191 protein-coding genes, 1 other RNA gene and 2 pseudogenes (1 of these 194 only partly in view) are annotated in these 230686 nt (G+C 34.6%); 83 read left to right on the plus strand and 111 right to left on the minus strand.

All coding sequences use genetic code 11. The features are described from left to right. The 8 genes from ACFSTE_RS18500 to ACFSTE_RS18535 all read left to right on the plus strand — a co-directional run. Positions 1-816, plus strand: the 3' portion of a protein-coding gene (locus ACFSTE_RS18500; RefSeq protein WP_378254970.1) for an alpha/beta hydrolase family protein. Its footprint begins 147 nt before the window's first position; only the last 816 of its 963 coding nucleotides appear in the window; its start codon lies off the left edge, out of view; the stop codon is at positions 814-816. A gap of 170 nt (positions 817-986) precedes the next feature. Next, positions 987-1484 (plus strand): hypothetical protein, encoded by a 498-nt coding sequence (locus tag ACFSTE_RS18505; protein WP_176030179.1) that lies wholly within the window; start codon positions 987-989, stop codon positions 1482-1484. 187 nt (positions 1485-1671) lie between these two features. Further along, positions 1672-2559, plus strand: coding sequence for an alpha/beta fold hydrolase (locus tag ACFSTE_RS18510; protein ID WP_378254972.1), 888 nt, complete (start codon positions 1672-1674; stop codon positions 2557-2559). Then, entirely contained in the window at positions 2546-3043 is a 498-nt protein-coding gene (locus tag ACFSTE_RS18515; RefSeq protein ID WP_378254974.1) for an RNA polymerase sigma factor, read from the plus strand. The genes ACFSTE_RS18510 and ACFSTE_RS18515 overlap by 14 nt, the downstream gene beginning before the upstream one ends. Beyond that, positions 3040-3633 carry a hypothetical protein gene (locus ACFSTE_RS18520; protein ID WP_378254976.1) on the plus strand — a complete coding sequence of 198 codons (594 nt, stop codon included), beginning with the start codon at positions 3040-3042 and terminating at the stop codon, positions 3631-3633. Before ACFSTE_RS18515 ends, ACFSTE_RS18520 begins: the two co-directional genes overlap by 4 nt. A gap of 299 nt (positions 3634-3932) precedes the next feature. Next, on the plus strand, positions 3933-4379 hold the full coding sequence (locus tag ACFSTE_RS18525) for an energy transducer TonB (protein WP_378254978.1): 447 nt from the start codon (positions 3933-3935) through the stop codon (positions 4377-4379). Positions 4380-4398: 19 nt separating this feature from the next. Next, positions 4399-5139 (plus strand): LytTR family transcriptional regulator DNA-binding domain-containing protein, encoded by a 741-nt coding sequence (locus ACFSTE_RS18530; RefSeq protein WP_378254980.1) that lies wholly within the window; start codon positions 4399-4401, stop codon positions 5137-5139. A 103-nt stretch (positions 5140-5242) separates the two neighbouring features. Then, positions 5243-6718, plus strand: a complete 1476-nt coding sequence (locus ACFSTE_RS18535) for a nitrilase-related carbon-nitrogen hydrolase (RefSeq protein WP_176030173.1) — start codon at positions 5243-5245, stop codon at positions 6716-6718. Between the two features lie 153 nt (positions 6719-6871). On the opposite strand, the gene ACFSTE_RS18540 is transcribed toward ACFSTE_RS18535, so the two are convergent. Then, a complete protein-coding gene (locus ACFSTE_RS18540) occupies positions 6872-8407 on the minus strand; it encodes a SusD/RagB family nutrient-binding outer membrane lipoprotein (protein ID WP_378254982.1) in 1536 nt (511 codons plus the stop codon). Positions 8408-8421: 14 nt separating this feature from the next. Continuing rightward, complete coding sequence (locus tag ACFSTE_RS18545) at positions 8422-11526, minus strand: SusC/RagA family TonB-linked outer membrane protein (protein ID WP_378254984.1); 3105 nt, start codon at positions 11524-11526, stop codon at positions 8422-8424. A gap of 303 nt (positions 11527-11829) precedes the next feature. Between ACFSTE_RS18545 and ACFSTE_RS18550 the strand changes: the two genes are divergently transcribed. Further along, entirely contained in the window at positions 11830-12405 is a 576-nt protein-coding gene (locus ACFSTE_RS18550) for a PepSY domain-containing protein (protein WP_378254986.1), read from the plus strand. Positions 12406-12410: 5 nt separating this feature from the next. On the opposite strand, the gene ACFSTE_RS18555 is transcribed toward ACFSTE_RS18550, so the two are convergent. The 15 genes from ACFSTE_RS18555 to ACFSTE_RS18625 all read right to left on the minus strand — a co-directional run bounded on the left by ACFSTE_RS18555 (position 12411) and on the right by ACFSTE_RS18625 (position 38651). Continuing rightward, entirely contained in the window at positions 12411-13226 is an 816-nt protein-coding gene (locus ACFSTE_RS18555; RefSeq protein WP_378254988.1) for a hypothetical protein, read from the minus strand. Between the two features lie 96 nt (positions 13227-13322). Then, on the minus strand, positions 13323-15887 hold the full coding sequence (locus tag ACFSTE_RS18560; protein WP_378254990.1) for a hypothetical protein: 2565 nt from the start codon (positions 15885-15887) through the stop codon (positions 13323-13325). 11 nt (positions 15888-15898) lie between these two features. Continuing rightward, positions 15899-16954, minus strand: a complete 1056-nt coding sequence (locus ACFSTE_RS18565; RefSeq protein WP_378254992.1) for a hypothetical protein — start codon at positions 16952-16954, stop codon at positions 15899-15901. A gap of 25 nt (positions 16955-16979) precedes the next feature. After that, the gene (locus tag ACFSTE_RS18570; RefSeq protein ID WP_378254994.1) at positions 16980-18683 is read right to left on the minus strand and encodes a hypothetical protein; all 1704 of its coding nucleotides are present in this window, start codon (positions 18681-18683) and stop codon (positions 16980-16982) included. A gap of 433 nt (positions 18684-19116) precedes the next feature. After that, entirely contained in the window at positions 19117-21372 is a 2256-nt protein-coding gene (locus tag ACFSTE_RS18575; RefSeq protein ID WP_378254996.1) for a GH92 family glycosyl hydrolase, read from the minus strand. A 7-nt stretch (positions 21373-21379) separates the two neighbouring features. Then, on the minus strand, positions 21380-23716 hold the full coding sequence (locus tag ACFSTE_RS18580) for a GH92 family glycosyl hydrolase (RefSeq protein ID WP_378254998.1): 2337 nt from the start codon (positions 23714-23716) through the stop codon (positions 21380-21382). A 7-nt stretch (positions 23717-23723) separates the two neighbouring features. Next, positions 23724-25079 (minus strand): alpha-L-fucosidase, encoded by a 1356-nt coding sequence (locus ACFSTE_RS18585; protein WP_378255000.1) that lies wholly within the window; start codon positions 25077-25079, stop codon positions 23724-23726. A 3-nt stretch (positions 25080-25082) separates the two neighbouring features. Then, positions 25083-27416, minus strand: coding sequence for a glycoside hydrolase family 20 protein (locus tag ACFSTE_RS18590; RefSeq protein ID WP_378255002.1), 2334 nt, complete (start codon positions 27414-27416; stop codon positions 25083-25085). Between the two features lie 118 nt (positions 27417-27534). Beyond that, positions 27535-28557, minus strand: a complete 1023-nt coding sequence (locus ACFSTE_RS18595; protein ID WP_176030161.1) for an isoaspartyl peptidase/L-asparaginase family protein — start codon at positions 28555-28557, stop codon at positions 27535-27537. A gap of 111 nt (positions 28558-28668) precedes the next feature. Continuing rightward, entirely contained in the window at positions 28669-30948 is a 2280-nt protein-coding gene (locus ACFSTE_RS18600; RefSeq protein WP_378255004.1) for a GH92 family glycosyl hydrolase, read from the minus strand. A 75-nt stretch (positions 30949-31023) separates the two neighbouring features. Continuing rightward, the gene (locus tag ACFSTE_RS18605) at positions 31024-32157 is read right to left on the minus strand and encodes a family 10 glycosylhydrolase (protein ID WP_378255006.1); all 1134 of its coding nucleotides are present in this window, start codon (positions 32155-32157) and stop codon (positions 31024-31026) included. A gap of 3 nt (positions 32158-32160) precedes the next feature. After that, positions 32161-33228: a carbohydrate-binding family 9-like protein gene (locus ACFSTE_RS18610; RefSeq protein WP_378255008.1), complete on the minus strand. Its 1068-nt coding sequence runs from the start codon at positions 33226-33228 to the stop codon at positions 32161-32163. Positions 33229-33230: 2 nt separating this feature from the next. Beyond that, a complete protein-coding gene (locus ACFSTE_RS18615; RefSeq protein ID WP_378255010.1) occupies positions 33231-34196 on the minus strand; it encodes a glycoside hydrolase family 130 protein in 966 nt (321 codons plus the stop codon). Between the two features lie 83 nt (positions 34197-34279). Then, positions 34280-36181, minus strand: a complete 1902-nt coding sequence (locus tag ACFSTE_RS18620; RefSeq protein WP_378255012.1) for a sodium:solute symporter family protein — start codon at positions 36179-36181, stop codon at positions 34280-34282. Positions 36182-36377: 196 nt separating this feature from the next. Continuing rightward, on the minus strand, positions 36378-38651 hold the full coding sequence (locus ACFSTE_RS18625; protein WP_378255014.1) for a GH92 family glycosyl hydrolase: 2274 nt from the start codon (positions 38649-38651) through the stop codon (positions 36378-36380). A gap of 232 nt (positions 38652-38883) precedes the next feature. Here ACFSTE_RS18625 and ACFSTE_RS18630 point away from each other — a divergent pair, with 232 nt between their 5' ends. Both ACFSTE_RS18630 and ACFSTE_RS18635 read left to right on the plus strand, forming a co-directional pair. After that, the gene (locus tag ACFSTE_RS18630; RefSeq protein WP_176030155.1) at positions 38884-39942 is read left to right on the plus strand and encodes a sensor histidine kinase; all 1059 of its coding nucleotides are present in this window, start codon (positions 38884-38886) and stop codon (positions 39940-39942) included. Further along, entirely contained in the window at positions 39933-40664 is a 732-nt protein-coding gene (locus tag ACFSTE_RS18635; protein WP_176030154.1) for a LytR/AlgR family response regulator transcription factor, read from the plus strand. Before ACFSTE_RS18630 ends, ACFSTE_RS18635 begins: the two co-directional genes overlap by 10 nt. Before the next feature lie 685 nt (positions 40665-41349). Here ACFSTE_RS18635 and ACFSTE_RS18640 read toward each other — a convergent pair. Then, positions 41350-41763, minus strand: a complete 414-nt coding sequence (locus tag ACFSTE_RS18640) for a hypothetical protein (protein WP_378255018.1) — start codon at positions 41761-41763, stop codon at positions 41350-41352. Between the two features lie 238 nt (positions 41764-42001). On the opposite strand from ACFSTE_RS18640, the gene ACFSTE_RS18645 reads away from it, so the two are divergent. From ACFSTE_RS18645 to ACFSTE_RS18680, 8 genes and pseudogenes are all read left to right on the plus strand, one after another. Beyond that, on the plus strand, positions 42002-42541 hold the full coding sequence (locus ACFSTE_RS18645; protein WP_378255020.1) for a Crp/Fnr family transcriptional regulator: 540 nt from the start codon (positions 42002-42004) through the stop codon (positions 42539-42541). 75 nt (positions 42542-42616) lie between these two features. Continuing rightward, positions 42617-42994: a DoxX family membrane protein gene (locus tag ACFSTE_RS18650; protein WP_378255022.1), complete on the plus strand. Its 378-nt coding sequence runs from the start codon at positions 42617-42619 to the stop codon at positions 42992-42994. A gap of 17 nt (positions 42995-43011) precedes the next feature. After that, positions 43012-43206: pseudogene (locus ACFSTE_RS18655) on the plus strand ((4Fe-4S)-binding protein); the annotation flags it as partial. Between the two features lie 82 nt (positions 43207-43288). Then, entirely contained in the window at positions 43289-44308 is a 1020-nt protein-coding gene (locus ACFSTE_RS18660) for a pirin family protein (protein WP_378255024.1), read from the plus strand. Between the two features lie 14 nt (positions 44309-44322). Continuing rightward, positions 44323-45831: a glutamate synthase-related protein gene (locus ACFSTE_RS18665; protein WP_378255026.1), complete on the plus strand. Its 1509-nt coding sequence runs from the start codon at positions 44323-44325 to the stop codon at positions 45829-45831. A gap of 157 nt (positions 45832-45988) precedes the next feature. Next, entirely contained in the window at positions 45989-47500 is a 1512-nt protein-coding gene (locus tag ACFSTE_RS18670) for a serine hydrolase (RefSeq protein ID WP_378255028.1), read from the plus strand. Between the two features lie 140 nt (positions 47501-47640). Beyond that, positions 47641-48267 (plus strand): SGNH/GDSL hydrolase family protein, encoded by a 627-nt coding sequence (locus ACFSTE_RS18675; RefSeq protein ID WP_378255030.1) that lies wholly within the window; start codon positions 47641-47643, stop codon positions 48265-48267. Between the two features lie 162 nt (positions 48268-48429). Then, a complete protein-coding gene (locus ACFSTE_RS18680) occupies positions 48430-48774 on the plus strand; it encodes a hypothetical protein (RefSeq protein ID WP_378255032.1) in 345 nt (114 codons plus the stop codon). Positions 48775-48895: 121 nt separating this feature from the next. On the opposite strand, the gene ACFSTE_RS18685 is transcribed toward ACFSTE_RS18680, so the two are convergent. Together ACFSTE_RS18685 and ACFSTE_RS18690 are read right to left on the minus strand one after the other, a co-directional pair. Next, the gene (locus ACFSTE_RS18685; protein ID WP_378255033.1) at positions 48896-51076 is read right to left on the minus strand and encodes a DUF5916 domain-containing protein; all 2181 of its coding nucleotides are present in this window, start codon (positions 51074-51076) and stop codon (positions 48896-48898) included. Continuing rightward, entirely contained in the window at positions 51066-51935 is an 870-nt protein-coding gene (locus tag ACFSTE_RS18690; protein WP_176030149.1) for a hypothetical protein, read from the minus strand. Before ACFSTE_RS18690 ends, ACFSTE_RS18685 begins: the two co-directional genes overlap by 11 nt. Before the next feature lie 288 nt (positions 51936-52223). Here ACFSTE_RS18690 and ACFSTE_RS18695 point away from each other — a divergent pair, with 288 nt between their 5' ends. The 6 genes from ACFSTE_RS18695 (at position 52224) to ACFSTE_RS18720 (ending at position 57058) form a co-directional block, all read left to right on the plus strand. Next, entirely contained in the window at positions 52224-53288 is a 1065-nt protein-coding gene (locus ACFSTE_RS18695; protein ID WP_378255035.1) for a sensor histidine kinase, read from the plus strand. A gap of 4 nt (positions 53289-53292) precedes the next feature. After that, positions 53293-54003 (plus strand): LytR/AlgR family response regulator transcription factor, encoded by a 711-nt coding sequence (locus ACFSTE_RS18700; protein WP_378255037.1) that lies wholly within the window; start codon positions 53293-53295, stop codon positions 54001-54003. A 102-nt stretch (positions 54004-54105) separates the two neighbouring features. Beyond that, a complete protein-coding gene (locus ACFSTE_RS18705) occupies positions 54106-54861 on the plus strand; it encodes an erythromycin esterase family protein (protein ID WP_378255039.1) in 756 nt (251 codons plus the stop codon). Beyond that, entirely contained in the window at positions 54861-55355 is a 495-nt protein-coding gene (locus tag ACFSTE_RS18710) for an erythromycin esterase family protein (protein ID WP_378255041.1), read from the plus strand. Before ACFSTE_RS18705 ends, ACFSTE_RS18710 begins: the two co-directional genes overlap by 1 nt. A 56-nt stretch (positions 55356-55411) precedes the next feature. Further along, positions 55412-55984 carry an SMI1/KNR4 family protein gene (locus ACFSTE_RS18715; RefSeq protein ID WP_378255043.1) on the plus strand — a complete coding sequence of 191 codons (573 nt, stop codon included), beginning with the start codon at positions 55412-55414 and terminating at the stop codon, positions 55982-55984. A gap of 102 nt (positions 55985-56086) precedes the next feature. Next, complete coding sequence (locus ACFSTE_RS18720) at positions 56087-57058, plus strand: hypothetical protein (RefSeq protein ID WP_176030144.1); 972 nt, start codon at positions 56087-56089, stop codon at positions 57056-57058. 89 nt (positions 57059-57147) lie between these two features. Here ACFSTE_RS18720 and ACFSTE_RS18725 read toward each other — a convergent pair whose 3' ends face one another. The 5 genes from ACFSTE_RS18725 to ACFSTE_RS18745 all read right to left on the minus strand — a co-directional run bounded on the left by ACFSTE_RS18725 (position 57148) and on the right by ACFSTE_RS18745 (position 62112). Beyond that, positions 57148-58452 carry a S41 family peptidase gene (locus ACFSTE_RS18725; protein ID WP_378255046.1) on the minus strand — a complete coding sequence of 435 codons (1305 nt, stop codon included), beginning with the start codon at positions 58450-58452 and terminating at the stop codon, positions 57148-57150. Then, entirely contained in the window at positions 58442-58897 is a 456-nt protein-coding gene (locus ACFSTE_RS18730) for a MarR family winged helix-turn-helix transcriptional regulator (protein ID WP_378255048.1), read from the minus strand. Before ACFSTE_RS18730 ends, ACFSTE_RS18725 begins: the two co-directional genes overlap by 11 nt. A gap of 110 nt (positions 58898-59007) precedes the next feature. Further along, positions 59008-59445: a hypothetical protein gene (locus tag ACFSTE_RS18735; RefSeq protein ID WP_176030141.1), complete on the minus strand. Its 438-nt coding sequence runs from the start codon at positions 59443-59445 to the stop codon at positions 59008-59010. Between the two features lie 90 nt (positions 59446-59535). Then, the gene (locus ACFSTE_RS18740) at positions 59536-60495 is read right to left on the minus strand and encodes a M12 family metallopeptidase (protein ID WP_378255050.1); all 960 of its coding nucleotides are present in this window, start codon (positions 60493-60495) and stop codon (positions 59536-59538) included. Between the two features lie 12 nt (positions 60496-60507). Further along, positions 60508-62112 (minus strand): hypothetical protein, encoded by a 1605-nt coding sequence (locus ACFSTE_RS18745; RefSeq protein ID WP_378255052.1) that lies wholly within the window; start codon positions 62110-62112, stop codon positions 60508-60510. Positions 62113-62413: 301 nt separating this feature from the next. On the opposite strand from ACFSTE_RS18745, the gene ACFSTE_RS18750 reads away from it, so the two are divergent. Beyond that, positions 62414-63490 carry an ester cyclase gene (locus ACFSTE_RS18750; RefSeq protein WP_378255054.1) on the plus strand — a complete coding sequence of 359 codons (1077 nt, stop codon included), beginning with the start codon at positions 62414-62416 and terminating at the stop codon, positions 63488-63490. 80 nt (positions 63491-63570) lie between these two features. Here ACFSTE_RS18750 and ACFSTE_RS18755 read toward each other — a convergent pair whose 3' ends face one another. From ACFSTE_RS18755 to ACFSTE_RS18775, 5 genes are all read right to left on the minus strand, one after another. Beyond that, positions 63571-65904, minus strand: a complete 2334-nt coding sequence (locus ACFSTE_RS18755; RefSeq protein WP_378298340.1) for an ABC transporter permease — start codon at positions 65902-65904, stop codon at positions 63571-63573. 60 nt (positions 65905-65964) lie between these two features. Beyond that, on the minus strand, positions 65965-66339 hold the full coding sequence (locus tag ACFSTE_RS18760; protein ID WP_378255056.1) for an ABC transporter permease: 375 nt from the start codon (positions 66337-66339) through the stop codon (positions 65965-65967). 39 nt (positions 66340-66378) lie between these two features. After that, on the minus strand, positions 66379-68373 hold the full coding sequence (locus ACFSTE_RS18765; protein ID WP_378255058.1) for an ABC transporter permease: 1995 nt from the start codon (positions 68371-68373) through the stop codon (positions 66379-66381). Between the two features lie 35 nt (positions 68374-68408). After that, on the minus strand, positions 68409-69110 hold the full coding sequence (locus ACFSTE_RS18770; protein ID WP_176030136.1) for an ABC transporter ATP-binding protein: 702 nt from the start codon (positions 69108-69110) through the stop codon (positions 68409-68411). 109 nt (positions 69111-69219) lie between these two features. After that, positions 69220-70470 (minus strand): efflux RND transporter periplasmic adaptor subunit, encoded by a 1251-nt coding sequence (locus ACFSTE_RS18775; protein ID WP_176030135.1) that lies wholly within the window; start codon positions 70468-70470, stop codon positions 69220-69222. Between the two features lie 160 nt (positions 70471-70630). Between ACFSTE_RS18775 and ACFSTE_RS18780 the strand changes: the two genes are divergently transcribed. Continuing rightward, positions 70631-72001, plus strand: a complete 1371-nt coding sequence (locus tag ACFSTE_RS18780; protein ID WP_378255061.1) for a sigma-54-dependent transcriptional regulator — start codon at positions 70631-70633, stop codon at positions 71999-72001. Positions 72002-72003: 2 nt separating this feature from the next. Next, positions 72004-73332, plus strand: coding sequence for a sensor histidine kinase (locus ACFSTE_RS18785; RefSeq protein ID WP_176030133.1), 1329 nt, complete (start codon positions 72004-72006; stop codon positions 73330-73332). A gap of 89 nt (positions 73333-73421) precedes the next feature. Here ACFSTE_RS18785 and ACFSTE_RS18790 read toward each other — a convergent pair whose 3' ends face one another. The 14 genes from ACFSTE_RS18790 to ACFSTE_RS18855 all read right to left on the minus strand — a co-directional run bounded on the left by ACFSTE_RS18790 (position 73422) and on the right by ACFSTE_RS18855 (position 85954). Next, the gene (locus tag ACFSTE_RS18790; RefSeq protein WP_176030132.1) at positions 73422-74303 is read right to left on the minus strand and encodes a phosphosulfolactate synthase; all 882 of its coding nucleotides are present in this window, start codon (positions 74301-74303) and stop codon (positions 73422-73424) included. 11 nt (positions 74304-74314) lie between these two features. After that, positions 74315-75688, minus strand: coding sequence for an MmgE/PrpD family protein (locus ACFSTE_RS18795; RefSeq protein ID WP_378255063.1), 1374 nt, complete (start codon positions 75686-75688; stop codon positions 74315-74317). A gap of 368 nt (positions 75689-76056) precedes the next feature. Beyond that, on the minus strand, positions 76057-76995 hold the full coding sequence (locus ACFSTE_RS18800; RefSeq protein ID WP_176030130.1) for a LysR family transcriptional regulator: 939 nt from the start codon (positions 76993-76995) through the stop codon (positions 76057-76059). Then, positions 76992-77465: a hypothetical protein gene (locus ACFSTE_RS18805; protein ID WP_176030129.1), complete on the minus strand. Its 474-nt coding sequence runs from the start codon at positions 77463-77465 to the stop codon at positions 76992-76994. Before ACFSTE_RS18805 ends, ACFSTE_RS18800 begins: the two co-directional genes overlap by 4 nt. Positions 77466-77637: 172 nt before the next feature. Continuing rightward, positions 77638-78093: a pyridoxamine 5'-phosphate oxidase family protein gene (locus ACFSTE_RS18810; RefSeq protein WP_378255066.1), complete on the minus strand. Its 456-nt coding sequence runs from the start codon at positions 78091-78093 to the stop codon at positions 77638-77640. A gap of 15 nt (positions 78094-78108) precedes the next feature. Beyond that, the gene (locus ACFSTE_RS18815; protein ID WP_378255068.1) at positions 78109-78507 is read right to left on the minus strand and encodes a hypothetical protein; all 399 of its coding nucleotides are present in this window, start codon (positions 78505-78507) and stop codon (positions 78109-78111) included. Between the two features lie 10 nt (positions 78508-78517). Next, positions 78518-79411: a 2-dehydropantoate 2-reductase N-terminal domain-containing protein gene (locus tag ACFSTE_RS18820; RefSeq protein WP_378255070.1), complete on the minus strand. Its 894-nt coding sequence runs from the start codon at positions 79409-79411 to the stop codon at positions 78518-78520. Positions 79412-79435: 24 nt separating this feature from the next. Further along, a complete protein-coding gene (locus ACFSTE_RS18825; protein WP_176030125.1) occupies positions 79436-79903 on the minus strand; it encodes an OsmC family protein in 468 nt (155 codons plus the stop codon). Positions 79904-80051: 148 nt separating this feature from the next. Beyond that, complete coding sequence (locus ACFSTE_RS18830) at positions 80052-81278, minus strand: DUF4272 domain-containing protein (protein WP_378255072.1); 1227 nt, start codon at positions 81276-81278, stop codon at positions 80052-80054. 93 nt (positions 81279-81371) lie between these two features. Next, positions 81372-82601, minus strand: coding sequence for a pyridoxal phosphate-dependent aminotransferase (locus tag ACFSTE_RS18835; protein ID WP_378255074.1), 1230 nt, complete (start codon positions 82599-82601; stop codon positions 81372-81374). Between the two features lie 117 nt (positions 82602-82718). Beyond that, positions 82719-83354, minus strand: coding sequence for a CatA-like O-acetyltransferase (locus ACFSTE_RS18840; RefSeq protein ID WP_378255076.1), 636 nt, complete (start codon positions 83352-83354; stop codon positions 82719-82721). Positions 83355-83415: 61 nt separating this feature from the next. Continuing rightward, complete coding sequence (locus tag ACFSTE_RS18845) at positions 83416-83967, minus strand: hypothetical protein (RefSeq protein ID WP_176030121.1); 552 nt, start codon at positions 83965-83967, stop codon at positions 83416-83418. A gap of 289 nt (positions 83968-84256) precedes the next feature. Then, complete coding sequence (locus tag ACFSTE_RS18850) at positions 84257-84973, minus strand: LytR/AlgR family response regulator transcription factor (protein ID WP_378255078.1); 717 nt, start codon at positions 84971-84973, stop codon at positions 84257-84259. A gap of 3 nt (positions 84974-84976) precedes the next feature. Next, positions 84977-85954 carry a sensor histidine kinase gene (locus ACFSTE_RS18855; RefSeq protein WP_378255080.1) on the minus strand — a complete coding sequence of 326 codons (978 nt, stop codon included), beginning with the start codon at positions 85952-85954 and terminating at the stop codon, positions 84977-84979. A gap of 249 nt (positions 85955-86203) precedes the next feature. Here ACFSTE_RS18855 and ACFSTE_RS18860 point away from each other — a divergent pair, with 249 nt between their 5' ends. The 4 genes from ACFSTE_RS18860 (at position 86204) to ACFSTE_RS18875 (ending at position 90277) form a co-directional block, all read left to right on the plus strand. After that, positions 86204-87073, plus strand: a complete 870-nt coding sequence (locus ACFSTE_RS18860; protein WP_378255082.1) for an ABC transporter ATP-binding protein — start codon at positions 86204-86206, stop codon at positions 87071-87073. Continuing rightward, positions 87070-88626, plus strand: coding sequence for a hypothetical protein (locus ACFSTE_RS18865; RefSeq protein ID WP_378255084.1), 1557 nt, complete (start codon positions 87070-87072; stop codon positions 88624-88626). Before ACFSTE_RS18860 ends, ACFSTE_RS18865 begins: the two co-directional genes overlap by 4 nt. A gap of 70 nt (positions 88627-88696) precedes the next feature. Beyond that, positions 88697-89476 (plus strand): DUF5995 family protein, encoded by a 780-nt coding sequence (locus tag ACFSTE_RS18870; RefSeq protein WP_176030116.1) that lies wholly within the window; start codon positions 88697-88699, stop codon positions 89474-89476. 141 nt (positions 89477-89617) lie between these two features. Then, a complete protein-coding gene (locus ACFSTE_RS18875; RefSeq protein ID WP_176030115.1) occupies positions 89618-90277 on the plus strand; it encodes a DUF6796 family protein in 660 nt (219 codons plus the stop codon). Here ACFSTE_RS18875 and ACFSTE_RS18880 read toward each other — a convergent pair whose 3' ends face one another. From ACFSTE_RS18880 to ACFSTE_RS18895, 4 genes are all read right to left on the minus strand, one after another. Then, the gene (locus tag ACFSTE_RS18880) at positions 90278-91009 is read right to left on the minus strand and encodes a LytR/AlgR family response regulator transcription factor (RefSeq protein WP_378255087.1); all 732 of its coding nucleotides are present in this window, start codon (positions 91007-91009) and stop codon (positions 90278-90280) included. Further along, complete coding sequence (locus ACFSTE_RS18885) at positions 91010-92032, minus strand: sensor histidine kinase (protein WP_378255089.1); 1023 nt, start codon at positions 92030-92032, stop codon at positions 91010-91012. 16 nt (positions 92033-92048) lie between these two features. After that, the gene (locus tag ACFSTE_RS18890; RefSeq protein WP_176030112.1) at positions 92049-92405 is read right to left on the minus strand and encodes a DUF4907 domain-containing protein; all 357 of its coding nucleotides are present in this window, start codon (positions 92403-92405) and stop codon (positions 92049-92051) included. 107 nt (positions 92406-92512) lie between these two features. Further along, entirely contained in the window at positions 92513-93496 is a 984-nt protein-coding gene (locus ACFSTE_RS18895) for a Kelch repeat-containing protein (protein ID WP_378255091.1), read from the minus strand. A gap of 470 nt (positions 93497-93966) precedes the next feature. Here ACFSTE_RS18895 and ACFSTE_RS18900 point away from each other — a divergent pair, with 470 nt between their 5' ends. Both ACFSTE_RS18900 and ACFSTE_RS18905 read left to right on the plus strand, forming a co-directional pair. Continuing rightward, positions 93967-95265: a DUF4270 family protein gene (locus ACFSTE_RS18900; RefSeq protein ID WP_378255095.1), complete on the plus strand. Its 1299-nt coding sequence runs from the start codon at positions 93967-93969 to the stop codon at positions 95263-95265. After that, positions 95255-96484: an OmpP1/FadL family transporter gene (locus ACFSTE_RS18905; protein ID WP_378255097.1), complete on the plus strand. Its 1230-nt coding sequence runs from the start codon at positions 95255-95257 to the stop codon at positions 96482-96484. Before ACFSTE_RS18900 ends, ACFSTE_RS18905 begins: the two co-directional genes overlap by 11 nt. Positions 96485-96661: 177 nt before the next feature. Here ACFSTE_RS18905 and ACFSTE_RS18910 read toward each other — a convergent pair whose 3' ends face one another. Continuing rightward, positions 96662-99106 (minus strand): DUF5916 domain-containing protein, encoded by a 2445-nt coding sequence (locus ACFSTE_RS18910; protein ID WP_176030109.1) that lies wholly within the window; start codon positions 99104-99106, stop codon positions 96662-96664. A gap of 189 nt (positions 99107-99295) precedes the next feature. Between ACFSTE_RS18910 and ACFSTE_RS18915 the strand changes: the two genes are divergently transcribed. The 13 genes from ACFSTE_RS18915 to ACFSTE_RS18975 all read left to right on the plus strand — a co-directional run bounded on the left by ACFSTE_RS18915 (position 99296) and on the right by ACFSTE_RS18975 (position 113859). Then, on the plus strand, positions 99296-100795 hold the full coding sequence (locus ACFSTE_RS18915) for a sensor histidine kinase (RefSeq protein ID WP_254884031.1): 1500 nt from the start codon (positions 99296-99298) through the stop codon (positions 100793-100795). A gap of 28 nt (positions 100796-100823) precedes the next feature. After that, complete coding sequence (locus tag ACFSTE_RS18920; RefSeq protein WP_378255099.1) at positions 100824-101537, plus strand: response regulator transcription factor; 714 nt, start codon at positions 100824-100826, stop codon at positions 101535-101537. Positions 101538-101581: 44 nt separating this feature from the next. Next, the gene (locus ACFSTE_RS18925; protein WP_378255101.1) at positions 101582-103441 is read left to right on the plus strand and encodes a hypothetical protein; all 1860 of its coding nucleotides are present in this window, start codon (positions 101582-101584) and stop codon (positions 103439-103441) included. A gap of 249 nt (positions 103442-103690) precedes the next feature. Continuing rightward, the gene (locus tag ACFSTE_RS18930; protein WP_378255103.1) at positions 103691-104203 is read left to right on the plus strand and encodes a thioredoxin family protein; all 513 of its coding nucleotides are present in this window, start codon (positions 103691-103693) and stop codon (positions 104201-104203) included. Between the two features lie 117 nt (positions 104204-104320). Beyond that, positions 104321-105310 (plus strand): VOC family protein, encoded by a 990-nt coding sequence (locus ACFSTE_RS18935; RefSeq protein ID WP_378255105.1) that lies wholly within the window; start codon positions 104321-104323, stop codon positions 105308-105310. Between the two features lie 271 nt (positions 105311-105581). Next, on the plus strand, positions 105582-107876 hold the full coding sequence (locus tag ACFSTE_RS18940) for an aminotransferase class III-fold pyridoxal phosphate-dependent enzyme (RefSeq protein WP_378255107.1): 2295 nt from the start codon (positions 105582-105584) through the stop codon (positions 107874-107876). Positions 107877-107988: 112 nt separating this feature from the next. After that, positions 107989-108525 (plus strand): cupin domain-containing protein, encoded by a 537-nt coding sequence (locus ACFSTE_RS18945; RefSeq protein ID WP_176030103.1) that lies wholly within the window; start codon positions 107989-107991, stop codon positions 108523-108525. A gap of 129 nt (positions 108526-108654) precedes the next feature. Next, positions 108655-109320, plus strand: coding sequence for a LysE family translocator (locus ACFSTE_RS18950; protein WP_378255109.1), 666 nt, complete (start codon positions 108655-108657; stop codon positions 109318-109320). Positions 109321-109380: 60 nt separating this feature from the next. Then, positions 109381-109983, plus strand: coding sequence for a Crp/Fnr family transcriptional regulator (locus ACFSTE_RS18955; protein WP_176030101.1), 603 nt, complete (start codon positions 109381-109383; stop codon positions 109981-109983). 89 nt (positions 109984-110072) lie between these two features. Then, complete coding sequence (locus ACFSTE_RS18960; protein WP_176030100.1) at positions 110073-110402, plus strand: ArsR/SmtB family transcription factor; 330 nt, start codon at positions 110073-110075, stop codon at positions 110400-110402. After that, on the plus strand, positions 110395-110841 hold the full coding sequence (locus ACFSTE_RS18965; protein ID WP_176030099.1) for an SRPBCC family protein: 447 nt from the start codon (positions 110395-110397) through the stop codon (positions 110839-110841). Before ACFSTE_RS18960 ends, ACFSTE_RS18965 begins: the two co-directional genes overlap by 8 nt. Before the next feature lie 131 nt (positions 110842-110972). After that, the gene (locus ACFSTE_RS18970; protein ID WP_378255112.1) at positions 110973-113270 is read left to right on the plus strand and encodes a DNA topoisomerase 3; all 2298 of its coding nucleotides are present in this window, start codon (positions 110973-110975) and stop codon (positions 113268-113270) included. A gap of 7 nt (positions 113271-113277) precedes the next feature. Then, the gene (locus ACFSTE_RS18975) at positions 113278-113859 is read left to right on the plus strand and encodes a pseudouridine synthase (protein WP_378255114.1); all 582 of its coding nucleotides are present in this window, start codon (positions 113278-113280) and stop codon (positions 113857-113859) included. Here the strand turns inward: ACFSTE_RS18975 and ACFSTE_RS18980 are convergent. Continuing rightward, entirely contained in the window at positions 113852-114244 is a 393-nt protein-coding gene (locus ACFSTE_RS18980; protein ID WP_176030096.1) for a hypothetical protein, read from the minus strand. The genes ACFSTE_RS18975 and ACFSTE_RS18980 overlap by 8 nt on opposite strands. A gap of 328 nt (positions 114245-114572) precedes the next feature. Between ACFSTE_RS18980 and rlmD the strand changes: the two genes are divergently transcribed. Continuing rightward, positions 114573-116024, plus strand: coding sequence for a 23S rRNA (uracil(1939)-C(5))-methyltransferase RlmD (gene rlmD / locus ACFSTE_RS18985; protein WP_176030095.1), 1452 nt, complete (start codon positions 114573-114575; stop codon positions 116022-116024). 69 nt (positions 116025-116093) lie between these two features. Here rlmD and ACFSTE_RS18990 read toward each other — a convergent pair whose 3' ends face one another. The 6 genes from ACFSTE_RS18990 to ACFSTE_RS19015 all read right to left on the minus strand — a co-directional run bounded on the left by ACFSTE_RS18990 (position 116094) and on the right by ACFSTE_RS19015 (position 123419). Beyond that, positions 116094-117470 carry a TlpA family protein disulfide reductase gene (locus ACFSTE_RS18990; RefSeq protein WP_378255116.1) on the minus strand — a complete coding sequence of 459 codons (1377 nt, stop codon included), beginning with the start codon at positions 117468-117470 and terminating at the stop codon, positions 116094-116096. Between the two features lie 126 nt (positions 117471-117596). Then, a complete protein-coding gene (locus ACFSTE_RS18995; protein ID WP_176030093.1) occupies positions 117597-118145 on the minus strand; it encodes a class I SAM-dependent methyltransferase in 549 nt (182 codons plus the stop codon). A gap of 145 nt (positions 118146-118290) precedes the next feature. After that, positions 118291-120495: a PepSY domain-containing protein gene (locus ACFSTE_RS19000; RefSeq protein WP_378255118.1), complete on the minus strand. Its 2205-nt coding sequence runs from the start codon at positions 120493-120495 to the stop codon at positions 118291-118293. A gap of 14 nt (positions 120496-120509) precedes the next feature. Then, positions 120510-121004, minus strand: coding sequence for a DUF2271 domain-containing protein (locus ACFSTE_RS19005; RefSeq protein WP_176030091.1), 495 nt, complete (start codon positions 121002-121004; stop codon positions 120510-120512). A gap of 39 nt (positions 121005-121043) precedes the next feature. Then, positions 121044-122528: an ankyrin repeat domain-containing protein gene (locus ACFSTE_RS19010; RefSeq protein ID WP_378255121.1), complete on the minus strand. Its 1485-nt coding sequence runs from the start codon at positions 122526-122528 to the stop codon at positions 121044-121046. A 246-nt stretch (positions 122529-122774) separates the two neighbouring features. Continuing rightward, positions 122775-123419, minus strand: coding sequence for a hypothetical protein (locus ACFSTE_RS19015; RefSeq protein ID WP_176030089.1), 645 nt, complete (start codon positions 123417-123419; stop codon positions 122775-122777). A gap of 197 nt (positions 123420-123616) precedes the next feature. Here ACFSTE_RS19015 and ACFSTE_RS19020 point away from each other — a divergent pair, with 197 nt between their 5' ends. Further along, positions 123617-124873, plus strand: coding sequence for a response regulator (locus ACFSTE_RS19020; RefSeq protein WP_176030088.1), 1257 nt, complete (start codon positions 123617-123619; stop codon positions 124871-124873). Here the strand turns inward: ACFSTE_RS19020 and ACFSTE_RS19025 are convergent, their stop codons facing one another. Then, a complete protein-coding gene (locus ACFSTE_RS19025) occupies positions 124874-125842 on the minus strand; it encodes a peptidoglycan DD-metalloendopeptidase family protein (RefSeq protein WP_254884030.1) in 969 nt (322 codons plus the stop codon). A gap of 320 nt (positions 125843-126162) precedes the next feature. On the opposite strand from ACFSTE_RS19025, the gene ACFSTE_RS19030 reads away from it, so the two are divergent. After that, positions 126163-126996: an OmpA/MotB family protein gene (locus ACFSTE_RS19030; RefSeq protein ID WP_176030087.1), complete on the plus strand. Its 834-nt coding sequence runs from the start codon at positions 126163-126165 to the stop codon at positions 126994-126996. Positions 126997-127097: 101 nt separating this feature from the next. Here ACFSTE_RS19030 and ACFSTE_RS19035 read toward each other — a convergent pair whose 3' ends face one another. Beyond that, a complete protein-coding gene (locus tag ACFSTE_RS19035) occupies positions 127098-128315 on the minus strand; it encodes a class I SAM-dependent rRNA methyltransferase (RefSeq protein WP_378255124.1) in 1218 nt (405 codons plus the stop codon). A 315-nt stretch (positions 128316-128630) separates the two neighbouring features. Here ACFSTE_RS19035 and ACFSTE_RS19040 point away from each other — a divergent pair, with 315 nt between their 5' ends. From ACFSTE_RS19040 to ACFSTE_RS19050, 3 genes are all read left to right on the plus strand, one after another. After that, positions 128631-128942: an ArsR/SmtB family transcription factor gene (locus ACFSTE_RS19040; RefSeq protein WP_176030085.1), complete on the plus strand. Its 312-nt coding sequence runs from the start codon at positions 128631-128633 to the stop codon at positions 128940-128942. A gap of 94 nt (positions 128943-129036) precedes the next feature. After that, the gene (locus ACFSTE_RS19045) at positions 129037-129636 is read left to right on the plus strand and encodes a short chain dehydrogenase (protein WP_378255126.1); all 600 of its coding nucleotides are present in this window, start codon (positions 129037-129039) and stop codon (positions 129634-129636) included. A 2-nt stretch (positions 129637-129638) separates the two neighbouring features. Continuing rightward, positions 129639-130421 carry a PhzF family phenazine biosynthesis protein gene (locus ACFSTE_RS19050; protein WP_378255127.1) on the plus strand — a complete coding sequence of 261 codons (783 nt, stop codon included), beginning with the start codon at positions 129639-129641 and terminating at the stop codon, positions 130419-130421. A 49-nt stretch (positions 130422-130470) separates the two neighbouring features. On the opposite strand, the gene ACFSTE_RS19055 is transcribed toward ACFSTE_RS19050, so the two are convergent. After that, positions 130471-131961: a DEAD/DEAH box helicase gene (locus ACFSTE_RS19055; RefSeq protein ID WP_176030082.1), complete on the minus strand. Its 1491-nt coding sequence runs from the start codon at positions 131959-131961 to the stop codon at positions 130471-130473. A gap of 183 nt (positions 131962-132144) precedes the next feature. Between ACFSTE_RS19055 and ACFSTE_RS19060 the strand changes: the two genes are divergently transcribed. The 4 genes from ACFSTE_RS19060 (at position 132145) to lpdA (ending at position 135809) form a co-directional block, all read left to right on the plus strand. Continuing rightward, the gene (locus ACFSTE_RS19060; protein ID WP_378255129.1) at positions 132145-133014 is read left to right on the plus strand and encodes an alpha/beta fold hydrolase; all 870 of its coding nucleotides are present in this window, start codon (positions 132145-132147) and stop codon (positions 133012-133014) included. 59 nt (positions 133015-133073) lie between these two features. Continuing rightward, the gene (gene msrB, locus ACFSTE_RS19065; protein ID WP_176030080.1) at positions 133074-133565 is read left to right on the plus strand and encodes a peptide-methionine (R)-S-oxide reductase MsrB; all 492 of its coding nucleotides are present in this window, start codon (positions 133074-133076) and stop codon (positions 133563-133565) included. A 164-nt stretch (positions 133566-133729) separates the two neighbouring features. Continuing rightward, on the plus strand, positions 133730-134248 hold the full coding sequence (locus tag ACFSTE_RS19070; RefSeq protein WP_378255131.1) for a hypothetical protein: 519 nt from the start codon (positions 133730-133732) through the stop codon (positions 134246-134248). A 169-nt stretch (positions 134249-134417) separates the two neighbouring features. After that, positions 134418-135809 carry a dihydrolipoyl dehydrogenase gene (gene lpdA, locus ACFSTE_RS19075; protein WP_176030078.1) on the plus strand — a complete coding sequence of 464 codons (1392 nt, stop codon included), beginning with the start codon at positions 134418-134420 and terminating at the stop codon, positions 135807-135809. Between the two features lie 75 nt (positions 135810-135884). Here lpdA and aroQ read toward each other — a convergent pair whose 3' ends face one another. Beyond that, a complete protein-coding gene (gene aroQ, locus ACFSTE_RS19080; RefSeq protein ID WP_378255133.1) occupies positions 135885-136301 on the minus strand; it encodes a type II 3-dehydroquinate dehydratase in 417 nt (138 codons plus the stop codon). A gap of 31 nt (positions 136302-136332) precedes the next feature. Then, positions 136333-136962 (minus strand): porin family protein, encoded by a 630-nt coding sequence (locus tag ACFSTE_RS19085; RefSeq protein ID WP_378255135.1) that lies wholly within the window; start codon positions 136960-136962, stop codon positions 136333-136335. 619 nt (positions 136963-137581) lie between these two features. On the opposite strand from ACFSTE_RS19085, the gene ACFSTE_RS19090 reads away from it, so the two are divergent. The 3 genes from ACFSTE_RS19090 to ACFSTE_RS19100 all read left to right on the plus strand — a co-directional run bounded on the left by ACFSTE_RS19090 (position 137582) and on the right by ACFSTE_RS19100 (position 142595). Then, positions 137582-138796, plus strand: coding sequence for a S8 family serine peptidase (locus ACFSTE_RS19090; RefSeq protein WP_378255137.1), 1215 nt, complete (start codon positions 137582-137584; stop codon positions 138794-138796). 705 nt (positions 138797-139501) lie between these two features. Further along, the gene (locus ACFSTE_RS19095; protein WP_378255139.1) at positions 139502-140731 is read left to right on the plus strand and encodes a S8 family serine peptidase; all 1230 of its coding nucleotides are present in this window, start codon (positions 139502-139504) and stop codon (positions 140729-140731) included. 637 nt (positions 140732-141368) lie between these two features. Beyond that, positions 141369-142595, plus strand: a complete 1227-nt coding sequence (locus tag ACFSTE_RS19100) for a S8 family serine peptidase (protein WP_378255141.1) — start codon at positions 141369-141371, stop codon at positions 142593-142595. A gap of 294 nt (positions 142596-142889) precedes the next feature. Here the strand turns inward: ACFSTE_RS19100 and ACFSTE_RS19105 are convergent, their stop codons facing one another. Beyond that, the gene (locus ACFSTE_RS19105; protein ID WP_378255143.1) at positions 142890-143063 is read right to left on the minus strand and encodes a hypothetical protein; all 174 of its coding nucleotides are present in this window, start codon (positions 143061-143063) and stop codon (positions 142890-142892) included. Positions 143064-143429: 366 nt separating this feature from the next. Here ACFSTE_RS19105 and ACFSTE_RS19110 point away from each other — a divergent pair, with 366 nt between their 5' ends. Both ACFSTE_RS19110 and ACFSTE_RS19115 read left to right on the plus strand, forming a co-directional pair. Further along, complete coding sequence (locus tag ACFSTE_RS19110) at positions 143430-144011, plus strand: porin family protein (RefSeq protein ID WP_378255145.1); 582 nt, start codon at positions 143430-143432, stop codon at positions 144009-144011. 69 nt (positions 144012-144080) lie between these two features. Then, the gene (locus ACFSTE_RS19115) at positions 144081-144977 is read left to right on the plus strand and encodes a site-specific tyrosine recombinase (RefSeq protein ID WP_176030070.1); all 897 of its coding nucleotides are present in this window, start codon (positions 144081-144083) and stop codon (positions 144975-144977) included. A 60-nt stretch (positions 144978-145037) separates the two neighbouring features. On the opposite strand, the gene ACFSTE_RS19120 is transcribed toward ACFSTE_RS19115, so the two are convergent. Beyond that, positions 145038-145901, minus strand: coding sequence for an anti-sigma factor (locus ACFSTE_RS19120; RefSeq protein WP_176030069.1), 864 nt, complete (start codon positions 145899-145901; stop codon positions 145038-145040). 113 nt (positions 145902-146014) lie between these two features. Beyond that, the gene (locus ACFSTE_RS19125; RefSeq protein WP_378255147.1) at positions 146015-147556 is read right to left on the minus strand and encodes an NAD(P)H-hydrate dehydratase; all 1542 of its coding nucleotides are present in this window, start codon (positions 147554-147556) and stop codon (positions 146015-146017) included. A gap of 185 nt (positions 147557-147741) precedes the next feature. On the opposite strand from ACFSTE_RS19125, the gene ACFSTE_RS19130 reads away from it, so the two are divergent. The 4 genes from ACFSTE_RS19130 (at position 147742) to thrC (ending at position 152832) form a co-directional block, all read left to right on the plus strand. Beyond that, positions 147742-147993: a hypothetical protein gene (locus tag ACFSTE_RS19130; protein ID WP_176030067.1), complete on the plus strand. Its 252-nt coding sequence runs from the start codon at positions 147742-147744 to the stop codon at positions 147991-147993. A gap of 106 nt (positions 147994-148099) precedes the next feature. Further along, complete coding sequence (gene thrA / locus ACFSTE_RS19135; RefSeq protein ID WP_378255150.1) at positions 148100-150544, plus strand: bifunctional aspartate kinase/homoserine dehydrogenase I; 2445 nt, start codon at positions 148100-148102, stop codon at positions 150542-150544. Positions 150545-150612: 68 nt separating this feature from the next. Then, positions 150613-151536, plus strand: a complete 924-nt coding sequence (locus tag ACFSTE_RS19140; protein ID WP_176030065.1) for a homoserine kinase — start codon at positions 150613-150615, stop codon at positions 151534-151536. Between the two features lie 6 nt (positions 151537-151542). Next, on the plus strand, positions 151543-152832 hold the full coding sequence (gene thrC / locus ACFSTE_RS19145) for a threonine synthase (RefSeq protein ID WP_176030064.1): 1290 nt from the start codon (positions 151543-151545) through the stop codon (positions 152830-152832). A 42-nt stretch (positions 152833-152874) separates the two neighbouring features. Here the strand turns inward: thrC and ACFSTE_RS19150 are convergent, their stop codons facing one another. Beyond that, positions 152875-153765 carry a M28 family metallopeptidase gene (locus ACFSTE_RS19150; RefSeq protein ID WP_378255153.1) on the minus strand — a complete coding sequence of 297 codons (891 nt, stop codon included), beginning with the start codon at positions 153763-153765 and terminating at the stop codon, positions 152875-152877. A 113-nt stretch (positions 153766-153878) separates the two neighbouring features. Between ACFSTE_RS19150 and ACFSTE_RS19155 the strand changes: the two genes are divergently transcribed. From ACFSTE_RS19155 to ACFSTE_RS19170, 4 genes are all read left to right on the plus strand, one after another. Beyond that, positions 153879-154451 (plus strand): hypothetical protein, encoded by a 573-nt coding sequence (locus ACFSTE_RS19155; RefSeq protein WP_378255155.1) that lies wholly within the window; start codon positions 153879-153881, stop codon positions 154449-154451. 186 nt (positions 154452-154637) lie between these two features. Beyond that, a complete protein-coding gene (gene gcvT / locus ACFSTE_RS19160) occupies positions 154638-155720 on the plus strand; it encodes a glycine cleavage system aminomethyltransferase GcvT (protein WP_378255157.1) in 1083 nt (360 codons plus the stop codon). A gap of 107 nt (positions 155721-155827) precedes the next feature. Next, the gene (locus ACFSTE_RS19165; protein WP_378255159.1) at positions 155828-156643 is read left to right on the plus strand and encodes a sugar nucleotide-binding protein; all 816 of its coding nucleotides are present in this window, start codon (positions 155828-155830) and stop codon (positions 156641-156643) included. 39 nt (positions 156644-156682) lie between these two features. Beyond that, positions 156683-157099 (plus strand): thiol-disulfide oxidoreductase DCC family protein, encoded by a 417-nt coding sequence (locus ACFSTE_RS19170; RefSeq protein ID WP_378255161.1) that lies wholly within the window; start codon positions 156683-156685, stop codon positions 157097-157099. A 48-nt stretch (positions 157100-157147) separates the two neighbouring features. On the opposite strand, the gene ACFSTE_RS19175 is transcribed toward ACFSTE_RS19170, so the two are convergent. The 3 genes from ACFSTE_RS19175 to aroC form a co-directional block, all read right to left on the minus strand. After that, positions 157148-157330, minus strand: coding sequence for a hypothetical protein (locus tag ACFSTE_RS19175; RefSeq protein ID WP_378255163.1), 183 nt, complete (start codon positions 157328-157330; stop codon positions 157148-157150). 623 nt (positions 157331-157953) lie between these two features. Next, complete coding sequence (locus tag ACFSTE_RS19180; protein WP_176030057.1) at positions 157954-159258, minus strand: dicarboxylate/amino acid:cation symporter; 1305 nt, start codon at positions 159256-159258, stop codon at positions 157954-157956. 120 nt (positions 159259-159378) lie between these two features. Next, the gene (aroC, locus tag ACFSTE_RS19185; RefSeq protein WP_378255165.1) at positions 159379-160443 is read right to left on the minus strand and encodes a chorismate synthase; all 1065 of its coding nucleotides are present in this window, start codon (positions 160441-160443) and stop codon (positions 159379-159381) included. A 319-nt stretch (positions 160444-160762) separates the two neighbouring features. On the opposite strand from aroC, the gene ACFSTE_RS19190 reads away from it, so the two are divergent. After that, positions 160763-161623 carry a UDP-2,3-diacylglucosamine diphosphatase gene (locus ACFSTE_RS19190; protein ID WP_378255167.1) on the plus strand — a complete coding sequence of 287 codons (861 nt, stop codon included), beginning with the start codon at positions 160763-160765 and terminating at the stop codon, positions 161621-161623. A 109-nt stretch (positions 161624-161732) separates the two neighbouring features. Here ACFSTE_RS19190 and ACFSTE_RS19195 read toward each other — a convergent pair whose 3' ends face one another. The 3 genes from ACFSTE_RS19195 to ACFSTE_RS19205 form a co-directional block, all read right to left on the minus strand. Next, positions 161733-162884 (minus strand): hypothetical protein, encoded by a 1152-nt coding sequence (locus ACFSTE_RS19195; protein ID WP_378255169.1) that lies wholly within the window; start codon positions 162882-162884, stop codon positions 161733-161735. 308 nt (positions 162885-163192) lie between these two features. Then, positions 163193-166117 carry an FAD-binding and (Fe-S)-binding domain-containing protein gene (locus ACFSTE_RS19200; protein WP_378255171.1) on the minus strand — a complete coding sequence of 975 codons (2925 nt, stop codon included), beginning with the start codon at positions 166115-166117 and terminating at the stop codon, positions 163193-163195. Then, entirely contained in the window at positions 166110-166592 is a 483-nt protein-coding gene (locus tag ACFSTE_RS19205) for an Lrp/AsnC family transcriptional regulator (protein WP_176030052.1), read from the minus strand. The genes ACFSTE_RS19200 and ACFSTE_RS19205 overlap by 8 nt, the downstream gene beginning before the upstream one ends. A gap of 163 nt (positions 166593-166755) precedes the next feature. Between ACFSTE_RS19205 and ACFSTE_RS19210 the strand changes: the two genes are divergently transcribed. The 3 genes from ACFSTE_RS19210 (at position 166756) to ACFSTE_RS19220 (ending at position 168706) form a co-directional block, all read left to right on the plus strand. Next, the gene (locus tag ACFSTE_RS19210) at positions 166756-167568 is read left to right on the plus strand and encodes a DUF1338 domain-containing protein (RefSeq protein WP_176030051.1); all 813 of its coding nucleotides are present in this window, start codon (positions 166756-166758) and stop codon (positions 167566-167568) included. An 88-nt stretch (positions 167569-167656) separates the two neighbouring features. Beyond that, positions 167657-168136 (plus strand): hypothetical protein, encoded by a 480-nt coding sequence (locus tag ACFSTE_RS19215; protein ID WP_176030050.1) that lies wholly within the window; start codon positions 167657-167659, stop codon positions 168134-168136. Between the two features lie 36 nt (positions 168137-168172). Then, positions 168173-168706: a hypothetical protein gene (locus ACFSTE_RS19220; protein ID WP_176030049.1), complete on the plus strand. Its 534-nt coding sequence runs from the start codon at positions 168173-168175 to the stop codon at positions 168704-168706. A 60-nt stretch (positions 168707-168766) separates the two neighbouring features. Here the strand turns inward: ACFSTE_RS19220 and bshA are convergent, their stop codons facing one another. The 3 genes from bshA to ACFSTE_RS19235 all read right to left on the minus strand — a co-directional run bounded on the left by bshA (position 168767) and on the right by ACFSTE_RS19235 (position 171552). Then, positions 168767-169894: an N-acetyl-alpha-D-glucosaminyl L-malate synthase BshA gene (bshA, locus tag ACFSTE_RS19225; protein WP_378255172.1), complete on the minus strand. Its 1128-nt coding sequence runs from the start codon at positions 169892-169894 to the stop codon at positions 168767-168769. Between the two features lie 123 nt (positions 169895-170017). Then, positions 170018-170758 carry a LytR/AlgR family response regulator transcription factor gene (locus tag ACFSTE_RS19230; protein WP_176030047.1) on the minus strand — a complete coding sequence of 247 codons (741 nt, stop codon included), beginning with the start codon at positions 170756-170758 and terminating at the stop codon, positions 170018-170020. Then, positions 170755-171552, minus strand: coding sequence for a sensor histidine kinase (locus tag ACFSTE_RS19235; protein ID WP_176030046.1), 798 nt, complete (start codon positions 171550-171552; stop codon positions 170755-170757). The genes ACFSTE_RS19230 and ACFSTE_RS19235 overlap by 4 nt, the downstream gene beginning before the upstream one ends. Positions 171553-172102: 550 nt before the next feature. On the opposite strand from ACFSTE_RS19235, the gene ACFSTE_RS19240 reads away from it, so the two are divergent. After that, positions 172103-177382 carry a glycosyl hydrolase family 18 protein gene (locus ACFSTE_RS19240; protein ID WP_378298343.1) on the plus strand — a complete coding sequence of 1760 codons (5280 nt, stop codon included), beginning with the start codon at positions 172103-172105 and terminating at the stop codon, positions 177380-177382. 69 nt (positions 177383-177451) lie between these two features. Here the strand turns inward: ACFSTE_RS19240 and rnpB are convergent. After that, positions 177452-177764, minus strand: an RNA gene (gene rnpB, locus ACFSTE_RS19245) — RNase P RNA component class A. 139 nt (positions 177765-177903) lie between these two features. Here rnpB and ACFSTE_RS19250 point away from each other — a divergent pair. Together ACFSTE_RS19250 and miaE are read left to right on the plus strand one after the other, a co-directional pair. After that, positions 177904-179653 (plus strand): annotated as a pseudogene (locus ACFSTE_RS19250) (DNA polymerase III subunit gamma/tau). 50 nt (positions 179654-179703) lie between these two features. Continuing rightward, entirely contained in the window at positions 179704-180285 is a 582-nt protein-coding gene (gene miaE / locus ACFSTE_RS19255; protein ID WP_176030044.1) for a tRNA-(ms[2]io[6]A)-hydroxylase, read from the plus strand. A 110-nt stretch (positions 180286-180395) separates the two neighbouring features. Here the strand turns inward: miaE and ACFSTE_RS19260 are convergent, their stop codons facing one another. From ACFSTE_RS19260 to ACFSTE_RS19270, 3 genes are all read right to left on the minus strand, one after another. After that, positions 180396-181118, minus strand: coding sequence for a DUF6733 family protein (locus tag ACFSTE_RS19260; protein WP_176030043.1), 723 nt, complete (start codon positions 181116-181118; stop codon positions 180396-180398). A 59-nt stretch (positions 181119-181177) separates the two neighbouring features. After that, a complete protein-coding gene (locus tag ACFSTE_RS19265; RefSeq protein ID WP_176030042.1) occupies positions 181178-181963 on the minus strand; it encodes an enoyl-CoA hydratase in 786 nt (261 codons plus the stop codon). A 153-nt stretch (positions 181964-182116) separates the two neighbouring features. Beyond that, positions 182117-185170, minus strand: a complete 3054-nt coding sequence (locus ACFSTE_RS19270; RefSeq protein WP_378255175.1) for an amino acid adenylation domain-containing protein — start codon at positions 185168-185170, stop codon at positions 182117-182119. A gap of 409 nt (positions 185171-185579) precedes the next feature. On the opposite strand from ACFSTE_RS19270, the gene ACFSTE_RS19275 reads away from it, so the two are divergent. Further along, positions 185580-186233 (plus strand): Crp/Fnr family transcriptional regulator, encoded by a 654-nt coding sequence (locus ACFSTE_RS19275; RefSeq protein WP_176030041.1) that lies wholly within the window; start codon positions 185580-185582, stop codon positions 186231-186233. Between the two features lie 56 nt (positions 186234-186289). Here the strand turns inward: ACFSTE_RS19275 and ACFSTE_RS19280 are convergent, their stop codons facing one another. The 4 genes from ACFSTE_RS19280 to ACFSTE_RS19295 form a co-directional block, all read right to left on the minus strand. Beyond that, a complete protein-coding gene (locus ACFSTE_RS19280; protein ID WP_176030040.1) occupies positions 186290-186835 on the minus strand; it encodes a porin family protein in 546 nt (181 codons plus the stop codon). Positions 186836-186945: 110 nt separating this feature from the next. Beyond that, positions 186946-187851: a Ppx/GppA phosphatase family protein gene (locus ACFSTE_RS19285; protein WP_378255176.1), complete on the minus strand. Its 906-nt coding sequence runs from the start codon at positions 187849-187851 to the stop codon at positions 186946-186948. Positions 187852-187856: 5 nt separating this feature from the next. Next, on the minus strand, positions 187857-189962 hold the full coding sequence (ppk1, locus tag ACFSTE_RS19290) for a polyphosphate kinase 1 (protein WP_176030038.1): 2106 nt from the start codon (positions 189960-189962) through the stop codon (positions 187857-187859). 19 nt (positions 189963-189981) lie between these two features. After that, positions 189982-190467 carry a SixA phosphatase family protein gene (locus ACFSTE_RS19295; RefSeq protein ID WP_378255177.1) on the minus strand — a complete coding sequence of 162 codons (486 nt, stop codon included), beginning with the start codon at positions 190465-190467 and terminating at the stop codon, positions 189982-189984. Between the two features lie 396 nt (positions 190468-190863). Between ACFSTE_RS19295 and ACFSTE_RS19300 the strand changes: the two genes are divergently transcribed. Next, entirely contained in the window at positions 190864-193110 is a 2247-nt protein-coding gene (locus ACFSTE_RS19300; RefSeq protein WP_378255178.1) for an OmpA family protein, read from the plus strand. On the opposite strand, the gene pdxH is transcribed toward ACFSTE_RS19300, so the two are convergent. From pdxH to hisG, 18 genes are all read right to left on the minus strand, one after another. After that, positions 193099-193746 (minus strand): pyridoxamine 5'-phosphate oxidase, encoded by a 648-nt coding sequence (gene pdxH, locus ACFSTE_RS19305; protein WP_378255179.1) that lies wholly within the window; start codon positions 193744-193746, stop codon positions 193099-193101. The two genes, ACFSTE_RS19300 and pdxH, sit on opposite strands and share 12 nt — an antisense overlap. Positions 193747-193787: 41 nt before the next feature. Then, positions 193788-194693, minus strand: a complete 906-nt coding sequence (locus ACFSTE_RS19310) for a ribonuclease Z (RefSeq protein WP_176030034.1) — start codon at positions 194691-194693, stop codon at positions 193788-193790. A gap of 46 nt (positions 194694-194739) precedes the next feature. After that, on the minus strand, positions 194740-195180 hold the full coding sequence (locus tag ACFSTE_RS19315) for a thioredoxin family protein (RefSeq protein ID WP_176030033.1): 441 nt from the start codon (positions 195178-195180) through the stop codon (positions 194740-194742). A 39-nt stretch (positions 195181-195219) separates the two neighbouring features. Continuing rightward, positions 195220-195552 (minus strand): ribonuclease Z, encoded by a 333-nt coding sequence (locus ACFSTE_RS19320; RefSeq protein WP_176030032.1) that lies wholly within the window; start codon positions 195550-195552, stop codon positions 195220-195222. Between the two features lie 3 nt (positions 195553-195555). After that, positions 195556-196485 (minus strand): aspartate carbamoyltransferase catalytic subunit, encoded by a 930-nt coding sequence (locus tag ACFSTE_RS19325; RefSeq protein WP_176030031.1) that lies wholly within the window; start codon positions 196483-196485, stop codon positions 195556-195558. 115 nt (positions 196486-196600) lie between these two features. Beyond that, the gene (gene pyrR / locus ACFSTE_RS19330) at positions 196601-197140 is read right to left on the minus strand and encodes a bifunctional pyr operon transcriptional regulator/uracil phosphoribosyltransferase PyrR (RefSeq protein WP_378255181.1); all 540 of its coding nucleotides are present in this window, start codon (positions 197138-197140) and stop codon (positions 196601-196603) included. A 171-nt stretch (positions 197141-197311) separates the two neighbouring features. Beyond that, positions 197312-199126, minus strand: a complete 1815-nt coding sequence (gene rpsA, locus ACFSTE_RS19335; RefSeq protein WP_176030029.1) for a 30S ribosomal protein S1 — start codon at positions 199124-199126, stop codon at positions 197312-197314. Positions 199127-199302: 176 nt separating this feature from the next. After that, the gene (locus ACFSTE_RS19340) at positions 199303-201342 is read right to left on the minus strand and encodes an OmpA family protein (protein WP_378298345.1); all 2040 of its coding nucleotides are present in this window, start codon (positions 201340-201342) and stop codon (positions 199303-199305) included. Between the two features lie 94 nt (positions 201343-201436). Continuing rightward, entirely contained in the window at positions 201437-202360 is a 924-nt protein-coding gene (locus tag ACFSTE_RS19345; RefSeq protein WP_378255185.1) for a PorP/SprF family type IX secretion system membrane protein, read from the minus strand. A gap of 1 nt (position 202361) precedes the next feature. Continuing rightward, on the minus strand, positions 202362-205124 hold the full coding sequence (locus tag ACFSTE_RS19350; protein ID WP_378255187.1) for a gliding motility-associated C-terminal domain-containing protein: 2763 nt from the start codon (positions 205122-205124) through the stop codon (positions 202362-202364). A gap of 90 nt (positions 205125-205214) precedes the next feature. Next, entirely contained in the window at positions 205215-205811 is a 597-nt protein-coding gene (gene hisIE / locus ACFSTE_RS19355) for a bifunctional phosphoribosyl-AMP cyclohydrolase/phosphoribosyl-ATP diphosphatase HisIE (protein ID WP_176031145.1), read from the minus strand. Between the two features lie 16 nt (positions 205812-205827). Beyond that, positions 205828-206583, minus strand: coding sequence for an imidazole glycerol phosphate synthase subunit HisF (gene hisF, locus ACFSTE_RS19360; protein WP_176030026.1), 756 nt, complete (start codon positions 206581-206583; stop codon positions 205828-205830). A gap of 5 nt (positions 206584-206588) precedes the next feature. Next, a complete protein-coding gene (gene hisA, locus ACFSTE_RS19365) occupies positions 206589-207317 on the minus strand; it encodes a 1-(5-phosphoribosyl)-5-[(5-phosphoribosylamino)methylideneamino]imidazole-4-carboxamide isomerase (protein ID WP_176030025.1) in 729 nt (242 codons plus the stop codon). A gap of 11 nt (positions 207318-207328) precedes the next feature. Next, complete coding sequence (gene hisH, locus ACFSTE_RS19370; RefSeq protein ID WP_176030024.1) at positions 207329-207910, minus strand: imidazole glycerol phosphate synthase subunit HisH; 582 nt, start codon at positions 207908-207910, stop codon at positions 207329-207331. Positions 207911-207934: 24 nt separating this feature from the next. Continuing rightward, positions 207935-209083 carry a bifunctional histidinol-phosphatase/imidazoleglycerol-phosphate dehydratase HisB gene (gene hisB, locus ACFSTE_RS19375; RefSeq protein WP_378255190.1) on the minus strand — a complete coding sequence of 383 codons (1149 nt, stop codon included), beginning with the start codon at positions 209081-209083 and terminating at the stop codon, positions 207935-207937. A 5-nt stretch (positions 209084-209088) separates the two neighbouring features. After that, positions 209089-210138 carry a histidinol-phosphate transaminase gene (hisC, locus tag ACFSTE_RS19380; RefSeq protein ID WP_378258903.1) on the minus strand — a complete coding sequence of 350 codons (1050 nt, stop codon included), beginning with the start codon at positions 210136-210138 and terminating at the stop codon, positions 209089-209091. A gap of 1 nt (position 210139) precedes the next feature. Then, the gene (gene hisD / locus ACFSTE_RS19385; protein ID WP_378255192.1) at positions 210140-211432 is read right to left on the minus strand and encodes a histidinol dehydrogenase; all 1293 of its coding nucleotides are present in this window, start codon (positions 211430-211432) and stop codon (positions 210140-210142) included. A gap of 155 nt (positions 211433-211587) precedes the next feature. Next, complete coding sequence (hisG, locus tag ACFSTE_RS19390; RefSeq protein WP_176030020.1) at positions 211588-212445, minus strand: ATP phosphoribosyltransferase; 858 nt, start codon at positions 212443-212445, stop codon at positions 211588-211590. Positions 212446-212790: 345 nt separating this feature from the next. Between hisG and ACFSTE_RS19395 the strand changes: the two genes are divergently transcribed. Together ACFSTE_RS19395 and ACFSTE_RS19400 are read left to right on the plus strand one after the other, a co-directional pair. Continuing rightward, the gene (locus ACFSTE_RS19395; protein ID WP_378255194.1) at positions 212791-213720 is read left to right on the plus strand and encodes an OmpA family protein; all 930 of its coding nucleotides are present in this window, start codon (positions 212791-212793) and stop codon (positions 213718-213720) included. A gap of 15 nt (positions 213721-213735) precedes the next feature. Then, on the plus strand, positions 213736-214272 hold the full coding sequence (locus ACFSTE_RS19400; RefSeq protein WP_176030018.1) for a hypothetical protein: 537 nt from the start codon (positions 213736-213738) through the stop codon (positions 214270-214272). Between the two features lie 69 nt (positions 214273-214341). Here the strand turns inward: ACFSTE_RS19400 and ACFSTE_RS19405 are convergent, their stop codons facing one another. The 11 genes from ACFSTE_RS19405 to ACFSTE_RS19455 all read right to left on the minus strand — a co-directional run bounded on the left by ACFSTE_RS19405 (position 214342) and on the right by ACFSTE_RS19455 (position 228431). Beyond that, on the minus strand, positions 214342-215157 hold the full coding sequence (locus tag ACFSTE_RS19405; RefSeq protein ID WP_176030017.1) for a prohibitin family protein: 816 nt from the start codon (positions 215155-215157) through the stop codon (positions 214342-214344). A 28-nt stretch (positions 215158-215185) separates the two neighbouring features. Beyond that, the gene (locus ACFSTE_RS19410) at positions 215186-217216 is read right to left on the minus strand and encodes a VWA domain-containing protein (protein ID WP_378255197.1); all 2031 of its coding nucleotides are present in this window, start codon (positions 217214-217216) and stop codon (positions 215186-215188) included. A 128-nt stretch (positions 217217-217344) separates the two neighbouring features. Then, positions 217345-218091: a 3-oxoacyl-[acyl-carrier-protein] reductase gene (gene fabG, locus ACFSTE_RS19415; protein ID WP_176030015.1), complete on the minus strand. Its 747-nt coding sequence runs from the start codon at positions 218089-218091 to the stop codon at positions 217345-217347. A gap of 129 nt (positions 218092-218220) precedes the next feature. Continuing rightward, positions 218221-221202 (minus strand): insulinase family protein, encoded by a 2982-nt coding sequence (locus ACFSTE_RS19420; RefSeq protein ID WP_378255199.1) that lies wholly within the window; start codon positions 221200-221202, stop codon positions 218221-218223. 156 nt (positions 221203-221358) lie between these two features. Next, positions 221359-222231 (minus strand): succinate--CoA ligase subunit alpha, encoded by an 873-nt coding sequence (gene sucD, locus ACFSTE_RS19425; protein WP_176030013.1) that lies wholly within the window; start codon positions 222229-222231, stop codon positions 221359-221361. 163 nt (positions 222232-222394) lie between these two features. Beyond that, the gene (locus ACFSTE_RS19430) at positions 222395-223336 is read right to left on the minus strand and encodes a UDP-3-O-(3-hydroxymyristoyl)glucosamine N-acyltransferase (RefSeq protein WP_176030012.1); all 942 of its coding nucleotides are present in this window, start codon (positions 223334-223336) and stop codon (positions 222395-222397) included. Between the two features lie 22 nt (positions 223337-223358). Beyond that, positions 223359-223925 (minus strand): elongation factor P, encoded by a 567-nt coding sequence (gene efp, locus ACFSTE_RS19435; RefSeq protein WP_176030011.1) that lies wholly within the window; start codon positions 223923-223925, stop codon positions 223359-223361. A 30-nt stretch (positions 223926-223955) separates the two neighbouring features. Then, on the minus strand, positions 223956-224738 hold the full coding sequence (gene lpxA / locus ACFSTE_RS19440) for an acyl-ACP--UDP-N-acetylglucosamine O-acyltransferase (RefSeq protein WP_176030010.1): 783 nt from the start codon (positions 224736-224738) through the stop codon (positions 223956-223958). Positions 224739-224752: 14 nt separating this feature from the next. Next, the gene (locus tag ACFSTE_RS19445; RefSeq protein ID WP_176030009.1) at positions 224753-226141 is read right to left on the minus strand and encodes a bifunctional UDP-3-O-[3-hydroxymyristoyl] N-acetylglucosamine deacetylase/3-hydroxyacyl-ACP dehydratase; all 1389 of its coding nucleotides are present in this window, start codon (positions 226139-226141) and stop codon (positions 224753-224755) included. A 7-nt stretch (positions 226142-226148) separates the two neighbouring features. Further along, a complete protein-coding gene (gene lpxD / locus ACFSTE_RS19450) occupies positions 226149-227177 on the minus strand; it encodes a UDP-3-O-(3-hydroxymyristoyl)glucosamine N-acyltransferase (protein WP_176030008.1) in 1029 nt (342 codons plus the stop codon). Positions 227178-227201: 24 nt separating this feature from the next. Beyond that, positions 227202-228431 carry an HD domain-containing protein gene (locus tag ACFSTE_RS19455; protein ID WP_176030007.1) on the minus strand — a complete coding sequence of 410 codons (1230 nt, stop codon included), beginning with the start codon at positions 228429-228431 and terminating at the stop codon, positions 227202-227204. Between the two features lie 136 nt (positions 228432-228567). Between ACFSTE_RS19455 and porX the strand changes: the two genes are divergently transcribed. Beyond that, a complete protein-coding gene (porX, locus tag ACFSTE_RS19460; RefSeq protein ID WP_176030006.1) occupies positions 228568-230118 on the plus strand; it encodes a T9SS response regulator signal transducer PorX in 1551 nt (516 codons plus the stop codon). Between the two features lie 77 nt (positions 230119-230195). After that, positions 230196-230603 carry a tRNA (adenosine(37)-N6)-threonylcarbamoyltransferase complex ATPase subunit type 1 TsaE gene (gene tsaE, locus ACFSTE_RS19465; protein ID WP_176030005.1) on the plus strand — a complete coding sequence of 136 codons (408 nt, stop codon included), beginning with the start codon at positions 230196-230198 and terminating at the stop codon, positions 230601-230603. The last annotated feature ends 83 nt before the right edge of the window (positions 230604-230686 follow it).

Genomic DNA, 230686 nt, shown 5'->3' on the forward strand with positions numbered 1-230686 from the left:
CTATCCTATGAAATAGCAAGAAAACAAACGAACTATATTTTTGAAAAATTTAATTATACAAGTGATGACACGGAAGTCCAGGGGTTTTCTTGTATTCCCAAAACAACTTCCGGCACAAAAATTCCTGTAATTATTTACAACCGAGGAGGTACTGGAAATATAGGGCGTATCACAGAAGAAGATTTTCCTGATTTTTATGCGCTTGCTAAAAATGGATTTGCCGTATATGCATCGAATTACAGATATGTTGGAGCATCCGGTGCTAATGATCAGATTGGAGGTGATGATATCCAGGATGTTATTAAACTCTTTCAATCCATCAAAAACATTGATTTTATAGATGTTGATAATATTTTTATGGTAGGAGTTTCACGTGGCGGGTTAATGACCTATAAAAGCCTTACTCATATCAATGTTAATGCAGCGGCTGTCATTGGAGGTATTGCCGATTTTGAAAACCTGACGAATAAAAGACCCATATTCTTAACAGGGTGGACAGACCTATCCCAAGACTTAAATTATAAAGGTCTGGAAAATATTCTGCCCGATTTTATCCAAAAAAAGGAACAACATATACATGACCGTTCAGCAGTTAAATGGACAGATAAAATCAACACCCCTCTCTATATATTGCACTCTCGTCAGGATGGCAAGGTACCAATAGATGGAACAATTGAACTCGTAAAAAAGCTAAATACATTAAAAAAAGAATTTCAGGTAAAAATTTATAACCAAAAAAGCCATTCTCTTCCCTATTCAAAATTTGATTCATTTGAAGAAATAATCCATTGGTTTAAAAAGTATATAAAGTATTAGTGACAAATTTTTAGGCAATTATATACAACTAACTATACTTCTCTCACCTAGCCCTATAAGAAAACAAATTATTAGTTTTAAATAATCACAAATGCAACATGATTGCATTTGTGTAAAATGTTATGTATTTTCGCTATCCGATAAGCCATGAAATAGTAAAACCTTATTTGATGAACAAATCCTTATACTTTATTTGCCCTACGGATTATCTGGAGCCCGTCATTAATAAGACTTTCAGGCATAAAAAATACTATTATGCCTCTCTTGGAAACTCTGTTTCTTTTGATGGTGCTACCATGAGAGAAATAAATACATTGATCAAAAATAAGGATGTTCGTAACATATCTTTTGTATTGTCAACGAGCAACCCTATTATCCAGGATGCACTTGGAAATCAAGAGTTTTCTCATCTAAGAGGTGTGAAAAATGTATATAATGAAATAAAAAAACAAAAGGAACACTCTAAGGCACTAGGTCAAACGGTTGATCCTAACTTCTGTATTCTTTCCTACTATCTCAATCATAAAATAAAAGAACTACAGCATGAACTCAATAGTGTATTGAGAAATGATATAAAAATAAATGGAGTTGTTTATAACAAACAGGAAAATCGTTTTACCACTATATACACCAGTCTGATCTGCAGAAAATACTTCAGCTTAAATTAAAGAAAATCAGAATCTAAAAAAATACAGATAACTTTACAATTCTATGTAAACACAAATTACCCTAAATACAATAAAAAACTAAATATCAAATACTTATAAGAAATAATTTATTTTTTTTCTCAAAAGTGTAACAATTAGTATTGGTTTTTAATCAAAGGGATACGAAATACATAAAAACAATCGTATCATGACAAAATCAATAAACAATTTCTTCGTATTCATTCTTATTCTATTAGGAGCGCAAAGCCATGCTTTAGAAAAAACAGTACGCTACAATATCTCTGAACAACCTAATGCTATACAGATAGAAACCATAGGAGAAGGAAAACCAATGGTATTTTTACCCGGATTTACTACACCTGGAAGTATTTGGAAAGAAACAATTACCCATGTGGCATTAAATAGAAAATCGTACCGTGTTTCGTATGCTGGTTTTAATGGAATTCCATCAATCGAAATGCCGTGGTATACCAATATCAAGAATTCAATCATTACGTATATACAAGAACAACAACTCAATGATATCATTATTATGGGACATAGTATGGGAGGAAATCTAGCGGTAGATATTGCTGCTACGTTACCAAATAAGGTATCAAAAATTATCATTGTAGATGCATTACCATGTATGCGCGAAGTAATGATGCCAAATGTTCCTGTAGAAAATTTAGTGTATGATAATCCTTATAATAAGCAAATGTTACATATGGATGATCAGCAATTTAAGAATATGGCAACCATGATGGCCTCTAATATGACAAATACAGCTCATAAAAAAGAAACGATCGCCAACTGGATCCTGGAAGCTGATCGTAAAACCTGGGTATACGGGTATACTGATTTACTAAAACTTGATTTAAGAGACACCTTAAAAAAGATAAGCTGTGAAACATTGATAATAGGTGCCTCTTTTCCTAATCTAAAAATAGCAAAGGAAAATTTTGAAAAACAATACGCAAACCTATCAAACAAAACGCTCAAAATGGCCCCTAAAAGCAAACATTTTGTCATGTTTGATCAACCACAATGGTTTTATGAAGTTACAAAAGCCTTTTTAGCTAATGAGAAAAAGTAAAAACAAGTCTTTTGAGAACATATACCAGCAACACCACCCAATGGTGTTGCAAATGTGTTTAGGGTTTGTAAAAGGTGATAGAGATACTGCTAACGATTTATCGCAAGAGGTATTTATCCGCGTATGGAACAACCTGACAAGCTTTAGAGGAGCCTCTTCATATAAAACATGGATATACAGAATCACTGTAAATACCTGTCTGCAATATGTAAAAAAAGAGAAAAAAGCACAAACACTTCCCATACCGGAAATAGCAGATCGCACTTCCGGAATGGAAGATGTAACAAATCCTAAAATATCAATGCTTTATAATGCTATTGGACAATTAAAAAAAGTAGATCGGTTAATTATTATGATGGTTCTGGAAAATCAGGATTATGCAAGTATATCTGAAGTAATCGGAATTAGCCCTGCTAATGTGAGAGTAAAAATTCATCGGATAAAAAAACGATTGGAAACCACCTTAAAAAAACAAGTAACATGATTCGCAATTTTGAAGAACTACAAAATAGCTGGGAAAGTAGTAAAAAAGAGATTACTTCCTCTGATGACAGCCTTAATAATCTATATGCCAGTATAAAGAAAAAAGAAAAAGAAAACTTTTTTTTCTATTACGGTACTATCAGTATTCTGACTATAACATTAATCGTTATTTCCTTGTTTTTCTACTATGTAGCTCCTGTTAAAGAATTACTAAGCAAAATAGGAGCTAGTCTTATGATCATAGGACTCTTGTTCAGAATTCTTGTAGAAGTAATCAGTATTTATAAAGCAAAACAAATAAACAGTCTTGATAAAACCCTGCAACAAACTGAAAATAGTATAGTCTTTCATCAATTCAGAAAAACAATCCATCAAGTAGTCGCTCCTGTTATTATTGTTTTATACACTTTAGGTTTTTATATGATTACCCCAGAATTTAGTCGTTATATAAGCTTTTGGAATCTTGTTTTTATCGATGTGTCCTATATAATAATGGGGAGTATCTTATTTGTTCTTATTCGCAGAGGTGTAAAAAAAGAAATGAAAATCATTGAAGAAATTATCGCATTAAAAAATGAAATCATTCAATAGAAAATATCCTGTAAAAGTCATATGTTGCCTTCTATTCTATAAAAATGGACTAGTGATAGGCTCCCCCTTTATAGCTGCCACTATATAACAGTAAAAACTATCTCAATACAAGCACATAAAATGATATTTAAAAAAATAGATGTACCTTGTTCCAAAACATCGATTGATTATTCGATAAAAAACAAAACATGAGGTAACACTTTCCTCCCCTATAACACATATAGTATATCTGGAGAATATTACAATGTATTCCTTCCTTAATTAAATTTTAAAATAAAAACTCAAAACCTGCGAATACAATGAAAAAACAATTATTACCCCTACTATTCATATTTTCTTTATCAATATATGCACAAGAAGTTGAAGAAATTTATGAAGCTTCAGATGAAAAATATGAAATACTGGAAAATATCCCTTTCCGCATTGTAGCCCAAAAACCGGTCTTTCCAGGTTGCGAAGAAGAAGATAAAATCAAGTGTACCCATAAACTTATAAAAAACTTGTTTGATAACAACTTCAATAAAGAGTTAAAGACAGAGTTAAACCTGGAGAATACACAGAATATATTTGCTCAGTTTACCATTGATACATCAGGAAACATTGTTAATATTCAGGTACGAAGTCCCCATCAAAAAATAGACATAGAAACAAAGAGAGTTATCAAACTACTACCGGTAGCTACTCCCGGAAAACAAGATAATAAAGAAGTTACTGTAAAATATACATTGCGATATTTCCTGAATTAATCTCTAATAAGTAAGAATAATGAAGAAACTAAACCCATCGATCAAACACCACTTATTGATAGGGCTTTTTATCACTCTTTGGGGGTTTTTATTTGCTTTTATCATTAGACCCTTCGACGATGGGACATTAAACCTAGAAGCATGGATTAAAATCAGTATAGGATTTAATGTCGTTTCTTTTATTACTTATGGAATTCTAAGCATCCTCCAGAATAGAATATATCACAAAATTAAAAAATGGAATATTGGTCTTGAAATAAGTAGTATTCTATTTTATTATATACTGTATACTATCTGTAATTATTTAGTATACAAAAGCTCATTCCTAAACGGAGGCTATAACTTTACAGAGTTTTGTCTTAACATTACCTTGAAGGCTGCCTTTGTATTGCTTCCAATTGTATTGGTAATCCGCTATTATTCTATCAGATTAATTCCAGTAAAAGAGGATATGATACTAATCAAAGGAGAAAATAAGCTTGATATTCTAAAAATCAAGCAGTCTGAGTTAATAAGTATTTCTAATGCGCAAAATTATGTAGAGATATTTTTTATACAGGACAATAAACTCGCCTCTAAACTCATTCGTTCTTCCCTAAAAAAAATTGAAAACGATATTTTATTTTTAGTTAAAATTCATCGTTCTCACCTTATAAATCCCATGCATTTTAAGTCCTGGAAAGATGCAAACACCATCTCTCTTACCTTTATGGAACTGCCTGTTTCTAAAAATTATAAAAAGAACCTTTCTGAGATCTAATCATTCGTACCTAAAACGATAGGTTTTATACCTAACTCCTGAAAACATAAGGGATCAACCACTTTCTGAAATTATTTTTGTAGCAATCAAAAAAATATAAAAAATGAAGAAAGAGCATCGTTTCAAATTAATTTTCTTATCTCTATTAGTTCTAATTTCTCTATTCGCAAACGGAAGGTTTGCATTGTTTTTTGCTCCATGGATTTCAACGACCATGTTGCTATTTGCCAGCCGTCGGTTTTCTCCGGTTCGCAGTTTCCTTTTTTCTTGGTTATTTCTGACAGCTACCTTCTCTTTCCAGTTCTACAATGTATTTCCCATTCCATTGCATTTCCATATAATAAGCATGGCCATACCAGCCCTTTTCTCTGCTTTGCCATTTCTAGTCGATATCTTATTTTCCAACCATCGAAATAAATTTATTCATACTCTCATATTCCCTATTGCTTCGGTAGTAATTAGTTATGTATATCACAAATACTATCCATATGGTAGTTGGGGGCATATTGCATATACACAAGAATCTCAATCAATACTAATACAATCGATCGCCGTATTCGGGTTAAGTTATATCACCTTTCTTATCGGTTGGTTTGCTTCTATATGTAATTGGATTTATCTACAACATTTTAATTCAAAAGCTATTAAGAAAAGTATCCTGACCTTTGGAATTGTTTTTATGATAACCACACTCTTTGGAAGCTACCGCATTTTATTTCAAAAAGCAGATTCAGATACTGTACGAATAGCATCGATATCACTGCTAAAAGAATATGCTATTTACGACAATGATTTATTTGGGTTAGCAATAGAAGGAGGAAAAGAAAAATTTAAAAAGCAATCTTCGGCATTACTTTCGAATCTATTTGAAAGAAGTATACAGGAAGCAAAAGCAGGAGCAAAAATTGTATTTTGGTCAGAAGGGAATGGTCTAGTACTCAAGGAAGATGAACTATCCCTATACGTAACGGCCAGTGAAATCGCTAAGAAACAGGACATCTACTTAGGAATTGCTATAGGAGTCATTGATCAACACGAAAGCAAACCTTATGAAAACAAGTTTGTATTATTTACTCCCAACGGACATAAAGCGATAGATTATTGGAAAGGAATTCCTGTTCCAGGATTCGAAGCATCCATAAGCAATAATAAACAAGTAGGGATTCAGAAAACAGAAACCCCTTATGGTACTATCGGAGCTGCCATCTGCTTTGATATGGACTTTCCTCACTTCTTGAAACAAGCAAAAGGATCAGATATTTTATTAGCACCTAGTAATGATTGGAAGGCTATAGATCCAATCCATACAAAAATGGCCAAATTCAGAGCAATTGAACAAGGATTTAACCTAATTCGTCAAACCAGTAATGGATTATCTGCCGGTTTTGACTATACCGGAAAAACAATTAGTGAAATGGATTATTTTCAGGATAAAGGAAAAATTCTAATTACTCAATTACCAACTAAAGGAGTAACTACCATCTATTCTGTTATAGGAGATCTATTTATTGTAGGTTGCCTTACCTCCTTTATCCTTATCAGTATTGTTTTTAAAACACAATCCCCAGAAAAAGAATAGTTTTCACAAGTAAAGTACAAAAAATATTAAGCAGAAAATTATATATCTCTAATACCATAAACTAAAAGGAGCCTGTAACAGGCTCCTTTTTCAAATAATAAAAATTGTTTATTTCCCTCAATCCATAAGAAATCAAACAAATGATATTATTATTTATTCTTTATCCCACCATACTCGGGTTGTCAATATATCTGGCCCTTGTGCCTGTATAGCAGCATTGTAATTTTCTTCATTATTACTTTGCTCACTGGTAGAATAGGTCAACCTTCTGGGAATAGTTCCATTTGTTTCATTTCCTGGGTAGTTTACTGGAGTTAATACAGGAAACCCGGTTCGTCTCCAATTTGCAAATGCTTCATATTCATTAAGGAAAGTAGCTGCCCAATACTGGGTATTAATCTGTTCCAGAGCATTGGATGCATCAAAAGGATTCGCAGTAATATACTCTTCTATCGCTGTATCATTAATCACAGCATTTTCTCCATAAAGGGAAAGCATTTTCATAGCCGCAGCAACACCTTCTTCATAATGTACCTTCGCATCTCCCCCGGCTAATCCCCAGCGTACAGCTGCTTCTGCTAATAAGAATTTAACTTCTGCATAGGTCTGAAAGAACATAGGTGCATCCTCTCCGGTAATAATAGTTCTATTCGGCTCTGTATATGCAAAGGTATCAGTCTCTCCTGTAGCATCTTCCAGTAAGCCTGCATCCAATCCATTAGGAAGTCCTTTTTGGGTTGCCGCATCTATACGTTCTTCATAAGTTCTCAAAATATCATTTCCTTCTCCATCTTTTTGTCCGGTTTTCTCCGGCAGGGCTCCTAATATTTTCAAACGCGGATCTCCCGTAAGAAAATCTACAAATGTTTTGCTCATTCTCATATTTCCATCAGCAGTAAACACCTCTCCCAACCCATTTTTATTAATTCCTTCCGGTCCGGTTGTATGTGCTATATATGCAATATCTGCATTAGATTCCATAACTCCTCCTTGTATTGCTTTTGTCACCCATTGCTGAGCCCCACTGGGATCTACTTTAATCATTCGGAATCCAAGTCGCAACATTAAGGAATTTCCGAAACGTTTCCATGTTGCCAGATCTCCTTTATACATTAAATCCGCATCCCCAAACTCAGAAGTTCCCGATCCCAGATCCGCTACTGACTCTTCTAATTCTTTCAATAAATCAGCATAAATATCAGCCTGTCTGTCATATTTAGGCTTCAGAACTCCATCAATCACAGCTTTTCCTGCTTCACTATAGGGAATATCTCCGTATAAATCTGTCAACCTATGATAGACAAAAACTCTCATAATTCGAGTAATAGCCTTCATTTCTGCAGGTTTTTCTTCCGTATCAAGTTGTACCATCATGTCCTCCAGCGTCTTTACCGCATTTCCGTAGTAACGATCAATTAATGAAGAAGCATATCCTCTATTCCAGGTATATTTATCTCCAGACCAATACCCTGCTGTAGTGGCAAAATGCTGCATCATCGTAGAACAATAAATAAGATTGGCTCTCCAGTTTTCATAACGCTCTCCAGAAGTAAATAACTGTACTGAAGTAAGTTTATTGACTACACTTATCTGATCCGGTTTTGTAGGATCTACATTTAACTCTTCAAAACCTTTATCACACCCCCAACATGTCAGGATTGCAATGAATATATATATTGATTTTTTCATGATTATCTCTCTTTTTAGAAGGTAACTTGTAAACTCATTCCATAACTTCTGGTACTAGGTACTCCAAAATATTCTAACCCTTGAGCATTCCCTACATTATAAGCTGCTTCCGGATCGATGTTATCAACACTTCGCATCAGGTAAAATAAATTAGACGCAATAAAAGATACATTCACCTTGTTTATAAAGGTCTTTTCCAGGTATCTATTAGGTAATGAATAGCTTAAACTTACTTGCCTGAATTTGATAAAGTCTGCATCTTCTACAAATTGTTCTGCTATTCTACCGACTCTACTATAATACCTGCCTAAAAACTCAGGAGATACCGTCCTTGTAAAAGGAGCTCCTGTAGCCCCATCAATTCCCGATACGGACAGACCATTTTCTCTTCCTTCAAGGGTTGTTTTATGTAATCCATTTGTGTAGGTAACGGTATTGGTTCCCGAGAAGATCTGTCCCCCAAATTTCCCATCTATTAAAAAACTTAAGGAAAAATCTTTATAGTTAATTGTATTACTCCAACCTAATGTCAGCGGGGGTACTCCTTCTCCTAATATTTTTCGTTCTCCCTCACGGGCTAAGGGAACCCCATCACTATCGATATCATAGATAATAGCACCTTGTTCATCCCGCTCATAAGAAACACCTACTATAACGCCTTGCGGCTGTCCTACTACTTGTTTGATTTCTACATTCTGTGAACGAGGCTGTCCCAGGCTAATTTCTCCATCAACTTCATTTGTAGCCAAAACGATTCCTTTATTATGCGCTCCATTGACTGCTGTTTTCCATAAGAAGTTATTGGTTTTTACAGGAGTTCCTGATACTAAAAACTCTATTCCTTTATTTTCTATTTCTCCAATATTGGCAATTGCCCGATCATACCCAGAAAAGACCGACGTAGAAACAAAGACAATATCATTAGTTGTATTGTTTTTATAATAAGCTACATCAAAGGATAAACGGTTATTAAATAAACGTGCATCAAGCCCTACCTCTGTTTCTGTTTTGCTAAAAGGAACCAATCCAAAATTAGGAACCGTTCCATTTGTAATTTTTCCCAGAGGTTGCCCCAAGTGTCCTTGTCCAAAAATTTCATAAGTAAGTGCTAATTGATATGCATCACTCGCACCTCCTGCTACCTGAGAATATCCTCCTCTAAGTTTTAAAAAGTTTACTGTTTCAGGTAGAGGAAACAAATCTGATAAAATAACACTTCCACTCACCGAAGAGTAAAAATCATTATTAGGCGTTGTTTTTCCTGGAAAGGACAAGGTAGAGAACCAATCATTTCTTCCCGTAAAAGTAAGGAATGCCAAATTATCATATGATAGTTCCACCGAACCGTAAACAGATCCTATTTTTCTCTTATTGTAGGTTCTGTTTCTGGATTGATTATTCGTATTTCCGATATCTTCCAAACCGGGAACAATAAAATCATTTCCTGATAAGCTTAAATCTTCTCGTTCTATCTGGTTACTGTTTATCCCGGCAAAACTTACCAGATTTATTTTTTCTCCGAATGTTTTGTCTACTCCAAGCATTAAATCACTATCAATCTGACTATACCTGATTTCTCTTTCCGTCATTCCTCCCAGTGGCTTATAAGCCGTTCCCCAGGGCTCTACCTCTGTTTTTTTAATCGTATAATGATCAACTCCCACACGTGCTAAAGTGTATAACCAATCTGTAATATCATAACGAATCGAAGAAGAAGCTATAATTCTATTTTTGACATCTTCATTTCTAAAATGATATGCCGAAAAATATGGGTTTTGTGTATATACATTCTGTGTTATTTGTCGTTCTGTCAGATCACTATTCACTCCTGGATTCATCAAGCGAACATCCACATTAGGTGACAGGTTCATCAAAGTATAATTGGCATTTCCAGGGGCATCAGATAATCTGGGACGATTCGTAACACTTTCCCTTATATATTTTACGTTCACATTTGTCGTTAACTTCTTCGCCATTACAGATCCTACATTTAGAGAAAATGTCTTTCTGTTTAATCCTGCATTCGGCATCACATCTTCATTGGATAAATCAGAAGCTGAAAATCGATAATTAAGCGTTTCTGAAGCATTTGCCAGTGCAACCGTATTAATAAAGGTTGTTCCTGTTCTATAAAAATGATCCAGATTATTCCCTATATAAGAATACGGACGAGCTACTCCATCCCATTGAGGTACAGCTGTACCATCTAGTCTGGATCCCCAGGATGAAAAACCTATTTCTAATGCTTCTTCCTGATTACCTGGCTTTTCTCCTCTTCTTCCCTGTCCATAGGTCGTTTGAAGATCCTGCAAAGAAGTATCTACTCTATCAAAAGTAACAGCGCTACTCAATGTAACTCCCAATCCTTTTTGTTCTTTTCCTTTCTTCGTGGTCAATATGATCACCCCATTAGCTGCTCTTGATCCATATAAGGCAGAAGCTGCTCCTCCCTTTAGTACACTAATGGATGCTATATCATCGGGATTAATACTGGAAATTCCATCTCCCCCATCGGTTCCTCCCCACTCACCGGCAGATCCATTATTATCATTACTAATTGGAATTCCATCAACGACGTACAGAGGTTGATTCTCCTGTGTCAATGAACTGGAACCACGAATCACTACCCTACTGGAACCCGCTGCTCCTGTAGCATTTTGTGTGATATTAACCCCCGCTACTTTACCCTGCAACGAATTAATGGCATTGGTTTGCTTAATTGCCGAAACTTCTTCTCCTCCTACTTCGGTAAGAGAATACCCCAATGCTTTTGTTGATTTTTTTATCCCTAAAGCAGTAACAACCACTTCTTCTAAACTCTCCACATCTTCTTGCAAAACAACATTGACTGTACTTCTTCCATTAACATCAATTTCTTTGGTAGCAAACCCCATCATAGAAAAGACCAGTGTGCCGTCTCCTGGTGCTCCTATAGAATACTTACCATCAAAATCTGATAGTGCTCCGGTGGTAGTTCCTTTCAAAACAATGTTTACTCCAGGTAAGGGCACTCCTGTAACATCTTTTACTTTTCCCTCTATTATGTTTGTCTGTGAATAGCCTATACTACTATACAGCCCCAAAATACATAATAGAAAGATGGATAGGTTTTTAAACATACTTACTATTATTTAATTATTATTAGTTATTGTTAAATTAACAGGTCCTGATTTTAACCTTTATAAGTTCTTATTATTAGGAAAGGATCATAAATTTTTTCGACTAATAACTTCTCTTAAAAGCTAAAGGACTTCGGACTGCAAAATAACCGGATGCTTTCTTAATAAAATCCTAGGCAAAATTGAATTAACGCTAAAAAAGAGTTAAAGCTGTATTGATTCCGATAATTTCTAATAAAATTGTAGCCTGAAATAGCCTCTTATCTCAAAAGGGGGCTTTTAGAAATGAAAATGACGTAATTTATGACGGAGCAGTTAAGGAGAAAAAGACATGCCAAGGTATTAAGGTTTTTTAGAAAAGTACACCGCATCACAGGGCTTTTTCTTTTTATTTTTTTCTTATGTATTTCGATATCAGGTATCCTTCTCGCCTGGAAAAAACATAGCAATGGTCTTATCCTATCCGATACGTATACCGGAACCTCTACGGATTTTAAAGAATGGCTTCCTATGGAGACCTTACAACACTATGCCTACAATACCATGAAAAAAACAGGATTGTATAATCCCTCTTCTACATTAAAACGTATTGATGTTAGAATACATAAGGGTATCGTTAAGTTTGTGTTCTCTAATTACTATGGAATACAGATTGACGGAGCTACCGGCGCCGTACTCCATATCGAAAAACGGTATGCAGATCTCTTGGAAGATATACACGACGGATCTATTCTCGATCATTGGATCGGAACTGATAATGGTATTCTAAAAAGAGTATATGCTACGATTATGGGAGGTTCTCTCTTAGTCTTCTGTATTACTGGTTTTTGGCTATGGTATGGTCCAAAAAGGATGAAAAAGCTAAAAAAAACCATATAAATCATTTATACAGATACTTTCCTTATATGCTCAGGTAGTATCGATTCCGCTTCTTCTCTGAAAAACAGGAAAGTCCTCTTCATTAAATCCTTATAATCTGTAGGAAAGTAATCCGACACTGGTATTGTAAAATACATAGTAACTGCAGGCGCTCTTGTCTCTGTAACTGCATCAAATCCAATATTCTTAAAGCGTAATCCTTTATAAGACTGCAATTGCTGTACCCCTGAGGCAGTCAGCAAAGGAGATATCCCTGCAATTACCCAATCAATTTTCGGGCGACTTGGGAAAGTAAGGTATACCTCATGTGTTATATCTCCTTTCTTCTGACACCAAATACCTAATTGGTCTTTAAACCCATCCTGTAATAATAACGAATCAAATATGGAATGCAAATCCGGATGGATATGATCTCTTACAGCCGTTACCGGCAGACGATTAGAGTACATATAGCGTTGTTGCTGAAACGACTTCTCTTCTCTCCATCGATATGAATGTATAAATTGGGTTTCTGAATCGTGTATAAACAAACAGTTATCCTCAGAAGCCGCAACAGGTAACCGAAGTCCCTGGTACATAGCTGTAAATCTGCTATCATCATGAATATCAAGTACCGTTCTTGGAGTTTTTATAGTATGTAATAACTGCGTCAGGGATCTATAAGCAGGTTGTTGTTCATCAGGATAAATATACAAGGTAGGTTTATACCGTGGTTTGACAGTATTATGTGTTATTTTTATAGACCATTCCACCGCATGACATTTTTGTCGTTGAGATATTGTCGATAATAATTGAAGTGGATTGCTTAGTTCTAGCGACATATTGTATTCGTTTTATATATAAAATAGGTAATGAAGCAGGATGATAATATCATAGACTATTCAGGCAAGAAGTGTCTTGCCTGAATAGTACCAGGGCTAACTCCAGTGATCCCAATGGGACACGGCATGCCATATACTCTTTGCTGCATCAGCAAAAGCACCTCCAATAGATTCAAATGCATCTTTAATAGCGCTTTCTGCATATCCTGCTCCCTTGAGAATAGTATATACGGCATCAGGTGCTAATCCAAAAACAGTATTTAGTGCCTTGGCGGTTTCTTCTGCGCCAAACCCAACATATTTCAGTGAGTCAGTTACTACTGTATCTGATGCTCCAAATCCATCCTTAAGAGCACTGGCAATCACATCTGCTGGTGCAGAAAAAGCGGTTTTTAAACCAGAGGCGATCATATCCACCCCATATCCAGCTCCATGCATAATTGATGCTACCTCAGTCGCTGACTTGTCAAAAGCGGTTTTTAATCCCTCTGCTACATCTTCTACTCCACTTACAATGGCTTTTTCTACATAGCCTGCCCACTTAGAAGCATCCTTGATAATCGCTTCAAAAATAGAAGACACATTCCGTAATATATACTTCTCCACTTCTTTTATGACTGCAGAAATACTGCTGATATCAACATCCAGTTCAAACGGACCAAAGGAAAGATCTAATCCTTCAAAAGTAAAAGCTCCCTGTACCTTAAACACTATATCCGAAGTACTGGTTGTAATCGATAATGACAAACTACAGCCCGTATCCAGGTGTATAGACCCCAAATCAAAGCCTGCAATTGTTGGCAGTGGGATTCGCAAATCTATTCCATAGCTACAGCTGCCCGAAAAGTTATGGTAGTCCTGTAAGGTACAACTCATCTTTGATTGTAATATGGTCCCATAATCCAACTCGAAATGAATTCCTTCTTTGGAAATAGTCGCATCAATTTCTTCGCTTATAACCTCCAGTAAACTCACCTTAGCATCTAAAGTAAAATAAGGAGAAGACGAGGTACTCAACGTCATTTCAGGACCTCCCGCTTTGATGATCGTTTTATCAGTGGCAGCATCGATTACTTTTTTCTCTGCAGCTGTTTTTGGAATCGCATTATTAGGAATGGGAGTTCCACTGGCATCTACTTTAATACTAACTTCTTTTCCATCACCTGATAGCCTGAAAATTGAACCCAGAGAAAAAGGGTCCATCGTGATATCTCCTGATATTCCCGTATTCATATCGATATTCAGATAGCCATAGAACCCTAACCCGAATAAGTCCATATAACCACTAAAACCATATCCCATAGGAGCTAAAGAACCATCTGGAAGCACTACCGGTTCCATTGGGTTTTCTGCCCACCTAAACGATAGGTCACTAAAGGATATCGGAAAATCGATTGGCACCTTAGTATCTGTGAATATGGCAATTACTTCTTCCAAACTCAAGGTAGGAACATAAAAGGAAAGGTATAATGGATTCGGAATTTCCTCTTCCATCTGACAAACAATAGCAAACTGATCATCGTTTAAACTCACTTGTTTGTCTTCTCCAATATGGAAGCTTCCATCCACTCCAATAGCAAATCCCGGAGGTTCGAAAAACAAACCTAATCCCACTCCAAAAGAATCGAAGTGCAATCCTTTAATTCCCGGAGGTGTTAACAACGTACTTTTGTTTCCCGAAAGTTCTACACCTATTTCTGCTTCGATGTTATCAATAGTCATTGCAATCTCTGCATCAATGGTCGGGCTGTTAAACAAAGTAAACGGAATATCTGCTTTGATTTCGAATACGACAAACTTAAACAGTGGATTAAGTGTTAATAATACGGTAGGTTTATCAATATCAAAGGTCTTGTTATCTTCTATTGGAATCTTAATCGATTCAAAACCGAATGTAAGACAGGTTACCCCAACGGATAACCCTGCCTTATAAATAAATTCTACGCCAAAGGTAACTTTGGTACTTGGCAAGAATGTAGTAATTCTATCGAGAACCCCATCTGCAAAGGTAACATCCGTAATGGTCAATACCCCTCCTATGAGAATGGCTTCTCCATTATCGGTACAGCTAAAATCTGAGATGGTTATATCCGGTAATTCTGATGGCCAGTCAAACCCCATATAGGTACACAAGGTGCTCAAACTGTACGCCTGTTCCTGTGGTGGTTTATCCTTAGTCTTGGGTGTTCGTGCCAAAGCTACCACGGCCAGCATATATGAGATAAAGGTACAACTCTTATATTCAGTAGTATTTTTAAAAAAAGTATTGACCTCGTCTGCTGTTGCTTTTCCTCCTTTAATGAGTTTCTGAAAACTCACTGATAAGGTATCATCAGGTTTCTTTTCTAATAAGGTAACAAAAGCCTGAGTTGCTGTCATAATATCGACTTCCTCCTGGGTCACCGTAAAGGTCTCTTCCGTATCTCCCATACTAAACACTCGTGTAATAGGCGTATACGTTTCATCAAAAATAATATAGGTAGATATTGGTCCGTGAATTGGCTCAAAAGACGCACTCTTATCAGATGACACTGACGTTATATCCGTCAGTGTTCCAAAATAGTTAGTGAGTTCTTTATTACTCGCATCTTCCTGAAATGCATCATACACTACAATATTTTTTGACAAATTATTCTGTATTGTAAGTTTTGGATATGCCATACTCCATGGATTTACTTCAGTTCTACGGCTTCAACTTCCTCACTATTTCCAATACTCTTTTCATAATCCTCTATGGAAGTAGCGGATTCCGCTTCACTGTATTCCGCACTAATTTCCTCCCACTGCTGACTATCTGATAAGGCTGTTTTTATAGCTGCATCTGAATTGGTCATTTGCTCTTCCAATGCTTCAAAATGTTTCGCGCTTAAATCCTTAGCCGCTTCATTCAGTGTGGTTTTTGCTTCAGACAATTTGCTAATAGCATCTTGGATTCCCTCTCCGGTAGAAGCTGCTGTTTTTGCAGCACTGACTTGTTCTCCAAGCTCTTTAAATGCATTTTCGAATTTTTCGTCAGGAACCAGCCCGTTATCCGTGATTTGACTTTGGATATCCTCTAACAGTGTATCTACTTCACTCAAGGAATCATTCAGAGATTCTTTTGTCGATTTTATCGACTCTTCTTTAATGGTAGAAACCTGCTCTTTTAACTTCGCCAGTAAATCATCATCTGTTATATCAGCAAATGGTTTATCAATAATTTTACTCACTCGTTCCTTTAGAGCATCTGATAATTCTTTCCCACTGGCGCTTGATTCTGTCAATTTGATACTTTTTTGATTAATGATGGTATCATTAGCGATTAAGCTCAAGTGTTTTACATCAATTCCTTCTGGAAAATGCGCATCGGAAGTCACTGCATTCCCTCTGTGAATAAAAGTATCTTCATTAAATACTGTAGAAGAGGTATCAAATGTTCTCAAGTTATCCTCGGGAGTTTTTTGTAGCGGCGTTCCATCAAAACAAAGATCTCCATCTTCATTCACACTCCACTTCTCTTTCTGAGAGGTCTTTACTTTTGCTTTATCACCAAAACCTACATATCTTCTCTCTTTAAAAAATGCCCCGGTTTTCCCTGTATCTCCACTAGCAGAGACACCTCTTCCTAATTCTAATCGGATTCTCGCAAATTTCTTAGTCGTTGTATCATATTGATAATATGATGAATATTTTCCGCCTGCTTCTGTAAAGGCTCCTTTTGACGGGTCTGTGTACCATGTAATAATCATTCTTGTAAGGTTTTAAGTTAGTATATTATAATTCTTCAGGAATTGTATCTGTTTCCGGCCATTTTTCATCTTCTGCATCAAAACCGGAATCATCTGCTTCATTCTCCAGTGTTTTTTCCCGGGCATCCTGTGCCTCATCTAATGCTTCTGAGGCAGAAGCTGCATCTTTTACTGCATCTGACGATTCCTGCAGAGATTGGGATTCCCAATCATGCATTTCTGCACTACTATCCTGTAAGGTGGTATCAATGTTTTTAGAGGCTGTGCTCAATTCAGCACTGGCTTCAGAGAAATCCCCACTTTCTATTTTAGCTTTGGCATCACTAAAGGAAGTTTCTAAATCCTGTACTGCCGATTCGAAATCTTCTGTAGGAGTATATCCGTCTTCTACCTGCTCACGAATTTCATTACTAATAGAAGAAGAAGTATCTTCCATTGTCTGCATCATTACATCTTCCTGTAATGCTTCTGAGGTATCAGCATAACTGTCAGAAACTTTAGAAGCATCAGAAGAAAACGTAGCTTCCTGTTCTGTAGCTTCGGATACAACCTTTGCATCAGGTGTTTCATTAATGGTTTTTTCCTGTGCTTCAAATTCTTCTTTTGACTCTGCTTTTTCTTTGGATTTAGTCAACTTATTTTTAGCTGATTTTCCAATTTTAGCAGCAAAATCTCCTAGCATCAATAGACCTACCAATAAGCCTACTCCCTGACATATTTTTCCAAACGAAGCATCAAAAGAAGATTCCTGCTGCGCACTTCCGCTTGATTTTTTACTAGGTAATTGTCTAGCAACCTGAGTAGAAACCACTTTTTTGTTTGCAATGGTTCCCGTTACTACTGGTCCTACAATATAATTAGAGGTAGGTACTCCATCCTTCATCGTTGTTTGAATAACATTCATCCATACAGGCGTCAGCGAAACAGATACATCCTGCCCTGGATTACTATCTCCCATGGTTCCATCTCCATTCATAATAATTGTAGTCGTTTCTGGAGGATCTGCATATACTGGATTTCCCTTGGAGTCTTCACTACACATCTTTAAGGTCGCAGTGTTATCTGTAGCGGTAGAGGTAATATCCAGCGTAGCTATCAGTACAGGAACATAATCACTTGGTGCCGGATCAGGCTCTTCTTCATATAAGAAATAAGGTCCCTGCCATCCGGAAGTAAACATTTGTAACCAGGATTGTATGGCATTCCATGAACTCAGCGTACAAGAAGTAAAATTCTTAGTTCCTGCAAAAAAATCATTCACACTGTCTACACTTCCTTCTTTTAAGGAAGCATACAGGTTTTTGGTTAGAGAGGAGTCCGGATTTGCCATTGCAAAACGATGAAATAGAAATGACTGAATCATCGCATCTTCATCTGTTTTTTCGATTGAATATGTTATCGGAGGGGGATCCCCAAAAGAAAATTGCATTACCGACATCACCTTAATCGGAAATTGATAGCAATAAAAATCGTTAATTTGTTCTATCGTTCCTGTATACATAGCCTGAAGCATGGATACATCTCTGATAGTTTGTACTTCTTTGGTTGCTCCTACAGCAATGGTTTCTAATTTAGTATATTCATATGGAACAGTAGTAGCTCCTTTGGATGGATTATACACATCGTATATAACGACTTCATAAGAGGAATTGTTGGTTATGGTGGCTACAGGGTACGAAGTATCTGTAGCAGTGACAGCGTCACTTCCTGACTTTGACTGTGTTAACATAATAGTAAATGAAGGTTTTAAGGGTATAAGCAAAATGTTTAATACATTTTATTTATAGCACATTGTTATTATTTTGATTACATCATTCTTTTTTACACCAATTCATCTAGATTAAATTGGGTTGGGGCGCATCTAATAACTACCTGATATGTATACATTCTTCAACTGCCTGCAAAACAAGCAAGGAAGAGTATCTGATAATTATAAAATAAATTAATTCCCTGTAGTGGGTGGTGAGTACTCCATGATAAATAAAAAAGTTGGATAGTAGCTACAATATCCAGAGCTTTTCTAATTATAGTTCAAAGATCTTATAAATGATTCATATAAACTACAGTAGAAATACCTGTTTCATTTTTATGTTAAAAAATCCGTATAAACACCTAGTGTTCAATACCATTACACATGATACGGAAATCCCTGACTATTGTAGTTATTTCAGGTACATTGTTAAGGATCCTGTACGTGTTAATTCATCATGTGTAATAAAAAAGCGTTCGTGTTTTTTGCCTCCGAGTTCTAGATGTTTAATATATCCTTTGGGGTTTCCTTCTTTCTTAATGATCAATGTATTTTCTTCATAATATGCAGGATCTAAATGAATTGTAACACGGTCAAAAACTGGTCTGCTAATCGTATATATAGGTTCTGCCGGGCTAACAGGGTATATCCCCATCATTGTATAAATCAACCAGGCAGACATGGTGCCTGTGTCATCATTTCCCGGCAACCCATCCGGGCTGTTTTTAAAATAAGTGGTTCGCAACTGATCAACCATATCCTGAGTAAGTCGCTCTTTCCCCTTCACATAATTAAATAAAAAAGGATACGCTATATCTGGTTCATTCGCCATATCAAATTGCTTATTATCAAATACTTTTTTTAGTTGTTTCGTAAAAGGTTCTTTTCCTCCCATCATCTTGATCAAATGCGGAATGTCATGGGTAACCATAAATGTATACTGCCAGGAATTCCCCTCTATAAATCCAAAATTCTTCACAAAATTAGCTCCGGTATCCGGATTAAACGGATGATACCAGCTTCCATCATCATTTTTAGGACGTAACAAGTTTAATTTTTTATCAAATAACTTTCTATAAGATACTGCTCGTTTTGTATAACGTGAATAGGCTTCTTTTTTCCGTAGTTTCTGAGCTAATTGTGCAATTGCAAAATCACTGATGTTATATTCCTGAGTGGTGGAAACCGAGCCACTGCTGGTAGTACTGGTCGTTAGATACCCTTTTTGCAGATAATCTTCCAAACCGGGGCGTAATGGATTATCGGTTATCTGATCTGCACTTTTGCACATGGCTTCATAAGCTACTTCGATATCGAAATCATCAATTCCTCTCAGGTAGGTATCAGCAATTACGATTCCTGCCGGGTCTCCTACCATAGTCGTGGTTTCTGTAGCATTGAGTTCCCATTTGGGAAGCCAGCCACTTTCCTTATAGATCGCCAACATACTTTTGACCATATCCGATTGTTGTTTAGGATATAACAAAGACATCAGTGCATGTAAATTTCTATAGGTATCCCAAAAAGAAAAAACAGTAAATCGATTTCCTGTGGTATGTTTCGTTTCTCGTGTTGCCATAGCCGGATATTCTCCATTGTAATCATTGAGTATATTCGGATGAAGGAGTGTATGATATAATGCGGTGTAAAAAATAGTTTTTTCATCTTCTGTTCCACCACTCACTTCAATTCTTCCTAATACCTTATCCCATTGTTTTCTGGTTTCTGAATAGACCGACTCAAACGTATTCTTGCCTAACTCTTTTTCCAGATTTTCTCTGGCATTTTCTATACTTACGTATGAAATTCCTATACTCAATTGTAACTGGGTTGTTTCTTTAAAATCATAAGAAAAATAAGTCCCTATACTATCCCCTACTACTTCTTTGTAATAGTTCCTATAGGTTCTGGTTTTACCATTATATCCCATCCATTGTCCTTCTACTCCCTTGTATTTTTGTGTATGTTTCCATATCCCAAACTCACGAGCAGGTTTATCAAAACGCGCTACAAAATATACAGGATAGGTTTCTTCTGGCTTGTAATAGCAAAATGATCCTACAGTACGCACACCTTCTATTTCTGTAGGAGAGACCACCTTAATCATGGCACCCTGCTCATTGGTTAATCCTAATCCCAGGTTGAGAAGTACATTGGATTTTCCTTTAGGAAATGTATACCTGCTAATTCCTACTCTGGGGGTAGCTGTTGTTTCAACCATAATCCCAGAAGTTTCAAGATGAGTTTTATAATATCCTGCACGGGCAACTTCTGCTGAGTATGTACTTCCATATTTCAGGGGATCTGTCTCTACAACACCGGTAGTAGGCATCGCAATAAGCACTCCTAAATCCGGACAGCCTACCCCACTTAGGTTTACATGAGAGAAGCCGGTCAAAAAGTGATTTTCTTTTACATAAGGCGTCGATAACCACTGACTATCTTTATCCATTGTATTCTGTTTTCCCGATACATTAAACGGAGAGACACTAACCATTCCTCTCGGAGCTACTGCTCCCGGATTTGTCGCTCCAAAATTAGACGTTCCGATAAAAGGATTGACATACCTACTTATTTCTTGTGCATTTCCTAACACTCCTACAAATGTTAATATAGAAAGAATAAAGCGATTCCTTAGATAATGATATTGACAAAACAGTGATTGCATACTCGTTTTATTGATTGCTTAATGAATAAGGGACTGCATCAGGAGCATTTCCCCAGTTTTTATTTGGTGTCGTTCCCATACGGAAATGAAGTGTTCCTCCTTTTTGAATCGTATCATAAGAAAGAAATGTCTTGGCATACGGAAGTTTATTCAGGCTAGCCTCTTGTATATATGGTGCTTCTTTATCATTTCCTGAACTACTGATTTTAAACATATTACCATTACTCAATTGAATTGTTACTTTATCAAATAAAGGACTACCGATTACATATTGATTGATCACTGGAGTTACCGGATAGAATCCCAAAGCACTAAAAACATACCAGGCTGATGTCTGTCCATTATCCTCATCTCCACAATATCCATCAGGAGTAGCTGCATACAATTTTGTCAATACCTCTCTAATCTGTTTCTGGGTTTTATATGGTTTTCCAGCATAATTATATAAATATATCATATGCTGGATGGGCTGATTTCCATGTGCGTAATTTCCCATATTAACCAATTGCATTTCTCTGATTTCATGAATGGTAAACCCATAGTATGAAGCATCAAAATCAGGAGGCATGCTAAAAACTTCATCCAATCTATTCACAAATGCTTCATTTCCTCCCATAAGATCAATTAACCCCTGTACATCGTGAAACACAGACCAGGTATAATGTAAACTATTCCCTTCTGTAAATGCATCTCCCCACTTCAGTGGATTAAAGGGTTTCTGAAAGCTTCCATTTTTATTTTTTCCCCGCATCCATCTGGTTTCGGGATCAAATACATTTTTATAGTTCATGGCTTTCTGATAGTACGTAGCTGCAAGCTGTTGTTTTCCCATCCGTTCTGCCATGCTGGCAATGGCAAAATCAGCATAAGCATATTCTAAGGTTCTCGCTACATTTTCATGAATACGAACATCATAAGGTACATACCCCAAAGCATTATATTCTGTAAGTCCGGCTCTTCCAACAGAATTAACAGGGCGTCCTGTTGCTACGGTAGCATTTTTAAGCATTGCCTCTAATAATAGTTCTCCATTCATCTCAACCCCTTTACTCATCGCGTCAGCAATAATCGGTGCAGAATTGGATCCTATCATACAATCCCTATGACCTGGACTTGCCCATTCTGGTAACCATCCAGACTCCTTATAGGTATTTGCCAATCCTTCCATTATATTTTTATTGAGATCAGGATATATCAGATTAAAAAAAGGAAATACAGCTCTGAACGTATCCCAAAAACCATTATCAGTAAACATATAACCTGGAAGTACTTTTCCGTTATAAGGACTGTAGTGATGAATAGAATTATTCGCATCATATTCATAAAACTTCCTGGGAAATAACAACACTCTATACAAGCATGAATAAAAGGTTCTCAAGTCATCAATTGATTCATCTTCTATCCGAATTCTTCCTAATTCCTGTTCCCAGGCTTCTTTTGCCTTTTTTTTGGTGGTTTCAAATGCATCTTCTCCGATCTCTCTATCCAGTGTTATTTGTGCTTGTTCAGGGCTAATAAAGGAAGAAGCGACTTTTACATGTACTTCTTCTCCTTTTCTGGTTTTAAATCCTACAATTGCTCCTACATGCTCTCCTTCACTTTCTTTGATATTACGTTGTAATTTCCATTGATCTCCCCAACTATGATATACTTCAAAATCTTTATCAAATTCTGCTACAAAATAGTTGTGGAAATTATCGGGAACCCCTCCATTATTATTCCTACAATACCCGATTATTTTTCGTTCTTCGGGGATAATGGTTACTTTAGATCCTTTAAAAAAAGCATCTAAGACTATATAGGAGCTATCTGCTTCCGGAAACGTCATTCTAAAATGAGCTGCTCGTTCAGTAGGACTCACCTCCATATTAATATCATAGTCTGCCAGATATACCTGATAGTAATGAGGTTTTACAATCTCTGCCTTATGAGAGAACCAGGAGGCACGCTCATCTTCTTTATATTTCAAATTTCCTGTAACCCCCATCAGTGAGAAGGCTGCATAATCATTAATCCATGGGCTGGGCTGATGCGTTTGTTTAATCCCTCGTATGGTATGATCATCGTACTTATAAGTCCATCCATCTCCCATTTTGGCGGTCATTGGCGTCCAGAAATTCATACCCCAGGGACGTGCAATGGCAGGATAGGTATTTCCATTTGACAGGCTAAATTCTGAATCCGTTCCCATCAGAGGATTTACATACCCAATGAGAGATTCCTTCAGCTTAGGTTTCGGAATTTCTGTTTCTACTGTTGTCTTTTCTTCTTTTGACATACAAGAAAATAAGAGCAGGCATCCCAAAACACCTACTCCTTTTTTTATCGTTACTATCATAGCCATCTATTGATTAATCGTTTAGTTCTACTGCATTCCCATGCCCTCTATATAACTTTAAGGGAGTATCCAATGTCACTTCCAGAATGGTTACATAGGGATCTAATAATTTTTCTGAGGGAGAGTCAATACGTACAATTCCCGGAATATTATTCCATGAAGCCCCTCCGTTCCGGACAAAAGCTATAGAGGAATTACTTCCTATCACTCGTATATTCTGAATCTTATTTTGAATTCCTTTTAAAGAAATATAATGTCTGGGGGCATCAAATACACATAAGTATAGCTTTGTTTTATCCTTACTAATTAAGGTAGGTCCATTAAAGTGTCCATATGGCAGTCCAGCAGTAGTTGTATAGACTGCCTCCCTGTGTTTCTGAATCCACGCTCCCAATTCGGTCAATCGTTCTTCTTGTTCCCTGGGAATAGTCCCATCGGGTTTCATCCCAATATTAAGCAACAAATTTCCTCCTGAAGCGATCACTTCTACAAATGTGCGGATAATCTGCGCTACAGGCTTGTAATTGGTATCACTGGGGTAGTATCCCCAATTATCATTCATCGTCATACAGAACTCCCAGGGACCTTCTGGTCGTACCACAGGAATTCCTTGTTCCGGAGTACTATAATCTCCATAGGTTTTTAATCTGGAATTGACAATAGTGGCAGGATTCCAGGCTAATAAAGAATCCTTTAGTCCTTTGGCTCGCCACTCTTCGCTAGATTTTTCCCAATCCCCATCAAACCAATACAAATCGGGGTGAAACTGGTCATTTAATTCTTTTAACTGTCCTTTATAAAACCTGACAAAACGTTCCCATTTCGTCAGATTTTCCAATCCTTGCTGCGGATAGTCTTTTTTGGTATCCGGTCTTGGAAAAACAACCTCATAATCAGGATGTGACCAATCACATAACGAATAGTACAGCCCAACTTTTAGTCCTTCCTTTCGCAAAGCCTGAACATATGGAGCTACCAGATCTTTTTTTGCCGGGGTTTTTTTCACCACATTCAGCTCACTTAAGTTCGTATCCCATAAAGCCACCCCATCATGATGCTTAGTAGTTAATACACTATATCTCGCTCCTACTTTCTTAAAAAAAGCAGCCCATTTATCAGGATCATACTGACTGGCAGTAAATCCTTTTGCCTGATCCATATACGCATCATAGGAAATTTTCTTATGATACATAGACCAGGATTCTGATATCCCATTAACACCATAATATCCCCAATGAATAAAAATACCGAGTTTAGCATTGGAGAACCACTCCATCCGGGAATCCGTAGATGTTGCCTGCTCCTGTGCATGAAGAACAGGAAGCAACAGCAACCATAAATAGCATGTTATAGAATATTGCGTTTTCATCTGTTATTCGATTAAAATTTCATCAGTAAACAACCATACATCACCTCCATGAGGTACTTCTTTAATACTAGTTGCTTTTACTTTTACATAACGGGTTTTATGGGTTTCGAATGTCACATCAAACTCGTTTAATGCTACTGTTCTGTCTAATTGATGTTTTCGTGTCATCTGTCCTTTTTTGGTGAATTGTGTTCCGTCTAATGAAGTAAATACTTCTATTCCTACAGGGTAATAAATTCCATTTCCCTGGTCTTGCATACTTCCTACAATGGTTTTGTGAATTGCTTGCTCCTTACCCAGGTCTATGATTACCTCCATGTCGTTTCCTAGCCAAGCTTGCCATTGTCCATCTCCAAAGTTTTTTGATCCGCGTATAGCATTAACCAAACTACGGGTTCCTGTTCCTTTATATTTCTTGTGATAAGGTGCTACATAGCTGACTTGATTTCCTACTGCCTTATGAAAGACAATTGTATCTTTTAAGACCGTACCAATTGCTTTATTATTTTTGAATAAAGAAGCTGTAAGTGTTATAGTTGTATCCATAGGAATCGGTTTGGTATACTGTATGGCTTTCTCTGAGAGTGTATCCGTTCCCAGTACATACCGAATATCAGCATTGGGATACTCATTTTTTAATTGTAGCGTCACGCTATTGCTAGAAGTATCTACAATTACTTCTGGTCGTATTCTAAACGAACTTTTGGCATAGTGTATTCCCTGATATTCATATCGGTCGAACATCGTTTGGATACGATCTGAGAAATCACCCCAATCTCTAGCTTCTTTAGGACTCCACACTGTTTCGGCCAGGGCAGCCAAACGCGGATATATCATATATTGAGAATGCGCTGTTGTAGTAATATACTCTGACCAAAGGTTCGCCTGCCCTCCCAATACATGTTTAGCAGCTTCAGCAGTCATAGAAGGTACTACCGGATCAAATTGATATACCTTGGATAAAGGAGTAAATCCTCCAATCGCTAATGGCTCTTCTTCTTTTTTGCCTTGATAATGATCAAAATAACAATGGGTTCCCGGAGTCATCACCACATCATGTCCCTGCGCAGCCGCTTCCAGACCACCTTTCACTCCTCTCCAACTCATTACCGTAGCATCCGGAGCCAGTCCTCCTTCTAATATTTCATCCCAGCCTATTAATTTTTTTCCATGGGCATTGATAAACTTCTCTATTCTCTTTATAAAATAACTTTGCAATTCTTCTACTTCACTCAGACCTTCATCTTTCATTCGCTGTCTACAATAAGGACAATGTTCCCAATTGGTCTTGGTCGCTTCATCCCCCCCGATATGAATGTACTGAGAAGGGAAAATATCCATCACTTCCTTTAATACATCTTCCAGAAAAACAAAAGTACTTTCTTGTCCTGCACAGTAAATATCTGTTATTGGCCAAAGCCCTCCAGAGGGAACTCCAATACTATTCCCTTTACAGGACAGGTGCGGATATGCTGCAATGGCACTGGATACATGAGCAGGCATTTCTATCTCCGGAATGACGGTTATATTCTTTTTATCGGCATAAGCTACAATCTCCTTAAGTTCTTCTTGTGTCAAAAAACCACCATAAGTTCCTTTCTCATCAGGACTTACTGCTCTTCTATCATTCCAATGTTTATCTTCCTGATCTACTCGCCAGGCACCTACTGTAGTTAACCGGGGGTATTTTTTTATTTCGATTCGCCACCCCTGATCGTCTACCAGGTGTAAATGCAAAACGTTCATTTTATGAAAAGCCAGCCCATCAATGACTTCTTTTATATATTCTTTTCCGAAAAAATGACGCGAAATATCCAACATCAACCCTCTCCATTGAAACCTCGGTTCATCCTTAATAGAAACTGCCGGTACTAACCATTTTGTCTTTTGATCAGCTCCTTTTGTTTCAATTTCCGGAGGTAACAATTGACGAAGTGATTGTATGGCGTATAAGAAACCTGAAGCCTCTCCTGCTGTTAATACGATATGGTCTTCTGCTACTGCTATCTCATAGGCTTCTTTTTTCAATGCTTTATTGATGGTAAAAGCTACATAATTCTCTGCCGGAATGGTTTCTGTAGTCGTCAATGTCCATCCTGTTGCTGTTGAAAACTTTTGGATTAGCATCTCTGCAATAGCAGCCTCTTCTTTGTTGTTGATTACAAAACGAGTTTTTTCCGTAAACTCAAAAGCGCCCGGGCGACACAGCAGAGTTTTGGGTTTGGGAATAATGTTAATATCTGCTGCGTCATACTGATATGGTTCTTTGGAGGTGCATCCAATAGTCATCAATAGTATTACACATAGCAGAAATTGTTTTTTAATGGTAGTGGTCATAGTATATTTGCTTTTGTGTTTATTAGCATCACCAAAGGGTATTATACCCCAAGTCTTATCTTGAAATTAAATATTTGTTCCCAACAAATGCCTCTTGGGTTTGCCCCGAGATAGTTTATTAGTCCCAATTCATTTTAAAGGCAGCATCTTCCATCCTGTTTCCCTGCTGCTCATCATACACAGCGTAATTAAATCCTGATCTCAGGCTATACCCTCCATAGACTCCTTTTGCGTTTACCGCAATAAACCCTACCTGCAGGTATTCCATATCCCGATGATTTTTATGTTTCTCATAAATTCGCTCTACAATTTCTTTGCAGGCTTCTTCGGGATTTTTTCCCTGTCGCATTAGTTCCACAACCATAGCACTTCCTGCAGTTCGGATAACGGCTTCTCCCAAGCCTGTTGCAGCGGCTGCACCTACTTCATTATCCAGGAATAGACCCGCCCCGATAATCGGAGAATCTCCGACACGTCCATGCATTTTCCAGGCTGCCCCACTGGTCGTACAACCTCCTGAAAGGTTTCCATCTGTATCCAATACCAGCATGCTGATGGTATCGTGATTTTCTATGTTAATAACTGGCTGGTACTTTGATTTTTCTAACCATTCTTTCCAGTCTTTTTCTGCTGCAGCTGTCAACAGATTTTCTTCTTTAAATCCTTTGGACAAGGCAAACTGCAATGCTCCTTCTCCGGATAGCATTACATGAGGTGTATCTTCTAATACTTTCTTTGCTACTGAAATCGGATGTTTAATTCCCTGTAGAAACGAAACAGCACCACAATCACTTCTATGATCCATAATACAGGCATCCAGTGTTACTTTTCCTTCCCGATCAGGATACCCTCCATAACCTACACTGCGAACAGCAGGGTCTGCTTCCGGAATTCTAACCCCAGCTTCGATCGCTTCAATACCTGTACTTCCCTGATGTAATTTTTTCCAGGCTGCTTCATTCGCTGCCAATCCATGATTCCAGGTAGCTATAATCAAAGGTTTTCTTCCTTTGTTATCGTTATCCTGAGGAATTTCCTTTTTCTCTGACTTCTCTTTTTTATTTTCTGTACATCCGTATAGCGTACTAATTCCCAGTGTACCTATAGCTGCTTTTTTTAAAAAATCTCTTCTATCAGACATATCTTGCTGTTTTATCCTTTTTTTGAGGCAGGTTACATACACCTGCATCACTCAAGGGCATTATTCTTAATTCTTTTCCTCTCACAAAGAATTCTTACCGTTTCTTCGGTATCATTTATACACCCGTGAAGATACTGCCATCTTCTTTGGTATATCCTTATTCGGTTCTGGTCCCATATAACATATAATCTCTCCTCCTGCCATTATCTCTTTATGTGTGAGGTATAATCGATCCATTTCTTTTCCATTCAGCAGCATTCGCTGAATGTATTTATTTTCTTTACTATTATCTATTGTCTTTATGGTAAAGGTTTTCTCATCTGACAACTGCACTATTGCTTCATCGAATAGCGGGGTCCCCATCGCATATATTCCTTGTGCCGGGTTTACCGGATAAAATCCCAGACTGCTAAGTACATACCAGGAAGACATCTGTCCGCAATCTTCATTCCCACAATGACCAGCAGGCTCATTTTTATACTGATTCTCAAGAATCTTTCTAATAATTCTCTGAGTTTTCCAGGGTTTCCCTACATAATTGTATAAATATCCTACATGATGACTGGGTTCGTTTCCGTGTACATACTGTCCAATCATTCCGGTACTGAAAATAGGCAACTTATCCTCTGGTAATGGCTTTAGTGTAAACAAAGAATCCAGTTTGGCTTCAAAAGCTTCTTTTCCTCCTGTTGTTTGAATTAAAGTTTCGATATCATGAGGAACCGACCAGAAATACTGCCAGGCATTACTCTCACAAAAGTATGGTGTATACTCTCTGGGGCTAAACTTTTCTATAAACTTCCCATTTTCATATTTTGGTCTCATAAAACGACTTACCGAATCAAACAATTGTTTCCAGTTTTCAGCTCGTTGCGTAAACGTCTTGTATACATTTTCTCGTTGCAGACTCTTTGCCAGTTGGGCTATACACCAATCGTCATAAGCATATTCCAGTGTTTTAGAAACAGACCAGTCTTCATTTTCTTCGCTTATCGGCACATAGCCTAATTTTCGATATGCTGGAATTTGCCGGGTAGTATCTCCGGCACTTTGAATACAAGCTTCCAGGAGTAGTTCTGCATCTACACTTTCAATTCCTTTTAGGTATGCATCTACAAGAACTGGTACTGCATGATATCCTATCATCATATTGGTTTCATTTCCCTGCATAGACCAAACCGGCAAGGTTCCTGTTTCCTGATAATGTGCTACTAAAGATTGTACCATATCTGAGACCCGATCTGAATGTAATAGGGTGTATAAGGGATGTGCTGCTCTATAGGTATCCCATAATGAAAAGGTGTCATAACGCTCATACCCTTTTGCCTGCATAACACGACCATTAGCCCCTTTATATTCTCCTCTATGATCGCTTAGTAAAGTAGGGGCCAGCATAGACTGATACATCATGGTATAGAAGATGGTCTTTTGATCCAAATCATCTGTTGTAATGTGTACTTTCTGCAATTGCTTATTCCATAATGAATCTGCCTCGTGTTTATACTGCTCAAAATTATTATGCGGAGCTTCTTTATTGATAGAAGCATACGCTCCTTCTATACTGGCAGTAGAAATCCCTGTTTTGAGGAGAATAGGTTCTTGTTCTCCCGTTTCATAGGTCAACACTATTTTGGTATTCGATCCTCTTGCATGCGTCTTTACCGTTGTTTCATCATTGTACAACGTATATTTCTTAAAGGGCTTCGATATCTTTATTACAAAATATACCCGTTGTTCTTTTGCCCATCCTGTAGAAATACGATATCCTTCTATGGTGGTATCGTCTACTACTTTTATATAGGTATCGACTGCTTTATCCCAATTCAACGCATACCCTAAATCGATATGTAATTGAGAAGCACTGTCTTTTGGAAATGTATAACGGTGAATCCCGGTTCGGGCAGTCGCAGTCATTTCTGCCTGAATTCCATAAGACTTTAGCTGCACCGTATAGTAGCCGGGAGTTGCCGCTTCACTAGCATGAGAAAATACCGAAAACGGTTTGTAATTATTTTCCTTTATTCTTTTTGAAAACCGGCTATTGACTGGCATGATTAAAATATCATATAAATCCCCTGCTCCGGTTCCACTGAGATGCATATGAGAAAATCCACTGATGATCGAATCCTGATAGTAATATCCGGCAATCCTGTCCCAACCGGGAATTCCTATATCGGGACTTAGCTGTACCATCCCAAAAGGTACGGTAGCTCCCGGGTAGGTATTCCCGGGACCATCTGTACCAATAAAGGTATTCACAAAAGAGGTGAATGGCATTGGAGTAACTGTTTTCTTGTTTCTTTGACAAGCACATAAACAGATACTGATGTATATGATATAGCTGTAATACTTCACTGATGAATCAATTAATCTATTAATTTCACTCGACATGCAACCTATGCATATTCCGGAATCGTCTCGCTTCTCTTCGTTACGGTTACTATTTTTATAGGTACTGAAAACAGCCTACTTTTCTTCATTGTTTCTAAATGCCTTCAGTACAGCTAGCTGTTCTTGAGTAAAAGCATTACCATCAAAGAAAGAAACACCTTTTGCTCCATTATTTTTAGCTTCCTTAATGGCAATTGACAATTCTTCTGCACTCAATGGCGGCAAGTACAATCCTGTATGTAATTCTGTTTTTTTGGCGGCTAAATCCTGTACTCCCTGTGCCGTTGCATATCCGATCCAATCCAGCTCTTCTTCATAAAAATTATGATAAATCATCGGAAGTACGGCATCGATATTCCATTTATCCCACCGCTGGCGTACCATATGATCAGCCATCTCCGGGTAAGGAAAAACGGCTGCTGTCAGTTTTTTATCATGTGCATGTGCAATAGTGTATGCTTCATTTACTAAAGACGTAATCTCGTTAAGGCGAAAATTCTTCCACTCCATATCAATGGCAGGATTTTTCATCGTTCTCGGATCTTTATGATGTAGTTTTTTAAACTTTTCTACACTGGCATCCGAATAGTCAAAATCAAAATCTGGTAATTCTTCTTCCTGTGTCAGCTTATACTTTGGTAATAACCCTATAGGTAGGAATACATCTGGGTATCGGATATAATCCAGGTGGACACTTTCTACTCCTTTTACTTTGGCCAGCCCTTCTACTAAACTAAGAATATGCTTTCTCGCTTCGGGATGACTGGGAGACAACCATTGATAATAATCTACATAGGGACGATCATCAAAACAGGATTTCCCACTTCGGCTAACCATATACCAATCCGGATGCTGTAATGCAATAGTATCTCCAGGTCGGTTGGTGGTAAACATCCACGCATGTACTTCCAGACCTTCCTTGGTAGCCAAGGCGGCTAACCGTTCCAGTTCTACAGGGTCCGTAAGGGTATTGATCAATACGGCATCTATTCCGTGAGTTTTATACTTTTTAAACTCCTTTTGATAGGTGGTATCTGCTTTTCCTTCTTTGGCTGTAATCCAGGTCCAGAATTTGAATGTCGTCTCAACTTCCTTGACGGTTTCTTCGGTAAGCGCTTCTTTTACGATAGAAGTTGGTTCTTCTTTTTGGGTATTACAAGCATATAAACCCAGTATACATATGCAGGCAATTGTCTTGATTATTCTCATGGTTTATTTTAATGATTTAGTGGTATATTTTCCGTCTTCTCTAATACATAACTGACGTTCTGTAAAAGGACTGCTCACGATCAGGTTCCATCCCTGTGAATGCGTTTCCAACACCGGAGTAATTGTGGTATTTTCAATCACAAATTCTTCATGACCAATTTCCTTTAGAAAGGTAGCCCATTTTTTATGTTTTTTGTAAAAATCTTTCTGATTTCTATAATACTCAAACAGCTTCCATTTTATTTTCTCATCAGCAGGAATCTCAAAGCTTCTCTGCGGTTCTTTCTTTTCTGCAAAAAATACATATCCCCATTTCTCAGGTTCGTGCATATTGATCACCCCCTGAGGAGACCATACCCAATTATATTCTGGTTGCAATTTGTTATTTATTTTTTTCCGTTGATATTTTCCTGATACCAGATCGTGATCCCAGTTTACTCTTGAAAAATTAAGGCGCCAATATTGATCCTTAAGATTGATTTTTTGATAATATGACTTTTTAAAAACCCGAAGCGGAATAGCCATTTCTACACTCCAGCCCTGGTCAATATCAGAAGCATTGTTTAACGTTCCATTAATTGCTACAGCTGTTTTCATTCCGTTCGCATTCCAGTCACTGAGAATGCTATTGTCTTCCCTATATGGTTTGGTAATAAACAAGTCCCAAATCGTATTCAGGGCATTGACTTCTATTTCATAATACGTATGACCATCACCATCCGGATCTATAAACACCTCAAAATCATTATTATGAAAAACAACCGCTTCTCTTTTGGTTATATCCCCCCATACATGCGGTTCTTTCATCTGAGCATATATATAAAGATGATGAAGATCCCAGGCAATCTTCATTTGCGTTTTATATTTAGGAATTTTCGTTCCTTCGATATCGATAAAGTCTGCTGACCATACTGCATTTTTCCAGGTGGCTTCTTTAGCTGTACCATCTACCGTAATACTATCGATTGCCTGATACGCTACATAGGTATTGGGAGTATGCGATTGTGCATACCCCAATATCCCTATTACATATAAAAAACACAGCATAGCTGTTTGCCTTTTCCAATTCATACTTATAAACTATTGTCTTTTGTATATTGTACAATTTCACTTATATACCCAAAAGCGAGGGCTACTACCGTATCTGCAGCTCCATAATAAATAGCTATTTTATCATCTTTACTATCATGCAAGGCCGCACAGGGAAATACCACATTAGGAACATCTCCGATTTGTTCATAAGATACCGCCGGTCCCAGCAGGTAGGATTGTGTTCGATACAGTACCTGATCCGGATTTTCTTTATGCAGTAGTGCTGCTCCCATCGCATACCGGAATCCATTACAGGTGGTGATGACTCCATGATATATTAGTAGCCATCCTGCTTCGGTCTCAATAGGAACCGGTCCTGCTCCTATCTTAGTGCATTGCCAGGCACTATCCTCAAAAGGAGTTGCCTTCATCACGCATCGGTGTTCTCCCCAATATTTCATATCAGGACTATAACTGAGGTAAATATCTCCAAACGGCGTATGCCCATTATCACTGGGTCTGCTTAGCATCGCATATTTACCATTTATTTTTTTGGGAAACAACACTCCATTCCTATTAAATGGTAAAAAAGCATTTTCACATTGATAAAATGTCTTGAAATCATAAGTATAAGCAATCCCAATGGTAGGACCATGATACCCATTACACCAGGTAACCCAATACCGGTCTTCTATATATGTTACCCGTGGATCATACTTATAGTCAGACGCAATCATATTGGTATTTCCCGCTTTCATCTGAATTGGCTGAGCTTCTATATCCCACTGAATTCCATCTTTACTAAATCCGGCATGAATATTCATCTGCACTGCCTTGTTATCACATCGGAAAACACCAGCATATCCATCTCCAAAAGGTACTACTGCACTATTAAAAATACTATTGGACGTAGGAATTGCATATCGGTCAATAATGGGGTTCTCTGAATACCTCCATAAGATATCATTTGTGTTTTCAGGTCTTTCTTGCCAGGGAATCGCACTCACTGTTTTCTATATTTCGTTAATTAAACATTTTTTATTCATTCTTATATCGTTGTCCTTTTCGAGGTGAACTTCGAAACAGGCCTTCATTTCTCAGGGCTATCTATATTTTCTTCATCAATACGATTCACCTGATCCAACCAGGTAAATTTTAATATCGCAGAAGTAATTCCAAAAATAATCAGGGCATATATTGCTTTTGGGTACTCTCTAATCATAATATATATAGGAAGGACAATCATGCTGGATTGCCATATAATTCCAATCCCGCAATTCATCATATCTCTCCAAAAACCTGTATTTTTTGTAATGGTCTCTTCTTCTTTCTTCAGTAATTCATATACTGGCTTCCACCAACCCCATGGGCGTACATTTTTATAAAACCGTTTCAGGGTATCCATATCAGTGGCCGGGCTAAAAAATGTTCCTGCAATAGCCCCTATCAGGGAAAATCCAAAAATAACCGGAAAGAGGTAAATGGCATGTATCTGAGCAATCATATATAATATGCTATCAGCTTCAAAATGGGCTTTATTTTGATCGATAAAAAACTGTATACTGGCTATAAGCAACCCTGCTACCATCCCCCAGAAATATCCCCATCCATTGAAGCGCCACCAAATCCACTTTAGAAAATTTGCAGCTACATATCCTCCAAAAAGAGCACTGGTAATCCACAAGGTCAGGGAATTAATCGATTCTGCAAAAAATCCCATAGTCACCCCCAGACATACAATCAGAAAAGAAGCGATATGACTCGCTCGTATATAATGATTACTGGAAGCTTCCGGTTTAAAATATTTTTTATAGATATCATTGACAATATAGGCAGGTCCGGCATTGACAAAAGCTGAAAAAGTAGACATAAATGCAGCTAATAACCCTGCCAGTAACAACCCCTTAATCCCTACCGGGATGTGATTGTTGATCACTTTTGGCAAAATAATTTCCAGATCCCTGCCGGTTAGCTGTTCTACTACGGAAAGTTCCGGTCCAATTACCACCAATGCGATCACGACAATCCCTGCGATTAATAAATACCGGGGAATAAACAATATCAAATTGGTAAACCCACTCATATAAGCAGCTTCTTTTACTGTTTTGGTTGATAAAATTCGTTGCATATCAAAACTAGGCGTAGGACCAGCGATACTGGCAAAAAAACCTTTGAAAAGCGTCATCCCTATAAATGCGCCAAACATCTTAAACCCTTCTTTGTCTATTAGCTGATTAAACGCATTGTATTTTTCACTCCAATGAACTTCCAGTTCCCACCCAAAAAAGACATTTTTCCAGGCTGGGGAAATAACAGTATCAATTTGAGCATCGCTGATCGCATAAAAAGCATAAGCTGCTACTAAAATACCTGCAATCACCATAATGATATATTGCAGTACTTCGGTCGCAACGACAGAGAACATCCCTCCTTTTACTGTATAAATAGTCGTGAGCAGGATAATTATTAGCGCATAGCTTTGTTCAGAAGAAATCGCTATACTATTTCCTATTTGCAGACTCAAATCCCAGGGAAGGATGATGGTCATAAACTTACCAACTCCTTCAAAAAAATACGCGATAAATCCAATCGCTGCTATGATAGCAAATATTGCAACTATGATATGACTGGCTCTGCCAGCTTTATCATCTCCAAACCGGGTTAGTATCCATTCTGAGCCTGTCATGATATCAGATCTTCGGATCCAAACGGCTAAAAACATCATGACAAAAATCTGATTCCAGATAGGCCACAACCACATAAACATAAAACTTTTTACTCCATATAGGAACAAGATCCCTACCATCCATGCTGTTCCCGAAACATCAAACATTCCAGAACCGTTACTCAATCCCAGATAATACCATTTGATATTTTTTCCTCCCAGAAAATAGGATGTCAATCCTTTGGAGGCTCTTTTAGACACCCATATTCCCACCAACAACGTCAATATTACATACCCTATAATGATTGATACATCTACTATATCCATATATTTTTATTTACTCGATCATCGAGATTTACTTGTTCCGGGATTTGTCTCGAAACCAATATTTATTTTTTTACCCTTTCTTTTTTATTTGCTCCGAAGTTATTAATGTATTCATTAGAATGTATATACTGCTAATGCCTTCCCTATCCTAACTTCACATACATATCCTGAGGATTAACTCCTGAGGTTTATGTCCCTATGGGGGTGTTTGTTTTGTTGTAATTCCCCAGCTTTTATTAGGAGTATCTCCCATTATAAAATGTAACGTTCCTCCTTTGAGCAATTCTTCATGTGTGATATAAGTCCTGTTTAAGGGGATTCCATTCAGTGTAGCAGATTGTATATACAGATTTTTATCTGAAGCCTTATCGGCAAGAATTGTAAATGATGTCTCTGCATCTACTGTTATTGTAACCTTTTCAAAAACCGGGCTTCCTATCTGATAGATCCCTGATGCCGGATTAAAAGGATATATTCCCATCGCACTAAATACGTACCAGGCAGACATCTGACCACAGTCTTCATTACCACTTAATCCTTCAGGGGTAGTATCATACTGTGTTTTCAGTATTTCCCGCACCCAATACTGGGTTTTCCAGGGTTTATTTGCAAAATTATACAGATAGGCAATATGATGACTGGGTTCATTCCCATGTGCATACTGTCCTATCAGACCAGAAATATCAACCGACACATTATCTCCTGTAATCTCTGAGGATTCAGTGAATAACTGTTCCAGCTTTTGTGTAAATTTTTCCTCCCCTCCATGCAGTGCAATCAGCTTTTCTACATCATGCAGTACAAACCAACTATGTTGCCAGGCATTACCTTCGGTATAATCTGCATGAACTCTATGAGCAGAATACTTCGGATCGAAGGGTTCATGCCAGGAATTTCCATCCTCGGATTTCCCTCTCATAAACCCTGTTTCCGGGTCAAATAAATGCGTAAAAGCTTGTGACCGTTTCATAAAATACGCATAGTCCTCCTTCTTGCCCAGCGCTTTGGCTAACTGAGCGACACACCAATCATTGTATGCGTATTCTAAAGTGATAGTTACTGATTCGTCTAACAGTGTATATGGGATATAACTATATTGTTGATAATGATCCAACCCTCTATCGGTTTGTGTCATTGTCGTTTTCATTGCTTGATAGGCTCTTTCTATATCAAAGCCTTCTATTCCTTTTATATAAGCTTCTGTGATTACAGGAATGGAGTGATAGCCTGTCATGGTATTGGTTTCATTACCATATAAAGTCCATACGGGTAGTGTTCCCCGTTCTTTATAATACAGCAACATTGCCTGAATCATATCCGGAACCCGTTCCGGAGCAATGATGGTTAATAACGGGTGTTCTGCTCTAAATGTATCCCATAAGGAAAAGGTAGAATACATTTCAAAACCTTCCGTTTTTCGGATACTATCGTTTTCCATACGTACTTCTCCGTTGGAATCTCCAAAGAGAACCGGTGCTAATTGTGCATGGTATAAGGCGGTATAGAAAATCGTTTTTAAAGAATCTACCGAAGTACTCACTGCTATTTTGGATAGCTGCGTATTCCATTGAGCAGCTGCCTCGGATTTTTTATGTTCAAAATCAAATGGTATGGGGTCCTTCGCCATATTAGCCAGGGCATTGGCTTCACTGACGGAAGAGATACTCACTTTTACTTCCAGTTCTTTTTTATCCAGTGTATTGAAAAAAAGTTGAGCGGTCGTCTTCTTCCCTGTGACAACTGATGTTTTTACTGCATAGGTACGATCTGTAACAAGGGCATAGTCCGAAATAGACTTTGAAAATTTCGCTACGAAAAACACTTTTTGATTTTTAGCCCATCCGGTACTATGCCGATACCCTGATACTGTATACTTATCCACTACCCGTATAGTCGAAGCAGTTGTCTGATCCCAGTTAATCCCAAATCCGAGATCGATAATTACAGACTGCTTATCTCCTTCTTTATAGGTATACCTGTGATAAGCGGTTCGTTTATCTGTTGTAAATTCTGCCATCACCTGAGGATCTTCCAGAAACACCTTATAATACCCAGGAGAAGCCGCTTCCTGCTCATGTGAATAACGCGAACTGTACGGAATACTATCCCTGCTATTCGCTTGCTGATCAATGGCTACTTTTTTAGTAACAGGCATCAACCTGATATCAGCCAGATCCCCTATTCCGGTACCGCTGAGATGCAAATGACTAAATCCTATCGCTAGGCTATCTGAATAATGATATCCCGAGCACCAATCCCATTTGGATATTCCATTATCCGGGCTCACTTGCAACATCCCAAAAGGAATCGTTGCCCCCGGATAGGTATGACCATGACCTCCTGTTCCGATAAACGGATCTACATAAGATAAATGATTTGTGGATTGGACAGGGGCAGTAACCTTATCAGTAGTACATGATAGCATGATAGCTGCAATTCCCAATAAGGTCCATTTTGTATAGTTCTTCATACAAACTGATCGTATATATTGTATTATATTTTCTTTTTCTGAATCATCATAAATATTCATAAATTAGAGTCTAAAAAGAAAAAATTTAGACCAATGACAACTAAAGATCGGTGAATGTTTCAAAAAGGAATCATTTGATTGAATTTCTTACATTAGTTGCAAAATCAAGCTAAAAGCGACTTTTTTTGACAACAGTATTATAATAACTACTTAGTATTAAAAACCAACCCTAGTGAAAATAAAATCCCTTCAACATATTACCTTACGTCATCACATCATTTTTTGGGGAATTTATTTCTTATTAAATACAGTGCGATGGGGAAGCTACTTTAATGATTATCCGTATTCATTAAAAACGAATATGATAGGATTTCCTATCCACATGATCTTGTGCTACCTGAATATTTATATATTGATGCCCGTATTTTTATATCGCAAAAAATACATTCTATATACGCTGACTATTATTACCGCTCTGTTCTTATCAGTTCTTTTGAAATACAATTTGACCTATTATCTGGTAAGTACCAATGTTTGGCCCGAAGGTCCTGAAGTTATCAATAACCTGACGGTGAATTATGCTGTGGATATGATGATTGGAGAATTATATGTGATCACTTTCGTGACCGCTATTATTATCACTATGGACTGGTTAAAAAAACAGCGGCAATTAGCCAGTTTAGAAAAGCAACAATTGGAAACAGAACTGCGATTTTTGCGTACGCAGGTGTCTCCTCATTTCTTTTTTAATACCCTGAACAATATTTACGCGCTGACCATTGAAAAGCCTAAAAAAGCATCCAAATCAATACTGAGATTATCTGAATTAATGCGGTATTTACTTTATGAAACAAAGCAAAAAAGACAACCATTGGACAAGGAGATTTTATGTCTGCAAAACTATCTGGATCTCGAGCGTATCCGATATGGAGAACTCCTTCGTATTCATATGGATATTTCGGGAGATATTGAGGATAAGGAAATTGCTCCAATGCTACTCTTATCCTTTGTAGAAAATGCCTTTAAACATGGCGCCAATAAAAATGTAGGCATTATCGATATTCATATTAGTTTTAAGGTCGTAGGAGACTTTTTGTATTTCAGCATTTCTAATCCTATGCCTGCCAAAGAAAATAACAATACCATTAGTGCGACTTCGGGAGGAGTCGGCTTAGGAAATGTCAGCAAACGACTTTCCTTAGGATATCAGGAAGATGAATATGAACTCACCATCAACAAAGGGGAAAAATTATACGTTGTGGAATTAAAAATAAAAGTAGTATGGAATTAAAAAGTGTTGTTATTGATGACGAAACACTGGCGATAGATGTCATAAAAAATTACGCCTTACAGACTAAGGGAATCCAGATTACTGGTACCTTTACCAATGCCATCGAGGGGATGAATTTTATCAAAGAACATCCTGTAGATTTAATTTTTCTGGATATTAATATGCCTTTACTCGATGGGTTGAGCCTGCTCAAAAGTCTCCCTTTTCGTCCTTTGGTTATTATTACCAGCGCCTATGAGGAATATGCCGTAGAAAGTTTTGAACTGGAGGTATTGGATTATCTGGTAAAACCCATTTCATTTTCCAGATTTATTATTGCTGCAAACAAAGCCTTGAAAACTGCTTCTTTACTCAGTCAACACGAGGTCGGAGGAATTACAATCAATGAACGTCCTTTTATTTTTGTAAAAGTGACAAAGAAAAAGATGAAGAAAATCTACCTGGATGAAATCCTGGTCATTGAAAGCCTAAAAGATTATATCAGAATTATCACAGCTACCGATGAAAAACATATTATACACCAAACATTAACGAGTTTTACACAGGAACTGCCCCGGGAAAAATTTATCCGAATCCACCGTTCTTATACGATCTCAGTAGATAAAGTAGATGTTATTGAGGGCAATAGTATCGAAATTGAAGGAGTGCGATATCCTATTGGTCGAAGTTATATCAACGAAGTAAAAGAGTTTATAATTAACGGGTCCAGTAATACTCCTTGACAAAAACACAAAAAAAACACCCACAATCAACTATATAACAATTACTTACATATAAAAACCTGTACTTTGGAACGCTATTTGTACTATCGTATATAAAAATTGATTGTCATGTATTTATATACTTCCATAAAAAAACCGTTTTCATTTGCTGAGATATCTATTGCTAGCGTGTCTCACAATACTGCTGTGTATACACTTGAAGGAACTGTTATGTTTAATCCGGGTCTTTATGGAACAGTGGTATGTCTAAACGAATGACTATTATCGTATAAAAAACGGAAAATCCCGTTCATCCTCAAACTGAGTAACCCTCTGTTTGGGGCTTTTTTTGCCTAAAAAAGGCAAATTTCTTCTAAGAGTAAACTTTCATTTGCTCTAGAACAAAAAAAAATTGGACTCAGTTCACTTTTTTTTATTGTACAACACCTGGTCAATTGATGTAGGTCACTTTTTTTGCATCAAAAAAGTAAGAAATGACTTACTGAAAAATGAATTTTAGCTCCATTTTTAAGGCTAAAAAAAGCACTTTTAAAGTGCTTTTTTAATGGTTTTGAAGAGATAAAAAAACAGCCTACATAAAGTTATGTAAAGATTATATTAAATCAGATTTATTATAACTTAAAACAAAAAATTATCCCATCTATTATTCTATTTCACTTTTAGTTTATTTTAATTACACTATCTCTTAACTTCCTTTTACATGTATTATATTAGGCTTGTCAGAGTTATATTGTACATAGTGGTTTCCATTTCTGAAAACATTACATTCATATATATCCCCGGTCTCATCTGTAAAATAATAATCATAATGAACCTGACAAGTAAAATTCAGTATCTTTTTGTATACCTTGTACCAAGGGCGATCTTTGTTTAAACTATATCTTGAAATACCAGTTGTGGCAATAAAAGAACTGTCTTGAACAATCCAATTATCATTATCTGTTGCAGGCCAATAGACTTCAATACTGAAAGGAGTTTTATCTGATGATGCACCTTCTAATATTTCTGCATTTTTATGGTATCCGATATGATACTTTTTTCCATTTTTACTAGTTCTTTCTTCCCAAATAATATCAGGATTTTCTTCTAAAACGATCATAGGTTTATTGCTTATTCCCTACTCTTTTAAATAAGGGTTTTTCGGGTTCCACCTCGTTATACTTATTAAAGTATTATCAAATTTGAACAATTTAAGGATCGATGACAATAGGTTTTTTCTCTTGTTTTTTGAAATTAGAAGTATTGTTTTTAAATCATAACTCCAAAACTCAAGCTGGCAGAACTACCTCCCGCTACTTCGATTTTAATTTATATCTTTAAGCATCAGATTTCTATAGATGGAAAGTATTAACGAGATATTAACTCTTGATTCAAAAGCTAAAATCAAGAATATAAGCAAAGGGGAAATTCTTCAACGACAAGGAGAATTAACTTCCATGGCATTTTTTGTAAAAAAAGGATTATTGAGGAGTTATTCTATTGACGAAAAAGGAAAAGAACATATTTTTATGTTTGCCTCAGAAGGTTGGATAATAGCAGATATAGAATCACAAGAGTTTAACAATCCTGCGGAATTATTTATAGACTGTTTAGAAGATTCTGAGGTATTAATATTCGATAGAAAATGTTTTTCTGTTTCCGAATTAAGTGAGCGTCAGTTAAAAACAAATATTCATTTAATGGCAAGGCGAATTGCTGTTCTGCAAAGAAGAGTAATAATGCTTATGAGTTCTTCTGCCATTGATCGCTATACATATTTTTTAGATACGTATCCTGAACTGCCTAACCGTGTTCCTCAAAAAATGATTGCTTCTTATTTAGGTATTATGCCGCAAACCCTCAGTACAATAAGGAATAAACTTAGCCGTGTGAAATAAATTCATTTCTTCATCTAGGTGAATGCATAGGGATTTATTTGTGCTGATTTTTGTAGTACATAAAATTTAATACAAATGAAAAAAGCACAGTTAGTTATTCGAATCTTATTAGGGTTTATGTTAGTCATTTTTGGTCTCAATAAATTTCTTCAATTTATGCCAATGCCTGCCATGCCTGAAGCCGCCAATGAATTTATGAACGCTTTGGTTAACAGTGGTTATCTATTGATCATAGTTGCTCTTATTGAAGTCATTGGAGGCATTATGTTACTTATTAATAGGTACCAACCATTGGTTTTGGTTATGGTATTTCCCATAATAGTAAATGCCTTTTTATTTCATCTTTTCTTAGATCCTGTAGGAATTGGTGGAGCCTTTTTTGCTTCGGTAATGAACGTCTTTTTATTATTCGCTAATAAAGAATCTTATGCTTCTTTATTTAAAGCTAAGTAATATAATATTCAAACGGTAAAATCACCATAAAATGCCTCCCTGAACTATGTCAACACGCGGCTATATGTGTTAAAACTTTACCACAAGTGTATGATCCGAAAGCAACTACATGGATTGCTATTGAAAATGCTTCTACAAAAGAACTTACAAATCAAATTTCTCAATGCCCTTCTGATACTTTATCATTTTATCTGAATAAAAAATATAAATAGTGCCTTGCCGACTAGAATATTTAAATAATAACAATCGGAATCTTAATTGTATTAAAATTAGATCCCATAAAAAACAACTCAAATGAGTACATCTGTAATTAAACATATAAAACCATTAGGTTTTCCATGGGAAACACAAGACCCATTTTTATTTTGCGCGTATCACAGAGATGAATATCCCAAAGGGAATGCTTCCATGGGAGTCGATTTTGAACAACTCAAGGGGAGAAATACCGGTAGTGATTTTACCCGTAGAGATGGTTGGAGAATGTATCATGGAGCTAATATTCCAGGATTTCCATACCATCCTCATAGAGGTTTTGAAACAATAACCATTAATAAAGAAGGGGTTGTAGATCACTCTGATTCTTTAGGCGGCGCTGGTCGTTTTATGGCGGGAGATGTTCAATGGATGACCGCGGGAAGAGGAATACAGCATTCCGAAATGTTTCCGCTAATCAATACAGAAAAAAGAAATCCATTAGAAATTTTTCAGATCTGGCTCAATCTACCAAAAGCTTCTAAAATGGTTGAGCCACATTATAAAATGCTCTGGAATGAAGATATTCCGGTTATTAAACATACAGATCAATCTGGTAGATTAACTTCAATTCAAGTAATCGCTGGTAAAATAAATAACGTTTCTGCTTTAGAACCAACTCCAGATTCTTGGGCTTCAGATTCGAAAAATGCCATTGGGGTATACACCGTATCAATGGAAGCGAATGCTAACTGGATATTACCAAAAACAAGTGACCAAGCCAATCGATCTATTTTCTTTTACAAAGGCGATCATATAAAAATTGAAACGCAAACAATTTTGCATAACAACATTATTGAACTTAAAGCTCATGAGAATATTACGATTCAAAATGGTTCTCAAGATGCATATTTTCTAATCCTTGAGGGAAAACCTATTGAAGAGCCTGTAGTACAACATGGTCCTTTTGTAATGAATACACAAGAAGAAATAATACAAGCTATGAAAGATTATGGAGAAACTCATTTTGGAGGATGGCCCTGGCCAGATACGGAGGTTGTACATCCTAGAAATAAAGGACGGTTCGCACTGCATAGTAATGGAATAGAAGAAATCAAATAAAACTAACGAATAAGATGAATAAACCAAGAATAGCTGATAAAAAACCGATAAAAATAACTCTTGTAAAAGGAGAAGAGCAATACTGGTGTGCATGTGGATTAAGTAACAATCAACCATATTGCGACGGTTCTCATAGAACTACAGATTTTATTCCAAAAAAATTTGTTGCAAAAGAAACAGGAGATGCCTATTTATGTATGTGTAAACATTCCGAAAATGCTCCATATTGTGATGGAACCCATGCTAAATTAAAAGAAGACAATAATAGTACTTCTGTTTCGGCAACAACTGTTGGCTCTACAAAAGAGGAACCGACACTTGCGTATATTAAAGCACTTGCTAAAGATGGATTATCCAAGACAGGACATCACGGAGAAATGGGTGCTATGGGAGTTCCAATTCCTGAATTACCCAAATGGAATGACATACAGATTTTAGCAGCTCAAATAGCAACTAAGCCATTAATGGAAGAGGTTCCTGTAAAATCAGAATTAATACTGGGACCTAATGCAAAAAAACCTTTGAAATTAGCCATCCCATTATTTGTTTCTGATATGAGTTTTGGAGCGTTATCAGAAGAGGCTAAAATCTCATTAGCAAAAGGAGCTGAGTTAGCTGGAACAGGGATTTGTTCCGGAGAGGGAGGAATGTTAGACGAAGAACAGGCAGCAAATAGTAAATATTTTTATGAATATGCTTCTGCTAAATTTGGATTTGAATGGGAAAAATTAAAACGCGTACAAGCATTTCACTTTAAAGGAGGGCAAGGAGCAAAAACTGGAACTGGAGGTCACTTATCAGGGAATAAAGTAATTGGCAAAATCGCTCAAGTACGAAATCTAGAAGAAGGGACACCTGCTGTTTCTCCTCCTACATTTGATGATCTGCATACTGCCGAAGATTATAAAAATTTTGCCGACAAAGTCCGTGAAGTTACTGGAGGTATACCAATTGGTTTCAAACTCTCTGCTAATCATATAGAAGAAGATATCCAATTTGCCCTGGATGCTAGTGCTGATTACATCATTCTTGATGGAAGAGGTGGTGGAACAGGAGCCGCTCCTCTCATATTTAGAAATAATATATCAGTTCCTACGATACCGGCTTTAGCCAGAGCCAGGTATTATTTAGATACTGTAAACCGAGGAGATGTAACCTTAATTATTACAGGAGGTATTCGTGTTCCTGATGATTTTATTAAAGCAATGGCTTTAGGGGCTGATGGAATTGCATTATCGAACGCCGCATTACAATCTATCGGTTGTGTCGCTGCAAGAATATGTAATACCAATAACTGTCCAGCTGGCGTTGCTACACAAAAACCCGAATTAAGAAAGCTCTTAAATATTGATACATCTGCAAAACAACTATTTAATTTTTTCTCTGCATCTACTGAACTTATGAAAGTTATGGCACGCGCATGTGGTCATGATCACTTAAATCAATTTAATCAAAAAGATATTACCACATGGAAAAAAGATATGGCCGAATTAACCGGTATTAGATTTGCAGGAATGAAATAAAGCTTCGAAACGCTATACTTCTTATTTCTTAACAACTAATTATCAAATACATAAACACTGTGTCAGGAAACTGTCATTTAATTGTCAGGTGATAAATCTGTGTTTTTTTAATTGGTATTTCGAGATTTGAAACCTCAGATATTAATTAAAATTGACAATGAAAACATCCACTTTATTTTTTGCAATCGCATTAATACTAGGAATAAAAAATAGTGCCGCACAAGTAGCTAATGACAGCCCTTTGTTTATAGCACTTAAAAAAGCTGATAGCTTGCTATTCGAAGAAGGGTTTAATACCTGTAATTATCTTGCTTTAGAAAAAGTACTTCATAAGGATTTAGATTTTTTTCACGATCAGAACGGGGCTCAAAACTTAGAGCAATTTTACAAATCGTTTACAAGTAGTATTTGTTCGAATCCAAATTTCAAACCTATCAGAAAATTAGTTTCTGAAACACTCAATGTATTTCCACTAAAAAATAATGGAGAAATATACGGTGCCGTACAAACTGGTGATCATATTTTTTACATCAAAGAACCTAATAAAAAACTGTATGCTACTGAGCGAGGAAGGTTTATTCATACCTGGATTTTAGAAAACGAACAATGGAAGGTAAAGCGAATAATAAGTTACGAACATAAACCTCCTGTAAAAGAGTATGGATCAAAATTTACTGCCGATTATGTATATCCTCTTTTTGACAGTGATAAAGAAATTGAGCGCTTATTAGAAAAACATAAAATTCCATCCATAGCACTGGGAGTTATAAAAAATGGAAAAATCCAACAGATACGAGCATTTGGTAATCAAAAACGGCATCAAGCAATTTCTAATCACAGTATTTATAAAGTAGCCTCCTTGACCAAACCGATTACCGCTTTTGTTGTTTTACAATTAATTGATCAGGGAAAGTGGAGTTTAGATAGCCCCGTTGCCACTTATTATATAGATGATGATATCAGAACGAGTAAGTACCTGAATACACTAACAACAAGACATATTTTAGCGCATCAATCAGGTTTTCCGAATTGGAGATATTTAACTGATAGTAAGCAATTATCTTTTCAATTTGAGCCTGGTACAAAATGGCAATACGCCGGAGAAGGATTTGAATATTTGCGAAAAGCCATAGAAAAGAAATTTCAACAACCATTTGAGGAAATTGCTCAGAAAGTATTATTTGACCCAATAGGTATGCATACCACTCATTTCTATTGGTCCAATGCTGTCGATGAAAATATGTATGCTGCTGAACATGATGAATATGGGAAACCTATACCCTATGAAAAGTATACACATGCCAATGCTGCTGCTAATTTACTAACAACAGTAGAAGATTATTCTAAGTTTTTGGTGTACGTTTCAAAAGGAGCTGGTTTATCAGCTGCGCTATACAACGAATTTCTAAAACCACACGCACATGAAAAAGATGGGATTGAATGGGGTCTAGGAATGCAACTGCTTCCTGATTTACCTCAGCATGAAACTGCAGTTATGCATACCGGAGGGGATTATGGTACCAAAACAATAGCTATCCTTTTCAAAAACTCTAAAGACGGTCTTGTATTATTTTCCAATTCTGAAAATGGAATGGTCTTATGGCAAAAGATCATATCTGAATATTTTGGTGAGACCGGAGCTGAAATTGTACGAAGGAATCTTGAATAATTTTATGACAAACGATGTTGTAAAGACCAAATACCCTATTCTTAAAAAATAATTAACACAAAATAAACCTTCATACTTCGTAACATTTTATAACACTTTACTACCTATACGCACTGATAGTAACCATTAATACCCTATATATGCAAAAATTATTCTTTTTGTTTCTCGCAGTAGTATTAAGCACTCATTCTAATATCTATGGGCAATCTGAAAACCACAATGCGACTTCTTCCTATACGATATTATTTATCGGAAATAGCCTTACTTATACAAACAATTTGCCTCAATTAGTAAAGAAGTACGGTAAACAAAAAGGAATCCGTATCAAAACAAAGATGGTTGCTTATCCGAATTATTCAATCGAGGACCATTGGAATGACAAACAAATCCAGCGACTAATTACTAACAGGAAGTATAACTTTGTAATTATTCAGCAAGGTCCCTCTTCTCGAAGTAACGGAAGAAAAATGCTTATTGATTATGGAAAAAAATATAAAACATTATGTGATACAAATGAGTCAAAGCTATGTTACTTTACTGTCTGGCCTTCTTTGACATACTATCATACTTTTGAGGCGGTTATTGAGAATTATAAAGAAGGGGCTACCACCAACAATTCGATCCTACTTCCTGTTGGTGCTGTATGGAAAGCATATATTGATGATACCAAGCGCAGAGAATACTACGGTCCTGATGGCTTTCACCCTTCATTAAGAGGAAGTAAAATTGCTGCCAAAGTAATTGTAGACACCTTATTCCCTCAATAAAAACTGCGTACTATAGTACACATGCTACCAGTTGGGGTATCAAATGATTCTTGTATTTTTGGACACCCCGTTTTTAAAAAAAATTAGGAAGCAGCATATTTCAAATGGTTGTACTCCTTTTTTAGGAAATTATAAATCCGCTGTATCATAATTTACTGCAAAATGAATACAATAAATGTAAACCTCGGATGTGTAGTATACACCCTGACAAATCATGGTATTGAAGCTCGGTGGGTATCTAAAAAAAATGACAGCACTGAACAAGGACTTGGTATCGGAAAAAGATTAACCCCTGTAAATGAAAGCAAAAAATTTGAAGGAACCTTCGAAATAATATATCACAGTACTGATGGCAATACCTCCCCTACACTACATCTAACGATTGTGTTTACCGCTGGATTTTATGAATTAACATGGAAACACGATGGGGAAATTACAGATATTGGACTTGGTCTTGAACATGAGGTTGTCTTATTAAGCAGTTATACTGAAGTAATCTCACGTTGATTCATCCCCTTGCTATGGCAGTATGTACAATTAAAACAAACTCATAAAATATATTCTACTACTAGTTACACCTCAAATACCTGCACAATTCCAAAAGAATATACCCGGATGCGAAGGTTGCCTATAGATCGAATCGATAATTAGCCTTTATTGCTACTCCCCAATTGGTACGTGCTATTTGTTTGTTAAAATTATCCGTAGCAACTAAATACAAATAGGATAAAGGACGATACTCCCATTGTAATCGACTATTGATATTAAAACTATTAAGTTGCGTATTGTATTGTACATAGGTAGTCCAGTTTATACGATTATTAAGAAACACTTCTCCCGTAAAACGCGCTAAATGAAACACTGCATTTCCAAGAGCTTCCAGATCGATATGATTCAGAGAATAATTGATATTGAACTGTGCAAACGGCAATAGCCGATATCCCAAAGCCGTCTCCATTCCCCTCCTTTTACCATTGAAATAGCCTCCATAAAAAAGTGCTGCTTCGTAATAAAAATTTTGATTACTAAACCGGTTGTTATAGCCGGTCTTTATATCAAGAGTGTTATAAACACCCGGTAGAATTGGATTGCCATTATTCAAGATATCAAAACCATACGTAAGGTTAAAATACCCATGTGATACATTGAGATATAATGAGGACAGGTTCTTTTTGAACCAAACTGAATTTCCTATAACTGTAGTCATCTCTGTAAGTGTCCCCTCATGATCCCAAAACGCATCGTTACTAACAGAAAGATATCGATAACGATCTATTATCTCAGATGTTACCGGGTAATAGTTTTTTTGAAAAACGAAATACGAATCTACATAAGCATCTCTAATTACTTCTCCTTTGATAGCATCATAATTATATAGTCTTGGAGTAAACCCTACATCTGTAATAAAGTTTTTATCTACCGTTTTTAAGGCTGCTTTAGCATAGGTTTTCCGGGTATTATATTGTCCTTCAATATTAAAAAAGTCATTTTTATTATGTATGTTATTACTAAAGCTTTTCCCATAATTTGTTTGTGCAGACCACAGCTTATTTTTTGATCTGTAATTCAGGTTCACTCCCAATACCCTATTATAGGTATTGAGTATATCAAATCTATCTGTCTGTTGTCTGTTTACCCAATACGCAGTAGTTGTAAAATCGCGGGACAGCTTTTTCCGGGCTACAAAAACAGCATAATTTTGTGCTTCATGATCTGTGCTTTTTTCGGTTTGTGCATTTAGTATTCCTATACGAGTATCAGGAGTTATATTTCCTGAAAGTTTTACTCCAAATTGCATATCGGTGGTTCCTCCTATCCTTCTTGAATAAAATGGATTGACATCAAATGTTCCCAGATTATTAAATAAATCACTGTTTTCTAAAAAGAAATTCCTTCGCTCGGGAAAATTAATCGCAAAACGGGTTAAGTTCACCACCTGCTGATCAACATCTATCTGCGAAAAATCCGGATTTATAGTCGCATCTAACCGCAGGGACGAAGTTAGATTGTATTGCGCATCCAGGCTGGGTTTGAAGTTTGATTTATCTGTATGAGTAGTAATATCTTTCTGATAGCTATATGTGCCTGATGGCACAAACATAAACCTGGATATTGTTGCTTTTGGAAGCTGCTCCATTAGTACATCTGCTGTAAAACGCAAATCAAACTGAAAAAAGTTACGAGGCATATCCGTATAGGTCATCCACTGATTCGTTTTAAAATCCCGGTAAAAAAATTGAACCCCCCAGGTAGTATTATCCACATCAAAATTTAGTGCCTTAAAAGGAATCTCTATTTCGTATATTTTTTTAGTTCCTTCTACCGCCGTTTCAGATTTCCAAACTGCATTCCAGCTTTCATTAAAACTATAATCAGTTCCATTAAACTCTATCAACGCATCTACCTGTGTGTTGGCTGCATTTAAGGTAAAATAATACCCGTTGTTTTCTGTATTGAAAGGATCTAGAATTATTCCAAAAGCATCACTGCTGACGACGGCATCTCCGTGATTATCTCGCTTTAAGGTACTAATTTTATTGTGAGCGTTCGTATCGTAATATTCAACTCCTATATACAAATTTTTGCGATCGTGATACCCTCTGACTGTAGTAATGTGATCTGCCTTGCCCTCATCATTTGGGTAATAATTATTAAACTCCGTAAATAACGCTGCTTGTTTCCATACTGACTCGTTTAAAGCCCCATCTATTTTTGCAGCTTGTTCAATAAAAGGAATGGCTTTTTGTTGAGAAATTCCACAGAAATAAAAATTGCCAAGCAGTAAAGATATGTATATTTTAGTCTTCATCGATCAGGGTATAAGCGATTAATTTATGTTGTAACATTGCTGGTACTAATACCATCCTCAATGAAGGAATATATGTGATATCAGCAGCATTTTCTTTCTTTTCTACGGTATCTAGCAACAGGATTTTATCTCCGTTACTGGTAACATAATAAATCATCCCTTGCCAGCTTGAAATCAAATAGTCTCCATTTCCAATTGCTACAATTCCGTCGGGATTCGAAATATCTTTGGTCAGTACGTTAGAGCTGTTTGTCTTTACATTATAATCGATTACAGTATTATCTCCTAAACCAATCAGTAGCTTGTCTTTTTCGTACAACAAGCCATTAGGCCATTCCAGATCAGAAGCTATAACAGTTGCTTTATTGTCTTGTAAAGCAATCAATTTTCCGCTTTTCGTACCGCTTCCATACAAGGTTCCGTCTTCAGCAACAGTAAGATCATTAATTCGTTCTGTAGCCGGGATCTTATGACTGTTAGTAATAGTGGCTGTTTTAATATCGATTTCTAAAATCGTATCAAAATCCGCTACATATAATTTATTGTTATACATAGCAGTACCTGTTGGTCCTTCTATAGCATCGATCCATTTATGACATGTAATGTTTCCATCCAACCCTATTTTACTTATAAACCCCTTTCCATTCGCTTTTAGCCAATGACCATTGATACTCGTAGCATATATAACCTGATTTGTACTATCATATATTGCCGATTCCACATCTTTCAACACCGTATCGGTTTCCCATAGTTTTACCAATCTGGGTTTTTTTAATCTTTTGGTAAAACCCGCTTCTTGTGATATTCCTAATGATACGGAACAGACTGTCAATAGCAATACAATTAGAATAACTCTCATATGTGTAATTGTTTTTGTTATTCAAAACTATGGCACTAATACACTGTAATCCATAAAAGAGGACTAATCTGTATCTCTTGTATACATACCTTTAGAAAATGGGTTTATAATTGATCTTTCCGTGTTTGTATCCACTGATGGCGTGTTCGTATACAAATCAATAATGCTTCTGTACTTTATGGTACTTTTATAAATAAATCGTAACAAAATGCTGTATTTTTATAGCGTTATACGATACAGATACAGCGGTACATTATTCTTTGATTCTATGGAACATATTTCTCTTATATGAAGCGTTTTTTTAAAACATTAGATAAACCGGTTTATAAACACATACTGTTTTGGGTAATTGTTTTCCTGTTTTACACCACATCTGCAAGAGAGCGCTTTGATACTACAGAGGAAATTGTGGTTACCTATGCCTTTCACGTACTTTTTCAAATCATGATAGCCTATAGCATATTATATCGTATTGTACCAGATTATCAAAAAAACAAGAATGTTATTCAATTGATACTCTCAGTGGTGTTCCTGTTTTTCTTTATCAACTTATGCTATGTTACCGTACGAATGTTTTTTCTCGAAATTGCTTACCCTCATTGTTACAGCGCTTTTTTGGAGAAAAGTGGCCATCTTACCTTTTGGCAACGGATGTTCGATATAAAAACTATTTTTCTTCATCTCCCCTTATTTTACCTGCAACCCTTATTCTTTTTGGTAGCCTTACGCTTTTATGAAAACCAATATAAACTGTCCAAAATCAGGGAACAGAAAAAAATAGTGGAATTAAAAATGCTGAAACATCAGTTAAACCCTCATTTTTTGTTTAATACCCTAAATAATCTGTATACCCTGTCAATAGAAAAATCTGATAAAGTTCCTGGAATTATCGAAAAACTATCCGATATCCTGGATTATATATTATATGGTAGTGATAAGAAGTTTGTTCCCATCCAAAAAGAAATTGAACTTATTGAAAACTATCTGGCGCTGGAACAGATACGTTATGAGGACAGGGTTTTAATCTCTTTTAAAAATTCAATCAATGAAAGTAGTAAGATTGCCCCTTTATTATTATTGACATTTGTAGAAAATGCTTTTAAACATGGTGTAAGTCAAGAACTAGAAATAGCAACATTAAAAATTAGTTTATCGTCTGACAAAGATACTATTCTCTTTCATGTTTTTAATACCAAACCTGTATCAAATACCGAAGTATCCGCTAAGAAAAAATCAATAGGTCTAACCAACGTTGAACAACAACTCGCTTTATTATATCCGAATACTCATGAGCTAACGATTGAACAAAATTCAACCAGTTTTTCTGTAAATTTAAAGCTTAAAAAACAGTAATTGTATGTATAAATGTCTAATCATTGACGATGAAAAATTGGCACGGCAGCTTATTGAAAATCACCTGTCTAAAATAGAAGGTTTTGAAGTAGTCGCCTCATGCAAGAGTGCTATCGAGGCGAGCAGAATACTAACATCAACCCCCATACATTTACTCTTTCTGGACGTAGAAATGCCCGTTTTGATCGGTACTGACTTTTATAAAAACCTCCTACAGAAACCCAGTGTAATATTTACGACTGCCTATAGAGAATATGCTGTAGAGGGATTCGAGTTAAATGCTGTTGATTACCTGGTAAAGCCCATAACATTTCCCCGTTTTCTAAAAGCCATTGATAAATTTTTAATACTCGAAAACGGAAAAAAGGAGATCGTAAATGAACCCAGACAACCTCTTGATAAAAACTACCTTTTTGTAACTGAAAACCGAAAACAGGTTAAAATCATTTTTGATGATATTTTGTATATCGAAAGTGTCAAAAATTACATTAAAATTACAACAGAACACAAAACACATCTTATTAAGTATAGTATATCCTCTTTTGAAGAACTATTAGACAGTTATTTTCTCCGGGTACACCGTTCTTATATTGTTAATACCCATAAGATAACAGCTTTCACCAAATATGATATAGAAATCGGAGCGATTGAAATTCCTATTGGAGAACGTTATAGAGAGCTTGTTAAAATAAAATTCGCATCCAAAAACAGCTAGTTTTAAACTATTGATGCAGCCAAAAAAATATAAATAAACGGGTAATATTTTCCCTAATATGACACATACAATAAACTTTATTACCCTATAAAAAATATAGAGATGAATTATAAAATAGTATTCTTTTTTACCCTGTGTACTACCATTCTTAGTAACGCACAACATACCGATGTCTTAAAAAAATACGCCATTGGATTTGATCATTTAACGGCGGATTCTTTTTCATTTCTCGATAATGAATTAACCGATATCCGAATTGTAGGGTATGGAGAAGACACACATGGAACTTCGGAGTTCACTATTCTTGCTAAAGAATTGATGCATTATTTATCCGAAAAACAAGGATTCAAAATATGTATTATAGAAACTGGTTTCGGAGAAGGTCAATACCTGAATGATTATATACAGGGAAAACGAGATGACCTGAAAAGCATTCTGGACAATCATAATACCAGCTGGCGATATGAGACTAAAGAGTTTATAGAGCTAATGAACCAATTAAAAGAATACAATCAAAATCACCTCGATAAAATCCATCTGTACGGTTGTGAAATGCAAATTGTACTGGCAGATATAAACAGGATCAGAGAATACTTGTCTAATGTTGGTTCTGAATATCAAATTGATGGTTTCGAAAAACATATTTGGCAATCGATTGAAGACAGTGAAAAAACTGATTATTACCTTTCGTATATAAAGCTAAAAAAGCATTTTGAAAACAACTATGAAGAATTTATCCGCAAAACCTCAGAACGAGAATTTAATATTGCTTATCAACATATTATAGTATTAGGGCAATTTGTTACCACCATACATCAAACTACAGTACAACGAAAACACGACCTTCGGGATATGTAATGGCTGAGAATATTCAATGGATTCTAAACCTACATGGAGAGGAATCAAAGGCCCTTTATTGGGCACATAACAGTCATGTTGGTGATTGGGTTTCCAATGGAATCGTAGATGTCGCAGGGCATCAATTAAGAAAAGTGTATGGATCAGCTTATTATGCTATTGCTACGGACTTCGGTACCGGAGAATTTCTCGCATATCCTTTTGATGCTAATAGGACCAATAATTGGAATTTTAAAACATTTATGTATAAGGAGGTGCCAAAAAACACATTTAGTTACTCTTTAAAACAAATGGGAACACCTAATACATTCTTAAAACTAAGAAAAGCTAAAACAAATCCGGAACTGAGAATGTACTTAGAAGCTCCTATAACTACTGTAAGTGGTGCCGGTGCCAGAGCCAGAAATAATACGATTGAAACAAATGAGTTGGGAAAAGCTTTTGATGCCATTATTTACCTCGATAAAACAAATCCTATAAACTGGATTAAATAATACCTAATCCCTGATAAAAACAGTGACGTAAAATCCAATCAAAAACGACAAATAACATGAAAGCAGAAATAGACAAACTGACTTCGCACCTAAAAGAAAAACGTTCTGAATACTATACGGCTCTTCAACCTCCGTTATCCGAACAAAAAATTGCTGAACTGGAAGAACAATATAAAATATCCCTACCTGCTGATCTGAAAGAATTGTACTTATGGAAAAACGGTCAGCGGGAAGACTGTTATGAGGCTTTTGTGAATAATGCAATGTTTCAACCCTTGGAACTAGTATTATCAGATAACCACGAACTAACCGAAATGATCGGTTATGATTTTACTATTGAAAACTGGTGGAACGAGCATTGGTTACCTATTTTTTCGAATGGTGGGGGAAGTCATATCTGTTATGATCTAAAAGGCATCTTTACGGGAGAAAAAGGGCAATTGATAGAGTATTGGAAAAGTGATGATGACAGGTCAGTGATAGCTCCCGGTCTTTCTGACTTCTTACACAGCTTGAATCAATACTACGAAAAGACAGCTCCCCATGACTTTGATGATTATTTTGATATTAATGAGTATATTACAGCCTGGGAAAAAGAATTTATTGTAGCTACTCCTATCCGGAAATAATATACCGTACAAGATTAAACCATTCATCCATGAAAATTTCTTAGCGTGTATTGTTCTTAAAAACAGGGCTATCTTTTCCCCTACAACTTAAAAAGCGATACGATGCCTAGATATTCCAATCACGATATTGAAAAAAAATATTCCAAGTTATCTACAGAAGAACTAAAAACGATTGTTACTGAAAATAGTAGAGAATACAGACCAACAGTGCTTCATATCATTATCCAGATACTTAAAAATCGCGGGGAGCATATCGATGTTTCGACCATTAAATACGGAGATGAGTCTACAATAAAGCACGATGCGGAGCAATCAAAAAGCAATGCAACTTCTGTCTTGCTACTAGGAATACTTTTTTTAGTCATCTCCATTGCATTATCCATTCTTGTAATTGCTTTAGAAATAGACTTCCTGTCCATTTTTAATGTTTTTATCAAGATAATTATCAGCATTATTTCTATGAAAACAGCCTATGATTATGCAAAACACCTGAACAGGAAAAAATATCTTTGGGCCTTTTTAGGAATATTAGTGGGAGGACTAGCACTCATTATACTTAGCTTTTTAAAGAAAAAAAAGGTGCTGACCCCAGAGGAAAAAATACAATCTCAAAAAAGGACATATCGCGCTATATTAATCTTAATAGCCGTACTGGTAGTTTCAATACTAGGCTTTAGCTTGGTTAATGATTACTTGGATAAAAAAAGAGAGGCGGACTCATATCAAAGGTATATCGATCGAAGAATTGAGTATATCGAAAACCCGAAAAGAGGCTATCTTTTTTATTTTACCTGTAAGGAGTATTACCAAAATATTACTGCCAAAGTAATACAACATACGAACGATTCTATCCTGTTCAAATCTCCCAGATATTTAGACAAAGAACACCGAGAACTTTATAGAATAAATGGGTTTAACTTAGAAGATAGTTATTATCTGACAACCTGGGTTACTAAGAAAAAACTAATCTCAGCAGTCGAGAGCGCTCCTTCTGATAGTGGAAATTTTGAAGGAATTTCCTTTGAAGAATTCTCCGGAACTGATATGAAGTACAGATTCGACAGACTGGAATAGAAAATTTCTTCGGGGGTTATTCGCTATGAATCTACTAAAACAATACAGCAGAAAAGTCTTTTTATTTCTTTATGGATCCGCTATGAAAATTAATGAACCTTATGTCCTTTCATTTCGTATCCTCCTATGGTAAATATGAGGGAAGTTGTTGTTGCGTGGTCTTCTGCAAAAACAATTTTTGCATCGACTCCTACTGCTTTAAACACTTGCGCCGATAAGGCTATTAATTTTATTTTGTGTTCATCTCCCTGCATTCTTCCGTAGAGAGATCCACATTCTCTGCTAATCGTCACTATTTTTCCTCCTTCCAGAGAGTAGGTACCTGTATACTGATCCAGAAGAGTCGTTTTTATATTTAAGGGGTCTTGCGTGGCTTTTAGCTTTTTTAACAGTTTGGCATAGGCTTTATTTTCTGTATCAGCATTCAACATGTTCTCTATAATTCTGATATGTGCTGACAGGATCATATCTTTTTCGCCTGCTTTAATATCAGGAGTTACCCCTACCTGCTCCCAATTAGTCTGTGATAATTCATTGATGATTCTTCCTGTAGAAACATGAATTGAGAAACGATCGTTTATCCGGATTTTCTCGCCTGGATTAGCCCCCCCTCCCGTTTTGGTTCCCATAATAACTGCTTTTTTATACTGTTGTAATGTATATGCAAACATTTCGGGAGCAGAAAAGGATTCTTCGTTTACCAATATGTAAACCGGTCTTCCCGTCAACTTATCCCCTTGTACTGCTACCGTATTATAACTGGTTGTAACTCCCGACGGTCTGTCAAAATAACTTCCTATTTTTTTATGGTCTTCTTCAAAAAAATAACTCAGCACATACAGTGTCTGCAATGTACTCCCCCCGGGATTATTCCTCAAATCAAAAATAAAAGCGTCTGAATTTTGTATAAAATTCATTGCATGTGTAGCACTTTTCATCGCTGCTTCTACCTGATCTCCTATCGAGAAGTTTATCAACTTTACATAACCGACATTCCCCTCTAAAATCCGTACCTCCGGGAAACCGTAATTCGTATTTTTTCCTCTTTCTATATCTCCAGAAGGCACTGTTATTAACTCCGTGTTACCTGCGCTTTCTGGTGTATAATAAATATTTAAATGCTGATCATGATTGATCGATCGTATATCTTGTATTAATGCATTTGTGAATGCTGTCCCAGAGGAGATATCGAGATATCCATGGAGCTTCTTCTCTAATAATTTATTAATATCATTAGCGACCTCAGGAAAAACATAATTCTTTTCTAAAATACGCTGAATACCCTGGATTACTTCTTTTTTCTCTTCTACTGTAAGTTGATCTTTTGACTCCTGCCCAATATTGTTAAACGTGATCAATAAGAACAGATATAGGCTTATTTTTCTAATCATCATGCTTATTTATTTGAAATTGAAGGCAATTTGTTATGATTTTTTGTAAAGTAGTTTCTAAGTTCTCTAAAGCTTCCTCAGATATCCCTTCTAAAGCTTCTTCTCTATTGGCTATAATAACTGGCCCTATAAGCGCTAACACCGCTGCTCCTTTTTCAGTAATCTGAAGATCATATTTTCTTCGATCTGCCGCATGAATTTCCCGCCGCAGATAGTCTTTGCCTACCATCGACTCTATCATTCTTGTAACCGAGGCATTATCTTTAAAAATCAACTCTGCTATTTCTTGCTGTGAGTATTCCGGATACTTCTGTTTAAAAGCTAATAATAAGGATTGATCAATCGTTATATCCGAAACCTGAGCTCTGATATTCTTAAGGGCAAACTTCCTGTACTCCTTAATTGCTTTCTCAATCAGGTAAAAAATAGTCTTAGAAGGAATCTCCATAATTTATTTATTTGATATACATATATTTGATATATCAAATAAATAAAAAAATAATGAAGAATCCAATAAAAGAAGCATTGAACTTCTTCAATGCTTCTTTTTTTATTACTTTAATTGGGTTGCCTGAAATAGACCATTTTGGCGGGCAGTCCTCCAAACACTTCTGGTAATGATACGCCAAAAGCTACTTTTCCTTTTTCCCAATTTGCTTCTATTTCTATCGATACTTCCATTTCTACATAGTGTTTTTTCTTTCCCAGGTTAGCACTTTCATATCCTTTGCCTATCAACTTAAAATAATGCTGGTTTGCTTTTTCCTTATATGTTCCTGATAATTGTAATTTGGTAGTAGTACCCAATCCCCAAATAGTTTGGATGTCCATTGTTCCTGAAACAGTGTTATCAGAAAATATCTGAAGGTCAAATTTTCCAAAAGGACCATTTACTGAACTCGGGTTGTAAAAACTATATCCTGCTTCGATCTCTACAAATGCCGGATTACTATGAATCGCTTTGGCAATACTGTCTATTAATTTTGTCTGTGTCATATTAGTATATTGGTTTTAAGATTTATAAACATACTATATTCCTACCAGAAAAATATTTCATCATATTTCCTTTATAAACAGCAAATTACCTCAATATTTTCTTCGTATAAATTGTTTGTCTTTTTCCGACAGTTCATTATTTCTATGAAAAGTGTGACTTGTATTTTTTAATAACTTTTTCGGGATATAATAGATCATAATAGATTTCGGGTCAAAAGGAGTGGTATCTTCTCTTGTTACCTGGTCAAAATTGTATCTGTACAGTACGTTATTATAAGTTTCTTCTTCTTCCCAGCCATGTTTGTCCTTATAATATGCATACACTTCCTCTGTATTCCATTCGTAGGTGAATGCAGGTCCCTGATGCTCGTGAATTAACCCTAATGCATGACCAAATTCATGTAAGACAATTCCCCGAAAATTAGCTGTATTTTCTCTTTCTATTGAAGAGAGACTCATCGAAGGTACCTTATCTTTTGAATTACTTCCTATAAATGACCAGTACCCTTCATCTTCAAAAGTAATCGTTATATCTGCCATTCCTCTTTCTATAAAACGAAATCGTACGTTGCAATACCTCTCCCACTCCCGGGCATATTTAATTACTCTTTTTATATTATTTTTATCTCCATCAATAAACCGAACTTTCAGCTTATTTTTATTCCATATCTGATCATTTAATATAACAGCCTTTAGCTGATACATCGTTTTATATACTTCGGAAATATCTTCTTCTTTCATAACTTCTTTTTGATATTCTTCCATCATTACAGCCACTCCTTTTTCTGGTGTCACATTCCGTTTTCTCCAGTTATAGAATGTGCTCCAGCTATTCTTATAACCAGCGGTTATAGCATCTTTTTGAATTCTCTTGTCCATAGCAAAATGAATCAACTGACCCGTCGTAAATGAGGGCATTTCTGTACAAAATCCCTGATACGCATTTGACGCTTCCTCTTCCTTCTCCACAGACGTTTCGGAAGTTTGTCCTTCTAGATTGCTGATAATTCCCAGGCTAATCAATAGCCCTATTTTAATTTTTAAAAACATGATACAAGGGAATTAAAATTTATAATTAAGTGATAGATACCAGCTCCATTTTACATGGGTTGTTATATCATCTTTGAGAAGTGCATCATCTGCGGTATCTCCTATTGATAAATCTCCCAGTTCATTCTGAAAAGCAATTAAAGGACCTGCGGTGATCGAAAAGTTATTTCGGATCGAAAAACCTGCGCCTATCGGAAAAAGTGGTGTTTTTATGCCCTGAGTAATCCCTACCTGAAACATGGGATATAAGAGATCTCCATGTTTAAATTTGTATAAGAAATTAAGGTATGCTGCAGGTCTTAGGTATACCGGATCACCCTGTGTTTCGGCAACCTTATCTTCTGATATTCCGTAATTTTTATACTCAAATGGAGTATAAAATAATCCGACAGATCCAAAAACAGCAATACGTCCCTGACTTTTTGATACCGTAATTTTTACTACACGTTTTTTTCCCTTTGTATCCCCTGTCAGATTGGTTCCCATAATTTCATAGGTTCTCATTTTGGTATATTTCCATCCAAACTTATCGCTATGTATCATTTTATAACCTTCGATATCATTAGATGGTTGCTTCTGAAATTGCACTAAAAAGGCATTCATTTCTGTGTTGAGCTCTTTGAGCTTAGTAATGGCTGCTTCCTGTTCTTTCATTTTATCGAGATACACAGCAGAAATCAATAACTGCTTACTAGCTGTTAGCTCTCTGAATTTCTCCTTCTTGGTTTTACCTTGTTTTTTTCCTAATACGGATTCTAATGACAAGGATTCTTCACTTAACAACTCCTGTAATTCTTGTAAACTTTTTCTAGCGGCTTCTTTTTTTTCTTCCAATATCCGTTGTACTGTATTTGATGTTTTCAAAACATTCATAAAAGAAGTTATATCAGTAGCTTCCTGTATATTTGCTGTCATGTATTGAATCCATTCATTAACACTTCTTTCTTCCTTATCTTTTCTAATTTCATTGATCTTAAATTTTTGGAATAAATAGTTTTCTACAGTCTGTAAGCCATTAATTTTATCGATTATTCTTTTTAATTGTAAGGAATAAGTCGGTTCACTAAATCTACTTCCTTCCAGAGAATTTGCAAAAACAGATATCCAGTCATATAAAATAGGGGATTGTCGATACATATTATCAATACTATTGTTTACCTCTTCATATCTTTTCTTTACTTGTTTATTTCTAGACCTTGTTTGATATTTTTTATTACCGGTAGTAGCAGCCGCCGTTTCTACTGCCTCAGATGCAAAAGTAAAATCTGTAGGAAGGTTGTTTATAAATGAAATAATCGCAGCATAATCCGGAGATTCTTCCTCTGTTACCGAACTGGTTATTGTATATTTTAGAGGGTTATAAAACTGTAAAAATAGCTTTAGTGTATTTTCATGATCATTACTGATCTGAAACTTTTTAGCTTCCTCTTTTTCTATTTTCGTATACGTTTCCTCTTCGTTAATATGAGATTCTTTATAAAAAAAATCGGTCCCGTCATAAGTGATAAAAAGATGATTGTCTAATTTTGTACTATGCAATCTTTCGAATACATCATTTTCCTGAGCTGTTATCCATGAAGATAGGATAACTAATAGCCATGTAATTTTTGTTTTCATGTGTTGGTAATATTAGTTTAATTGTCATTTAATAAAACACCTCATATTGTCCTGTTTCTACAACTGAAGGTTTTATGATGACTCGTTACATTCTGTATCATTTTGTGATACGATTTTGTGTTGTTATCAAATGTATTTCCTATAACAAAGCCAAAACATACCCGCTAACAGGGATATTTTTTTCTGAAGACATTTCTTTAAGTACTTAAAGTTTTTTGATTGTATTTCTTTTCAATTTTGCCTTATTAATACCTATCCACAACATCGATGTCAAACGGGTAATACATTTAAATTAATACATATGAAAACCGCACTTAAAACCATTTGCCTATTACTGATCGTCTGTACATTTTTTTCATGTAATGAAGACGAATCTACAAATACACAAACTGTAACTGAAGAGGATGACACCAAAGGATCTTCTTGGAAAAGAGAACTTTATAATTTCCGAAAAGAGCGTCAACAAACTAAAAAACGCATTGAGTTATTTGATCAACTCGATTTCGATCACTATAACAATCAGGATTGGGATGCTTTTAGCATTAGTCATGCCGATGATATCATAGTTCACAATGCAGATGGTAGCATCACTCATGGACTTGATGCACATACCAATTCTTTGAAACCTGCATTCGACCTGGTTCCTGATCTGAAGATTACCGGGCATCCTGTAAAATTCGGAAATGGAGATTGGACGGCTGTAATTGGCAGAATGGAAGGAACAAACCCCTCTAATGGGAAAAAATTAAATTTATTAATGGCTACTATTGCCAAATGGGAAGGATTAAAAATGGTAGAAGAATATCTTTTTTGGGATAATAAAGCCTTTGCAGAACAATTAGGACTTAATGATACTGATGCTGCGATTCTAAGAGAAGATATGGCTATTCATGCTATTTCTAAGACTACAAAATCTCCCTGGACAGAATACTTGCAATTCAAAAAAGAAGAGCGAATTAACAACGAACGTCTTCGGATTTTTGATGAGTTGGATTTCGAGCATTACACCAATCAGAACTGGGAAGGCTTTCGTATAAGTCATGCCGATGATATAAAAGTATACTACCCTAATGGTTTTTCTGAAGTGGGACTGGATCCTCATGTCAACCTGTTAAAACCAGAATTCGAATACCTTCCAGATACCAGAATACAAGAGCACCCCGTACGAATAGCCAGTGGAGATTGGACTGCAGTAATCGGTATTCAGGAAGCAACTTTTACGAAGCCATTAACTCTGGATGATGGTACCGTCATTCCTCCTAACGGGAATAAATTAAAATATACCATGGTTACTTTTGGTCGTTGGGAAAATGGTAAAATGGTTGAAGAATACCTTTTTTGGGATAATCAAACCTATGATAACCAACTGGGGTTATAATATTTTCTACCTAACTTACTTATAACAATAAAACCTGATACCAAGAAAGGTATCGGGTTTTATTATAATAGAATATTTCGTTATTCGAATTTCAGGTACTTGATCAAGTCTACTTTTGTGGCCTTATAAGACTTGACTCCTACAACCATAAATACTAGTAATAACAAAAGGAAGGGAGTCAGCAGATATGGCCATACCGGCATATCAATCTTATAGATAAAATTATCCAACCATAAGCTCGTACTGTAAAAAGCCAACGGCAATAGTATAAAAGAAGCCATCACGGTTATTCTAAAAAAATCTTTGAATAATTGTTTCATAATAACAAGGGTTGTTGCTCCCAATGTTTTTCGAATTGCAATTTCTTTATATCGCTGTTGGATGGTAAGAGTGGATAAGGCAAATAATCCCAGCAAACTGATAATAATAACAATGAGAGTGAGACTTAGAAAGATTATTTTTTGCTGCTCGTACTTTTCAAATGTTTTCTTGAATTGCTTATCCATAAAAGCATACGTAAATGGATAAGACGTTTCTATTTCTTCATTCCAGAATTGTTCAATATCTGCGATCGTTTTATACATCTCTCTTTCTTTAATTTTGAAATGTACCGTCTCAAAAGTTTCATTGAACCATTCAATGGTATTAAAATGTACATAAAAAGCAGGAGCGATTTTCTTGTCATATCCTTTGATATGGTAATCATTGACAACGCCAATGATTGTCAGTTCTTTCCCTATCAAATTTATTTTTTTCTGAATCGGATCTTTTATTCCTAATGCTTTAATAGCCGTTTTATTAAAAATAATAGTGTTCAAACTATCTGAAGAAAAGGTCGCTGAAAAATCCCTACCCGAAGCCATTGCCACTCCCATCATATCAAAATATCCAAAATCAGTAGGAATCCCTGTTACTTCTACTACCTTTCCTAAATAATCCATATCCAATGTAAAATTCTGAGTCAATCCAGGCGATACACTACTGGCTCCAATGGTAATAATACCAGGGTGTTTTTCTAATTCTTGTTTTATCAACTGATATTGCTCCCAATAATTTCCCTCAGGATTATTAAATGCTACTGTAATAATTTGCTCTCCCGAAAACCCAGTATCTTTCTCATTCATATATTTTAGCTGCGCATACATAACCAGGCTTCCAATCAGGAAAAAACCAGAGATAACAAATTGCAACCCGAGCATCCCATTTCGCATTATAATCATCCGCTTACTTCTCGAAAAATTCCCTTTGAGTACTTTATTAATATCAAAATTGGCGATATATCCTCCAATAACACTTCCGATACCACCTATCAGAGCAATCACAATCAGAAAAACTCTAAATACTACTCCTCCACTGGTAATAGCTAATTCCTTACCTATAAAATCATTGAAATGAGGAACTATAAGTTCTACCAAAACCAATGCTAAGAAAAAAGATAAGAGGCATTGTATTCCTATTTCCAGAAAATACTGGGTGATAATCTGTCCTTTGGACACTCCGTTACTTTTCTGAATGCCAACTTCTTTTGCTCTAAAAACTGCAGTTGCTATGGATAAGTTGATAAAATTAACACATGAAATAGCGATGATTAAAATGGACAGTATCAACATACTCACCAACAATGGATAATTTCCTTTCCCTTCCAAACTCCCATCTCCTTTGGTAAATAATCGTACGGACTCTAACGATTCTACAAAAGGAATTGCTCCTTGTATATCAACATATTCCTGTACCGATATTCCTAATTCTTTTGCTTCTTTCCGAAAGTAATTTTCTTCAAAAACCTGAAACATTTTTTTTTCTAATGCAGGGATATCAGTTCCTTCTTTTACCCTATAAAACGTATATCGGTTATAATTCCCCCACCAGAGGCGATTGTCTATTTCTTTTTTAAACAAAACCTGGGGTTCTATAATAGAAGGTCTTTGCAGTTCATATACTCCTGTAACTATATACTCTTTATTTCCTACCTTAATCGTTTTTCCATATGAAGAGGCATTCCCAAACAATTTTTTTTCTACGCTGGAAGAAATTACAACACTATTATTAGCTTTTAAAATTTCTTCGGGATTTCCTTTTAGAATGGGATGTGGAAAAAAATCAAAAAAATTAGAATCTACTTCCAGCATTTTTCCCTGAAAAATCGAAATATCATTATATGTTATGACATCTTTTGAATATTCTGTTTTAGTTGATACAAAAGCACTTATTTCTGGGATTACCTCTGTAGAAACAGGTCCTTCGGGAACGGTTGTAGTATCGAAATACTCCCCATTAAACATCTTATGACTGACTTTGTAAATAGTATCCTTATTAGGATTCCATTGGTCATAACTCTTCTCATTATTAAAATATAACAGCACCATAATAAGAGAAGTTATCCCCAATGTTAATCCCAGATTATTTATAATCAAATGCAGCCAGTGCTTTTTGCTCTGCCGATAAAATAACTTACACCACAATCGTATCATCACTTACTCAAATTTTAGATACTTAATTAAATCTACTTTAGTCGCCCGATATGCTTTAAAACCAACAACTGCAAATACTAATACAACCAAAAGAACCGGAGTACAGATAAAAGGCCACCAAGGCATCTCTACTCTATAGACAAAATTATCCAGCCAATTCTGCATAAAATAATATGCTAACGGGAGTAATATCACAGAAGCGATCAAGGTGATTTTCAGGAAGCTCTTAATAAGCTGAAACATAATTTCTCGTATGGAGGCACCTAGTGTTTTGCGAATGGCTACTTCTTTTAATCGCTGCTGAATAGTCAGTGTAGCCAGAGCAAACAATCCTAGTAAAGAGATAATAATAACGACAATAGATAATACTAAAAACATACTTTGTTGCTTTTGATACTTTTCGTAGGTTTTGGCAAATTATTTATCCAAAAATTCATATTCAAAAGGATACTTCTCATCAATATTAGCCCTCCAAAAGGCTTCGATATCTGCAATTGTTTTTGATACATCTTCTGTTTTTACTTTGAACTGGATGGAACTAATCCAGTTTTTGGCAAAAGAGAATGTATTCCAATGTGCCAAAAACATAGGGGCTATTTTACTATCAAAACCGTCAAAATGATAATCTTCTATCATGCCTACAACAACCAGTCTAGGTTCATCATCTTCTATCCAGCCTGATCCCAACTTCTTTCCTATGGGATCATTGTAGATATCTAATCTTTTAGCGGCTGTCTCATTGATAAGTATATTGTTAATCGTATCTGATGAAAACTTCTCTGATAAGTCTCTTCCTTTTACTATTTTAATACCACTAAAATTAATGTAGTTAAAATCTATGGGGTTAGTCGCAGCACTAAAAGAGATATCCTTACCATCGTTTAAATTTGTTCCATTTACAAACCCTTCTCCCGGAACAAACATACTAGATGTTATAGCAGTGATATTCGGATGTTTCGTCAGTTCCTTTCTAGTGAGTTGATATTTTTTATAATCCTCCCCTACGTCATACATAGTAACCACAATGATCTGTTCTTTATCAAAACCTACATCTTTAGAAATCATGTAATTAATCTGATGGTAAATCACCAGAACTCCAATCAGAAAAAAACCTGAAATTAAAAATTGAAATCCTAACATCCCGTTGCGAATATGGATTCCTTTTTTACTTCTGGAAAAGTTCCCTTTCAAAACCTGGACAGTTTTAAAATTAGACCAATATATCGCCGGAATTATTCCGACAATTACAGAAATTACTATAGCAGTAATTACAATTTTAAGAAGAATAGAAGGATTGTGAATTGTCAACTCTTTTCCTATAAAATCATTAAAATACGGTAAGATTAATTCTACTATAATCAAAGCAAAAATAAGCGCTAACATTCCCTGAAATACAATCTCCGAAACATACTGCATTATTAATTGCTTTTTTGATAATCCCAAGGTCTTTTTGACCCCTACCTCCTTCGCTCGCTGGCTTACGGATGCTGTGCTGAGATTGATAAAATTAATACACGAAATAATAATTAGTAGTATAGAGAGTCCTAATAAAATAAGAAGCAATTGATAATTCCCTCTACCTTCAGGACCACCACTTTTGGACACCGGATGCAATCTGATATCTGCTAACTTTTCAGGAATAACCGTCATGAATCCAAATTTTTCTCCGAATTCTTCGATGGTTAAATTTCCTTTATGTTTATCATGGTATTCATCAATGTTTATTCTATTCATTTTTTCTACCACCGTTTCTATCTTTGCTCCTTCATTTACTTTGAAAAAGATCTCATATCTAAAGTTACTCCAGGTAGGCTCTATATCACTATCGTACTGATAGATAATTTCCGGTTGATAATGAGAATTTCCCGGAATAGCATACACGCAAGCAATGGTATATTCTTCGTCTTTTATTCTAATACGCTTATTGACAGGGTTGTTATTTCCAAAAATTCTTTTGGCAAATTGAGTAGACAAAGCTACTTGTTGGTCATTTTTTTTGAATTGTTCAAAGGATCCTTTTTCTTCTATAAAAGGAAAGAAATCAAAAAACTGTCCTTGAGATTCCAACACTTTTTCTGAGAAAAAATTAGTGTGGTTATACGTAATAACCTCTCCCCTGTATAGGTGATCACTCATTATGGTAGCCGTTACTTCGGGAATTTTTTCTTTATATAATTTTGTCTGTGCTACTGTTCCTACATGCCAGATCCCATTTCTTTTAGATTTATTGGATATACGATATACGACTTCCTTATTGGAATTCCATCGGTTGTAACTCTGTTCATCGTGAAAATAAACCAGGACGATGAGTAAACCTGCCAAACCCAGTGTTAATCCGGAAACATTAATAACAATGTTTAACCAGTTTTTCTTTTGATTCCTAAAAAATATTTTAAACCATGTTTGAAACATACTGCTGTTGATTTTGATTGATGATATGACCTCTTTTATTGTATCAGTACGTCTACTTTATTGACATTTTCTTCTTCTGATACAATGATACCGTCTTTCATTAAGACTATTCGACTGGAAAACTTAGCATCGTATGAGGAATGCGTCACCATAATGATCGTAGCTCCTTCTGCATGGAGTTCGGTTAATAATTCCATAACCTCATTTCCACTTTTACTATCCAAGTTTCCTGTAGGTTCATCGGCAAGGATTAACTTTGGCTTGGTCACTAATGCTCTGGCCACAGCAACTCGTTGTTGTTGTCCTCCCGAAAGTTGCAATGGGAAATGCTTGCTCCTATGACTAATCCCTACTCGTTCTAATATCTCACCTACCCGCTTTTTTCGTTCTTTGGCTGGAACTTTATTGTATATCAAAGGAAGTTCGACATTCTCATAGACTGAAAGCTCATCTATCAGGTTAAAATTCTGGAACACAAAGCCTACATTTTCTTTTCGAATACCGGCTCTTTCCTTTTCACTACAATGGGCTACTTCTTCTCCGTCAAACATATAACTACCACTATCTACGGTATCTAAAAGTCCTATTACATTTAATAATGTAGACTTACCACATCCTGAGGTGCCCATTATAGAAACAAATTCCCCTTTTTTTACTGTTAAGCTCAATTGGTTCAATGCAGTTGTTTCTACTTCTTCTGTTCTGTATATTTTTTCTATATTTTCTATTGCTATCATTTTTAATTCTTTCTTTAAAAGGGATATTAACTCCTATATTAATAATAAAATCTGTTCTTTAATACATTCGATACTAATCATTATTAAAATTATCATACTCTCTGTTTATTTATTGTTTTATATTTATTTGTTCGATATTCAAAAAATCTTCGTAATTGGATGTGATCACCTGATCTCCTTCTTTGAGTCCTTCCAAAACTTCATAGTAAAAAGGGTTTTCTCTTCCGATTTTTATGGCTTTCTTAATTGCAGTGGTTTCATTCTTCAACAGAAAGATCCAATTTCCATTCGTACTTTGATAAAACATCCCTTTAGGAATCAGTACTGCCTTTTTATTATTGGATAAGAAAAGTTTGGTTTTGACACTCATCCCCCTCTTAATAGTTTTGGGGAGACTATCCAGATGAAAAGCGAGTTCTACCTCGAATTGTCCATTAATAACTTCAGGGTCTACTTTTAATACTTCTATATCAAAATCAATGGCTTGACTATTGATTTTTCCTTTTATTCCTTCATTGATTTTAGATATATAATACTCATCAATTTTGGCGGTTAATTTATATCCATCCAGTATATCAATCTTTCCTATGGCATCTCCCTGATTGTAATTCTGACCTATGGTTAGATTAAATGAGGATAGTAAACCGTCTACAGGGGCTTTGATAATAAAATTTTCTTTATTCTTTTTTAATAGTTCCAGGCTTTTCTCCATATTTTGAATGGAGGTGTTTATTCTCGACAGCTGTATTTTTCTATCTGTTTTTTCCTGAGTAACACTGGTTTTAATTGCTTCGTTTCTGTCTTTTTGATAATCAAACTCTTGTTTTGATGTCTGATATTGATTTCTGGAAATAACTTGTTTGGTATATAACACAGTATCGATCTGATACTGCCTTGAAGCATTCTTATAATCATTATCAATCTGCAATAATTGTTGATCCAGATTGAGTTGCTGATTTTTTATGGTGGCTCTGATATTTCTAAGGTTATTAATCTGCTCTACAATAGCTGTTTCCTGTGTAAGGAAATTAAGTTCTGCCGTAGGGTTATAGATTCGTACCAAAGGCATTCCTTTTTGTACCTCCTGACCATTTTCTGCAAATATCTCCGCAACAGATCCTCCTTGTATGACATTCAATAGAATTGTATTTTTGGGAACCACGACACTATTAAATAATACGACATCTTCAAAATCTCCTCGTTTTACTTCCTTTATAGAGATCATTTCTCTTTTTATATTTACTTGTTTTTTACGGGTAAGATTCATTAATAAAATACTTACCACCACTAATAGTGGGATTCCTAACATTAGTATTCGCTTTCGTTTTTTATTTTTATTAGGTATTCGTTGTCTATCCATCGTTACTGATCGTTTATTACCTATGATTCGATAAACATGCCACAAAAAAACAAATTATCAAAAAACTAATAATCAGATACTTATAATTATATTCATAAATCAAGGTGTTCGTTTTCGAACATTTATTTGTTCGTTTTCAAACATCTATGTAACTATGTATATGAGAAAAAAAGAAGCGACCATCCTATTGGTAGATGACGATGAAGATATATTGTTTTCTGCGAGAATTAGTTTAAAAAAGTATTTTAAGCAGATACTTACTACCAGTACGCCTAAAAAAATTACTCAGCTGGTATCTAACGAAGCGATTGATGTCGTCTTACTCGATATGAATTACAGAATCGGTTATGAAGATGGAAAAGAAGGGATTTACTGGCTGGAGCACATAAAAAAGATAAGCCCGGAAACCACAGTTATTCTCATGACTGCATTTGGTAGTGTACATCTTGCTGTCGAAGCTATCAAAAAAGGAGCCACTGATTTTATTCTAAAACCCTGGGATAATGATAAACTCTACAGTACAATTAATGCTGGAGTAGAATTATCAAGATCCAAAAGAAAGAATACGCAATTCGAATCGATACAACAGCTGGATAATAAAAATTTTCATCAACAAACAGAGCATATTATCGGTCATTCCAAAGCGATGACTGATGCTATGAGTTTATTAAAAAAAGTAGCTCCTACGGATGCTACAATTTTGATTCTAGGAGAGAATGGAACCGGAAAATACGTATTTGCGAAGGAGCTTCACTTACAATCTAACAGAAGTAAGTATCCGTTTATTCATGTTGACCTGGGAGCCCTCAACGAAAACTTATTCGAAAGTGAGCTTTTCGGATATACAAAAGGAGCCTTTACAGATGCGCATAAAGATACAATCGGTCGTTTTGAACTGGCACAAAAAGGAACCATCTTCTTAGATGAAATAGGTAACCTTCCATTACACCTGCAATCTAAATTACTCACAGTGATCCAGAATAGAAAAATAACTCGTTTGGGAGAAGCAATCGAACGCGATATTGATGTACGGATTATCTGTGCAACCAATGCGAATATTCATCAAATGGTTACAGAGGGAAGTTTCCGGCAAGATCTGTTATACAGAATTAATACGATCGAATTAAATCTTCCTCCACTACGGGAACGCACCAAAGATATTCCATTACTGGCACATTACTTTCTAAACAAACTCAATCAAAAATACAGAAAATCAATCCATCAAATTACGCCCCAAGCAATGGCTGCTCTGACAGCATATTCATGGCCAGGTAATATTCGGGAATTAGAACATATAATCGAACGTGGAGTTATTATTACTGAAGAAAATGCTATCACACCATCAGATCTTCATTTTTCTTCTAAAAAATATGAGGCAACTCCTGTGCAAACCTTACACCTGGAGACTTCGGAAAAAATGTTAATCCAAAATGCTTTGGAAAAACACCAGGGAAACATTAGTAAAACTGCCAAAGAATTAGGCATCACCAGAGCTGCTTTATACAGAAGACTCGACAAACACCAACTATAATTGTGACAAAGAAACAATCCTTCCTTTATCTATTACGTATACTGTTGCTGCTGGGAACGGGAATGCTACTCCTTCTTTTCTACCAAAAAGGATACATGGTCTCCTTTATATTATTTATAATACTCCTGATATTACAAATCTTGTTATTTTTTGATGCCCTTAAAAAACTTACTGTTGATATCGAATGTATTATTGACTGTTTATTGCACAAGGATTATTCCATCTCAATTTCTCAACAAAAGAAAACACAAGGGGTTTATAACAAATTAGCACTATTGATTGAAAAGAGTAAAGAAAATAATACGATACAATCTTCTCAAAATATCATCTTTCATAAAATCATTGAGCACCTCCCTAATGGGATGCTTATTCTACGAAAAAATAGAACAGGAAATATCGAAATATTTGTAATCAATCAGGCTTTCTGTGATTTTCTAAAAATCCCCAAATTGTATCAATGGAACATCCTCTTATCCAAAATACCGGAACTTATAAAGATTATCAACCCAAAAAAATGGGGTTCTTTAAAACATGTCATTACATTAAAAATTAATAATACCTCGGAAACCTTTTATCTAAAAACTTCTGTAATTCAAAACAGTGATTTTCAATATCAGATTATTTCACTGGAAACAGTACAACAATTAATTGATAAAAAAGAAAAAGAATCCTGGTATAAGCTTATGAATGTGATGTCTCACGAAATTATTAATACGATTACTCCTATAAGTAGTTTGGCGGATAATCTCGAAGGAATTGTATTAGATGAGTTAACTGCCGAAAATGTAGATGAACTTTCGCAAGGACTGCGCATTATAAAAAAGAGATCACAGCATCTTACCCGCTTTGTAAACACCTATAGAAAACTAGCTGCGCTTCCGCTTCCGCAAAAGAAGATGACGAATATCGCTGAGCTGATAGAAAATACAGTAGCATTATTTCAGCAACAATTCGACAAACATACCATCAATGTTAAAAAAAATATGGAGACACCTTACTGGCTTCAAATTGATCCGGAACAAATCGAACAAGTATTTATTAATTTAATTTTAAATAGCATACATGCTCTTCAGACAACGGAAGCTCCATATATTTCTATTGAGATTTCACAGAATGACAGTAAGATCAATATTTTCTTTTCTGATAATGGGAGTGGTATTTCAGATACGATAAAGGACAGTGTTTTTATTCCTTATTTTACCACGAGAAAAGACGGTGCCGGTATAGGGTTAACACTTTCCAAAGCCATTATGGAAGCGCATCAAGGTCATATGTATTTTACTTCTGATACTGTTAAAACTACTTTTGTCCTCAGTTTTAATTATCTATAATACACAAAGGAGGCGAGAGAATTATCGCCTCCTTCCCACTTAAGAGATGTTGGTAACATACGGTACAGTGGCTGAGTGAAAAATAGGTATTATTTATAGGTAACAATACGTCCCCATACATCGTTTGTTCCCCAGATTCCTTGTCTTGTACATTCTAATTGTACAATCTGGCTATGGTCTACAAATACATTAACTTCGGGACCGTAATTTTTTATATACCATTTGAATACTTGTGGATCTGCTGCTTCGAACATTAAATTTTCGAGACCTACTTCATTAATAAAAGTCGCTGGGACATCTACCCGCCAGGGATTAGCATTCTCAGTAATTCCTTCTGACTCTATCATAATAATGTAAGCTCCGGCATCAATAAATCGTTTGGCTTGCTTTACTGCATAACCTACATCCTGAACCCCTTCGCTTTCTAATTCACTTTGGGTACTATCACCCCCAGCTCCAAACTGGATTCCGATTTCGGGTTTGGCTTTTAACCCAGCTTTTTGTACATCTTCTATTACCCGTAGCCAATCATCTGTAGGAATTGAGATAAATCCGGTTGATATTTCTATAATATCGAAGCCTAATTCCTTGCATTCATGAATGTATTTTTTTACCGCATCTTTTCCTTTGGTCAGTACGTATTCTATAAACCCTCCGGTAGAAACTAGTGTACCATATTGATGTGCCAAATCATTAATTTCTCTTATTTTCTTAGGGTTCATAAATGTAAAGGATCCTCCGGCAAACTTTATACTATCTACATAGTTCCCACTAGTCTCTAATATATCCTGAAAATAATTCAGTCCGAAATTAGAATAGTAAGCTGCTCGTATTTCTGTTAATCCGGTACTTCTCGGTTTCTGGCTTCTGCTGTTGCGCTGTAACCATTCGAATGAAATTGGATTAGTTATAAATTTTTCTTGTTTTTTTGTTGCTGTTTCTCCATTTGGAGATACTGTTGATACTGACATATTTTTTTATTTTATATAGCTACTGGAATTACCTGAGATAAAAGATTCATTAAATCATTTATACTGTGGTCTTCTAAATTTTGTACGACGGTTATTATTTTATTTCTCAATTCCTGATCTGTAAAGTCTTTTGACAGATTATTGAATTTTTCACAAATAAAACCCCAGGAAGCAGGTCGGGTATGAAACCCTTCATAATCGACTTTATCAATATGAAGGGTTTTCCCATCTTTGAATATGATAGTAACATCACATGCTTCCTGATCTGGGAATTTATCGGAATATTCTTTTTTCTCAAATACCTGTACTTTTTTGAGAAGAGTCTGAATATCCTCTTTGAGAATTCGCTCGGGTTTATATTGAGCAGGAAGTACATTGCCATCCAAAATTGCAGCAGCGATCATATATGGCAAGCTGTGGTCTGCTTCTTCCTTGGTTCTTATATTTTTTTTGCTTCCTTCTTCTCCTCCTCCAATAATATGATATGCTACATCAAATGTATGTAGGGTTATGGATGCTATATCATCTGGATTAAAAGCATATTTATTTCTCAGTTCAATGACTCCTTCTAAGGTAGACTGAGAGTGAATTTCGGCATTGTATTTTTTGATAATTGTTTTGCGTACACGTTCCAAATCTTCTGCACTCCAATCAATAGAAAAATCTCCGGCAATACTATCTTTGAATCCTTTATTCCCCTCAAAAACTTCTTCGGGACCTGTGATTCCTCTCATGGCTAAAAAAGCAGCGTGTGTAGCTGTCCAAGCTGTGGATGGAAATGCTAATCCTTTCCAGTTCGACAAATTACCTGTTCTGGTTACACGTAGTGCATTGTAAGCTGTTCCAGCAATAGCAATGGCATTAGCTGTTTTTTCTGGTGATAAGCCCAAAGCATATGAGACTCCTGCTGCAGTCCCATACGCTCCCTGTACAGTATGGTCAAAACCTTTATGCCGTACCGGAGCAACATCACTCAGACGACACTGTACCTGATAGGCGATGGCTACGGCAGTCAAAAACTGTTTTCCGGATATATCTGCATACTGTCCTGCTGCCAGAATAGATCCTATAGTATCAGATGGATGACATGTTTCTCCCTTTGCTAAATAACTGTCGTTATAATCTAAATATCGTATCAATGCAGAATTATAAAAAGAAGCCCTGTCAGGGGCTGTTTTGTTTCCTCCGATCATAGTTGCTAAAGGGTTTCCTCCAAAATCTTCAATTTGGTCTTTAATCCTTCGTACCGGAGCACCTTCTAAAGCTCCAATCGCACAACCTATAGAGTCTAATACTCGTATTTTTAATTCTCTGATGGCTTCTTTGGATAAGTCGCTAAATTTTCTACTTGAAGAAAATGTAGCTAATTTTTGAACTTCTGTCATACTACACTAACTTTTTAAATTACCGTTATTTATTGATTCAAAAGTAAGGTTATTTAGAATTATTCTTAATAACAAAAAACGATTAGCTCTATAGCAAAAAGCGATTGCTTATTCAATGATAATTATGTATTTATACACAAAGGCATCACTATCTTTAGTGATTAATCATCTGAGACAGCATTGCATTATTTATGAAGAATGCTTTATATCATCTCTCGTTCCAATTATTACGTCAAGTAAATTACCTGGGGTAAGCATTAGGATATTATCCCCTTTGGTGGTGTCAATAAAAATTTCCCTGCTGAAAAAAATTACAACAGGGAAACAAACACTATGGATAAAAAATTCAGACTAAAATGTTTATAATTTTACGAGGGGACACAGCTTCTCATCGGTTTGAAATACGCATACAAACCATTTACCCTCTTTATATTGTCTTTGATTTCGTTACTTAATATTTTGGTAATCCTTTTTTTATGAAAACCACGGGATGTAATCAGGTTAATTTTTAACTCATGAGAGCTTTCAGAAAATGTATATACCTTATTCATCACATCAGGTCGCATATACAATAAAGACAACTTGGGAAGTAAGGTACTTCCTTTGTTATAATCTATTACATTTCTAATTGTTTCTAAGTTTCCTTTGGCATAAGTTACATTCACCTCTTCATTTATACATTTAGTAATGGTATCATCATTCATTTTTAGCAACAGCTCTTTGATATCTTCATGAAGCGTTATACTATTAAAATTAAAGCTATTATTTTCCCTGTTCTTTTTTAGAGATTGATGGTCAGAAGAATATAAAATAAGTGATTCCTTAAACAAAAATTGCTGATGATAATCATGTGATAAGGAAGGAGCAACCATAATAGCTGCATCAATAGCTTCTGAACTTAGATCATCTTCTATCTTTCTATCACTTAGCTCCATGATATTAATTTTTAGTTTTGGATATTTTTTGGTGATAGAATTAATGAATACCGGAGTGATATATGGAGCTAAAATTTCGGCAATAGCAAGATTAATACTACCACTTACTTCGTTTTTTTTAGTTTCTGCAATAGCTACGAACCTTCTCTTTAACTTTAGAATTTCTTTTGCCATTTGTATAAGCTCTTCTCCTTTTAAGGTTGGAACTACCGGCTGCCTAGAACGATCAAAAATAATAATATCATGTTCTTTTTCTAATCGCTGAACTTCTCTACTCAAGGTAGATTGTGCAATTTCACATTCAATGGCAGCTCGATTAAAGTTTTTAAATTTATCAACTGCAATAATATATTTTAGTTGATTGAAATTCATACGTATAGTTCTTTTATCTGGTTATTACATAAGGTAGATATAGCAGCTTCGTATTGCTTCCTTTCGAATCTAAAACTTCCAATATCCGAATAATCAAATTCAATAGCTGTGAGGGAATCGAAATTCTTAAAATTACTCCATTCCACCACATCTTTGCAAATATCTATTTGACAGGTAATTGTATGATCCCCTGGAATCCCAGTATTGGCATATTCCATGAGCGTAAACCTATCTCCATAATATTGATACTCCCTAATTGTATCCTTTAGAAAGTGATTTTTTAAATGAAAAGCAATGTAGGGTGAAATTCCTTCATATGCTCCCGCTATATTAATCAGAGAAGGATCTTTAATTTGTGACTGTTCTACCTGAAATAATATGTCTTTCAGGTCTATATTATTAACAAATATAGCAGTCGTCAGGTAATCTTCTATATTAGATTTTTGTATATCAAAATGTATCGTATCCATATAAAAAGCATTAAATAGCTTACTTTTTAATCGTAAAGGTTATGTACTGATACAATATCAATGTACTTCATAACCTACCTATGCATACAAATTTAATAAATTATATTTATTTATAATGAGTCTAAATAAAAATAATTATAATAATTCTTTAATTTTCAAGCTTTACATCACATTATTTATTTGGCACATATGTTTTTAAAGCACTGGAAACCTGCTCTTCTTCTGTAGTATCAGGATATAAAATATACGAAGGGGCTATAATTTTTTTCACTTTTTCTACTTTTATAAGTGTAATAGAGGAAAAAGGAAATTTTCCTTTTGTCATTTCCAGCAAGGGTACCTTCGCCATATTAAATTCTTCATCGGTTATATCAATCAGGCGGGCGGTTCCTTTTATCTGAAATCCTTTTTGTACAAAAACATCAATAAAGCTAACACATACCAGTGCATTTTCTTTGATGTTTTGCATCGATTGTGGAGAGGCTATATTGGCTATAATAATACTATCATCATTATAGTGTGTAAAAGCTTCTTTTGGGGAAACATTAGGTATATTTTCTTTAGAAGCAGTTGCCAGCCAACACAGTACACTTTTTTCAATAGATTCTTTAATAGCAGTCGTAATCATATAATCTTATATTTATTATTTTCCTACCCTATCAACAGGTCTTCCCCGCATAGCAGTCCAGGTTTGATCAATGGCAACCTGAGTTACTGGTTTATAATTAATCAACGAAAAAGCCTCCCATGTAGTGCTTCTGTTGATATTACTTTTTATATTTCCAGTACCCTTTGGATAACATATCCAAAACAGTCCATCATAAGTAGCATATGGAATAATTTGTGGCAATATCGCTTCTAGTTCTTCCTGTTTTTGGGCAAATATTTGAATAAAGTCATAAACATTTTTTTCAGCATTTGTGAATTGTCGGTCAAAACTTATTCCATGACAAATAGCTTCATAATGATCCGGGGCGTTATAAATCAACAATCGATTCGCCTTATGAACCAACAATTTTTTGAAAATTTTAGAGGCTTCCATACTGTATTTTTTAACTAGTTGGGTTATTATTCGTTTTCTCTAAAAGCATACATACCAAATCATGAATTGGTGTTTCTATAGCATATTGTTTTCCCAAAGAGGAAATCACCTGATTTTTAGCTCCTAATTCTATGGGAGCTCCTCTTTTTCTGTCAGATAGCATAGAACTCCCTTTCTCTGGAGGGTAGTTTACTAACTTTTTTTGTATTGCTTCGATAAAAATGGGTTCCTTAATTTCTGCTCCATCTGCAATTGCTACTTGTACTCCTTCCTGTAATAATTTCTTATGTAGATTGACTAATCTCTGATCTTTGAATATCCAGCAACTCTCTCCTGCTAAACAAAGAATAGCTCCCAAAGCGGCACTTTCACAAAGTTTTTTCCAGGCAATTGTCTTTATATTTAAAATACAATTAATTTTTATATCAGCTGGAGAAAATAAGGAGATGAACAGCTCGCTGAATGCGGTACGATTTATAATTAAAACTGGTTTATTGAGTTGCTCATATCTTCCATCTGCAATTGGTTGTACCGGACAATCAATAACTGCTTCTATAATATTTCTTTCTGATGTGTATGGGAGTAAAGCTTCTTTGTGATGAATTCCATTTCTAATCACGATTACTTTAGTTTCTACACCTATTAAACCTGCTAAAAAAGTATGTGCATTTTTGACTTGATGCTCTTTTAAACAAATACACAAAAAATCCAGCTTTCTTTTTTCAGGTAAAGAAGTTTCAACGTGGATAGGTATCTTCTTTTCTTTCTTGTCATTAAATATAGAAAGCTGTTGTTTCGGGCTTCTATTATATAGGGAAAGAGAGAGCTTTTTATTAGGATATAAAAGAGAAGCCATTAAAGTTCCTATGGCTCCAACCCCTAATATTCCTACTTTATAACTCACGTATTACAAATCTTTTTCTTTACTTTATACAACAATTTTCGCTTTGTGTTTTATACTAAAATTGCATGAATTAGCTATAAAACACATGTTATTTGCTTCGTGATGTAATTCTTTTGCTTTCTCTACATCTTCTAATGCAGAAATCGTAACAACAGGATTAAGAATAATCTCTTTAAAAGCCCCTGTACCAGTAGCTGTTTCTTCCATAATACCTTCTGCATGATCTTCATAATCTACCACAATAATTTTATGAACAGAACACAAATGTAAATACCATAGCATATGACATGATGAGGCAGAAGCAACTAATAAATCTTCTGGATTATACCTTGTTTTATCTCCTAAAAAAGAGGGGTCAGATGATCCCAAGATAGGATTTGCTTTATCCTTAGCAGAAATTGAATAATCTCTGGAATATGCTTTATAAGCCGCTGTTCCTTCTCCTTGATTTCCTGTCCACTTTATAGAAACCTGATATTGATGCTCTTTCATCTGTAATTATTTTATTGTATCTAGAATATCATATAGTATTTGGAAGACTTTATTTTGATCCACCTTCTTATATTGTGCATCTCGTAATTTCACACTACAAGATAATTGATTATTGACCTTTTGGCACCAATAAAAAACCGTTGTTGTATCAGGTATCACAACTTACATCATCCCATTCCTGATCCCTATAGCGTATTAACCAGTTAAATGCATAATGACGTTCATAAACCAACCCTGGATTGAGTGATTTTATTTCATTTTCCCCTATCCTCGCATCGACACATGCCCAATCAGCTCTGTAGTATAGATCTGCCATATCCAATATCTGATTTTTATCCCTGAAGACTAAACAACGATTTATAAAAATATTAGGATCTTTCTCTGCTCCTATCGGATATGCTTCTTCGGATATTTCATCTAAATTTACAAGTTGATCCATTGCTCCTAAATCACTAATAATATTCAGTGCCCACATGAGAACCCATATGCCTTCGCATTTCCAGCTTTCTCTATGCTTTTTCTCTTCAGTAGGATTGGTCAGAAAGTCAATTTCATTTGGGGTCAATACATAATACACTCCATGTTTTTTGGCATATGCGATGGCTTGTTCTCCCGAAATTCCGTTAAATGCAACAATATTGGTCAATGCCAAACCAACTACTCTCTCCGCTATTTCTTTGGGAGTTCTAAAAAGGATTTCTTTTTCTGAAGGAAGACACGGTAAATGCTGGTTAGTTTTTATTTCCAATCGCTCTAAAATTTTCTCATTCGCCTGTTTCCTTTCTTTCTGTTCATCAGTAATATCTTGCTGATTCCCATCAAAATAAGCTGCATCAATTTCTACCGAAAGAGAAGATACTTTTGATACGCCATCAGCATCTAGAAGTAATTCTAAATTGTTATTGAGAAAATGTTGTGAAGCGGATTTACCAATCGGAGACCCAGGAGATACAAAAGCAATGGTATCTAGTGCTTCGCTTATTTTTTCTGTAACAAGTGCGATTTCATCATCCATATCACCTTTATGCAATATTGGAAACTCGGCATTAATCGTCCTGATTTTTTCGATCAGTAATTGTTGTATTTCCTGGTTAGATGTCTGAATAGCATCTACATACCCGATCATCCCTGTCAAATTACGAGTCAGTGCATCAGTAACCGAATCAATCGTATAGGACAGCTTTTCTCGTTCCCGGTATGAAATCTGAAAAAATTGCCTGGAACCAAATATTCCTTTTTTCCTGGAGACCAACATTGTTTTTCCTCCTTCAGTATTCGTATCTGTAATTCTGGCTTTGGGAAGTGTTTGTTTTACAATTTCTTTTATCTCTTCATAACATGATTTATGAGCGTATAACGTACAATAATTTTCCACTTGTTTCTTGCTTATTTCTTGTCAGAAAAGTAAGAAATTTTAAAAGATTATCAGCGTTATATCTTCTTAAAATCATTCTAAAAACATGGACGCCTACATTTTCGAAAACCATTGTACAATTGCAGCGATCCCCTTTACTACTCGAGGAAAAAGCTCTTCTACCGTCTCTGTTGAGTTTTCAATTAACGGGTCATCAAAATCCACATATGCTAATCTGGCTGCCAGATACTCTTTTTCAAAGCCAAAAGCAGCTGCAGGTAATAAGGCGACTCCTGTTTCTTCTAACAGTTTTTCGCACAATTGAAAAGAGGTAAAAATCCCACGATCTGACAATTTCTTTTTAAACCTAGAAAAATCCGGAAAAAGATAAAACCCTCCTTCAGGGGTATGGGTTTGAATATCATTTTCATTCAGAACGGTGGCACAATAATTTCCAATTATACTCAGATATTTATTTTGTGCATTTACATATTCCATAGATAATTGGAAATTACCATATGCTGCTCTGGCAGCCATCTGAACAGGCGCAGGGGCACAAGAGTATGTTTCCGAACCAATTCCTATAAGTGTTTTTTTGAATGCTGGTGCTATTGAATCATATAACAATGCAACTCCTAATCTCCATCCTCCTGCCCCACACCACTTAGACAAACCTGTAGTAGTAATCGTTTTCTCGGGATAATACTGAACAAATGATTTATGTGTATTGGAATGATTCAGTAAACCATAAATTTCATCAGCAATTACTAAAATGTCTAATGCTTTAGCAGTACCTGCTAATGATGTCAATTCTTCTTCGGTATATGATAATCCATCTGGGTTTCCTGGATAATTAAGAATTAAAATAGAAACTTCATTCTTTTTTTCTTTAGAAGCCTCCACTAACATTTCTGGTGTAATTCTCCAACGATCTTCAAACGATGTTTTTAATCTTATAGTCGTATGCCCTGCCAATCTTGCCTGAGGCTCATAGGATACCCAACTGGGAGAAGCAATAAAAACATCAGCTTTCTCAAAAGACATCAGTATTGAATATAATAATGATTTAGAACCTGGAGCTATTAAGATATTATCTGGATCTGTGATTATTCCATTGTGTTGTCGATGAAAATCAGCAATCAATTTTCTCAATTCATAATCTCCCTGAACTGATGTATATTCTTTATGGTGCACTGCTTCCTTTAATGCATCCATCACAAATTGGGGAGGAAAAAAAGGGGATTGTCCAAATCCGAATTTTATTACACTTTTGTTTTCTGCTTCTAATTTTCTAGACTGCGTATTGATTAATAAGGTCTGAGATTCTGCTACACTTCTATACATACCTATCTGGTTTACTAACTTGAAATGAAAGTATAAAACAGTACAGTTAAAAACACTATCATACAGCACTTTAACTCTAAATTAACCTGTATTAACGTTTTTAATAGACAACATACATCATGTATAAAGGTTTAATTGGTTTTGGAAGCTTTCTAAAAACATTCCTATATGTAATCCATCTCCCAATCCATGATGTAAATTAACGGCTACTGGCATCATAACTTTTGTGTCTTTGATATAGGTTTTCCCAAAGGTTATTTTGGGAATTGAATCTCTAACTGAGAAGTTCCGTGCATGTGTTAATCCGCTAAAGGTACTCCAGGGAATTGCCGAGTAATGAATCATATCTATCCGAGAGGTTTCTTTATTTAATCGCATTCCTTCTGAGTTGTGCACCGCTTTGATTTCCTTTTGTAAGGAGTTTGAAAATCTACTCAGGTCTGTATCATAAGGAATAAATCCGAAAGCAAATGTTCCATTATTTCTTGCGATCACTGAACCTGCATGAATAGTGTCATAATATACAGGAGTTCCCTGTTCATTAATTCTGCACTTAAATTCTTCAATCTCATTTATAGCAGATATTGATGCATGCAGATATAGCGCATAAAAGGAACTTTTCGTACTTTTAGAATACCGGTATGCTTTTGAGCAATCCACTTCTGAAACAAGTCCAAAAAATGGTTCATCGAATGACTTATAAAATTCAAAATGTTCTTTTCGCTTCCAGGTGGAAATATCTATTATTTTCATTCTTTATTCATTGAAGGGGTATCCCTGTTACGAATGTATGAAAAGAAAGGAAATCTTACTTTTAAAAAAGCATTAATTCTAAAGAAATCGATACCGTAGATAATCGATCTCTTTTTTCTATTCCAAATCTTTTTTGAGTATAGTCCACCCCAATTAAAATAGCATTTCCCTTAGAGCTCACTATTCCTTGTATTCCAGCTCCTACTTTATACATATTACCTTTCTCAAAATCATGTGCTATATTCGATAATATTCCATACCCGCCTCTAACAAAGAAAGCTCCTTCTTCTCCTAAAATTAAATTGTATTTATAATCCAAATAAATCGGCAAAAAGAATAGCCCCTGTCTGGTGTGCCAATCTACCCCTAAATTAACTCCCAAAGAAGAGCGCTTATCTATTTGGTACCCCATCGTATTATTTAAGAAAAATCCACTTGTATCGATGAATTCATTTTCTTCGCCAAATAAAACCCGAATCGCTTCATTCTCGTTTATTATCAAAGAGGTCGATACCGATACTTTATAAAAAAAGCCATTAGCACTTATTGTTTCCTGAGAAAATAAATTTGTAGAAAAGAGTACTACTGCTATAAAAATTAGTGTGTGTTTCATATGAATAAACTGGTTTATTAGGCTCATATGGTCATCAACAACTACGCCATTCTTACTGTTTAGAAAAGGAAAAATCGATAATCAACTCTGTATCAAGTATCAATTTATAATACTAAAATATCAGGATATGAGACAAAGCCCATATCCTAATATATTCTCCACTAAAAACAACAAATCAATCTAAAGGAATGATCTAAGTGATCAATTCAAATCATTTGTCAGTGGCCAAGATACATATCCCTTATCTACTAACTTTACGGGAAACCGTAATTTGTAAAAATATTTATATTCAGGAGTTTTCTTCGATCTTTTGAAGGAGTATTTTTTTATACGATTTACTAACCGGAAGAGCACTCCCATCATTCATTAACAGCTGATTTCCTTCTATTTGTTGTAGTTTATGAATATTAATAATATACGATTTATGAATTCGGATAAAATACTCTTCGGGTAATTTGGCAAGAAAATCAGATAATGTTTGTGGTGAAAGAATCATACGATCAGAAAAAATCTTTATATAATTACCATATGCTTCTATATACACAATATCATCTATCAACAATCGTATGATTTTTTTATCACTTTTGATAAAAATAGCAGCTTCTTTCTTCTCTATAAATTGTTTTTCTTCCCTAGGGAGAGCTACTTGTTGTTTCTGTTGTACTTTTACAATTGCCTGAATAAATCGCTCTAAAGAAAATGGTTTTAATAAATAATCCGTAACAGACAGTTCGAATCCTTCTAACGCATATTCCGGATAAGCTGTAGTAATAATTACTTCGGGGCGGTTCAACATTGTTTTTAACAAGCTTATACCCGATAGTTTTGGCATATTAATATCCAAAAAGAGAAGAGAGACTTCTTTTTTTGACAAAATGTCTATCACCTCAAAAGCATCTTTACAAACACCTACCAGTTCTAGCCCGGGAACTTGCTTTATATAGCTCTCCAGAATTTGTCTCGCTATAGGCTCATCATCTGCTATTATACAAGAAATAGTATTCATACACTACACTTCAATCGTTAGACACACACTGTATTGGTTAGCTGTTTCCTTATTGGTCAATCTATGCCTGTTCGGATATAACAAGACTAGTCTTTTTTTGGCATTTTGCACCCCAATCCCTTTATTTTTAGTAATCAGATCTTCCGGTTCATTTTTTAAGGTTCCTATGCTATTCTCACATCGAAAAATAAGACTTGTTTCTGAAATTTCTAAATGTATCAGAACATTTTCTTCTTCTTTATTGTTTTTTCCCAAATACTTAAACGCATTTTCTACAAAAACGATTAAAAGCATTGGAGCTATTTTTACGGTATCTGCTGCTCCGGAGATATGAAAGTCTACTTTTACCTTATCTTCTAATCGAATCTTCTCCAATGCAATATAATTCTCTAGATAGTGAATCTCTTTTGCTAATGGGACTAATTTTTCTGATGTTTCATACAAACTATATCTCAATAAGTCTGATAATTTAAGCATCAAGGATGGTAGTGCGTCAGATTTTATAACTGATAAGCCATAAAGATTATTTAATGTATTAAATAAAAAATGAGGATTCAATTGTCCTTTCAGCAATTCTAGTTCTGCTTGTTTATTTTGATGTCTTCGCTCAAAACTATCTCTTGCTATTTTGATACTACTACTAAAAGAAAATGTAAGAAGTAAAATGCCTATCAAGTTATAAAACATACGCCATTCGAAAGTATCTGATAAATACACTGTCAAATATGTTCCAACGGCGGCAAAAACTAATAAATTGACAATAACCAACATACTTGCTAAAACCTTTCTTCCCTTAAAAAACAAAGGTAAAATCAAAAGGTTATTGATATAAATAGGTGGGCATAAAAAGGCTATGACACCCAATGTCATGCTTACCTTATCATCTGCCTGAATCATAATGTACATTGCCAGAAATAAAAAAATCCAAACCACAATGTTCTGAATAATTTTATTATCAATGAGCGCATCTATTTTTGACATACTCTGTTATTGTTTTATTCAAAAATAACTGAAACCATGGGTTTCTTATATAATTTAATGACCAATACTCTTCTTTTAAATGTAAAACGCCTTATAATCCTGATGAGTGGTTGTTCTTAAGTTACTGCTCTAGTGATCATGATTTTATGATCAGTTATCATATAAATTTCTAGTTGTCTTACTCTTATTTCAATTTTGTATCTATTAAAACGATCTTATCAAGGTCATTCATCAATCAAAATTACACTTATGCAGTTAGAAATTAATCAAGTCTCTAAGCGATATTCCAAAAATAAATGGGGAATACAAGCGTATACATTATCAGCAGGAAAAGGGATCCTGGGTTTATTAGGACCAAATGGAGCTGGTAAATCTACCTTACTAAAAATGATAGCAACGCTACATACACCTACTGAAGGGCATATTTTATTAAACAAAAACAACATTGTCAAAGACCCTAATTACCTGAGAAAGCAATTGGGGTATCTGCCTCAGGATTTTGGAGTATATGAATCTCTCAATGCCTACGAATTTCTTCAATACATTGCTGCTTTAAAAGGACTTGAGGGGAAAAAAGTACTCGAGAGAATTCACTACTTACTGGAAGGGGTAAACCTGCTAGCTTCTGCAAAACGACCAATTGGCACCTATTCCGGAGGGATGAAGCAAAGAATAGGAATTGCACAAGCCTTACTAAACAATCCTAAACTTATATTACTAGACGAACCCACAGTTGGTCTGGATCCGGAAGAACGGGTTCGTTTTAGAAATTTATTAACTGATTTATCCCAGCAATCTATTATCATATTATCCTCTCATATTGTTTCTGATATAGATACCATCGCCGATAGTGTTGCTATTATGAAACAGGGGCGTTTACTGGTTCACCAACATCCCGAAGAAATCATCAAAGTAGCAAAAGGATACATTTTTGAGTCTTCTATCCCCCTGACTTCTTTAGCAAGTTTCAAAAAAGATCACATTTTAATCTCATACACCAGAAAAAAAGATGTGCTAACAGTGCGATATGCCTGTACATCACCTGAGATACCAGCTACTCCTGTAACACCTACCCTAGAAGACGCTTATCTATACCTTACCAATACCACTGAATCATGATACACTTTTTCACCTTTATAAAAACGTATTACCTACGACAAATCAGATCCTATTCTTTTTTAATTACAATAGCAATCAGTTTATTGGTGTCTTATACATTTATCCCTGCTCCTGATGCTCCTTATGTAACGATACACGCCAATAATTATATTGGGATTTATAATTCTGCATGGATAGGATATATTACTGCTGTAATGAGTAGTATATTTATTTCTCTTTTTGGTTTTTATTTAATCAATAGCAGTATAAAAAAAGATAATGACTCTAAAGTAGGAACATTAATCGCTGCCACTCCAATTTCTAATTTTTATTATTTGATAGGAAAAGTCTGTAGCAATTTTTTGATTTTACTGACTATTACAGGAGTTTCTATCCTGACGAGTATGTTTCTTTTTGGTATATATCACGAACCAGGACTTTCATTGGAACTATCGCAATTCATTATTCCCTATACTGTAGTTACCTTTCCTTCCATATTTGTCATATCCTGTATAGCGGTTATTCTAGAAACTTTATTCGGTTCGAAAACATCGCTTCTAAATGTATTCTTTCTCGTATTATTTATAACTATGATAACGAATACTCCAGAAACTGAAAATGGTTTTTCGGGTGATCTTACCGGAACAAAACTTATTATTCATCAAATAAAGGAACAAGTACAATCAATTACTCAAACTGATATCACTTCTCTGGCAATTGGATATATCGTCAAAAGTGATAATACCACACTGGAAAGCTTTACTTTTAGTGGGATTCATTTTCCTAAATACTATTTAATCAGCAGGGTACTATGGATATTATTGGGTATTATAGCCGTTTATATTTCCTCATTTGTTTTTCATCGTTTCCGGAAAAAAAAGAAACTTTCTATAGCTACCCCAACAACAGTGTCTAAAAAAGCCGAAATTACCCCTTTTGACATTTCTTTTTTATCATCTGATATGCCGTATTCCACATCTATCCTACCGTTATTAAAAACAGAAATTAAACTTCTAATCAGAAGCACTTCTAAGTGGATCTGGATACTATCTATAATTGGATGTATAGCGCTCTTTTTTACGAACGATACCATTTCCTTACAGTTTGTGATTCCTATTCTTTGGTGTTTACATCTCAAAACCTGGGGAGAATTAGTAATCAAAGAAAAGTTACATCGCGTCCACTATTTCTCATTTATTGCATTTTCTCCTATTAAAAGGGTTTTTCTGGCTCAACTGATTTGCGGATGGGGCTTATCAATACTATTTGTATTTCCTTTTATTGTTAGAAAATTGATTTTATTGGATGTTCTTTCCTGCTTCGGTATCGTCATCGGAGGGCTATTCATTATTTCTTATAGTACATGCATGGGGATTCTAAGTCGGGGCAAAAAACTATTTGAGGTTACTTTCCTCCTGATAACGTATATAAACATGAATGCAATTTCTTATTTCGATTATTACGGTGGTATAAATCAAAATTATATGCATCTAACAATAATAACATTCCTTTCTATAGGATTACTATCGGTAGCAATCTTATTAAGAAACAAAGAGATACGAAGTAATTATTAACTAATAATGCATGCAAAAAAATGGTCAATAAAATTTTTCTTACTTTTAGGCTAAAGCTAATATACCCAACATGCCTAATCAAAACATCAATACCATTGATGATGTTATCAATGCATTGAATCAAATTATTACCTCATCAGAAAAAGACGAAAGTCCCTTAGGTTATTTTGCTGCTTTATATTTACAAGTTACTCTCAGAGTACAGGAAGGAATCAAAAATAATGAGTTTCAGAATGGTCCCAGAATGGAAAAACTGGATGTTATTTTTGCTAAAAGATATATTGATGCTTATACCTTTTATCAGGTTGGAAAACCTGTAACACTATCTTGGCTAAAAGCTTTTGGTTTTTCATACAATTGGCGCCCTATAGTGTTACAACATCTGTTAATAGGAATGAATGCACATATCAATCTGGATCTGGGAATTGCTGCAGCAGAAGTATCGAAAGGACATGATATAGAAGATTTGCATCATGACTTTAATAAAATAAATGAAATTTTGGCTTCTATGGTAGATCAGGTAGAAAAAGACCTCACTTCTATATGGCGTCCTTTGAAATCAATTATCAAATGGACAAAAAAAGCAGATTCATTTCTTATTGATTTTAGTATGGAAAAAGCCAGGGATGGCGCCTGGAAATATGCAAAAAGTATCGCCGGACTATCGGGGAATGATCTACAAAAAATGATTCAAAAAAGAGATCAAAAAGTAGCAAAAATTGCTAATCTAATAATCAATCCTGGATTGATTATCAATCTTCTTTTCTTCCTTATCAGACTGGGAGAACGAGGGAGTGTCTCTGAAAAAATTAAAATTCTGACTAATAAACATACTTCAAGTCCTTCGTAAATTATCTTAGAAAGTGCGAAGCTTGATTATTGAATAAAATTTAACATATTTACATTATTTAGATTTGTTCTAAATAATATATTTGCACTTCACACAATCGGATCAATTAGTATTAATTAAAAAACCTTCATGTTACCCCCCATGAAAAAACGACTCAAAATTACAGGTATCCTAGGCATTTTAGGAACTTTATTAATGTTTTCCGGCGATATGTTTTTATACTACACAACAGAAGACTTTATGCTAGAAACAGAACTCATAGAAGTATTAGGTAATATAGACCATGACAGGTTAACCATCGGAGGCATGTTAGGACCTCTTGCGGCTGTTCTATATTTTATCGGTTTTTATCAGATATATATGGCGATTAAACCGCATAATAAAACAATCGCCCGGATAATTTTCGGATTGTATTGTCTGGCTATGTCATTCGGAGGCGCTTTTCATTCGCAATTCACTTATTTAGGATTGGTATCTTATAGTGAAGACAGTAATCTATTAAAAATAGTACAGGATAAAATTATGTTATTTTATGCTGCTGCTGTTATTCCTACATTAATTGCCAGTATATTATTTGCTGTTATGATTCTTATCAAAAAAACAAATTATCCCAGGTGGATGGTATTATGTACGCCTATCGTATTATTCCCTATTTTTAATTTAGTTCAGCTGTTACCTCAGCCATATATGGTTGTTGTAGCCGGAGGCTGGAGCAATCATATCTATCTGATATTCTTTAGTGTATCTACATATGTCTTATTGAGAGATGAGGAAAAAAGATTATTTACCCGTATGGTATAATTACTCAATTCCTAATTGTTTTAACACATTATTTTTATACGTTTCTCCAATAGGAATACGAATCGTATCAACGAGCACTTTGGTTTTCTGAAGTGCTTTTATTTTATCAATATTAACAATATAAGAACGGTGGATTCTTATAAACTTATGATCCGGTAATTTATGGAGAATCTCTTTAAAACTCAATAAAGTTAAAATAGGCTTATCAGTTCCTTTAATATAAATTTTTATGTAATCTTTTAACCCCTGCATATACTGGATATCATCTACATTAATTTTGATATTTTCATACTCTGACTTGACAAAAATAAAGTTTGTATACCCCTCTTCTGCTTGCACCGATTGAACAATGGTTGTATCCGAAATTGCTTTTTGGTGTAATTCGTATTTTTCTTTAGCTCTGGATATAGCCTTTAAAAACCGTTGAAAAGGAATGGGTTTTACTAAGTAATCAACCGCATTAAGATTAAATCCATCCAATGCATATTGCGGATAGGCAGTAGTGAATATAAACGCTGGGATATTTTCTATTGTTTTTACCAAGTCAATTCCTGTAAGATTTGGCATTTCTATATCCAAAAAAACAAGATCTACCTGTTGTTTATTTAGAATGGTGATTGCTTCTAACGGGTTCGTGCATTTAGCAACAATCTGTACTCCTCCTATTTGTTCTAAATAGGATTCTATCACATCTATCGCCAAAGGCTCATCATCAATAATTACACACTTCATTTATGTTAGTTTAAGAGTTAATTCTACTATAAATCTGTTATTTTCTTCTTTTACCATCAGCCAGTGTTTATCCGGATAGAGCAATTGCAATCGTTCTTTGGTATTCTGAAGACCTATTCCCGAATTCTGATAGTCCTTCTTTCTATTACCAATAAGGTTAATACAAGAAAACTGCAATTCTCCCTGATGAACATATATTTCTATTTTTACTTCTGTATTCCCTTTAAAGTCCGTCCCGTACTTAAATGCATTTTCAATAAATGAAATCAATAATAGCGGTTTTATTTTTTGATTGAGGATACTGCCGTGTATTTGTATGTTGACATCTTCATTATTCGCAATTCGCAATCGTTGTAATTTGATATAATTCTGAATATAGTCCAGTTCCTGATGTAACAATACAAATTCACTATCTGTCTGATATAACATATAACGCATTAACTCGGAAAGGGTTATAACCGCTTCCGGGGCTATATCAGACTTTTTGGTTGTCAGTGAATAAATACTATTCAATGAATTAAACAAAAAATGTGGATTTAACTGGCTTTTTAAATACAATAACTCAGAAGTAACTCGCTTTGACTCTATTTCCTGATTCTTTTTTTCATTTTTCTTCCATTCCTCATAAATACGCAAAGAAGTACCAATGATTAATGAAATAACATTAAACAAAATAGATATTCCTATTTCTAATTTTTTGAATAAAAAAAGTTCATCTTCGCCTGCTATTCTATCAAACTGATGAATAGGGGTCAAAATCACTTTGTTCAAAAAAACAGGAGTAATAATAATTAAAACGGCGCATAACGTATATTGTAATGTTTTCTTTTTAAGCAGCAATCTGGGAACCAGAAAAAGGTAATTTACATAAAACAAAACAATGTTTATCCATATCCTAAGCAAGAACTTTACCGGGAACTCTCCTTTTTCCAGAAATAATTGATTAGCAATGGTAAATACAACAGCTATCCAGATAATAATATGAAAGAATAACTGCTTATTTTTTTTGATGGTTGGAATCACGCTAGCGGGTTATAATTTAGGGTAAATGTAAACAATTAACTGTAATCTTTTTTAACTCTGAGATACTCACTGAGGGAGAAATTCCATTTAGTAATTTCTCTTTTACAAAATCTCCGACCAATCTGGCATGTGCAGCGGTACAAAAAGACTTGTTTTCCTGTATTGCGGGAATATAATCTTGTTTAATAATAACTCGATTATGTAACTTGATTGTATATCCGTAACCCGCCATGGTTTTATGTACGCTTGTTATAAGAGGTTCTTTTTTTTCTATGGTATCTTCTACAACAGCATCTACTGTATACACTATGGTCCCTACTAACATTCCTAATACTAGCAGGTTTATTATTTTTATGCTTTTTATTAAATTCATTTGCAACAGGGTTGATTATATAGTTACCCCCCAAACATCTTTGTTACTTCTAATCAGCATATTTGAGGGGGTAAAACAATTAACTATAAAAAAACAGGATATAAAAATTAATCGTCTTCGTTATATTCTTCCTGAGGGAATAACTGGTAATTATCGTCCAGATAAATTCCTCCATTTCTTCCTAGCAGTACAAATGCGCTGCTACCATTACTAAAAGAAATTGCGTCTTGTCTCGGTAAAGCTTCTAATTTGGTGATTTCTTCCCATACATCAGATGAGGGGTTGTATTCCCATATAGAACCAACGGCCCCTGCATTGTAGCCTGTAGCGATATATCCCAATCCATTTAACTCAAAACCTGTGGCGTTAGATCTGGCTATAGAATAATCATCATCTTCGTCCAAATCTTTTTTTCGAGTCCATTTTTCACTTGATAAATCAAACTCCCAAAAGTCAGTTTTATTCAGCCCATTACTTTGACCTGTTCCCAGATATACTTTATTCCCTATTTGGAATGTAGTAGCATCTCTACGTTTATCTCCTCCAAATCCTTCTAACTTGGTCCATTCATTTGTTGTCGGTTCAAAAACCCAAAAATCTTTCTGGTCATTATCTCCATCATATCCGGTACCTACATAACCTTTACTACTAGACCCGAAACCAACAGCAGCTCTTCTTGGTCCTCCTTTAAAATCTGTTTTTTGCGTCCAGACATTGGCAGTCGGATTATATTCCCAGAAATCACTTAATTCAAAATCTCCATCATATCCTAATCCAATATATCCCATCGAACCAATTGCCAATCCTGTAGCAGCACTTCTTCGTATTCCTGGAAAATCTGCCTTCTGCACCCAGAAATCTCCTTCCATATCATATTCCCAGAAATCCTGTAAATAATCATCTCCATCATATCCGGTACCTACATAACCTTTATTTCCAATTACAAAACTAGCAGCACTACTTCTTGGTATTCCATCAAAAACAGAACTCTCAACCCAGTTCCCTCTTTCAAAATCATCGTCGTTATTACAGCTTATTGAAATCGCTGCAATAGCGATTATACCAACAATTCGTCTCTTTATATTTATCATTCTATGTATTTAATTAAAATTTATAAATCCTGTTTTACTTCACTGGTTTACTTTTTATACTCAGTAATACGCTTCTAAGGGAATTATTTCTCTTAGCGTATACTTCTCCTTGAACTAGTTTTGAAGTTGATTGTTCTTTATCCCTCTAGAAAGGAAAATCATGCACAACTTATTACTAGATTCTTTTTATGGATTCTCCGAGAATTCTTTTTTTACAATCTCTTATTATAACATGAATAATCAACCAGTTATCAATTGTGGTAGCAAATCTATTTTATCGATCCCTATAGAAAAAAAACAATAGATATACACGTTCTTTATATAGACTAACCTCTGTTTTTTATAGACGAAAATCTCTTCGGTTTTTCATCTATAAAATTCCCTTGTTTATCCTAAAAAAAACGATACCGGTATATGTTATTTTATATTCCATGAAAGCTGTAGTAGGTTCGCTGAAAATTATTGAAATAATGAAATATATATGTATAATCACTAGTTTACTATTACTATTCTCGTGTAGTAAAAATGAAGAAGATCTCTCATTAGAAATTGGGGATGATTGGATTGATGGAAAGACCAAGGTTTATTATATCGATACGATTAGCGTCGCAACATCAACCTTTAAATTTGATTCTTTAATGATGCCGAATTCTAAAAGAATTCTGGTAGGAAACTACAATGACCCTGTATTCGGACACACAGAAAGTCAAAGTTATATGGAGTTAATAGGCTCTTCTTTCTCTCTGGACAATGAAGCTATCTATGATTCTATTGCTTTGATTTTACCCTATGATAACTACTACTATAACGATACAATTCCTACTCAGCAAATAGAAGTATATGAAGTACTAGAAGAAATTAAACCCGAAGATGATTTTTTTTATAACACATCTGCCTTTGATTACAGTGGTACGCCTATAGCTACAAAAAGATTCTCCCCAACCCCGAGAAAAGAAGACTCATTACACATTACAGTCAGTAACCTTTTTGGAATTGAGCTCTTTAAAAAAATAGTAGATGACAAAATCAATAATAACGAAGAATTTACCACAGACTATAGAGGAATCACCATCAAAGCAAATGAACAAAATACTGCCTTTTTAGGATTCAAAAAAAGTGGCGTACTCAGGGTTTACTATACCTTAAAAGAAGATACACAGGTCAAAGAATTAACAATGGATTTTCTCATCAACGAAACAAAATTCTTTAATCAAATAAAAAGTGATAGGAGCGGTACTTATTTCGAAACTCTCAAAGAACAAAAAATAACAATCCCCAGTACTGATACTGATAATAATTGCTTTATCCAGGCTGGAGTTGGAATTGCTACCAAAATAGACATTCCCTTTATCGAAAGAATTAATGACATTCCAGGAACAGGAACTATTATAGAAGCCTCTTTAAATATCTCTCTCAAACATAAAAGTAGTACCGAGTATCATACCACAAGAGACTCCTTACAGTTTTATGTAATCAATAAAAATTCAGAAATAGTCAAAGAATTATTCACCCCGACAGGAGTCCCTGTTGAAGGAACAATCACAAAAGATGACAGTGAATTCAATGTTGTCAATTATGTCATTCCTATCAAAGATTTTTTAGATAATAAATTACACAATTCGACATACAGAGAATTGTATTTAGCCATGTACTCCAAAGAATATAATTATGCTGTAGACAGATATATTTTTAATGGAGAAAATGCCCCGGATGATAAAAAAGTAACCCTAGAATTAACGTATGCCATTTATGACGAAGATGATGAATAAAATAATTGTATCCGTTGTTTTTCTGATCATTATTACACAAGGACACGCTCAGACAAATGACTTATCTGGTTCTCCTTATTCCTTATATGGTTTGGGAGTTCCAAATGAATCCAATACCGGGAAGACAAACTCAATGGGTAAAACAGGAATTGCAATGCCCTCTGACAATGCGATAAACAACCTCAACCCTGCTTCATATGCCACCATCCCATCCAACAACTTTTTTTATGATATTGGAGTTAAAGGACAAAAAGAAACCCTGGCAGAAGCTGGAAATGAAGAACCTAGATTTAATGCTAATTTTTCGAATATAGCCATTGCTTTCCCGATCAATAATAAATCTGGAATGGGAATTACCCTAATTCCATATACCAATGTCGGTTATTTATTGATGGGAATTGAAACTGAAATAGAGGGATCTAATGATACCTTTATTAGCAACATCAAAGGTAGTGGGGGGCTTAATGACCTGAGAATAAACTATGCATATCGGCTTACAGAAAAATTACGTTTAGGAGTAAGCGCTTCGTATCTATTCGGAAAAATCACAGAAGATGAGCGAAGTTTTATAGGAAACACAACCCTGAGTATTCACGAAGATAATTATTATAACGGTTTCAAATTTGGGGGAGGATTTCAATATGATATCTCTAAATTTATCACATTGGGAGGAGTTATCAATTTCCCTGTTACTTTGCGTGGAGACCAAACCAGTTATGTAACACAACCAGGCTATGAACCTATCGTAAATGAATCAGATTTGGACACTTTCGAACTCCCTTTAGAAATTGGATTTGGGGTTCATACCAAATTAAAAGAAAACCTATTACTAAATATAGATTATAGAAGGAACTTCTGGGACGCTACAAACCAAACTGATCAAATAGGAACTTATGTAGATCAAGATTTTATTGGAATTGGTATGGAATATACGCCGAAAAAGAGAGGTTTTAAATACTGGGAAAGAATACAGTACAGAGCAGGTTTTAATATGGATAACGGAAACCTAGAAGTAGATGGAGAACGTGTTCACGGAGCTGAATTCACATTAGGAATCGGACTTCCTATGAAAGGAATTAGTAACTCTATGTTTAACATCTCTTATTCTTATGGACAAAACGGTCAATTAACAAATGGATTAATACAAGAAAATTATCATACCGTAACGCTTAATTTTAGTTTGGACGGTATCTGGTTTAAAAGGAAAAAATTCCAATAGACAAAAACTCTATACCTAACTCTTGCCATAAGTAGGTAATAGTGTTAAAACCGGAAATTAAAGTTTCCGGTTTTAGCTATGATTCATTTTGACATTCCTAAAAGAGTACGAAAATGTCCTTATTAGCATTGCCAGGAGGATGAGGATATAATACCATAGGGTTTTCCCAAAGGCAATTTACTTTCTTCCTCGTTTCTTGAATAGAGAAGTATCTAAAAAATATGTGAGTTTCATCGTAAACGAATGATTACTATCCGTAGAAAGTACCGAATCAAAATTCTCAGTATACGAACTCCCTACAGCTTTATCAGTCCTATTAGTTCCCATTTTATACCCTAAACTAATTTCACTTGCCGGAGCAAACTGCCATCTCGCCAGTACATCTATCGTAAAAGCATTAAAATTCTTATCGTATGAATCTACATTGATATCCAAATCATTTTTTTGTAATTCCCCTCTTTTAGTAAGGGAGTATTGATTTCGATAATCTGCCTGAAACCAATAATGTCTTAACCGTGCATTGATATTAACCTTTGCATTTACTGCATAATTAAGATGAAGTCTATTTGTTAATTCTTTGGTACTTCGTTCTCCAAAAATAACAGTATCCTCCTCTGTATCAATATACCCTGCATTTCCGGGATTATATGAATAATTTTGAGCTAGGTAAGCCGAAAAATGTTGTCCTAAACGAGCTCTGATACCATATCCACTGTGAATCGCATTTTTATAAATCGCATTGTTTAAAAATTTTACCCCGACGATATAACCTGCAAATGATATGTTCTTATTGCGATTGGTTTGATATTCAAAAAAGCTTTCAGCAAATGCGGGACGTACAAAATAATATCCCTCTTTTCTAGGTTCATAAAAATCCTTCCGCTTTTTTCCATAGGTAGAAGATGTGTATATCACATGATTATTTTTCTTGAATCGCGCATTTCCATAGAGCCTATATGTAGCTAATTCATTTTCCATAAGACTGTAATAATATCGCTGCCTATGAGTAGCTCCCACCTGATAATTAGCAAATGTTTTTTTGGGTGACGGATTAGTATACTGAAGATTTCCCTGGAACTGCAATTGATTGTTTCTGGCTAAAAAACCAAAATCATTGATATCAAAATCATCGTCATACATATTTAGAGAGATATTTCCAGTCCATTTCCCGCTAACTTTAGAAAATCTTCCAAAATATTGATGACCAAATACATTTTTCTCATCCGAAAAATATTGTTGAGAAACTGCTTTTTTAAAATACATAGAATACGTTCTGTTCTTATTATACCATCGGTATAACAAAGCAGACAAATTCGCATCATAAGTTACTCCATTTCGCAAAACTGAGTTATTAACCAATGTTACAGAACCATTATTGCGCAATGCCTGATCTAAAACGACTGATGTATAATTAGTCAACGGATTAGTAGTTTCTTTTCGTATCGTATTAGTAATCGTATCACGAATTTCAGCTTCACTTTCCGCAGTTACGCCATTGAGTACTCCTACTGATAATCCCCCGGAAGATTTTCCTGTTACCTTTACTAAGTTCAAAATATTAGCTGTTAGCGGATTAGAAATAATTTCTTCATTTTCTTTCGTATCCAGATTGTTTTTATCAATAGGCGTTCCTCCTATTCTACGAGTATAGATATACCCTCCTTTATCAAATATTTCAGTCCCTTCGATAAAAAATTGCCTGTTCTCATTAAATCTCACCTCAAAAGGAGATAAGTTAAATACCTGGTCATCTGATTGAGCCTGGCTAAAATCAGGAATCATAGATACATCTAATGTATATGCATTATTATGCACATATTTCATATCCAATCCTCCGGTAAAACTCGTTTTAGTACCACTACTTCCTCTGCGTTCTGTCAGTGAAGATACAAATGGAAAAAGTGATAAATTAAGTGGTGGGTGTACTTTTTTAATTCCTGTAAGCTTTCCAAACTGGTTTAAAAAACCATCTATATTCGCGTCGATATGATTCCAGTAAGAACTTTCATTCAGTTTAGAAGAGAACCGTTGAAAATTAATTCTAAAATTACTCATGTCATCTTTAGAAAAGCGAATACTATTAAACGGTATTCTCATTTCTACTGTCCAATACGTATCATATTGCATAACGTTACTTTTCCAGATAACATTAAAGTTTCTATAACTAGAAAATTCACTTAATTTTTCATCAGATTGTACACCTGCTGCAGTTACCGTAAAATCATAGCCTTCTCTTGCTCTCCCAAAAGGGTCCATCTGAATCCCAAAAAAATCAGTATTCCCTGTATTATCTCTTGCCGTTAGTTGAGCATTGATTTCTTCTTTGCTTTCTACAAATAATTTTGCTGCTACATAGATATACGTATTATCATATTGCACTCCTATCTTTGTTCTTCGTTTAGATTTCTCACCATTATCAGGTCGATTCTGTATAAAATAACCATCAATCATATAGGGCTCCCATTCATCTTTATCCAATACTCCATCTACTTTTACTGGGGCTTCTGTAAAATGAATCTGTATTTCTTTTTGAGTATACCCTTTTAGCCAAAGACTAAAAACACAAAAAAGAAAAACCCATTTATTTTTATACTGCACATTATTAACTGGTATTAATCCCATAATATTCCATTTTATTTCCGGACAAATGTCATTCGGTTTTCTGGATAAGCAGGTTAAACGAAGGTTAATGGAAAGGTTAATATCATTTCGTTTTTAAAGCATCTTTGTTAACTCGAAAAGCCAAAGCCAGTAATAATCATACTTGCAGAAAGAAGGAAGGTTAATGATCGGTTAACGGTTCAAAAACATATGGCAGCACTAGACATTATGTGTACTTTTGAACTGTCGGAAAAATTCTACAAGCAAAAAGAAATATCTGATTATCACTATAACTATATAAAGAAAAGCTTTGTGAAAAATAAAATTATCATATTAATTATTGCATCTGTATTAGCATTATTAGCACTATCAGGCATACAAGCATACCTGATTCAAAATGCATATCAGTTAAAAAAAGATAATTTTCTCAAAGAGACCAAAGAAGCCATTTCTGAGATTGATGACGGACATATCCTCGACTCATTATATGGAGAGGTCTGGGGAGAAAATATGATGACTCACCTTTCTGACTATAAAAACAATCGATTCTCTAAGGAAGAGGCAGCAAAAAAAATAATAGAAGAAGCAAATGCTATCAATCCCGAATACACAACTCATTATGAGAATGAGTTAGACAAGATCAACCTGGGATACGACATTAAATACAAGAAAATCATCAGTAGTCTTCTTATTTTTGAAGGGAGTAAGATCGATACCATTATCTTATCTACTTCCCAGAATAAAATCAAACTGTTTGGTAGAAATTTTAATGAAACGAATGAAGAAGTAATCAATACCAACAGATGGTTTACACAAAATCAATTTATAGATCAGCGAGGAGGAACAATTAAAACAAAAACATATGATCTGGAAGTTATCTCACAAGATGTAATTCTTATCAGAGATTGGAAAAATATAGTATACGGAAGAATGATGGGACTACTACTCTCTTCTCTGTTGATTTTTCTTTTTGTTATCAGCCTCTTATATTATTCTATAAAAAATCTGGTAAATCAAAAGAAAATTACCGCGATCAAAACCGATTTTATCAATAATATCACACATGAGCTCAAGACCCCGCTGGCGACCTTAGGTATCGCATCAAAAAGCTTGCAAAAAGAAGCAATAAAAGCATCTCCCGAAGCATTTGAAAATACCTTAAAAATCATTGATCGACAAAATGACCGGTTGCAAAAACTAATTGATCAGGTTTTAACCAATAGTCTAAGCTCAGAAGATATTGTCCTGTATAAAGAACAAATAGCAGACACACTTTATTTTGATAATCTGATTGAAGATTTCAAACTCTCTAAACAACAGGATCAATTAAGTATTATAAACCATGTCTGCGAAACAGAAGTCATTCTAAGAATTGATATCTTTCATTTTACAACTGCCCTTCTCAATATCCTTGACAATGCTGTAAAATATAGTACTGACCATACCATTATTAGCATAAAAACTCATATTGAGCGGAATCAATACATCATTGCTATCGCAGATAACGGAATAGGAATTTCCGAGAAAAATCAACAATACATTTTTGATAAATTTTATCGGGTCAGTGATGGAAATGTACATAATGTAAAAGGATTAGGTCTTGGTATGTATTACACACATCAGATTATAAAAGCACACAAAGGATCGATTACTATAGAAAGTGAACCTAATAAGGGAACTGCTTTTACTATAAAAATCCCGATTCATTAATAACAATATACCATTAAATAACAGACCAATGAGTAAAACAAAAATATTACTAGCCGAAGATGATTATGATTTTGGGAGTATTCTAAAACAATACCTAGAAATCCATAATTATGAAGTAACCTGGGCTAAAGATGGTAAAGAAGCCCTGGACTATTTCGAAAGCAATACAACCATGGAGCATTGCGCTTTTGATATCTGTGTCTTCGATGTAATGATGCCACATATGGATGGGTTTACATTGGCTGAAAAAGTGGTGCATAAATACCCTGAAGTCCCTTTTGTTTTTCTAACAGCAAAAAAGATGAAAGAAGATAAAATAAAAGGACTCAAATTAGGTGCAGATGATTATATCGTTAAACCTTTTGAAGCAGATATTCTGGTATTGCGATTACAAAACATTTTAAAACGTGCACAAAAAAATGTAAGTAAACAAATTAGTACCACGAATCAATCAATCGGAGCATACACATTAGATACGGTTAATTATCAATTAATTATCGGAGATACTGTGCAACGCATTACCGAAAAAGAAGCACAATTAATCCAATTCTTTTATAAAAACAAAAACAAGCTTATAAAAAGGGAAGACTTATTAACAGAAATATGGGGAAGTGACGACTTCTTTTCCGGAAGAAGCATGGACGTATTTATAAGTAGAATTAGGAAATATTTTAAACAAGATACCAGCATCTCTATAGAAAGTACCCGGGGAATAGGGTTAACTTTTAAGATAGGTGTATAAAGAATAGGATGTTTTAGAAAGATATCCATCAAAAAAATAAGAACATGAAAACATTTATTTTTATCACTGTTAGTTTTTTATTGCAGTGCACCATAAGTTTATTTGCTCAGCAGGCACCAAAAGCCCCCAAACCGCCAAAGACATCAAAGACAGCCGTAGCGGTAACACCCAATATAACTATTGTTAGTAATGGGAACTATAACTATTCGATTAATACCTCTTCTGATCAAGAAAACATCTCTATCTCGATCAGTAATTCTAACGATACGTATTCTATGAAAGCTCGTTTTCAACAAGAAAAATATGAGGAGATTAAAAACTTACTGATTAATGAACTGGGTAACAATAACCTTACTATCAATAACAGTATCTATAAATGGGTCGTTCCTGCCAGTGGAGATGAAATATATACAGTCCATCTCTCTGACAAAAAACTGAGAATTCACCTTAATAAAGAAGAAGCAGCCTCGAGTCTAATCAAAAAGATTATCAATTTAGGAGATGTAGCTAAATCTATTATTGCTAACGATTCCAAAGATGCTGATAGAATCCAGAGAGAAGCAGATAGAGCAAGACGCAGAGCAGATCAGATGAAGCAAGAAGCGGAACGAATGGCACACCTGGCTCAACTACAAGCGAAACGGGCTATGGTACAGGCCGAAAAAACGGCAGAACGTGCAAGAGCACAAGCAGAACGAGCAGCAAAACATGCTGAACTTCAAGCCAGACAAGAGGCAGAACGAAGGGCACACCTGGCTCAATTACAAGCAAAGCGAGCTATGATAGACCATGAAAGAACAGCAGAACATGCCAGAATGCAAGCAGAACGAGTAGCAAAACATGCTGAACTTCAAGCCAGACAAGAGGCAGAACGAGTAGCACATTTGGCTCGGTTACAAGCAAAACAAGCTATGATAGATCGTGAAAAAATAGCAGAAAAAGCAGAACAAATGGCAATAGAAGCTCAGGAACATGCAGAACATGTAGCTGCGGATGTAAGAGCACATGCTGAAGAAATTGCAAGACATGCAGAAGAACAAGCCAGAAGGCATCAGGAACAAATACAGCAAAATGCCGAAGAAGCCATCAGAAATGCAGAAAAAAACATTCGTGAGCAAGAAATAATTCGCAAAGAAGAACTAGAACGAATCAGAAAAGATGTAGAAGAGCAATTACAACGAAATATAGAGCAACTAAAAATAAATGCAGAAAATATTCAGAAAAAAATCGAAAAAGATGCTGCACGACTGGAAGAAGAAGCCAAACGGTTAGAGAAAGAATCAATACGATTAGAAAAAGAAGCTCATCATAAAGGAGGAATCAGTACAAGTGCAAAAACACTTCTCAATACTCCAAAAACTCTGTATAAAGGAACTTCTACGAATGATACTAACTGGAAATGGCCTGCTCTGCAACAAGAGCTACTTACCTACCTCACTACACATCATAAATCAGACACAAATGATATTAACCTTATTTATGATACTAGTGGGGTCTATATCAACGGGCAGCAATTATCTCCTGTTCAAAAAAATAAATTTGTATCAATCATCAAAAAACATCTATCGAGTCAAAAAAAATACTTTTCTTTTTACAAAAACAATAACAACATTATTATTATCAATGAAGGGATTTCTCTGGAGAAACTAACTAAGGAATTAACAGAAAAAGGATTTATCGATTCAGCAGTTAAAGAAAATACCTTGGAAATTAATGGATATAATACATATAAAAATGGAGTACAAATGACAAATGAAGAAAACAGAACGATCAATACCATTTTACAGAAATACAATGTCATTCCTGCTCCCGGAAAAACAATGAGAGTCATATCAAAGAATTTATACCTCGGGTATAAAATAGGAGATAATGGTTTTATGGGAACCATTGTTATCAATAAGTAAATATTATCAATCAAAAAACGAACACGTTTAAATCAAATAGTAAGGACTCATCATCCTTACTATTTTTATTCCTGATTATTTTAAAGCTTCTTCAAGAGTCTTAATTATCAAAAAACACCTCTCAACATTACTGTATAGAAAGACAACTCAAAAAATAATGTAGCAAGTATTATTATTATAAAATAATAGTCATATTTGTAATACCAAACATACAAACCATAATAATATATAACAGTTAAACCATATCTAATGAAAATAAAAGCTTTCCTTTTCTTCCTGCTAACGATTACTACTTTTCAGATTCACGCACAAGAACAAGCATCTGATATTCTCAACAATGCAATTGCAATTGCCAAAAAAGAAAATAAAAATGTTTTTGTTAAATTCAGTGCTTCCTGGTGTAGCTGGTGCAAAAAAATGGATTTGCAAATGAAAAGTGATATTTGTGCCCCCCTGCTTGATCCTCAATATACTTCGGTAACCTTAATCGTTAATGAATCTAAAAAAAATAAGCAGCTGGAAACTCCGGGAGCATTAGAAATTCTTAAAAAATATAAAGGAGAACGTGCAGGACTTCCTTTCTGGGTAATCATTGATCAGAATGGAAAATTGCTGGAAGATTCTTTTGATCCTACTGGTCAAAATTTAGGCTGCCCGGCGTCTAAAGAAGAAGTACGCCATTTTACGCAAATTCTAAAAAAGACATCTTCCTTAACTGATGAACAGTTAACTACTATTGCAAAAGTGTTTACTGCAAAATAGTAATGCTTTTCTTAAGGGTTGGAAGCTGTAGGCTTTAGCATCGAAAACAAATAACTATTAATTGTTTACATTTATAGTAATAATTTAGAGAATTTCCCTTTCTAATGATGTCGTACTATGAGAGAAAACAACTTTGTTTTTGCAGACCTATCTACCTATGAAATAACCACTTCCATACAATTCTATTCTCATATTTTTGATTGGGAATATCAAGATTCCGGAGGAGATTATTTCATCGCTACCTATAACAACCAGGAAACAAGCGGACTATATGAAACTCCCAAAAAATTCAGGGAAATGAATATGCCCTCTTTCTGGATGTCTTACATAGAAGTAACAAATCTAGAAGAAACTGTACAAATAGCTAAAGAATCAGGAGGAATCATAGAATTAGTAGACCTAACTAACGAAATAGGAAAAATAGCTTTGATACGGGATCCGCTGGGAGCAGGATTTACTATCTATGAAGGAGATCAGTTAAACTCAAGAACTACCTCCCACCCCAATACACTGGTATGGAATGAGCTATTCATATCAGACCTCTCGAAAGTAATTCCTTTTTATGAGAAAATTTTTAACTGGAGGATTCTTCCTTCAAAAGAAGGTAGAGCTGTCATCACAAATTCGAAGAATGAAGAAATTGCAGCTATACAAGAAGCCCCTACTTCTCAAAAGGGAAAGTATGAATATTGGGGCGTTTTTTTTGCTGTAGAAAACATTGAAAAAACCAAAAAAAAAGTACTAGATAACGGAGGTCACTTACTATATGAAGGACCTCATTTTACAGCACTTAGTGATTCTTTTGGGGCATTTTTTCAGATCGTTGCTATAACTTCAAAATCATCTCCTGTTGCCAAATCAAAAACAACCATTTTTCCCTGGAAAGCTATTAGCGGAATCTTCCTTATTCTAGCCAGCATTCTTTTAGAATGGTATTGGGTATGGAGTTTGTTTTTTGTCTTGTGGATTGTTTTTGATATCCGATCCGGGAAAACACATTTATTCGAAACTGTTTCCAAAAAGGATACCCCTATTGTATACTGGTTAATAATACTACTCTGGGCAGGACTTAGTCTTATTGCTATATATTATCCATTAAAAAGATAAAACAACAGGTACAAAAAAAACTTGTTAGAAATATCAGTACTCCCCAAAATAATAACGCTATCGGAAAAGAGTTAAACTGATGTAATTAGAGGAATAGTAGCGAAAGAGGTATTAAGAAAATATATCGCTAATGCTTTCTTACCCTCGTTTTATACCAAAATACCTCATTAATCTATATCACTGCATTTTTAGTTTTTAATTAAAATAAATTGTGATATTTTGGAATACTTGCTAAATACTCTTTATTAAAAATAAAACACTACCTCATAAAATGTATAACTTACTACAGGAAGAATACGGATTACAAGAAATTACTATTGAAAAACTATGTGGTTATGACAATGCTAACTTTCTTGTTCGAACAGATACGACTTCTTTTATTTTTAAAACATATGTATTCTCTGAAGCCTTATTCGATTTGGTAAAAGCAGAAAATGAGGTGCTTCTTTTTCTAAAAGAGAACGGAAATAATAAGCAATACCCCACTCCTGTCTCTTTTAAAGATGGTTCATATATAAAAATTTTACAAATAGACGGGAACAAACAAATCTGTAGAATGCTCACCTACCTAGACGGTGTTTTTCTTGGAGATAGCACTCATACGAAACCACTATTAGCATCAATTGGAACTTTTCTTGCCAAAACAGATCTTTTATTACAAAACGTTACGAACTATACTATTAAATCACGACAGTGGCAATGGGATATCCAATACCTCCCACAGTTCAAACATTTTATAAAAGATATTCCAGACGCAACTAACAGAGCACTTGTTTCCTATTTCTTCCAGCAATTCGAAGCACATGTGACTCCGCAAATTCCAAAACTGAGAAAACAAATCATATATAATGATGCCAATGAATGGAATATGTTGACCAAAAACAACCAGGTTTCAGCGATTATTGACTTTGGAGATATTGCTTATTCTTTTTTGATTAATGAATTAGCTATTGCTATTACTTATGCTTGTTATGATAAAGACACCCCATTAGATAATGCAGTTATTATTCTCCAGTCTTACCATGACGTCATCCCTTTAGAAGAAAAAGAGATACAACTGCTATACTATCTCATTGCAGCGAGGTTATGCATGAGCGTATGTAATTCGGCTCAGGCCAAAAAGAATACTCCAGAAAATACTTACGCATTAGTCAGTGAGCAATATGCCTGGAAAATGCTACGTAAATGGGTACGCATTAATCCCATAGCAGCAGAAAACAGATTTAGAGAAGCGGCAGGGTTTTCTTCCTTGGAAGTCCCTCCTGTTACCCAAATAGTAAATAAAAGGCACCGATATATAAGTCCTATTGTATCTTTGAGTTATAAGCAACCGATTCATATGGCATCAGCAGCTTTTCAATATATGTATGATACCAGTGGGAATACCTATTTGGATGCTTATAATAATATCCCTCATGTAGGACATAGCCATCCCGTAGTGGTCAATGCGGGTCAGCAGCAAATGGCTACATTAAATACCAATACCCGTTATCTATATCACCAATTAGCAGATTATGCAGAAAAATTACTCGATAAATTCCCTCCTTCTTTAAACAAGGTATATTTTGTTAATTCAGGAAGTGCTGCCAGTGATTTAGCAATACGAATTGCTAAAATACATACTGGACAGGAAAAGATCATGGTATTAGAACACGGCTATCACGGTCATACACAAACAGCAACCGATATTAGTGATTATAAGTTCAACAACCCAAAAGGACAAGGGCAAAAAGAATATATTCTCAAAACAGGTATTCCTGATACGTATAGAGGGATCTATAAAAATGATGATGGAAGTGCTGGTATTCACTATGCAGAACACGCTATTGAGCTATTAAAAAACACGCATACTCCTATTGCCGCATTTATCAGTGAACCAATTAGCGGATGTGGGGGGCAAATACCATTAGCCAAGGGATATTTAAAAACACTATATCCCGAAATTCGAAAACAAGGAGGTATCTGTATCTGTGATGAGGTTCAAACAGGTTTTGGACGTCTGGGCGATTATTTTTGGGGATTCGAAGCACATGATGTAGTCCCGGATATGGTAGTGATTGGGAAACCAATAGCTAATGGACATCCAATGGGAGCTGTTATATGTACAGATGAGATTGCAAATTCTTTTGGGAAAGGAGTTGAGTTTTTTAGCTCCTTCGGAGGAAACCCTGTTTCCTGTGCGATCGCCCTATCTGTATTACAAGTTATCGAAGAAGAAAAATTACAGGAAAACGCTAAAATTGTCGGGAAGTATTACACTTCTCTTTTTAGAAAATTACAAGAAAAATACCGTTGTATAGGTGATGTTAGAGGAAGTGGTCTATTTCTGGGAATTGAAATTGTACATCCACAAAACCAGGAACCAGATACATTACTAGCAAATCACATAAAAAACCATCTTAGAAATCGACACATTTTAATCAGTACAGACGGACCTTATGACAATGTATTAAAAACCAAACCCCCATTGTGTTTTTCTAAAGAAAATGCAGCTGAAGTCGTAGAAAATATAGCGGAGATACTTCAGGCTTACTATAAAAATGTTAATAAAACCAATGCTTTCTAAAATGTATCCCAAAAACAACATAATTATCTTGTCTTTGCTGTTAATTCTTATAAGAAATTAATTACTTTAGCTATCTCATACTGAAATCATTACTCATTCTATACCTAACCCTATGAAGATGAACCCCCTGATGCTTTGTATACTGTTTTGCATTGCATATAGTTGCAAACAGGCACCAACTATAACGGAACCTCACAAAGAAAAACAAACTCCCATTCACGTATCCACTGATGAAGGAAAGAAATGGAATGTATTTGGAGTTCAAATAACAGGAAAAATCCTCAGTACCGATACCGAAGGAGAATATGCAGTAATTGTTACTGAAACACCTCCCCAAGGAGGGCCTCCTAAACATATTCATGCACATGAAGATGAATTATTTTATATTCTGACAGGTAAGTACACTTTTTTCTGCGGGGATAAAACAATATATGCACAAAAGGGAGATTTTATTCGATTACCCAAGGGAATTCCTCATAATTTTATCAATACTGATTCTATTACCGGGATTACCATGAATACCATTACTCCCGGAGGGTTTGAAAATTTCTTTGAACAAGTAGCTACCTTATCCAAAGGAGAAAAATTATCAAAGAAAACAATTGATTCTCTGGCTACTGAATACGGAGTGACTTTTGTTAAGAAATAAGTATTTCCCTTATTAAATTATACTATTGTTAGTGAGTGTTCTCTTTGATTCAATTGTATTTTAATAAAAGTTTCACATAAGAGACTCTCTAATCCCTTAAATTTACGGTTTTATAGACCTCTACCTGTTATGATACTACCCGATTTTGATCATATGCTATTATTTTTAGTAGCAGCTTCCATACTTATTTTAGTTCCTGGACCTTCAGTACTTTATATAATTGCCAAAAGTGTTGAACAAGGATATAAGGCAGGTATTGTATCTGTTTTGGGAATTGGAATCGGAAGTCTTCTTCATGTAATTGCTGCTGCAATCGGTATATCATCGATCGTAATGGCTTCTGCCACTGCCTTTTCTATTATTAAATACATAGGTGCTGCATACTTAATTTATTTGGGAATCAAAAAGTTTTTTGAAAAAGAACCATCAACTGCTATCCCTATAGAAGTAAAAAGCAAAAAATTAAAAACTATTTTCTATGAAGGCATTTTGGTAAATACTTTTAATCCTAAAACAGCTATATTTTTTCTTTCCTTCTTGCCTCAATTCATTTCAGTAGAAAAAGGAGGAAATGCCAGTCAAATTTTATTTCTTGGAATTCTATTCACTATATATGCCATATTAAGTGATACAATTTATGTATTACTATCCGTAAAACTATCTGCTTGGATTTCTGGGTCAAAAAAATACTTAAAACGACAAAAAAAATTTATGGCTATCATCTATATCCTGTTAGGAATTATTACATTGACCATGGATCAGCAACATTCGAAACATACTCTTCCTACTAAGTAATCAGGGAAAATACTTTTGTTTATCTATCCTGTTTTCCTTTCTAAAAACATCTAAACGTTTATGGAATCTAAAAAAGCATATTATATCGATTGCTTGCGATCAAAATTCGAAACGTATACACCTATTTCACAATCATCCTGGGAATTGATGCTGCCAATTCTTAATTTTCAGGAAATCCAAAAAGGAGAAGACCTTCTACAAAATGGGCAAGTCGCCAGGTATATACATTTTATATGCAAAGGTGCATTACGAGCGTACATAACCGATTCTGAAGGGAATACCTATAACAAAAATATATTTCTGGAAAACGATTTTGCTGCCTCTACCGTTTCTTGCCTTCGCTCTAAGCCATCAAGTTTTACCCTAGAAGCACTAGAAGACTGCATTCTTATCAATATCGATTACAAAAAATACAAAAAACTCATCGAGGATACCATCGAATTTAAAAACTTCTATATCGCCTACTTAGAGAATAACTGGGTCATCGAAAAAGAGCAACGAGAAATTTCACTGGTCATGGATAATGCTACTGAAAGGTACTTAAAACTTCTCAAACAATATCCTAATATTGACCAAAGAATTCAGCAATTACACCTCGCTGCTCACCTGGGAATAACTCCTACGCAACTGAGCAGAATCAGAAAAGAACTAAAAACCAGCTAGATTACTAAAATGTAAACTTATACATTTCAAAAACATTTGCGTAACCAATCAGTTACATTTATATTTGTAACCAATTAGTTACCTAATATATGAGAAGAGATGTTTTTCAAGCAATATCCGATCCGGTAAGAAGGGATATTATACAATTACTTTCCAAACAACCTCTTAGTGTAAATGTTATAGCCGAAAATTTTATGATTAGTCGTCCGGCGATTTCAAAACATCTCAAGATTCTAAAAGAATGTGGCGTCATAACAATAAGTAAACAAGGCAGACAACAATTCTGTTATATTCAACCAAGAAGTTTACTACCTGCTTTTTTGTGGATCGAACAATACCAGCATATATGGGAAGAAAGAATTGATTCTTTTGAAGATTATTTATTGAACTTACAACATAAAAAACAAAAAGATGAATAACAGCAACAAAACAATTACTATTAAAAGAACTTTTGATGCCCCTCTATCTCTTGTTTGGGAGGCATGGACTACAGCTGAACATATTGCACATTGGTGGGGTCCCAAAGGGATGAAAACAACTATTATTGAACATCATTTCGAAGAAGGCGGAACCTGGAAATATTCAATGATAATGCCAGATGGTAATGAATTCTTATCTGAAGGAACCTATTTGACCATTATTCCTTTTAAAAAAATAAAAACAACTGCTGATTTTAAACCCATGACAGAAGGAGTCCAAATAGAAATTTTATTTGAAGAATCAGGTGGTAAAACGGATTTTACATTTCATGTAATGCACCCTACAGAAGCTTATCGAATAGCTCAGGAGAAAATGGGTATTTACAATGGTTGGGGAAGCGTTTTCGACAGATTACAAGCTTATTTGATCACATTGTAATAAGCATCCTTATGATCAATCGTGTTAATCTGTCAAAAGATATTTGTTAGCAGATACAAACTATCTATTTTATCTTTTCTTATAATTTTTTAGAAATCCTTATTTTGCACCCTTAACCATAAAGGTTCTTCATGAAAGTTTGCATTGCAGAAAAGCCAAGTGTCGCCAGAGAAATAGCTTCCATTGTTGGAGCTACCACGAAACGTGATGGTTATTTTGAAGGCAATGGATATGCTGTAACATATACGTTTGGGCACTTATGTACTTTATATGAGCCGAATGACTATAAGCCGTATTGGAAAAGCTGGGATCTCAATAACCTCCCCATGCTACCAGAAAAGTTTAAAACAAAGGTGGTAAATGATGCCGGTATCAAAAAACAATTTGATATTGTAAAAAAACTATTTCAGCAAGCATCTGTAGTTATCAATTGTGGGGATGCCGGACAAGAAGGAGAATTAATACAACGCTGGGTCATTGACCAGGCGGCATACAAAGGAGAAGTACAACGATTATGGATCTCTTCACTTACCAGTGAAGCTATCAAAGAAGGATTTGAAAATCTAAAACCCGCTGAAGTATATAATAATCTATACTATGCTGGTTTCTCTAGAGCAATTGGGGATTGGTTATTAGGAATGAATGCTACCCGTTTATATACCGTAAAACATGGAGGCTATAAGCAGGTATTATCCATTGGTAGAGTACAAACCCCTACATTGGCAATGCTGGTATCACGCCATAAAGAAATTGAAAACTTTATACCAAAACCTTATTGGGAATTGCAAACCAAATACAGAGATACCTTATTTCATTGCGAAGAAGGTCGATTTTTAAACAAAAGTGAAGGAGAGTCTTTTGCCGCGATTGTAAAGCAAAGCGAATTTGAAATTGTTTCGATTACAAAAAAAAATGGGAAAGAATACGCCCCAAAACTATTTGATCTAACCGGCTTGCAAGTATATTGTAATACTAAATTTGGTTTTTCTGCTGATGAAACATTAAAAATCGTTCAAAAATTATATGAACAAAAATTAGTGACATACCCAAGGGTAGATACCACTTTTCTACCAAGTGACATTTACCCCAAAGTTCCAGGGATTTTAAAAAAGCTGACTAATTATCAATCCCTGACATTTCCATTACTAGACCAAAAAATCAAAAAATCCTCCCGGGTTTTTAACGATAAAAAAGTGACCGATCACCATGCTATTATTCCGACTGGAATACAATCCAAACTACAATATAATCAGCAACAGGTATACGATATTATTACCCGGCGTTTTATTGCTGTTTTTTATGACGAATGTTTAGTCGCAAATAGCACTGTAATTGGAAAAGCTGATTCTGTATCTTTTAAAACAACAGGAAAAGAAATTCTGGAAAAAGGATGGAGAGTAGTCTTTGAATCGCCCGAGTCGAAAGAAAAGAAAGAAAGCGGCGTCTTACCTGCCTTCGAAAAAGGAGAAAAAGGACCACATGAACCATCATTTCTCGAAAAAGAAACGAAACCTCCTAAAAACTATACTGAGGCAACTCTGCTTCGCGCGATGGAAACAGCAGGAAAACAAGTAGATGATGACGAAATGAGAGAACTGATGAAAGAAAATGGAATAGGAAGACCTTCTACCCGCGCTAATATTATCGAAACACTTTTTAAGAGAAAATACATCTCGAGAAAGAAGAAACTAATTATTCCTACGCTCACGGGAATACAGCTGATAGATACGATACAGAATAAATTACTCACATCTGCTGAACTGACTGGTCGTTGGGAAAAACAGCTAAAAGAAATTGAAAAAGGGACATTTCATGCCGGAAGTTTTATTAAAAATATGAAACAAATGGTTGACCAATTAGTCTATGAGGTACGTACAGAAAAAAAACGAGCAAATATATCTCATACGACAGAAGTTCCCCTTAAAAAGAAAAAATCTCCAACAAAGAAAACCTCTATAATAGGATATCAGTGCCCTTCATGTGCTTCTGGTAAACTACTAAAAGGAACCACTGCCTACGGATGTAGCAATTTCAAAAATGGCTGTACTTTTCTCTTGCCATTTCAATTCAAAGAAAAAAAGATTTCAGAAAAACAATACCTTCGATTATTACAAAAAGGATGTACTGTGAATCTGAAAGGGTTTAAGGACAGTGCTGTCACCAAAGAAGGGCTTCTTCGATTTTCTGATAAATACGAACTTATATTTGAGGAGAAAAAGACAATTGCTCCCAAAGAAAGTACCCCCAACCCTATTCCATGCCCTAAATGTCATAAAGGGCATATCATAAAAGGAAAAAGTGCCTATGGATGTTCTGCATATCAAACAGGATGTAATTTTACATTTAGTTATCAGGAAATCAGAAAGGTTGCTGACGGTCGTCCGCTTAGTAAAGAACTCGTTTATCAAATCATTACGCAAAAGAAATAATCCAGTAATGAAACATCAACATTATATTTTATATAAACCGTATGGTTATTTAAGTCAGTTTATCTCTAATGATTCCAAACAACAACGAAAAAAATTCTTAGGGAATTTATATGATTTTCCAAACGGAACAATGGCTATAGGACGATTGGATGAAAAATCAGAAGGTCTCTTGTTCCTTACCACTGATGGTTCTTTTAGCAATCATATCTGTAGTCATAAAATAGAAAAAGAATATTATGCGCAACTTAATGGGGTCATTACACAAGACGCTATTTCCGAATTAGAAAAAGGGGTTGAAATTGGTTTTAACGGAAAAAAGTACACCACCAATCCTTGTCGTGTCAAATTACTTCCTACTCCCCCAAGCCTACCGGACACCATCCAAAAAATAAGGGATGACAGACATGGACCTACCAGCTGGATTTCGATTACCCTACAAGAGGGGAAATTCAGACAGGTTAGAAAAATGACCTCTGCTGTAGGATATCCAACCTTACGCCTTGCCAGAGTTCGAATTGGTAAAATACGAATAGAAAAGATGACAGCTGGAGAAGTCATTCATTCTCCCTCGCTCCATGAAATTATTTAGAATGATGAATACTCTTTTTAGGCTTCATCGGGTTAGTCAACAAAATATGAACGAACAAAGCGCCTAATAACACATAAACCAAGCATAAAATAAGTACTAACCTACTGTGAATTTTAGTCATAAATACAGCTCGTATCATAGCTATAAGAGTAATAACCGGATGTAAGATATTAGCCCAGACCAACGGTTGATTATAATTACCTCCTATAGTATTCCCTTTAGACATCCAGTTCAAAACACCTAAAAACAAATATAAAGAGCCTGTTATATTGAGCATCATTATAGAGAGAGGACTCGCATTAAGATGCATATAAGAAGCAACATCAAATGAAAAAAAAGTAAGAATAAAACCAACCACTAAATAGAACAAAGCACTTAAAATCATAATAATTTTGGTTTTCAATGTCATGGTATCTCTGGGTATTAAATTACGCTTATAAACTTACTGTTATCGTATCACAATACTTTAACAAATTCATTAAAAGATTATTATAAAATATATAAAATATTGTTAGAAAACAAAAAGTTAGCAGGCAATAAGCAATTATCTTTACAAATAAGACAGTCTCTTTCTGGAAGAAAACAAAGCATATTAACACTTCAATCAGAGAGTAGCGGTTTTTTGAGTCAAAATAAAATCTCATTTTTTTTATGGATAAGAAAGAGAAGCTACTTTAATTTTTTAGTTTTGCCAGCGATAAAAACACACTATTATGCCAAGAAGAGAACGCAATAAATTTGTAAAAAGAGGCGAACATATTGAAATTCTAATCGAAGATTATGCTTTTGGAGGAAAAGGAATCGGTCGTATCCGATCTGAGGAAGGAGAATTTGTGGTTTTTGTCCCTAATACACTCCCCGGTCAATTGGTAAAAGCACAGGTAAAAAAGACCAGCAAACGATATGCAGAGTGTAAATTACTGGAAGTAGTAAAACATGCTGATACCGAGGTAGAAATGCCGTACCAATCTATCCCGGGTGCTCCCTATATAAAACTTCCTCTCGAGTTACAGCATCAATATAAAAAAGAAAGTACACTGGAGTTGTTTAAACGCATAGGAAAAGTAAGCGATATTGAAGAGAAATTTGATGAATTTATTGCTTCTCCCGGTGCTTTTCACTATCGAAATAAAATGGAGTATGGATTCTCTGCTATCCGATATGATCACGAATTAAAGACAGATGTAGATGAGTTTGCTCTTGGTTTCAAAAAAAGAGGAACCTGGTGGTGTGGAGAAAACCTTGACAAAGATTCTGGTCTATTTGATAAAGAAGTTGAAGATCACTTAAAAACCATTCGAGCGTTTTGTGAGGAAAGTGGTTTAGCTCCATGGCACGCTCCAAGAAAAGAAGGTTTTTTTAGATTCCTCGTTGTTAGAAAATCCTATCATACCAATCAACTGTTATTCAATCTGGTTACGACCTCTCCTGATATCCCTAAGTTTGACTTTGATGGATTCACTCAACTATTCAAAGAATTATTCGGAGAAAGACTTGCTGGAATATTACATACTATCAATGATGAAACCGGAGACAGAACACTAGCTACTACAGGATCCTCTCGCCTTCTATACGGAGAAGAAAAAATTATAGAGGAATTATTAGGTCTGCGTTTTGAAATCAGTATGAAAAGTTTTTTTCAGACGAACCCTGCTGCTGCCGAAAGGTTATATGAAAAAGTAGTTTCTTATGCTTTGGAACGAAAAGATACCATTGATGGAAAAATCGTAATGGATTTGTTCTGTGGTACCGGAACTATTGGACAGATTGTTGCATCCAGAAGTACTGATGCACAAATTATCGGAGTTGATATTGTTGCATCGGCTATAGAAGATGCTAAAAAGAACGCTAACAGAAATCAAATTAATGGTGTTCAGTTTTTTGCTGCCGATGTCGGTAAATTTTTGAACGAACATCCAGAGTATCAAGGAAAGATAGAAACAATTATTCTGGATCCTGCCAGAGCAGGAATTGCTCCAAAAACACTGAGGAAAGTAATTCGACTGGGAGCTGAACGTATGGTTTATGTCTCTTGTAATCCTGCTACGCAGGCAAGAGATACAGAGCAGCTTATCGAGGCGGGATATACTTTAAAAAAAATCAGTCTGGTCGATCAATTCCCTCATACAGCACATATAGAAACGATTGCTTTATTTGAAAAATAATCTCTGTAAAATCCTATAAAAAAACCGGCATACGTATGCCGGTTTTTTTATAATTTATATTTCTTAAATCTAAATATCCAATGAATTAAGAAGGTCTTTTAGCCTAGGGTCAGAAGGTCTTGGAGCATCTGCACTCACAATATTCCCTTTTTTATCTAACAGAATAAACCTTGGAATTCCATCAATGACATAAGAACTTCCAAATCCTCCTTCTTTTCGATAGTTTTTTCCTCCATATAATTGAACTCCCGTCATTTCTTTAGCTGCCACCATTTTTTTCCATGCTTCATGTGCTCTCTCATTATCTACAGAAATACTTACGAAATGAATATCCTTAGCGCGATATTCTTTTTCTACCTCCTTCAAATAAGGTAGTTCTTGTAAGCATGGTTGACACCAAGTAGCCCAAACATCTATATAAGCGTACTTTCCTTCTAAATCTTTTAATGAAGTGGTACCTCCTTTATAATTTTCATAATCTTCAAAAGTTGGAGAAGGCTCCCCTTTAACTAGTTTCTTTAAAACATCAAATTTTTCCGTCAGTTCTCGTTTAAACTCCTCATCTTTACTTTCTTTCATAATTCCTTCATAAACTGCCTTGGCATATTCATTACTTGGAGATATAGCAATCGATAAGTTTCTCAATAGATCTTCTTTAATAACCTGACTTTTTATCTTATTAACTTCATCAAGAAACACAAGATCCATCACCTTCGTACTATCTTTCTTTACAGCATTTGCTGCTCGATCGCTGATACCACTCATAACTAATCTTTTATAAGCACTTGATTGCTTATAATCTTCTTCAATATCTAAATCAATCGTCTTTAACTCCTCTAAATAGCCCTCAGGTAAACTCCCCTCCTTAGATTCATTTTTCAATCTTTGGTTGTAATAATATGGGTACACATCTAAGTCATATAAGTATTTATAATGAGCATTCTTCTTACAAAAAGCAATAAATGTTTCATCTTTTACTCCGGATGCTACCAGTAACGAATCTATTTTTGTTTTATGTTCTTTTATTTTAGCTTTAAACGGTATAGGATCTAACGCAAAATTATCTTCTTCATTTTCATACACTAAAATACTATTAACTAAGTGATTATTTCTTTCTGATCCTACTCCAGTATATTTCAATGTTTCATCAAAGGCAGTAACATCAATTGACAACGATAGCTGGTCTCCTTTTTTCAAATATAAATTAGAATATTCCCGTCCAATAAACATTTGATATGGTCCATCGGCTATTCGAAGCGTATCCGAAAATGTACCATCAGATGCTAAAGGAATTTCTTTTGTGAAGTTCTCTCCGTTTATACGAACAACTCCCCCTCTGCCATTAGTGACTTTTCCTGAAAAAAGTGCATAATCAACAGGTTTTTTAGCTTCTTCCTGACATGATATAACAGCCAGTAAAGCTAAAAGGAAAACAATTTTTTTCATTGTGTGTTTTTTTAAATTAGTAAGTTAACGAGTAGGTAGTTTATACAATTATTTAGAAGTGATTTTTAGTACTACAAAACTCCTCAAAAAGGGCTAATTTAGTAAAACTTTTCTGAATATAATGTCTTAGGAACATTTATAAATAAACGCTGGAGGGATATTCCGAAAAGTAAATCCTATTTCTACCGAATTAAAAACTTTCTTTAAGAAATTGTACTTTCCCAAACTGTATTGATACTGTATAAAAGCTCCTTCATTTTTTAAGTAATTCGGTATCTTATTGAATAAAATATTCAATTCTGTTTTAGAGATGATTGACAAAGGTAAACTGGAGATAATATAATCTACCTTGGGAACAGATAACTCTTTCAACACCTGATCAAAATAGACTGCTGATTGGTTGTGGATACTAAAATTAGGATACTGTTGAAATTTATTTTTGCAATATGACAGGAAAGTTTGATTTAATTCAAAAGAAATCAATCGGGTTGACCCATGCATTTTATGTAGAATATTTTCTGTGATGCATCCATTACCAGGACCAAATTCTATAATGACCTGATTTTTTTCTATACTTAAATCTTCTGTGATTTTTCTTATTAAATACTTAGAACTCGGAGTCACTGTCCCACTTTTTTTTAAAGTAGAAAGTGCTTCTTTGGTAAATGATTTCAATGTCGCTTTTCTTTATTTTGTTCCCGTTCTGCTAGTATACACAAAATATAAACGTATAACTAATTTAAATTTGGTTTAACTCATTATTTATCGTTCTATTAACATTAAAATATCAATTGAATTACATCATCTATGCACGCCATATTTAGTAACAATCCATTAAAATCCTGTTTTTATTCTGAAAATGATTCAATGGTTTTTTTAAGTATTCATTACATATCTGTTGTAAAACAACAATTACTTCTTTTTGCATAATAAGAGAACCACAAATCATAATCACTCCATTATTTTTTAATGTTTCAGCAATAAAAGTCGCATCTCTTTCTATTAAATGCTGAACATATACTTTCTCACTTGACTCTCGTGAATATGCAGGGATAAATTTTTTGATTTTTTCAGTCTGTAACCACTGCTTAATATCGTTATCATATAACTCTAAGGAAGTTTTATTCCTTGCTCCCCAATAAAGATATGAAGGGCATTTTTTTATATTATTATCAATCATCCCCAGGAAAGGTCCTATTCCTGTACCTGTACAAATCATAATAACTGCACTGGCTCTTTTGGGGAAATGGAAGGATTTATTTTTAATAAGATATCCTTTAATAACTGCTCTCTCACTGAGATTATCCAAATAGGTAGAACAAAGTCCCCGATCGTGTTTTTTGACACTTAATTGAATTTCTTTTGTTTCTTTTAAATACCCAATAGAATACAACCGTTCTCGTTCGCCTTCTTTGGGATAAATCGCTAATAAATCTCCGGATACTACCTTTTTACGTCCCTCTCTGGTAATGTTTATTAAAAAAGTATCGTCAATATTATCTGCCGCTTTTGTTTTATGAAGCACTGTAAATTCTTCTGTTTTGGTATGGACCGACACTACTTCTTCTCTATTCAAAACAATTGGAATTCCCATAGCAGCTCCCCAGGCATTTCCCCAATCGCTAAACGATTCAAATGACTGATTATTCACAGTATGAACTGGTACTAATTGAGTTGTATATGGCAGTTTTTTTAACCAGGAATCTACATCAAAAGCATATTTACAAAAATCTGGATATGAAAGGGATCCAAAACCGATAACTGAATAAGTATAGCTATTAGATGTATTATAGGTGTCCAGTATTTTTCTGAATTTTGTGGCATTTGTCGGAGATTCCCCCAAACCATAGGTAGCAGTCATTACAATCAGGTGTTTCATCTGATCAAATTCCTTAAACTCATTTAGCTCCGTTATGTATGCTTTTTTTCCTTCTGATATCAATGCTTTATAAAATGCATTGGCGAATCGCAATGTCGAACCATTCTCCGAACCTACTGCTATAATAAAATCACACGTTTTGCTACTATAAGCATTCTTGATTCTTGTTTTTCTTCTCTCCAGACTCATCCTAAACCCTGAATAAATAAAAAACGGAATAGCACAACAAGAAATCCCCAAAATGACTGCCCACCAAACACTTCCTTTTCCTGTATGTAATAAGATGCTGACTCTGGAGACCAAAGTAATAAAAGGATAATTTTGTTCACTGAGGATATCTCCGGTATATTGATTGACTAATATTTCTTTTTGGGTCAGTTTTATATGATAATAATCTTCCACATCTGAAGAAAAAGGGTATTCTATCGCTTTTAGATCTCCTACAGTATATTTATTAAAGACCTCAAAATTCTTTCTTTTTTTCACCGGATTCTCTCTAATATTAACATAGTCAACTGTATGTGATATGTCTACCTGAGGAATTATCGAAAAACGAAGTAATGACAAATAAACACCGGTAATGGTTATAATAACAATAGGAAGTAATGTCCATCTTCCAAAAACAATATGATAATATTGAGAAAAATTATAATTAACAATAGTAGTAAAGAAGCCTACAACGCTTCCTTGCCTGCGTATGATCAGAAAAATTCCCGAGATAGCGATCAATAGCAATAAAAGTGAGGCAAAACCAACAAAAAAGCGTCCGATTGACCCCATAAATAGAGACCGATGCAGATTCGTCATAAACTTAAAAATAGCATGTCTCTCTATAATCTCTCCTATTTTTTCTCCGGTAAAAGGATTTATATAGAAGGTTTCATCTCCATGATCCGTGATGGCAGATATTGCAATAAAATCGTTTTCGTCCTGGCGAATGCTCAATACTTCTTCATATTGATTTCCTACAGTATCCAGTAATTCAGCAATCGTTAGTGAAGAAGCTCCATTGACATGATATGAGGTATAATTATCCGACACCGGTTCCAGTGCCAATACAATTCCTGTTAAGGAAGCTATTATTAAAAAAAGAAAAGAAGATATAGCCAAAGCTAAATGGCTATATCTCCAAAATGATATCGTCATAAAATCGACTTGAATTAGTTTGGTATCATTCGTACATAACGGATATATCCACTACCGTTTACTTTATTTCGTATGGTTGATGACTGTAATGGTATTTCTACATCTTTACTATAGTATTCCTGGTTTTCTACTGCCGTTTCGAATCTGATGGTATATCCTGCATCAATTTTTTCTTCATCAATTTCCAATATACTAATATGACGTTCTCCATTTCCTATTGTAGCTCCTGTTATTGCATCTATATCTTCATTAATTCCATTAGAAAAACTCCACCATTTTGGTAAATCAGAATACCACTCTTCATCATCCCCTAAAACATTAAGTGTTTTTTCATACTTCCCATCTGGTGTCATTAATGAGGTGACAACATATGCTTTTTCTCCTGTATAATTAATCATCTGAATCATACATTTATATTTTTTGGTCGCTGTACTTTTATATGCTGTAAAAGATGCTGCTACCATAAAAAAAGCAATTAGTCCTGTTAGTACTATATATTTATTTTTCATAATTAAGGTTCACTTATAATCAACAATTATTTTTTTATACTATTTCAAAAATTGAAGATCTACTTTTTCTTTCTTCAAAAACTCATTATCAATAGCCAAATCAAAAACAGTTTCATCAAAATCTGTTTTAATATTCGTATCAGCTCCTAAAGAAATTAAAAATTTCAATATTTTATCATTCTTAGATTTCATCGCTGCATAGTGTAATGCTGTATTTCCATTTGCGTCTTTGGCATTGACATCTATTTTAAAATCAGACACTTTCTTTACTAGTTCGAGATCATTCTTATCCACAGCCAAATGTAAAAGTGTTCTTCCATCTTTCTGCTTCTCTGCAATGGATAATCCTCCTTTTTGCAAGGCTGCTATTTTTTTATCAAAAAATGCTTTTCCTTTTCCATTAAAAGACTGTATTAAATGAAAAGCTAAGTTATTTCCATTTTTGTCTTTTAGATGAACATCTGCACCTTTAGAAATTAAATAGGACACTACTTCATCCGTATTTGTACGGATTGCTCTGGTCAATGCTGTTTCTCCTTTTTTATTTACGGTAGTAACCGCATTTGATTTTTCTGCTAAAAATTTAACCGCTGCCAGTGTATTTCGTCCTGCGGCATTAAATAATGCCGTATTCCCCTGTTCATCTTGTTTATTGATGTCAACTCCTTTATTCAAGAAAAATTCAAAAACTTTTGTATCCGTCGCATTGGCTACCTTATGTAATGGAGTTATCCCTTTGGTAGTCGTTATATTGGGTTGAATTCCTAGTTCTTCCAAATAAGTTAGTAGTGACAATGTGTTTTCCTGAGTCGCATCCACGAATAAAAATGCGTTCCCTCCTACTTTTGTATGTTCCTTATAAGAAACTCCTCGTTTTATCAACTGGTCTAATAATTCTTTATTTCCAGACCTAACAGCAAAATTAAAGATACCATTTCCATCATGATCTATACTGTTTATAGCTAACCCTTTGTTTATAAAATAATCGACCATTGTCAGGTCTTTTAACCTAGGAATAATCAGATGAAGAGCATTGCTGCCATGATGATCTGTCTCTTTGGTAATATCTGCTCCATTGGCAATACAAAAGTCGTATAGTTTTTGATTTTGTTGCCCGGTCACTGCTGCAAAAAGTAATAAAGTAAATCCATGAGAATCTCTTAGATCCATTTTTGCTCCTTTATCTTTAAAATATTTCATCAAAGGCAGGTTTCCTCTATAAGCTGCCCAAAAAATATAAGTTCTAAAATCGTGTGTTTTTTTATTTACAGAATTTCCCTTTTGAACCAAGTAATCTATTGTTTCTATAGAATTATCCCCAAAAATAGCATATGTAGTAGGATCAAAACCATATGGATCCGCATCATGGATAGAAAACCCCTCTTTAATTTTTTTATCTATATCTTCTTTAGAAGGGTTGGTTTGCCAGAATTCTTTTTGAAAAAAAGGGTTCTTTTGCTGGGCATGTGATTGGTTTAAAAAGAACACCAGACTGAGAATCAGTGTTACTAAAGTTGCTTTCATTTTTATTTATATTTAATCTAAATAATGTAGCAGCAAATTAAGTGAAAACCATAATTCGGAACAAGAAATTGGGAAAAAATTACCATTTATAGCTTTCTTCAAAAAACTATCTACTAGTCTTCTTTCTTTGCGTGTAATAGTAAGTAGTCTGAATAATACAAAGCATCTTGTATATCATAAATACAAGATGTTATTCAGACAAAATCTGAAGCGTATTAAGCTTCTATATAAAAACGGGGAGGCTCCTTAGTCTTTTACTATAATCATGGTTGCCTTTACACCTGTAGCAAGATTCCAGTGGTTAGATGTGATCAATTTTCCCTCGTCATCATACAACTGAAATTCTGCAGTATTAGGACCTGAGGTACCTTGATTTAACGCTTCAATATCAATTTTATTAAATCCTTTGAGAAGATCAATGGTCATTCCTCTAAACGAACCTTCTAAATACACATTAGAACGAATGATATCATCATTCAAATAAATGCGTACCAAATCTCCATCAACTTCCCCATAATCCCGATAAATAATATTAACGAACTTCCCATTGCTTTCAAAATCCCCAAAATACTGATCTGTTTCATTAGCTTTTGCCGTTTCGTCATCTTCTTTGAAATATTTTGGAGTTCCATCTACCTGAGGTTTATAAAAATTATCTTCCTCATTCATACTAAATGATTGCTTCTCTTTTTGGTAGTCTTTTAATTCTTCTGGTTGCTTATGCAAATTTATGGTACTACTAGGTTTTGTTAAGCCTGTGGACATCTTATATCCACTAAGATTGGTATTCTTAGGAGTGCTTCCTATTTTTAAAGATGACTTAGAAGTTTCTAGCTGCGCCTGCGCTCCTACAACTGATAATAAAGTCATTATTGTGATTACAATTCTCATTTTCTTTCTTTTTCTACTTCTAATCAGGTATAAATATAGCTAAAGTCTTTGGCTTGTTGATTAATTTTCCTACAAAATTATGCGTTTAAAACGTAGGAAGTAAGTATCTTTAAACCCAACAAAAAATTCAACCAATTTATAGCAATGAATAAAAAAAATTATTTATAAATTAATTACAGCAAAAAATAAACCAAAGTATGACTTATGTAATCATTAGTGGAGGGATTTTTTTAGTGGCTTTATTTTTGTTAATAAAAAGTCGATTGACTATTACATCTCTTAAAACTAAAAATAAAGAATTGCAGGCTTCTTATGAGGAGGTACAATTTAAATCTAATGAGCAGAATGAATTTATTTATTCTTTGATACAAGAATTAAGAACCCCTTTGTATGGTATTATGGGGCTTACTCATCTTATCGTAGATGAACATCCCGAGATAGGACAGGACAAAAAACTTAAATCATTAAAGTTTGCCGGGGATCACCTATTAACTCTAATCAATAATGTCTTACAAGTACATGCCATTGATAACAATGATATTACAGTACAGCAAACGGTATTCAACCTAAAAGAATCTTTGCAAAACATGCTTAATTCTTTTAGCTATACAACTGATAACAGTAGCAAATTACACTTTAATTACGACCGAAGAATTACCAAATTAGTCAAAGGAGATCAAACAATTTTGTCACAGATATTGATGAATTTGATCTGTAATGCATTGCGATTTACTAAAAATGGAAATGTGTTCTTTTCTGTTGATCTGATAAAGGAATCTCCCACGATTAATACAATTAAGTTTAGTATCAAGCACGATGGAAGCGAACTTTCTAAAGAGGATCAAAATTCTATTTATGATGAGTTCACTAATATAGAAAAAGCCAAACGTTCCTATCTGGGCGCTGGTATCAATTATAAAATCATCAAAAAACTTACTGACACTATTAACAGTACAATCACCATTGACAATAATCCGGCTATTGGTTCTGAATATTCCTTTACTGTTACTTATGAAACGTTCCAGAAACTAGAAGATTATCTCGAACTCCCTAAAGAGAAGGAAGAGAAAATAAAGGTTTTAGTAGTTGATGACAATAAGCTAAACCTTCTGGTAGCACAAAAAATATTAACTAAAGAAAATCTTATTTGCCAAACACTGGATAATGGTTTTGATGCTATAGAGTTATTAAAAAATGAGCAGTTTGATATTGTTTTAATGGATATTAACATGCCTAATTTAAACGGAATCGGAACCACCAAAAGAATTCGAAAGTTTAATACCAAAACTCCGATCATAGCACTTACAGCTGTAGATATAACACAATTAAATCTCCAGATAACTCAGGCTGGAATTAATGATTATATCTTAAAACCCTATAACAAAAATCATCTGCTACAAGTAATTCATAAACATACGATTGCTAAAGACCGTATTATAGAGGATTCGTATTAATTAATAAATGATGATTTGCTGGCCAATGCTTAAAACAGAATTATGTCTGATCGAATTGATCCTGCATATTTCTGAAATATTCATGTGATATTTTCGGGCAATTCTGGATAGTGTATCTCCTCTTTTTACAATATAAATTTTCTTTTGTTCCTCGATGTCTTGTGCTATGTGATCTTTAGATTCATGAACAACAATCTTACTTTGCCTGGTAGACCGGTGAGATCTCGGATTTGTCCACCGTTTAGTTACGAATATTTTTTTAGCTCGAATGGATTGCTTTTTAGTAAAATCAAAGAAATATTCAGGATTCACACTAATTCCGTGGTATCTGATTTCTAAATGCAAGTGGCTTCCTCTTGCATTACCACTCACTCCTCCCTTTCCTATAACCTGACCTTTTTTTACCTCATCATTTTCTTTTACATCATATTCTGATAAATGCGCATAAACACTTTCTAAACCATTATTATGCCGTATAACGACTGTTTTTCCATGCCCTGAATGATACCTGGCATATCGTACTTTCCCTGCTAAAATAGATCGCACATTATCTCCGGTTACCAAATCAATATCAATCCCCTGATGCGCTCTTCTCCTACGCCAACCATATCTGGAAGTAATATACATTACATGATCAACCGGTGCTGCAAATGTTTCTTCTTCAAAATTTAGCTCAATAGGATAGGTTACTTTTTCTTTATGAGAATAAGCATTAAAGCTTTCATTATTCCACAATAAGTCATATTCAGGATACAGACTCTTTACTCTTTTTTCTTCAGCTGCTATATATTTATTAGACCAATCAGCAATATCTTTATTTTTATATATCGGCATTTGAATTACACTTCCTTCTATCGTGAGTGGCTTATATGCTATCGGTACTGCATTATATATTTCTTGAGCTTGTATTCCTAATTGGGTAAGCAATAAAAAGGAAAGAACATACAGTTGTTTTTTACAACACTTCATTAAGCAGTTTTTATATTTTTTGGGAATCAGTTTTTCTATCATAAATGACGTGTGTCTTATAGACATGTTACATTAAATACGACTTTTCTTACTTATTTATAATGTATTCAAACTAGCTAATTAAATAAAATGATCGTTATCAAAACATTATAAAAAAATCGCTGCCAAATTTATTTTTTCTCAGCCAAATATGAAAATACTAGTACAAAATATTTTAACGTTTTTTAAGATACCCGTGGGAAAAATTTAATACTGGTTCATACAATAAAACGAAATAGAAGGAGTTATTTGTGTCATAATTAAAGACTAATTAAATAACCATGAGAAATTTACCCACGTTAGTTGTGTTATCTGGAGCTTTATTTGTAACATCTTGTGTTTCTAAGAAGAAATTCTTAGCAGTAGAGCAAGAACTTCAAAACACAAAAAGTACTTTACAGAAAACAACTGTAGAAAAAGAAGAGCTGGAAGCGAAGTTTGCAAAAATTGAAGCTAGGGTAGCCGATTACAATGCTAAAATCAACTCATTAAGCAAGTCTAATGATGCGAAGATGTCTCTAGTAGACAACACTGTCATTTCTAACGACACCAGAAATGAAATGAACAAAACTCTTGCTAAGGTTGATCAAGGCAAATTAAGCAATGCAAAAACCTTAAAGGATTCTATGAACTTAGCGGTTTCTCACAATCTGAGAAGTTCAATTGAGGACAAACTTGAAGAAGGTGAAGATGTTTCTATTAATGTAGACAACACTGTAGTCATGTTATCGATAGCAGATGATATGTTATTTAATAGTGGTAGTTACAAAGTTAGTAACAAAGCTGACAAAATCTTACGAAAATTAGCTGACGTTATTAATTCTGAGCCTAGTTTAGAAGTTATGATTGAAGGGCACACTGACTCCAGAACTATTAGTACTCCTGTATTAGAAGATAATTGGGATCTTAGTGTAAAAAGAGCTACATCAATTACCCGATTATTACAACATAAGTATAATGTAGATCCTTCTAAACTTATTGCTTCAGGAAGAAGTAGTTATGTTCCTTTAGTAGAAAATGACTCTAAAGAAAACAGAGCAATTAACAGAAGAACTCGAATTGTCTTATTACCTAACTTAGACAAATTCTTCTCCATGCTATCTGCAAATGAATAAAAACATTTTAATTGTATTCATTAATACAATTAAAATACTTCAATAAATTAATTTTATTAATCTCCTGATCTATACTATATTATAGGTCAGGAGATTTTATTTTAATATACTAATCTATAATACGCGCATTTCAAATAAGCGCCTTCTGCAAAAGTGACCGGATGATCTATATCGTGATATGTTTTTTCTAATAACTCAAAACGATCATTCATCTGGAGAATTGCTTCTTCGGTAATCTCAAAAAAGTCTTCTGCAATGATTCTCGAAGAACAGGAAGCCAGTACTAAAATTCCATTTTTAGCCACCAATTGCGCTCCTAATTTAGCTAACCTACTATAACTGTGTTTTGCTTTATTTATCTCTGCCGCACTCTTTGCGAACGAAGGAGGATCAATAACCACTATATCAAAAGTTTTCTTTTGAGAGATTAAACGCTGTAACCCTTCAAAAGCGTCGGAAACCATAGTAATATGTTTACCTTTAGGGGCATTCAAAGCTACATTTTCTTTTGCCATCTCCAATGCATGCTTACTGATATCCAAGCTTGTAACCTCTTTAGCTCCCCCACTTAATGCATGAACAGAAAATCCGCCTGCATACGAAAACACATCTAGCACTGTTTTCCCTTTTGCATAGGTACCTACCTTCTTTCTATTGTACCTGTGGTCTAAGAAATATCCTGTTTTGTGTCCTTTGATCACATTCGCAGAGAATAAAACTCCATGTTCCTTAAAAATAACTACTTCACTTTCCAAAGTACCATACAACACCTCACCATCATAATGGCCAAAAGAAGTATTATTCCCCTGCAATAATCGGCTTAATCTAAGTACTACTGTTTTACAACCGCTAGTTTTTATCAAATAAGGCACTATTTCTTTTAGATACGGAAACCAAATATGAGAATACAATTTAACAACTAATACATGATCGTATACATCAGCAATAAACCCAGGAAAACTATCATTCTCCCCAAAAATTAATCGATAGCTATTAGTAGCTGTTTCCAGTAACTTAGTACGTATTTTTTTTGCCTCATCAATTTTAGCTTCAAACCACTCCTTATTAATTAATGCTTGTTTTTTATATTGAATTAACTTAATTCGAATTGGAGATTGAGGATCAAAAAAACCACAGGCTAAAAATGAATTTTTCTTAGAGTCATAGATAATTGCCAGGTCTCCTGCCTCTGCTGCTGTACTTTGTTTCGTAATACTATCCTGAAAAACCCAAGGATGTCCTCTTCTAACCATTTTCTCAGCAGAGGGTTTTAGTTTTACAGCTATTCGTTTGGTTTCAATTATTGGTAATTCTTTCATCAAGAACAAGAATAATACAATTTTACAGATCTAAAAATTATTACGCTAAAAAATTAAAAAGCGCTTATCTCAAAAATTAAGATAAGCGCTTTAAAAATAAGTATCGTTAAATCATATTATATGTAATTAGATATAAAAGCTTTTATACCTGCTTACATAATGATAGACGACCCAGTTTTAGTTTTGTTACATTAAATTCAAAAAAAATATTATTTTTTTAACAAATAAGTAAATTTCTTTCTTAAACTAAAGACATCATTTAATTCACAAATACTATTAACATATTTACAAAATTAAATATGTATATTTGACCTTATGGATGATAAGACAATACTTGCTATAACAAAAGCACTATCAAATCCGACACGATTGGAAATACTTAAATGGTTAAAAAAACCAGAAAGTCACTTTCCTCCTCATAAAGATTTAGGTCATTTTAATGACGGAGTTTGCGGTCTGTATATTCAGGAAAAATCCGGATTATCACAGCCTACAATCTCTCATTATTTATCTGTAATGCACAAAGCTGATTTATTGATACTAACCAGACATGGAAAATGGACATATTTCAAAAGAAATGAGGAAAGAATAGCCGCTTATAAAAAGGCAATCGTAAAGAATTTGTAAAAAAAACAATTAAACATATTCAAAAAACTAAATATATAATTATCAAAATTTATAAATAAAATGCATTAATCAACCTATTAAAAAAACAATCCTTATGAAAATACTAGTTATAGGTGCTACAGGAACCATTGGAAAAAGTATACATGAATACCTAAAAGAGAAAAAACACACTGTATACGCAGCTCATCGAAGCAGTACTACATATCCCGTAGATATTAGTGACAAGAACTCTATCAATGCATTATTTTCTCAGCTCCCTCAACTTGATGCGGTTATCAACGCTTCTGGTACAGCTGTCTGGAAACACTTATCCGATTTAAATGAAGAAGATTATATGATTGGGATCAATAGCAAATTACTAGGGCAAATCAATATTGTGCATACCGCAGAAAAGTATTTAAAAAACAAGGGAGCTATTGTATTAACTACTGGTATATTAGGAGATCATTATGAAAAAAACACTGTTGCCTTATCTATGGTTAATGGGGCACTACACAGTTTTGTAAATGCTGCTTCTAACGAAATCTCTAAAAACATTACACTGAATATTGTTGCTCCGGGTGCAATTCAGGGTAATTTCCCAAAAGATAAAAAATTTGCAGATCACTACCCTGTCGCAATTGATGATGTTGTAAAAATATATGAAAAGGCTATTCACACCTCTGAAACAGGTAAAATTTTAAAAATCTATTAATTATGAAAATACCTATTTATCAGGTAGATGCTTTTACTAAAAACGTATTTGGGGGAAATCCTGCCGCTATCTGTCTATTACCACATTGGCTAGATGATAATACCTTACTAAACATCGCTAAAGAGAATAATTTAGCCGAAACTGCTTACCTCGTTCAAAAAGAAGATATACTTGAAATACGATGGTTTATGCCTTATGCAGAAATTGACCTATGTGGTCATGCAACCCTTGCTTCTGCTTATATAATTTTTAACGTAATACAACCTTTACTTCAAGAGGTAACTTTTTCTTCTAAAAGCGGTTTACTCAAGGCAAAAAGAGGGAGTGATAAGACAATAACAATTGACCTCCCATCCAGACCTCCAAAAAAAACACCTATTCCCCGGGAAGTTTCTGATGCCTTTAGAACCACGCCTCTCGAAGCATTTGCTGCTCGTGATCTTGTGTTAGTTTTTCCTTCTGAACAAGAAATTATTGATGCCGCTCCTCAGTTAGAACCTTTAAAAGACCTCCCTTATTTGTGTACTATCATTACAACCAAGGGAACGAATGTCGATTTTGTATCTCGCGTATTTGACGCGAATGGTCCGAACCCTGAAGATCCTGTAACTGGTTCTGCGCATGCTTCATTAGTACCATTCTGGGCAGAAAGGTTGCAAAAAACTTCTCTGGAAGCACATCAATTATCAGAACGAGGAGGTATTTTGTATTGCGAACTGGTAAAAGACCGGGTATACCTAAGTGGCCATTGTGCACATTATCTTACGGGAACTATTACTATATAATTATATATCAGAATACAGATCCGGAACAAAATGTTTTCGGGTTTGTATTCTAGTCTGTAAACAATTGGTTTATTCTGCTTCTTAATTTCCGTTCATAATCCTCTTGCAGCCAATCTCTATAATTCTTCGTGCTTTTACTAATGCAATAAGAGTAACGTCTTACCCGATACTCTATATCCTTATCTAGTAATTTACTTAAAATTCTCGCATCAAAGACATCTTCACTATTCTCTGCACACATCTTAGCATGTTGCTCTATAGACTTATCTAAAACACTTTTACTTCGTAAACCAAATCGTTTTGTCTTGGCATACTCTGATTCAATATCAAATTCAATATCAACCGAGTTTCCAAATTTTTTACGAATCTCTTCAGGAAAAACATATTTAAAATTTCGTTCAATCTCCTCATCTCCTATCAGGTTTTCATAGTAAAAATCAGGAGATCTAAAAATCAATTGCCAATCCACATTGGCATTCCACAGCCCGAATCTTGCTGTATTATTTCCCAAATCAATGATTGTAAACTCTGATTTATCAGTTAATATTCGAGATCCCCGACCAATCATTTGAAAATATAGGGTAAGAGATTTAGTCGCTCTATTGAGGACCACACATTCTACAGATGGCTCATCAAAACCTGTCGTCAATATACTTACAGAAGTCAAAATTGCATTATCTGTGTGTTTAAACCATTTTAGAATGTCCTCTCTCTCCTGTCTTGTATTCGTATTATCTAAATGTCGTATAGGATATCCAGCTCTCAAGAATGTATCATATACGTGAACAGATGTTGTAATTCCATTATTAAAGATCAAAGTCTTTTTACCTTTTGATCGTTCTTCATAGGCCTTTAGCAGTTTATCCTGCATCATCATATTTGTATACAGATCTTCAGAAGACTTTACTGTATAATCTCCATTCATTCCTATTTTTAACGACCCTAAACCAACATCATAGGTATAAGTTACCGGAACGGCAAGAAACCCTTTATCTATAAGCTCCTGGATAGTATCACCTACTATAAGTTCCTGATAATTATCCTTCATCGGAAGCTTCATATTAGAACTTAACGGCGTTGCGGTTACTCCCAGAATAAAACAATTTTCAAAAAACTTAAACAGTTTTCTAAAAGAATTATAATGTGCTTCATCTATAATAACCAGTCCGACATTTTTTAATTCTAATTGTTCTTCATTTAACCGATTATTCAATGTCTCAACCATCGCTACAAAACAGGCATATTCATCCTGGTCGTTTAGCTCCTTGACATTGCTATTGATGATTTTATTATTTACACCAAACTCATTAAGCATCTTAGAAGTCTGACCACATAACTCTATTCTATGTGTAAGAATTACTACTTTTTTCTCAGTTCGTTCTGTATACCGACGCACCATCTCCGAAAATATAACTGTTTTCCCGCCACCAGTGGGTAATTGGTACAGGAGGTTATAATTTTCAGGAAATTCATTAAGACGCTTAAAAATCTTATCTATATCCCGTTGTTGATAGTCGTATAATTCTTTTTTTCGGTTCATTAGATATCACTGGGGTTTCCCCTTTTTGATTCTCATTAAAAATAAGTTACAAAATTAAGGACTTTATAAAGTTATATAAAGGAATTAACTATTTATATTTCGTACTCTTAACGATAATTCTAAAATAATAAGTATCATTACACCTTTATTTTTTATAAACATGTATTCTTAGTATACAATTCGATGGCTAAAAACAATCATGATAAAATTCCTGTTCAGGCTTTATTAGTTCCTAAACCTATCTTATATTTTGGCAAATTTCTTAATAGAGTATCTCCTTTTTTAGCTTCTAGATTTGCTGCTAGATTATTTTTGACTCCTTTTCCTTATAAAATGCGAAATCGGGAAAAGAAAATGGATCAGAACAGCACGCAACATAAAATAATAATCGAGAGTATTCAAAAAGAAATCAATGTTTATGTATACGGTGCTTCAAAAAAGAAAGTTTTACTAGTTCATGGCTGGTCTGGAAGCGGAACACAATTATCAATTATTGCTGAGCGATTACTACAAAACGGTTATAGTACCGTGAGTTTTGATGCTCCAGCACATGGAAAAGCCAGGGGAAAACGAAGTATGATGCCCTACTTTATAGAAGCTATACACCAACTAGAAAAATCACATGGGCCTTTTCACGCAGCAATTGGGCACTCACTCGGAGGTATGTCCCTTCTAAGAGCATCTAAAGACCGACTTCCAGTAAAGAAGCTTATTATCATTGGAACTGCCAATAGTATTACCGCTATTACAAAAAACTTTGTAAGAAATATGCAATTGGATCAAAAAGTAGCAACAATCATGAAGGCTTACTTTGATAAAAAGTTTGGAGAAGACATGAATAATTATTCAGGAGCAGTATCTGCCAAAGAGGTAAGCATACCCACACTTATTATTCACGATAAAAATGATGTAGATGTTCATTATAGTGCTGCTCATGAAATACATCAAGTATTAAAAGGAAGTCAGTTACTTATCACAGAAAAACTCGGACATCGTAAAATTTTAGGAAATAGCGGCGTTATTGATAAAATAATATCCTTTATAGAGGCGTAATGTTATAGCCGGCACTTCGACTATAACTATATCTAAACTTTAATAAACGATATAATCATATGAACAAACTAGCTTATCTTCTTATTATATGCCTTTCTTTAGGATGCAATGGAAATGCTCAAAAAACAGAAAAAAAAGAGCCACCACGTTATAAAATCAATAAAACAAATGCAGAATGGAAGAAAATATTGACTTCTGAGCAATATTATATCCTGAGACAAGCCGGTACAGAACGTCCTTTCTCCAGCCCATTAAACAAAGTTTATGAAAAAGGTACTTTTCATTGTGCAGCCTGTGACACTCCTCTTTATAAGAGCAAACATAAATTTAATAGTGGTACAGGATGGCCTAGTTTTGATCGTGCAGTAAAAGGCAATATTGCATATAGCTCTGATAATAAAATTGGATACACCCGTATTGAGCTCTTATGTGCTACTTGTGGAGGTCATTTAGGTCATATGTTTAATGATGGTCCCAGAGAAACAACCGGAAAACGACATTGTATTAATGGAGGTGCTTTGCAATTCATCCCTGAAAAAAAAGACCAGTAACAGAAACTAATATTAATACCAGGACCTATAACTAATAAAAATAACGATATTCTATGCAAAAAACACATGATTTCCTTTTACATGCGCTTCTAATAATTTGATTACCTCATTTTTGGAACACTTATTGTTCATAGAAAAGTACATTTAAGTTAAAATTCTTTTTTATGAAAAATAGCATACAACTCCTATCCTTATTTTTATTGTTCCTAACCTCTTCATGTGTTATCAATGATGACGATATTCACGATCATGATTTTATAGACAATGATACTATTGGGGCTACTTATGAATTAGAAACTAATTTTTCCGCACAAGAAAATTCTGTTCGTTTTACATTTCCTAATAATATTGTGAAATCTGATGTGGTTCTTGTATATCGTCTGGAGGCACAAGATAACGGGTTGGATGTTTGGGAACCTCTACCTACTGCGACTATATTTTTTGATGATGGTTCTACATTAATTTATCGTTATAATTTTACACTTGGGGATGTAGATATTATACTAGAGAATGATAATATTGATGAGTTATCAGCAGAATACACTAACAGACAAGTGTTTAGAATTGTAGTTGTTCCTGCTAATTTTGCAAATAGTAATTCTGTAAACTTAAAAAACTTACATTCAGTATTATCTGCACTAAAAATCAATGAAAACAACATCTCTAAAGTTTCATTAGATTAATAAAAGCACTAAATAAAAAAACATAAAAACACAAAATTTTAACACTATCTATCAGATAGTGTTATTTTTTTGAAAATATTACTGATACAATCGTATTCACTGCAGGTAGATTTCCCTTTTCGATTCCCTTAATTATCCGTAAATTCGTGTCCGAAAAAAATCGACATTTATGAGCGCATATGATATTATAGTATTAGGAAGCGGACCAGGTGGGTATGTAACAGCAATTCGTGCATCTCAATTGGGGTTTAAAACCGCTATAATTGAAAAAGAAAATCTAGGAGGAGTATGTTTGAACTGGGGATGTATCCCTACAAAAGCTTTGTTAAAAAGTGCACAAGTATTTGATTACTTAAAACACGCTTCTGATTATGGACTTAAAGTAGAAAGCTTTGATAAAGATTTTGATGCTGTCGTAAAACGTAGTCGTAATGTTGCTGGAGGAATGAGCAAAGGAGTTCAGTTCCTTATGAAGAAGAATAAAATTGATGTTATTGAAGGATTTGGGAAACTAAAATCAAATAATACCGTTACTGTTACTGATAAGGATGGTGCTGCTAAAGATTATGAGGCAAAACATATAATCATTGCTACAGGTGCCAGATCCAGAGAATTACCAAACCTCCCACAGGATGGAAAAAAGGTAATTGGATATAGAGAAGCAATGACATTAAAGTCACAGCCGAAAAAAATGATCGTTGTTGGATCAGGAGCTATCGGTGTTGAGTTTGCTCATTTCTACAATGCTATGGGTACAGAAGTAACCATTGTTGAATACCTTCCTCATTTAGTTCCATTAGAAGATGAAGATGTTTCTAAACAATTTGAGCGTAGTTTCAAAAAGTCAGGAATAAAAGTAATGACCAATTCTTCGGTAGAAAGTGTTGATACGAGTGGAGATGGTGTTAAAGCAACAGTAAAAACTAAAAAAGGAGAAGAAATTCTGGAAGCAGATATCGTACTATCTGCAGTAGGAATTAAAACAAACATAGAAAATATCGGATTAGAAGAATTAGGAATTGCTACAGATAGAGATAAAATTGTAGTCAATGACTGGTATCAAACGAATATTCCTGGTATCTATGCAATTGGCGATGTAGTTCCCGGACCTGCATTAGCACATGTCGCTTCTGCAGAAGGAATTACTTGTGTTGAGAAAATTGCAGGAGTTCATACAGAAGCTATCGATTATGGTAATATCCCTGGATGTACATATGCTAGTCCTGAAATTGCTAGTGTAGGAATGACTGAAAAACAAGCTAAAGAAGCTGGGTATGAAATAAAAGTTGGAAAATTTCCGTTCTCTGCCTCAGGAAAAGCAAGTGCTGCAGGAAACAAAGACGGATTTGTGAAAGTTATTTTTGATGCTAAATATGGAGAGTGGCTGGGATGTCATATGATTGGTGCTGGTGTTACCGATATGATTGCAGAAGCTGTTCTCGGTAGAAAACTAGAAACAACTGGGCATGAAGTATTAAAAGCGATTCACCCTCACCCTACAATGAGTGAAGCTGTTATGGAAGCTGTCGCTGATGCATATGATGAAGTAATTCATATTTAATATACAAAAACGATATACTAAAAAACTCCTTGATTATTTCTCAAGGAGTTTTTTTATGATGTTTTACTTTATATCTTAAGATAAAAAACTGGTAATCGCTAACTGATAACTCTGCATTCCGAATCCTAAAATAACCCCTTTTGCATTTGGTGATAAATACGATTGATGTCTAAAGGACTCTCTGCCAAATGTATTAGAGATATGAACCTCTACAACAGGCACAGATACTGCCTTCATAGCATCTCCTATACCAATTGAAGTATGTGTGTAAGCCCCGGCATTCAGAATCACTCCGTTATACACCCCATCTGCTTCCTGTATCTTTGTGATAATTTCTCCCTCTATATTTGATTGTTCGTAAAAAAGGGAAACCTGATCATTTTGTTTCTGTAATTTTTCAAAAAAATCTTCAAACGTCTCACTCCCGTATATTCCCGGTTCTCGTTTTCCTAATAAATTTAAATTAGGTCCGTTAAGAATTAATAGTTTCATTTTTATTTATTTTAGGATGGTCATTAATCCCTTATTCCAGATCTCTTCTTCTGTTATTTTTAGTTTTAAACAAATAACCAACCGATAATTGGATAACAGAATTCTTATCATTAGAAGGAGTTACTGATTCCTTATTAATATTAGTCAAACCAAGTACATACCTCCCCTGAAAAAACAAGCCACTTTCTAATCTGTAAGAAGCCCCTATTCCCCAACTAAAATCAAAAGAATTTACCTGATCAAAAAAATCATTATCTGCATCTTCTGTGGCTGAATTTTTTGCTGTACTCAATAAACTAAACTGAGGACCTGTCTCTAAACTTATATTCTCCGTTACGTAATATTTGGATATGATTGGCAAGCTCAAATAGTTAAGACTTATTTTGTTTTCTACCGTAGCTATATCTACTATCGCTCCCTGTGCTGAATAAAATAATTCTAACTGTGCGAAAAAACGATTCACAATCGGAAATTCTATAACCGCACCAAGATGCATTCGTACTCTTCCCTCGGGATTAGAGATATCTCCTGTAAGATTACTGTAGTTTACTCCTGTTTTAAAACCAGCTCTCGCATATAAAACTTCATCCTCTTCCTGCGATTGACCTCTATTAGCTATCAATAGAAAAAAAACACATAAAGGCAAGATATATTTATTCATTTGATTTCTTTTTATGTACATAACGTAACTATTCGTAACAATTATCTTCATCAAATGTAGCTCTATTTTTTATTTTAAAGTCAATTTTCCTACCTCCTATTTGTATTCAGATATTTTTCAAGGTCAAAATACTATTTTATAGCTGAAATTTTTTAATCTATTTCAAACTGTTATTCTCTGAATTTAAAACACATCTTATTATCTATTGCTCTATAAAAACCTTCTTCCTGGAAGAAAATCATATTTATCCTCTTCATTTTTTCAAAAAAACAGTCTCAAAACGCTCTTTTCTTATATTAAAAAAGATACAAAAACTCATTACTTCCTGTTAAAAACAAAAAATAAGAATTAAAAAGAGTTAAATATCCCTCCAATCACAGATTCATTAGGAGCAATACATTTGTATCAGAATCAGAATGTTTAATCCCATACAATAATCTTTATAAACAACTAAAAATGAATAGCTAAAAGAAGCCACTATTTAGAAGCATTACTATCATCTCTTTGGTACTAACTATACTATTCAATACTTCCCCCCTATTCCCAGTACGTAATTTCCTCATTCTAGCAACGCAATCTTCTTTCTAATTTTGACTCATAACTTAAAAACAAACTCATAATGAAAACTCAATTTAGAAAACTAAGTATTGTATCAGTACTTGCTTTTTCAATTTTCAGCTGTGAAAAAGATGCTGAACAAGTAACCATGGACGACAACGGATTAACAACGGTGGTAGGACCAGAACATGCCATATCCGGTAGTTATATTGTGGTCTTCAATACTGATAAATCCTTAAAAGGAAATAAAGCTGCCGTCCAGAATAAGTCAGCAAAGATCATGAACAAGTATGGAATCAAAAGTGAAAATCAGGAATTCACCTATGCAAGTGCATTACAAGGTTTTTCTGTAAAAAACGTATCTGTTAAAAAAGCAGAATTATTAAAGAATGATCCTGATATAGCTTACATAGAGCCTAATTATGTTAGCAAATTAGACTACAAAATCCTTGATTCTTCTAATCAACTTCCAGTTACTGAAGAGCAATCAAAAGCAGTTACATATGACAGTGAATTAAATTCTGGTGATTTTTTACCATGGGGAATTAAACGAGTAGGTAGATCAGATGGTCAAGGAAAAACCTGCTGGATCATTGATTCTGGTATTGCTCCTCATTCTGACTTAGACATAGATACACAAAGAAGTAAAACATTTGTATATGGAACCACATGGCAGGATACCGATGGACATGGAACACATGTTGCCGGTACAGTTGCCGCTAAAATGAATGGTAGCGGAGTTGTTGGTGTTGCATATGGAGCTAAAGTAGTAGCTGTCAGAATATTTGACAACAATGGAAATGCTCCCGTTTCTGCTATGATAGCTGGAGCCGATTATGTAGCTAAAAATGCAGAACCAGGCGATACTTGGAATTTCAGTGTAGGATTTAGAAATAGACAAACTGTACGATCTATTGATAACGCTTACAGAGCTCTTGGTAATGCCGTATACGGAGCAATGGCAGCAGGAAACAGCAATGACGATACCCAATACTACTCTCCACAACTGTTACAGACTGAAAGAACATGGGTAGTTGGAAACATGACTAACCAAGATCGTGCAGCAGGAGGTTCTTGCTATGGAGAAAGTGTTGATTGCTGGGCTCCGGGAACTGGAGTATGGTCTACGTGGATAAATGGTGGATACCAAAAAATAAGTGGAACTTCTATGGCTTCTCCTCATGTAGCAGGAATCTTACTTCTTAGAGGAAATAGTATCGGTAGAGACGGTTCTGTTACCAAAGGAGGATACACTGCTCCAATTGCTACAAAATAATCTCATTATATAGTATTATTATATAACGATTTCTCTTATCTTTAAAACTAATAATGAAATAACAAAAAAGACTCTTTGATTATTCAAAGAGTCTTTTATTTTTCTATCCCTATTTCTTATTTTACCTTCTTAGGGCTCTCTTTTAGAATTATAAAGTCAATTCTTTTTTAACATAAAGAATCTCTAAATCATCTATTCTACAGTAAGGTTATGAAAACACCTCAAACTAAATGTTTATTGAACTTATTCTATAGTAACCTCTTACACAAAAAAAACACATTAAATTATTATTATTTACACGCTAAAAACTTTCTTTTTAGATAAAACTCCTATTTATTTTTATAAAATCATTAAAAAAACAACCTGAAAACACTTTTTTTCTATAAAAAAACGATGCTTATTTATCTTATTTTTTGTTAAAAACACAAAAAAAGAATTAAAAAGAGTTAAATATTTTACCTGCTGTACATTCACTAAGTGCAATTTATTCGCATTAGAATAAGAGATTTGAAACATTTATACGCAACCTCCTAAGTAACTGCAAATCAATAAAGCAAAGAAGTCGCAATAAAAAAACCGCTATTTTTTTTCCCTTTGATTTTTTAGAATATTTAATCCTTCCCCTTACTCTAGTTACGCAATTACCTCATTTCATGAACGATATCTTCTTTCTACTTTTGACTCATAACTTAAAACAAACTCATAATGAAAACTCAATTTAGAAAATTAGGTATTGTATCAGTACTTGCTTTTTCAATTTTCAGCTGTGAAAAAGACGCTGAACACACAGTCATCGACGACAACGGATTAACAGATCCAACTAACACAGTAGTAGGACCGGAACATGCTATATCCGGTAGTTACATTATCGTCTTCAATGCTGACAAATCCTTAAATGGAAACAAAGCTGCTATCCAGAATAAGTCAGCAAAAATCATGAATAAGTATGGTATCAAAAGTGAAAATCAGGAATTCACCTATGCAAATGCCGTACAAGGTTTTTCTGTAAAAAATGTATCTGTTAAAAAAGCAGAACTATTAAAGAATGATCCTGATGTAGCTTACATCGAACCTAACTATGTTACCAAATTAGATTACAAAATTCTAGATTCTTCTAACCAACTTCCTGTTACTGAAGAGCAATCAAAAGCAGTAACAAACGGTGGGTATCTAAGCTCTGGAGATTATGAACCATGGGGAATTAAACGAGTAGGTAGATCGAATGGTCAAGGAAAAACCTGCTGGATCATTGATTCTGGTATTGCTCCACATAACGACTTAGATATTGACACGAATAGAAGTAGAAGTTTTGTAAGAGGAGAAAACTCTTGGTCAGATCTAAATGGACATGGAACACATGTTGCCGGTACGGTTGCTGCTAAAATGAATGGTCGCGGAGTTGTTGGCGTTGCTCATGGTGCTACTGTTGTAGCTATTAAGGTTCTTGGTGCTAGAGGAACTGGTAGTGATTCTGGTATTCTTGCAGGTGTGGATTACGTAATGAGAAATGCCAGATCTGGTGATACTTGGAATTATAGTATTGGAACTAGATCACGTCATATATCAAGAGCTACTGATAATGCTTTCAGAAAATTAGAAAGACAAGTATACGGAGCAATGGCTGCGGGGAACAATAATGACGATACACAATATTACTCTCCTCAGAACTTACAAACTAGCAGAACATGGGTAGTTGGAAATATGACTAACCGAGATCGTTCTAATTATGACTCTAGTTATGGTCAAAGTGTTGATTGCTGGGCTCCAGGAACTGGAGTATGGTCTACATGGATAAATGGCGGATACCAAAAAATAAGCGGAACTTCTATGGCTTCTCCTCATGTAGCAGGAATCTTACTTCTTAGAGGAAATAGTATCGGTAGAGACGGTTCTGTAAGCAAAGGAGGATACACTGCTCCTATCGCAACAAAATAGTAGTTATCTAAATGTTTATTCTTTAATAAGTTGAAAATAAACAAATAAACTCAGAGAGGTTAGGGAAAACTCTAACCTCTTTTTTTTGTTATTATCTGCTAGTAATCTAATTAATGAAACTACTCAAAATAAACTCATAATAATTCTAAGAAATTTAACGAGTATATACATTAGATTGCCAAATAAAATACGTCATAAAATTTTTAAGAAACACAAACCCTTTTATTTTAATAAATCTCACAAAAACAACTAATTAAATATTTAATTTGCATTTTTTTACTCCTCTTTTTAAAAAAAACACATAAAAAAACTAGTTTAAACCAATAAAAAAACAAGAATAACGTATTTATTTTTTGTTAAACAAAATATAATTTACGTTAAATTTATGTTAAAAACATTGTTGTATAATTTAACATTATTTGTTAAAAAAAGGTGTTTTTTTCTAAAACCTAAAACGCTGCTAAGTAGTTGTAAATCAATAATGCAAAGAAGTTGCAATTACAATTTAATCATCTTATTATCAGTACCTTTTTTACTTTCCTTTACTAATAGTCTTATTGTCATTACGTAATCACCTCATTTTATTAATGGTATCTTATTTCTATTTTTGATACCTAACTTAAATACAAACTCAATAATGAAAACTCATTTTAGAAAATTAGGTATCGCGACGGTACTTGCTTTTTCAATTATCAGTTGTGAAAAAGACATTGAACACACAAACATCGATGAAAACGGTTTAACAGATTCCACGAACACTTTAATAGGTCCTGAACACGCTATATCAGGAAGTTACGTTATCGTATTCAATTCTGACAAGTCCTTAAAAGGAGATAAAGCTGCTATTCAGAATAAGTCAGCCAGAATTATGAAGAAATATGGAATCAAAAGCGAAAATCAGGAGTTCACCTATGCAGATGTCCTGCAAGGTTTTTCTGTAAAAAACGTATCGGCTAAAAAGGCGGAATTATTAAAAGATGATCCGGATATAGCTTATGTTGAGCCTAACTATGTAACCAAGCTGGACTACAAAGTTCTTGATTCTTCAGAGCAACTTCCTGCTACAGAAGAACAATCAAAAGCTGTAACATATGGAGGGTATCTTAATTCAGGGGATTATCAACCATGGGGGATTAACAGAGTTGGTAGAGCCAATGGTAGAGGAAGAACTTGTTGGATCATCGATACAGGTATTGCTCCACACTCTGACTTAAATATAGATACCAGAAGAAGTAGAACATTTGTATCTGGAACTACCTGGAGAGACACAGATGGTCATGGAACACATGTTGCTGGTACAGTAGCTGCTAAAATGAATGGTAGCGGAGTTGTTGGCGTTGCACATGATGCTACGGTAGTGGCTGTAAGAATCTTTGATAACAGAGGAAGTGCTCCAGTTTCAGCTTCAATCGCTGGAGCGGATTATGTTGCCAGAAATGCTAGACGTGGGGATACCTGGAATTATAGTGTAGGTTTTAGAAATAGACAAATTGTTAGGTCTATTGATAACGCTTTCAGAGCTCTTGGTAATGCTGTATATGGAGCGATGGCTGCCGGAAATAGTAATGATGATACACAATACTACTCTCCACAACTTCTACAAACTCGTGGAACATGGGTAGTTGGAAACATGACCAATAGAGATCGTGCAGCAGGAGGTTCTTGTTATGGAAGAAGTGTAGATTGCTGGGCACCAGGAACAGGAGTATGGTCTACATGGATTAATGGAGGATATAGAAATATTAGCGGAACCTCAATGGCATCTCCACACGTTGCCGGAATTTTACTTCTTAGAGGAAATAGTATCGGTAGAGACGGTTCTGTTAGAAAAGGAGGATATACTGCGCCAATCGCAACAAGATAGTAGTTATCTACATGTTTATTCTTTAATAAGTTGAAATAAACAGATAGATTTTAGAGACTGGGAAACCCCCAGTCTCTTTTTAGCAACTAACTACATCAAAATAAACTCTTTTAAACATTAATAGATATTAATTATAATCAAGTTATTTCCTTTGATTAAAACTTATATCCAACAGAAAATTGAAAAGTTTCATTTTGACTTTTTTCTCCTATTCCGCTATCATCATAATATTCGATAAACCAATAGTATATCATACATCAAAGAAAATTTCGGATTCTGGTTGATATCCCAAACCTAAATTATACCCAAAAGAATACTGACTCTTGTTTTAATATTGTCTGTATAATCATCATGTATACTCGATAAATTCAAACCTGTTTTAACCCCAAAGCGCCCTCTATCTTCTTGCGCATTCATGGTTGTGATTCCTACAATTAACATAGCTCCTAAAATCACTTTTGAAATCATTTTCAATAAAATTTTAATAGTTGTTTTGCTACAAACCTATTTTATTAAAAATGATAAAAAATTGTACCTACAGAAATTCGAAAACATCGCAACAAATCTTAAAAAAAACTTAATTTTTATAAATTCTTCAAAATCAAAAAAATTACACCTTTCCTCTAAAATGCAGTTTCTTTAACAAATGCGAAAAACCATAGTAATATTAACAAAAAAGCAATTTTATATTAAAAAAAAAGACATCAAAATCTTCATCTTTTTAAAAGAAATCCAACTGTGTTAAAATGGGAATTTTAGACTTTTTTTCACATTTTAATTCTTCTGGAATCCCTAGCTTCGATTTGTAAATTATAAACTTTATTATTACTTATTATGAAAAAATTAATGTTCACTGCACTAGCAGTTTTAGCATTTACATTTGCGAATGCTCAGGAAGAAGGATTTACTAAAGGGAGTAGCTTCGTATCAGGGTCTTTCGGATTTAATTCTGAATCTACTGGAGATGTAAAAGACAACTCTTTTAACTTTTCTCCAAGAGCTGCATACTTTCTTACAGAAAATATTGCCGCAGGAGCAAAATTAGGATTCACTTCTAGAAAACAGGAAAATGGTACTGATCCTGAAATCAAAACTAACGAATTCACTATTGGTGCATTTGGACGTTATTACTTTACTCCTGCTACAAAATTCTCTGTTTTTGCGGAATTAGAATTAGACTATAACACTAGAAAAGTAGAAGTAGGAAATGGAGATACTAAATTTAACGGATTTGGAATTGGATTTGCTCCAGGAGTAAACTATTTCTTAAACAAAAACTTCGCTATCGAGGCTACATGGGGTGCATTAAACTACCGTACATTTAAGCAAGATGTAAGTGGAGCAGAATCTACTGATAATTTTAATATTGGTGTTAACCTTGATGATATCAATTTTGGTCTTGTATACAAGTTCTAATAGTACATCACTATAGTAATAGAAAAAACCACCTTAGTTAAGGTGGTTTTTCTTTTATATATTAGTCCGATGAAATGGGAACATGCGATCAAAGATTATACATATTATCTAAAAATAGAAAGAGGATTATCCGAAAACTCAATTCATAGTTACTCCCTGGACATAAAAAAACTGCTTATCTTTTTAGAAAACAGAAAGCTACAAGTAAGTCCAATCACTATTGAAAAAGAAATTCTCCAGCAGTTTATCTATGAAATTGCCAAAATCCTAAATGAGAGGTCTCAATCCAGAGTCATATCAGGTCTCAAAAGCTTTTTTAATTATTTAGTTTTTGAAGAATACCGGGAGACAAACCCAATGGAATTAATCGAAGCCCCTAAAATAGGACGAAAACTTCCAGACACCTTATCTGTAGAAGAAATAGACATGCTGATAAACGCAATCGACTTAAGCATTGCAGAAGGAGAACGAAACAGAGCAATTATAGAAACACTGTATGGTTGCGGATTGCGAGTTAGCGAATTAACAAACCTAAAGTTATCCAATTTATTTTTTGAAGAAGGTTATATCAGTGTTATTGGTAAAGGAAACAAGCAACGGTTTATCCCTATTGGGGAGACTACTCAAAAATTTATAACCATCTACAAGAATGAATCAAGAGTGCATCTTCCAATACAAAAAGGTCATGAAGACATTTTGTTTTTAAATAGAAGAGGTCGGCAATTAACCCGGGCTATGATCTTTACAATTGTCAAACGTCTGGCAGAGAAAACGTCGCTTCAGAAAAGTATTAGCCCACATACATTTCGTCATTCATTTGCTACTCATCTGTTGGAAAACGGAGCTGACCTTAGAGCTATCCAGTTAATGTTAGGGCATGAAAGTATCACTACTACTGAGATTTACATGCACATGGATCGTACTCACCTCACAGAAATCATAAACACCTATCATCCCAGAAGATAAAAAAGATCACTCTATTAATACAAGAGTGATCTTTTTCTAAACTATTTTTGAAAGTATTAATTATCGGGTAACTCTTCCCGTAGGCACCGCATTATTTGAAGACATCTGCACAGGATTATTTGATCCTACAGTAAGTCCAGCAGTTCCACTTAGTGGTTTTATAAAGAATGGTTTCGGATCATTATCTTCATAAGGTTCGACTGTTATATATACTTTTTTTCCTACTACAGAAGCTGGGAAAATAATTCCTGTCAATGGAATCTGACTTGGTTTCACTAGGAAATCTTCTCCCGGAAAAGTTGGAACTGTCCCCCCTGATCCTTTAAAAAAATTAGCATCATCGGTAACATCTACTTTGGAAAAGGTCCCTGTAGAAACTGTTACATTATCAAATGCAACCCAACCTTCATATCGCCATCCTTCTCCTAATTCTGGTAATACCAATCCAGCTCCCGAACCTTTCATAAACCAAATCCCAAATTCCTGATTTGATGGATCAGTATCTGTTGGGGTATCCAAAAAGAATTCTCCAGATGTATTTGATAAATTCCCTACAACGGAGTTAAAGTCTAATTGTGCTGAATTTCCAGAAAAAGTTCCTTTTAATATTTTAGCCTTCGACGGAGTATTATCCGAATCCCCTACTGGCTCGATTGTTATAGAAAATTCAGTAGCTTTTTCCAGGTCTGAAGCCAAGAGCGTAAACGTCTTTTTTCCAGCAGGATCTGTAAATTTTTCTGTAGGAACCACTTTTCCTTCTACTACCAGCCATCCTTGATAAGAAGTACCTCCTGTCAATGCTTCTAATCCAATAGTATCCAGTGTCAAAGTAGCGGTTGGCGGTGCACTATCATCATCACCAGAACATGCTACTACAGCCCCTGCTAATAAGGCAAGAGTAATTGATTTGATTTTTTGTATCATCCTTTTCGCTTTTTTTATCACTTTCAAAGTTATAAATATTGTTCTTCTTTATAACATTATTGAAATCTTAAAATTGTATTTATTAACATAATTCTTTATTAAAACCACTCTTTTTAAGTCTGCGCTTGTTGTTGTGGTTGAGGAGGTGCCTTAAAAAGCTCTATAAACGAATGTCCTATATGTTCTATAATATCACCTGCAATTAATCCTTGGTACCCTCTTTGTTGTAATGCAATATCTCCTGCACTTCCGTGAAGGTACACTCCAAAGACTGCTGCCGTAACCGGATCATATCCTTGAGAAATCATCCCGATAATAACTCCTGTCAGCACATCTCCTGATCCTGCAGTAGCCATTCCTGGATTACCCGAAGTATTAACATACAAATCTTCTTTATAAACGGTAATTGTGTTCGCTCCTTTTATTACTACAACACAGTCGTATTTACTCGAAAATTCTTTGGTCTTTTCTAGTTTTTCAAAGTCATCTTTCCAGGTTCCTATAAGATGTTGTAGCTCTTTGGGATGAGGAGTAAAAACCGTTTTAGGAGGTATATTTTCTAATAGTTCAGGAGCAATTCCTATCATATTTATAGCATCCGCATCAATTACCAAAGGACTTTTATTTGATCCCAGGAAATCTGCAAAAGCAGCAATTGTTTTCTCGGCTGTCCCCATTCCTACTCCAATACCAATTGCATTATAGTGTTTTTCTAACGTAATCTTTGTCAGATAATCGTCTTCTTCATCGGTAATAACCATTGCTTCCGGAACTGAAGTTTGCAGACTATCATATCCGCATTCCGGCAGATATGCAGTTACCAGACCAGCTCCTGATCGTAAACATGCTTTGGTTGCTAACTGAACACTACCTATTTTTCCATAAGATCCTCCGATCAATAAAGAATGACCGTAAGATCCTTTATGAGCAAACTTATGCCTAGGTCTGTACAATGCTAACACTTCATTTTTACTAATTAACTCAGCAACTCCCGGAGTACTCATAATAAAATTTCTATCCAAACCTATATCTATCACCTCTAATTCTTGGGTATACTGTCCGGTCTCTGGCAGGAAGAAGACTAATTTTGGTAATTGAAAAGTTACCGTTACCGATGCATAAATCACTCCTTCTCTATCATCAGGTGCTTTATTAGAATACAAGCCCGAAGGGACATCTACTGATAATGTAAAACATCTGGAGTTATTAATATGCTTGATCAAAGAGGTTACCCAGGGAACAATCGGTCTATTCAATCCTATCCCAAAAATGGCATCTATGACCATATCTTCTTTTCTGATTTCAGGAAAATCTTCTTCGCATTTTAACTGAATAGGCCATTCCTTTGATACACTTTTGAGACGATCGTATTTTTCCAAAAATAATGCAGATCGGTTATCACTAAAATTAACTATATATGTTTTAACATGATACCCGTGCTCTTGTAACAATCTGGAGATTACCAAACCATCTCCTCCATTATTTCCTAACCCGCAAAATACATGAATAGGTATAGGAGCCCCCTGTAATCGCTGATGTAACAAATTAAAAATTTGTGTAGCTGCATGTTCCATTAATTGAGACGAACTAATCTGATGTGTCTGCATCGTAGCTTCGTCTGCTTTTCTCATTTGTTCTGGAGAGTATATCTTCATCCTAATAATTATATTATTTTTTTACTCACTGATATGATCAATTGAGTCCTTGATATCTTATTTTTAATTCCTTTATTTATTTTTTATTCCCTTTTACTATGTCAATAATAGCTTTTTTTTCTTCAATTTATAAAACATTCAGTAAGAAAAAGAAGTCTCTTCTTGTTGAATTTTAGACTTTTTTATTGATTAACAAAAAAATCAATCAATTCTTTATCGAATTAATAAAAATAAAAGAAAGTCATTCTTTTTATTTTGCCACAAAAGAACAAAATTATACTTTTGATCCAAGAAATTATAAAAAACAAATGTTAAGCAGTCTTTCCATATCGGAATTTAATATCGCTACAAAAGTTGCTACCACAGCAACTACGGGCTGCTCTATTCATACATTTGGCATTACTACTTCTACTATTATTACAACTATTACCCCTTAGGGGTTTATTGTATACATATCACCACCGGAGAAGAAGTACGCAATTCTAAAAAGAAATGCCGAAACGCAAACTATAATTTTATAAACACCAACACACATACATAATCATGAAGGTTCTAAAATTTGGAGGTTCCTCAGTAGCAAATGCAAAAACGATAGACAAGGTCATCGAAATTATTAATGAGCAATCAAATAAACAACAAGTATATGTTGTTGTTTCTGCTCTCGGAGGCATTACAGACTTGTTATTACAGGCAGGGAATGAAGCTTCTACCAATGATAATAATTACAAAAACACCTTAAAAACTATTGATGAGAGACATATGGAAACAGTCAAAGGGCTTATTCCTATTGTTTCTCAAAGTGCTATAATCAGTAAGGTTCGATCAGAATTAAATAAGCTGGAATCCATATGCGAAGGAATCTTTTTACTAAAAGAGTTATCCCCAAAGACAGCTGCAGTTATTGCTGGATTCGGAGAGCTATTGTCCTCCTATATCATTGCAGAAGCTATGAAAGTAAAGGAAATCGATTGTAGTCTACAAGATTCCAGAGCATTTATTATTACAGGAGATCAGCAAAAAGTAATGGTAGATTATGAAGAAACCAATGCCAGAATCAATTCATTACACACGAATAACAAACATAAAATCACTTTATTTCCAGGATTTATATCCAGAACAAAAGAAGGAGAACCTTCTACATTAGGTAGAGGTGGGTCTGATTTTACTGCTGCTATAATAGCAGCTGCAATTAATGCAGAAGAATTACAAATATGGACAGATGTAAGTGGAATGTACACTGCTAATCCAAAATTAGTAAAACAAGCAAAACCTGTAGCACATATCACATATCAGGAAGCTATGGAGCTATCCCATTTTGGTGCAAAAGTAATCTACCCTCCTACCATACATCCTATCTTAGAAAAAGATATTCCAATTGTTATAAAAAACACTTTTGATCCTGAAAATAACGGAACTTTAATAACGCGTGAATTGGCTGGAAGTCAAAAAGCTGTAACAGGAATCAGCCATATCGATGATATCGCTATTTTATCACTGGAAGGAAGTGGCATGGTAGGCATTCCCGGATTTTCTAAGCGATTGTTCGAAACACTGTTTTTAGAAAACATCAATGTGATTCTAATTACGCAAGCCTCTTCTGAGCATTCTATATGTCTGGCTATTGAAAAATCAGAAGCCTCAAAAGCAAAAGCTGCACTAGATAGTGTATTTGAATTTGAGATTTCCAAGCACAAATTAGCTCCTGTAAAAATAGAAAACGATATCGCCATTATCGCACTGGTAGGTGATAATATGTATAAACACCAGGGACTAAGTGGAAAAATGTTTAGCACACTTGGCAAAAACAATGTAAATATCAGAGCAATTGCTCAAGGAGCATCAGAAAAAAACATTTCTGTAGTTATAGAAAAAAAGGATGTAAAAAAAGCACTAAACATTCTCCATGAACAATTCTTTGAAGTCAAAACAAAACAATTGAATCTGTTTATTACCGGAGTAGGAAATGTAGGTAGTAAACTAATGGAACAATTAAGCCAGCAAAAAGAGTATTTAAAAAATAAACTTCGATTAAAAATACGGGTAGTTGCTATTTCTAATTCAAGAACAATGATTTTCGACGAATCAGGAATTAAATTAAGTAATTGGGAAGAAAAACTGGCTCAGGGAGAAGAAGCTAATGCTGATGCATTTTTTGAAAAAGCAAAAGAAATGAACCTGCGTAACTCTATATTTGTAGATAATACTGCAAATCCTAATATTGCCAGAGTTTACAAAAAATACTTAGCTGAGAGTATGGCTGTAGTAACCTGCAATAAAATTGCTTGTGCAGACGATTATGTTAATTACGAAGAATTACAGGAATTATCCAGAAAATTCAATGCCCCTTTCTTATATGAAACTAATGTAGGTGCCGGCTTACCAATTATTGATACCTTAAATAATTTAATTGCTTCTGGGGATCATGTTCATAAAATCCAAGCTGTTTTATCCGGAAGTTTAAACTTTGTATTCAACAATTATAAAGAAGGAGTTTCTTTTCACGATGTAGTAAAAGAAGCACAGGAACAAGGATATACAGAACCAGATCCTAAAATAGATTTGAGTGGTGTTGATGTTGCAAGAAAAATTTTAATCCTTGCCAGAGAAAGTGGTCGTGTTTTGGAACTGGAAGATATTAAGAAAGAAGCTTTCTTACCTCAGGAAAGTCTGGATACAGAAAATGTCCCCCTCTTCTTTGATTCATTAAAAACTAATGAGGCACATTTTTCAAACATTCTGGAGAAGGCAAATAAAGAATCCTGCAGATTGAAATATGTCGCTCAATATTCTGAAGAAGAAGCAAAAGTAGGTCTGGAGTATATTCCAGCAGACCATCCTTTTTACAATCTGGAAGGAAGTGATAACATCGTTTTATTCTATACAGATCGTTATCCAAAACAACCATTAATTGTCAAAGGAGCCGGAGCCGGAGCTGATGTAACTGCCTCTGGTATTTTTGCAGATATTATCCGAATCGGTAAAAATTAAAAAAATGCGAATCCCCAAAATAGCGTTTAAGTACTAATAAATATGGATTTAAAAACACAAGACCAATAATGGATTCTCTAAAAATTTTTGCTCCGGCAACGGTAGCCAACCTCTCCTGTGGTTTTGATGTCATGGGATGCTGCCTCGATACGGTAGGTGATGAAATGATTATTTCAAAAGTAGCAGAACCTGGTATTAAAATCACGAAAATTGAAGGTGCGGACCTTCCCATGGAAACTCATAAAAATGTAGCAGGAGTAGCTGTAGAGGCCCTCCTGCAAAAATTAGGTAAGGATGTCGGTATTCACATCGAGATATACAAAAAGATTAAAGCAGGAAGTGGTATTGGTAGTAGTGCAGCTAGTAGTGCAGGAGCAGTATGGGCTGTAAATAAACTACTGGGTAGCCCTTTCTCTCCTACTGAATTAATTTCTTTTGCAATGGAAGGAGAAAAATTAGCCAGTGGAAATGCACATGCAGATAATGTGGCTCCTGCCCTTCTTGGAGGTTTTACACTTGTACGAAGTTATTCTCCTTTGGATGTCTTAAAGCTGAATACTCCCCAGGATTTATTTATGACAGTAATTCATCCGCAAATCGAAGTAAAAACTTCCGATTCCAGATCGGTTATTAAACATACTGTCCCATTGACTAAAGCAATTCATCAATGGGGTAATGTCGGAGGTTTAGTTACTGGTTTATTTACCGAAAACTATGAATTAATAGGAAGAAGTTTAGAAGATGTAATCATAGAACCATTGCGATCTATTCTAATTCCTGAATTCCAAACTGTGAAAGAAGCTGCCCTATCCAATGGCGCATTAGGCGCTGGAATTTCCGGTTCCGGTCCTTCTATATTTTCTTTATGCAAAGGGATCGATACGGCTCAAAAAGTAGCCTCAGAAATTGAAAAAATCTATACTAAAACAGGTCTTGATTTTGATATTCATGTATCAAAAATTAACGATCAGGGAATACGAATACTTAATTAAAAATACATGAATTACTATAGTCTGAATAACAATGCACCTTCTGTAAGTTTTGCTGAAGCTGTTGTAAAAGGGTTAGCCCCAGACAGAGGGCTTTATTTTCCAGAAAACATACAACCACTACCTGCTTCGTTCTTTGAAAATATTGAAACATTAGATACGGTAGAAATTGCCTATCAATCAATTAAGCAGTTTATTGGAGATGAAATCCCTGAAACCGAATTAAGAGATATTCTCAAAGATGTACTGAGTTTTGATTTTCCGGTAGTAGAAATTGAAGATAATATAGGAACCCTTGAGTTATTTCATGGTCCTACAATGGCATTTAAAGACGTTGGAGCCCGTTTTATGGCGCGTTGTCTTGGGTATTTTAACCAAAATAACAACAATAAAGTTACTGTTCTGGTTGCAACATCAGGAGATACAGGAGGGGCTGTAGCAAATGGGTTTCTCGGTGTAAAAGGTGTGGATGTTGTTATTTTATATCCTTCTGGAAAAGTAAGCGATATTCAAGAAAAACAATTGACAACTCTCGGTCAGAACATTACGGCATTAGAAGTCGAAGGAGTCTTTGACGATTGTCAGGATATGGTGAAAACCGCTTTTTTAGATGAAGAAATCTCCTCTGTAAAACAACTAACATCTGCTAATTCAATTAATGTTGCCCGATGGCTTCCTCAATTGTTTTATTTTATGTTTGCATATAAACAAGTTAAACAGAAAGGAAAAGAAATCGTTTTTTCTGTTCCAAGTGGTAATTTTGGAAATATTTGTGCTGGTATTGTTGCGAACAAACTTGGATTACCTGTAAAACATTTTATAGCTGCGACCAATGTTAATGATACAGTTGTTAGGTATCTTCAATCCGAAAAATATGATCCAAAACCATCCAAAGCAACTATTTCTAATGCCATGGATGTAAGCAATCCTAGTAATTTTGTAAGAATACAACAATTGTTCAATAACAATTTCCATGAACTAAAGGATGATTTTTCTGCATATAGCTTTGATGATGAACAAACAAAAGCGACTATGAAAGCAGTTTATAATACTACTAAGTATATTGCAGATCCACATGGAGCCATTGGGTATATGGGACTAAAAGAACATACGCTTACCGACAATCAATACGGAATTTTTTTAGAGACTGCACACCCTGTCAAGTTCCTGGATACCGTAGAATCAACTATTAATACTACTGTAGAGATTCCTACCCAGATAAGAAAAGTGATGAATAAGGAGAAAAAAAGTATTCATATTAAAAGTTATGATGAATTAAAAAAGTTCTTACTACAATAGTAGTAAGAACTTTTTTCTATTTTATTTGGTAATATAATTTATCTAATAAGATAATGACCTCATTACTTTAAAAACAACCTCTGAGACATACACAAGGTATAAAAAGTTTACCGTCGTATATTTATCTGCTGTTTGATGCGCATATGGCGAGTTATCTCCGTTTTTTAATTCGGCTGTAATTGTTATTGTTTCAAAACCTAAATTAGAAAAAACTCTACTTTCTGGTGTTGCAACCAATCGCTTAAACACAGGTCTTGTTGCTTCACTTCTATACAAGGATTCTAATCCTATATTCGATGTTAATAATTCAATAGCACGATCTTCATCATTATCCCATCCAATATAATCTACTCTGTGCATGGAATGTACTTTTGTTTCATCTTTCTTCAACTTACTTGAAAATATTTTGCAACCAGCCATATTTGCTTCTTGCTGATCAAAAAATACAATCATAAAATTGCGGTTTCTCTCAGAAAGTCCCATCAATTTATTTGCTACATAATACATAAGAGCTACTCCAGTAGCATTATGTACGGCTCCCGGACTTCCTTTTGCCGTGTCATAATGAGCTGTTAGAATTACATATTCATCACTCCCATTTGTAGCTTCTATTTCTGCATATACATTTACTCCACTATATTGCTTTCCTTTACTGTCCTGCGCATCATAGGAATGTCGCTTGGGACTTAATCCAATATCTTTTAATGAATTAAACAAAAAATCTGCTGTTATTTTTCTCTCTGAAGAACTCGCTCTACTTGTTAACTTCTTTTTACCTTTTATAGGCTTATGTCCCGTAAGCTTAGCAACAACTTCTTTTTGGAAGTTAATAATGTCAGCTTCATACTTGGTTCCCCCCTCCTGAGAGAAAGAAAACTGAAACAATAATATCAATAATAGTAAAAGTACCTTCTTATAATCACACATTTTCATATTAAACATTTTGCTTTAAACCTTTTTCCCTTTTTTAAGATACAAATTTATAAAAGAATAAAATAATACTACAATTTAGTACTTTTATTTTATAATAAATAATATCGTCATACATGTCAACTTCAAAAATTATACCATTTATCTGTATTGTTACTTTATTCATTCAATGCAAAGAACAAAACCCATCACATTTACTATCGACTCCAATTAACTGGAAAACAGAGACTTTAGAATTTCCTTTTGAGTTTGCTCCAGATCTAAAATATACAGGAATTTCGGACATCCGATTTGCTCCAGGCTGGAAAGATGCCCAATCCATGGAATACTTTTCCTATACATTTTTATGGGCTCTCAATGAAAACCCGAAACTCTCTGCAAAAAAATTAGAAACAGAAATGGTCTCTTACTTTTTTGGGTTAATGGACATGGTATCACCTGATAAACTAGATAAGCAGAAAACCAATGCTTTTTTTGAAAAAGTAGATGAACACACCTACATAGGAAAAGTACTTACTCATGATGCTTTTATCACAAAAAAGAATATCAAATTAAACCTGATAGTAACACACTCTTATTGTCCAACTATCAAAAAACACTACATAAAGTTTAATGTATCCCCCCAACATATCAATCATAAAATATGGAGTACCCTAGAACATATAACTCCCATTACCCCCTGTAAGTAAGGGAATTTACTATCATTTTATTCGTGGTTATTATCCTATCATTGTTTTTGTAAAAATGTATCATATTATACAACTATTGATATTTTGTGTATTAAGCATAAAAAGGATTGTATAGCAATACAAAGTTTGCTACTTTCGGCAATAAATTTTTGACAGACAATAAATAAGTTATAAAATCTCAACAACATGAAAAATACTGCATTGACAGAAACTCACATTGCCTTAGGTGCTAAAATGGTGCCGTTTGCAGGATATAATATGCCTGTTTCATACGAAGGTGTCAATATAGAACATGAAACTGTTCGTAATGGCGTTGGAGTTTTTGATGTGTCTCATATGGGAGAATTTTCAATTAAAGGTCCTAACGCTTTAGAACTCATTCAAAAAGTTACTTCTAATGATGCGTCTAAATTGGTCGATGGAAAAGCACAATACAGTTGCTTACCAAACGATAAAGGAGGAATTGTAGACGATCTTATTGTTTACAGAAAATCTGAAGAAGAATATTTATTAGTTGTCAATGCCTCTAATATAGAAAAAGACTGGAACTGGATTAGTCAATTTAATACAATGGGAGCAGAAATGAGTGATCTGTCGGAAGAGTACTCCTTATTAGCTATCCAAGGACCTAAAGCTGCAGAAGCAATGCAATCGTTAACTTCTGTAGATTTAACAAACATGAAATTTTACACTTTTGAAGTGAATGAATTTGCCGGAGTTAAAGATATCATCATCTCTGCAACCGGATATACAGGTAGTGGTGGTTTTGAAATTTACTGTAAAAACAAAGACGTAAAACAAGTATGGGACAAGGTATTTGAAGCGGGAGCAACATACGGTATCAAACCTATAGGATTAGCAGCAAGAGACACCTTACGTCTGGAAATGGGTTACTGCTTATATGGTAATGATATTAACGACACTACTTCTCCTTTAGAAGCTGGACTAGGATGGATTACTAAATTCTCTAAAGACTTCGTTAATTCAGAAGCTTTAGCTAAACAAAAAGAAGAAGGTGTTTCCAGAAAATTAGTAGCTTTTGAATTGGATGGAAAAGGGATTCCAAGACAAGGGTATGACATTGTTGACGCTGATGGTAGTGCTATTGGAGAGGTTACTTCTGGAACTATGTCTCCTTCTCTGGAAAAAGGAATTGGACTCGGATATGTCCCTAAATCATTATCGGCAGCAGGAAGTAAAGTAAATATTCAAATAAGAAAAAAAGTAGTTCCTGCAACGGTTGTTAAACTTCCTTTTTACAAAGGCTAATTAACAAATTCTTGTTATAAATATAATCGTATTTTAGTAAGTTTCGAGAAGAAAGAAGCATATTCAGTATTCTCGAAACTTCTTTTTTGTTATTAAATCTAATATTTTTGAAACGTATTCTTATTATAGGAGGTAGTGGTTTTATAGGCAATGCTTTATACAAAGAGCTCTGTCCATATTATGATACATATGCTACTTATTGTACAGATAATAGTTTCTATGATAAGAATCAAAAATTTTTTCAGCTAGACATAGAAAAAGAGGATATTACAATCCTGCTTGATAGCCTTAAACCTACAGTGCTTATATCTGCCATCAGAGGAAATTTCAATTCACTCTGGGAAACTCACTTAAAAATTCTCTTTTGGCTTCAAAAAAACAATTGCAAATTTATCTTTCTATCGAGTGCTAATGTCTTTGACTCTTTTACGAATTATCCTTCTTATGAGTTTGATAAAACATTGAGTGACAGCATTTATGGGCGTTATAAAATAAAAGTAGAAAATGCCATCATGCGATTGCCTAATAATATTCATACAATTGTACGGATCCCTATGATTTTCGGAGCTGGGAGCCCTAGAATAGAACTATTAAAACAGCAACATGAGTTTAATGTTCCTATTGAAGTTTTTCCTAATGTAATTATCAATGCTACCTCAATTAATAAACTCACGCAACAACTCCACTATATAATAAACAGAAACAAAAAAGGAATATTCCACCTGGGTAGTAAGGACCTTACCTATCATTATGATCTGATTAAAGAAATTTGTGATTTTCTCGGATTAAATACCCCTGTTTTCAAGCAAGTATTTGATTCAAATGATGATCGATACCTGGCTGTACTTCCTAAAGATAACATGCTTCCTAAAAACCTGATCAACACGATTCAGCAAGTTATAAATGCTTCGCTTTTGAAATAAATAATTCGTATCTTTATAGTACTTTTACACAGATAGAATATGGCTATTCCAAACGATAAAAAAATTATACTTTTTGACGGGGTTTGTAACCTTTGTAATAATGCGGTAAATTTTATCATTAAGCATGATAAAAATGATATGTTTAGATATGCATCGCTACAAAGTGATATAGGAATTCAGTTAGCCAAAGAGCGTAATATCGATGCCACTAAACTGGATTCTATTCTTCTTATTGATCCCGGAGTGGCTTATTATCATAAATCTTCTGCTGCACTTCATATTGCTAAACATTTATCCGGAGCATATCCATTAATCTACGCTGGTATTATTTTACCGAAGTTTTTTAGAGATTGGATGTATGATTTGATTGCTAAAAACAGGTATAAGTGGTTTGGAAAGAAAAATTCTTGTATGATACCTACGCCGCAGTTAAAGGCATTATTTATAGACAATTAAAAAGGAAAGATTGGTTGGTTATAAGACGGTTGTGCTAAAATTGTCTACTTAGCTTTCTTCTGCATCAATGGTTTCTATTTTATTTACTTGTTGCTCTCCCGATTTTACTTGATACTTTTTTCGCAATTTCTCTGATTCGGTATTTATCTTATTGACATTATCTATATGTACTACACTGAGGCAGATAACTGCTACTGTCAGTAACACTAAGGGTAAAAATAGTCTTTTCATGGTTTTATGTTTAAGAGTCTGTAAATCTTTATTCAAAAGTATGCTAATTTATACCGCAAGTTAAGGGGAGTTGGACTAAAATAAAATAGGGGTTTTCCCCCTTTTTTCAATTGATTTTCTGTAAGAAACCGTAAAAAACACCTTTTTAAACATCTTTACATACAGATTATCAACTATTTAAGATCAAGAAAAAACGTTTTTATAATACACAAATAATTTTCTTTAAGAAATGTTTATCACCCCGCTCAAAAAAAGCTTCTGAATAATTCCAGAAGCTTTTTTATATGCTTTTTTACTATAACTCATAATTCCTTATTCATACTTAATTATAAGCACTCATAAAAAGTTAGGTCAACGTTTATTTACTATTTATACATATTCATTAATATCCTCATCTCCATTAAAAACACTAATAATTAATAAAATTGAAAAAAGAATTAAAAAAACTAAATAAGAGTCTCTCATTTCAAAACATTTTTACTTTAACTCCAGCCGAGATATGATCTTTATAGAAACTCTCTCGAACGTAAAATTCATTTCATAATAGAATACCTCCCGTATTTCCACTGAGGCAATTTACTATTAGATTCAAATGTTTCGAATGCGTTGCGTCAAATTATCAATTATTTTTCCTGGTAATTATCATCCCAATTTTTGACATTGGGTTCGCCTAATTTCCCTACTGATTTTGCGACTATCATAGATACAGCAGCATCTCCTGTAACATTAACAGTTGTCCTGCACATATCCAAAGGACGATCTACAGCAAAAATCAATGCTAAACCTGCTTCCGGGATTCCTGCTTGTGCCAATACTATCACTAACATAACCATTCCTGCTCCTGGTACAGCGGCAGAACCGATAGATGCTAATGTTGCTGTGGCAATAATTCCCAGTTGTGTAGTAAATGATAAATCCATTCCGAAGGCCTGTGCTATAAAAACTGCTGCTACAGCCTGATATAAACTTGTCCCATCCATATTGATAGTTGCTCCGATTGGCAGGACAAAACTAGTCACCTCTTTTTCTACTCCCAGGTGCTCTTCTACCCGTTCCATTGTCACAGGCAATGTAGCTGCACTGGAGCTAGTCGAAAAGGCTAATAACTGGGCTGGAGAGATTCCATTAATAAAAGAAATCGGAGGTCTTTTAGTAACTACCCATACAAAAAAGATATATACCCCAATCATCAATAACAAACCAACGACAACACATATTGCATAGAGTGCTAGTGCTTTAAACAAATCTGTACTGGGAGATTCGACAACAAGTGCTGCTAAAAGAGCAAAAACTCCATAAGGTGCGACCAACATAATCAAATCAATCATTTTGAGAATCACTTCATTAAAGCCATCAAAAAATGCTTTGACAGGTCGTGCTTTTTCTTCTGGTATCAGAATTAATCCAATCCCAAAAAAGATAGCAAAGAAAATCACCTGAAGCATATTTCTATTGTCTCCGGATGCTTTTATTATATTATCAGGTACTAAATCTATCAATGCTTGTAGAGGACCTGCACTTTTTTGTTTTTCTGCTGCGGCTATTTTACTCCCTGCATCCCCTTTATAACTTTCGATCAACTGATTTCTTGTTTGATCTGTAATCGTATTTCCAGGTTTCACTATATTAACAACTAACAATCCGATACTAACCGCAATAATGGTTGTCATAATATAGGTTCCGATTGTCCTCCCTCCCATTTTAGATAATTTAGAGATATCTTTAAGATCAGAAACTCCTTTAATCAATGAGGCTAAAATAAGAGGAACCGCTATCAATTTTAGTGCATTTATAAAAATGGTACCAAAGGGTTTTATCCAATCTTTAATAATGTCCGCTCCCCAACTATATCTGGATAATAGAATAGCAAATAAAACTCCCGAAGCCATTCCTATTAAAATCTGCCAATGTAATGCCAGTTTTTTCATATAATTTTGTTATCGATTTATTATTTTTTTGTAAAAACAGCGTTCAAGATATAAATTAAAAAACAAAAGCGGTAACCTTTTTTTAAGATTACCGCAATATTCTATTATTAGGATTATTTCTTATTTTTTTGCTGCTCTGTTAATCAACCAATAATCAACCAATACCAAAGCTGCCATAGCTTCTACAATCGGAACTGCTCTGGGAACCACACAGGGATCATGTCTTCCTTTTCCTTGCATAGTGACAATATTCCCTTCTTTATCGATTGTTTTCTGATCTTGCATAATAGTCGCCACAGGTTTAAACGCTACATTAAAATAGATGTCCATGCCGTTAGAGATCCCACCTTGAATTCCTCCAGAGAGATTTGTTTTAGTGGATCCATCTTCATTAAAAAGGTCGTTATGTTGGCTTCCTTTTAGTTTAGCTCCTTCAAAACCACTTCCATATTCAAACCCCTTTACTGCATTAATCGATAACATTGCTTTCCCTAAGGCTGCATGCAACCTGTCAAATACCGGTTCTCCTAACCCTATTGGCACCCCAGAAATAACACAACTAACCACACCCCCTACAGTATCTCCTTCTTTTCTGATTTGTTTAATATACTGCTCCATTTCTGCAGCTTTTTCTACATCTGGACAACGAACAATGTTACTTTCTGTTAATGATAAATCTAATGTTGTATAGTCTTTATCGATATCAATATTTCCAACTCGACTCACATATGCATTAAATTTTAGATTTGTTAGCACCTGTTTGGCAATTGCTCCTGCAACCACTCTACATGCTGTTTCCCTGGCAGAAGAACGTCCCCCTCCTCTATAGTCGCGTATTCCGTATTTTTTATCATAGGTATAGTCTGCATGAGAAGGCCTGAAAGAATCTTTTATATGAGAATAATCTTTTGATTTTTGGTTTGCATTTTTTATCACAAATCCAATAGGTGTACCTGTAGTAATTCCTTCAAAAATTCCTGAATAAAATTCTACCGTATCAGGTTCTTTTCTCTGAGTCACAATTGCGGATTGCCCAGGTTTTCTCCTATCTAATTCTGCTTGTATGAATTCTAAGTCTATAGAAACTCCTGCCGGGCAACCATCGATTATCCCTCCTATTGCAATTCCATGAGATTCTCCAAAAGTAGTTACCTTAAACAAGGTTCCAAAAGTGTTTCCTGCCATTACTAACAATTTTTAACAAATGTAAATGTAATCTATAAAAACTACACTCTTATTATGGATAAATCACCCTTTAATTAGAAAATTTATGGTTTTAAAAATAACTACCTGTTTTCTTTTATAATTCATTGCTCTGATGTACTGTTTATTACAAAAAAATCAATGATTTTTTATTCGAACTATCATATTACTTCTTCCCTGTGTACAAATAACATTCTGAAGGTCTGACCATCTGCATTCATCAAAATATTAATATCACCCTAACAATATCCTTATATTTTGGTAATCTGTTTTTAAGGTATGCTCACGTACTTTGCTCTGTATGAAAAAACGTCACGTCGAACTCGTAATTATTTCAGATGTACATCTCGGTACCTTTGGATGCCAAGCGAAGGAACTTCTCAATTACCTAAATACCATTCAGCCAAAAACACTTATACTAAATGGGGATATTATAGATATATGGCAGTTTAGAAAACGTTATTTCCCTAAACAACATCTCAAGGTTATAAAAAAGATAATCACTTTAGCGTCAAAAGGTACTGAAGTAATCTATGTTACAGGCAACCATGATGAAATGCTTCGAAAGTTTAGTGATGTCCAAATGGGAGATTTTAAACTTGTAGATAAATTAGTCTTGGAGCTGGATGACAAAAAAGCATGGATTTTTCACGGAGATGTTTTTGATGCTTCTATTCAAAACGCAAAATGGCTTGCTAAACTGGGTGGATGGGGATATGACATACTTATTCTTATGAATCAATCCATAAATTGGTTTTTGGTAAAAATGGGAAAAGAAAAGTTTTCCCTCTCTAAAAAAATAAAAAATAGTGTAAAAAAAGCAATCAAATATATTAATGATTTTGAGCAAGTTGCTGCAGAATTAGCTATTGATAATCAGTACCATTTTGTCATTTGCGGACATATTCATCAACCACAAATGAAAGAATACAGAACTAAAAATGGTTCCTGTATTTATCTGAATTCCGGGGATTGGGTAGAAAATCTCACTGCATTAGAATACGACAATAAAACCTGGAATTTAGTCCATTATCAAAAAGAAAAAATAGAACCGCTTGTCGAAGAAGAAAAAGAGGAAGAGTTTCTACAAGAGAAGGAAAAACTTAAAGCTTCATTTGCTTTGGAGTACAAAATGTTAGAGTCATTTATTTCTTCAAAATAAAGTAAACATAAAACAGGCATTTATTTTCTTTATAAAAAAACAAATACCTGTTGTTGTTTTTAGTACTATAAAAAGAGTACTGAATATACGAAAAAAAATAATTTTATTCTTAATTAGAGATTGACAAACCAGAGACATTTCCATTATTACTATAAAAAGAAGAGTCAAGGTACAAATCTCCTGAAGCACTAATAGATGATGTATAAAAAACAGTTCCATTCTTGGCATAAGTAACTAATCCACTACATGCTACGTATATTTCAAAATTATCTCCTGCTACATAGGTTGTAAAATTCCCTCTATAAGCTCCATTCTCATAAACATAAACCCTGCTATTTGCAACTAAATAAATAGCATAATCTATTGTATTATAGGACGCATTTGTAGCCGGGTCACTATTTAATCCTATCATTCGATATCGATTACTGGGACCTGAAACAAAATTAAGATGTCCTTCTCCTCCTGCCGGGATAGAATGAACCGTAGAATATCCCTGCTGGTTCCATCCAGCACTTACAACTCTATCTAATACACCTCCTGTATATGACATTTGGTTGGACAATGTGATATCCCCTGCAGCAAATACATTCGTAACTAATGCTGTTTTGACACTAAATCCGTTCGTCAATGTGCCTGTTCCTGCATTTGTAGTCACCTGAATATCAAAATCTCCTGTCGTTGCTCCTGAAGTAACATTGGCAGTAATTTGATTAATACTATTGACCGTTACAGAATTTACTGTTTGTCCAACGATCGTTACCGAAGCACTCCCATCAAAGTAATCTCCCTGAATAATAACATCTCTGGTTTCATTAGGTTCGAACTTATTGGAACATCCTCCTGTCGCTGATGATTGAGATACAATAGGAACATTTCCTATATAGGCAAAGGTGATTGTCACATCTGGATCAACACCATTAGAAAATGTATAAGTTCCATCTGCATTTTCGGTCAAAGTTGCCGGAACTGACCGAATTCTATAAGGATCTGCAGTAGTTCCCGAACCGGTAATTACTATATTATCATCTGCGACTACTTTTGTCTCATCTCCTCTATTAATCGGTACCCAAGAACTTCCATCATACTCATACATCATTTTATCATCTTGGTTATACACCAGTGATCCTTCCTTCGGAGTAGTCACAGTAGTCATTTCTACCGAAGAAACACTTGGCAGTACAAATAAAGCATCTGCATCAACCTGAGCAGTAATCTGACTTAGATACAAAACAAGAGAAAAAAGGCATATGGTTCTTTTCATAGTTGATAGTTTTGGGATATGTAAGAAAAGAGGAATTATTCAAATGAGTTACGTATAATACACTTTCAGAAACAATCAAAAAATCAGATCGTTATACAAGTAACTTTATAAAAATAAACCACTATTCTTCTAACGGTATTTTACCGAAAAGAATACTGATTTATAAGATAACCTATTCGATAAATAAAACCAGATGCAATATAACACTTTTCATTATTTAATCGATAAAACACCAAAAAATATAGACGAAAAACACATTTTAACAAAATATCTATGTTTTTTATCTATAATTAACAAAGAGATAACAATTAAAGTAAAGCTCTCCTAAGAATCGTAACCGGGTGCAATGCTTCTTTATTGGTTCCATCTTTAATTTGATGTCTACAACTAGTTCCTACTGCTGCAATAATAGTGTCTTTTTCTGTTTTTCTAATTGCAGGAAATAATACTTGTTCTCCTACCTGCATACTTAGCGTATAATGTTCTTTTTCATACCCAAATGATCCTGCCATTCCACAACATCCGGAAGGAATCACTGTCACTTTATAATTTTTAGGAATATTCAATAAGCTAAAGCTGGATAACACATTGGACAATGCTTTTTGATGACAATGCCCATGTAACTTAATCACTTCTTTTTTGGTAGTGAACTGCGTATTTTTAATGTATCCATTATTTATTTCCGATGAGATAAATTCATCAATAGTCCTCACATTCTTCGCTAGTGTTTCTGCTTTATCTTTATCATCTGCTAATCGTAGATATTCATCCCTAAAACTCAATATCGCTGAAGGTTCAATTCCTATTAAAGGGCTATCTTCTGTTACCAAATCAGAAAATAGTTCAATATTGTGATTTGCTATTTTTTTGGCCTGCTTTAACAATCCTTTTGAGATAAAAGAACGTCCGCTTTCTTTATGATCTACCACTGTTACTTTATACCCCAATTGCGTCAGTAATTCAATTGCATCAATTCCGATTTGTGCATCTAACTGATCTATAAATTCATCCAAAAACAGGAATATATTTCTTTTCTCCTTAGCAGGTTGTAATGAAGACAAATTCTCTTTACACCACTGTTTTACTGTTTTTTTACTGAGTAAAGGAAGTGATCTGGCTGAAGCAACTCCCATTACATTTTTAAGGATTCCAGCAGTAATCTTATTAGAAAAAAAGAAATTCGTTAATCCCGGAAGAATCCTTCCTATGGTATTTAACTGATTGTTATAAGCGAATAATTTCGTTCTTATTGATGTTCCGTGTTCCTGTTGATATTGATATAAAAATTCTGCTTTAAAAGCCGCTATATCCACATTAGAGGGGCACTCACTGGCACAGCCTTTACAGCTCAAACACAGGTCAAATACTTCTTTTAACTCTTCATGATCAAATGCATTTGGTTTCTGACTATTGGTTAAAATTTCTCTTAATGTATTAGCTCTCCCTCTCGTCGTATCTTTTTCTTCCTTAGTAGCTTTATAACTTGGACACATCGTCCCTCCTGCTTCTACTGATTTTCTACAATCTCCACTTCCATTACACTTTTCTGCTGCCCTCAAAATCCCTAATGAATCTGTAAAATCCAATAAAGTTGTTATTTCAGGTTCTTTTCGGTCAACTTCATAACGCAATTTTTCATCCATCGGATAAGCATTGACAATTTTTCCTGGATTAAAAATTGAATGGGGATCAAATGTCTTTTTTATTCTTTGTAAAATTTGAAAATTATCTTCTCCTATCATAAACGGGATATAAGCTGCTCTTACAATTCCATCACCGTGTTCTCCACTCATAGAACCTCCATATTTTTTTACTAAAGCAGCAACATCATCTGTTATTTTTTTAAAAAGAACAACATCCTCCTTTTTTTTCAAATCAAGTATCGGTCGCAGGTGTAATTCTCCTGCTCCTGCATGTGCATAATAAACTGCTTCCTGACCATAGGATTTCATCAATTTGGTAAAATCCAAAATATAATCCGATAGGTCTGATAAGGTTACTGCTGTATCTTCTATACAGGCAACTGCTTTTTTGTCTCCAACAATGTTTCCCAAAAGCCCTAAACCTGCTTTTCTCAACTCCAATGCCTGATCTATTTCTTTGTTATACAAAATAGGGTTTGCATAACTTAATCCAGACATTTCCAGTGTCGTTAGCAGTGCCCTCTTTTGCTCTTCTAATAGATCATCATTATCAGAACGCAATTCTAACATTAAAATAGCTTTAGGGTCGTCTTCTATAAAGAAACGATTTTTTACCTGTTCCTTATTATTCTTTGTACAATCTAAAATTGTCTTATCCATCATCTCACAGGTAAATAACGGATGCTTCATTACAGGAGCTACTGCCTGTAAACAATCTTCTATTGTCCTAAAATGAGCGGCAATCATCAAAGAATTTACAGGGGGTAACTCATCCAGTTGCAATGTAATTTCTGTTGTAAAAGCCAGAGTTCCTTCACTCCCGGATAATAACTTACACATATTAAAAAGAGTATCTTCCTCTTCTTTAAAAACTTCCGAATCGATTATTTCATCTATAGCATATCCGGTACTTCTCCGGTGAATTTCTTTTTTAGGAAAACCTTCTGCTATCTGTGCTTGTACTCTTTGTGGTATTAATTCGTGATATAAATGATCATAGATTTTCCCTTCCAGAGAATCTAAAGTCCGTTTTGCATGAAATGTTTCTTTGGTTATAGATGAAAAGGTTACTTCCTCTGTATTAGATAAAATAGCTTTTATCTCAACTACCTTATCCCTAGTAACTCCATATTGAATAGAAGTGGTTCCACTACTATTATTACCTACCATTCCTCCAATCATACAGCGATTGGAAGTAGAAGTGTTTGGACCAAAAAAAAGACCAAATGGCTTTAGAAACCTATTGAGATCATCCCTGATAACTCCAGGCTGTACGATTACTTGCTTTTTGTCTGTATCAACTGCTATAATCTCTGTAAAGTATCTGGACACATCTACTACAATCCCTTCTCCTACACACTGCCCCGCCAGAGATGTTCCTGCTGTTCGGGGAATCACTCCTACTTTATATGTGGTTGCAAAAGAAATAATCGCTTGTATATCTTCAGTATCTTTGGGATAGACAACTGCGGCAGGAATTCTCCTATATACTGATGCATCTGTAGCATACAAGGTTCTTGTCAGACTATCCGTATGTAGTTCTCCTTTAAGAGATTTTTGAAGTTCTGACCATTTTTGATCTTTATTCATTCGCTGCATTCTTTGTTAGGTAATCCAATGGAATTGGTCTTTTAAAATTTGTATCAAAACAAATAAAACTATCTGTTCCTGCCACACCATCAATTTTGTGAATTTGTTCGTAAAGAATCTTTCTCAAATGCTGATTGTCATATGCAAAAACTAATATAAAAATAGCATAATAACCGGAAACATAATTACACTCTAATACCTGAGGAATTTCCTGCAAGCCTTTGACAACCTCTTCTGCATACCTCGCTTCTCTTAATCGAATCCCTACATATGATTTTGTTTTGAACCCTATTTGCTTTTCATCAACCACAAATTCAGCCTTTTGGATAACCCCCTGTTGCTTTAATTTCCTAATTCGCTGATGAACCAATGAATTGGATATCTTTAGTTCTTCCGCTATTTGAGAAAAAGGTTTTCTCGCATCTTCCCTGATCTGAAGCAATATTTGTTGATCAACGTAATCAAAATGATTCATAAACTCTCTCTTTTTAGATGTTTTTATTTCAAAAACATTATTATTATTTCACCTTAAATTATTTTGACATAAAACAATCGATAAATCAATTAAAGTGATTCAATATTCATGTTTGAATGGTCAAAACTAGTAATTTTGTTCTAAACATAAAAACAATTCTATTATGGCCTCTTCTGTTTTTTTTGAAGAACTTTGGAAACAATACTCTGATAAAACTCCTTCTGCTCAAAAAGTAAAAACACTTTTTGAAAAGCAAGGGAATATGGTATATAATGATCATATAGCTATTAGAACTTTTGATGATCCTCGTGTAAATATAGACGTTTTGGCTAAGCCTTTTTTAGCTATGGGATACGAACCTAAAGGAGAATATCATTTTGAAGCTAAAAAATTATTCGCTAAACATTTCGAGCATACAACTGATCCTAATGCCCCTAAAATTTTTATCAGTCAGCTAAAAACAAATGAATTTTCAGAGCAATTACAGACTACAGTAAAACAATTATTGGACACAGTAACTCCTGATGTATTTACAGAAGACAACCTGATTCTCAAAGGGCGTATCTGGTCTACCCCATCATTTTCTATTTATGAGGAGCTTAAGAAAGAATCAGAATATGCAGCATGGATGTATGTAAATGGTTTTTGCTCTAATCATTTCACAGTAGATGTCAATAAATTAGCCACTTTTGATTCATTAGAAGCGGTAAATACTTTTCTCAAAGAAAATGGTTTCAAAATGAATACCTCAGGTGGAGAGATAAAAGGAAGCGCAGCTCAATTACTGGAACAATCAAGTATTCTAGCAGATATTGTAGAAGTCGCTTTTATAGAAGGTCCCCAAAAAATCACTTCTTGTTATTATGAGTTTGCTTATCGTTATAAAGATTCGAATAACGAATTATTTACTGGTTTTATCGCTAATTCGGCTGATAAAATCTTCGAAAGTACTGATATGAAGCTTCAAACATCTTAAAATTTCTTTTTTAACATAAAAAAACATCTTTTTTTACATTAAAAACAACACTGTAGCGTTATATCTGAAGACACTATTAATTCAGTTTATGGCGCTACGCTTTTTATACTCTTTTTTTGCACTGTTTAGTGCCACGGTTATATACGCTCAAAACATTCCTAATCACAGTCTTGGTATTCGGTTAAGTGGAGGTACTGATCTCTGGACAGAAGTGTCCTACCAAAAATCTACAACACAAAGCAATCGAATTCAGGCAGACATAGGGATTCAGAACAAGAATGCATTTGATACATTCAAACTCAATGGTACATATCATTGGATATTTAATTTACCTAACAATTTTGCCTGGTATGTTGGTCCCGGAGCCGGAATCACTTTTGTCGATCATTCTGTGTTAGATATTGACACGGACGTTTTTCTTTTTTTTAATGGGGATCTTGGAATAGAGTATTACTTTGATTTCCCTATACAATTAGCCGCTAATTTTAAACCTGAAATTTACTTTAAAGAATATGATCATGACAATATCATTTTCAATATCGGACTGAGTGTTCGATATGTTTTCTAATATCTCAATAAACTATTTTCAATCAATTAAAAAATTATGAAAAAAATTCTTTTCGTACTGTCACTATGTGCTTTATTTAATTACTCATCAGCACAGCATATTGCTCAAAATGCAATAGGTATAAGACTTAGTGATAGTTTTCTTGGAGATGAAGGGTTTGGTCCTGAAATTACCTATCAGAAAAAGGTAGTTAGTGAGCAAAATCGCATTGATCTTCATATGAGTTTACGAACAAATTCCTGGGTAAGCACTTTTAGAACAGGAGGGTACTTTCACTGGTCTTATCAACTTGTTGATAAATTAAGCTGGTATGTAGGTCCCGGGGCAGGAATAGGACTTATCGATTTTAAAGACCGTTATTACAATGGTACATACAGAGATGGAGATAATAGTCGTTTTTTCCTGTATATCGGAGGAGATATAGGGTTGGATTATACATTCGACTTTCCTCTTCAAATTTCTGTTGGATTACGTCCTACCTTAGATATTCATGATATCGAAAGCAGATGGGGGTATGATGTAGACAATCATATTTTTAATTTTGGGGTAGCTGCCAGGTATATTTTTTGATAAAAAACAAAAGAAGACCTTGTGTATAAACAAGGTCTCTTTTGACTAATGGTATATTTTTTATACTTCTTCTAAAATACTCTCATACAAAGATATATAGACCGGTACAATTTCATTAATATCGAATTTCAATGCCTGATTAAACGCATTTTCTTTAAATTTTTCCAATACTACATCATCTCTGAGAATACGAATAGCATTTTGCGACATCTCTTCCACATTTCCCACATCGCTCAAGTACCCTGAAAACCCTTGTACATTTACCTCAGGTATTCCTCCTGTATTACTAGAAATCACAGGAACTTTATTAACCATTGCCTCTAAAGCTGCTAATCCAAAACTTTCTCTTTCTGATGGCAATAAGAAGAGATCCGAAAAGCATAAAATCTTATCTATTTCATCACTATTCCCTAAGAAAATTACTTTGTCTTTTATTCCTAATTTTCTACATAGTTGCTCTGCTCCTAATCGCTCTGGACCATCTCCTACCATCAACAGCTTAGCAGGCATTTCTTTCTGTACATTATAGAATATCGATACCACATCATTGATGCGTTTTACTGGTCTAAAGTTACTAATATGAGTAACTATTCGCTCATTTTCTGTAGCCATGAGCTCTCTCTGGCAATCTGTAAAACTGGTTTTCTGAGTAGTAGAATCTATAAAATTAGGAACTACTTTGATTTTCTTGGTAATATCAAACAATCGCAATGTATCTTCTTTCAGGCTCTCAGACACAGAAGTGACTACATCACTATTATTAATACTAAATGTAACTGCCGGTTTATAAAAAGGATGATTTCCAACCAGGGTTATATCTGTTCCATGCAATGTGGTAACCATAGGAATATGAATCCCTTCTTCCTCTAACATTTTTTTGGCCATATATCCTGCATATGCATGCGGAATTGCATAATGAACATGTAATAAATCAATATTATACTTTTTTATAGTTCCTAGCAACTTACTAGATAATGCCAGTTCATAAGGTTGGTAATGAAATAACGGGTATTCCTGAATAGTAACCTCATGAAAATGAATGTTGGGGCTTAATAAATTGAGTCGTACTGGTTGTTTATATGTGATAAAATGAACTTCATGATTGAGTTTTGCCAAAGCAATTCCCAATTCAGTAGCTACTACCCCACTTCCTCCAAAAGTAGGGTAACATACGATAGCTATTTTCATATAGTGATTTTCTTTTGGACACAAGGTACAAGAAAATTAGGATAGCATTTTGTTAAAAAAATTAAAATTTATCAATGATCTATTAAAGAAAAGTGAATTTTCAAAGTAATTTTAATCATATCATCAATTTTCAAAACCATTTAAAATAATACTCTTAGCATCTTTAACAAAGTTTCGTCCTATTGGTAACATTTTATCACTTATCTGTATACAGTTTCCATCTACTACTTTTACTTTATTTAAGGCAATTGTATAGGAACGATGAATACGGATAAATAAGTGTTTCGGTAATAATTTGGTTATTGCAGAAAGGTTGAAATGTGTAATATAATCTTCATAAATCGTCTTTATAGAAACATAATCTTTCAGGCTTTCTACGTATAAGATATCATCAAAGTATATCTTCACCATTTTCTTATTTACTTTTACAAAAATATAGCTTTCTCTTCTTTTAGTTGATTCCTCTGAAGTTAATGTAGATTTTCCTCCCTCGCTCTCTAATTTATCATTAATAATTCTCGTTACCTTATGAACAGCTTTCATCAGTCTCTTAAAAGAAATTGGTTTTACCAAATAATCAACCACGTCCAGCTCAAAACTCTCAACTGCGTACTCTCTATACGCAGTAGTGACAATAATCATTGGAGGATCTTTTAAGTTCCTAATAAATTCAATACCATTAATTTTAGGCATATTAATATCCATAAATACCAAATCAATCGTATTCTGCGCTAGCAGGTTAAACGCTTCGACAGCATTATTACATGTAAATAACACTTCAAAATTATCAAAGCTTTCCAAATGCTTCTTAATAACATTAATGGCAAGCGGTTCATCGTCTATAATTAAACACTTGACTTTCATTCGAGGGGGATTTTTAAAGTTATAGCATAGTTAGATTCATCCTCATTTACTACAAATTCATAATTTTCATCAAACAACAATCCTAATCTACGTCTCATGTTTTTTAACCCTAATCCTTGGGATTTATTGTCTTTTACTTCTTCTTTATTACATTTTTTTTTGTTTTTAGTTTTAAAAATTAACCAAGAATCGTCAATTTCTAGCCCAAAATATAGCCAAACTTTTTCTAATTCGTAATAAGTACCGTGTTTAAATGCATTTTCGATAAATTGCAATAAAAGCAAGGGAGGAATCTTATAGCTCTCCATTTGATTAGACATAGCGAACTCCACCTCTACCCGTTCTCCAAATCTCAAACGTTCTAAATCGATATAATTACGTATATATTTCACTTCTTCAATTAATGGAACTTTCTTTTTATTACCCTGATAAATTACATAGCTCATAAATTCCGACAGTTTTATAACTGTATCAGGAGCTTCATCTGATTTTTCCAGAATTAGAGAATACAAATTATTCAACGTATTAAAGAAGAAATGAGGTTTTAATTGCGATTTCAACATCGACAATTCATTTTCCAAATTGTGATTCTCTATTTCCTTGGTTCGCTTAAGGTTTCTAACATAATCAATGGTCATTTTAATAGCAGTAGTAAAGCCTATTACATATATCTGCCCAATATATGCAGAAAGAACATAGTTTTTATCAAAGATAGAAACCCCCTGTCTACCTGATTCTTTCCATATATGAGTAGTAACTAATTCATAGGTCAGTACGATCCGCAATAGCGTCATAATCAATATCGCTGTCAGCAATACAAAAACGTATTGCCAATACCTATTGGGTATCAACCTTGGTAGCAAATAATACAAGTTAAAATACACTAAAATAATGTGAACTGCAAATTCGACCAAGTTAGAATTAAACGAATACAGATAATCGTCAAAATAGCTACCCCACCTTAATGTATTTAAACTGAAATAGATAAACCAAAACAGGCTATGATATAAAAATTCTTTTCTACTCTTATTTATTACCACGTATATATTTATAAATGAACTTATTGTACAATAAAAGATTACATAATTTGATGCCAAAACTTACAACTATTTAAACTTGACTTTACATTTTTTTAGCTAAAACGCAAAAAACTATATACCAACAACGTAAAAACCAGACTCCTACATTTTTTCGGCATTATTTACTAAAAAGCTACAACTTCATACCATTTAGCTAATTAGTTTCTGAAAACTAGATCTTCTTAATAATTTAGTAACATTGACGTTATATCTAATAATTAACTATTTAACACGAATTCAATTTTTTAATTTAAACAATGTAATTATGAAAAAACTATTGCACATAATTAAAAGGGGGCTTTATCTAAAGTCATCTTTTAGAATGCTACTGTTTTTACTTTACACGTCAGTATTGACTTTCCCCTTATCAGCGCAAGTAAATACTGGTGGTAATGCAAACACTTCCAATCATCAAAAACAGATCATCGGATATATTACGAATTGGGATGCTTGGAAAAACACTAAAGCCGGAGTGCCCGGAGCTGGAGCGTTAACACACTTGAATATTGACTATTCAAAATACACCATTCTCAACTATTCCTTCTTTGGAGTAGCTAGTGATGGTTCACTACACAGTGGAGACCACAGAAATAAAGCAATACATCAGGATGGGGTTTCTCAAGAACCTAATGATATCTTTTTTACTGATATATACAGTAGCTGGGATATGCATATTCTTTTTGGAGAAATCGATCCGATACAACACATAAATGAAGATGCTAAAAGACGTGCAGAAGCTCAAGGGTTCCAAGTAACTCTTGAAGGCAATAGCTGGACACATCCTACATGGGGATTAAGTGGTAAATTGCCATTACCACTGCACAAAGAAACAGGAGCTCCTGGTCTTATTGAACTAGCACACCAAAAAGGTGTAAAAGTAATGGCATCTATCGGTGGATGGAGTATGTGTAAACACTTTCCTGAAATGGCTGCTGATCCTGTAAAAAAGGCAAAATTCATTGAAGACTGTAAGAAACTAATCGCTACAGGTTTTGATGGAATAGACCTTGACTGGGAATACCCAGGTCCTTTTCCTGGAATGAATTTTACCGGTACAGAAGCAGATTACAAAAATTTCGAAAACTTAGTAAAAGATATCAGAGCTGCTATTGGTCCTGATAAATTGATTACTGCTGCTATGTCTGCAGATCCGAGAAAACTAGAAGGTTTTGACTGGACTGCTTTGGCTAATAACATGGATTATTTTAATATGATGACCTACGACTTTAACGGAGGATGGTCTACAATTGCAGGACACAATGCTCCTGTATATCCATATAGTGGCGCTGAAGTTTCTTTTTTTAACTGGCAATCTACCTTACAAAAATTAACGGAACTAGGTGTACCAAAAGCTCAAATCTGTTTTGGAGCACCATTTTACGGTAGAGGGGTTATCACAGAAGGGACAGCCGATCTAAATGTAAAAACTGTAAAAAGATCTGAAACAGTTCAACCTGACGGTCCTATTTCTACAGCTGCTGATTATACCAACTGGCCTAAAGAAGTATATGACGGAACTCCTAATTACTTTTTTATCAAACAAAAAGCGCTAAACCCTAATAGTGGATGGACTAGAAAATGGGATAATGAAGCCAAAGTTCCTTATTTAGTAAATGGAAAATATTTCTTAAGCTATGACGATGAAGAATCTATCGGAATTAAAGCTCAATTTATTAATGACGAAGGTCTGGGTGGTACAATTATATGGACTGTATATGGAGATTTAGAGTTTGGAGGTAGTGTAACTTCATTCGGAACTAAACTAAAAAGATGGTCTGATGTAAAATCTCCGTTAGTAAATAAAATCAATGAAGTATTTGCTAATGGAAGTAATCCTAATGATAACACTCCTCCTACTGTTTCTATTACCTCTCCTGCCAATGGAAGTAGTTTTACTGCAGGAACAACTATTACACTTCAGGCTGATGCTTCCGATAGAGACGGAACAGTATCCAAAGTAGAATTCTATAATGGTACTACTAAATTAGGAGAAGACACAACAAGTCCTTATACGTTTGTCTGGAATGCTCCTGCTGTTGGAGATTACACCCTTACTGCAAAGGCAACTGATAATAAAAATGCCACCACTACCTCTACGGCTGTAACAGTAAAAATCGTAAAAGATAGCGGATGTTCTAACAATAGTAATTTCAAAATAGTAGGATACATGCCAAGTTGGTCTGGCAGTGTTCAGGCAATCCAGTATGACAAGGTAACTCATCTTAATTATTCTTTCCTATTACCTAATAGTGACGGAAGCCTACAAGCGATAGAAAATCCACAAAAACTACAAGAAATGGTACGATTGGCTCATGCCAAAAATGTAAAAGTGTGTATTGCTATCGGTGGATGGAATGGTGGTAATGATTCTGCATTTACAAATCTTGCCGCGAATGTTACTACAAGAACTGCATTTATCAATAATGTAATGGACTTTGTTGCTCAATACAATCTTGATGGTGTTGATATGGATTGGGAATATCCAAGAGAAGGAAACGAACCTCAGCACTTTGCATTACTAATGAACGAACTAGGACAAAAATTACGTGCACAAGGAAAATTACTAACTGCAGCTGTAGTTTCATTAGGGTATAATGCTGATGGAATATTGACAGAAGTATTTAATGATGTTGATTTTTTAAATCTCATGGCATATGACGCTAGTGGTAATGACCACTCTCCATATAGCTATGCAGTTAGCTCACTGGATTACTGGCTGGGAAGAGGACTTCCTAAATCTAAAGCCGTTTTAGGAGTTCCTTTTTACGGAAGAAACCCGTACAAAGCGTATAACACTCTATTAGCCGAAGGTGCTAATCCGGATGCAGATGTATTTAACAACATCTACTATAACGGAAGAGTAACCATGAAAAAGAAAACGCAATTAGCGATGGAAAGAGCTTCAGGAATCATGATTTGGGAGTTATCAATGGATGCTACCGGAAACAATTCCTTATTAAATGTAATAAAGACTACCTCTGGAGACCCTTGTAATCCAGATTTGATAGCTCCAGTAGTAAATATAACTGCTCCAGCGAACAATACCTCTGTAAAAGTAGGAACCGAAGTAACCTTAGCAGCTACTGCAACTGACAGTGATGGTACTATTACCAATGTTTCTTTTATGGTTAACAACACCAGCATTAGCACAACAAATACAGGTAGCACATATACTGGAAAGTGGACTCCTGCACAAGAAGGAACTTATACATTCAAGGTATCAGCAACTGATAATGATAACCAAACATCCGAAGCTCAGGTTACTATTAAAGTAACTACAGGAAATACTGGAGACAATTGTAGCAACTACCCTATCTGGGACGAGAACAAAGTTTATAACGGAGGGGATGATGTGAGATACCAAAACAATCATTACCAGGCAAAATGGTGGACAAGAAACCAGAACCCTGCTTCGAACACAGGAGAAGGTAAACCGTGGAAAAAAATTGGTCCTTGTGATGGGACAATTGATCCTACAAACGAACCTCCTGTAGCCAACATAACATCTCCAGCAAATAATGCTACTTTCGACAAAGGAGCGACCATCGAAATTACTGCTACTGCTACTGATAGTGACGGAACTGTAACCAAAGTAGCATTCTTTAATGGAACTACTAAACTGGGTGAAGATACAACAAGCCCTTACACATTTACGATCACAAATGCTGCAGAAGGTACTTATAACCTAACAGCAACTGCTACAGACGATAAAGGGGCTACTGGTACCTCTGCTGTTGTTAGCATTCTTGTAAAATCTACAACCACCGGAGGTGACTGTGGAGGAATCCAACAATATGTCTCGGGAACACAGTACAGCCAAGGAGAAGAAGTACATAATGATGGAGGAAAATATCAGTGTAAGATTGCAGGATGGTGTTCTTCTAATGCTGCTTGGGCATATGCACCAGGAACAGGAAATCACTGGCAGGATGCATGGACCAAAACCGGAGAGTGTTCTACCGGAGGAGGAGAATTAACCGTTTCAATAACTTCTCCACTAAACGGATCTAACTATAATGCTGGTGCTGCTATTAATATCACAGCAGATGCTGCTGATACCAATGGAACTGTTACTAAAGTAGAGTTTTATAATGGAACAAATAAATTAGGAGAAGATACAACAAGTCCTTATACATATACGATTACAAGTGCGAATCTGGACAGCTATTCATTAACTGCTAAAGCAACAGATAATGAAAACAATACTGCAACTTCAGAAGCCGTTGTTATTAGAAAAGTAAGAGACGGAGGAAATACTCAGCTACCTGGTAAAATCCTGGTAGGATACTGGCATAACTTTAACAATAGTTCTACTACTCCTAGATTAAGTGAAGTATCCAGAGACTGGGATGTTGTATGTGTAGCTTTTGCAGAACCTGTTGCAGGAAGTTCAGCAAACATGGCATTCTCTCCATATGAAATCTACGGAGGAGATACACAGGCATTTATCAATGATGTTGCAACCTTACAAAACAGAGGTCAAAAAGTATTGATCTCTATTGGAGGAGCAAACGCAAGAGTAGAATTGCACAATCAAACAGAGACCTCTGAGTTTATCACTTCTATGACCAATATAATCAATACCTATGGTTTTGATGGTCTTGATATTGATCTGGAAGGAAGCTCATTGTCTCTAGATAACGGAGATACGGATTTCAGAAATCCGACCACTCCAAAAATCAAGAACCTTATTGCTGCAACAAAGCAAGTACGAAACAATGTTGGGGCTACTAACTTTATATTAAGTATGGCTCCGGAGACTGCTTATGTTCAAGGCGCATACGGAACTTATACCGGTGTATTTGGAGCCTACTTACCTGTGATTCATAGCCTGAGAAACGAAATGGATTATATCCATGTTCAACATTACAACACAGGATCTATGTATGGAAAAGACGGAGTTGTGTATCAACCTGCTACTGCAGATTTCCATGTTGCTATGGCAGAAATGCTTATAACAGGATTCCCTGTAGCACAAACCGGATTAACATTCCCTGGTCTTAGAGCAGATCAAGTAGCGATAGGGCTTCCTGCTACTACGCAAGCTGCCGGAAGTGGGTACACTCCAGAAGCAGTAGTACAACAGGCACTTAATTACCTGATTAATGGAGTTTCTTATCCTAATAGAAAGTACACAACCAGTGCAACATATCCTGACTTTAGAGGATTAATGACTTGGTCTATCAATTGGGATTTAGTTAATAATCAATCTTTCTCTAGTAGTCACAGAGCTTTCTTAGATAGTCTTGGAACCCCCGCTCCTGCGTTAACCAGTAACAAGTTAATTAGCGAAGCAAATATCTTCCCTAACCCGGTTAAAGGAAATACCTTAAACATTACTATGGATGCGACTAAAGCAAATACAGTATTCCGATTAGAAGTGTTCAACACAAGTGGAGTTCGTGTATTAGACTTTAAGAACAATACCCTTTTACAGGGAAGAAATATAAAAAGTTTTGATATCCACAACTTAGAAGAAGGATTATACTTTTATACCATTTCTGCTCCTAAGGAAAAAATTAAAGGAAAAATTATCAAGCGATAATAATTTTAATTGTTAGGAAAGAAAAAAGAGGCTGTCTGTGTAGGCAGCCTCTTTTTATATATTCAAAAAAATAAAAGCAGATCATAAGCCGGATTCTGTAACTTTATTAATAAAGCTCCTTATCATTTATCTAGATTAACAATTACTTGTTAACTCCAACCGCCTACCCTCCGACATCGGGCGCGCAACCCTTAAAAGTCGGTATACATGACGTTGCACCATATAGAGTTTACCTGATTTCACTACAGCATTACCTGTACATTCTTTCTGTTGCACTTGTCCTCGTCTTTCGACGGACGGGCGTTACCCGCTATACTGCGCTATGGTGTCCGGACTTTCCTCTCTTCTGAAGCATCAGAACAGCGATAAGGTGATCTGCATGGCGCAAAAATAGTATAATTACATAAAATCAGACGACGATCCTGTAAATCTTTATGCAAAATACCAACACTGTTAATAACTCGCTAGAAAATATAGTGTGCTAAATTTATTTTTTGCAATCAATTTTTAACTTTGTAGCGATGGAACACTTTATAGTATCAGCACGTAAATACAGACCCCAAACATTTAAGGATGTTGTGGGGCAACAGGCTATAACCAATACGCTACTAAATGCTATAGACAATAACCATTTGGCACAAGCTCTACTATTTACAGGTCCGAGAGGAGTTGGAAAAACTTCTTGTGCCCGAATTCTGGCAAAAACAATTAATCAGGATGGTAATGAAAATCCGGATGAAGATTTTGCCTTTAATATTTTCGAGCTAGATGCTGCTTCTAACAACTCTGTAGATGATATACGAAGTCTTATAGACCAGGTTCGTATTCCTCCTCAGGTTGGAAAATATAAAGTATATATCATTGATGAGGTACATATGTTATCTCAGGCTGCTTTTAATGCTTTTCTAAAAACTCTGGAGGAACCTCCTAAACATGCTATTTTTATTTTAGCTACAACAGAAAAGCATAAAATAATTCCTACCATTCTATCCCGGTGTCAAATATTTGATTTCAAAAGAATCACAGTTACTGATGCTAAGATGCATTTAATGGAAGTAGCAAAAAGAGAAGGAATCGAAGCAGATGAAGATGCTTTGCAGATAATTGCTCAAAAAGCAGATGGTGCTATGAGAGATGCATTATCTATTTTTGACAGAGTCGTCAGTTTTAGTGGAAAAAACCTCACCAGACAAGCGGTAACTGAAAACCTGAATGTTTTAGACTACGAAACTTATTTCAAAGTTACTGATCTTATCCTTTCTAATGATATTCCTAACCTACTACTAACATTCAATCATATTTTATCTCAGGGATTTGACGGGCATCATTTTATTGCCGGTTTAGCTTCTCACTTCAGAGATTTATTAGTTTGCAAAAATCCAGCTACCATTCAATTATTAGAAGTAGGAGAACAAACCAAAGCTAAATATCAGGAACAATCACAAAAAGCTCCTCACCCCTTTTTGATTCGAGGAATTGATCTTGCCAATGATTGTGATTTAAAATATAAATCGAGTAGAAATCAACGATTGCTCGTAGAATTATGCCTCATGCAATTAGCCTCTATCTTGAACCCTCAGGATGGAGAAAAAAAAAATACGTAGGAACCAGCCATATATAATTCCTCCTTCTTTTTTCAGAAATGGGGAAATAGAAAAAAGTTCATCTACAGCAAAACAGAAAGCGGATCCTGAGCACACCACCACTGCACCTTCTACAGAAAATAAAGTTTCTTCTGAGGACAGTACCGAAGTAAAAACAGTTTCTCCTCCAACACCTGAAATAAAAGTTCCATTACTAAACAGAAAAGACAGAAAATCATCCGGGCTTTCTCTTAACAGTATCCGACAAAAAAAGGAACATATCCTTAATAAGCAAGAAGAGGTAATTGACCCGAGTAACCTTCCATATGAAGATTTCACAGAAGAAGAAATGATTAAATGCTGGAAACATTATGGTCAATTACAAGATAAAAAAGGAGAACGAATCGTCGGGTCTATGTTCGCTATGAATACGCCAACTTTACAAGGGAAAGAAATACACCTTACACTTCCGAACTATTCTATGAAGGAAGATCTCGAAGCTGCTCAATCTGGATTATTGCAGTATCTTTACAAAAAACTAAGAAATTACAGTATCGAATTAATTATAACAGTAAATGAAGCTGAGGCAAAAAGATATGCTTTTACACCTCAGGACAAATACGAAAAACTACGAGAAAAGAATCCATTGATTGATAAATTGAGATCCATATTTGATCTTGATATTTAATCTTTTCTCACGCACACTTTCCGATCTGTATCCATATAAAAAAGAAAAGAATGTTAGGTTTAAAACTTCCAACAGACCCCAGATGGGTTAACATTGTAGAAAAAAACATTGAGGAAATTCTTACTGATCATGCTTTTTGTGAACAAAAAGCCACTTCTACAGCAATATCACTAATTGTCAGTTTCCCAGAATACACAGAACTTGTCCAGGAAATGGTAAAACTGGTAAAAGAAGAAATTAGTCATTTTCAGATGGTGCATGACAGAATCCTGGAAAGAGGACTTGTTCTAGGCAGAGACCGAAAAGACGATTATGTTATTCAATTGCTGAAATTTTTCCCCAAAGGAGGCAGCCGGACTACCCAGCTTGTTCACAGACTTCTTTATGCAGCTCTTATAGAAGCTAGAAGCTGTGAGCGTTTCAGGTTATTATCAAAAAAACTAGAAGATAAAGAGCTCCGTGAATTCTATAAGAAGCTAATGGTTAGTGAAGCAAACCACTATACTATGTTTTTGAATTTTGCTCGAAAATATGGTGATCGTACTGAAGTAGATAAAAAATGGCAGGATCTTCTTACGTATGAAGCAGAAATCATGAAGAACCTAGGAACTAAAGAAACGGTCCACGGTTAACCTACATGAAGTAGTGTTTGTTGATACTCTATTGAAATAAAAAAAGGCTACCGATTGGTAGCCTCTTCCATTCTTTAAGAAAAGAATAAATTAACACGCATAAGAATACGTTACAGAGGAATAAAAGCAGATACTTTATAGAATTCATCCCAATCACCTATATCAGTATCCAGGTTTGCCCCTGCCGAAAGTCTAAATGCGATGCCTTTATCAAATTTAAGCTTTACAGATCCTCCAAAGAATCTATAAATCTGTAAATCATCTGCATTATTTTCCTGATTTGTTATCCCTAAGGATTCATAAAAAGCGCCCAATACTAAACGATCACTAACGTTGATCCCAGGGGCTAACCAGTGAAGAAAATAATCTTTTGTGTTGATCGATGACTTATCTCTTAATGATTTATAATATGCGACATACCCTTCAAAGTCCAGTAGTCCTTTGTTATATGCCATATATACATTAGGGATAATCCCCTCTCCAACTTGTGTTGCCTTATTATCTGAAAAGAATTTACCATGTCCAAATCCAATACTAGGATTCAAAAACATATGGTTATCCAATAACTTAAAACCTAATCCGATACCAGTTTCTAGTAATAAATCACTTCCTGCATCCGGATTACCAAAAGACGTGTTTGTCCAAAAAACACTATAAATAGTAATATCAAAATTCTTATTGGTTTCAAAACTTCCAAAAAAGATAGGAGAAAAACCTGCAACACTATTCTGGATAATTTTTGTAGCGAACGTTGCTTTTTTCTTTTCTTTCTTTTCCTGAGCGTATGAACAAAAAGTAAATAGTGTTAATGTGATGATTAAAATCTTTTTCATGATTAGTTTTTATTTATAATTAAATTTTAATGGTTTAAAAAAATGTTTGTGATTTATACTTAATAAGAAGTATTGCTTACTGGGCTTTTACCAAAACTTGGTGTTCTTTTCTCTATAAAAGCTTGCATTCCTTCTTTTTGATCTTCTGTAGCAAATAATGCATGAAAGACTCTCCTTTCATACAGGATTCCTTCTCTAAGCCCCATTTCCAGTGCTCTGTCAACAGCTTCTTTGGCAATCATAACAGAGGTTTTACTATATGAAGCAATATTATCTGCGATCGATTTTACTTCTTCTAGCAAGGTTTCCTTGGGAAAAATCTTAGCAACCAGACCTGCACTTTCTGCTTCTTCTGCTCCCATCATTCTTCCTGTTAAGATCATATCCATTGCTTTTGCTTTGCCAATAGATTTTGTAAGACGCTGCGTTCCTCCAATACCAGGAATTACTCCCAGCTTAATTTCCGGTTGTCCAAATTTGGCAGAATCTGATGCATATATAATATCACACATCATGGCTAACTCACATCCTCCACCTAAGGCATATCCGGAAACAGCTGCAATTTTTGGAGTTCGGATTGCAGTAAACTGCTCCCATCCGGCGAAATAATCTTCATGAAACATATCCAGGTATGTTTTTGTATTCATTTCTTTTATATCTGCTCCTGCCGCAAATGCTTTTTCTGATCCTGTAACAACAAAACAACCTACTTCTGGATCTTTGTCATATTGTTGCATTACTGCAACTAATTCATTCATCAAAGGAGTATTCAAAGCATTCAATGCTTGGGGTCTGTCCAGTGTAATAATGACCACCCTCCTTTCTTTTTCTACTTTTATATTCATTTTTATTTTTTTTATGCATAGCAATCCCAGGGTACGTTAGATAGATACCTGTCGCAATTACTTATGCTATTATTTATTCTTTTATTTGGATTTTTTCGAGCTGCTTCTCGATAGGAAAATCGACGATTTGTTTAGTAAAAGAAATCTCTTGATTTATGAATCCCAAATAGCTCCATAAGCAGGGATTCCTCTACTCTCCATTCCGTAAACTACTTGCCAGGTCAGTTTCTTATTCGATATACATATAACTGCTTCTGCTCCAAAGTCTTTATATGCTTTATACGCTAATTTGACCATATCTGGTTTTCCTTCAGTATCTGTATTCCAGATAATAGCATCCGGCTGTACTTCCAGAATTTCATCAACTAATTCATTTCCATAGGTCTTTCTTGGGTTTCTGGTAGCCCATACCAATCGAGATGGAACTTCTTGAGAAAGCATATGTGGTAAACAAGGTCCTATTCCACTCCCTGTTGCAACCCATACTACTTTTTTGAATAATTGATCTATATTTCCAACTCCTGCGGTGGTAATTCCTTTTACCCATACATGTTCTGGTAAATCATCAATTAGATCTCCTGTCCAGTCACCTGCTCTGGAAATAGTTAATCTAAAACCATCTCTCCCTGGTTCCGGTACATTCGCAAAAGCGTGCCATTCCATTAATGGACTTCTACTAATTGTAGTTGATGAACCTGCAAAAGGAGTTGTTCCATAATTAAATCGTGCCAATACGACATGATTAGAAGGTCTCGTCATATCTACTTTTACCTTTTTTAATCGCAACCAAGGCAACGCAATACTTACTGTAATTACGACTAATAACCAAAAGCTATACGAATCTACAACAGCCTGAAATATTGTTTGCTCTTCTGCATTGACTCCGAGAAAAACCAGTGTTTGTACCCAGAATAAAAATAAGGCAGACCATCCTCCAAAGCGATGTACTTGTTCAAAACTATTATGGAATTTAGCACGTAATTTTGGTAATGCCATGATGATAATGAATACAAGTAAGGCAGATAATGTAGTTGTCACCCATAATAACGGAATACTCTTAGCTACCTGACTGGCTCCATTAAAAAACTCATAATACAGAGAACCTACAAATAGGATAAACCATAATGTACCACTAACTGTTCCTCCGATATGCAATCCTCCAAAGTGATATACTTTTCCGGCTCTTCTACGAATGGAAAGCGGCCAGGAAGTAGGAATACTGGTAGCAACCCAGAACAAAAAGTTGATAATGTATTGCTGCCGCATGAGAATTCCTATCGTAAAATTGGTAATTGCCATTTTAGACAGTAGATCCAATCGAAGGGCTTCAGGGTTCCACCAATCTCCGGAGGTAGCTCCATAAATTATGATCCCGATATTCACCAAAAATGCCAAAACCATCAACCTGTAATAATGCATTAAAGTTTCTCCCTTCCATGCTCTTTTCCAGGCATTTTGTTGCGGAGGCAATTCTACTAAAGAAAGATCGGGGATACTTTCTTCTTTGTATTTTTTCTCAGTATGTACGTTATTCTTTACTTCGGTAATCACCTCTGGTTTTTTAGTTGAATTTATTACTGTATTTTCTTTATTATTTTCTATTTGTTTCAACAATAGACGCTTGTCTATTTTTCCTCTTCCGGTTTTTGGGAGTTCATCCATAGGAATAACAATTTCCGGGACACAATAGTAAGGCAGGGCTCCTGCGACTTCTTTCTTTACTGCCTCTATATCCATTTCTTTCGGACTAACAAAAGAAGCTAGTGTACGGTTATCAACCTTCAGGGTTACCGCCCGCTTACATTCAGGCATTTTTTCTATTATTGAGGATACTGAATCTAATTCTACTCTAAATCCACATATTTTTACCTGATCGTCTGTTCTCCCAAAATGCTCTAACTCTCCATCAGAAGTCCATTTTCCAAGATCTCGTGTTCTAAACATTTTTCGTCCATTTCCTAAAAAAGGATCATCTGCATATCTTGTCTTATTCAATTCCTCATTATTAATATATCCTGCAGATACACAATCTCCTCCTGCCCACATTTCTCCAATTTCGCCAATAGCGCATGGTTTCATGTTTTCATCCAGGATATACACTGTATTATTAGGAGTTGGTTTCCCTATAGATAAGACATCATCTGTAGGAAAAAAGCGTTGTGCAGTATTAATAATAGTCACTTCAGTAGGTCCGCATGAATTATAAAAAGCACAAAATGCACTCCATTTTTCGGCAAGAACTCTTGGACACGGTTCTCCTGCTACTGCGGCTACGCGAACATTTTTGCAAAGCGATACATCTAAAGAACTCAATATTGTTGGGGTAGAAATTACAATATCTACTTTACTCACCGTTTCCTGGATGTTTTTTCCTCTGATTACCAGAGTAGCTCCATTTCCTAAACACCCTAGAATCTCCCATACAGACATATCAAAGGCGATACTTAAAATTTGTCCTACTTTAAGCCCTGGTCTCATGCCTAAATTTCCCGGATCTGTTAAAAGTATATTACATGCATTTTTATGTGTCACCAGTACTCCATTAGGCATACCTGTCGTTCCTGAGGTAAAAATGATGTAACAAACATGATCTCCGGAAACTTCTATATCAGGGTTTTGATACGATTTCTTTTTTGTCTTTGCAGATTTCAAAAACGTATCTATTACAATTTGCACCCCGTTTTCTTGTTTGGGAACCAAATGCTGAAACTCTGATATTGTTAGTATACATTGGATGGAAGCTGAGTCCATTACATATCGTAATTGTTCTTCCGGGGCGACTCCTATATGCTGGGGAGCATAGGCTGCTCCAACTTTAAGAGTTGCCAAAATCCCTACAAGCATAGGAATAGAACGCTGAACAAAAACCCCTACGTTATCTCCTGGTTTTACTCCTTTGTCAATTAATTCCGCCGCAAGCATATTCGCCTGATTGTTCAAATCTTCATAGGTGATTTCCTGATCCTTATGTGCCGCAGCAATTGCTGTAGGGTTTGCTAACACCTGAGCTTCAAATGCATGGTGCATACACCTATAAGGAACTTGTGTAATCGGTCCTTGTCCAAATCTTTGAAAAAGATGTTGATCTAATAAACTTAAATGAGAAATTGTTGAACGCGAAAAAGTATTACCGGGAATTTTGGATAAAATACCCTGGTTTTCGTGTACTCCTGCTCCAGAAGTAACACGAGATGTAATCGTTTCCATATCGTATAGATTGAAAAACTGATTACATTAAACTGAATACGATGTTTACAATTGTTTTTTCTAAAAGAGAATTTGGTTTTTTCTCTTTGTCATAAGCCGTTCTTAAGTTTGAGTTTGTGTGGTTCATAATGTCGTGATAGTTTTTTTAGTATTGTTTTAAACTTATTTACATAAGCCAAACTTAGATTGACATTACTTTTTTTAATATAAAATTTCTAACAATACAAGAATTTTATATTTCATATGCAGACTACAAAAATAAAGTTAAAAAGTATTAAGATTATGGTAAAACCTTATTTAAACTCATAAAAAATTATGGAAAATTAAATTTTTACACTCTAAAAAAATAATATTAACAATAAAAAAAAGTTATAATTCTATAATTGTAATACATAGGGTTCAAAAAATTATGGAATTATTTAACGTGCTTATAACTAAAGGAAGCTATAAGTCCAGCACTTATAGTGAGAATGAAATCATTAATAATAAGGAAAGAGCTTCGAACAAACTATACCTTATAAAAGAAGGAGCTGTAAAAATAAGTTTACTTACAGAAAAGGGAGAAGAAATCATCCCTGTCCTTCTTAATAAGAGTCAGATATTTGGAGTTAATGCATTGTTTGGAGATCGATATTCTTCATTTACTTCGGAATCAATTAATAATAATACGACCATCTACATGTTTGATATTAATACGATCTATGAGATGGTTACTGAAGACAGTAATCTTCAGAATGATTTATTACATATATTAAAAGAAGAGTACAATGAAATTGAAAATAGGATACGAGTATTAATTATACGATCTGCTTATCAAAGATTGGTTCAGGTATTAATAGAATTAAAAGACAAATTCGGCTATCAGTGTCCTTATACGAATAATGTAATCATTAATTCTCCTTTCAATCAGGATGACCTTGCTAACTATATGAGGATTTCAAGGGTTACTGCAAACAACATTATCAATAAATTAAAAGAAAAATCACTGTTGCAATATCGCAAAAAGCAAATTATCCTTACTAAGCGCTTTTTGACGAATCACAAGCCTTGTTTTAGAGCATAAAAAAAGCACTATTTCGTAGTGAAATAGTGCTTCTTATATCTTATTATACCTCTCAATTACATTCTATATCCTAATGCAATTTGGAACACTTGATTATTTCCTTCGAAGGTAAGTCCTCCTTTGTCATCAAATACATCAGATAATCCATGAATATATCGCAGGTCTACAAAAATATTTTCTGTTACATTCACCCCAATACCACCAACGGCAGAGAAATCAAAGGTCTTATAGTTATCATTGTTTTCCCATTCCCATATTTTTATCCCTGCTAATGGTCCTGCCTGAATATTCAAAAACTCAGTAATATTATATTTCAATAGCAATGGCATATTGATATAATTAAGTTGTAAACGTTCATCTTTGTTACCCTGAGATGAATATTGTAATTCTGGCTGAAAGCTCAATTTACCTTTTAAAGGGAAATCTGCTAAAAAACCGACTACAACCCCTACTCTGCCATCTTCCAGGTTTTCAGGAAGCTCACTGGAGTTTATTGAACTAACATTAACCCCCATCCGTATTCCATAACTTGACTCTTGCGCATACGTCGTTATTAACCCAAAGATTAAAAACAAAAACATACTACATATTCGTTTATTCATAATTGTATTTTTACTGGTTAGTTTAGATTCTACTAAGAAACGATGATTTAAGTTAAGAAAATAATTTAAACTATGAAAAAAAGTAATCGAAATCGACCAACGGTACCTTTTTAGTTTTTAATGCTTTTCATCTTCTCAAAATGAAGTGTACGAATAATCCCATCTGACAATCCTATTTTTGGAACATACACCTGAGCTGCTCCACTCCATTTCATTGCCGATAAATAAATTTGAGCTGCCGGTACAATTACATCGGCTCTATCCTGATTAAGATTCAGGGTTCTTATTCGTTCTTCATAGGTCATTGATTTCAATAATTTATAATATGAACTGAGGTATAAAAACGATAGTGGTTTCCCATTACTCTTTCCACTATTCTTAAAAATATTATTGATATTTCCCCCTGATCCTATTAATGATATCTCATCAAACGATGCTGTATATTGTGTTATCCAGGTGGCTACTTCCTTCCATACCTCTTCACTTACCAAATTGTTTAACAGACGAATCGTTCCTAACTTGAATGATTTGGAAGCCACTGTTTTTCCTTCAAAATACACTGTAAACTCGGTACTTCCTCCTCCTACATCTACATATAGGTATGCTCCTTCTGAACTTATTAAATCTTTTAGTTCAGTCATCGCTATGATAGCCGCTTCTTCTTTGCCATCAATAATGTCAATATGAATTCCTGTCTTTTCTTTGATCGCTGCTACGACTTCTTTTCCATTAACTGCTTCTCTCATCGCCGAAGTTGCACAAGCTTTATAGGCTGCTACTTTATGTGTTTTCATCAATAAATGATACGCCATCATTGTATCAATCATTCTGTCTATATTTTCATCAGATACTTTTTTGGTAGAAAACACATCTGCTCCCAAACGAATAGGGACTCTTACTAAACTTATTTTTTTAAATTTAGGCTCTTTTCCTTCCTCCTCCTTGACACTATTAATCAATAATCTCACGGCATTAGAACCTATATCGATGGCTCCATATTTTTCTATAGTCAACAAAATACTTATTTTCCTAATTTTTCTAAATAATAATCATATGTCGCAATCTGCGATCTTACTTTTACTTTATCGTTTCTAATATATGCATTATCCTGCTGTTCATAAAGTTTTCTCGCTTTTACATTATCATCCCAGCATATTGAAAAAGAATCCATAAGTTCTTTTTTGATATCTTCATCATAGATAGGACATGCTATTTCTACCCTACGATCTAAATTCCGGGTCATCCAGTCTGCAGAAGATATATATACTTTGGTTTCCTCATCATTATCAAAAACATACAACCTAGAATGTTCCAGAAATTTATCTACTACACTAATTGCTCGTATATTCTCGCTCATACCTTCTACTCCTGGAACCAAACAACATATTCCCCGAACAATAATATCAATTTTTACACCTGCATTACTTGCTTCGTATAGCTTATCAATCATATCATAATCACTCAAGCTATTTAATTTGAGCTTTATCCCTGCTTTTTTTCCTTCTCTGGCGTGTCTGATTTCTTTATTGATCAGCTTATATAAGGAAGATCTCGTGTAATGGGGAGAAACTAAAATGTGTTTATATCTATTTACTTTGTAATTAATTTCAAAAAACTTGAAAACTTTATTGACATCCTTCAGGATACCTTCATGTGCTGTAAATAACGTATAATCAGTATAGAGTTTAGCAGTAGATTCATTAAAGTTTCCTGTACTTATAAATCCATATCGTTTTAATTTTCCTTTCTCTTCTCTTTCTATAATACATACTTTGCAATGTACTTTTAATCCTTTTATACCAAATATAATATCTACTCCTGCCCGTTGCATTTGCTCTGCGTATCTGATATTAGCTTCTTCATCAAACCGAGCCTGTAATTCTATTTGAACAATGACATTTTTCCCATTTTTTGCAGCATTAATCAAAGCACTGGCTATATGTGATATATTAGCTAATCGATAAATGGTAATCTTAATTGTTTTAACCTTGGGGTCAATTGCTGACTCCCGTAAGAATTTAATCGTGTAAAAAAAAGTGTGATATGGCGTATATTGTAAATAGTCTTTTTTTGCAATTTTATCCAGTAAACTTCCTTGCAAACTTAGTCCAGGGATTTCTATCGGAGGTAATTTTTTATAGAGTAATTCTTGCTTATTCAAATCCGGAAAACTCATATAATCACGCCGGTTGTGATATCTTCCTCCCGGAATGATACTATCTGTACTCCCAATCCCCATTTTATTCATTAGAAATTGTAACGTGTCTTTATCTATATTTTTATCATAGACAAAACGAACCGGTTCCCCATCTAACCGGGATTTAACACTACTGGATATTTTCTGAATAAAACTTTTTCTAAGATCATTATCAAAATCCAATTGAGCATCTCTGGTTATTTTGATCATATGAGAAGTAGCTTTGCTATAATCGAAGATACTAAAGTTTATATGCAGGCAATATCGGATCAAATCATCAAGCATGATAATATACTGTTTCCCATCTTTTTCAGGAAAAACGACAAAACGATCTATATTCTTAGGGATTTCTATAAGTGCATATATTTTCTCCTGTGTTTTTTGGTTAAGGATTTTAGAAATCTTCCCTTCTTTAGGTATTTTTTCTTTAAGAACAAGTTTTACTGCCAAATAAGCTACACTATCTTTGAGATGAGGAAATTCATCCAGATCATTCAAAATATATGTTACTAATGCGGGGCTTACCGTATTGACAAAATAATGACGGATATATCCATCTTGTCCCGCAGCTACTTCATTTTCATTAATGATATAAATATTATGCGCCTTAAGCTTTTCTTTAATTATTTCAATAGTACGAAGGCTTTCTGCCTGTTGTTTTATTACTCGTTTTGTTATTTGATCTAACAGTTCTTTTGCTGTAATTCCTTTTAATACATTTTTACCATCTTTTCCTGCCTGGTCAATTCTTTTTATTGTAGCGTATCGAACTTTAAAAAACTCATCAAGATTATTAGAAAAGATACCTATAAACCGTAATCGTTCAATCAAAGGGACACTCTCATCTGCTGCTTCCTGAAGTACTCTGGCATTAAATTGCAACCAACTTAATTCTCTATTTATGTATTGATTCTCGATATTTTCTTGCATTATTTGCGTATTTGAGGTATTATCTTAAGTGTTTTGGAAAAACAGAAAGTAAGATGTTTCCTACATCAATTTTTCCCCATTGGTCGACATCAAACTCTATTCCCACAACCCCTGCTGTTGGCAGGTTATCAATCATTTGACTTCCAAGAAGGTTAACAAGCGAGGTTAATGCATGATTATGTCCAAAGATAATTAATGAAGTTACCTCATTATCACATTCCTTAATTACTTTCATCACTTGTGCTCCATTAAAATCATATAACTCCGGAACAAAATGCACTTGTTCATCTTTAATTTTTAGGTAAGGAGTTATAATTTCTGCAGTTTGTTTTGCTCTCGTCGCTGTGCTACAAAGTACTCTATCTACCATTTTTACAGTAGTTTCCAGCTTTTCTCCAATACGTTTAGCATCTTTAAGCCCCCTACTGTTTAATGGTCTTTTGTGATCCTCCAAGTCAAATTCCCAAGAAGATTTTGCATGTCTTATCAAATATAAGGTTTTCATCACTCCACATATTTAAAATTACTTCTTTTACTCTTATTAACTACAAGTTTAATAATTAGGAATTACAATTCTTAGTTTTAATTGACAAAAAATTATTTTTTGCTATTTCTTTTCTCTTATAAAAAATTATAACTGTTTTAACAAAAAACTGATAAAGAAATCAAAAATAAATCATAAAAAACTGATTGTAAGACACCTAAACACCTAAATCCTTTCATCGATTAAAAACAATAGTACATCGAAAAACTTACTTTTTCTTATAAATATCGCTCTTTTAGGTCTAAATTTGAATATGGTTTTCCCTTATAACAAAGGATGTTTACCCCAGTAGAAATTTCACATGTTCACGTTGTAGATCTTAGGGTAGCGAATGTAAAACAGGAAAAAGAGGAAAAGATGTCAAAAATTACGATTCCCCAAAATACGATAACCTACTTCATATATTCCCTTATATGCGTATTGTGCTGTAATCAGGTTTTTTCTCAGGTGGAAGTTCCTTTGGAAAAAAGAACTGAATTTACACTAAAAGGAGATATGACCTTTGTTTCTAATACGATTCTTGGTAAGGTTTCCAATGATGATGGATCTGGAGTTTTTAACCCTAATAAAAGTTACAATAACGGAGGATTAAACAATCAATTCCGAATGGGGTTTATAGATATTGATAATGATGCCTCTACTTTTAATTCCAGTAGTGCTGATCTTATTTTAAGTTCTGAATGTGCAAAAATCAAACATGTTGGTTTATACTGGACTGCTGCATACGCTGATAAAAACAGAGAGCACGATATTTCTTCTATAAAAATAAAATACCCGGGACATACGGCGTATAGCACGGTCTCCAACGGACAGGTCATCTATGATTATTACCAAGATGAAAAATCTATCTTCAAACAGTATTCTTGTTATAAAGATATTACTAAAGAGGTTTTATCCTTACAAAGCCCTATTGGGACATATACTGTAGCTAATATTCCTGCTACAACTACCGAAAAAAATAATGACAAGGCTTTAGGAAATGGTCTTGCTGGTGGGTGGACTATGATTGTTATTTATGAAGATAATTCAAAACAAAGAAAGCGTTTCTATATATATGATGGTTTTGTGAATATTGACGCCAAAGCAAAACCTGTTTCTTTTTCTTTTGATAATTTCCAAACAATCCCAAAAGGAGCCGTTAACAGCCGTATAGGTGTGATTTCTTATGAAGGAGACAAAGGAATAAAAGGAGATCGTTTCCAGGTTCTTTCACACGCGACTGGTAAATATAAGAGTTTGGTAGATGGAAGCAATCCTATGAATAACTTCTTTAATGCGAATATTACTGAAAATGGAAAAAATATAAAAAGCAGAGTCCCTGCCAGCGAAAACACTCTGGGATACGATGCTGATATTTTTGATATAAAAAATTCAAAAAACAGTATTATTGGTAATAATCAATCCAAAGCTGGTTTTAGACTTCTTACTGATAATGACGGGTATTCTGTTATGGCTGTTGCATTTAGTATAGAAATCTACGAACCTGCCATCCATATGGTAAAAAGATCTCGACACACTGCCAGTAATGAATTTATTTATCCAACAGATGAGTTATCTCCCAATCAAGAAATTACATATAGTCTAACGATTCATAATGATGGAAATGACAATGCTAAGAATACAATCATTAAAGATATTCTTCCAGAGAATGTTTCTTTTGTAAAAGGATCTCTTACATTACCTTCTAAAAGAATTAAATTTTCCTATAATGATGTTTCCAAAAATCTTACCTTCAGAGTACCTGATAAGATGCTAAAAATGACCAGTGATCCATTTGAGATCACTTATAAAGTAAGATTGAACACGGATTGTAGTAATCTAATTTCTATTGATGATCTGACAGTAACTGATCAACCTGTTATTGCAGAGTTTAATGGCTCTTTAAATGATACGAAACGATATTCTAAAGGATACAACTATATAAATAAGTGTAATCTTCCTGATTATTATCAATTTAATCTAGCTATTGATATTAGAGATCTAAATTGTCCTAACGCTATATCTCTGGCGAATCTGCCTAAGAAAAATATTCAGAAGAATTATGCTGCTATCACCGGTGGCTCCAGCGATCAGTCAAATAACACCTCTGACATCACCGAAAATTCAGGAGATGGTTTGGACGAAAAAGATATTACTAACGATAGTAATACTTCTTCTACTGCATTGAAATCACCTGTAAAATACGCTCAAAACTCTAAAACAATCAATGAACTAATTGATTTAAAAGAGATTTATTTTGATTTTGATAAGTGGGACATTACTGAAAAAGCTGCTACAGAATTAGACAGGATAGTTACCGTAATGACGAAACGATTCCCTGATATGATTATCAAAATAGAGACTCATTCTGACAGTAGAGGAAACAAAGACTATAATCTTATTCTCTCTCAAAAAAGAGCCGAATCAATCTATAATTATTTGATCAATACGGAAATTTCTAAAGATCGTATTATTTCTTACAGAGGATATGGAGAAAATAAGCCTACCAATAATTGTGGAGATGGACAGCATTGCTCTGAGGAAGAGTATCAAAAAAACAGAAGGTCTGAATTCGTTATCGTAGAAAACATTGATAAAACAAACAAAGGAATATCAGGGAGATAATCTATCAATTTTCCAATCATTACCATCTTTTGAAAACAAAATTCGATCGTGCAATCTATTTGGTCTTCCCTGCCAAAATTCATAAGATACAGGCATAACACAATACCCACCCCAATAAGGTGGCTTAGGTAATTCTTCAACACCATCAAATTGTTTTTCGAATTCCCGCAGCTTTTTCTCCAGGTATTCACCGGATTTAATCTTATCACTTTGGTCAGATGCCCAGGCTCCTAATTGACTTCCCCTTGGTCTGCTTCTATAGTACGCTGTACTTTTTTCTTCTGTAGTCTTTTGCACAACTCCCTTGATAATTACCTGTCGTTCTAAATTTGGCCAAAAAAAGGATAAACATACCTGATTGTTTTTAGCCATCGCTTTTCCTTTTTCAGAATTGTAATTTGTATAAAAGACAAACCCTTCTTCATCATACTGTTTTAACAAAACAATTCTTGCCTTAGGAAAACCGTCCAGACCAATAGTTGTTATTGTCATAGCATTTGCTTCTTCTACTCCACCTGCCGATTCAACCTCTTTAAACCATTGTTCAAAAAGTAATAATGGAGTGTCTGGAATATCTTTCTCTAAAAGGTATCCTTTTTCATAAGATCGACGATAGTTAGTTAAATCTCTGTTCATATCAGTTACAGCTTACTGTCTTTACATTAATAGTTAACGAATCAAAACTCAAACTCTTTTCCATCTTCAGCCACTTCTACATTTTCAAATATCTCCTTAGCTTCTTCTTTAAAAAGTTCTACTGAATCATATCGAGTAGAGTAATGTCCTAATATTAACGTCCCTATTGACGCTTTTTTTGCAATAGTCGCTGCTTCCTTAGCAGAACTATGCCCGGTTCTCTCACACAGGTGCTTATGCTTTTCTAAAAAAGTAGATTCGTGATATAAAGCAGTCACCTGATTGAGTAATGGAACTTTCTTTTCATCATACTTCGTATCACTACAGAACGCATAACTCTTTATAGGAGTCGGATCTGTCGTCAACTCTTCATTAGCTATCACCCTGCCATCATCCATTACAACATCTTTTCCTTTTTTTATGGAATTATAATAGGCTTTATCAATATCGTAATTAAGCACTTTACTCAAAATCAATTTTCGATCTCCCGGTTTTTCTTTAAACAAAAAACCATTACAGTATACCCGATGTTGTAATGGTATTGTAGAAACTTCAATCCGTTCATCTTCCATAATCAATTCCGATTCAAGACTGGATAATTCATGAAAATGCAATGGGTAATCTGTCCATGAATCTGACAGCTTTAATTGCAATGTAATAATCTCTTTTATCCCTTTCGGACCATAAATATGCAGAGGAGCTTCTCTTCCAAGCATTTTGAATGTCGATACAAGACCTACCAATCCATAAAAGTGGTCTCCATGCAAATGAGAAATAAAAACATGTTTAATCCTGGAGAACTTTATTTTCTTTTTACGTAATTCTACCTGAGTTCCTTCGCCACAATCAATAAGAAAGATATGATTTCCTATTTCCAACACCTGAGATGTCGGGTTCGAAAATGTTCTTGGGGTGGCTGAATAACAACCAAGTATTGTCAGTTTCAATGGTTAAGTTCTTATGTATTTATAATTACTCGGTATTATATAGAACTTATTCTTCAAAGGAGGCTAATAAATTCATATATCGTTCTACCGATGTTTTTCTATATCCTGTAACACCTAAAACATTTCCTTCTTCATTCAACACCAACATAACAGGAAATCGCATTCGTTTGTTATATCGCTCTGCCAGTTTAAAATTTTTTTCTTCTTGTTTTTCTGATAATCGATTTTTTTTCTTTTTTGGGAAATCTGCCTTCACCATTATAAAATGTTTATCTGCAAACGTCAAAAAATTTTCATCACTAAGCACACGTCTCTCCAACTTAATACATGGGGGACACCAATCTGATCCCGTAAAGAGAAGAAAGATTTTCTTGTTATTTTCTTTCGCCAGATCTTTTGCTTGTTCTATATCATAATACCATTCTTGAGCTATTGTGGTGGAATAGCCAAAGAAAAGCAAGCTTAAGAGAAATACTATTTTTTTCATAGTAAATAAGACGATAAATACTCAAGAACATTACAAATATTAGAAATCCAAATCTCTTTCTATTTCTTCCATTTCTATCAAATCATGTGCTTCTTGCACTGTAGGAACAACCGTTATCTCTTCAGGAACCTCATTATAAGACACCTTATCTGTAACAATAACAAACGATCGATTAGATGCTCTGTGCTTATTAGAAATTCTTAAAAACTCTGTAATATCAGCCAATGATATTTCATTTATAGAAAATAGGTTAATGATTACATTGTCATTTTTAAAAGAATCATATTTTTTCTCTACTCCTTCTACAAACTCGACTACTTTTAATTTTTCCTGAGTTATTATTGTGGTAGTACCATTTTTATCAAAAATCATACTTTACTGTTTAATCTTAGACGCTAATAGATAAATCACAGCCATTCTCACTGCAACTCCATTCTGTACCTGATCCAATATAATGGCCTGATCCGAATCAGCAACATCAGTCGTGATTTCTACTCCACGATTGATGGGTCCTGGGTGCATTATTACAATCTCTTTATCCAGACTATTCAGGAGTTCTTTTGTTACTCCGAATTGCTGTGTATATTCTCTGGTTGATGGGAAATAACTAATTTCCATTCGTTCATTTTGTACACGTAGCATATTAGCCACATCACACCATTCCAGTGCTTTTCTAAGGTCTGTCTCTACTGTTACCCCTAATTTTTCAATATATTTCGGGATTAATGTCTTAGGACCACATACTTTCACTTCTGCACCTTGAAGTTTTAAAGCAAAAATATTAGAAAGTGCTACTCTCGAGTGCAAAATATCTCCTACAATTACTACTTTTTTCCCTCCTACTCCTCCTAATTTCTCCCGAATGGAGTAAGAGTCTAACAATGCTTGTGTAGGATGTTCATGTGCTCCATCTCCTGCATTCACAATACTAGCATTCACATGTTTTGATAAAAATATTCCCGCTCCAGGATTTGGATGTCTCATGACCACCATATCCACTTTCATTGATAAAATATTATTAACGGTATCAATTAAGGTTTCTCCTTTTTTTACAGAAGAAGAAGCTGCGGAAAAATTAATCACATCTGCCGATAATCTCTTTTCTGCTAATTCAAAAGATAATCTGGTTCTTGTACTATTCTCAAAAAATAAATTTGCAATAGTTATATCTCGTAGTGAGGGAACTTTTTTAATAGGACGATTTATAACTTCCTTGAAATGATCTGCTGTTTTGAAGATCAGTTCTATATCTTCCTTAGTTATGTATTTTATTCCCAGTAAGTGATCTACACTTAATTCACTCATTTTCTTTTATTGTTTTCGACAATAAATGATATTATTCATTCATTATCACTTATAAAAATAACCTTTTTCTTTCTTTAATTCAACAATAACTTTCTATTAACAAGGAAGCTATCATTTATTCATTAACCAGATAAACGGCATCTTCTTCTTTATCTTCTCCCCAAAAAACCTTTACTTTTTCCTGGTTAATGGCATCGACTTGTCTACCTCTATAATTAGGTTGTATTGGTAAATGTCGGCTAAATCTCCTGTCAATAAGTGTCAGTAGTTCTATCTCTTCTGGTCTCCCAAAAGACTGTATTGCTGTTAATGCAGCTCGTATACTACGACCTGTGTACAATACATCATCTATAAACACTACCTGTTTTCCTTCTACTACAAAACTTATATCTGTTTTATTTGCTTCCAGCGGTTTTTCTCCTCTTCTAAAATCATCGCGATAAAAGGTAATATCCAGGTACCCTAATTTCACATCAGGTACCTTGTACTCTTCTTTTAGAATATTTTTAATCCTATTGGCCAGAAAAGCCCCTCTAGGCTGAATTCCTATTAAAACAGTATTTGAGAAGTTCGTATGATTTTCGATTAATTGACAAGCCAATCGATGTAGAATGATGTCTACCTCTTTTGCACTAAGTAGTAGTTTTTGACTCATAATCTCCAAATAGATATTTGGTATACAAAAGTAAGGAAAATTTAGGATTAAACGACCCTGAGAAGTTGTTTTAGTCTCATATATTTCCTAGTTAACTGATTATAAAATCATTCAATAAAAAAAAGGTCACTCTTACGAGTGACCTTTTGGTATCTATAAAGAAAACTAAGATTAGTTTCCTCCTTTTTCCATTTTTGCTTTAAGATCTGCTAACGCATCGATATCTCCAAGTGTAGTCTTCTCAGAAGCACTACTTGCTGCTTTCTTCGCTGCTTGTTTAACGATCTTCGCTTCTTCTGCCTTAAATAAAGCTGTGTGAGATGCTACCACTCTCTTGAATTCTTTGCTGAATTCAATGATTTGGAATTCTGCTTCTTCACCTTTAACAAGTTTGCTTCCATCTTCTTTTTCTAAGTGACGAGAAGGCACAAAAGCAACGATGTTATCGTTAAAGTCAATTGTAGCTCCTTTATCAACGATGTCTGCAATCTTAGCAGTATGCTTAGTTCCTACAGCAAATTCCGCTTCATACTGATCCCATGGGTTATCCTCTACTTGCTTATGCCCAAGGCTCAACTTACGTCCTTCAACATCTAACTCAAGAACAACAACCTCTAACTTATCTCCAACATTCGTGAAGTCTGATGGGTGCTTGATTTTCTTAGTCCAAGAAAGATCAGAGATATAGATTAATCCGTCAATTCCTTCTTCTAATTCTACAAATACTCCAAAGTTAGTAAAGTTACGAACCACTCCTGTATGCTTAGATCCCACAGGATACTTAGCAGTAATATCAGTCCATGGATCTGGAGTTAACTGCTTAATTCCAAGAGACATTTTTCTTTCGTCTCTATCTAATGTAAGCACTACAGCTTCTACTTCATCTCCTACTTTTACAAAGTCCTGAGCTGAACGCAGGTGTGTAGACCAAGACATTTCTGATACGTGGATCAATCCTTCTACTCCTTCTTCTACTTCGATAAATGCACCGTAATCTGCGATTACTACTACTTTACCTTTTACTTTATTTCCGATAGTAAGATCTTTATCTAACGCTTCCCATGGGTGCGCTTTCAATTGCTTAAGACCTAACTGAATACGTGTCTTAGCCTCATCAAAGTCTAAGATTACTACGTTTAATTTCTGATCTAATTCAACGATCTCATTAGGATGATTAATTCTTGACCAAGAAAGATCTGTGATATGAATAAGTCCATCAACTCCTCCAAGATCAACAAATACACCGTAAGAAGTTACGTTTTTCACAACTCCTTCTAATACCTGACCTTTTTCTAATTGACCGATAATTTCTTTCTTTTGCTCTTCGATATCCGCTTCGATCAATGCTTTATGAGATACAACTACGTTTTTAAATTCGTGGTTGATTTTCACAACTTTGAATTCCATAGTTTTTCCTACATATGCATCATAATCACGGATAGGCTTTACATCAATCTGAGAACCTGGTAAGAATGCTTCGATTCCGAATACATCAACGATCATTCCTCCTTTTGTTCTACACTTCACAAAACCATTAACGATTTCACCTGTATCATGTGCATTATTTACTCGTTCCCAAGCCTTAATTACACGTGCTTTACGGTGAGATAATATCAACTGACCTGTAGCGTCTTCACGTACATCAATTAATACTTCTACTTTATCCCCAACTTTAAGATCAGGGTTGTAACGGAATTCGTTTAGTGAAATTACTCCTTCACTTTTTGCATTAATATCAATAATAGCATCACGATCTGTAATATTAATTACAGTTCCTTCTACTACTTCATCATTTAATGTATCAACGAAGTTCTCTGCTACTAATTTCTCAAACTCTTCAAGCTCAGCAGTATCCACTACATCGATTCCTTCTTTGTAGTTATGCCAATCAAATTCTTTTAAAAATTGCTCTGGGTTTGATTCTTTTAGAGATACTACAGGTGCATCAGCATTCTGTGCATCTACATTTTTTGTTTCTTCAGACATTGAAGATTAAATTTGTATTCTGTACATACCTGAGAATTAACACGGAAGCTATACAGAAGCGTTATTAAAATAAATTAGTACCTTTTTAGAATTCTCTTAACCGCCTAAAAGGAGTGCAAAAGTACAATATAATTTATTACAAAGCAAAAGATTAGCTACGAACCCATCAACTCGATCTAGTATTTTACAATTTCGAATTCACTTCGCCTGTTTACCTGATGCTCTTCTTCTGAGCAATCTCCTCCACAATCAATTAATGGTTGTGATTCTCCCATCCCTAAAAACTTCATTCTTCTGGCATTGACATATCCCTCTAATGCCAAATAGTTTCTGGTAGATTCTGCTCTTTTTTCTGATAACACCTGATTATAGGAATCACTTCCTCTATTATCTGTATGAGAAATAATTTTGATGTATACACTTTTGTACTTATCTAGTTTTTTTGCAAAATCATCCAGTACTTTTTTAGAATCTTGTCTGATATTCCACTTGTTATAATCAAAATATATAGGCGGTAAGTCGAAATACAATTTCCCGTTTCGTTCTACAACCGGAGGTCCTGTCTTATCTTTTAATAACTTTTCTCTGATATCCCCTCCTTTTGGAGCTGTTTTTTTAGGAGGGATCTCTTTTTTAGGAATTGACACAGCAATCTCCTCCTCTTTTTTCTTTGGTTCCTTTCTTATTTTATCCAGATAGATCACATATATCTCTTCATTTTTTTCTTTTATAGAAAATGTTTTTTGTCTAGGTTCATACCCTTCTGAAGAAGCAGACAAATCGTATTTCCCCGGAAGGATTTTTCTAAAAAAAGTAGCGACTGAATCCAATTGATTTTCATAGATCTTATTTCCCCGGTCATCTTCTAATTTTACATCAGCATTTGGGATATATTCTTCTGTAGCAAAATCCCGTACTTCGAACTGAGCAATATACTCCCTGAGAAAAATTTCTCCTGTTTGAACAAACTCATATATATCATCTCCTGTCTTTTTTCTATTAGAAGCAAAAAAACCTTCAGTTTCATTGTAATAAGTAATTGAAAAATCATCATAACTCGAATTCAATGGAGCTCCCAGATTCACAGGCTGCACAAATCCATCTTTTTTCTTTTCACAAACAAAAATATCCAGCATTCCTAATCCCAAATGTCCATCAGAAGAAAAGAATAGATTCCCTTTACGATCGATAAAAGGAAACTGATCCCTATGGGCTGTATTTATTTTTGATCCTAAATTAATCGGAGGACCATAATCTCCACCTGGGTTAATCTCTACATAGTAAATATCAAACCCTCCAAACCCTCCGGGCATATTAGATGAAAAATACAACCGATTCTCCTCCTGATTCAATGCCGGGTGCTCTATAGAATAACTTACATCATTAAACAACAACTTTTTAGGAGCACTCCATTCTCCATCTTCCTGAAGTTCTGCTTTATATAAATGAACCGCATTATTATTAAGACTGTCGAATTTTTTCTTTCCTTTTTCAGAATTGCTTTTAGAAAAATACAGTGTTTTCATATCCCTGGAGAACGTAAAATTACCTTCGTGTAATTTAGTATTAATCACATCTGATATCCCCACTGCTTCTTCTATTGGCTGTTTGTTTTCATCCAGTTTAATCTTATAAATATCCAAAAAGGACCGGTGTGTCCACAAAAATTTTCGATCTCCGATGCTACTTGGTTTTCTGTCCGAAGTAAAGTAAATTAAGCTATCTATCTTCACTGCTCCAAACTCAGAAGCATCTGAATTAAATGTCACAGGTTCTACTGTATAATCATCTTCTTTCAATTTGAAATTCTCAATTATTTCTATCGCATCATTCTTATTAAACTTTTCTTCCTTATTCTTCTTATACAATGTCAAAAAAGTTACTGCTTTTTCATATTTCCCCATCGCTGATAATACCTGATACATCATAAAATTATACTTATTGTCATAATTTTTATCTGCATTATAAAACCGCCCTGTGACAAGATTTTTCAGATAACGATATGCTTTTTTGAACTGAAATGTATTATAGTATGAGGTCGAAATATTTCCTAACACCTCTTTGGAATAACCTTCTTTATTTAATTCTTCTTCATACTGAATTGCAGCATTGATAAAATCTCCTTTTTCAAAAAAGCGATCCGCTCTTGTTTTCTTTTGCGAAAAAGAAAAACCGGAAATCAATAATAATAGTATGAGTATTTTTTTGCTTTTCATCTGTTTGTTTTTTTGTTTAAGAGAATCAGATGGTATGACATGATTATCTCTTTTATATGTGATAAAACCTTTAATCATGTTTTTATTTTTTGATTTAGAAAAACCTTGGTGACGTATATTTATTACTAAAATTAAGAAGGTCAAAATTATACAATAAGATGATCTCGTGACTCCCATTATTATAACCACTTAAATCACTTGTACTAAAATCGTATGAATATCCTACTTTAAGACTTTCCGTCAAGTTAAACCCTGCAAGAGCAATAAACGAATCATTATACCGGTATGAGATTCCTAATTCTAATTTGTTATATAGTAACGAATTTGCAGACACATCAAATGTCATAGGGGAATCCAATACTTGTTTTATCACTACAGATGGCTTTAAACGAACATCACTAGACACATCAAATACATATCCTCCTACTGCATAGATATGTGCTTTGGACTTGGACACACTTATATCTCCTACGCTAACATTATTAGGTAATAAATTAGGGGAAGAAATTCCTGCATAAAAATTAGTATCAAATACAAATAATCCAGCTCCAATCGTTAATTCTAATTCTCCTTGATTTCCTGAAAATGCAGGATCAGAAATCACATCAGACCTGGATGGATCTATCTTAAAGCTATTAATCCCTGCTTTTAACCCATAAGATAACTTTACAGTTTCGGATAATTGAGTTATATATGCAAAATCAGCATTAAAGAAATTATTATTAACCCGTATAGCATCTCCTACTCTATCATTTACATAATTAATACTTATTTCTATTTTTGAAGTTAATGGTATACGACCAAAAACATTTGCTGTTTGAGGAGATCCTTCTATTCCTGTCCATTGTTTTCTATACAATAGTCCGGTAGATATCAGACCAGCCTGATTTGTTACATATGCCGGGTTCACTGTGCTCATGTTATACATATACTGAGAATACTGTGGCTCTTGCTGTCCATGTATCACCATCGTATATGCCACCGCTATAAAAAAGATTACTATTTTATACTTCATCATATTATCGGCTTAAATAAAAGCTTCCTTGAATTGGAAAATTATTTTCAAAATTGGGAGTAAAAATGTAGAAATAGGTTCCAGAAGGCAGATCATCTCCTAATCGCAAAGAGATATTACTTTCTCCTCTGAATTCTTCTGTATCTGCATTTCCTTCATATACCATAGAACCGTATCTGTTGAATATTTTCAGATCAAAATCAGGAAATGCTTCCGGGATATTATAAACATCTTCAATGACCAGGTCAAAAGTGTCATTGATTACATCATTATTAGGTGAGACCCCGTCTTGAAAATCCAGTGTACACAACTCTCCCTGAGCGGAGCGTTCTCCAATATTAAGAATATTAATTCTTACTTCTACGCGTTCTGATTCGCAGTTATTAGCATCGACATTTGCGATATAAAATACCTGTTCGTCCAACAAAATTGGATTGGTAATAATTGGAATCGTCCCTTCTAAGGTTTCATACCAATTATAATTCAATACATCAACAACTATATCTTCTAACCTGGCAGCGTCTAGTATACAAAACTCCTGGTCTCCTACCTGAGGTTCCGGTAAATCTACTATCTGAATAGCAACATTCAATGATGACTCTTCACATGGAGCTGTATTACTAATAATATATCTAAAATTATAAATCCCATTGGTCAGGGTTTCAAACTCAACCACTCCTTCTGAATTCAATGCTCCCGTATCATCAGTATCCTCAAAAGTTCCAGTTCTCACTGTATTTCGATCCAATAAGGAAAATAGATTAACTCTTCCATCTATTTTACAAAATGTTTCTGCCCGATCATTTCCTATGTTTTCTGGCTCTATAATAATAACATCGACAAAGGAAGCATCACTATCCAAACACCCTGCATTTCCAGGAACTTCATATCTGAACCTTCCTGCCCCCAGAATTGGCAATGTATCATCATTCTGATCGAATCTTCCCAAATGATCTGTAGAGGTATACCCATTTGGTCCTGTCCATATCCCTGTAGTATCTGGATTTCCTTCCAAATGATCAAACAAAGTCACTGTGAGGTTATCAGAGCACACCGAAGCTGTACCATCTTCTCCTGCTACAGGCAATGGATGTATAGTAAACTCCAGTGTAGCTGCATCTATACACCCCATATCACTTGTTGCTGTATAGGTAAACCTAAATGCTTCTGGAGAACTTATCTCAGGAAAGACAAAAGTATTATCAATTTCTTCTCCTCCTTCATTAGTCCACACTCCTGTATCAACAATGGTGTTTCCTCCTTCTATTTTTAGTAAACTTCTTAAATCTATTTGATTTTCTGAAATACATATATTTATTCCGTCAGTGTCTTCTCCTGCGTAGTCAAATTCTAAAACTCTTATGGTTACCTGAGTTATCAATACACCACAAGGGAATTCGCAATGTCCTTCTTCTCCTTCTGCGGCAAAAGGATCACAAAAAGCTTCTCCTCCCGGGCAATTTATTTTCGGACTTACTCCAAATTCGAATACATACGTTCCGGATGCTGCTCCCAATGTTTGAACAGTACCTTTATGATCCTCAGATAATGGCAAATCAGAAGGACCTGAAATCATTCGCCATTTTACATACGCATCATCATTATATATAAAGTCAATACCATTTTCATTGGTAAACTCCAATAAATCAAATAAATCTATGCTTCCAGGTTCTTCATTAGCACAAACTTCTGGAATCTCTCCTGCCTGATTAAAAGGTCTTAATTGTTCAAAAAAAGTAAAAAACACAGTCTCATCATCATCTTCGCACACTGCTGAGCGTTTTTTGACACTATATGTAAACCCAAAGTCAACACATCCAAATCTAAGATTGTTTCCTCCATTAATCACATTATCATATATCTCTCTGAGGTTTATAACCGAATCTTGTTCATCTGATATTTGGTTGGTCGGATCAGCTCCCTGTGAAGACCATGTTCCTCCTACATCTTCATCTCTCAGAAACTGATCATCTCTAAGATCGATATCTGCATCATGAAGTCCTGCCAGAATATCACCTTCACAGATTAATCCTGCTTCCATAATTCCAGCACTTACTTGTCGTACTACTGAAACCCGTACCCTTGTTTCTTCACTAGTTGCACACGGAGTCATTCCGGGGACCACATATCGCAATTCAAAGATTTCCCGATTGATTGGTGGTATTGTAATTTCATATGGGATATCCGCAGAGAAAGAATGATCGTTTAATGTAAATGTACCTGTAAAAGCTGCTCCTGAGCTATTACTGATAAACTCCCATGTTCCATTGAGATGTGGTGCAGGAATTGATTCATTAGATGTTAATGCTTCGAATAAGTTTAAAGTATCTGTATCACATATTTCAATGTTTGCATTATTCGCCCCTAATGGTAATGCCACCCCTGAAAAAGGTCCCAGAATCATTGTAAAAATCACAGCAGGAGTATCCCCACAGGCAGGCGTATTAAACTCAAAAACATATTCTTCTAATGTATCCGTCACCGTAGAGTTAGGAAATGCCCATACATTTACCTCTCCGGTTACGGGGTTCAAATTACTGGCATATTTAGGAACAATAGACCAGGTTCCTCCGGTAAGGGATTGCCCTGTTACATTTTGAAATTCATCAAACAGATTAATAATTCCATCGGGAGTGCCGTTAGTATCGTGGTCTACAGTTTCCATATCGCAAACGGAAAAAGTCTCTTCCACCTCGCATTGAGCAGACACAAATTTGGGGTATAGCAACCCCAAAAAAACAATAAGTAGGTAAGTAGTTTTTTTCAAAATCAGTTATTTAGCTTAGTTTGGGAGTCCTACAAAAATATCTTTTTTTTGCAAAAAACTACTTTCTTTTCCTATTTTATTCAAAATAATTTAACTCCTTGATTTTAAAACACCTACAACATCATCTATCGTATACCCCTTTGCCTGCAACAAAATCAAATAATGAAATAACAGATCTGCTCCTTCACTTAAAAATAATTCATCATTATTATCTTTTGCTTCAATAACCACCTCTACAGCTTCTTCTCCTACTTTTTGTGCTATTTTATTCATTCCTTTATGAAACAATGATGCAACATAGGATCCTTCCGGGTTTTCACTATTCTTTCGATGCTTAATAACCTCTTCTAATTCTGAGATAAAACCATATGTCATAGTATTAGTTTCTCCCCAACAGCTGTCTGTTCCTTTATGACAGGTCGGACCAGCTGGTAATACTTTTACTAATAATGTATCCCGATCACAATCAACCAGAATATCGACCAGATTCAAAAAATTACCACTCTCTTCTCCTTTGGTCCATAGCCGCTGCTTGCTTCTGCTATAAAAAGTCACTTTTTTAGTTTTTAGGGTTTTTTGATACGCTTCTTCATTCATATACCCCAACATCAATACATTTTTAGTTGTTGCATCCTGAATGATAGCTGGCACTAAACCATCTTTATTTTTTGTGAATTCTACATCCATTTCGTTTATATCTTTTTTATATCCGTACAGGGATATCATTTTTTTTCAATGTTTCTTTTAGTGTTTTAATTGTTATTTCTTTGAAATGAAATACACTAGCTGCTAGTGCGGCATCTGCTTTGCCATAACGAAAACAATCTGTAAAGTGAGGAATTGCCCCTGCTCCTCCTGAGGCAATAAGTGGAATATTCACCGTAGTAGATAATTGCGCTAAGACTTCATTAGCAAATCCATTTTTTGTCCCATCATGATCCATAGAAGTAAACAGAATCTCACCTGCTCCTCTTTTTTCTACTTCTACAGCCCAGTCTAACAATTTCAGATCTGTTGGAACCTTTCCTCCTACTAAATGTACACACCACTGATTATGTATCTTTTTTGCATCAATTGCCACTGTAATACACTGACTTCCGAATTTATCAGATAATTCATTGATCAAATCCGGACGCTTGACTGCCGAGGAATTTATCGAGACTTTATCCGCTCCATTTTTTAGCAGGATTTCTACATCAGACACACTTGATATTCCTCCTCCTACTGTAAAGGGAATATTAATTCTTTCTGCTATTTTTAATACTAAATCTGCAAGTGTTCTCCTTCTTTCTTCTGTTGCTGATATATCCAAAAACACCAGCTCGTCTGCTCCAGATTCTGCGTACAAAGCTGCCAACGCTACCGGATCTCCCGCATCTATTAAATTTTTGAAATTTACTCCTTTTACTGTTCGTCCATTTTTAATATCCAAACAGGGTATAATACGTTTTGTAAGCATCTTTTTTATACATTAGAAATAATAAAGTCTTCCACTTCTTTCAGGGTTATTTTATTTTCATAAATAGCTTTCCCTACAATTGCTCCTTCGCATCCGATTGCTGACAATTCTCGCAAATCCTGAATTGTTGTTACCCCTCCCGATGCAATTAATTTTACTCCTTCGATTTGATTGATTATTTTTTTATACAGATCTACAGAAGGTCCTTCCAACATTCCATCTTTACTGATATCAGTACATATTACATATGTTATTTTCTTGGCTACATAAGCTCCAATAAAAGGCAATAAGGCCTCAGAACTTTCTTCCTGCCACCCATTAATCGCAACTTTTTCCTTTATAGCATCTGCTCCTAGAATGATTTTTTCTGCTCCAAAACGCTTAATCCACGAGCTGAATAACTCTTTATTTGTAACTGCAATACTTCCACCTGTTATCTGCTCGGCTCCACTCTCAAAAGCAATTCGTATATCTTCATCGCTCTTTATCCCTCCTCCAAAATCAACTTTTAATCTTGTTCTGGTCGCTATAGTTTCTAGGATTTTATAATTCACAATATGTTTTGATTTTGCCCCATCCAAATCCACTAAATGCAGGTATGTCACTCCACTATCTTCAAAAGACTTTGCTACTTCTAAAGGGTCTTCATTATATATTTTCTTGGTTGTATAATCGCCTTTGGATAATCGGACGCATTTTCCATCTATGATGTCAATTGCCGGTATTATTCTCATGATTTCTTTTTTTATAGTTTTAAAAAATTATCTAGTATTAGTGCTCCTGTATCACTACTTTTTTCTGGATGAAATTGAGTTCCGAAAAAGTTATTATACTGTAGCGCTGTTGTATACTCTTGTCCATACACAGTTTTAGCTATTGTCTCCTCTGTTAAAGAAGCATAATACCCATGTACCAAATAAACATAAGCCCGTTCGTCAACCCCAGCAAATAAAGGGGATTGCAAATCATAAATCTGATTCCAACCTATCTGAGGAACTTTTACCGTATTTTGAAACTTCTTTACTTCCGTATTAAAAATCCCTAAACCTTCTGTATTTCCCTCTTCTGTCTTATTACACATCAATTGCATCCCCAGACAAATTCCTAAAACTGGTTGTTCTAGTCCTGGAATTATCTGATCCAGTTCTGTTTCTCTTAATTTCTTCATAGCGGTTCCTGCTTCTCCAACTCCCGGAAAAATAACCTTATCCGCGTTGATTATCTTTTTTTTATCATTGGTTAGTTCTGCTGTATACCCCAGTCTTTGTATTGCAAACATCACTGATTGTATGTTTCCTGCCCCGTAATCTATAATTGTAATTTTCATATAATAATTTCATTAAACAGCAAGCTATAAAACGCCTTTAGTACTCGGTAGGATCATTTTTTCTACATCTCTTTTTACTGCCATTTTTATTGCTTTTGCAAAGGCTTTGAAAATGGCTTCAATCTTATGGTGCTCATTTATTCCTTCTGCTTTGATATTAAGATTAGCCTTAGCACCATCGGTAAAGGATTTAAAGAAATGAAAGAACATTTCAGTAGGCATCTCTCCTATCTTTTCTCTCTTAAATTCCGCTTCCCATACAATCCAGTTTCTCCCTCCAAAATCAATTGCTACTTGCGCTAAACAATCATCCATAGGAAGGCAAAATCCGTAGCGTTCCACTCCTAATTTATTTCCCAAAGCTTCCGAAAAAGCAGTTCCCAAAGCAATTGCTGTATCTTCTATTGTATGATGCTCATCTACTTCCAAATCTCCCTTAACATCAATTACTAAATCCATCTGCCCGTGTCTGGCTAATTGATCGAGCATATGATCAAAAAACGCCAAGCCTGTATTAATACTACTAACTCCTGTACCATCCAGATTGATATCAATTGCAATAGCTGTCTCATGAGTTTTTCTGGTGATAGTCGCTGTCCGGTTTTTAAGCTTTAGGAATTCATATATTTTTTGCCAATCATTACTTTCTAAGGCGATAACAGCATTTAATTCCTCTTTTTTTACGGTTATTTCACCTGTTCCTAAGTGAGTATTATCATTAATAAAGATTCCTTTGGCTCCTAAGTTCTTTGCCAATTCCACATCTGTTAAGCGATCTCCTATCACAAAAGAATTCTCCAGATCATATTCTTCTGAAAAATAAGACGTGAGCAATCCAGTTCCAGGTTTCCTTGTATTGGCATTTTCATGAGGAAATGTTCTATCCAGGAACACCTTATCAAAATATACTCCTTCATTTTCGAAAGAGGTAATGATGAAATTATGTACAGGCCAAAAGGTCTCTTCGGGAAATGCTTCAGTACCCAATCCGTCTTGATTGGTTATCATGACTAATTCATAATCAAGTTCTTTAGCTATTTTTCCTAAGTATGTAAACGCTTTTGGATAAAAAATCATTTTTTCAAATGCATCTATTTGTTCGTCTGCTGTTTCTTTAATAATGGTACCATCTCTATCAATAAACAGTACTTTCTTTTTTAATATATCGGCCATCGTTTTTACAATGTTTTTAATGTGGTTATCAAGGTATTATTTTCTTCTTTGGTTCCTATTGTAAATCGCAAGGTATTCTCACATAAAGCTTGATTGGTACGATTGCGAATTACAATCCCTCTATCTAGTAGTTCTTCATATCGCTGATTAGCATTGTCTACCTGAACTAATAAAAAGTTGGTTTCTGAAGGGTATACATGCTTTACAAACGATAATTCCTCTAAAGCTCGGGCTACTCGCTTTCTTTCTAATAGGAGTTCTTTAATTTCTTCTTCTACCGTATTTTGATCTGAAAGACGTTCTAATGCTTTTTGTTGCGTAAGTTCATTAACATTATAAGGTGGTTTAATTTTTTCTAACAAGGCAATAATTTCTTCCGAAGCATAACATACACCTAATCGTATTCCTGCCAATCCATATGCTTTTGATAAGGTTTGTGTAATAATTAAGTTAGGATATTCCCGCATCTTACGTATCCAACTTGGTTGATCTGCAAAATCAATATAAGCCTCATCAATAACCACCAATACCTCTGTTTCTTCTAATAATTGTGTTACAATCGCTTCTGCAAACGTGTTTGCTGTAGGATTGTTTGGAGAGCATATAAAAATGATTTTAGTTTGTTCATCTAAGGTCTCTATAATCTGATCTACTACTGGTTGAAATTCTGATGAAAGTGGTACTCTTCTATTGTCTACACTATTCAGATCTGCCAACACTCCATACATTCCATAGGTAGGCGGAAGCGTAATAACATTGTCTTTATTAGGTTCGCAAAAAGCTCTAAAAATCAAATCCAGCACTTCATCACTACCATTACCTAACAATATCTGGCTTTCTGTAACCCCTTTTAATTTTGCTAGTTCTTTTTTTACTTTTCGCTGTTTGGGATCAGGATATCTATTCGTTCCGTTCTCAAAAGGGTTTTCATTGGCGTCTAAAAAAATCATCTCTGTTCCATCCCCTACAAATTCATCTCTGGCAGAAGAATACGGTCTTAATTTTAGTATATTTTTCCGCACTAATTTATTTATATCTACACTAACTTTATTCATATCATGCTTCACTTTTAATTGATTGAAGTCGTAAACTAACCGCATTTTTATGTGCTTCTAATCCTTCTGCTGCTGCCATAATTTCTATCGCTTCTCCTATACGCAAAAGTCCTTCTTTTGTTATTTTTTGAAATGTCATAGCTTTCATAAAGCTATCCAGATTAACACCACTATATTGTTTTGCATACCCATTAGTTGGCAAGGTATGGTTGGTTCCCGAAGCATAATCCCCAGCACTTTCAGGAGTATAATTACCTATAAAAACAGAACCTGCATTCACGATGTTTTCTACATAAAAGGAGTCATTCGCTGTACAGATAATAAAGTGTTCTGGTCCATACATATTAATTAATGCAATTGCTTTCTCATCTGAATCGACATAAATAAGTTTAGAATTCCTAATTGCAGCTGCCGCTATTTCTTTTCTAGGTAATACTGTGCACTGTATTTCTATTTCTCGTTCTACTTTTTCTATTATTTCTTTTGATGTGGATACTAAAATCACCTGACTATCTACTCCATGTTCTGCCTGACTAAGTAAATCTGAGGCGACAAATGAGGGTATCGCTGTATCATCTGCCATGACAAGTAACTCACTGGGACCAGCTGGCATATCTATTGCAACTCCAAATTTGGTTGCTAATTGTTTTGCTATAGTTACGTATTGATTTCCCGGACCAAATATTTTATATACTTGCGGAATTGTTTCCGTACCAAATGTCATTCCTGCAATTGCTTGTATCCCTCCTACTTTACATATTTTAGTTACTCCGCATAAGCTGGCAGTATACAAGATTGCCGGGTTTAATTTTCCTTCCTTATCTGGAGGAGTACACAATACAATCTCCTTACAGCCTGCAATAACTGCTGGAATTGCCAGCATTAAAATGGTAGAAAAAAGCGGTGCTGTTCCTCCTGGAATATAAAGCCCTATTTTCTGTATTGGTTTCTTTTGCTGCCAGCAAGTAACTCCTTCTTTTGTCTCAACGACAACAGTATCTGTTTGCTGTGCCTTGTGAAATGCTTCTATATTTTCTTTAGCCAATTGGATTGATTTTTTCAAATCATCAGACACCTCCATTATACCTTCTTCTATTTCTTGTATACTTACCTTGATTTCATCTAATGACACCCCATCGAATTGCGTCGTATATTTTTTGATAATTTCATCTCCTCCATCTATAACTTCGTCAAATATTTTTAAAACTGTTTCTTCTATATCATCTATACAGGCTGTTGGTCTTTCCAATATCGATTTCCAGCTTGTTTTTTCTGGATTATATATTTTTTTCATCTGTTCTTTGTTTATTTACCCACAAGCGAGATTTAAATGCTCTGTCACTTGTGTCTAAATATTTTTTAGTAATTTCCTTTGAATGTTTTGTGGAACTGGCTCCAGGTAATTTATTACCTGATAAAACTCGTCTTTATTAGTTATCACCGAATATTTTACAATACCATTTTCTCAATCGGACATACTAATATTCCTTCTGCTCCTTCTTCTTTTAATTCATCAATGATTTCCCAAAACTTATTCTTTTCTACGACAGTATGTATAGAGCTCCATCCTTCTTGTGCTAATGGCAACACTGTAGGGCTTCGCATGCCCGGAAGGATTGCTACAATTTTATCTATTTTTTCATTCGGAGCATTTAACAAAACATATTTTGAAGTTCTTCCTTTTAAAACTGCCTGTATTCTAAAGCGTAGTTTGTCTAAAATCTTTTTCGATGCTGAGCTTATCAGAGGAGATACTGCCAACACGGCTTCTGAGGTTAGCATGACTTCTACTTCTTTGAGATTGTTTTTAAACAAAGTACTTCCACTAGAAACAATGTCACAGATCGCATCAGCTAAACCTATATTAGGTGCTATTTCCACGGAACCTGAAATCTGGTGTAATTCGGCATTTATTCCTTTATCAGCCAGGTATGAATTAACTGTATTCGGGTAAGATGTGGCAATTTTTTTTCCCGTTAAGTCATTAATATCTGTATAATCTACTTCTTTGGGGATTGCCAGGGATACTCTACACTTAGAGAAATTCAATCGTTCTGCTATCTCAATCCCTTCTCCTTTTTCTACAAGAACATTTTCGCCAATAATCGCAATATCTACTACACCGTCTCTTAAGTATTGTGGAATATCCCCATTGCGCAAAAACATTACTTCCATCGGAAAATTTCTTGTTTCTGCTTTTAATTGATCCTTCCCATTATCAATGGAAATACCACAATCTTTTAAAATCTGAACAGAATCTTGATTAAGTCTTCCGCTTTTTTGAATAGCAATTCTAATTTTAGACATTTTATCTGATTTATCGTCTTTGCTGTTCAACCGGAATTTAGAGTGTATAAAAAAACCCGCTTGAACAACTCAAACGGGTTTTTAAAATATGTTTAATTTTTACACATATCATCTTTACCTCATTCGAGTGAAGAAGTAAAATGATGATGATGTAAAAATAATGCTGTCATGTTTTCTTATTAATTACAGAGCAAACATATAAAAATAAATTTAGATAATTACCATTAATCTAAAAAAAGTGAATTTCAACTATTTTTCCTTGTAAAAATCTAAAATTTAACCATTTATATAGGTTGATTATAAACATTTTTATAACTTTAAAAGGCAAATGCTAATCAACTATTTATGAAAAACTTTATCTCTTTGCTAATTTTTTTACTGTTTGCCTGCTTAGGAATGTGGTGGTACTATTCCTGTGACTGGTGTTCTGTGAAAAAAAATAGTAGTATTACCACCGTACAAAACCAACCTGATCCTGCTGAAGAAGCTCGTAAGAAAAAGGCTTATGAAGACAGTATCGCACTTGCCAATAAACTGGCGAATGGTTTCTTTATAAAAGACCATCTCGGCAAGGATATTTTCAGATATCCGGAACAGTTACAAATTCTCAAAACAAACGACAGTGTATGCATCCCTAGTAGTGCTGATGGATATAATGATCTTTTAGCGAATTATTTAGGTAAAAACCTGGACAAGGAACTCATTGTCTATGGTTTTGAAACAAAAGAAGAACAGGATTCTGGAAAACAACTAGGACTGGATAGAGCTAATTTTGTAAAAAACCTATTTATCACCGGAGGGATTAATGCTGATCGTATTCTCACAAAATCAAAACTACATGATTACACCTATAATGATGAAGGTAAATATAATGGAGGGATCACTTTTGAAATTCATGAAGTAAGCAACAAGGATCGACTTAATGAAATTGAAAAGAGTATAGCCAATAAAACTTTATACAGCAATTTTGGTCAAAAAGATTTTAAACCCGACGCTACGCTCTCCAGTTATGCTATCGAATTAAAAAACTACCTGGTTAAATATCCTGAAAAAAAGGTGAACATTATAGGGCATACTGATGATATCGGAGAAGAAGAAGATAATCTTTGGTTTGGAAAACAACGAGCTAATAATGTAAAAAAATATCTTGTTAGTCGTGGGATTCCTTCAGAAAAACTCACTACACAATCCAAAGGAGAATCTGACCCTATCGTACCTAATGATAGTCCGGAAAATCGTAATAAAAACAGAAGAATTGAAATAATTGTTAACTAAATAACTTAAAGAAATATGTTTAATTTTTTACAAGAAGCAAATTGGTGGTGTCTGCTATTATTATTGTTCCTAGCTTTCTTATTAGGATGGTTATTATCCAGATGGTCCCTTAAAAAGAAATACAAGTCGGCATTAGATCAATGTCTTAAAGAAAAAGAAACTTTAGAAAACACTAAATATAAGACGGTTAATACTACATTCTCTACTACAGCTTCTACTGATATCGAGAGCGATGACAGTATTAAAGCTATCAAAACGAGAGATCGTCAGGGAACTCCTGTAGATATCGTTCCAGCAGAAACTCCTAAATTAAACTTTGAAAGTTTTGGTCGCGCAGATGCTTCGCAAAAGGATGATCTGAAACTAATTAATGGAATTGGTCCTTTTATAGAAGAGAAGTTAAATAGTATTGGTATTTATACTTTTGACCAAATAAGCAGATTTACATCTCAGGATATAGAAACTGTTACAGAATTAATTCAATTTTTCCCAGGTAGAATAGAGCGAGATAACTGGAAAAAACAGGCTTCTAAACTCAAAGATAAAAACTAAGGATACGTGCAGTAAAAAAAGGCGGTCATATGACCGCCTTTTTTTATAGTATATCATTGGGTTAACTTCCTATTGATTCCCTAAAATCAAAGGCATTCCATCGCTTCCTGATCCTACAACTACCACCTTGGCATTTGGAGATTTTGCCAATTCTAATGTAGCCTGTATTCCTTTTTCTTTCAGAATTTTATCTGTTAATGAAGCATTGAGAATAGTATTAGCCGTTGCCTTTCCTTCGGCATCAATTTTCTGGCGTTCTGCTTCTTTTCGAGCTTTTTCTAATCTAAACTCATACTCTAATGCTTCTTGTTCTTGCTTGAGTTTTCTTTCTATCGCATCCTTAATTGTAGCCGGAAGTGTTACATCTCTAACTAAGATTTCATTTAACTGTACATGCTGATTCTCTACGATTTTTTTTGTTTCTTCAAAAATTTCTTTCTGGATAGCATCTCGTTTGCTAGAATACAACTGCTCTGGAGTATATCTTCCTACTACACTTCTGGCAGCAGAACGAATTGTAGGCAATAAAACTCTACTCACATAATCTTCTCCTTTTTGCTGATGCAACAATCCTAATTTATCATACTTAGGTTGAAACCATGCCGAAGCATCCAATTTAATTTCCAACCCATTAGAGGACAATACCTGCATTTTTTCAAACACTTCTTGCTGTCTTACCTCATACACTATTACTTTATTCCAGGGAGCCACCAAATGAAACCCTTCTCCCAGGGGAGCTTCATCAGTCACTACTCCTCCTCCAAATGTTTTATATAAAACTCCTGCTTCTCCTGAACCTATTGTCACTGTAGATTTAGATACAAAGATTACTCCCAATACGAGTAAAACAATAATCGGCACGCCTATTTTTGGTAGTTTTTCCATTATAATATATTCTTTAGTTATTTTTTATTTAAATAAGTCCGTTATACTTTCTCATAAACCATTCGATAGCAAGACTGCCAACAATAATCAGCACCAGGTATTTCCAATCTATTAAAGAGATGACCTTTTCCTCTTTCTTTTGTATTATCTGATACCTATCATCATGTATCAAGTCATCCAACAACTGATTTTTTTGATGTATATAGTAACTTTTTCCACCTGTATTAGTCGCTAACTGTTTTAACTTTGTTACATCTGCATTCAGAAACTGTTGTTCAACATTATATTCTAATACGGTAAAGTTTCCAGACCTGGACAGGTTTTCTCCTGCTACATGAACTGAATAAGTATACGATCCTGCCGGCAGGTCACTAACATCTACCTGATAAGCATTTTTTCTCAAAAGCATTGGAATTTCCTTTACTGAATTGGTGTTTTTATTTTCTATTCGAATGCTTACACTTGCTCTTCTGTCAAATTCGTAATTTTTAGTAAAGTAAGCTGCCTTTATTTTTATGTTAGTATTTCCATAGTAGAAAGGTTCTGCATATGTGGTCAACCTGCTTTTCTTTTTATTTGATGCCAGGTATTGAACCAATTTACCCAGGAAATTGTCAAAACTCTCAAAATTGTTAGTCAACAAAAAGTCATTTGCTCTCCATCGCCAAATATTTTCTCCCAGCAGTACTGCTTCTCTAATTCCATTGTCTTCCAAACTACATAGTAGCGGAAAGTTTGTTTCTATTCCGGATATACTTCTATACAAAAGAATATCATGTGCAACATTTATTCGTATATCTCCAAAATTTCCTAATAATGGCGGATATTTATCAAATCCGATATCTTCTAATAAAAATGCGGAATAGTTAGCATTAAATCTGGGGGTATAGTTTTCTGTTTGTCCGGTTATCGCCTGTGTATATTTAGCTTGTATCTGGTTTAGAAAATTCCAGTTTGTCTTTGTTCCTGTAATCGTAAGAACATTTTTCTTAACTGTCTTTAACTCTTCATATAACTTTCTGAAAGTAGCATCTGGCTGATATATCACGATCAGTTGATACTCATCTAACTTTCTTATATCTGATGGTTTGACAATAGTAACACTTCTTCTTTCATTGCTTTCTATACTCTTTTTTAAAGCTCCTAAATCAGGATGTGATATTCTGCTCACCAATAACACATTTGTTTTCTGATCGATCACCTCTACTGCAAAATTCTTCGTGTTATTAATAGTGTTTTTTTCCTGATCTAAAGGAACCAGTCTTGCTTTGTATTCAAACACCCCCGGCTGTATTGTCGGTAAGGTTACTTTTATAACTTTAGAGTTTTCTTCCTTAGAAAAGGAAACAGTCGTATTGTAGATTTTTCTGGTACCTGACAGAATCTCTAAACTAGTAGTGATCGTATTATCTCCTGAATATGAAAGGATCAACTCTACCGGAAATTTATTTTTCAGATATACATATCTATTTACATTTAGCTGTTCTATTTTTAAATCTTCAACGATGGTAGTGTCTCCTAGAATAACCGGGAACACCTGTTGTGTATGTTTTGTCGTTTTGAATTGGTATTCTTTCCCATAGGTTTGATTTCCATCGGTTAACAATACGACAGGAGCTATATTACTCTTATAAATTTGATTTAACTCATCGATCGTATTATAAATATTAGTTTGCTTTCCTGTAAAATCCAGTGACAGGGAATCTTTTAAGGCATCGGAAAACGCATAGTAATCTATATCAAATCGCTCATTAAGTGATGTATTATCTTTTAACTCCTGAACCATTTTCTGCAAAATTTGATCTTGTTTCAGGTGTTTTAAAGAAGATGAATTATCAACTGCTACCAATAAGGTTGGTTTCTCATTGATGTATGTGTTTTGTGTAAATGTAGGGTCTATTAAAAGTAGTAATAAAGAAAAAACACTTAAAAAACGAAGAAAAGCAAAAAACAGATTCCTTCTAGATCTGCTTTTTGCTTTGTATAAGTATTGAAAAAGAGCTATTAATAAGGCTAGTACCCCAGCTCCTATAATCAATATTATTTGTTGTATCTGCATCTGTGAATTCTTATAATTTTAAATTGTATAACCTCTGGTTATATTCTACCTAATAAAGTTACTATTTAAAACTTCAAAGATCTCAAAAACTTTGAATATAATCCACAAGTAAATATACTCCTGATATATTAAGTCAACATTCCTCCATCTACCTGAAGTACCTGTCCTGTAACGTAACTACTCATATCACTAGCTAAGAATAAACATGCATTTGCAATGTCTTCTGTGGTTCCTCCGCGTTTTAACGGGATGGCACTTGTCCATCCTTCGACAACTTTCTCATCTAGTTTAGCTGTCATTTCTGTTTCTATAAATCCAGGAGCAACTACATTACTTCTAATATTTCTAGATCCCAATTCTAATGCTACTGATTTCGTAAACCCAATGATTCCTGCTTTAGATGCGGCATAATTAGCCTGTCCGGCATTTCCTTTTACTCCTACAACAGAACTCATATTAATGATACTTCCTTTGCGTTGTTTCAGCATGGTTCTCTGAACCGCTTTCGTCATGTTAAATACACTCTTGAGGTTTACTTCTATCACTTTATCAAAATCCTCTTCTCCCATTCTCATCAATAGATTATCCTTGGTAATTCCTGCATTATTGATTAGGACATCAATACTTCCGAATGTTTCTAAAACACTTGCCACTAAGTCTTGTGCTTGCGCAAAATCGGCTGCATTACTTTGGTACCCTTTTGCTTTTACCCCTAAATCTGTTAATTCTTTTTCTAATTCATTGGCTGCTTCTACAGAAGAACTATATGTAAATGCTACATTGGCACCTTGCTTAGCAAAAACCTGTGCTATTCCTTTTCCGATTCCTCGACTTGCACCAGTAATAATAGCTGTTTTACCTTGTAAGAGATTCATTCGCTTTATTTTTATTTGTGTTTATTTATTAAAGATATCAAAGATAAGAATTACTATGTTGTGGTCAACAATAAACCCCGCGTTTTCTTGCGGGGTTTATCTATTTTTTTATTGAAAGAAATAACTATATTACAGCTTTACATTTGTATCATCTTTCTCATAATTAAAAAGATAATCAATATTCATTTCCTGAACTTTTCCTAGTTTGGATAATGCTTTCATATTGACATCTTTTTTATTTCCAATCACCATAACGTTATACGTTTCTCCTTTAATGTTTTCAATAAAAAATTTCTTGAGATCAGCTAATGTCATATTTTTGATTGTATTATAAATCTCTTCTCTATTATCATTCTCTATTCCTTTCTTTTTCAACGATTCATATGTCCAGAAAATATTAGACTTTGTAATTCGCTGTGCTGCAATTTTCTTCAAGGTAGCTTCTTTAGCTGCATTAAATTGCTCTTCTGCTTCTGGCATATTAGTCATTAAATCCATCATGGCATCCACCGCTTGAGGCATTTTATTTGCCTGTGTACCTACATATGCATACACATAATTCGAATCTTCTTTTTTACTTGCTGTACTATAGCCTGCCTGAGCAGCATACGCTAATGATTTCGATTCTCTTATCTCCTGAAAAACAATCGAAGAAAGTCCACTTCCAAAATATGTATTAAACAATCTGGATGCTGCCATTTTTGCCGGGTCAAATTCTGATCCTTTAGCCAAAAACAACATTTCACTTTGTACCATATCATAATCCACAAAATAAACATTACCTCCTGTTTCTTTTTCTACATAGGTTGTTTTTTCTGGATACTCCAGTAAATTCTCTGGTATGATGTGATTCTTATCCAGAGAAGCAATTGCTGCTGCCACATCCTTCCCATAATAGAAAATACGTTGTTTGTAATTCTTTAATTCTTTTACTTTATTAACCAACTCTTGTGGATCAAACGCTTGTAATTCTTTTATTTTAAAGACATTTCTCAAAGGTGAATTCTCTCCATATTTTCCATAACTCATTAAACCAGACCAAAGGATATTTCCTTTTTGTGTTTTTCCATCTTCTCTACCTTTAGCTATTTTATCTATATATTTAGCATATGTTTCTTGATTCGGTACTGCGTTCGACCATAAGTGTTCTAATAACACCAAACCACTATCTAAATTTTCTTTTAATCCAGAAATTCCAACATAGGTTTTATCCGCAGCCGTACTTACATAATAATCTATACCTAATTTGTAAAATTCCTTTTTCAGCTCTTCCGGAGAGTATTTATCTGTCCCTAAATAGTCTAAATATCCAGCTGCTAATGCCGCTTTTTTATCATTATTCTGCCCCATATCAAATATGATATTAAGAGAGAATAAATCGTTATTCTTATTTTCTATATAAGCAACATTTAATCCACTTTCAGTTTTTTCTTCTTTAATTTCTTTTTTGTAATCTACGTATTTAGGCTTTAAATCTGCACTTTTTATTGCCATAAATTCCTGTAAGTACCCAGATTGCTTGTCTCTGTTTAATTGCACTGGGGTAATTCCTGGATTTTCTACCTTGGTGATATTTTTATCCGCTCCTTTTCTTTTATAAGTAACTACGTAATTATCTTTATAAAATGCATTAGCAAAATCTACCAGCTCTTGTTTGGATATTTTTTTTAACTCATCCAAAAAAGCAACTTTATCCTTCCAATCCTCATGATGAATAAACGCATTATAATATGCTGATGCCAGGGCTGTATTATTCTCATACTGCTGCGTCTGTGTTAATTTCAAATCGTTTATTACAGCAGAAATCATCCATTCATCAAAGGCTCCTTTTTTTAGCTTTTCAATTTCTCCTAGTAATAAATCTTTTACTTCATCCAATGTTTGATCTGCTTTAGGACTACCTGTGAACTCATGAAAACCATAATCATTCAAAAAAGTTGTAAAACAGGCTGCTCTTTGTACTAATTGTTTTTGATTTAGGTTTAAATCTATTAAACCGGCAGTTCCATTTCTAAGGATCATATCAGCTAATGTCAATAGCTTCTCTTCTTTAGTTCCAATCCCTTCTGAGCGAAATGCCAGAGAAACATATTCTGCAGTTGGTCCGAATACTTCCTTGACCACTGGTGCCGTAATCGGTTCTTCTTTAGGCAATACAGGATGTTCAACTTCTTTTTTCTTTAATGCTCCAAACGTATCATTGATCTTTTTGATTGTTTCATCAAACTCGAAATCTCCTACCATTACCATTGCCATATTATTAGGGACATAATATTTATCGAAATACTTATGTATTTCTACCATGGATGGATTTTTTAAATGATCAGATGTTCCGATTGTTGTTTGTTGCCCATACGGATGATTTGGAAATAATCCATCTAACATTGCTGCAAATGCCTTTCTAAAATCATTATCCTGCCCCATGTTAAACTCTTCATATACAGCCTCTAACTCTGTATGAAATAGACGCAATACTAACTGACTAAAGCGTTCACTTTCTACTTTTAGCCATTTGTCTAATTCGTTTGCAGGGATTTTGTTTTTATATACTGTTTCTTCAAACCATGTATGCGCATTGGTTCCTTCCGCCCCTAAAGAGCTTATCATTTTATCATATTCATTAGGAATTGATATTTCGGAAGCTTTCAGAGATACTTCATCTATCTTCTTATAAATTTCTTTCTTTTTTACGGGATCAGTTTCTTTTCTGTGTTCCTCATATAAATCAGATATTTCCTGAAGCAATACTTTTTCTTTTTCATAATCCTGAGTTCCTATTTCATCTGTTCCTTTAAACACCATATGTTCTAAATAGTGTGCAAGCCCCGTTGCTTCTTTAGGATCATAATTAGAACCAGCTCTTACTGCTATGTATGTCTGAATTTTTGGTTCTTCATCATTTTGACTCAAATATACTTTTAAGCCATTATCTAAGGTATATAACCTTAAACCCGTAGGGTCATTTGTTACAGTTTCATAGGTAAATCCCGAAGGATCTGTATGTTGCTCAACAGCAACTTTTGTCACTGTTTTTGTTATTGTAGGTGCGTCCTTACAGTGACTAAGTAATAATGTCAGCACCGAGAGTAAAGTAATTTTTAAAAATTTCATATTATTCTTTATAGTTTCGGCCAAAAATCGAATAATTTTGTTTCCATAAAGCAAGATTAATATTTTTTTAATAAAAAATTAACGTTTTATTAGAGAATAAAAAAAGCCCACCTGTTATCCAAGTGAGCTTTACTTTTTATAATCTTATAATGTTCTCTATCCCAGAACTTCTGCTACTTTTTTACCTATTTCAGCAGGAGAATCTACTACGTGAATTCCACATTCTCTCATAATTGCTTTTTTAGCTGCTGCAGTATCTTCACTTCCTCCTACAATCGCACCTGCATGCCCCATAGTACGTCCAGCTGGAGCAGTTTCACCTGCGATAAATCCAACTACAGGTTTTGTAGTGCCACTTTCTTTAATCCATTTTGCAGCATCTGCTTCTAACTGACCTCCAATTTCACCAATCATAACGACACATTTAGTATCTGGATCATTAATAAGCAATTCTACTGCTTCTTTAGTAGTTGTTCCAATGATTGGATCTCCTCCGATACCAATCGCAGTTGTAATTCCTAATCCTTGTTTTACTACCTGATCTGCAGCTTCATATGTCAACGTTCCTGATTTAGAAACAATTCCTACATTTCCTTTCTTAAAAACAAAACCAGGCATAATTCCTACTTTTGCTTCTCCAGGAGTAATAACTCCAGGGCAGTTAGGTCCTATTAATCTACATCCTTTATCTTTTATATAATCTGCAGCTTTGATCATATCCGCAACAGGAATTCCTTCAGTAATAGTAATAATTACTTTGATCCCAGCATCTGCTGCTTCCATAATTGCATCTGCTGCAAAAGCTGGCGGTACAAAAATAATAGTAGTATCTGCTCCTACTTCTTTTACGGCATCAGCTACTGTATTAAAAACAGGTTTATCCAAATGTGTTTGTCCACCTTTACCAGGAGTAACTCCTCCGACTACGTTTGTTCCGTATTCGATCATTTGTCCTGCATGAAAAGTACCTTCACTTCCTGTGAATCCTTGAACAATAATTTTTGAATCCTTATTTACTAAAACACTCATTGCGTTATGATTTTTAATGTTTTTTTGAAGTTACCAAAAATACGTTTTTGACAACTATAGTTAAAATGAAAACCAAATTATTTTATGTAATTTTTTAAAAACAACTCAGTCTATTTTACTTATTACTATTCTCCAGGTAAAATCTTTATATTACCTGGAAAAATTATTCTTTTTTTTCCTTTAATCCCTCCATCATTTTAGGGATTTGTTTTAATGCGACAATCTCTTTGTATTTCGTTCTAGAATCATCTGCCGGGCTTCCGAAATATTTCTTATTCCCTTCTAAGGATTTTCCTATTCCTGATTGCGCATAGACTACTGCTTTTTCCCCAATAGTAATTCCACTAATAACTCCTACTTGTCCCCACAGGGTTACTTCATTTTCTATTACCACACATCCTGCAATTCCAACTTGAGAAGCAATAAGACATTTTTCTCCTATTACAGTATCATGACCAATATGTACCTGGTTATCGATTTTGGTCCCTTTTTTTATAGTAGTATCTGCTGTTACTCCTTTATCAATTGTACATAAAGAACCTAAATCCACATTATCTTCTATCACTACTCTACCTCCTGATACCAGTTTATCAAATCCTTCTGGTCGATTTTTGTAGTAAAAGGCATCTGAACCGATGACCGTACCTGAATGAATAGTCACATTATTACCTATAATAGTATGGTCATAAATACTTACATTCGCATGTATCACTGTATTATCTCCTATTACCACATTATTACCAATAAAAGCTCCTGGTTGGATGATGGTATTTTTTCCTATTTTGGCAGATTTTGATATGGTATGACTTGCTTGTTCAAAAGGTTTAAAAAAGGTAGTCAATTTATTAAAATCTCTAAACGGATCATCTGAGATCAACAACGCTTTCCCTTCCGGACAATCTACTTTTTTATTAATCAATACTACAGTAGCAGCGCTTTTTAGCGCTTTGTCATAGTATTTTGGGTGATCTACAAAAACAATATCTCCGGGAGTTACCACATGAATTTCATTCATTCCATATACGGGAAATGAGGCATCACCTACAAAGTCAGCAGAAATTATTGTAGCAATTTGCTCTAATGTATGTACTTGGGGGAATTTCATATTATATTAAAAAGGGAGTTACCTATTCTTTAATTCTTTCTTTATAGGTTCCTTTTTCTGTTTCTATTTTGATCTTATCTCCTTCATTAATAAAAAGAGGGACCATAACTTCCGCACCTGTTTCTACAGTAGCTGGTTTTGTGGCATTTGTCGCTGTATTTCCTTTCACCCCAGGCTCTGTTGCTGTTACTTCTAAAATAACACTTGCAGGCATCTCTACAGAAAGCGGCATCTGATCTTCAGAATTAATAATAACTGTTACAACTTCTCCTTCTTTTAGCAGCTTAGGAGCATCTAAGGTAGATTTCTGAAGTGTAATCTGATTATAATCCTCTACATTCATAAAATGATAGGTATCACCTTCTGCGTATAAAAACTGAAACTTATGTGTCTCTACACGTACGTCTTCTATTTTGTGCCCCGCAGAAAAGGTATTATCTATTACCTTACCTGTAGTTACACTTTTTAATTTAGTTCTTACAAAAGCAGGTCCTTTCCCTGGCTTAACATGCAAAAACTCAACAATTTTATAAATATCATGGTTGTATTTGATACACAATCCATTTCTAATATCACTAGTAGTCGCCATTCTGTATATTTTTCTAGTTTATTATCTTTTTTAATTGGAGAAATATCCTTTCATTATACCTCGTTGAGAGTTTTTGATAAACTCTAACACTTCATCTCGCTCAGGTGTTGCTTCCATTTCTGCTTCTATGATAGCTACTGCCTGTGTGTTATTGTAATTCTTCTGATAAAGAATTCGATATATATTTTGTATTTCTCTTATTTTTTCTGTCGAAAAACCTCTTCTTCTTAATCCAATGGAATTAATTCCTACATAAGATAAAGGCTCTCTTGCTGCCTTCACAAAAGGAGGTACATCTTTTCTTACCAAAGATCCTCCGGTAACAAAAGCATGATTTCCTATACTACAGAACTGCTGCACTGCTGCCATTCCTGCAAGTACTACATGATCTCCTACATTAATGTGACCAGCTAATGTACTGTTATTAGAAAAGATACAATGATCTCCTATAATACAATCATGAGCAATATGGCAATATGCCATTATCCAGCAGTTACTACCAATTTTGGTTTTCATCTTATCGGTAGTTCCTCTGTTAATAGTGACACATTCTCTAATAGTAGTGTTATCGCCTATTTCTGTTATCGTATCCTCATCATTGAACTTCTTATCTTGCGGAATAGCAGAAATCACAGCACCAGGAAAAATACTACAGTTCTTTCCTATTCTGGCACCTTCCATGATTGTCACATTAGATCCTATCCATGTCCCTTCTCCTATCTCCACATTATTATGAATCGTAGTAAAAGGTTCAATCACTACATTCTTGGCTATTTTTGCTCCGGGATGAACGTATGCTAAAGGTTGATTCATCTATCTTCTTTTCTTTATTTTGATTTTACTATTTGTGCCATTAATTCCGCTTCTGTTACTAATTTTCCATTAGCGTATGCAAAAGCTTGCATATGACAAATTCCTCTACGAATTGGAGTAATTAATTCTAACTTGAATATCAGCGTATCCCCTGGCAACACTTGTTGCTTAAATTTCACTTTATCAATTTTCATGAAATACGTCAGGTAATTTTCAGGGTCTGGAACTGTACTAAGCGCTAAAATCCCTCCTGTTTGTGCCATTGCTTCTATCTGAAGTACTCCTGGCATTACAGGTGCTCCAGGAAAATGACCTATAAAAAACGGCTCATTCATTGTTACGTTTTTCAACCCAACAACATGCTTATCTGACATTTCCAAAATACGATCCACCAATAAGAAAGGATATCGATGCGGTAACATATTCATGATCTTATTCACATCCATTAACGGGGGTTGATTAAGATCGAATTGAGGTACCTTGTTCCGCTTTTCTATTTTGATGATTTTAGACAGTTTCTTTGCAAATTGAGTATTGACAAAGTGTCCTGGTTTATTTGCTATTATCTTCCCTTTAATACGGGTTCCTATCAAGGCTAAATCTCCAATAACATCTAATAGCTTATGTCTTGCCGCTTCATTTGGATAGTGTAATGTCAAATTATCCAAAATCCCATTAGGTTTTATAGAGATTGATTCTTTTCCAAATGCTTCTTTTAACTTTTCCATCGTATCAGGACTCAATTCCTTATCGACATATACGATAGCATTATTAAGATCTCCTCCTTTGATCAACCCATGCTCTAATAGCATTTCCAGTTCATGAAGAAAGCTAAAAGTTCTCGCTTCTGATATTTCTTTTTTAAAGTCCGAAAGACGTTTTAGGGATGCATTTTGAGTGCCGAGTACTTTAGTTCCGAAATCAACCATTGTTGTTACCTGATACTCATCAGAAGGCATTACAATAATCTCACTTCCAGACTCTTCATCAACATAGGAAATCACATCTTTTATAACATATTCTTCTCGCTCTACATCTTGTTCTTCAATTCCTCCTTTTTCCAGAGCTTCAATAAAAAACTTACTGGAACCATCCATAATCGGAGGTTCTGAAGCATTTAATTCTATTAAAAGATTATCAATTTCCAATCCTACACAAGCTGCTAAAACATGCTCGGATGTCTGGATACTTACTCCATTTTTTTCGAGGTTTGTTCCTCTTTGGGTATTTACAACATAATTGGCGTCTGCTTCTATCACAGGAGAACCTTCCAGGTCTACCCTACAAAAAGCATAACCGTGATTAGCTGGTGCCGGCTTAAAAGTTAATGTTACCTCTTTACCTGTATGAAGCCCTACTCCATTTAGAGTTACTTCTTGTTTAATAGTTCTTTGCTTAGTCACAACAGCGTTATTCTTTTATATTAATCTTCTTTTCTATTTCGTATAACCTATCTACTATCTTAGGTAAATTTTTAAAATGTACGTATGATTTATTGTAATCAGAATATCCTAACGCTGGTGACCCTTGAATCGCTTCGTCATCTTTTATATTTCTCCCAATTCCAGACTGCGCTTGAATTCTTACTTTATTTCCTATTGTCAGGTGTCCTGCTATTCCTACTTGCCCACCGATCAGACAATGTTTTCCTATTTTGGTTGATCCTGCAATACCGGTTTGAGCGGCAATAGCTGTGTGTTCTCCAATCTCTACATTATGGGCTATTTGAATCTGATTATCCAATTTAACTCCTCTACGTATAATAGTAGATCCTAATGTAGCTCTATCTATGGTTGTTCCAGCTCCTACATCTACATTATCTTCTATAATAACGTTTCCTGTTTGTGGAACCTTACTGTATTCTCCTTTTTCATTGGGGGTAAAACCAAATCCATCCGCTCCTACAATAGCACCACTGTGAATAACACAATTATTACCTATTATAGATTCAGAATAAATCTTCGCTCCTGCAAATACGATAACATTATCTCCTATCGTTACATTATCTCCTACGTAAACGTTAGGGAATATTTTTGCATTTTCTCCTATGGTAACATTTTCTCCTATATATGAAAAAGCTCCCAGATAGATTTCTTCTCCATATTTGGCACTTTCTGAAATAAAGCAGGGTTGTTCTATCCCTTTTTTATTCATTTTCACCATATTATAGTATTCTAATAATTGAGAAAATGCCTTATAAGCGTCATCCACTCTAATAAGGGTAGTTTGTATCTCGGACTCTTTTTTAAATGTTCTATCCACTATCGTAATAGACGCATTTGTAGAATAAATATATTGCGTGTACTTAGGATTAGACAAAAAAGTCAAAGTTCCTTCTGTTCCTTCTTCTATTTTGGCCAATTTAGATACCTCGACAGTTTCATCTCCTTCGATATCTCCATTAAGAATACCCGCAATTTGTGTGGCTGTAAAAATCATTCTAGCAAAAGTATAAAAAATGTATTAATCTTTTTGTTTTGGGTAACAGATAAAATGCTTTGTAACAGGTTTTGATAATGCTTTTAAATTGAATTGATCTGTAGCACCCACTATATCAGCTATTTTTCTATTTTTATACAAGATATTTATGTTTTGTTTATTTTGATGGTAGGCTTGGTTAGAAATACTACCTGAAAAGACAAAATAACGAGCTTCTTCTTCAGAAATTTCATAATCTTTCGTTATTTTTTTGATGTGCTTGGCTAACTTATTCTTTTCAAAGGGTTTCTTTTTGATCTTTATTTTCAATAAATCCCGCTCTATAATCATTCTGGATAAATTGCTTAAAACAAAATCATCACATACACTCCACTCCTTCATTGCCGAAATAATATCGTAATCATCCAGTTTTGAAAAAGTATCTAATTCGTCTTCTAAAAAATTTTCTTTGGTAATTTTGTTTTTCAGAAAGAACGCTAACGCAGGACTTGCTTGTAACTCCATTCCAGATTCCGTTAGCTCTTTGGCTCTTTTTAGCACTCTGATCAGAATATTTTCGGCTACTAAACCTGTTTTATGCAGATAGACCTGCCAATACATGAGTCTTCTGGCTAATAAAAATTGTTCTACAGAATACACTCCTTTCTCCTCTACTACCAATTCATCATTTACTACAGTAAGCATTGTAATCAAACGTTCGCTATTGATATTTCCCTCTGCAACTCCCGTATAAAAACTATCTCTTTTCAGATAATCCAATCGATCCATATCCAATTGCCCTGAAATTAACTGGTGCAGAAAATTACGGTGATACTCTCCTTTAAATATTTGAATAGCAAGAGTCAGCTTGCCTGTAAACTCTTTATTTATTGCCTCCATAAACATGAGTGATATAGACTCATGATTAATTTCTTCTACGATACTGTGTTCCATAGCATGTGAAAACGGACCATGACCTATATCATGTAATAGAATGGCAATATACAAGGCTTCCTCTTCTTCTTCGGAAATAAGAACGCCTTTAAACCGCAAAGCATTGACTGACTTCTGCATTAAATTCATACACCCCAGGGCGTGGTGAAATCTGGTGTGATGTGCTCCCGGATAGACCAGATAGGACAATCCCATCTGACTAATCCTCCTAAGTCGCTGAAAATATTTATGTTCTAACAGATCAAAAATTAGTTCGCTTGGTATTGTAATAAAACCGTAAATTGGATCGTTAAATATTTTTAGTTTATTTCTTTTTTTCAAGTTTACTTTACTTTTACAAAACAAATATACATATATGCCATTCATATAACACATTTAGATACAAAATATGAATATGATTAGGCATTAAATTTATTTTAACGCACAAAAATCATTAATCGACAAACATAAATCCTACATGAACGCAATAAAAATTCTCTGGGTAGACGACGAAATCGACTTGTTAAAACCACACATCCTTTTTTTAGAAAAAAAGAATTACACAGTTACCAAATGTCAAAGTGGAACCGAAGCCATCGAGATTTTGGACAATAACAATTTTGATATCGTTTTTTTAGATGAGAATATGCCGGGGTTATCAGGTATTGAAACACTTTCTGAAATAAAAGAAAAAAATGAAAGTCTTCCTGTCGTAATGATTACCAAGAGTGAAGAAGAGTATATAATGGAAGAAGCCATTGGTAGTAAGATTGCTGATTATCTAATTAAACCTGTGAATCCTAATCAAATTCTATTGAGTTTAAAAAAGAACCTGGACCACTCTCGTCTTGTTTCTGAAAAAACTACGGCTAATTACCAACAGGAGTTTAGAAAAATAGCAATGGACCTCGCGATGGTTAATAGTTTTGAAGAATGGTCAGATTTATACCAGAAACTACTTTACTGGGAATTGCAATTAGAGGATATTGAGGATTCCGGAATGTTTGAGATTCTTGAATCTCAAAAAGTAGAAGCTAATTCTCAATTCTTTAAGTTTGTTCAAAAAAATTATGAGGATTGGTTTAACAATTCGGAAGATGCTCCTATAATGTCGCACACACTCTTCAGAAAAAAGGTTATTCCTGAAATCTCCAAAGAGCAACCTACCATCTTAGTAGTAATTGACAACCTGAGATATGATCAATGGAAAGCTTTCGAACCTGTAGTAAATAATTATTACAAGAAAGAAGAAGAAACTTCTTATTATAGTATTCTCCCTACCGCTACTCAATATGCACGTAATTCAATTTTTTCTGGTTTAATGCCTTCTGAGATGGAAAAAAGACATCCGGATTTATGGCTTAATGACATTGATGAAGGAGGAAAAAACATGAACGAAAATGAATTCCTTACTGCACAACTACAACGATTAGGGGTAAACATCAAACATGAATATTACAAGATTACCAATGAGCGTTCTGGAAAAACACTAGCTTCTAATTTCAAAGGATTAAAAGACAACGACCTGACTGTTATTGTATATAATTTCGTAGATATGTTATCTCATAGCAAAACAGAAATGGAAGTTATAAAAGAACTGGCTTCTAATGACAAATCCTATAGATCCCTTACACTAAGCTGGTTCAAAAACTCTCCTTTATTAGAAATGATACAACAGGCACAGCAATTAGGTTTTAAACTATTAATCACTACCGATCACGGAACAATCAATGTAAAAAACCCATCCAAAGTAATAGGAGATAAAAACACCAGTCTTAATCTCAGATACAAAACCGGAAAAAGCCTGACATACGAGGAGAAAGAAGTCTTATCTGCTACAAACCCAAAAAAAATACATCTTCCTTCTATCAATATGAGTAGTTCTTTTATTTTTGCAAAAGGAGACTATTTCTTCGCTTATCCTAATAACTACAATCATTATGTTAGTTATTACAGAAACACCTACCAGCATGGAGGCGTTTCTTTAGAAGAAATGATTATCCCATTTATTGTACTAAAACCTAGATAATACTATTATTGTATAAAAATCAATTAAGAAGGATTATCTCCTTCTTAATTGAATTGAAACAGCAATTTTACTACTAAATGAAAGCACCACTAGAGTATACGATAGAAGAAATTTCTGATATAGCGTCTAAAATCATTCAAGACAGTGATTCTAAAGTACTTTTATTTACCGCAGAAATGGGTGTAGGAAAAACCACCCTCATTAAAGAAATCTGCAAACAGCTTGGTGTTTCTTCGCCCATCACCAGCCCTACGTACTCATTAGTCAATGAATACGAGGGAACAGATTCTGTTATTTATCACTTTGATTTTTACCGAATCAATGATGAAGAAGAAGCCTACGATATCGGGTTTGAAGAATATTTAAACACCGATAGCTGGATATTTATCGAATGGCCCGACAAAATAAAAAACTTACTTCCTCAAAACACTAGATCAATACAAATCAACACCTTACCAAATCAAAAAAGAGCTATTATTTTCTAATTTTTTATATGAATTCATCTTTATCATTAAAAAATTTAACATAAAAACTTTTTTTAATATAAAAATTAAACACTATTTTTATT

This window comes from Aquimarina hainanensis (assembly GCF_042684685.1).
GTDB classification, from domain to species: Bacteria; Bacteroidota; Bacteroidia; order Flavobacteriales; family Flavobacteriaceae; genus Aquimarina; species Aquimarina hainanensis.

What these genes read in the sequence shown, in the direction of transcription:
- ACFSTE_RS18505 (WP_176030179.1), top strand. Translation starts at nt 987, where the DNA reads ATGAACAAATCCTTATACTTTATTTGCCCTACGGATTATCTGGAGCCC.
- ACFSTE_RS18510 (WP_378254972.1), top strand. Translation starts at nt 1,672, where the DNA reads ATGACAAAATCAATAAACAATTTCTTCGTATTCATTCTTATTCTATTA.
- ACFSTE_RS18515 (WP_378254974.1), top strand. Translation starts at nt 2,546, where the DNA reads ATGAGAAAAAGTAAAAACAAGTCTTTTGAGAACATATACCAGCAACAC.
- ACFSTE_RS18520 (WP_378254976.1), top strand. Translation starts at nt 3,040, where the DNA reads ATGATTCGCAATTTTGAAGAACTACAAAATAGCTGGGAAAGTAGTAAA.
- ACFSTE_RS18525 (WP_378254978.1), top strand. Translation starts at nt 3,933, where the DNA reads ATGAAAAAACAATTATTACCCCTACTATTCATATTTTCTTTATCAATA.
- ACFSTE_RS18530 (WP_378254980.1), top strand. Translation starts at nt 4,399, where the DNA reads ATGAAGAAACTAAACCCATCGATCAAACACCACTTATTGATAGGGCTT.
- ACFSTE_RS18535 (WP_176030173.1), top strand. Translation starts at nt 5,243, where the DNA reads ATGAAGAAAGAGCATCGTTTCAAATTAATTTTCTTATCTCTATTAGTT.
- ACFSTE_RS18540 (WP_378254982.1), bottom strand. Translation starts at nt 8,407, where the DNA reads ATGAAAAAATCAATATATATATTCATTGCAATCCTGACATGTTGGGGG.
- ACFSTE_RS18545 (WP_378254984.1), bottom strand. Translation starts at nt 11,526, where the DNA reads ATGTTTAAAAACCTATCCATCTTTCTATTATGTATTTTGGGGCTGTAT.
- ACFSTE_RS18550 (WP_378254986.1), top strand. Translation starts at nt 11,830, where the DNA reads ATGACGGAGCAGTTAAGGAGAAAAAGACATGCCAAGGTATTAAGGTTT.
- ACFSTE_RS18555 (WP_378254988.1), bottom strand. Translation starts at nt 13,226, where the DNA reads ATGTCGCTAGAACTAAGCAATCCACTTCAATTATTATCGACAATATCT.
- ACFSTE_RS18560 (WP_378254990.1), bottom strand. Translation starts at nt 15,887, where the DNA reads ATGGCATATCCAAAACTTACAATACAGAATAATTTGTCAAAAAATATT.
- ACFSTE_RS18565 (WP_378254992.1), bottom strand. Translation starts at nt 16,954, where the DNA reads ATGATTATTACATGGTACACAGACCCGTCAAAAGGAGCCTTTACAGAA.
- ACFSTE_RS18570 (WP_378254994.1), bottom strand. Translation starts at nt 18,683, where the DNA reads ATGTTAACACAGTCAAAGTCAGGAAGTGACGCTGTCACTGCTACAGAT.
- ACFSTE_RS18575 (WP_378254996.1), bottom strand. Translation starts at nt 21,372, where the DNA reads ATGCAATCACTGTTTTGTCAATATCATTATCTAAGGAATCGCTTTATT.
- ACFSTE_RS18580 (WP_378254998.1), bottom strand. Translation starts at nt 23,716, where the DNA reads ATGGCTATGATAGTAACGATAAAAAAAGGAGTAGGTGTTTTGGGATGC.
- ACFSTE_RS18585 (WP_378255000.1), bottom strand. Translation starts at nt 25,079, where the DNA reads ATGAAAACGCAATATTCTATAACATGCTATTTATGGTTGCTGTTGCTT.
- ACFSTE_RS18590 (WP_378255002.1), bottom strand. Translation starts at nt 27,416, where the DNA reads ATGACCACTACCATTAAAAAACAATTTCTGCTATGTGTAATACTATTG.
- ACFSTE_RS18595 (WP_176030161.1), bottom strand. Translation starts at nt 28,557, where the DNA reads ATGTCTGATAGAAGAGATTTTTTAAAAAAAGCAGCTATAGGTACACTG.
- ACFSTE_RS18600 (WP_378255004.1), bottom strand. Translation starts at nt 30,948, where the DNA reads ATGTCGAGTGAAATTAATAGATTAATTGATTCATCAGTGAAGTATTAC.
- ACFSTE_RS18605 (WP_378255006.1), bottom strand. Translation starts at nt 32,157, where the DNA reads ATGAGAATAATCAAGACAATTGCCTGCATATGTATACTGGGTTTATAT.
- ACFSTE_RS18610 (WP_378255008.1), bottom strand. Translation starts at nt 33,228, where the DNA reads ATGAATTGGAAAAGGCAAACAGCTATGCTGTGTTTTTTATATGTAATA.
- ACFSTE_RS18620 (WP_378255012.1), bottom strand. Translation starts at nt 36,181, where the DNA reads ATGGATATAGTAGATGTATCAATCATTATAGGGTATGTAATATTGACG.
- ACFSTE_RS18625 (WP_378255014.1), bottom strand. Translation starts at nt 38,651, where the DNA reads ATGAAGAACTATACAAAATGGACCTTATTGGGAATTGCAGCTATCATG.
- ACFSTE_RS18635 (WP_176030154.1), top strand. Translation starts at nt 39,933, where the DNA reads ATGGAATTAAAAAGTGTTGTTATTGATGACGAAACACTGGCGATAGAT.
- ACFSTE_RS18640 (WP_378255018.1), bottom strand. Translation starts at nt 41,763, where the DNA reads ATGATCGTTTTAGAAGAAAATCCTGATATTATTTGGGAAGAAAGAACT.
- ACFSTE_RS18645 (WP_378255020.1), top strand. Translation starts at nt 42,002, where the DNA reads ATGGAAAGTATTAACGAGATATTAACTCTTGATTCAAAAGCTAAAATC.
- ACFSTE_RS18650 (WP_378255022.1), top strand. Translation starts at nt 42,617, where the DNA reads ATGAAAAAAGCACAGTTAGTTATTCGAATCTTATTAGGGTTTATGTTA.
- ACFSTE_RS18660 (WP_378255024.1), top strand. Translation starts at nt 43,289, where the DNA reads ATGAGTACATCTGTAATTAAACATATAAAACCATTAGGTTTTCCATGG.
- ACFSTE_RS18665 (WP_378255026.1), top strand. Translation starts at nt 44,323, where the DNA reads ATGAATAAACCAAGAATAGCTGATAAAAAACCGATAAAAATAACTCTT.
- ACFSTE_RS18670 (WP_378255028.1), top strand. Translation starts at nt 45,989, where the DNA reads ATGAAAACATCCACTTTATTTTTTGCAATCGCATTAATACTAGGAATA.
- ACFSTE_RS18675 (WP_378255030.1), top strand. Translation starts at nt 47,641, where the DNA reads ATGCAAAAATTATTCTTTTTGTTTCTCGCAGTAGTATTAAGCACTCAT.
- ACFSTE_RS18680 (WP_378255032.1), top strand. Translation starts at nt 48,430, where the DNA reads ATGAATACAATAAATGTAAACCTCGGATGTGTAGTATACACCCTGACA.
- ACFSTE_RS18685 (WP_378255033.1), bottom strand. Translation starts at nt 51,076, where the DNA reads ATGAAGACTAAAATATACATATCTTTACTGCTTGGCAATTTTTATTTC.
- ACFSTE_RS18690 (WP_176030149.1), bottom strand. Translation starts at nt 51,935, where the DNA reads ATGAGAGTTATTCTAATTGTATTGCTATTGACAGTCTGTTCCGTATCA.
- ACFSTE_RS18695 (WP_378255035.1), top strand. Translation starts at nt 52,224, where the DNA reads ATGAAGCGTTTTTTTAAAACATTAGATAAACCGGTTTATAAACACATA.
- ACFSTE_RS18700 (WP_378255037.1), top strand. Translation starts at nt 53,293, where the DNA reads ATGTATAAATGTCTAATCATTGACGATGAAAAATTGGCACGGCAGCTT.
- ACFSTE_RS18705 (WP_378255039.1), top strand. Translation starts at nt 54,106, where the DNA reads ATGAATTATAAAATAGTATTCTTTTTTACCCTGTGTACTACCATTCTT.
- ACFSTE_RS18710 (WP_378255041.1), top strand. Translation starts at nt 54,861, where the DNA reads ATGGCTGAGAATATTCAATGGATTCTAAACCTACATGGAGAGGAATCA.
- ACFSTE_RS18715 (WP_378255043.1), top strand. Translation starts at nt 55,412, where the DNA reads ATGAAAGCAGAAATAGACAAACTGACTTCGCACCTAAAAGAAAAACGT.
- ACFSTE_RS18720 (WP_176030144.1), top strand. Translation starts at nt 56,087, where the DNA reads ATGCCTAGATATTCCAATCACGATATTGAAAAAAAATATTCCAAGTTA.
- ACFSTE_RS18725 (WP_378255046.1), bottom strand. Translation starts at nt 58,452, where the DNA reads ATGATGATTAGAAAAATAAGCCTATATCTGTTCTTATTGATCACGTTT.
- ACFSTE_RS18730 (WP_378255048.1), bottom strand. Translation starts at nt 58,897, where the DNA reads ATGGAGATTCCTTCTAAGACTATTTTTTACCTGATTGAGAAAGCAATT.
- ACFSTE_RS18735 (WP_176030141.1), bottom strand. Translation starts at nt 59,445, where the DNA reads ATGACACAGACAAAATTAATAGACAGTATTGCCAAAGCGATTCATAGT.
- ACFSTE_RS18740 (WP_378255050.1), bottom strand. Translation starts at nt 60,495, where the DNA reads ATGTTTTTAAAAATTAAAATAGGGCTATTGATTAGCCTGGGAATTATC.
- ACFSTE_RS18745 (WP_378255052.1), bottom strand. Translation starts at nt 62,112, where the DNA reads ATGAAAACAAAAATTACATGGCTATTAGTTATCCTATCTTCATGGATA.
- ACFSTE_RS18750 (WP_378255054.1), top strand. Translation starts at nt 62,414, where the DNA reads ATGAAAACCGCACTTAAAACCATTTGCCTATTACTGATCGTCTGTACA.
- ACFSTE_RS18760 (WP_378255056.1), bottom strand. Translation starts at nt 66,339, where the DNA reads ATGTTTTTAGTATTATCTATTGTCGTTATTATTATCTCTTTACTAGGA.
- ACFSTE_RS18765 (WP_378255058.1), bottom strand. Translation starts at nt 68,373, where the DNA reads ATGTTTCAAACATGGTTTAAAATATTTTTTAGGAATCAAAAGAAAAAC.
- ACFSTE_RS18770 (WP_176030136.1), bottom strand. Translation starts at nt 69,110, where the DNA reads ATGATAGCAATAGAAAATATAGAAAAAATATACAGAACAGAAGAAGTA.
- ACFSTE_RS18775 (WP_176030135.1), bottom strand. Translation starts at nt 70,470, where the DNA reads ATGGATAGACAACGAATACCTAATAAAAATAAAAAACGAAAGCGAATA.
- ACFSTE_RS18780 (WP_378255061.1), top strand. Translation starts at nt 70,631, where the DNA reads ATGAGAAAAAAAGAAGCGACCATCCTATTGGTAGATGACGATGAAGAT.
- ACFSTE_RS18790 (WP_176030132.1), bottom strand. Translation starts at nt 74,303, where the DNA reads ATGTCAGTATCAACAGTATCTCCAAATGGAGAAACAGCAACAAAAAAA.
- ACFSTE_RS18795 (WP_378255063.1), bottom strand. Translation starts at nt 75,688, where the DNA reads ATGACAGAAGTTCAAAAATTAGCTACATTTTCTTCAAGTAGAAAATTT.
- ACFSTE_RS18800 (WP_176030130.1), bottom strand. Translation starts at nt 76,995, where the DNA reads ATGAATTTCAATCAACTAAAATATATTATTGCAGTTGATAAATTTAAA.
- ACFSTE_RS18805 (WP_176030129.1), bottom strand. Translation starts at nt 77,465, where the DNA reads ATGGATACGATACATTTTGATATACAAAAATCTAATATAGAAGATTAC.
- ACFSTE_RS18810 (WP_378255066.1), bottom strand. Translation starts at nt 78,093, where the DNA reads ATGATTACGACTGCTATTAAAGAATCTATTGAAAAAAGTGTACTGTGT.
- ACFSTE_RS18815 (WP_378255068.1), bottom strand. Translation starts at nt 78,507, where the DNA reads ATGGAAGCCTCTAAAATTTTCAAAAAATTGTTGGTTCATAAGGCGAAT.
- ACFSTE_RS18825 (WP_176030125.1), bottom strand. Translation starts at nt 79,903, where the DNA reads ATGAAAGAGCATCAATATCAGGTTTCTATAAAGTGGACAGGAAATCAA.
- ACFSTE_RS18835 (WP_378255074.1), bottom strand. Translation starts at nt 82,601, where the DNA reads ATGTATAGAAGTGTAGCAGAATCTCAGACCTTATTAATCAATACGCAG.
- ACFSTE_RS18840 (WP_378255076.1), bottom strand. Translation starts at nt 83,354, where the DNA reads ATGAAAATAATAGATATTTCCACCTGGAAGCGAAAAGAACATTTTGAA.
- ACFSTE_RS18845 (WP_176030121.1), bottom strand. Translation starts at nt 83,967, where the DNA reads ATGAAACACACACTAATTTTTATAGCAGTAGTACTCTTTTCTACAAAT.
- ACFSTE_RS18850 (WP_378255078.1), bottom strand. Translation starts at nt 84,973, where the DNA reads ATGAATACTATTTCTTGTATAATAGCAGATGATGAGCCTATAGCGAGA.
- ACFSTE_RS18855 (WP_378255080.1), bottom strand. Translation starts at nt 85,954, where the DNA reads ATGTCAAAAATAGATGCGCTCATTGATAATAAAATTATTCAGAACATT.
- ACFSTE_RS18860 (WP_378255082.1), top strand. Translation starts at nt 86,204, where the DNA reads ATGCAGTTAGAAATTAATCAAGTCTCTAAGCGATATTCCAAAAATAAA.
- ACFSTE_RS18865 (WP_378255084.1), top strand. Translation starts at nt 87,070, where the DNA reads ATGATACACTTTTTCACCTTTATAAAAACGTATTACCTACGACAAATC.
- ACFSTE_RS18870 (WP_176030116.1), top strand. Translation starts at nt 88,697, where the DNA reads ATGCCTAATCAAAACATCAATACCATTGATGATGTTATCAATGCATTG.
- ACFSTE_RS18875 (WP_176030115.1), top strand. Translation starts at nt 89,618, where the DNA reads ATGAAAAAACGACTCAAAATTACAGGTATCCTAGGCATTTTAGGAACT.
- ACFSTE_RS18880 (WP_378255087.1), bottom strand. Translation starts at nt 91,009, where the DNA reads ATGAAGTGTGTAATTATTGATGATGAGCCTTTGGCGATAGATGTGATA.
- ACFSTE_RS18890 (WP_176030112.1), bottom strand. Translation starts at nt 92,405, where the DNA reads ATGAATTTAATAAAAAGCATAAAAATAATAAACCTGCTAGTATTAGGA.
- ACFSTE_RS18895 (WP_378255091.1), bottom strand. Translation starts at nt 93,496, where the DNA reads ATGATAAATATAAAGAGACGAATTGTTGGTATAATCGCTATTGCAGCG.
- ACFSTE_RS18900 (WP_378255095.1), top strand. Translation starts at nt 93,967, where the DNA reads ATGAAATATATATGTATAATCACTAGTTTACTATTACTATTCTCGTGT.
- ACFSTE_RS18905 (WP_378255097.1), top strand. Translation starts at nt 95,255, where the DNA reads ATGATGAATAAAATAATTGTATCCGTTGTTTTTCTGATCATTATTACA.
- ACFSTE_RS18910 (WP_176030109.1), bottom strand. Translation starts at nt 99,106, where the DNA reads ATGGGATTAATACCAGTTAATAATGTGCAGTATAAAAATAAATGGGTT.
- ACFSTE_RS18915 (WP_254884031.1), top strand. Translation starts at nt 99,296, where the DNA reads ATGGCAGCACTAGACATTATGTGTACTTTTGAACTGTCGGAAAAATTC.
- ACFSTE_RS18920 (WP_378255099.1), top strand. Translation starts at nt 100,824, where the DNA reads ATGAGTAAAACAAAAATATTACTAGCCGAAGATGATTATGATTTTGGG.
- ACFSTE_RS18925 (WP_378255101.1), top strand. Translation starts at nt 101,582, where the DNA reads ATGAAAACATTTATTTTTATCACTGTTAGTTTTTTATTGCAGTGCACC.
- ACFSTE_RS18930 (WP_378255103.1), top strand. Translation starts at nt 103,691, where the DNA reads ATGAAAATAAAAGCTTTCCTTTTCTTCCTGCTAACGATTACTACTTTT.
- ACFSTE_RS18935 (WP_378255105.1), top strand. Translation starts at nt 104,321, where the DNA reads ATGAGAGAAAACAACTTTGTTTTTGCAGACCTATCTACCTATGAAATA.
- ACFSTE_RS18940 (WP_378255107.1), top strand. Translation starts at nt 105,582, where the DNA reads ATGTATAACTTACTACAGGAAGAATACGGATTACAAGAAATTACTATT.
- ACFSTE_RS18945 (WP_176030103.1), top strand. Translation starts at nt 107,989, where the DNA reads ATGAAGATGAACCCCCTGATGCTTTGTATACTGTTTTGCATTGCATAT.
- ACFSTE_RS18950 (WP_378255109.1), top strand. Translation starts at nt 108,655, where the DNA reads ATGATACTACCCGATTTTGATCATATGCTATTATTTTTAGTAGCAGCT.
- ACFSTE_RS18955 (WP_176030101.1), top strand. Translation starts at nt 109,381, where the DNA reads ATGGAATCTAAAAAAGCATATTATATCGATTGCTTGCGATCAAAATTC.
- ACFSTE_RS18960 (WP_176030100.1), top strand. Translation starts at nt 110,073, where the DNA reads ATGAGAAGAGATGTTTTTCAAGCAATATCCGATCCGGTAAGAAGGGAT.
- ACFSTE_RS18965 (WP_176030099.1), top strand. Translation starts at nt 110,395, where the DNA reads ATGAATAACAGCAACAAAACAATTACTATTAAAAGAACTTTTGATGCC.
- ACFSTE_RS18970 (WP_378255112.1), top strand. Translation starts at nt 110,973, where the DNA reads ATGAAAGTTTGCATTGCAGAAAAGCCAAGTGTCGCCAGAGAAATAGCT.
- ACFSTE_RS18975 (WP_378255114.1), top strand. Translation starts at nt 113,278, where the DNA reads ATGAAACATCAACATTATATTTTATATAAACCGTATGGTTATTTAAGT.
- ACFSTE_RS18980 (WP_176030096.1), bottom strand. Translation starts at nt 114,244, where the DNA reads ATGATTTTAAGTGCTTTGTTCTATTTAGTGGTTGGTTTTATTCTTACT.
- rlmD (WP_176030095.1), top strand. Translation starts at nt 114,573, where the DNA reads ATGCCAAGAAGAGAACGCAATAAATTTGTAAAAAGAGGCGAACATATT.
- ACFSTE_RS18990 (WP_378255116.1), bottom strand. Translation starts at nt 117,470, where the DNA reads ATGAAAAAAATTGTTTTCCTTTTAGCTTTACTGGCTGTTATATCATGT.
- ACFSTE_RS19000 (WP_378255118.1), bottom strand. Translation starts at nt 120,495, where the DNA reads ATGACGATATCATTTTGGAGATATAGCCATTTAGCTTTGGCTATATCT.
- ACFSTE_RS19005 (WP_176030091.1), bottom strand. Translation starts at nt 121,004, where the DNA reads ATGAAAAATAAATATATAGTACTAACAGGACTAATTGCTTTTTTTATG.
- ACFSTE_RS19010 (WP_378255121.1), bottom strand. Translation starts at nt 122,528, where the DNA reads ATGAAAGCAACTTTAGTAACACTGATTCTCAGTCTGGTGTTCTTTTTA.
- ACFSTE_RS19015 (WP_176030089.1), bottom strand. Translation starts at nt 123,419, where the DNA reads ATGAGAATTGTAATCACAATAATGACTTTATTATCAGTTGTAGGAGCG.
- ACFSTE_RS19020 (WP_176030088.1), top strand. Translation starts at nt 123,617, where the DNA reads ATGACTTATGTAATCATTAGTGGAGGGATTTTTTTAGTGGCTTTATTT.
- ACFSTE_RS19025 (WP_254884030.1), bottom strand. Translation starts at nt 125,842, where the DNA reads ATGAAGTGTTGTAAAAAACAACTGTATGTTCTTTCCTTTTTATTGCTT.
- ACFSTE_RS19030 (WP_176030087.1), top strand. Translation starts at nt 126,163, where the DNA reads ATGAGAAATTTACCCACGTTAGTTGTGTTATCTGGAGCTTTATTTGTA.
- ACFSTE_RS19035 (WP_378255124.1), bottom strand. Translation starts at nt 128,315, where the DNA reads ATGAAAGAATTACCAATAATTGAAACCAAACGAATAGCTGTAAAACTA.
- ACFSTE_RS19040 (WP_176030085.1), top strand. Translation starts at nt 128,631, where the DNA reads ATGGATGATAAGACAATACTTGCTATAACAAAAGCACTATCAAATCCG.
- ACFSTE_RS19045 (WP_378255126.1), top strand. Translation starts at nt 129,037, where the DNA reads ATGAAAATACTAGTTATAGGTGCTACAGGAACCATTGGAAAAAGTATA.
- ACFSTE_RS19050 (WP_378255127.1), top strand. Translation starts at nt 129,639, where the DNA reads ATGAAAATACCTATTTATCAGGTAGATGCTTTTACTAAAAACGTATTT.
- ACFSTE_RS19055 (WP_176030082.1), bottom strand. Translation starts at nt 131,961, where the DNA reads ATGAACCGAAAAAAAGAATTATACGACTATCAACAACGGGATATAGAT.
- ACFSTE_RS19060 (WP_378255129.1), top strand. Translation starts at nt 132,145, where the DNA reads ATGGCTAAAAACAATCATGATAAAATTCCTGTTCAGGCTTTATTAGTT.
- msrB (WP_176030080.1), top strand. Translation starts at nt 133,074, where the DNA reads ATGAACAAACTAGCTTATCTTCTTATTATATGCCTTTCTTTAGGATGC.
- ACFSTE_RS19070 (WP_378255131.1), top strand. Translation starts at nt 133,730, where the DNA reads ATGAAAAATAGCATACAACTCCTATCCTTATTTTTATTGTTCCTAACC.
- lpdA (WP_176030078.1), top strand. Translation starts at nt 134,418, where the DNA reads ATGAGCGCATATGATATTATAGTATTAGGAAGCGGACCAGGTGGGTAT.
- aroQ (WP_378255133.1), bottom strand. Translation starts at nt 136,301, where the DNA reads ATGAAACTATTAATTCTTAACGGACCTAATTTAAATTTATTAGGAAAA.
- ACFSTE_RS19085 (WP_378255135.1), bottom strand. Translation starts at nt 136,962, where the DNA reads ATGAATAAATATATCTTGCCTTTATGTGTTTTTTTTCTATTGATAGCT.
- ACFSTE_RS19090 (WP_378255137.1), top strand. Translation starts at nt 137,582, where the DNA reads ATGAAAACTCAATTTAGAAAACTAAGTATTGTATCAGTACTTGCTTTT.
- ACFSTE_RS19095 (WP_378255139.1), top strand. Translation starts at nt 139,502, where the DNA reads ATGAAAACTCAATTTAGAAAATTAGGTATTGTATCAGTACTTGCTTTT.
- ACFSTE_RS19100 (WP_378255141.1), top strand. Translation starts at nt 141,369, where the DNA reads ATGAAAACTCATTTTAGAAAATTAGGTATCGCGACGGTACTTGCTTTT.
- ACFSTE_RS19105 (WP_378255143.1), bottom strand. Translation starts at nt 143,063, where the DNA reads ATGATTTCAAAAGTGATTTTAGGAGCTATGTTAATTGTAGGAATCACA.
- ACFSTE_RS19110 (WP_378255145.1), top strand. Translation starts at nt 143,430, where the DNA reads ATGAAAAAATTAATGTTCACTGCACTAGCAGTTTTAGCATTTACATTT.
- ACFSTE_RS19115 (WP_176030070.1), top strand. Translation starts at nt 144,081, where the DNA reads ATGAAATGGGAACATGCGATCAAAGATTATACATATTATCTAAAAATA.
- ACFSTE_RS19120 (WP_176030069.1), bottom strand. Translation starts at nt 145,901, where the DNA reads ATGATACAAAAAATCAAATCAATTACTCTTGCCTTATTAGCAGGGGCT.
- ACFSTE_RS19125 (WP_378255147.1), bottom strand. Translation starts at nt 147,556, where the DNA reads ATGAAGATATACTCTCCAGAACAAATGAGAAAAGCAGACGAAGCTACG.
- thrA (WP_378255150.1), top strand. Translation starts at nt 148,100, where the DNA reads ATGAAGGTTCTAAAATTTGGAGGTTCCTCAGTAGCAAATGCAAAAACG.
- ACFSTE_RS19140 (WP_176030065.1), top strand. Translation starts at nt 150,613, where the DNA reads ATGGATTCTCTAAAAATTTTTGCTCCGGCAACGGTAGCCAACCTCTCC.
- thrC (WP_176030064.1), top strand. Translation starts at nt 151,543, where the DNA reads ATGAATTACTATAGTCTGAATAACAATGCACCTTCTGTAAGTTTTGCT.
- ACFSTE_RS19150 (WP_378255153.1), bottom strand. Translation starts at nt 153,765, where the DNA reads ATGAAAATGTGTGATTATAAGAAGGTACTTTTACTATTATTGATATTA.
- ACFSTE_RS19155 (WP_378255155.1), top strand. Translation starts at nt 153,879, where the DNA reads ATGTCAACTTCAAAAATTATACCATTTATCTGTATTGTTACTTTATTC.
- gcvT (WP_378255157.1), top strand. Translation starts at nt 154,638, where the DNA reads ATGAAAAATACTGCATTGACAGAAACTCACATTGCCTTAGGTGCTAAA.
- ACFSTE_RS19170 (WP_378255161.1), top strand. Translation starts at nt 156,683, where the DNA reads ATGGCTATTCCAAACGATAAAAAAATTATACTTTTTGACGGGGTTTGT.
- ACFSTE_RS19175 (WP_378255163.1), bottom strand. Translation starts at nt 157,330, where the DNA reads ATGAAAAGACTATTTTTACCCTTAGTGTTACTGACAGTAGCAGTTATC.
- ACFSTE_RS19180 (WP_176030057.1), bottom strand. Translation starts at nt 159,258, where the DNA reads ATGAAAAAACTGGCATTACATTGGCAGATTTTAATAGGAATGGCTTCG.
- aroC (WP_378255165.1), bottom strand. Translation starts at nt 160,443, where the DNA reads ATGGCAGGAAACACTTTTGGAACCTTGTTTAAGGTAACTACTTTTGGA.
- ACFSTE_RS19190 (WP_378255167.1), top strand. Translation starts at nt 160,763, where the DNA reads ATGAAAAAACGTCACGTCGAACTCGTAATTATTTCAGATGTACATCTC.
- ACFSTE_RS19195 (WP_378255169.1), bottom strand. Translation starts at nt 162,884, where the DNA reads ATGAAAAGAACCATATGCCTTTTTTCTCTTGTTTTGTATCTAAGTCAG.
- ACFSTE_RS19200 (WP_378255171.1), bottom strand. Translation starts at nt 166,117, where the DNA reads ATGAATAAAGATCAAAAATGGTCAGAACTTCAAAAATCTCTTAAAGGA.
- ACFSTE_RS19205 (WP_176030052.1), bottom strand. Translation starts at nt 166,592, where the DNA reads ATGAATCATTTTGATTACGTTGATCAACAAATATTGCTTCAGATCAGG.
- ACFSTE_RS19210 (WP_176030051.1), top strand. Translation starts at nt 166,756, where the DNA reads ATGGCCTCTTCTGTTTTTTTTGAAGAACTTTGGAAACAATACTCTGAT.
- ACFSTE_RS19215 (WP_176030050.1), top strand. Translation starts at nt 167,657, where the DNA reads ATGGCGCTACGCTTTTTATACTCTTTTTTTGCACTGTTTAGTGCCACG.
- ACFSTE_RS19220 (WP_176030049.1), top strand. Translation starts at nt 168,173, where the DNA reads ATGAAAAAAATTCTTTTCGTACTGTCACTATGTGCTTTATTTAATTAC.
- bshA (WP_378255172.1), bottom strand. Translation starts at nt 169,894, where the DNA reads ATGAAAATAGCTATCGTATGTTACCCTACTTTTGGAGGAAGTGGGGTA.
- ACFSTE_RS19230 (WP_176030047.1), bottom strand. Translation starts at nt 170,758, where the DNA reads ATGAAAGTCAAGTGTTTAATTATAGACGATGAACCGCTTGCCATTAAT.
- ACFSTE_RS19235 (WP_176030046.1), bottom strand. Translation starts at nt 171,552, where the DNA reads ATGACGCTATTGCGGATCGTACTGACCTATGAATTAGTTACTACTCAT.
- ACFSTE_RS19240 (WP_378298343.1), top strand. Translation starts at nt 172,103, where the DNA reads ATGAAAAAACTATTGCACATAATTAAAAGGGGGCTTTATCTAAAGTCA.
- miaE (WP_176030044.1), top strand. Translation starts at nt 179,704, where the DNA reads ATGTTAGGTTTAAAACTTCCAACAGACCCCAGATGGGTTAACATTGTA.
- ACFSTE_RS19260 (WP_176030043.1), bottom strand. Translation starts at nt 181,118, where the DNA reads ATGAAAAAGATTTTAATCATCACATTAACACTATTTACTTTTTGTTCA.
- ACFSTE_RS19265 (WP_176030042.1), bottom strand. Translation starts at nt 181,963, where the DNA reads ATGAATATAAAAGTAGAAAAAGAAAGGAGGGTGGTCATTATTACACTG.
- ACFSTE_RS19270 (WP_378255175.1), bottom strand. Translation starts at nt 185,170, where the DNA reads ATGGAAACGATTACATCTCGTGTTACTTCTGGAGCAGGAGTACACGAA.
- ACFSTE_RS19275 (WP_176030041.1), top strand. Translation starts at nt 185,580, where the DNA reads ATGGAATTATTTAACGTGCTTATAACTAAAGGAAGCTATAAGTCCAGC.
- ACFSTE_RS19280 (WP_176030040.1), bottom strand. Translation starts at nt 186,835, where the DNA reads ATGAATAAACGAATATGTAGTATGTTTTTGTTTTTAATCTTTGGGTTA.
- ppk1 (WP_176030038.1), bottom strand. Translation starts at nt 189,962, where the DNA reads ATGCAAGAAAATATCGAGAATCAATACATAAATAGAGAATTAAGTTGG.
- ACFSTE_RS19295 (WP_378255177.1), bottom strand. Translation starts at nt 190,467, where the DNA reads ATGAAAACCTTATATTTGATAAGACATGCAAAATCTTCTTGGGAATTT.
- ACFSTE_RS19300 (WP_378255178.1), top strand. Translation starts at nt 190,864, where the DNA reads ATGTCAAAAATTACGATTCCCCAAAATACGATAACCTACTTCATATAT.
- pdxH (WP_378255179.1), bottom strand. Translation starts at nt 193,746, where the DNA reads ATGAACAGAGATTTAACTAACTATCGTCGATCTTATGAAAAAGGATAC.
- ACFSTE_RS19315 (WP_176030033.1), bottom strand. Translation starts at nt 195,180, where the DNA reads ATGAAAAAAATAGTATTTCTCTTAAGCTTGCTTTTCTTTGGCTATTCC.
- ACFSTE_RS19320 (WP_176030032.1), bottom strand. Translation starts at nt 195,552, where the DNA reads ATGATTTTTGATAAAAATGGTACTACCACAATAATAACTCAGGAAAAA.
- ACFSTE_RS19325 (WP_176030031.1), bottom strand. Translation starts at nt 196,485, where the DNA reads ATGAGTGAATTAAGTGTAGATCACTTACTGGGAATAAAATACATAACT.
- pyrR (WP_378255181.1), bottom strand. Translation starts at nt 197,140, where the DNA reads ATGAGTCAAAAACTACTACTTAGTGCAAAAGAGGTAGACATCATTCTA.
- rpsA (WP_176030029.1), bottom strand. Translation starts at nt 199,126, where the DNA reads ATGTCTGAAGAAACAAAAAATGTAGATGCACAGAATGCTGATGCACCT.
- ACFSTE_RS19340 (WP_378298345.1), bottom strand. Translation starts at nt 201,342, where the DNA reads ATGAAAAGCAAAAAAATACTCATACTATTATTATTGATTTCCGGTTTT.
- ACFSTE_RS19345 (WP_378255185.1), bottom strand. Translation starts at nt 202,360, where the DNA reads ATGATGAAGTATAAAATAGTAATCTTTTTTATAGCGGTGGCATATACG.
- hisIE (WP_176031145.1), bottom strand. Translation starts at nt 205,811, where the DNA reads ATGGATGTAGAATTCACAAAAAATAAAGATGGTTTAGTGCCAGCTATC.
- hisF (WP_176030026.1), bottom strand. Translation starts at nt 206,583, where the DNA reads ATGCTTACAAAACGTATTATACCCTGTTTGGATATTAAAAATGGACGA.
- hisA (WP_176030025.1), bottom strand. Translation starts at nt 207,317, where the DNA reads ATGAGAATAATACCGGCAATTGACATCATAGATGGAAAATGCGTCCGA.
- hisH (WP_176030024.1), bottom strand. Translation starts at nt 207,910, where the DNA reads ATGAAAATTACAATTATAGATTACGGGGCAGGAAACATACAATCAGTG.
- hisB (WP_378255190.1), bottom strand. Translation starts at nt 209,083, where the DNA reads ATGGCCGATATATTAAAAAAGAAAGTACTGTTTATTGATAGAGATGGT.
- hisC (WP_378258903.1), bottom strand. Translation starts at nt 210,138, where the DNA reads ATGAATAAAGTTAGTGTAGATATAAATAAATTAGTGCGGAAAAATATA.
- hisD (WP_378255192.1), bottom strand. Translation starts at nt 211,432, where the DNA reads ATGAAAAAAATATATAATCCAGAAAAAACAAGCTGGAAATCGATATTG.
- hisG (WP_176030020.1), bottom strand. Translation starts at nt 212,445, where the DNA reads ATGTCTAAAATTAGAATTGCTATTCAAAAAAGCGGAAGACTTAATCAA.
- ACFSTE_RS19395 (WP_378255194.1), top strand. Translation starts at nt 212,791, where the DNA reads ATGAAAAACTTTATCTCTTTGCTAATTTTTTTACTGTTTGCCTGCTTA.
- ACFSTE_RS19400 (WP_176030018.1), top strand. Translation starts at nt 213,736, where the DNA reads ATGTTTAATTTTTTACAAGAAGCAAATTGGTGGTGTCTGCTATTATTA.
- ACFSTE_RS19405 (WP_176030017.1), bottom strand. Translation starts at nt 215,157, where the DNA reads ATGGAAAAACTACCAAAAATAGGCGTGCCGATTATTGTTTTACTCGTA.
- ACFSTE_RS19410 (WP_378255197.1), bottom strand. Translation starts at nt 217,216, where the DNA reads ATGCAGATACAACAAATAATATTGATTATAGGAGCTGGGGTACTAGCC.
- fabG (WP_176030015.1), bottom strand. Translation starts at nt 218,091, where the DNA reads ATGAATCTCTTACAAGGTAAAACAGCTATTATTACTGGTGCAAGTCGA.
- ACFSTE_RS19420 (WP_378255199.1), bottom strand. Translation starts at nt 221,202, where the DNA reads ATGAAATTTTTAAAAATTACTTTACTCTCGGTGCTGACATTATTACTT.
- sucD (WP_176030013.1), bottom strand. Translation starts at nt 222,231, where the DNA reads ATGAGTGTTTTAGTAAATAAGGATTCAAAAATTATTGTTCAAGGATTC.
- ACFSTE_RS19430 (WP_176030012.1), bottom strand. Translation starts at nt 223,336, where the DNA reads ATGAAATTCCCCCAAGTACATACATTAGAGCAAATTGCTACAATAATT.
- efp (WP_176030011.1), bottom strand. Translation starts at nt 223,925, where the DNA reads ATGGCGACTACTAGTGATATTAGAAATGGATTGTGTATCAAATACAAC.
- lpxA (WP_176030010.1), bottom strand. Translation starts at nt 224,738, where the DNA reads ATGAATCAACCTTTAGCATACGTTCATCCCGGAGCAAAAATAGCCAAG.
- lpxD (WP_176030008.1), bottom strand. Translation starts at nt 227,177, where the DNA reads ATGATTTTTACAGCCACACAAATTGCGGGTATTCTTAATGGAGATATC.
- porX (WP_176030006.1), top strand. Translation starts at nt 228,568, where the DNA reads ATGAACGCAATAAAAATTCTCTGGGTAGACGACGAAATCGACTTGTTA.
- tsaE (WP_176030005.1), top strand. Translation starts at nt 230,196, where the DNA reads ATGAAAGCACCACTAGAGTATACGATAGAAGAAATTTCTGATATAGCG.